Raw genomic sequence first — 230,686 nt, 5'->3', positions numbered from 1 at the left:
AAAAAAAGTGACGAATATGAGTTTCCAGATGATAACCGTTCTAAAGCCATTAATGAAACCATGCATTCGCAATCCCAAACTATGGTTAATGGTTTAAATATTGTAAATGTTGTAGACCAATTGCTGCTTCCTTTATTTAGAAGTAAGGTGAAAGATAAAAAAGCAGCGGGAATTCCTGAGGTTCCAGTAGATTCGGTTAAATATTATTTTGGTTCAGAATTTATCATTGATAATTTTAAGATTCCTGAGCATCGTGTTGAAGAATTTATCCTTTATGTGCAAGCAGATAAAGATTTTGATGTGAGCATGCTTAACTATGGAAATGAACTTGAGTTTTTAGAAGTACTGTATAAAAAAAGTCAAGAATTTTTAAACGCTGATAGTGGTAAGGATTAAGCAACTATTATTTTTTTTAGTTGTGATTTTTTCTTCGGAAGGATTCGCGCAAACTCAAGATATTAAAGGTAAAATTGAAGCTAAAGGCGATTTGGTAGGTATTCATATCATTAATAAATCTGCCAGTAAATTTACCATTACCAATGATGACGGCGAGTTTGTAATTCCAGCAAAGCAATATGATACAATTATGGTTTCAGGAATTCAATACGAACCTAAAGAATTTGTGATTTCTGATATCATCATGCAATCTAAGCAGGTCACCGTCAATCTTGAGGATAAAATTAATGTTCTAGATCAGGTGATTGTTGGTAAGATATTGACCGGAGATTTAACATCCGATATTGAAAATAGTGACGCCAAACGCGATATTAATTTTTATGATGTTGGTATTCCTGGTTACACCGGACGACGAATGACTTTAAGTGAAAGACGTGTATATGAAGCCAATAGTGGTGGAGGTTTAGTGCCTTTAAATCCTTTGATTAACTGGATTACGGGTCGAACAAAACGCTTGAAGGAACAAGTGAAACGCGATGAATTAAATCTCGCAACAGATGAAGCAATGGCTAAATATTCTAAATATCTTTTTGAAAATGATACCTTAAGTATTGCCAAGCAGCAGGAGTTTTTTTATTTCATGTCCTATGATGAAGCCTTTTTGCCTTTGAGTAAATCTAAAAATGAATACGAGATGTTGGAGTTTTTAAAAGCAAAACTCAAAGCGTTTAAATTACAAGTTGAAGACAATTAATCACATATCATGCCTATTATTAACGCTCGTTTGCTGTTTTGTTAGTACAGCGCAGACGATTGATTTAAAAGGGAAAATTACAGCGAGTTCAGACTTAGGTAGTATTCATGTACTCAATATTTCAGCCCAAAAATTCACGGTTACTAATGATGAAGGCAAGTTTGAGCTTCCGGCAAAAGTAAACGATACTATTTTAATTTCCAGTATTCAGTATACGCCTCAAACCATAGTTGTTTCAAAGGCAAATATGGAACTAAAATTTATAGCCATAACACTTACAGATCGGGTTAACGAATTGGATGAGGTGGTTGTTGGCAAAGTGTTAACGGGTGATTTAATGAGCGATATTGAAAACAGTGACGCCAAACGCGATATTAATTTTTATGATGTTGGGATTCCTGGCTACACAGGCAAACCAAAAACTCAGAAAGAACGTAAACTGTATGAAGCCGATGCTGGTAAATCTATAGTGATAGCGCCATTGTATGTAGGTATTAATATTCATAAAATATTAAATAAAATTTCAGGACGCACCAAGAAGTTGAAGCAAGCTGTAAGGCTGGAAGAACAAGAAAATTGCATTAACAAAACGGCATCAGAATTTTCTGAAATGCTGTTTTCAGATTATGAGATTGAAGCTCATTTAAAGACCGATTTTTTCTACTATGTTTCCGAAGATCCAAACTTCGCAAAACTTTGCAAAGATTATAATAGTTTTAAAATGTATGAGTTTTTACTTCAGAAGTTATACCTCTTTAACGAAACCGATGAGATTTCAAAAAACTAAAACCTAATTGAAGGTTCCATTTATTAACATATTTTAAGTAAAATATAATTCATAAAATGGCTATTTTTACGAATTATAGATTGTTATGAACTTTTTAAAAGTCACTTTAATAGCCGTTATTTTTCCTCTTTTTATGACTTCGGCTCATAAATACTATGTGAGTGTCACACAATTAAGCTATGTAAAAGATAAAAAAGCGATTCAAATTATTACCAGAATAGATATTGCCGATTTAGAACTTACGCTACAAGAACGTTACGATAAAACCATAAAAATGACAACCATAGATGAAAAACCTATGGTCGACGATTACCTTAAAACGTATTTGTCTCAAAAAATTGATATAAAAGTTAATACCAAAAATGTGACATTTAATTTCATTGGAAAAGAATACGATAATGATATTGTAGTCTGTTATCTTGAAATAGAAAATATTGATAAGATAGCGACCATTGAGATTAGTAATACTGTGCTTTTTGATAAATTTCCGAAACAGAAAAATGTGGTCAAAACCAAAATAAATTCTAAAGTAAATAATTTGATATTTACAAAAGACGATAGAAATCAATACTTAAACTTTAAATAAATCAACCTCTAATAAGCATTATGAAGCTACTAAAATACCTTTGTCTGTCTATAGCATTTATCTCGTTAAATGTCGTGGCGCAAGAGCAAGAGCGTAAGTCTGGGCATACCAATCAGAATAAGTTCAAACAACTCTATGACGAATTTGCAACACCTAATATGTTTCGAACCGGTTCTGGTGCCCCAGGTCCAGCCTATTATCAGCAACAAGCCGATTATAAAATGGATATCGAAATTAATGATGAAACGGCTGTATTAAGTGGTAATGAAACAATTACTTATACCAATAATTCGCCAGATGAATTGAGTTATTTGTGGGTTCAGCTGGATCAAAATGTGAGACAAAAAGACTCACCTTCTAAAGACATCAATTCGAGTCGTGTCACACCAGCTATGTCGGCTTCTCGATTTTCATCATCGTATCTTTCTGAACGTTTTGATGGTGGTTTCAATATCGAACAAGTGACAAGTATAGATGGTAAAGCTTTACCACACATGATCAATCAAACAATGATGCGTGTCGAGTTACCAAAGCCAATGAAAACGGGAGATCAGTTTTCTTTTAAAATTAAATGGTGGTATCAAATTAACAACCATGTTACCGATGGAGGTCGTTCGGGGTATGAGTTGTTTCCCGATGGCAATAGAAATTATGTGATTGCCCAGTTCTATCCTAGAATGGCTGTTTATAATGATGTTGAAGGTTGGCAAAATTCTCAGTTTTGGGGACGTGATGAATTTGCATTGCCTTTCGGAAACTTTGAAGTGAATATTACAGTTCCTGCCGATCATTTATTAGATGGTACAGGCCGTTTAATGAATCGCAAAGACGTTTTTTCAAGCACAATGATGAAACGTTATGAAAGCGCTAAAAAATCTTACGATGAACCTGTAATTATTGCTACTCAAGCTGAAGCTGAAGCTCGGGAAAAAGGACGTTCTAATAAGAAGAATACCTGGAAACTCTATGCCGAAAATGTTAGAGATTTTGGTTTCGCAACTTCAAGGAAATACATATGGGATATGATGGCTGTTAAGATTGGAGATAAAGATGTGATGGCTGTATCGCTTTATTCTAAAGAAGGAAATCCACTCTGGGAACAATGGTCAACAAAAGCTGTGGCAAGTACCTTAAAATCGTACTCAAGAATGACTTTTGATTATCCGTATCATAAAGCAATTTCGGTACATGCAAGACGTCAAGGAATGGAATATCCTATGATTTGCTGGAATTATGGTCGTCCTGATGAAAACGGAAAATATGATGATCGTACCAAATACGGAATGATGAGTGTGATTATCCATGAGGTTGGGCATAATTTTTTCCCGATGATTGTAAACAGTGATGAGCGTCAATGGACGTGGATGGATGAAGGATTAAATACATTTATGCAATATGTTGCAGAGCAGGATTTTGGAGAATGGTATCCAGATGCTTTATCGCCTGGAGATGAATCGTATCCTTCACGTCGCGGGCCAGCCAAAAATATTACCAGATACATGGGCGGAAATCAAGATTTCATTGCGCCTATTATGACCAAAGGACTCAATACTTACCAATTTGGAAATAATGCCTACGGAAAACCTGCAACAGCATTAAACATTTTGAGAGAAACGGTCATGGGACGTGAGTTGTTTGATTATGCATTTAAAGAATACGCCAACCGATGGATGTTTAAGCATCCAACACCTGAAGATTTTTTCCGTACAATGGAAGATGCCTCTGCATTTGATTTGGATTGGTACTGGAGAGGATGGTTTTACACAACCGATTGGGTAGATATTGGTCTTAAGGATGTTAAGAAATACTATGTGTCTTCTGAGCCTAATCAATATGCGAAGAATTATGCTGAAAGCAGAAATTTGAATTTAGAAGAGCTACAATGGGTCTACCTCGTTGAAGAAGGTAGCGAAGAGTTTGATGAAAAATTACGCCAAGGCACATCGGCTGATAATTCGCCATCCTTAAAAGCGTATATGATGGATAATTTTACTGAAGAGGAACGTAAAAACATCAAACAGCCTAAATACTTTTATAACATCACTTTTGAAAAGCCAGGCGGATTGGTCATGCCAATAATTGTTGAGTTCACCTATGCCGATGGTACAACAAAAACTGAAACTTATCCTGCTCAAATTTGGAGATTTAATGACAATGAGGTCTCTAAAGCAGTAGCTTCAGAAAAAGAAATTGTAGCTATTACTATAGATCCAAAATTGGAAACGGCAGATATCGATACGTCAAATAATTCTTGGCCAAAAGAAGTTGAAGAAAGTGAATTTGATAAATTTAAGACTAAAGTAAAGGGTTAAACCTAGTTTCAATATTAAAAAAGAGCTGATAGTCTTATCAGCTCTTTTTTGGTATATAATACCTCATTATAATAAAACATCTCATTATATTTGCAACGTGATTTATTCAGCGACATTTTTATTTTTAGGCTTTCAAGAAATCTTGTTTATTCTTGTTATTGTTGTCATGGTATTTGGTGCAGATAAAATACCTGAGGTTGCTCGTGGCTTAGGTAAAGGGATGCGCATGCTTAGAGATGCTACAAGTGATATCAAATCTGAAATCACTAAAAGTGCAGAAAAGCAAGGTATTGATACCGATTTAACCAAAGATATTACCCAAGAAATTAATAAAGTAAAGGACGACCTTGAAGATTTTACAGGTTCAGTAAGACGAAATCCGTAACTATTAAATTTCTATTTTTTTCTACTATTTTTTAATAAAATCGCAATTATAAGCGTGATTTAATTTCAATAATTTAATATATTTAGAACATCATTAACCAATCTAAATCATATTAAATGAAAAACATGTACCTAAAGGTGTTGCTTCTTCTAGCGATTACCATAGTATCTTGTGCAAAAGAAGATGCCATTATTGAAACAGAATCTCAAGAGATTCAATTTCCAAAAGAACCGCTTACGGTTCAAGAAATTAATAACCGAATTAGTGAAACAATTAGAGCGACTGGCGATTTTGACTGGAGTAAAGAAGATGCGCACTTTTTATGGAGCGCAGTTGTGCATGGTCAAAATGTTCTTACTATAGGTTATGGGAATGAAGGACAAAGTTTTAGCGAAACCAGAGATCCTGAATTAGAAGCAAAAAAAGAGGCCTTACTGGATATCGTTTCAGATAAAGAGAAGATTAACAAGCAAGAATTAAAAGTTGTAGAACAGGAGATTCTTAATGTGATTGATGTAGGTGTTGCATCTATTGAAACTATTGTAGCCCTCAGAAAAAATAAAAATGTTCGTTATTTAGAACCTAATGGGTATAATCAATTTACCTATAATGAAGTTGCATACCGCTCGAGCTCGGGATGTGATAAAAATGGCGATTATATTAATCCGTCGCACTACACAACTATTAGTCCGAATAACGCTCAAGTCGCCTGGAACTTTAGTGAACATAACATTCAGCAAGCTTGGAGTTTGTCTACAGGCTCAGGTGTAACAATAGGCTTAATTGATACGGGTGTTTCAGCATCGCAACCTTTGCTAAATACCTCTGGATTTAACGATGGTGTTTCTAGTGGACGCTTCGTTCAAAAATACGGTACATTTATAGATTCAAATTGGTGGTGGTCAAGCAATTATGATGGGCCTCACGACAAATGCGGTCATGGTACAGCAATGGGCTCAACTATGGCAGCACCACGTAATGACAATGGTATGCCAGTTGGCGTTGCTTACAATTCAAACTTAGTGGCTTATCGTGCTACTGAAGATGTCTTATTAAATGATTACCACGAACGTAAAGGTGTTTCTAAAGCCTTAACCCAATTAGGAAATAGAAGTGATGTAAAAATTATTTCGATGTCTATAGGTTATGTTTGGTCTATAGGAAATATAAAAGATGCCGTAAAATATGCGTATAGTAAGAATAAGTTAATCTTCGCTGCTGGAGGAACTTCTACAAGTTTTACCAATGGATTTGGTGTGATTTTTCCAGCAACTATGAGCGAAACAGTAGCGGTTACAGGTGTTAATGATGGTAGTAATTATGAGCGTTGTGATACCTGTCATAGCGGAAATAAAATTGATTTTACCATCATAATGGAAGGCGATAACAACACCAGTAAGGCACCTCCGGTTTTAGGATTCTATAATGGAGATAGACGTTATACAGGAGGATCTTCGGTGGCTACAGCAACTACAGCGGGAATTGCAGCTCTAGTATGGTCTAGACATCCAACTTGGAGCAGAACACAAGTGTTAAATAGGTTGAAGCAGTCTGCCGAATTCTATCCGTACAAAAACAGTAGTTTTGGTTATGGAAACATTGATGCTTGGCAAGCCGTTCAATAATTAAATAAAACAACAGTATTTTAAATCCTCTTCAGTTTTTGGAGAGGATTTTTTGTTGAATCAACCAAAATTTAGGATGCAGTTCAACGGATTCGGTTTTTAAAATATGAAGTTCATCCAATAAAAAGATGAGTTCAACGATTATTTTGTTATAAGTACTTCAATTAGAGATACTTTAATCCTCCCAAATTAACCTAAAGCCTATTATGAAAGCAAACCTACTATTCTGTTTTCTGTTATGTTCGTTTTTATCTTTTGGTCAAACCGAAAGAGCACTCATCAATAAAATTGATAGTATCAACGCAGTAGCATTACATCATTACAATACTAATGATATTGCTCAATCCTTCAAGCTATTTAACCAAGCCATTAAATTATCAGATTCTATAAATGATAGTTATGGACAAGCAGAAGCAAATTTTACGATTGGTAAGATTTACGACTTTATGCATGAATATGAGAAAGCAGAAGCTAGTTTTACACAGGTCATTAAAGCCTCACGAATAAGCAATGATAACTTTTTACTGGCGAGCTCATACCTGCATTTAGGTAAAATGTATATGCAAAAAAAGCCGCCTGTAAATCCTATTCCTTATTTTGAAAAGGCCCTTTTTTATGCTAAAAAACAAGAGGTTCGTGATCAAGACAATACCGATAAAAGAGCCGTTTTATTACTCAATACCAAATTGTATTTGGCTGAAGCTTATTTAGAGGTGCATAATTCAGAAAAAGCACTGATTTATTTGTCCAGAGCAGCCGACGATTTAAAATATATAGACGATCATGGTTACTCGAGAGCCAAATGGAATTACATCAAAGGCATCTATTTCTTTACTAAGGCATTTTACAACAGTGCGAATATGAAATTTGCTAATGCTGTTCAGCTTTTAGAAGGACAAAATGCAATTGATGCCTCCAATAAACATAAGCTTTTAAGTGATGTGTATAAAAACATGTCTTTAACTTATGCTATGTTAGAAAAGGATAAAGAAGCTTATAATGCTTTAATTTCTCACAATAATTATCGGGATAGGTTTCTCAATGAAGACCAAATCAGACAAAATATTATCGTTAAATCCAGGTTTCTCATTGAAAACTATAAAAATGTGGCGCAACTTGCCAATAATGAACGCATCGAGCAGCTGGCTGTGAACAATAAAATTAAAAATGTAAATGTTATTATTTCCATAACCATATTCTTGCTTATTATTTCTTTGCTTACCATGTATAGAAGCTATATGTCTAAACGGAAACTGAGTAATATGCTGAGGTTAAGAAATGTTGAACTTGAAACCGCTAAAAACCAAGCTGAAAAGTCTTCGGAATTAAAAAGTAACTTCATTTCTAATGTTACGCACGAACTAAGAACACCTTTATATGGTGTTGTTGGGCTGACATCTATTTTGCTTAAAAACAATAATTTAAGTGAGAAAGATTCGAAATTTTTAAAGTCTTTAAAGTATTCAGGAGATTATTTATTGAATCTTGTCAATGATATTTTGCAAATCGGAAAAATAGAATCTCAAAAAATAGAACTTAAGAATGTGACTGTAAACATTAGATTATTGTTGGAGAATTTGGTGAATTCTTTTGATTACAGATTAGAAGAAGCGAATAATAAAATACAGATTACGGTAGATAAAAATGTCCCAGAATTTATTAAATGTGATAATGTCCGAATGTCACAAGTCCTCATTAATCTCATAGGTAACAGCATTAAATTTACCGAAAATGGTAAAATTGATGTTCGGGTTAAACTATTAAATATTGAAGGGGATTATGTTAGTTTGAGCTTTGAAGTCGAAGATGATGGTCCAGGCATTCCGAAGGAAAAGCAAAAAATGATATTTGAGAATTTCTCTCAATTAGATAAAAATAACAATACCAATTATCAAGGTACTGGTTTGGGCTTGCCTATTACAAAGAATATTATTGAATTATTTGGCAGTACCTTAGAAGTTGAAAGTGAATTAGGCTTAGGAACCACCTTTAGTTTTGAACTCACATTTGAAATTGATAGAGACGTAAAATCTGAAACGGTTAAAACCAAAAAGTTAGAAGGTGAATCAATTGGAGAGACTAAGAAATACAAAATTTTAGTTGCCGAAGACAATAAGATTAATCAAATCGTAACTCAAAATCTATTACAGAAAGAAAATTACGAATGTGTGATCGCAACCAACGGAAAAGAAGCATTAGAGGCTCATAAACAAACCGCTTTTGATTTGATATTGATGGATATCAACATGCCAGTTATGAATGGCAACGAGTCTACTAAAGCCATACGTGAATTTGATACAAGAACACCTATTATTGCTTTAACGGCTGCCGATATTGATCAAATTAAAACCGATTATAAATGTATTGGTTTTGATGGGATCATCACCAAACCTTTTGATAACTACGAGTTTTTTCAAACCATTTCAGAGCATATAGAAAAAGCAAAATCCTTAGAAGCTACAGATTATGCTTTAAGTAAGGTTTCTTAAAATTTATTTTTTTCTACTTATAGAGAGGCCATCTCTAATGGGAAGTAAAACCGTTTCAATTCTATCATCATTTTTTAAAAGCGTATTAAACTCTAAAACTGCTTTTGTAGAATGATCCTTGTTGTCTAAAGGTTCAATAACCTTTCCATGCCAAAGGACATTGTCTGATAAAATAATACCTCCAGAGTTAAGTTTATCAATAATCAAATGGAAGTAATTAACATAGTTAGGCTTATCGGCATCAATAAATACCAAATCAAATGTAATGTCAAATTCAGGAATGATATCCAAAGCATTGCCCAAATGTTGATGAATTTGTGAACCGTATTCAGAGCGGTCAAAATACTTGCGCTGAAAATCAACCAGCTCTTCATTGACATCAATTGTGTGAATTTCGCCATCAGATGGTAATCCTTCAGCTAAACATAAGGTAGCATACCCTGTAAAGGTTCCTAGCTCTAATATTTTTTGAGGTCTGATTAGCTTAGAAATCATACTCAAAACCCGACCTTGATAAGGACCGCTAAGCATGATAGGTTGCAATATTTTTTGATAAGTTTCTCTTGTAAGTTGTTGTAGTAATTCAGGTTCTTCTTGAGAATGTGCTACAATATAGTCGTCTAAATGTTCAGGTAAGAAATGCATAACATATTAATGGACACCAGACATCATTTTTTTGATAATTGGTGCGATTAGTATCGCAAATATACCAACAATCACACTAATAACACCAAAGGTCGCATAAACTGAAAGATAAGAGTAAAGCTGCTGAAAGTTTTCACCATGTTGCATGGCAATTTCTGGAGTGATTCCAGTGATGGTTTCAACAATATCTCCAAAAACACCTGTGGTAAATACATTGGTTTCACCTTCGGTTACGGTTGTTAATTTGGCAATTTTTCCTGCAAAGAAATGTCCGTAGAAATTAGCAGAAAACCAAACACCCATAATAAAAGCAACATACTTTAAAGGTGATAATTCGGTCATTTTTGATAAGCCTATTGGTGATAAAAATAATTCTCCAATAGTGAGTACCAAATAGCCTAATACGAGGTAAGTCATGGATGTTCTGGCGAATTCGTCAATGCTATGAGCAGATAGGGCAAAAACGACAAATCCTAATCCTAAAAAGACCAATCCTAATCCGAATTTAATAGCAGAATTCGGGTTGCTGTTGCGCTTGCTTAAAAAGGTCCAGAGCATTGAAAAAGGAATCGCCAAAAGAATGATAAATCCTGCATTGATACTATTGGTGCCTGCAGCATCCATGCCTACAAGATTTACATTTCTATCGGCAAATAATGTTAGAGAGCTACCAGCCTGCTCAAAAATAGCAGCGAATAAAGTATATAGTATGGTAAAATAAACAGCGACAATTAATCGCTTTTTTTCTTTAGGTGTTACTGTTTTTAAAATATAGATGATGTATACTATTAAAAATACCGAAATCACCCAAACTAAATAATGTTCAAATTCATGAAACTTAACAATAAGAGCAAAGAGAGGCACCGATAAAAATGCGACAATGCTAATCCATCTGCCGCGATTTAAACCCAGTATTTGTTTTTGATAAGTTTCAGTATTCGGAACCAAGCCTTTGCTGCCAAATACATCATTTTTAAGCCCTCTGTTAAAAACGATTAAACCTGCAACCATGCCAATTCCGGCAAGCACAAAACCGTAATGCCAACCATAGGTTTCGGCAAACCAAGCACAGGCCAAAGGTGCTATAGCAGCTCCTAAATTAATTCCTAAGTAGAAAATTGTAAATCCAGAATCACGTCTTGCATCTCCTTCATGGTACAAATCTCCAACAAAAGACGAGATATTGGGTTTAAAAAAGCCATTGCCTACAATGATTAAGCCTAAGGAGCCATAAAAGAAAACGGGATGCTCAAAAGTGAGAAAAAAATGCCCTAAAGCCATGAGTATTCCGCCTAATAGGATGGCTTTTCTAAAACCTAAAATTTTATCGGCTAAAATGCCACCAATCATGGGTGTCACATATACGAGCGACATATAAGCTGCATATACTCCAAAGGCCATGTCGTCTGTAAACAGTAATTGTTTGGTCATGTAAAGTACGAGAAGTGCTCGCATTCCGTAGAAGGAAAAGCGTTCCCATAATTCAGCAAAAAATAAATAAATTAAACCTTTAGGGTGTCCGAAGACTTCATTAGAATTTACAGTAGACATCTGTTCGTTGTTTTGATTTTGAGCCAATATATTTAGAGCCTGTCTCAAGTACGAACCTTGTAACTAATTATAGCAAATTATAATGAATTGTGCTTAATTGTAACCAGAGTTATATTTTATGAATAAGCGAACTATAGTCTGAGTTTTCGGGAGTTTTGCAAAACTCTTCGAGTAGGGTTGCATCAATAGTGATGTGATTAGGAATCATACGTAATCTGTAACGTCCTTCACCAATAAAAGTGAATACATCTCGTCGTTCGAGAGATTGATTACTGTCTAATTTTAAAATCGTATTTATATTATCTATAATTCGGGTAAGATAGGTTTGGTTTTTAATTTCACCACCTAAACTTACGATTAAACTTTGCGATTCACCTTCGCCATATTTACGTCGGATCGCAAATTTTAAAAGGTTCTTGTATTGCGTGGTTTTAGAACCAAAGTCTATAGTTTCTTCAAAAACACCTTTAGTCGGAATACTGATTTTTACCAAACTCCAATCCAGAAAACTAATGGTCATTTCATTAGGTTTAGGCATGTTTGCTAACCGAATCACCCAAGTAGTTGCCAGCACTAAAAATATGGAAATTAAGGAAGTCTTTGCAATAATTTTAATGAGGTTATTGCTAAAGTTATTGCCATAGTTAATAAAGACTTCAGAGAGTTGCGAAGAAAAGACGAGTACGATGACCAGTACCGAAATCACACCAACTATTTTTAAACCGCGATAGGCAAATGTTCTAAAAAGTGAAATGCCTAATAAAGAACATAAAAACGCCGAGAGCATTAAATCAGGAATGGCATTTATATTCACACCACTATAATTGGCGTTTAGTTCGGGAAAAGCAGAAAGACCACTTGTAAGGATAGCCGTTAATACAATGACTATTAAAATGGTTTTGATATTCTTTTTATTATTATAAATAAATTGTGGTGCATAATAAAAGTAGAACAACGCCAATAACAAAAACATATTATTAACGATAGATAGCAAATGAATACCAAACTGAAATGACAAGGCTTCCTTAAATGAAAAATAATGACCTGCGTAAGACCAGCATCCGGAAATGACCCAAACAAACATCGCCAGACTTAAATACAATAAACCTTTGTCTACACGTTTTTGAGTGTCGTTTTCTTCTAGTAATTGCTTAAAACGTTGCCTGATATTTGACCATATGGCTAAAAGTAATATTGCTCCAACCAATGAAATGAAGATGTGTGAAAGAATATAAAATTCTGAAACATCAGTCATGCTTAGTGGCCTAAAATTCTATTAACTAATTTGGTTTTTGCAGCTTGATCGTCACCACAAAGCCATTGAATAACATTGTCTTCCCAAATGGCATCACGTTCTACTTCACTAATGATATCACGTTGCATGGCGAGATCTAAAATTTTACCAGGATACGACGACTGTTTTTCACTTTCCATTTCCCCTAAAGGATAAGGATCGTCTAATCCCATAATCACTTGTTTAGAGCCTTGGTTTTTAATTAATAACTCTAAACCGCCAGTATCATGAACTAAAGTGTCAAAAAAGATATTAGGATGCCCAACCGCTTTTCTTGGGTGGCTTTTTCCTTCAAATAAATCGGGACGTCCATCAAAGCCTTGAATACGTCTTCCCAAATTAATTTGTGCTAGTTGTCCGCCATGAGCAAAACAAATCCGCATGTTTTTATATTTTTCATAATAACCGTTTAAGGTTAAAAAGTGGTAAGCATCGGCACATTGTGCTAACATCCAAATTAAATGAAAACGCCAAGATGTATTTTGGAGTTTAATAAACTTTTCTCCATCGTAAGGGTGAATTTCTACAGCGAGATTGTATTTGTTAGCCAGCTCAAAAATAGGCTCATTTTCTTCATCAAAAATACAGCGCCAAGTTCCAATAGTATCCATATAATGTGTTGGTAAACACAAGAGTTGCATGCCTAACTCTTCTACACAGCGTTCAATTTCCCAGCAGGCTCCACGCACAAAACCAGGATGTACCACAAAACCACAGGTAAATTTACTAGGATTATCATGCTGAATTTTAGCATTAAAATCATTCTGAAAACGCAAAGCTTGTTTCATTTCTTCCAATCGCAGACCATTTCCATAGAGTTGAGAAAGGTTTAAAACAACCGCATGATCTATTTTAAAATGCGACATCCAGGCTAGTTTTTCATCTAAGAAAAAACTCGAATCGGTAATAGGACGATTCCAGTCTTTTTGTAGCATAAATTTTCTGTCCTTATCAACCCAGAAAATCCCTTTATCTTTCATGAATTCTGGAATATCTTCAGGGTAAGGCAGTAAGTGTGAATGACCGTTTATTCTAAGTTTGCGTGTTTCTTTCATCTGTGTCATTCCTGCATTAGCAAGAATCATTTTAGTTTTAGTTCAACAACGATTGGCTATGATGCTAAAGTGTAATTAGTCTATTTTTACTTTTTTGGGAGGCTGCATCACTTCACCACAATTTGGGCAGCTACGTTTTTCGGTATCACCATAATATTTGTCAAATATCTTAGGCATATCGGTTTCGATATTATCGAGCGTAAAATCTTCCTCATATAATTTGGTGGTACAGTTCTCACAAAACCAAAGTAAGGCATCTTGAACCCCTTTTTCTCTTGGATATTCAATCACTAAACCTACAGTATTAGCACCACGTTGCGGTGAATGAGGTACTTTGGGAGGAAGTAAAAAAATATCCCCTTCTTTAATATGAATATCTTTAGGCGTGCCTTTATCAATTACTTTTAAAACCATATCTCCTTCTACCTGATAGAAAAATTCTGGGGTTTCATTATAATGGTAATCTTTACGGCTATTAGGACCACCAACAACCATAACGATAAAATCGCCATCTTTCCAAACCACTTTATTACCAACAGGCGGTTTTAGTAAATGCCGATTTTCTTCAATCCAGGCTTTAAAATTTATAGGTGGAAATAAGGTACTCATAGTGTATATATTTTGGGCGTTACCCTAAAGAGGGTCAGGCTTTCCGCTGTATCTCTAACGGAACCGCTAGAGGATGTCGCTTCAATCCTTAACGCAAATTCATCAATTCAATAAAATTAGTAATAAAAATTGGAATTATAGCATCAGTCACTCGACACTTCAAACCGAATCTTCTTTATCAAGTTTTCATCTCAAATTCAGGAAAACAACAGCCGATTCAGCAAACCGATTAAGAGCTATAAACTTTTAGTGCGACCTCCATCTACTGGAAGGTTGATGCCGTTGATATAAGCAGCACGTTCACTGGCTAAAAAGGTGATAGCATCAGCTAATTCTTCGGGTTTAGCAAAGCGTTTGGCTGGGACAGCACTACGCATGGCGTTGGCCGCTTCATCTTCAGTTTTTCCGGTTTTTGCCGATTTGTTTTTTATGATTTCCGATAAGCGTTCTGTACCTGTAGCTCCAGGAAGTACATTGTTTACCGTAATACCAAATGCACCTAATTCGTTAGCTAAAGTCTTACTCCAGTTGGCCACAGCGCCTCTAATGGTATTGCTTACGCCTAAACCATCGAGAGGTTGCTTTACAGAAGTTGAAATCACGTTAATAATTCTACCATAGTTTTCGCTTTTCATAAACGGAACCACAGCTTGAGCCAAGACGTGGTTGCATTTTAAATGCTGCGTAAAGGCATTTTCAAATTCGTCGATTTCAGCAGAAAAAACAGGACCACCTTTTGGACCTCCAGTATTATTTACCAGAATATGGAATCCGTGATTTTCAGTGATGTAAGCGTTTACTTTTGATTTTAATTCTTTAGGATTGGAAAAATCGGCAACGATATAGCTGTGGTTTCTATGTTGAGGTAATTCGGCTAGTGTCGCTTTCAACTTAGCTTCGTTTCTGGCAATTAAAGTTACAATCGTGCCTTCTTCGGCTAAAGCTAAAGCTGTTGCTTTTCCGATTCCTGCGGTACTTCCGCAGACTAATGCGTATTTATTATTGAGTTCTAGGTTCATTTATTTTGTGAATTTAAAACTGTTTAAAATGGTGTTTGCAATCGTTCCGTAGTCGTCAAATTCTGAAGCAGTAGCCGTATAAGTAATAACATAAGCCTCTCCTTTATAAACCATTAGAAATTGTCTAAATTTCAAATCTACTTTTCCAAACTTATTAGACCATACAATATCTGAAACATCAATGCCATTTACTTTTATGCTCGTGTTTGATATAAAATTAGCCGTTGGCAGTTCGGCTTTAATATTGTCTATTGAGATTTTAGTATATTCAGAAAGACTCATGTTTTGACCTTTTAAACTTTCAGAATTGAGATTGATATTTTCTCTGAAAAAATCTTTCTTTTGTGATTCTACTTCAGCAAACAGTAAAAATTTTACAGAGGGCTGAGGTTTTTTTTCACTGTATTCCCAATGACTAGGATATATAAGACTAAAATTATCTTTTTCTAAGGTTTTCCAGTCGTCTTGAGCAAATGCAAATGTACTGATGAATACTAAAAGCAGCGTAATTATTTTGTAGTTCATGTGGTGTTTTGTTTAATATTTAATACAGATATTTTTAGCTTCGGTAAAGAAACGCAAGGCTTCAAAGCCGCCTTCACGTCCAACACCCGATGCTTTAACGCCTCCAAATGGAGTTCGTAAATCGCGCAGCATCCAAGTATTGACCCAAACAATTCCAGATTGTAATTGGTTGCTTAGACGCATGGTGCGTTTTAAATTGTTGGTCCACAGCGTCGCTGATAATCCATACTTGACTTTATTGGCCATTTGCAACACATCATCTTCACTGTGAAATGGCATCAAGGTCACTACGGGTCCGAAAATTTCTTCCTGATTAACACGGCAGTCATCATTAGGCACTTCAATAACCGTAGGTTCGAGATAGTAACCGTTTTCATAACCATTGACTGTCACCGCATTGCCGCCACACAAGATGGTACCGTTTTCGTCTTTAGCAATCTGAATGTATGCTTTAACTTTATCTAGATGCGATTTTGAGACTAAGGCGCCAATATCAGTGTCAGCTTCAGATGGATGTCCAACTTTAAGTTGCTTTACTTTCGCGACGAAATCGGTTTTAAATTGATCATAAATTGTTGCTTCTACAAAAATCCGACTTCCGCAGAGGCAAATCTGACCTTGATTGGCAAATGATGAACGGACGGTTGTATTGAGCATGTCTTCATAATCACAATCGGCAAAAATGATATTCGGATTTTTTCCACCTAATTCAAGTGATAATTTTTTAAACATTGGCGCTGCTACTTTGGCAATATGAGTTCCCGTTGCGGTGCCTCCAGTAAATGAAATGGCTTTAATATCTGGGTGTTCTATAATGGCTTGTCCTGTCGAACCGCCCAGTCCGTGAACAATATTTAAAACGCCTTTAGGAAGGCCAGCCTCGTTACAAATTTCGCCTAATAAATAAGCAGTCATCGGTGTGACTTCGCTGGGTTTTGCCACAACACAATTTCCTGCAGCAAGTGCTGGTGCGATTTTCCAGGTAAACAAATAGAGTGGAAGGTTCCAGGGTGAAATACAGCCCACAACGCCAATAGGTTGACGCAATGTATAGTTTATAGCTTGTTGCCCTGTGCTTTCATGGCTTTCACTTGCAAATTGAGTTATCGCATGTCCGAAGAATCTAAAATTACTAGCTGCCCTTGGAATGTCAATTGCTTTTGCTAATGAAATAGGTTTCCCATTATCTTTAGATTCTGCTTCAGCAAAGCGCTGTAAGTTGGCTTCCAGTAGCTCAGAGACCCTGATAAGTATACGGCTGCGCTCTTCTAAACCAGTTTGCGACCAGCCTGGAAGTGCCGATTTTGCAGCGATGTAGGCATTCTCTACATCTTCTGTAGACGAGTTAGGAATTTGCCCATAAACCTCACCATTAGACGGGTTGTAGTTGTCTATCCAGTTGTTGTCAATTGGATTGTGGAAATTTCCGTTAATATAGTTTTGAATGTTCATTTTTTGAACTATTATTTCGAGCTTACAAGTTAAATTTTATTTAGCTGAAATTCTATTTTTAGCTCTAATTTTTCATAATAGTTCATTGCTTTAAATTGAAATAATTTAGTGGTTGTCTAGTGTCATTTCGGTAATTAAATCAATAAGGTTACTGGCAACATTCATGCGTTTTTTTTAATTGGCTTCGATAGGTTAATCGCTTTAAGCACATTTATATGTTGAAGTATTTTGAGGTGTTTCCTTCAGAGGGAAGGTTCTGACGTATGTGTCGAAAAAATTTAATCATTTCGATTAATACAGTATATTATCTAAAGTCCAATCTAACCGTTCTTCTAGCATGCTAAACTTACCATCTGAAAAGAAAATCTTGTACATTTCTCTTCTAAAAGCAGCGAGTTCCATCTGAGAATAGTTGTGATTGTCAATCACATCTTCAATTTTTTTTAATCGCTTTTTTTCAGAATGCTTATGGAACTTTTGATACATCTTGAGAAAGGTTTTTTTGGAAGTGTTTCTTTGAATCATTTCCAGTTCTTCCTCGGTTTCCTTTTTATCGGCATTGGCACAGAGAAGCATGATGTATATCTGTAATTCTGTTTTTGACCAATCTGGTTTTTTGTTTTTCATGAATTTGTTATTTTAAATTAATTAATAGCCTTAATAATATTTTTAACTGTAATTCAATATGAATAGATCTAAAGAACTTAATCATCGAAATCTTTTTTATTTCGTTTATTAATTCTTTACCCGTATGGATTAATTCGTCATAATACTGAATCATCTGAGTTTGAACTGCGCATCTTGTTACTGAGGATCTGAAACTTTCGTCGGCAAATGTCGCTTTGAGTTTTCTTTTTAGATTGTCATCGAGTTCTTCTTCGTTTAATATATTTTGATTCATATATAAACTAATAAACTCCGACATATCATATTTTGATGTCCAAATGACTTCCATGCTTTCTATAAAGTTGAAGTAACTGTTTTCTTCACTTATGGTCTTATTTACAATGGTGTTGTAACTGTCTATTAAACTATCGACTCTGGTGCCATTAATCTTGCCTAAATAAGAAGAGTTCTTTAAAGCCTCATAACCGCTTTGGTTTGGGGCGAAGTAAAAATCTATAAAAGCATTTGCCGCATGCATGTTTACAACTAAGTCATAATCATCTTTTTGAAAATTGGCTAATGCTTTTTGACATGCTGTGTTAGTTTCTTGCCTTCTTGTTTTTATGACATTTAGATTCTTGATATCTAAGACGATATTGTTACTAATCTTAGCCAAATATTGTTTGAGTTCATTTTTTTCTTTTCTGATATCATTCCAATTATTAATTTGAAGTGCTATGAGAATACCAATAACCACAAGAATAATTTCGCCAATGGCGTATTTGAAGTATTTTGAGGTGTTTCCTTCTGAGAGAAGGTTTAACCGGATTTTTCGAAAGAATTTAATCACATTTACAAAATAAAAGTGATTAAGCGATGGTTGGTTTGAGGTAAGTTAAAGTTAAGTAATTCTATTGGTTAGTAGTCTGTTTTTAATAAATGTTACGAATCTTATTTAGATTTGTAGGCCATGACCTTTATTTCGACTACCAAATCGGGATGTGGTAATTGATGCACAGCAACGGTAGTTCTGGTTGGTCCTGTGGCTTTATCAAAAAACTCTGCATAAGCTTTATTATAATCGGCAAAGTCATTCATATTAACTAAAAATGAAGTCACATCAACAACATCGTTTAGGCTAGCTCCAACCTTTTGTAAATTCTTATCAATATTTTTTAAAACTTCTTGCGTTTGGGTGTAAGCATTTAAACGCTTGGTGCCCATTTCATCAATGATATCAACTCCAGCAATAGAATTATCTGGTCGTCTAGAACTGGTTCCAGAAACGAAAATAAAATCGCCAACTTGTTTAACATGCGGATAAGCGCCTCTTGGTGTTACGGTGTTTTCGCTCATAATTATTTAATGTAATCCAGCAATTCTATCATCTTCTAAAATCGCTTCGGTTTCACTCTTTACTTTGTCTAAAATCGTTTTAATAGGTGTTGCAGTAGAGATGATACCATCTGCTAACATATTAAGTATGGCCTTGTCTTGCGCACGACCTCTAAGCATAGCTTCGCGATAACCGATGTGCTCATTAAAAGTGACCAGGCTGTATTTAGAAGCGTATGCATCGGGGAACTCTTTTTCAAGTGCCATTTCAATTTTTCGTTTTTCCTGAAACAGGGCTTGTCCAACATGGTCTTTCATTTCATGAAAATTATCAATCGCTAAGTCGGCAATGGCATCGGTGTCTTTCTTTCTGGTTTTTTCATATTCAGAAAATATAGTTTCCCAATCCCCTTCATGTTTGTCTAAAACCGCGTCAAATTCTACAACATCCTCAAAAGATGCATTCATGCCCTGACCATAAAAAGGAACGATGGCGTGTGCAGAATCTCCCATTAGTAAGGTGTTGCCTTTGTAATGCCAGGGCGAACACTTAACCGTTCCGAGAGGTGCTGTTGGATTTTCAAAAAAGTCATCAACAAGATTTGGCATGAGCTCTAAAGCATCAGGGAATTCTTTCTGGAAGAATTCGGTGACACGTTTAGGAGTAGTAAGATTATTAAAATTATATTCGCCTTCATCATAACTTAAAAACAGAGTGACTGTAAAGCTACCATCTAAGTTTGGTAAGGCAATCACCATAAAATCACCTCGTGGCCAAATGTGTAAGGCATTTTTATAAGTTTTGTAATCTCCAGTTTCCGAAGGTAAAATAGAGAGTTCTTTATAACCATGCGTGAGATAGTCTTGCGAAAAACTGAATAAAAATTTCTTACCTAAATAATAACTTTTACGCAAAGCAGAACCAGCACCATCAGTTGCAATAATGGTATCTGCATCTTCGATAAACTCATCTTTAGTATTATAATCTTGAAACAGGGCTGTTGTTTTTTCAAAATCTACCGATTTACATTTTTTATTAAAATGAATGGTGACATTGTCGTGTTTTTCGGCTTCGGTTAATAGGAGTCCGTTAAGTTCACCTCTAGAAATAGAATTGATATACTCATGATCTCTGCCACTGTAATTTGATAAAAAGGTATTGCCTTCTCTATCGTGCAGCATTCGTCCGTTCATTGGAATACAAAGTGATTTGACTTTGTCTTCGATACCAACTAATTTCATGGCTTTATTACCACGATCAGAAAATGCTAAGTTAATGGATCGTCCTGCTGAAATATCTGTCTTACGTAAATCGGGACGCATTTCATAAACCGTTACGTTATAACCTCGTTGGCCTAGTCGTAAAGCGAGTAAGCTTCCGCAGAGTCCGGCTCCAATAATGAGTATGTTTTGTTGTTTATGCATATGATTATAGTTATTCTGAAATGGTTTCAGAATCCCATTATTTAATTCAATATTGTTTTTAAACGCTCTACAAACCCATACACATCCTTAAAGGAATTATAAAGAGGTACAGGAGCACAACGAATCACATCTGGTTCTCTCCAATCGGTTATGATACCAGCTTCAGTAAGTTTTGTATGTAAGCTTTTATCGGCATTTTTAACCTGGATCGATAGTTGGCACCCACGTTCGTCAGGATTACTAGGCGTGATAATTTTGATGTCTGAATTATCTAGTTGATTCAATAAAAACTCAAAATAACCAGTAAGTTGTTTCGATTTTTGACATAACTTATCAAATCCTGCTGCAGCAAACACATCTAATGATGCACGTATAGCAGCCATCGATAAAATAGGCGGATTACTAAGTTGCCAGCCTTCAGCACCAGGTAACTGATCAAAGTCGTCACGCATTCTAAAACGGGTAGTCTTGTTATGTGACCACCAGCCTGTAAACCGGTTAAGGTCTTTTCGGTAGGCATGACGCTCGTGAACAAAAGCACCAGATAAACTTCCTGGTCCGGAGTTTAAGTATTTATAGCTACACCAAACGGCAAAATCGGCTCCAGAATCATGAAGATTTAGTGGCACATTTCCAGCACCATGCGCACAGTCAAATCCGACCATACATCCATAGCTATGTCCCAATTGCGTGATGCGTTTTAAATCAAAAAACTGTCCCGTATAATAGTTTACACCGCCAATCATAACTAAGGCAATTTCGTCACCTTGTTGTTTTAAAATGGTTTCTAAATCGTCATAGTTAGCTAACTCTTCGCCTTCTCGGGCTTTCCATAAAATTAAGCCGTCTTTATCATCATAACCATGATGGCGCAACTGCGATTCTACGGCATACTTATCGCTTGGAAAGGCATCAGCTTCAATTAAAATTTTATAGCGTTTTGGAGTTGGTTTGTAGAAGCTCACCATCATAAAATGAAGGTTAGCTGTAAGTGAATTCATCACCACAACCTCTAAGGGTTTCGCTCCCACAATTGAAGCCATGGTTTCAGTTAAAAACTCATGATAGTGTAACCAAGGGTTTTTGCCTTCTGTATGTCCTTCAACGCCAAGGTTTGCCCAGTCTTCAAGCTCCTGGTTGATGTAACTTTTTGTGATTTTAGGTTGTAATCCTAGCGAATTTCCAGTCATGTATATGAGCTCATTTCCATGGTTATCTTTTGGAATATGGAACTGATCTCTATAGGCTGAAAGATTATCATTTTGATCTTGTTGCTGTGCATATTCAAGACCTAATTTATAGTTGGACAAGGTTGTTGATTTTATGGTATCAAACAAAAATAAGAATAATTATGGTAGAACGAAATAGCTAAGCTTCGCATTTTCCGAAGAAAAAGAAAACCCTTTTTTTAGTATCTTTAATAAAATGATAAAATTATGGGAAAGACTAAAGAATATACCAATGGAGAACTAACCATAACTTGGGAAGCTGAAAAATGTATTCATTCTGCAATTTGTGTTAATGGTCTTGGCGAGGTGTTTCAGCCTAAAGAGCGCCCATGGATTAACATGGATGCAGCGTCTACTGAAGCTCTCGTTAAACAAGTGAAAGCTTGTCCTTCAGGCGCCTTAGGGTATTATAGACATGGAGAAAAAAATATACAAGCAGAAACCTTAGAAACCAAAGTTGAAGTTTTAAAAGATGGTCCTTTATTAGTTTACGGTACACTAAAAGTAACCTATAAAGATGGTAAGGAAGAATTAAAAAATAAAACGACTGCTTTTTGTCGCTGTGGCGCTTCACATAACAAGCCTTACTGTGATGGCACACATGTTAAAGATGGATTTAAAGGGTAAGTAAAAAGCGCTTCAACTAAATAATTGAAGCGCTTTGAATATATATAGGCGCCAATGGCGGAATATTAATATACTTTATATACGTCTGTTGGTCGCTACTTGGATGTTCAAATTACATGAAACCGTTAGTTTTAATATTTTTTTAAGATATAATCCTTAACTATTTCACTTTTATGTTAGAAAAGTATAGGTTAAAATTGCCTTCTGCCGTTTTATGATTTTTAGCAATTTTAATACCAGTAAAATCTTCATAGTTTTCAAAAGTGGTAGCCATTGTTGGGGTTTCAGAATTTCCTTTTCTAAAAATCCACTCTCGAATTATAAAATCTTCATCATAAAAAATATCATAGGCGTCACCAGGTGTATAGCCACCTTCACTACTGTAAGTTAAAGTGATTTTATTCATTTCAGTTTTAGCTATTGGAGTGACTGCTTTTATCGGTTCAGATAGGGTTGTGCCTTCATCCCAAACCATTTGGAATGGGATTAGCAACCAAAACTTATCATTGATAAAGTTTTTATCAACATTTATAAATTTTGGGTCGACAGTTTCTTTGACTTTACTGGGAGCATGTCTTGTATACATTGATATTGAGTCTTTGCTTACCATCGATACAACATAGTTTGTTTTGGGTTGCCATGTCCAGCGACGTTCAAAATGATTTTCGCCTCTATCTACGTTAAAGGTAAATTCAATTTCATTAACGTTTTTCCAGTGGTCATAACCATGAGCTTTTGCTATTTTTTCGGCAATAGATAGTTCTTTTTGGACTTCTGTTGAGGATTCTATTTTTGAGTGTTGTTCTTTTGTTTCCGTTTTGCAAGCCATTAAAAGAACAAAAAAGGAACTTAGGGTAAGTAATCGTATCATTTCTTTTTTTATAAAGGTAATACAATCTGAATAGTTCCGAAGTAATTATTAATTTAGAGTTTTAAATGTAGTGGTTATTATGAAAGAAGATCATTTTGAAGTCAATAGACAAACATGGAATGAAAAGGTAAAAGTTCATTCTAAAAGTGCAATGTATGATTTGGATGCTTTTAAAAAAGGGAAATCTTCACTGATGTCTTATGAACGTGAGGCGCTTAAAGATGTTAAAGGTAAATCCCTTTTGCATTTACAATGTCATTTTGGACAAGATACCTTGAGTTGGAGTAGGCTTGGTGCTCAATGCGTTGGTGTTGATTTAAGCGATGAAGGTATTGCTTTAGCTCGGTCTTTAAATACCGAATTAGATTTGGATGCCACATTTGTGTGCTGTAATGTTTTAGACACTTCGAAGCATGTTAAAACGCATTTTGATATCGTTTTCACATCTTATGGTGTTATTGGTTGGTTGCCCGATTTAAAGCCTTGGGGACAAATGATAGCTGAGCGTTTAAAAAAAGGCGGACAATTTTATATGGCTGAATTTCATCCTATTGTTTGGATGTTTGATTATTTAGAAGGAAAACCAGTGATGACTTATGGTTATATGCAAGAGGATGCTATTTATGAAGAATATGAAGGCACATATGCCAATCTAGATTCAAAAATGATTAGTAAAGAATATGGCTGGAACCATGGATTGAGTGAAGTGATTAATGCACTTATTGAAGCTGGTTTACGAATAGACTATTTAAATGAGCATGATGAAAGCCCTTTTAATGTTTTGCCAGATTTAGTCAAAACCAAATCTGGCAATTATGTAACAAAGGACAAACTATATCCTCTTATTTTTGAGATTAAGGCAACGAAATTATAGTCTTTAGTTTTTCACTATGAGTTTTGAACCTACTGAAAGATTGTCTACATAAAAGGTCATAACATAAGACCCTGTTCTTAAATCGGATAAATTCACTGAAGTTTCATTAGAATTAATTGTCGTGGTTTTTACACGTTGCCCAAGGATACTAAATATTTTTATTTCAGAAATTAGGATATTTGATTCAAAATTTATGAGTCCTGTGGTTGGATTAGGAAACAGTTTAACAGTTACCCGATTGTCTTCGGAAACACTTAATAAATCATTAGTTATTTCAATAGTTCTTGAGGTACTGTAATATCGATTAGGACTGCTTGAGGTTGATGTTGGTCCTACGGAATATGTAACTGTATAGTTTCCCACTGTAGAAGCCGAAACATCAATGGTGCCTGTGTTTTGATCGATTACTAATCCTGAAGGTGTGCTCAAATAAAGACCTCCAGAAATACCATTTGTTAAGGTAGGAGTAGGGTCCGTATCTGTGATATCGTAAGTGTCGGTTGCATATTCAAACTCTGAAAAATTATCATAATGAATTTGTATATAATCTAAAATCACATGGGCATAATCAATAGCAAAAGGGTCTAAAGTGTTCGGTCTAGAATCAAAAGGTGCACCTAAATCACGAACACGACGATTAACTTCAGTCATAATTCCGTCAATTTGTCCGCTCCCACCAATGCTTGCTGGTCCCCCAGTTCCGTCTCCAGAACCATGTCTTCTGTTATTGTAAAAGTTTCCGTCAAAATAAGAATTACTATAAGGTTGTGTGTCATCACAATCACTAGAGCCATGATTTGAATTACTTGGAATAGCTCTGTAGCCAGAACTCACGCCACATCCAGGGTAGCTTGTTTCAGGTCCAGATGGGTCAATTGAATTATAGAAAACGCCTGGAGCCTCTTGAAATAATTGTCCGAGACTATTTTCACCTCGCACCAATTCTTCATGAGAGTAGCCATTTAAATTTGTAGAGACTAAGTTCATTATTGTTGATTTATCAATAATAGATTGTGCATTTAAATCACCAGAGTTTAATTCGGTAGCACTAATATTGTAGCCAATTTCAATTCTAGGTATGGTGTGGCTTTGACCATGAAGGTCAATATATAAGCCCTTTCCCCAATTTGCTTCTACAGATTGGCTGGCATCATTGATATAGTTATGAAAATCGGCCCAATAAGAAGCCGCATGGCTGTTGCCGCAAGAAGCTTCACTTGGCATGCGATTAGGATCCATTTTTGATCTATGGAGGTTGTTAATAATAACATGAGCATAGCCACCAGTTTGAGCAAATATCTCATCTTGAATTCGTCTTATCAAGATGTCGGTATTATCATCTCTTTCATTCGTGCCACAAGTACGATCAGGTAGGTTGGTGTCATTATCAGGGTAGAAAACACCACCAATGGTTTCACCAGATTGTAAGACACCACCATGAGGTGCCGATATAATTATAGGTAAATTACCAGGAATATATTCTATGTATTGATTGGAGTTTGAAAATTCTGAAACACCAGGTGTTTGCGCATAGGCTACAAACGAGAGCATAGCAAAGCTAAGTAGGAACGTTATGTTTTTCATCATAAGTGTATTTAAGATTTGGGTAATCTTGTATTACTAAGTCGTCAAAATACACTTTTTATCGATTAAAAACCAAATTTTATCGACGAACTACATGATTTTAATGGTTTTCTTTTAAAACCTGCGGCATTTTTGCCTTAAATCGGTTAAGCCTCGGAATAGATACATTTCTAATATAGCTTTGATTTGGGTTGCGCTTTTCATAATCTTGATGATAATCTTCACCAACCCAAAACTTCTGAAAAGGATAGACTTCGGCAGCAATTTTGGCATTAAGTTTTTTGGCTAAAGCTGCTTTTTTCTTTTCAATGATTTTCTTTTGTGCCTCATTTTGATAAAAAATGATAGAACGGTATTGGTACCCTTTATCAGGACCTTGGCCGTTGACTTGCGTTGGATTTTGAGAAGCGAAATACACATCAACTAAGGTTTCAAAACTAACAATTTTTGGATCGTAGATAACTTCAACAGCTTCGGCATGATCTTTAATATAGCTATTGCTTGTTGATTGATAAGTTGGATTATTAGTGTGGCCACCAGCGTAACCACTTATAGATTCTTCAACTCCTTTTACACTTTCAAACACGGCTTCTACACACCAAAAACAACCACTGGCAAAATACGCCTTTGCTTTTCCGTCTTTGATTGGGACTTCAATAGGTTTGGCATCAATTACAGCCTGTTGTTTTTCTTTGCTTTGAGCGTTATTTTGGCAGCTAAAAAATAAAATAACGGCCAAAGTCATGATTAATTTATTCATAATGAATTTTGCTTTTTTAATCAGTCGGATGAAGTTAAGAAACCTTAATAACAAATTGTGAAAGTTTTGCTAAAACGAAGTGGTCAATTTATGTTTTTGTATTTATACTAATAAAAAAGCCTCTATAAAATAATAGAGGCTTTTAAAATTGATTTTTTCGGATTAAAGTTTTGCAAACATTTTCTCCATTTTTTCTTTTTCTTCTTGTGCTAGTTGAGCATCCACTAAGATTCTTCCACTGTGTTCATCTGTTATTACCTTTTTACGTGAGGCAATTTCTACTTGAATTTGCGGTGGAATAGTAAAGAATGATCCTCCAGAGGCACCTCTTTCAATAGGTACAACAGCTAAACCGTTCTTAACATTATTTCTAATACGTAAGTAAGCATTGACTAAACGTTCGTCTAATTTCTTTTGGAAATCTTCAGATTTTTTAAGTAATGCTTCTTCTTCTTTTTGAGTTTCAGCTAAGATAGCATCTAACTCACCACGCTTGTGTTTTAAGTGTGTTTTACGATCTTTAAGACGGCTTTTGGTCTCATCAATCACTTCTTTTTTCTGCTCAATCTGAACTTTAAATTCTTTAATATGCTTTTCAGCTAATTGAATTTCTAATTCCTGAAACTCAACTTCTTTAGTTAAAGAATTGTATTCTCTGTTATTTCTAACATTCTTTTGTTGTTCTGAATACTTTTTGATTAGCGCTTTGGCCTCTTCAATTAAGTTTTTCTTTGATTTAATTTGATCGTCAATTAAATCGAGATTCGTTGCTAACTTTTCAAGTCTTGTATTTAAACCTTCAACTTCATCTTCTAAATCTTGAACCTCAAGAGGTAACTCACCTCTTACGTTCCTTATTTCATCTACTCTAGAGTCGATTAATTGTAAATCGTAGAGTGCTCTTAATCTATCTTCAACAGATGCTTCAGCTTTTTTTGCCATAATTATAAATACTTTACCGGATTTGTATTCGTCGTTGATAAAACGACTGCAAAATTAGTGATTTTTTTTGAGAGATAGTCTACTAAAAAGTTTTTTGTGAACTGTTCGCTTTCATAATGTCCAATATCTGCCAATATGATATCATTTTCTGCGGAAAAAAAATCGTGATATTTTAAATCGGCAGTAATCAAAACATCGGCTCCTGCTCGTTTTGCAGCAGCAATAGCAAAGCTTCCTGAGCCACCAAGGACGGCTACTTTTTTAATTGTACTTTTTGAGATTTCAGAATGTCTTATGCACGATACCTTCATTTTTTCTTTAATAAACTTTAAAAAAGTATAGGTTTCCTGCTCTTTTTTTAGTTCACCAAGCATTCCGATGCCAATATTTTGATTGTAATTGTCGAGCGATGTCACTTCAAAAGCAACTTCTTCATAGGGATGATGCGCAACTAATGTTTGAAGTAATTTGGTCTCAATATGTTTATTAAAAGTCACCGAAATTTGAATTTCGGGTTCCTCATGCAGTTGGCCTTTGGTTCCAATGGTTGGATTAGAATCGTCATTGCCTCTGTAAGTTCCTGTACCTTCAGTATTAAAACTACAATGGTCATAATTTCCAATGTTGCCAGCACCAGCTTTAAAAAGTTCAGTTCTTAAAGCATTTGCATTTTTGACAGGCACATAAGTGGTTAATTTTTTTATAGTTCCTTTTTGCGGAATTAAAATTGACTTATTAACCAAACCAAGTGTATTACAAATAATGTCATTAACACCTCTAAGCGCATTATCTAAAGCTGTATGTATCGCATAAATCGCAATATTGTTTTTAATAGCTTTCAAAACGGTTCGCTCTACATAATTTTTTCCAGTGAGTGATTTTAAGCCCTTAAATATGATAGGATGAAAACTCACAATAAGGTTACAGCCTTTTTCAATAGCTTCATCAACAACAGTTTCTAGAGTATCTAAAGTGACTAAAACACCTGAAACTTCAGTATTTTTATCACCTACAAGGAGCCCAACATTGTCAAAATCTTCAGCATAAGCTAAAGGCGCTAAATCTTCTAAATAGGAGATGACCTCTTTTATAATCATAGTTTTGAATTTGTATCAAAGATAAAATTTTATAGTCATTTGATATGATTATCTTAGCAATCGATTTTACGGTACAGTATATGAATCTCCTAAGAGCACTTTTATTTCCTTTCGTTCCTGTTTATTATGTGGTGACTTGGCTGCGGAATAAATGCTATGATTTAGGATGGAAATCTTCAAAATCTTATGATATTCCTATCCTATGCATTGGTAATTTAAGTACTGGCGGCACAGGAAAAACGCCAATGACCGAGTACATTGTACGGTTGTTACAGTCAAAGCATGAACTCGCCGTTTTAAGTAGAGGTTACGGCCGTAAAACTAAAGGTTTTATCTTAGCTGATGAACAGGCTACTGCAGAAACTATAGGGGACGAACCGTTTCAGTTTTATACTAAGTTTAAAGATAAAGTATCAGTGGCTGTTGATGAAAACAGGCAGCATGGTATTGAAACATTACAATCGATAAAATCGCCTGAGGTAATTGTGCTCGATGATGCATTTCAGCATCGAAAAGTAACCGCAGGTTTCAATATCTTACTTACAGCTTATGGTGCTTTATACAGTAATGATATTGTTTTACCCACAGGAAATTTAAGAGAACCAAGAGCGGGAGCAAAGCGTGCAGATTGTATTGTGGTGACTAAATGCCCCAAAACCTTATCAGAAAATGACAAAAAAGGGATTGTAAAACAGCTTAAGCCTTTAGCTGGTCAAGCTGTATATTTTAGTTCTATTTCGTATTCAGATCGTATGTTTAGTAATACGCAGAGTTTGCACTTAGAAGATTTAAAAGATAAGCGTATTAGTTTGGTTACCGGAATTGCGAATCCTAAACCTCTAATAGATTATTTAAAAGCGAAGTCGGTAAATTTTGAGCATTTAAATTTTAAAGATCATCATGTGTTCACAGCTTCGGAAATTGAAACACTTCGACTGAAAGCGTTTATTTTAACTACAGAAAAGGACTATATGAGGTTGCAGGCTAGTTTTAAATCGGATACCTCACAATTATGGTATTTACCAATTGCTTTCGACATTGATAGCAGTAACAAGTTTGATGAACAAATTTTAGCAGCAGTACGATAGTGCTTAAACGGAAGCACTTTTATTTTCGTTAACCGCTAGAACTTCGTATAATTTCTTTTCGAAATCTTCCTGCTTAAATGGTTTTGAAATAATATCATCAAAACCAGCTTCGTCAAACTCATGCATTTTGTCTTCCAGAGTAACCGCAGTAAGTGCAAATATGGTTAACTCTTTGTCAAAAGTCCTAATGATTTTAGTAGCTTCTAAACCGCTAATTCCTGGCATATGAATATCCATCAAGACGACATTATAATCGTTTTGCTTGACTTTTTCTACGGCTGCCTCACCATTGTCTACGATATCACATTGCAGATTCATCTTGTTAAGAATCTTTTTCGTGATCATTTGATTAATCTTATTGTCCTCGACAATTAAGATTTTAATGTTGCTAATGTCCAATTTGCTAATGTTTTTAGAGTAATCTTCTTTTTCGATTTTAACAGTTTCTGGAGCGTAGGTTAATGGGATTTCGAAAAAGAAGGTTGTGCCTTTTCCGAGTTCACTTTTAAGGTAGATTTTTCCTTTTAATATTTCAATAAGACCTTTAACGATAGACAGACCTAAACCTGTTCCGCCATATTTCCTATTGATTTGTATAGAGCCTTGGGAGAAGCTCTCAAACATATTATCTTGTTTTTCTTTTGAAATACCAATACCATTATCTTCGATTTCAAATCGCAGAACATGGTCATTATTGTGTTTTGAAATGCTGTAAACTCTTACCCAGATATCACCATCTTTGGTAAATTTAATCGAGTTACCAATTAGGTTTATTAAGATTTGAGAAATTTTAAGGTTGTCACCAATAAAGGTTTCTGGTAAATCTTTTTGGTAATCGTAATGCATTTGAATATTGTTGTCTAATGCCGAATTGTTTAAGGCAGAACACACATTTTCTACCTTAGTTTTTAAATTAAACAAGACAGGATCCAGCTCAACTTTATTAGCTTCAATCTTATTGATTTGTAAGATATCATTGATGAACGTTAGTAAATAATCACCTGAAAATTTTAAGGATTTTAAATGCGGAATTTGTTCTGGGTTAGGTTTTTCTTCCAGTAACATATTGGTCAAGCCAGTCACAGCATAAAGCGGTGTTCTTAACTCGTGGGTTACTGTAGATAAGAAGTTAGCCTTTGTTTTTGAGGCTAATTCGGCCTTTTTCATTGCTTCAATAAGATCATCATTTTTTTCTTGAAGCATATTATTAGACTTCAATCTAATATTATTGTTTTTGTAAAGCGATAAGGTTAACAATGACAAAATTGTAATGAGGGCAATACTTAAAATCGTTGTGATTTTAGCAAGGTTACTATCCGATTCTTGCTCTTCTACTTTGGTCTTTAATTTCTGAAACTCGGCTGCATTATAGGTTTGTATGTATTCTGCACGACGTTCAGGTGATAAATTAGCACGTTGAATATTTAAAATAGAATCTGATAATTGAACATGCTTTTTTAGAAATTCATGGGCTAACTTAAAGTTATTATCATTTTCATAAATGGTACTTAAGGTGATGTAACCTTCATTGATGTTTTCGGTAAGGTTATTTGTTTCAGCAATGGTGATACCTTCTTTTGTTAAATTAATACCTTGTTGATTGTTTCCTAGTTTGTCTAAAGCTTTGCCGCTATAAATGAGAGCACTCGATAAAATATCATTTTGATTATTTTTCTTCGCAAGTACAATGGTTTGTTCTAACAAGGATTTAGCCGTTTTATAATCCTTTAATTTGAGGTGTATTTTAGCTTGGGTTAGAATGACCTCAGGAATACTAGCTTCTAAATCATTTTCTTCAAAAAGGGTTTTGGCCGAATTTAAATAAGCTAAAGCATCCTTATATTGTTCTTTACCAGCATGAAGTGCCCCTTTTATACTATAAGTGACCGCCAGATTTTCGTTGTCTTCAATATCCCTTTGAATGTCTGCCGCTTTGATTAAAGAGGCTAGTGATTTATCAAATTCACTAACTGTAAATTGTAGTTCACCAATTTTAGCGTAAATAATACCTTGACTTTTTTTATCCTCAATTTGAATGGCAAGTTCTAAGGCTTTTTCAAGATTGTCTTTAGCATTAAAATAATCACCTCTTTCCGTATCAAATCCAGATTGAGTGATGGTGTTTTGTATGCGTAACTTAATGACATCAATATCTTCTACTTCGTTCGATTGAGCCGATATTAAGCACGAAAAGCATATTAAAAAAGCAACTATGTAATATTTAGTTTGGGACATATTTGGCCACTTTTATTTGGACAAATATAAATATTTATTCGATAAAAGACACTATTTCATCGATAAATTGCAAATTAAATCTAAAATTCTACTGGAATAGCCCGTTTCATTATCATACCAACCAACGATTTTAACCATGTTTCCTATGACAGACGTCATTTGAGAATCAAAAATGCAAGAATGTGTATTACCTACAATATCTATTGAAACGATTGGGTCTTCGGTATATTCAAGGATGTTTTTTAGGTGTGTATTTGCAGCTACTTTAAAAGCGTTGTTGATATCGTCGATAGTGACTGTTTTTTCAACATTAAAAGTGATATCCGTTAGAGAACCATTAGGAACAGGAACTCGAATGCCACAACCACCAATCACCTCAGATAATTCTGGAAATATCTTAGTCAATGCTTTCGCAGCACCTGTCGTTGTTGGCACAATTGATTGTCCCGCAGCCCTAGCACGTCTCAAATCTCTATGAGGCTGGTCATGTAAACTTTGATCTGTTGTATATGAATGTATGGTTGTAATATAAGCCTGTTTCACACCGCAAAGTTTGTCGATAATTGCAATCATTGGTGCTGCATTATTGGTGGTACATGAAGCATTGGAGAGTATCAGTTCATCACCATTAATCTCATTATCATTAACCCCTAAAACAACCGTTTTAATGTCGTCTTCTAACGGAGGAACAGATAAAATCACCCGTTTTGCACCATTTGTAATGTGGTATTTTAAATCTTCGGAACGTTTAAACTTTCCGGTAGCTTCAATAACGACATCAACATTAAAAGGTGTCCAGTCGATGTGTTTTGGATGGTTACAATTGAGAAGCGTAATGGCTCTTCCGTCTAAAATAATGGAACCATCAACCGAAGAAATATTGTGCTTAGAAACCCCGTGAATACTGTCGTACTTTAATAAGTGACCTAAGGTTTTTGCATCGGCTAGATCATTAATGGCAATCACCTGAATGTCTTCTCTGTCCTGAATTAATCGAAACACCCGACGGCCAATACGACCAAATCCGTTTATGGCAACCCGAATCATTAATTGATATGTTTTTGAGCTTTGTATGATGATCTCACCAAAGCACTACTTTCCACATGACGAAAACCAAGGTCAAGACCAATAGCCTTATACTCATCAAACTGGTCTGGTTGGATAAACTGTTTGACAGGTAAATGTTTTTTACTAGGTTGTAAATACTGACCAATGGTAACAACATCCACATCATTGGCTTTAAGGTCGTGGAGTGTCTCAATAACTTCTTCACGTGTTTCACCTAAACCAAGCATGATTCCAGATTTTGTTCGGCGTTGTCCTTGTTGTTTTAAGTATTTTAAAACACCTAGACTTCTTTCATATTTAGCCTGAATACGAACTTCACGCGTTAGTCGTTTTACGGTTTCAATATTATGAGAGACAACTTCTGGAGCCACATCAATTATTCGGTCTATATGTTTTTCGATGCCTTGAAAATCAGGAATAAGCGTTTCTAAGGTCGTTTCGGGATTCATACGTCTAACAGCTTTAACTGTTTCACTCCACATAATACTTCCCATGTCTTTGAGGTCATCTCTATCGACACTTGTTAAAACAGCATGTTTTATTTGCATGATTTTGATGGAACGTGCTACTTTTTCAGGTTCATCCCAGTCTACAGTTTCAGGTCTACCCGTTTTTACACCACAAAAACCACAAGAGCGTGTGCATACATTGCCAAGAATCATAAATGTAGCAGTACCTTCTCCCCAACATTCACCCATATTTGGGCAACTTCCAGACGTACAAATAGTATTAAGTTTGTATTTATCGACAAGACCTCTTAGTTCAGTGTATTTTTTTCCTGTGGGAAGCTTTACACGTAGCCATTTTGGTTTAGGTTGGCGTGTTACTACTGGTTTTGATTCGGTATTTGTATCCATTGACATGTATTAGAAACAGCAAAGATACGAAGTATATTGTTAAATCTTTTTTAAAATAGGCCAGATAACCAATTATAGAATTGACTGAACATATCCTGATTTAAAACCATATACCATATACTAAAACCAACCAAAAATATAATGCCTAACCAACTTAAAATATGGATACCTAAAGAAGGTCTCCACCCTTTTGGTGTGTGGCGACTAGAGATTAATACGTAATTTGCTATGGCATAAAGAGGTGCTGTTACAAAAGATAAAACTGTAGCGATAGTTATAAGAAGCGCCATGTCTGATTGAAAGAAAAAGAAAATTAGTATGGTTCCAAAGGTTAAAATCAAGATCCACAATAAGTAGGAGCGTTTAATACGATTGCCAAATAAAAGTTGCGTTGTTTTTGCCATCGCTCTTGGTGAGGCATCTAAGGTCGTCAATGTTGTGCTAAACATAGTTGTTAATGCAGCAATACCAATAATAATATAAGACCAGCTGCCTAAGCTTTTGGTGTACATCGCTATGAGTTGATTTGAAAATTCACCAGCTTTACCGCTAAAATTTTCACCACTGTTAAACATGACTAATGCTCCTAAAGCTAAAAAGCCTAAGCCTAAGAGAATGGTTGCAAAATAACCCACATTAAAATCAAATAGGGAAGATTTTACATTGTAGTCTTGTTCGGTTTTTTGTTTTTCTATAGCCCAAAGCGAGTGCCAGATAGAAATATCTAAAGGCGCTGGCATCCATCCCATAAACGCTATTAAAAAACCAAATTGTAAGGCGTCAGGAAATAGCTGCTTGAATGATGGAGCTGAAGTTGTATTTTGAAATGCAAAAAAAACAGCTATTATAGTACTTATAGTAAGTGTTATAATAATAAGCTTCATTAATTTATCTAAGAAGCGATACTTGCCAATGGTTAAAATAATAAAACAAATGCTTAAAATGACAACAGTCCATACTTCCGTAGAGATAAAATCCCCAAAAATAGATTTTGCTAATCCAGCAGTAACGATAGTTACTGCTGTTTGAATTGTGAACATGGTAGCAAACGTGAGAATGAAATAGGCAATAAGAACCCCTTTCCCTAACTTTAAATAGCCTTCTAAAAGAGTTTCTCCGGTTGCCATAGCATACCGAGGACCAAACTGAAAAAAGGGATATTTAAAAAGATTGACTAAAAGTAAAGCCCAAATTAACCCAAAACCAAAATCGGCTCCAGCTCGTGTGGATTGTACTAAATGCGAAACACCAATCGCAGCTCCTGCGAATAATAATCCTGGACCTATTTTTTTTAGGCTGATTGACATTAGTGCTTTTTAATAATTTCGGATAATAATTTTTTTGCTCTTAATAATTTTACCTTCACATTATTGATGGGCTCGTCCAAACTTTCGGAAATCTCCTTATAGCTTAATTCCTGAAAATACCTAAGGTTGATGACTTCTTGATAATGGGGTTTTAGTTTTTTTATATCGCGCAGTAGCTTTGCCAGATTTTGCTCGGTGATTAGTTTGTCTTCAGGAGATGGCGATTCATCAATAATAGTATAAAACTCATCATTTTCATCGCTGTTGGAGGTATTTGAAATTGTCGATTTTTGCTTTCTTAATAAGTCAATATGAATGTTTTTAGAAATGGTAATAAGCCATGTGTTAAATTCATATTTGTCATTGTAAGTGTTAATTTTATCAAAGGCTTTTGAAAAGGTTTGGATGGTAATGTCTTCAGCATCATTTTCGTTTTCAGTACGTTTTAATTGAAAGCCATACACGTTATTCCAAAATTTATCTAGCAGAAAATTAAAAGCGATTTGATCATTCTTTTTAGCCTTTTCTATCGCGTCTTTTACTTCCAATGGTGAGGTTTTGATGAGAGATTTTTTATAAATATAAAAAATTGAAAGAGAATTAAGACTATTTCTAAAACTGGAAGGAAAAGAATTAAACGGGTTTCATTTAATTTTTTAGATGCGAGGTATAGATTTATGTATTGTATGAGAAATCTTAAAATGATGAGAGCCAGAACTATTTTCCATTGAAATAGCATTGCCAGCAATAGACTTCCTAAGAGCCAAAAAAGAATTTGAGACACATAAAATACGGTAAGGAGAATTTTGTGTTTCATCTTGTAATGAACGGCAGTGCTTATATGCCTGCGTTTTTGAAGCATCCAAGACTTAAATGTTGTTTTGGGCAATGATTCAGTAAAACTATCTTTAGATACACATATTGCAACATTGGCTTTTGTCGCCATTTGATTGATAAACAGATCATCGTCTCCAGACATTTTATCAATATGATCTATAAAGCCATTGGCTTCAAAAAATAATTCTTTTTTATACGCCAAATTTCGACCTACGCCCATGTAAGGCCATCCGATTTTGGCATAAGAAAAATACTGAACAGCTGTCATAAAGGTTTCAAATCTGATGATAAGATTAAGAAAAGATCCTTTGATTTTTTGATAAGCGCCATAGCCAAGAATGATAGCTGTTTGATTGCTGAAATGTGCACTCATTTCAGTAATCCAATGTTTAGACAGCGGCTTACAGTCGGCATCAGTAAATAATAATAAATTATTTGAAGCGGCTTTAATACCTAAGGTGAGTGCGTATTTTTTGTTTCCCCAGAATTTTTCAACAGGTTTTACATTGACAATTTTAAGGTTATTATGTTGGGCTTTAAAGGCTTCCATCACCTCCAAAGTATCATCAGTAGAACTGTCATTTATTAATACGATCTCAAACGACTCATAGTCTTGATCAATAAAATACGGAAGATTGAGCTTTAAATTTTCAGCTTCATTTTTTGCACAAATAATAACTGAAACTGCTCGATTTTTTTTAGTAGTAGCTGGCGGTTTATGAGTAGCAAATTTTCCGAATATGATTCCGTGAAAAATAAGCTGAATACCAATAATTACAATAAAAATGTAGAATAGAATTTCAAAAACTGGCATCAACGATTATGAATGTTGAGGTTCGCTACAGTTTTCAAATTGATCAGGTGTTTTTCCGCAAAAGCCACAAGCTTCTCCTTCAGAATTTAACATAGGATTTTGACTGGCACAAGTACCAGCAAACTTACCATCTTTTTTAGCCCAAATCTTGATAGCAATACCTGCGACACCTAAGCCTAAAAGGACCAATGTAATAAGAACAAGTTTCATCTCTTTTAATGTCTTTTAATGAGTTTGAAATCACATCCTTAGGTCACTAGGTAACTTCAATTTTTGTCGAAGGATGTTTCAATATATTTTGTTAGTGCAAAGATACAGTTTTTCGATGTTTTTATACTACAATACTGAATCGGATTAAAGGTAAACATCTCAAAAATGTGACTTAATGGTTTGTTAAGTGTCTAAAAGTTAATTCATTAAAATTTTACTAACTAACAATTTAACATTATGAAAAAATTATTAGCAGAGTTTTTCGGAACATTTTGGCTTGTTTTTGGAGGTTGTGGTAGTGCTGTTTTTGCTGCTGCTTTTCCAGAATTAGGAATTGGTTTTACCGGTGTTGCCTTAGCATTTGGTTTAACAGTATTAACAATGGCTTATGCTGTTGGACATGTATCTGGAGCGCATTTTAATCCAGCTGTTTCATTAGGTCTTTGGGCTGGTGGCAAGTTTCCAGCAAAGGATTTGATAGGTTATATTTTGGCGCAAGTTATTGGTGCTATTGCTGCAGCAGGTGTATTGTATCTCATTTTAACTGGGAAATCTGATTTTGTTGATATAGGAAGTTTTGCAGCAAATGGTTATGGCGAATTGTCTCCAGGTGGTTATAGTATGGTTTCTGTTTTAATTGCAGAATTTATTTTAACACTCTTCTTTTTGCTAATTATATTGGGAAGTACTTATCCTAAAGCTCCTAAAGGTTTTGCCGGAATAGCTATTGGTTTAGCGCTTACTTTGATTCATTTGATCAGTATTCCTATTTCTAATACATCGGTTAATCCTGCTCGATCTACGAGTCAGGCACTTTTTGCAGGTGGCGAATTTACAGCGCAATTATGGTTGTTTTGGTTAGCGCCAATTGCAGGAGCTATCGTTGCAGGATTTATACATAAAGCCTTTTTTGATAAAGAATAATAGGTTTTTATATAACACGTAATGCATAAAAAAAAGCGCCACTTTTGAATTTCAAAAGTGGCGCTTTTTTTGAGTTGAATTTGAATTAGTTATTCTTACTCTTTAATGTGATTTCTGCTACAGCATTATCAGAGGTTTCGTTTTTACTACCATTAGGTTCTATGGTAATAGCCAATCCAAGAGCATCTTCTATATACTGAATAGACTGAAGCTCGCTTTTAGCAGGATCTAAAATACCTAGATTTACCATGCGGTCTTGCATTTCTGCCCAGATCTGATAGGTATGGTTTTCTGGTAGTTGAGGTAAAGACACGACATCAATCATAGATGTTTTTTCAACAGCATTGATATAGGCAACCGTCTTTAAATCTTTAGCACGATCGTTTCCTCTAAACACGTATTTTTCTGTTTCAGGATTGTTGAGTTTCATAAACTGACGCATTAAATCGTCAAGCTTTTGGTTATTATTCTCAATATCGCTTCTTAAATCAAAAATTTCATCAACAACCACTTGATTCTCCTGGAGTAATTCTTTGTTTTGTTGTGTTTTCATATAATAACCACCGGCAAAAAGCAAAGCAACAATACTAGCTGCAATACTATACCATGGTGTTCTTCGCTTTCGCGTTTCCAGTTGAACCACTGGAGTCTGATCTTCTTCAATTTCGTTTAAGATAGAATCTAAAACAAAATTAGGAGCTTCTACAGCATTAGCTTTGGCTATAATCTCAAGATTGTCTTGCAATCTAAGATATTCGCTTTCCACTTCTGGATAGGTCTCAATATAATGCTCTACTTTCAGGCTTTCTGACGTAGAGGTTTCATCTAGTATGTACTTATCAAGTAAACCAGATTGAAAAAAAGTATGTAATTTTTTTTCCATATTTAACTTATTTCTGGATCGTAAACCTTTTTCAGTTCACGTAATCCAATTTTTAATCTAGACTTAATTGTACCTAACGGAATGTCTAATTCATCACTTGCTTCTTGTTGGGTCATACCTTCAAAAAACAAGGCTTTCAAGACTATTTGGTACTTTTCGTCTAATCTTGCAACATGCATTTTTAAATCAATAACATCTTGGTTTAAACTTGCTGTTGGTAAGATATATACGTTAGATTTGTCAATTTGGACTTCTTTCTCAAATCTATTGTTGAAACTTCTTAGCTTATCAATTGCTGTATTTTTAGCAATTCGATATAGCCAAGTAAACAGTTTTGCTTTCTTAGAGTCGTATTTTTTTGCGTTTTTCCAAACTTTTACAAAGGTCTCTTGCAATGCATCTTGCGCTAATTCTTCATTGATTGTTACTTTTAAAATAACACCATAGAGACTGTCTGCGTAATTTTCATAAAGAAGATTTAACGCTTTTTTATCGCCTTTTGCGAGTAAGTCTACAATTTGTTGTTCTAAAGAAGTGCTCAAAAACTAAGGATTAAAAAAAAATTAAAAAAAAACAATTTTAAAACGTCCAAAAATAAATTTCAACCGTATATATGATTAAGGTGGTAAAATTAAGAAAATAATACCAAAACGGAATTTAATCCATTAACATATAATTTCTGTGGAATAGAATTTTTTTCTTCCTAAAAGAAAATTGATTAATAGCATTTTCAAAAACTATTCTGTAGTAGACAATAGCCTCAATTATTTGGGGCTTTTTGTTTATATGATATTGACTTCTGCTTCTATATTTATATTGAAAATTCGAGCGATGGTGCTTTGTATAAGTTGAGAAAGTTTGAGAATCTCTGCGCCTTTTGCACCTCCATAGTTGACCAACACTAAAGCTTGCTTTTTGTGTACGCCATAATTTCCGAAAGTTTTACCTTTAAATCCGGCGTGATCTATAAGCCAGCCAGCAGGGACTTTAATTTCAGATTCTGAAACTACATAATGTGGAACCTCCGGAAATTGGTCTTGTAATTTTAAAAAATCTTGCTTCGAAATCACAGGGTTTTTAAAAAAACTACCCGAGTTGCCAATTTCTTTCGGATTAGGAAGTTTGCTTTCGCGAATCGCAATAACAGCTTTTGATATGTCTTTAATTGTGGGATTAGTGACGTTCATGTGCTCTAATTCAGTAGCAATCGCACCATAATTTGTATGAAGACTATGATGTTTAGTAGTGAGTTTAAAAACAACACTCGTAATGATGTATTTTCCCTTAGCTTGGTGTTTAAAAATAGAGTTTCGATAGCCAAACTCACAGTCTTCTTTTGTGAAATCCTCAATCTCTAAGGTTTCAAGATTTAAAGCTTTACAAGAGTGAAACGAATCTTTTAATTCGACACCATAAGCCCCAATATTCTGAATGGGACTTGTACCAACATTACCAGGAATAAGGGATAAGTTTTCTAAGCCACCAAAGTCATTGTTGAGGGTCCATAATACAAACTCATGCCAATTTTCACCAGCTTGACATTCGACCAAAACATTCGCATCTGTTTGCGAAAGGATATGCTTCCCCTTTATGTTAACATGAACAACAAGTGCGTCAATGTCTTGGGTGAGCAACATATTACTGCCGCCTCCTAGAATAAATTTCTTCGGAAAGGCTTCGGAAGCATAAATAGCTTTTAAATCTGCAACAGAAGTAGCTGAAACAAACTGCTTGGCTTTAGCATCAATTCCGAAGGTATTAAAAGGTTTTAAAGATATGTTTTGTTGTATTTGCACTAGTCTTTATAGATTTTAAGTGCTTCTTTTAAAATGTTTACTGCCTTTTTTAAGCTGTCTGTGTTTAAAACGTAAGCAATTCGAATTTGGTTTAAACCAACACCAGGCGTGCTGTAAAAACCGGCAGCAGGCGCAACCATAACAGTTTCGCCATTAACATCAAAAGATTCTAGTAACCATTGGGCAAATGCATCAGAGTTTTTTATAGGAAGCTGTGCAATACAATAAAAGGCACCTTTTGGGTTGGCAACTTGAACCCCTTCAATTTTGTTGAGCTCTTCAATGAGCACATTACGACGTTCTACATATTCTTCAATAACATCATCAAAGTAGCTTTGTGGTGTGTTTAAAGCAGCTTCACTAGCAATTTGCGCTAAGGTTGGCGGACTCAATCGCGCTTGAGCAAATTTGAGAGCAGTTTTAATTACAGACTTGTTTTTTGAAACTAAACATCCAATACGAGCACCACACATACTATAACGTTTAGACACCGAATCAATAACAATCGCATAATCTTCGAGACCTTCTTCTTGCAAAATGGAGTAATGTGTAGCACCATCATAGGCAAACTCACGATACACTTCATCAGCGATTAAAAATAAATCATGCTTTTTAACAATAGTCGCTAATTTTTTAATTTCATCTCTAGAATATAAGTAACCCGTTGGATTCCCAGGGTTACAAATAAGGATTGCTTTGGTTTTTGGTGTTATTAATTTTTCAAACTCTTCAATTGGTGGTAAAGCAAAATTATTTTCAATTTTAGAAATTACCGGAACAACATTCACTCCCGAAGCTGTCGAGAATCCATTGTAATTCGCATAAAACGGCTCAGGAATAATTACTTCGTCATCAACATCCATAATGGTTCCAAAGGCGAATAATAAGGCTTCACTACCTCCTGTAGTAACAATGATGTCATCATGATTTACATGGATATCATTTTTTTCGTAATAGGCTGCAATTTTTTGTCGGTAACCTTCAGAGCCTTCAGAACGTGTGTAGGCTAAAATGTCTAAGGAGTGAATTCTAACAGCATCTAAAGCAATTTGTGGTGTTTTAATATCGGGCTGACCTATGTTTAAATGATAAACAGTTTTACCTTGCTTGTAGGCGTTTTCGGCGTATGGAACTAATTTTCTTATTGGCGATTCAGGCATCGAAACACCCTTCTTTGAAATTGCTGGCATGATTATAAATTTAGAACGGTAAAGTTCTGAAAATTATCTTAAATTTTATTTAAAAAACAGAGCTAAAAACATAAGATGATTTAAAGATTTGTAACTTGTTTATAATACTTATGATATTATATAGAAAAACATATACAATTATACTACTTATTTTGTTGAGTTGTACCTTTTCTTTCGGACAAGGTCAATTTAACTTGTCTAGAAAGCAAACGGATAAAGTTAGATTTCAACTCATTAATAATCAGATTATTCTGCCAGTAGAAATTAATGGGGTGAAATTGTCTTTCTTGTTAGATACAGGCGTTAGTAAGCCAATCTTATTCAATATTACAAATACAGATTCTTTACAAATTAATAATGTGGAAACAATTTTTTTAAGAGGCCTTGGAGGCGGAGAATCTGTAAAAGCATTAAAATCGCAGAATAATTTTTTTAAAATTGGAAACGCTATTAATATCAATCAGGATATTTATGTGGTTTTTGATCAGCATATCAATTTTACTCCAAAATTAGGAGTGCCAGTTCATGGTATTATTGGCTATGATGTTTTTAAAAATTTTGTCGTAGAGATTAATTATAAATCGGGGTATTTAAAACTTCACAGGCAAGACAGTTATAAGTATAAGACTTGTAAAAAATGCGAAACCTTTAACTTGTCTTTTTTTAATAATAAACCCTATATCGATGTCGATGTTAAGCTGGATGAAAAGCTCATTCCAGTGAAACTTTTAATAGATACAGGAAGCAGTGATGCATTGTGGTTATTTGAAAATGATAGCTTAGGTATTACAACAGAGTACTATAATTACTTTCATGATTTTTTAGGCCGAGGTTTAAGCGGAAACGTGCATGGCAACAGATCTGTTGTAAAATCAGTGAAGCTTAAAAGCTTTGAATTAAATGCAGTGAACGTTGCTTTTCCTGATTCGACATCCATTAGTTTTGCACGTAAAATTAAAGATAGAAATGGAAGTTTAGGGGCCGAAGTGTTAAGACGTTTTAATCTTATTGTTGATTATGAAAATTCTAAAATCACCTTAAAAAAGAACTCTAATTTTAAGGCAGATTTTCATTACAATAGAAGCGGGATAGTCGTAGAGCAATTAGGGTTGCGGGTTGTAAAAGAGCTTGCAAGCAAAAACGAAATTTTAGATTCTTACGGTCAAGCTAGCAAAGACAAAGTGTCTATAAATTTTTCTCAATCATATCAATTTAAATTAAAACCAGCTTATACCATTGTTTTAATCAGAGAAAATTCCGTAGCAGAAAAAGCAGGTCTACAAGTAGATGATATTATAGTAAGTATTAATGGGAAAGAAGCACACTTATTAAAACTTCAAGATGTTATTAGCTATTTTAGAAATAGTCCTGGAAAGTCCATCAGACTTAAAATAGAGCGCAATAAGCAAATAATGAATTTTGAGTTTAAACTTGAAGATGTCTTTAAACAAAAAGAACTCCCTAATTAGAGAGTTCTTTGTAATTATAAGAAATAGAGTGTATTATTGCTCCATCACACTTTTGTCTTTCTTTTCTAAAACACTTGCCTTACTAGAATCCACAACCAAACCTTTAATTTTTAACGCTACGCTTGGCGTTTCAGCATTAGAAGTCACGGTTATTGTTTTTCTAATAGGATTCACTCGTTTAGTGTCATATTTTACTTTTATTTCACCTGTTTCTCCTGGCATAATTGGTTCTTTAGGCCATTTAGGAACTGTACAACCACAAGTTGACTTGGCATTAGAAATGATTAATGGTGCGTTGCCTGTATTGGTAAATTCAAATACTCTTACACCATCAGCACCTTTTTCAATGGTACCATAATCTATAACATCGGTTTTAAATTCAATTTTCGCTACTTTTTCTTGGGCATAAGCTCCAATGCTTAAAAAGGCTACACATAAAATTATTACTAAATTTTTCATCATTTAAATTTTTAAATTGATACTATCAAAACTACTTACTTTTTACGATTTGGCAAAATAAATTAGCTGTATGACCTTATAATTAACATTAATTACAATTTTAGTCGTCATTATTTCTTGTATTCATTTCGCAAAAAAAGAAATATAAGTACTTTTGTCTGTTATAAAGCAAAAACAATACCAAAGCATGGACATTCCGTCAAAATATTCATCTCAATCTGTAGAAAGTAAATGGTACGACTATTGGATGAAACACAATTATTTTCACTCAACTCCAGATGAGAGAGAGCCTTATACTATTGTGATTCCGCCACCAAATGTTACCGGCGTTTTACATATGGGTCATATGCTCAACAATACCATTCAAGATGTACTTATTAGGCGTGCACGTCTCTTAGGTAAAAATGCATGCTGGGTTCCTGGAACAGATCATGCTTCAATTGCTACCGAAGCAAAAGTTGTTGCAAAACTGAAAGCTCAAGGTATTGATAAAAATGATTTGAGTAGAGATGAGTTTCTTAAACATGCTTGGGAGTGGACCGACGAGTATGGTGGTGTCATTTTAGAACAATTAAAAAAATTGGGTTGTTCCTGTGATTGGGACCGTACCAAGTTTACGATGGATGATGACATGTCTGAAGCCGTAATTAAAGTGTTTGTTGATTTGTATAACAAAGGTTTAATTTACAGAGGCTTCCGTATGGTGAACTGGGACCCTGAGGCTAAAACAACACTGTCTGATGAAGAGGTTATACATGTTGAGAAACAAGGATTACTCTATTATTTAGAATATCAAGTTGAAGGGAGTGATGAGAAATTAACCATTGCAACCACACGACCAGAAACTATTTTTGGTGATACCGCCATTTGTATCAATCCAGATGATGAACGTTTTTCACATTTAAAAGGGAAAAAAGCTATTGTTCCTATCTGCGGAAGAGTGATTCCTATTATTGAAGACGCCTATGTCGATATCGAATTTGGAACAGGTTGCCTTAAAGTCACACCTGCTCATGATGAAAATGATAAAGTTTTAGGCGATAAGCATCAGCTTGAAGTCGTCGATATCTTCAACGATGATGCCACCTTAAATAGCTTCGGAATGCACTACGAAGGTCAAGATCGTTTTGCGGTAAGAAAAGCGCTGGCAAAAGAATTGGAAGACCAGGGGATTTTGGTTAAAACCGAAACGCATATTAATAAAGTAGGAACTTCAGAACGTACCAAAGCTGTTATAGAACCACGTTTGAGTGATCAATGGTTCTTAAAAATGGAAGATTTAGCGCAGCCTGCTATTGACGCCGTTTTAAAAACAGGGGATGTGAAATTGTTTCCGAAGAAGTTTGAAAACACATACAGACACTGGATGGAGAACATTCGTGATTGGAATATCTCACGACAGTTATTATGGGGCCAACAAATCCCAGCCTATTTTTATGGCGATGGAAAAGAAGATTTTGTTGTTGCCGAAACTGAAGATGAAGCCTTAAAGTTAGCGATAGCTAAAACGGGTAATTCCAACTTAACGACTCAAGATTTAACCCAAGATACAGATGCTTTAGATACTTGGTTTAGTTCGTGGTTATGGCCAATCAGTGTGTTTGATGGTATTAGAAACCCCGAGAATGAAGAAATCAAGTATTATTATCCAACAAATGATTTAGTAACCGGACCAGATATTTTATTTTTCTGGGTCGCACGTATGATCATTGCAGGTTATGAATATAAAGACGAAAGGCCTTTTGAAAATGTATATCTCACGGGATTGGTTAGAGATAAACAACGCCGAAAAATGTCTAAATCTCTTGGGAATTCTCCTGATGCTTTAAAATTAATAGAAGATTATGGTGCCGATGGTGTTCGGGTTGGATTATTATTAAGTTCGGCAGCTGGAAATGACCTAATGTTTGACGAAGCACTTTGCCAGCAAGGTAGAGGCTTTGCTAATAAAATTTGGAGTGCTTTTTACTTAACGACGCTTTGGGAGGTTCAAGATATGGAGCAACCTGATTCTAGTAAAATTGCTTTAGAATGGTATGAGTCTAAGTTTCAGGCTGCATTGATCGAAATTGAAGATCATTTTAGTAAATACAGACTGAGTGATGCCTTGATGGTGATTTACAAATTAATTTACGATGATTTTTGTGGTTGGATGCTCGAAATGGTTAAACCCGCTTACCAGCAACCTATAGATTCTAAAACCTATAAAAAAGTAATGTCAATTTTTGAAGAAAATTTAAAAATTGTGCATCCATTTATGCCGTTTATTACTGAAGATATTTGGCAAAGAATAGAAGAGCGTTCTTCAAATGAAGCTTTAATTGTTGCTAAATGGCCAGAGTCTAAACCTATTCAAGCGCATTTGATAACTGAGTTTGATTTTGCTTCAGAAGTAATTTCAGGCATTAGAAATATTAGAAAACAAAAGAATATTGCGTTTAAGGATGCTATTGGGTTTTCGGTAGTTAATAATGAAAATGTCGCACCAACTTTTGATGAGGTTATTGTTAAGTTAGGTCATTTAGAACGTTTCGATTATGTAAATGAACCTGTAGAAGGGGCTTTAACCTATCGTGTAAAGTCTAATGAGTATTTTATTCCAATGGAAGGCAGTATTGACGTTGATGCCGAAATAAAAAAGCTGACGGACGAGTTAAATTATACCGAAGGGTTTCTAAAATCGGTTCAAAAGAAATTGTCCAACGAACGCTTTGTTGCTGGTGCTCCAGAACAAGTCGTGGCTTCAGAAAAGAAAAAAGAAGCAGACGCTTTGGCTAAAATTGAGACTTTAAAATCGAGCTTAGCGAGTTTGAAATAAGATATTTTAAGAAGCTATAGTTAAAAAGACCATTGTTAATCGATGGTCTTTCTTTTTGTTACCATTTGTTACCATTCGTTAATTTTATTACTGTCTAGCTTAATAAAAATAAAGAGTAGTATTGTAAATCCCCAGAGTCCGGAACCTCCATAACTAAAAAAGGGTAGTGGTATACCTACGGTTGGAATTAACCCCATCACCATTCCGGTATTAATCGTAAAGTGAATAAACAATATCGAAGCAACGCCATAGCCATATATCCGACTAAACTGTGATTTTTGCGATTCGGCCAAAAAGAGCACTCTAATAATTAAGCCCATAAATAGCAGTACAACCAAGGTGCTTCCTAAAAATCCCCATTCTTCTCCAACAGTACTAAAAATATAGTCTGTTTCTTGTTCTGGTACAAACTTTCCTGTTGTTCTGGTGCCTTGCATAAAACCTTTGCCAGTCCATCCACCAGAACTGATCGCTTGTTCAGACTGGATGAGGTTATAAGCTTCTTCTTGCTTCATTTTCTCAAGTTTTATAGGGTCTTTTTCTAAACGCAGCCATAAACTAATTCTATTTTGCTGATGAGGTTTTAAAACATGATCAAAAAACATACGAACACCTGCCGAAAATGATACACAAACCAATAATATTAAAATCGATTGAAGGATAGAAGCGCGTTTTTTTCTTCGGAAAACATAAAACCCAGCAATCACTAAAGTAGCAACAATAGCCGTTATTAAGATGCCAAATTTTAATGCTAATACAGCCAATATGATAGCAGACAGTGCTATGGCTAAATAGATTTGTTGTAGACCTTCTCTATAAAACACAAAAAAGAATGACGCATACACTAAGGTGCTTCCTGCATCATTTTGAAGTAAGATTAAAATTGCAGGAACAATAATAATTCCAACGGCTTTTAATTGGTCTTTAAGCGTGTTCATATTGGTTTGCAGGTCACTCATGTATTTAGCGACGGCTAAAGCTGTTGCAAACTTGGCAAATTCACTGGGCTGAAGAGTCATACTGCCAATACCATACCAGGATCTGGCCCCATTGACGTCTTTTCCGAAGATAAATAAACCTACAAGCGCTAGCATTGCAACAATATAAATGATACTCGCAAACCGTTCGTAAAACTTGGCTTCAACCGATAATATCAATACAATTATAACAAATGTGAGTCCGATAAAAACAGCATGTTTACCATACAATTGACTCATGTCAAAATAGCTCTCAATCTCTCCAATATGAGATGCCGACATAATATTTAACCAGCCAAAACCAACTAAGAGTAGAAATAATACAATAGTAATCCAATCAAATCTAAAACCTCTATGATTTTCTCTATTCATACTTAAAATTGGGGCTTATTTGGATCTATATTTATAGAATTATTGACATCGTCATCTTTTTTAGGTTGCACTTTATCAACTACTTGAAGCGTTGTCTCTCCATTAATTTTAAAAGGTTCTCCAGAATAAGGTTTCGCATATTCGTTCTCTAAACTATGCGTTAAAATCCAGTGTTCCATATCGGTACGAGTGATTTCCCCTTTGATGTATTTTTCAATCATTAAACTTGCCATCCGACCAGCAAAACGACTTCCCCAGTAGCCATTCTCAACAAATACAGCAATGGCAATTTTTGGGTTGTCTTTTGGTGCAAATGCTACAAAAATAGAATGGTCTGTTAATTGGGTATAAACACTATCTATTCTAACAAAATTCTCGGCAGTTCCCGTTTTTCCGCAGATATCAATTCCAGGAATCCGAAGTGTTGATGCGGTACCTTTATTGTATACGTCAAACATGCCTTCTATCACAGGCTCAAAATGACGTTTGTCTATCGTAGTTTGCCTTTTGGTGGTGTATTTCTTCGGAATGGTATCACCTTCAATGTCTTTTATGATATGAGGTGTGTAATAATAACCGCGATTTCCAATGGCTGCAACCATATTTGCTAACTGTATTGGAGTGGCTTCAACTTCTCCTTGACCAATGGCGTTAGATACAATGTAAGTTGAACCCCAACGATTGTTTCCATAAGCTTTGTCATAATAATCTCCGTCGGGAATTCGTCCTTTCTGGCCTACAGGTAAATCGTAGCCTAAATAATTACCGAGGCCGAAGCTCTTAGCGTGCTTGGCCCAAATGTTCATACCATTACCAGCATCGTCATATTTATCGATTATTTTACGATACGCAGTCACAAAATACGCATTGCAAGATTGTGCAATACCAGCGTTCATGTCAACCGGACTCTTGTGATGGTGACATCCTGTAAGTTTTCGGCTTCCGTAATAATATCCCATTCTACAAGAGACTTTTTCTTCAGGAGACATCACATCTTCTTGTAAAGCGATAAGTGCATTAACAACTTTAAACGGCGATCCAGGAGCATATTGTGCCTGTAAGCCCCTATCAAACAAAGGCTTGGCGATACTGTCGCGATAAAGTTTCGTGAAATTTTTAGAACGATCCCGACCTACTAATAAGTTAGGATTATAACTTGGGCCAGATACTAAAGCTAAAATTTCACCATTAGACGGATCGATAGCAACAATACCACCACGCTTGTTAGTCATTAATAATTCACCATATTGCTGTAATTCAGAATCAATGGTGATTTTGATATCTTTACCGGGTTGCGGTAAGGTATCAAAACGGCCGTTTTTGTAGGGACCAATATTTTTGTTGAATCGGTCTTTTTGAATAAACTTGATGCCTTTTACACCACGTAATACATCTTCATACGATTTTTCTACGCCCTGGTTACCAATAAGATCACCCATTTTATAATAGGGCTGTTTTTCGATAATGCGTTGATTCACTTCTCCTATATCTCCTAAAACATTAGCGCCAATGGTCGTTTGGTAATCTCGAAGCGATCGTTTTTGAATATAAAACCCTTCAAATTTTCGCATTTTTTCCTGAAGTACGGCATAATCTTTTTTTGATAATTGAGGTACAAAAGGAGACGGTAATCGCGGCGAATAGTTATTGGCTCTATGGTATTTTTTTATAAAATCTTCTTTGGTAATTTTTAAAAGCTTGCAAAACTCTAATGTATCGAGAGGTTTGACTTCTCTTGGTATAATCATGACATCATACGATGGTTGATTAGCAACTAATAGTTTACCATTTCTATCATAGACATAACCGCGTTTCGGGTAATCGTAGACTGTTCGGATTGCTGAGTCTTCAAATAAGCTATAGGCTTCTTTTTTATAAACTTGCAAATAAAATAAGCGAGCAATAAATAGGAGTCCTACAGTAATTACAGTTAATAATAGTAGAAGTTTTCTCATCGTTGTTTGTTACTAAAAAGTACCGAAATTAATACACAAAGTAGTATAGTAAAAATACTTGAAAATAACGTCTTCTGAAGAATTAAAATTATGTTAGAAATGTTAAAAATTTCTAGTGTAAACATAATGAAATGATGAATGAAAACTAATATAGAGAAATAGATGAGTCGGTTGCCAAATTCGGTATTATTAAATTTTATGGTTTGATGTTCGTAAATCATTCCGAAGGCAAACTTTAAAACCGCAGGTCTTATAAACGCTATAGTAACGCAACCAGCAGCATGAACACCACCAGAATCTGAAAATAAATCCACAAACCAACCCAACATAAAACTCATAAATATAAAGAGCGTTCTATTATTATTTATTGGAAATAATAAAATGAATAAAAGGTAGGGATACGGATTGATATACCCCATAAAATTGATGTGGTTAAAAAGGAGTGCCTGGACTAATATTAACAAGACAAACCTAATGATACTATTAAAGTTAAGACTGTTCATCAACTGGATTTTCTAGTTGTTTGATTTCTTCAGCATCTAAATTCTCAATGATGTAGACATGCTTTAAGTTGGTCATATCATTAAACAGTTTGATGTTTACAGTATAAGTGTCTCCACTAATGTCTAATATAAAGTTTTCAATAGTTCCTATAGGAATCCCTTGAGGGAAAATTGTCGATTGTCCGCCTGTTACAATAGTATCGCCTTCCCTTACAGGTGCGAATTTGGAAATATCAATTAACTGAACCGTATTTGCAGAAGTTTTGCCATCCCAAACCAAGGAGCCAATATGATTTGATAATTTTAGCTGCGCATTTATTCTACTTTTAGTGTTTAATATTGAAAGCACTCGAGCGTAGCCATTAGATGTATTATCAATAATACCTACAATACCTTTTGAGGTCATAACACCTAAATCTTCTTTGAGACCATGTTTTTCACCTTTGTTAATGGTGAGGTAGTTTTTAGAAGATGAATAGTTATTATTTATAATCTTAGCAGTTAAAATTTTATAGGTTCCATGATACGAAATACTGTCTACATTTGAGTTGGCAGTTGTTGTAGAATCTGTACTATTTAAAACTTTGGAGCGTAGGCGGCTATTTTCTTCTATTAAAATTTTGTTTTGCTCTCTGAGTCCAAAATAATCAGTAATACTATTGGCGCTTTCATAAATTCCACCAGTTAAAAAATTAGCAGAATTAATAAACTTACTTTTATGGTAAGAGTGAGATTGAATAGTAAGTGCTAATGAAAGTATAAACAACAGCAGAAACAAAAGGAAGGTTTTGTTTCTAATGACAAAGTTTATAATTTGTTGCATGCTAAGTTGGTATTCTCAATTATTTAATCAAAACACTTTTATATTTTGGAAGGTTTTTAAGTGTTATTCCCGTACCTCTAACAACAGCTCTTAATGGATCTTCAGCAATATACACTGGAAGATCGGTTTTTTGAGACAAACGTTTATCTAAACCTCTTAACATCGAACCACCACCTGCTAAATAAATACCAGTGTTGTAGATATCGGCAGCTAATTCAGGAGGCGTTTGAGAAAGCGTTTCCATAACAGAATCTTCAATCCTTAGAATAGATTTGTCTAAAGCTTTAGCAATTTCACGATAAGATATTTGAACCTGCTTTGGTTTTCCTGTTAATAGATCACGTCCTTGAACACTCATTTCTTCTGGTGGTAAATCTAAATCTTCCGTTGCAGCACCAATTTGAATTTTTATTTTTTCAGCAGTGCGATCACCAACATACAAGTTGTGTTGCGTACGCATGTAGTATATAATATCGTTTGTAAATACATCTCCAGCTACTTTAACTGATTTGTCACAAACAATTCCGCCAAGGGCAATCACGGCAATTTCGGTTGTTCCACCTCCAATATCAACAATCATGTTTCCTTTAGGTTGCATGATATCAATACCAATACCAATAGCAGCTGCCATAGGCTCGTGAATAAGATAAACTTCTTTACCGTTAACACGCTCACAAGATTCTTTTACAGCACGCATTTCTACTTCAGTAATTCCTGAAGGAATACAAACGACCATACGAAGTGCAGGTGTGAATAATTTCTTTTTTAGAGCAGGAATATTTTTAATAAACATGCTTATCATTTGCTCAGAAGCATCAAAATCGGCAATGACTCCATCTTTCAAGGGCCTAATGGTTTTGATATTTTCATGCGTTTTTCCTTGCATCATGTTGGCTTCTTTTCCAACGGCAATGATTTTACCAGAAATTCTATCTCTTGCAACTATTGATGGACTATCAACAACAACTTTGTCGTTGTGAATAATAAGTGTATTTGCGGTTCCTAAATCTATGGCTATTTCTTCGGTTAAGAAATCAAAAAATCCCATTCGTTATTCTAATATTATGAGGGTGTTATTGTACAATTTTTTTGGCGTGTTGTAAATGTAATAAAACTTACTAAATATTTATAGTTTATTTGTATTTCAATTTATATGAAAGCTAAGTGCTTAACTTTTTATAGTTAAACGTTTGCTTTTTGTTTTTGGATGTTTTTTAAAGCCGAATTAATCTCAATTAACAAGCTTCCTTTTTTTATCAGCTAATTAATGCTTAAAATGACGCGTTCCTGTCATAACCATTGCAATATTGTTCGCATTACAATAGTCAATAGTTAATTGGTCTTTAATTGAGCCTCCTGGTTGAATCACTGCTGTGATTCCCGCCTGGTCTGCAATCTCTACACAGTCTGGAAACGGAAAAAAGGCATCACTAGCCATTACTGCTCCTTTTAAGTCAAATTTAAAAGACTGAGCTTTATGAATCGCTTGGTTAAGAGCGTCGACGCGACTGGTTTGCCCTGTTCCGCTGGCACACAATTGCTTGTTTTTAGCCAACACAATAGTGTTAGATTTGGTATGCTTGCAAATTTTTGAAGCAAATATTAAATCGTCTAATTCGTTTTGAGATGGTGTGCTGTTAGTCGCATGTATTAGATCACTTATGCTGTCTGTTTTATGGTCTTTGTCTTGAACTAAAACACCATTTAAACATGTTCTTACAGTCGTTTTTGAAAATTCAGTGTCTTTAAGGATAAGAAGAATTCGATTTTTCTTTCCTTTTAAAATGTCTAAAGCTTCATCAGAAAAAGAAGGCGCAATGACCACTTCACAAAATAAGGTGTGGATTTTTTCGGCTGTAGCTTTATCAATTTCAGTATTAGCAATTAAAATACCACCAAAGGCTGAAACCGGATCACCTGCAAGCGCATCAACATAAGCTTGATGAATCGTATCACGTTGTGCAAAACCACAAGCATTATTGTGTTTTAAAATAGCAAATGTTGGGGCTTCACCTTTAAACTCATTCATAAGGTTTACGGCAGCATCAACATCTAAAAGATTATTATAACTCAGTTCTTTTCCGTGAAGTTTTGTAAAGATGTCGTCAAAATTTCCGAAGAAAAATCCACGCTGATGCGGATTCTCACCATAGCGTAATACCTGACCATTGGTTTCACTAATTTTAAGCGAAGGAATGCTATGGTCGGCATTAAAATAATTGAAAATCGCCGAATCGTAATGCGAAGACACATTAAACGCTTTGGCAGCAAATAATTTTCTGTCGGCTTCGGAAGTGTCTCCGTTTTTAGAGGTTAACAGATCCAAAAATTCAGCATAATCCGCTACAGAAGACACACAAATTACATCGGCATAATTTTTAGCAGCAGCTCTAATAAGTGAGATGCCACCAATATCAATTTTTTCAATAATATCTTGGTTAGAAGCTCCAGAAGCTACCGTTTTTTCAAAAGGATATAAGTCGACAATTACCAAGTCGATTTGTGGGATGTCAAAATCTGCTAATTCAGCAACATCACTTTCATTGCTCTGGCGATTTAGAATGCCGCCAAATACTTTTGGATGTAAAGTTTTTACGCGTCCGCCAAGAATTGAAGGATAGGAGGTGACGTCTTCAACAGGCACAACATCAATGCCTAGATCTTTAATGAATTTTTCAGTGCCACCAGTAGAATAAATCGTTACATTTTGTGCGTTGAGTTGTTTGACGATTGGTTCTAATCCGTCTTTACTAAATACTGAAATTAATGCCGATTTAATTGTTTTGTTGTTGTCCATTTTGAGTTGTTGTCGTTGTATTTCTTTCGAAGAAATTGTGTTGTGAAAATTAAAGCCCAAAAATACGTAATATCAAGAGTTCTTTTAAGCCCAAAACGCAGTTTATTTAAGTTTTTTGTAACAATAAATTGTTGAAAACGTCCTATCTTTATAATTCGAGTCAACTAAACCCATCATATGCTTGTTTATCTGAGGTTATTTAAGGAAAGTTTTTCGTTTGCTATCAATGCATTACGCAATAATAAATTACGAACTTTTTTGTCACTTTTGGGGATAACCATAGGTATCTTTTCCATTATTGCCGTCTTAGCAGCCGTCGATTCATTAGATCAAAGTATTAAAGATCAATTGAGTGGTTTAGACAAAAACACGATGTATTTAACGAAGTATTCTTTTGGCCCAACTGAAGTGCCGCGTTGGCAACGTGAAAATTTTCCGCAAACGGAGCATGATGATTACGAATTTATACAGCGAAATGTCCCCGATATTAATGCGATAGCCTATGTGATTTTTGGAGGCGGTGAAAATATCAAATTTGAAGGAACAACAGTCACAGGTGTTAATATTACACCAGTGTCTCACGGGATTTATGATATTGAAAACATGAAAATAGAGGAAGGTCGGTTTTATACAGAATCTGAATCTAATTCTGGATCAAATGTGATGGTCTTGGGAAACGCAACAGCTGAAAATCTCTTTGGAAACTTGAATCCTATTGGTAAAACGGTACGTGCTTACGGACGAAAATTAACAGTGATAGGGGTCTTAAAAAAAGTAGGTGCTGGATTAGGTGATTCGCCCGATGAAAACGCCTATGTACCTGCCAATTTTGTACGTCGTTTTCAAAATGGAGGTTCAGATGGGATTCCGGGTGCAATTATTATCAAACCAGAAAAAGATGTTGATGTTGGCGCTTTTGAGCAGGTATTGAAACAAAAATACAGAGCTTATCGAGGTTTAAAAGCCGATGAGCCTGATAATTTTTTCATCAATAAAATCTCTGGTTTTACGCAGTTTATCGATGGTATTATCGCAACATTAAATATGATCGGATGGATTATAAGTGGCTTTTCATTGCTTGTTGGAGGCTTCGGAATTGCAAATATTATGTTTGTAAGTGTGAGAGAGCGAACCAATCTTATCGGGATTCAAAAATCACTAGGTGCTAAGAACAAATTTATATTATTTCAGTTTTTGTTTGAAGCTGTAATTTTATCTGTGCTAGGAGGATTAATCGGAATTATAATGGTTTGGATCGTCTCCTTAATTGCCACGATGGCTTTAGATTTTACCTTTATTTTGTCCTTTTATAATATATTTCTGGGCTTCTCTTTATCTACGCTTATCGGATTGCTTTCGGGTGTTATTCCAGCGATTTCAGCCTCTAAGCTAGATCCTGTTGAAGCGATTCGAACAGGAATGTAACATCAGGCAATCGTCAAAGTATTCTGTTTAAAATACCTTGATTTGATGTTTATTATGAGCTTAATTTAGAGAATTTCAGAAACCTTCTTACAAACAAACTCCAAGAAACGTTCATCTTCCGAAGTAAAAGGATCTGGAGTATTTGAATCGATATCAATTTGCCCTATATTTTCGCCATTCACAAAAATAGGAATCACAATTTCAGCTTTTACTGTGATACTACAGGCAATGTAATTGTCTTGTGCAGCAACATCTGGAACGACAAAATTTTCATTAGAAACAGCTACTTGTCCGCAAATTCCTTTTCCGAAGGGAATAATTGTATGGTCGGTAGGCTCGCCAACATAAGGTCCTAACTTTAGCTCATTTTTATCGCCATTTTTAAAATAGAAACCAACCCAATTGTAGTAATCGATATGATTTTCAAGAAGTTCACAAATAGCTAATAAACGCTGGTCAATCGTCTTACTGGTATTAGAGACGATAGTTTCAACTTGAGATTTAAGGGTTTCGAAGGTCATATGTTTTAAAAATTTTGGTAAAAGTATTCAAAAAGTGTCATTACTAGATTCATTTTATATAATTTTAACTTTGAATGAAAGCACTTCTTTTAAAATATAAATCGGTCGTAAAATTTATACTAACCTTTCTCATAGTATATGTCGTTTTGACCGTTGCTTATAAGTTGTATCTAGATGTGTCTGATGGCTCTAAATACTATCCCGATTATTTGACCAATCTTGTAGCGCAACAAAGCGAATTACTCATTGATACCTTTGGTTATAATGCTGAAATTAAAGCACATCCCAATGAGCCTTCAATGAAATTATTAGTCAACGGAAAATTTGTAGCTAGAGTTGTAGAAGGTTGTAATTCTATAAGTGTAATTATTCTTTTTATATCATTTATTATTGCTTTTGCTGATAAATTCAAGCCTGCATTTTTGTATCTCCTATCGGGTAGTGTGTTAATTTACTCGGTTAATTTATTACGAATAGCCATATTGTCTATAGGTTTGTATAATTATCCGTGGCGACGTGAAATTTTACATACAGTGATTTTTCCATTAATAATTTACGGAATGGTTTTTCTATTATGGATGTTTTGGGTGAACCGATTTTCAAAAAAGAAAAAAGCAAATGTCTAAATCTATACGCTACATATGGCTTTTTGTACTCTTCGGACTCTTAGTGTTGATTCGGGTTTTTGAAGACGAATTGTTTTACGATCCTTACATCTTGTTTTTTAAGAGTGATTATTTGCATATGGATTTTCCCAATCGCGAAATTATGAAACTAACACTCTTTACATCTTTGCGATACTTCTTAAATACGGTTATCTCATTAGGTATAATTTATGTGTTTTTTCAGGATAGATCAATCGTGAAATTTTCTACAGTGATTTATGGGATTGCTTATGTGATTTTGATACTCTTCTTTTTATATTTTGTAATTAAACCACGACAAGAGGACTACTATTTGTTTTTTAATTTTAGACGATTCTTGATTCAGCCTATCTTTCTATTGCTGTTACTTCCAGCATTTTACTATTATAAACTGAAACAGTAAAACTGTTAATCAAAAGTGAAAACTTAAGAATTAAGCGCTTTTTTTATAACTTTGTGACATGTTAAAACAAGTGTTACATAAAATGAGTTCGGTGACTATGGCAATTTTATTGCTATTGTCTACAGTATCTTTTACTGTTGAAAAACATTTTTGTGGTGACGTTTTAATTGATGTTGCCGTATTTAGTTCTACGGAAAAATGTGGACCAGATGCTTTCGAATCTGAGCATCAGGAAGAAATAAAAAAGTCTTGTTGTAAAGATATTCTGGATATTGTTGAAGGTCAAAACGAATTGACGGTTAAGACTATTGATGATTTAGAGTTTGAACAACAACAGTTTTTGTTTGCTTATGTTTTGAGTTTTAATGGGCTTTTTGAAGTGCTTCCAAAACAGAATATTCCTCATAAACATTATACACCTCCCAACTTGATTGCAGATATTCATGTGCGCGATCAAGTATACCTCATTTGATAGATACGATTTTTTAAAATTTTAAGACTGATAGACTTTCAGTCTAAACGTATTATATCAAAACAAACATAATGACACATACATATACAATTACAGGGATGACTTGTAATGGATGCAAGTCTTCGGTAGAACAAGCCTTATCAAAGGTTGACAATATTGAAACTGTAGCGGTTGATTTAGAGCAATCTGAAGCAAAGCTGACAATGTCTGAGCATGTTTCAGAAGCAGTTTTACAACAGGCTTTACCAGAAAAATACACGATTTCAGAAAAGAAACACACCAATGTATTTGCTTCAGTGTCTCATACAAACGAAGCTAATAAAAGTGAGTTGTTACAGTTGTTTCCTCTATTTCTCATATTTGGATACCTGATTGTAGCTTCGGTTTTACTGCATATAAATCCGTGGAATTTAGAAGCATTTATGCTCGATTTTATGGGCTTATTTTACATCGTGTTTAGCTTTTTTAAACTACTCGATTTAAAAGGCTTTCCAGAGAGTTTTAAAATGTATGATCCGTTAGCTAAAGCTATTCCAGCATATGGCTGGATTTATCCATTCATTGAAGTGACTTTAGGCTTGTTATTTTTAATGCGGATTCAAATTCCGTTAGCCTTAATTGCCACTTTAGTTGTGTTAGGTATAACAACCTTTGGTGTTACCAAAACCTTATTAGATAAAAAATCGATTCAGTGCGCTTGCTTAGGAACCGCTTTAAAGCTTCCCATGACCAAAGCAACCTTTATCGAAAATACGGTGATGATTATTATGGCAGTCATTATGCTTATAAAAACCTACAATTAAAATGAAACAAATTTTATATATAATATTATTGCTACCAGTGCTTTCCTTTTCTCAAGAAATGATAGAAGGGATTGTCACCGAAGCAAGTTCAGATAACAAAATTTTCCCGCTCGCTGGTGCTAACGTATTTTGGTTAGACACTTCGGTTGGTGCTGTTACAGATATTGACGGAAAATTTAGCATACCCTACCAACCGAGTTATACCAAACTAGTGATAAGTTTTGTTGGTTTTAAAACCGATACGCTTACCGTTACGAAGCCTAGATACATTAAACATATGCTCGAGGCGACGAGTGATCTCGACGAAATTACTTTAATTGCACGAAAACAAGCGACTACGAGATCGTATTTAAGTTCGCAAAACATATCAACGATAAGTAGTGCCGAATTGCTTAAAGCGGCCTGCTGTAATTTGTCTGAAAGCTTTGAAACCAATCCATCAATTGATGTGAATTTCTCTGATGCGGTTACCGGAACACGGCAAATAAAAATGCTGGGATTAACAAGTAAGTATATCTTAATTACCACAGAAAACATTCCGTCGATAAGAGGAGCTTCTCAGGCTTTCGGACTCAGTTTTATTCCTGGAACCTGGGTTGAAAGTATTCAAATCACTAAAGGCGCTGGCAGTGTTGTAAATGGCTTTGAAAGTATTGCCGGACAAATCAATGCCGAACTTCAAAAGCCAACAACCGATGATAAATTCTTCTTGAATTTATATGCAGCAAGTAGTGAACGATTAGAGCTAAACACACATTTTAATACCAAAGTGAGTGATAGATGGAACACGGGAATTTACCTACATGGGAATACGCATCAACAAAAGCACGATATAAATGATGATGGCTTTTTAGACATGCCTTTGTATAATCAAATTAATGTGATGAACCGCTGGCAATATACCAATCCGGAAAAAGGCTTGGTAAGTTTTATTAATGTGCGTTACCTTAACGATAGTAAGCAGTCTGGGGAATTAGATTTTGATCCAGATACCGATCGTCTCACCACTAATGCTTGGGGAAGTGAGATTGATACCGAGCGTTTTGAAGTCTCTGCTAAATTCGGGTATGTCAATCCAGAAGTACCTTGGCAAAGTTTAGGAGTGCAGTTTGCTTTTAGTACACATAGCCAGGATTCCTATTTTGGTTTAAATACCTATGACATTAACCACAATAGTATTTATTCAAATGTGATTTACAATACCATAATTAGCGATTCCAGACATAAAATAAAAACAGGTTTGGGCTTTACATACGATCATTATGACGAGTTTGTAATCGATACAGCGTTTGAACGTAGCGAACGCTCAGCAGGCGCTTTTTTTGAGTATGCTTATGACGATTTAGACAAATTAACAGTCACTGCAGGATTGCGATTTGACACACATAATTTATTAGGTGAATTTATTACACCTCGTTTGCATGCACGTTATACACCTTGGGAAAAATCGGCTTTACGTGCCTCAATTGGTAGAGGTAAACGCAGTGCTAATATTTTTGCTGAAAATCAAAGTATGTTCGCCACATCTCGAGCAATTAATATTTTAAATTCTGATGGTCGTATCTACGGATTAGATCCTGAAATTGCTTGGAATTACGGTATTTCTTATCTGCAAGGGTTTAATCTCTTCGGAAGAAAAGCAGACATCATATTTGATTTTTACAGAACCGATTTTCAAAATCAAGTTGTTGTTGATTGGGAAAACCCACAGGAAGTTAATTTTTATAATCTGGAAGGCGATAGTTATGCTAATAGCTTTCAGGTAGAACTAAATTATAATGTGTTTGAACATTTCGATTTTAGAACAGCTTATAAATTTTATGATGTGCAAACCGAATATAGTTCTGGTAAAAACACAAAGCCATTAATTCCGAAGCATCGTTTTTTTGCTAATGCATCGTATGAAACACACGTGACAGAAGATAATTTATCACTATGGAAATTCGATATCACTTATAACTGGTTAAGCGAGCAACGATTTGCATCAACAAGTTCTAATCCTATAGCTTTTAGATTGCCAGACGAATCTCCAACTGTTGGGACTTTAAATGCCCAAGTGACTAAAGTGTTTTCTCCTAAATTTGAAGTATATTTAGGAGGTGAGAATATCACAAATGTGAGGCAAAATAATCCTATTTTAGGGGCAGATAATCCTTTTGGGCCTAATTTTGATACAACATTTGTCTATGGTCCGATTTTTGGAAGTATGTATTATGCAGGATTGCGATTTAAAATTAAATAAATATAAATAATGTGGTCATTCCGAAGTGATGAGAAATCTTATTACTAGATTTTTGCTAGCTTAGAGTGACAAATAAACTTAATAACAATGAAAAAAGTACTTTTATTAGTTGCTGTATTATTAACAACAGTAACCTTCGCGCAAAACAAAAACGCCAGAGCTTCTATAGAAGTTGATGGTGTGTGTTTAATGTGTAAAGAACGCATAGAAAAAGCAGCGATTAGAACCAAAGGTGTTAAGTCTGCTATCTGGAATGTTGAAACACATGAACTCAAATTAATTTATGATGAACGAAAGACCGATTTAAAGAAAATCAGTGCTAAAGTTGCATCAGTAGGTCACGATACTAAAGAGGTTAAAGCTACAGATGAAGCTTATAACTCTGTTCATCCTTGTTGTAAATATCGAGATGAAGCCGTCGTGGGTGATCATCAAAACTAATAGGTATTTAAAATAGATAACAAACTATCACAGTTTTTAATGCCACGATTCGTGGCATTTTTTTTTATCATGAGCGCACCATTAATACTTTGTAATATGTTCTTAAAAAGCTTTTCATTACTATAACCAAATTGTCCTTGTCGCATAGCGTCAAAATCGGCGTTCTCTATCATGTATTTGCCTAAATATTCTTTATGGATAATGTCTAAGCGTTCGTAATCCTTCAGCATTATTTGATAATTAGCGTAGTGGGTTTCTATGGCGGCTTTTAAATCAAAATCATCGATGAGTTTAAAATCTCCAGAATTAATCATGGTTTGGTAGGTGACATCCTTTGGAAAAAAGTCTGTTGAGGTAAAAACACTGTAGATCGTATTCATTTTAGAACGCTTTTCAGGACTATCAGTATTTATTAATGGTAAGACCTCTCTTAAGACTTCGATTTTTGAGCCAATAGATTGTGAAATAGATTCAAGGTTGTTTTTATCAATCTCTATATCACTTTTGATATTTTCTAAATATTGTTGTTTTAATGTTTCGTCTTTCTTGTTATCGGCACACTTATTCATACTGAAAGCGATAGAAATACCAACAATAACAATAAGTATCTCTCCTAAAGCATAACGAATTTCCTTTTTCATAATGGGCTAGTTTTTATAAAGCTAAGAAATTTAAAATAATAAAATCTAACAGTCAATAATTAGGAAGATTGGCCGATTAAAAATTCTGAAGCGTTTTAGTTAAATTTTTGCCAACGAAAATATCACGAATCTGCTTTATAGTTACCTTTAGTATGTTCTTTTAAAACAATAAAGTTATGGGACAGACAAAGTCAAAAAGTGCGTCTAAATCGGCTAAACCAATGCCGAAAAAGACTCCACAGGCTTCTCCAAAAAAGAAGTAATTTGTGGCAGGTTTATTTTGTATAAGCCTCTTATTTAAGAAAAAACAAAAGTACCACCTCCAAAAGAGGTGGTTTTATATTTAAAATGGATAAACAAAAAGCCTTTGATTCTCATCAAAGGCTTTTATGAATTGTATTGTACTTACTGTTTTTTTGTGCAACAGTGAGTTCACTGCCAACGATCGCTAATCGCCTACATCATTCCTGGCATACCGCCACCCATTGGAGGCATTCCTCCACCAGCTGGTGCATCTTCCTTGATGTCAACTAAAGCACATTCCGTTGTTAAAATCATTCCAGAAACAGAGGCTGCATTTTCTAATGCAATACGTGTTACTTTTTTAGGATCAATAATTCCGGCTTTAAGCATGTCTACATAAGTTTCAGATTTAGCATCAAAACCGAAGTCTTTTTTACCTTCTAAAACTTTATTGATCACTACCGAACCTTCTCCACCAGCATTTTCAACAATCGTACGTAAAGGCGCTTCAATCGCTCTGTTTACAATTTGAACTCCAGTCGTTTCATCCAGGTTGTCTGTAGTAATTTTTTCAAGTACTTTTTTAGCTCTCACTAAGGCAACACCACCACCAGCAACAATACCTTCTTCAACAGCTGCTCTTGTCGCATGTAAGGCATCATCAACACGGTCTTTCTTTTCTTTCATCTCTACTTCAGAAGCAGCACCAACATATAGTACAGCAACTCCACCAGCTAATTTTGCTAAGCGTTCTTGTAGTTTTTCTTTATCGTAATCGCTGGTTGTTGTTTCAATTTGAGCTTTAATTTGGTTAACTCTTGCTTTGATATCCGAAGATTTTCCAGAACCATTAACAATGGTTGTGTTGTCTTTGTCTATCATTACAGATTCAGCAGTACCTAACATACTTAAATCGGCATTTTCAAGAGAGAACCCTCGTTCTTCAGAAATAACAGTTCCACCTGTTAAGATGGCAATATCTTCAAGCATTGCTTTACGACGATCTCCAAATCCAGGTGCTTTTACAGCTGCAATTTTTAATCCGCCACGTAATTTGTTAACAACCAATGTGGCTAAGGCTTGACCTTCTACGTCTTCAGCAACAATTAATAACGGACGACCCGATTGTGCTACAGGTTCTAATATTGGTAAGATTTCCTGTAAGTTAGAAATCTTTTTATCAAATAATAAAATGTAAGGGTTTTCTAAATCGGCAACCATCTTATCTGAGTCTGTTACAAAGTAAGGTGATAAGTAACCTCTGTCAAATTGCATTCCTTCAACAACATCGACGTAGGTTTCCATCCCTTTGGCTTCTTCAACAGTGATGACGCCTTCTTTACCAACTTTACTAAATGCTTTAGATATTAAATCTCCAATCGTGTCATCGTTATTGGCAGAAATAGCAGCAACTTGTTTGATCATTTCCGAAGAATTACCCACTTTTTTAGCCTGCTTGTCTAAATCTTTAACAATAGCTTCAACAGCTTTATCAATACCGCGTTTTAAATCCATTGGATTGGCACCAGCAGCAACATTTTTTAAACCTTCTTTAACGATAGCTTGTGCTAAAACGGTTGCAGTAGTTGTTCCGTCACCTGCTAAATCGTTGGTTTTTGAAGCGACTTCTTTAACCATTTGCGCTCCCATGTTTTCAAGCTCATTTTCGAGTTCAATTTCCTTAGCTACAGAAACCCCATCTTTAGTGACTTGAGGTGCTCCAAATGAACGACTAATAATAACATTACGTCCTTTTGGTCCTAAGGTTACTTTTACTGCATCTGCTAATGCGTCGACACCGCGTTTTAATCCGTCGCGTGCTTCAATATCAAATTTTATATCTTTTGCCATTTTTTTTAAGTTTTTAGCTTTTGGCTTTAGGGCCTTAAGCTTAAGTTTATAAGTTAATTTTTTAACTGCTAATAGTCAATGACTACTAGCAAAAGCAATTTTAGATAATTGCTAATATGTCGCTTTCGCGCATGATGAGGTAGTCTTTACCTTCTAATTTTAATTCTGTCCCAGCGTACTTTCCATAAAGAACAGTATCACCAGATTTAACAGTCATAGGTTCATCTTTTGTGCCTTTACCAACAGCGACAACTTTTCCTTGTTGTGGTTTTTCTTTAGCGTTGTCTGGAATAATAATTCCTGAAGCTGTTTTAGTTTCAGCTTGTACAGGTTCAATAAGAACTCTGTCTGCTAATGGTTTAATGTTTAAGCTCATTGTTATGAAAGTTTTTAAATTTAATGTTTAAGTTAACGCTTAAGCGTTATGCTAAAAATGTGCCACCTATTTTTTAACTGACAAACTTTCAGACTTACATGACTGAATGTGTAGCAAAAAAAAATGCCAACTAAAAAGCTGGCATTTTAAATATATTTGATTAATTCTTATTTAGTAGAATCAATTGGTGTCGCTATATCATCAGCAGATGAATCTGTTGCTGGTAAAGTTTGTGTATTTGATGTTGGCTCATCACCATTAATCACTTTAGATTCTGAATTGCCTCCTGCTCCAGGAATGGCAAAGTTAGATGCTAAAATTAATGCTAATAGTAAGGTTGCTAATGCCCAAGTACTCTTATCTAAGAAGTCGGTTGTTTTTTTAACACCACCTAATTGTTGAGTGCCACCGCCTCCAAAAGAAGATGATAATCCTCCTCCTTTAGGGTTTTGTACCATTACGACTACGACTAGTAAAAATGAAACTAGTACGATTAAGATTAAAAATATAGTAAACGCATCCATTTGTCTATGTGTTATTTTGTTGTAATTCTTTTACTGCTTTAATTTGGTCTGCAAAGAAACCACTTTTTTCTGGATATTTCAAACTTAAAATTTTATAAGATTGAATTGCCTTTTCATAGTTGTTTTGCTCCAGGTAAATTCTGGCTAAAGTCTCTGTCATTAGTCCATCATGAGCTACTTTGTCTGTAACATCAATAGTGACTTTAGGCGTATCTTTTGAAGGCACAATTTTTGGGTTGTTTTCTAAAAAACGGTCGATAAGTTCAAATTTTTGATGCTTATCTATACTGTTTTTTGCTTCGGAAACCTTAGTGTCATCATTTGTATTGTCGTTTTGAGAATCACTACTGGTTTCATTTTCACTTCGTTCAATGGGTTTAAAACTTGTAATTTTTAACCATTCGGAAAACGAATGTGTTTCCGTTTTATCAAACTCCAGAGGCTTGCCAATTTGTAACTTATCTTCAAGTGTTTTTTCAATATGCTTGGCATCGATGTCGATAATCACCTGTTCGGGTGTGTTTTTTGGCAACGATAAAAAGTGAGCCACTTCTTCGGGTTTTACCTTTTGCTCGAATAAATCTGGGTCTAGAACGCCTTCGGTATTTTTTATATGTTGCTTTAAAGCATCGTCGATGGTTACACTTTTATTAACTGAAATGTCATCAACTTCATGAACAGTAATATCTTTAAGATGTTCAGAATTTTGCTTAATGATTTGTGAAATCTCATTCTGATTAAAAGCTTCCGACGTGATATAATCAAACAAAATACTACGATCTGTGGTATAAGCCGCTGTGGTTTTTAATTCTTGATTATATGAAAAACTTTCTTTGTTTTTTAGTCCTTTAAGGTATAATGCTCTTGCCGATTGAAAATAAGGGTAGCGTAAGGTGAGATTGTGCAAATTGGTGGTTTGCGCATCGGTGATGTGCTGAGGGTTTTGTAATAAGTATGCAAAATCTTTAGTGTCCATCTACCATTTTGCTAAGGTGGCGTTAAAAATATCTTGAGTGAGACGCTCAAAAATAGCTTCGTGAGCTGTGTCTTTTTGAGAGCCTTGTAATAATTGGCTTCCAGCGTAATCATAAAAAAATGAAAACCGCTGTTCAAATTCTTCGTCTGGGTTATTCTTATCAAAAAAGCGCACATTAACGCTTACCGATAATCTATTTTGTGCGGCTGTACTGTTGGCTTGCGCTGTTGTAGGAGAAATACGATATTCTGTAATTTCACCCTCATAAACTAAATCACCATTAGAAGTAGTTAGATTTAAACTGGTTTGATTGGTAATCAATTCTTGAAGTGCTAAGGTGAAATCGCGGTCAAAACCAGGTTCGACTAAATTAGCAGCATTCTGAAAGTAATTCACTTGAAAGGTTTCAGCATTGAGATTATCAACACCTGTAAATGAATAAGTGACACCACAGCTGAAAGAGCTAAGAGCAGTGAGAACTAAAATAAAATATGTATATGTTTTCATTAATACGTATTTGGGCGTTTCATAGTGATAAAAGCATAGATGTAACCCGCATTATCGGCGATATCAAAATCGACATTGATGACTCTATAGCCTTGGTAATGTTTTTCGTTAACAAAGTCTTCGGCTTCTTTTCTGATTGCTTCCGAACTATTTCTTCCGAACGATTTTCGAATCATAAATATTTCTACTGCTTTCATGTGTTTTAGGTGATTTTTACACTTTCAAAAATAACTTTTTAAATCCCTGATTGTCATAAAATTTTCAAAAATTATTTAATCTGGAATGATATCGCCTTGGTAGTAATATCTAGAATATAAATTCACTTCTCCAGGGCCTACTTCGTCTAAATATTGTCTGGTTCCTGAAACTGGCAAATTGTTGCCATTAAACTCATACGAGTAAACAATATAACTAGGATCGGAATAATCCATAAGTGTAAGATTATTTGCGTTTATTAATATGTTTAATTTCGATGGTTGACTACCAAATGGAAATAATCTTATAAACCCATAAACATTAATGAGGTTTGTTGATCCCATCAAAGGATTTATAGTGTTGTCATACCCAAAGTCTACACAATCTGAATCGGTACAAATATTTCCAACGTTATTGACATAATCATTAGACTCAAAATTAGTACAATATCCGTATTCATTAAACTCGCCAGTAGTGGTATTAGTTTGTTCGATACTTGAATAATAACATAGTGTATTAACATAGTTTCCAATAGAACCATAATATTTAGTATACCAGATTTCATATTCTTCAATAATATCGCCATTCTCATCTTCATAAGTGTATGGTCCATCTATACTATAGGTTTCTGTTTCTATAAAATAATTTTCATCTGCAACAAATTCAAAATGTCTAGTGCCTATTTGTGTGATTCTACCTTCAGAATCATAAATTACATCTTGAGATTCAATAACAACATCATCGATATCTGTTGTAGTGATGTTAATTATTTTTTCAGAATTATCGTATGCGAAAAGGTATTTAGTGCTTGAGGTGTGCAATTCTTCAAATCGACCATCAGCATCAAAAAAATATTTGTTGGTTGGATTTCCTTCAGAATTAATTATGTGATATTCTGCTATTATTGTTGGGTCAAACGCATCGTTAGATAATATAGTTGAAGTTGGATCATCTGTTGTGTTACCATCTTCATCGATCCCATCATCACTAACATCATTTACTGATACGTTAAGAGGGGTTATGCCACTAGCTGTGATACTATTTGTTATGCCTCCAGCATCTACATCATTTTGTGTTATTGTATAAGCAGCAGTATATGTTGCTGTTTCATTAATTTGTAAAATCCCTGAGATGCTTCCTGCATCTGCATTGATAAATGTAGGCTCAATGTCTAAACTCAAAGCTGCTCCAGAAAGGTCTGATAAATTAGCAGTAATTTCTATATCATTTATAAGGACATCACCCGTGTTTTTTACAGTAATGGTATAAGTTATAATATCATCAACTCCTAGATATGTATTACCATTATCAGTTATATCAGCACTATTAATTGTTTTTAGTGAAGGCGATTCTATAGTTATTTCTTCATCAGCATCATTATCACTACATGAGATTATAGCTAATAATGTAATAAAAGCGAAACAAAAGCGTAAGTTTTTCATTTAAGAATTAAGATTAATAGCACTTTAAATATATGAAACAATTAGTTTATAAATCAAATTGTTTAATTTTTCTATAGAGTGTACGCTCGCTGATTCCTAATTCAGCAGCTGCTAATTTGCGTTTGCCTTGGTGACGTTCCAGTGATTTTTTAATCAGTTCGAGTTCCTTGTCGTGTAAAGATAAGGTTTCTTCCTCTTCAATTTCTTCAGCAAAATGATATTTATCTTGATTTTTATCGTCGGGATCAAATGTATCTTCAGTTGGCTCTGGAATGGCTAAGATTTCTAAATCTTCAAATTCTTCGGAATGACTTTTATTTTGAGACTCGCCATATATTTTTTGAATTAAGCCTTCATTATCTTTTTCTACTTCAGAAATATTGCCGCTTTTCATCAACTCCATCGTTAATTTTTTGAGGTCGTTGAGGTCGCTTTTCATATCAAAAAGGACTTTGTAAAGAATTTCACGTTCGTTGCTAAAATCGCTTTCCGATTTAGAGGTGTTTATGACGGCTGGTAAATTATTACTTCCGCTTGGTAAATAGCCTTGAAGTGTTGTGGCGCTTATTGTACGGTTTTGTTCTAAGACCGAAATCTGTTCTGCAGCATTTCGCAACTGACGAATATTACCGTTCCAGCGATGCTTTTGTAAAACGTTAACCGCATCGTCTGTAAGCTTGATGGTTGGCATTTTATATTTTAAGGCAAAATCACTTGCAAACTTTCTGAAGAGTAAATGAATGTCTTCTTTTCGTTCGCGAAGAGGCGGAATGTTAATGTCTACAGTACTGAGTCTGTAATATAAATCTTCACGAAATTTTTCCTTTTTAATGGCTTCAAACATATTAACGTTTGTTGCAGCAACAATTCTTACATTGGTTTTTTGAACCTTACTAGAACCCACTTTGATGAATTCACCATTTTCTAATACACGTAGTAAGCGGACTTGTGTGGTGAGTGGTAATTCGCCAACTTCATCTAAAAAAATGGTACCACCATCCGCGACCTCAAAATAACCACTTCGGGTTTGCGTGGCTCCAGTAAAAGCGCCTTTTTCGTGACCAAATAATTCACTGTCGATGGTGCCTTCTGGAATTGCACCACAGTTAACAGCGATGTATTTACCATGCTTACGATGCGATAACTGGTGAATGATTTTAGGAATACTTTCTTTACCAACACCACTTTCACCAGTAACCAATACTGAAATATCAGTAGGTGCCACCTGGATTGCTTTTTCGATAGCACGATTGAGTTTTGGGTCGTTTCCTATAATTCCGAAACGTTGTTTTATAGCTTGAATTGATTCCATATATTAATTATCTTTTGAATATCCAGTAGCTTCACCAATAAGTGTCGCACTCGTACAATCATTAACATCAACATTAACTAAATCACCAACTTTATAATGCGCCTTAGGAAATACAGCTACAATATTTTGAGACGTTCTTCCAGACCATTGCTGATCTGATTTTTTAGACTCACGCTCGATAAGCACTTCAACGGTTGTATTTAAATAGTCTCTTGTTCTAATTTCACTGTGTTCTCGTTGTTTTTGGACAATTTCGGCTAAACGACGTTTTTTTATAGCTTCAGGAATATCGTCTTCCAATTTGCGTTCTGCCATGGTTCCGGGGCGTTCAGAATAAGTAAACATATATCCAAAATTGTACTTCACATAATCCATCAAACTCAAGGTATCTTGATGGTCTTCTTCGGTTTCTGTAGGAAAACCAGCAATTAAATCCTGACTAATTGCGCATTCAGGAAGAATGGCTCTGATGTTATCGATAAGTTCAAAATATTCTTCGCGTGTGTGCAGGCGATTCATTGCTTTTAAAATACGATTACTTCCGCTTTGAACAGGCAAGTGAATGTGCTTGCAAATATTGTCAAATTTGGCCATGGTTTTGATAACATCTAAAGTTAAATCCTGAGGATTTGATGTTGAAAACCGAATACGCATTTTAGGCTGAGCTTTGGCGCATAATTCTAAAAGCTGTGCAAAATTAATGGCTGTCGCTTTTTGCATATCGCTGGCTTTAACGAAATCTTTTTTGAGTCCGCCACCATACCATAAATAGCTGTCTACATTTTGACCTAAAAGTGTGATTTCTTTATAGCCTTTGTTCCATAAATCATTAACTTCTTCAATAATACTTTGCGGATCACGACTACGTTCACGACCACGAGTAAAAGGGACCACGCAAAAGGTGCACATATTATCACATCCACGAGTGATAGATACAAAAGCAGTAACGCCATTACTGTTAAGTCTAACAGGAGCGATATCTCCGTAAGTTTCTTCTTTTGACAAAATAACATTGATGGCATCCCGACCTTCGTCAACTTCGGCTAATAGATTAGGTAAATCTTTATAAGCATCTGGTCCTACAACGAGGTCTACGATTTTTTCTTCTTCAAGAAATTTGGTTTTTAAGCGTTCTGCCATACAGCCTAAAACACCAACTTTCATTTTAGGGTTGATGCGTTTTACGGCATTGTATTTTTCTAAACGTTTTCTAACGGTTTGTTCGGCTTTATCTCTAATGGAACAGGTATTGACTAAAACCAAATCGGCATCTTCAAGTGTCTGCGTGGTATTAAATCCTTGTTCAGAAAGGATTGAAGCTACAATTTCACTGTCACTAAAATTCATAGCACAGCCATAACTTTCGATAAAAAGTTTTCGAGTGTTACCTTCTTTTTGGTCTAAAATAAGGCTTTCGCCTTGTTTATTTTCGTCAATTGTTTTCTCCATAAATCTTTGAAAGTATTGTACAGTCAATAAGCATGCAAAGATAGTATAAATTTAAGTATTATGACAATATGTCATAGTAGATTTAGTTTTGTAGATGCGTTTTATTTCACGTAATTTGGGCACTAAACTATAATCAACTACTATTATGCTTTTCGCAGAAATTCAACAAAAGATTCAAAATGCCAAACAACTAGACTTTGGCCAAATTTTTAACGACAGTATCGAGCTCTTTAAAAAGATGTGGCTTCAAGGCTTACTCATGTTACTCATCATGTTTGGTTTTATGATTCCATTTATTTTTATCATCTATATACCTTTAATAATTTTTGGTGTTGCAGATGCTTCTAATCCTGGTGCATACGATGGTTTAGCTCCTATAGCTATGATCTTTATTTTTGTAGCCTATTTATTGTTCATATTTGCCATGATGGTGGTTTCTTTTGGGCTTAAAGCAGGTTTATATCGAATAATGCGTCAAAAAGATTTAGGAATTATAGCTAATGATGATTATTTCTATTTTCTGCGTAAACCTTATTTAAGCAAGACCATCAAATTATCTTTAGCCTTTTTCGGTATAAGTATGCTGGCAACTTTACTATGTGTATTTCCTATTATTTATGTGATGGTACCTCTTAATTTATTAGTCGTTATGTATGCTTTTAACCCTGAAATTTCAGGATCAAACCTGATTAAAGCCAGTTTTGATTTAGGCAATAAAAAATGGTTTATCACTTTTGGATTAACTTTAGTTGCTGGTTTCTTGGCACAATTGGTTGGTATGTTATTATGTGGTATTGGAATATTTTTCACAGCTTCTTTTGCTGCGGTACCATTGTATTTTGTTTACAAAGAAGTGGTTGGTTTTGAGGAAGGTGAAGTAAAACAAATTGGAAATAATCCAGATTTTGACGCAACCATTTGAAGATAGTTGCATCTAAATAGAAATATCTATTAAATGAAGTTAACTAAAATTATCGCTGCTTGTTTTTGTTTTATGCTATTGCTAATGAATACACAATGCGATGAGGATGATGGTCCTGTTGAATTCTTTTGCGATCAAATTGTCGTGGTCGATAACGGGTTTTATGAGTCTGCCGAAACAGATACTTACACGCCTGTTAATGCAATAATGGATGGTGGATGCTTAACGGTATTGATTTCAGCAAGCGGCTGTGATGGGAGTACATGGAGTATGGTATTGGTAGATTCTGGAGCTGTTGCCGAATCATCGCCAGAACAGCGCTTCTTAAAACTAGCTTTTACGAATAATGAAGCTTGCCTGGCTGTGTTTAGTCAGGAACGCACTTTTGATGTCAGACCATTACAAGTTGAAGGAAGTAATGAAATTATTTTAAATATTGAAGGGTTTCCAGAACCTGTTACTTATAGCTATTCCAATTGATAAATTAAAATCCAATCCTCATGAAAAAACTCACACTTCTTCTTATTGTCATTTGTTTTTGGTCATGTAATAATGACGATAATAAAACCGAAACAGTTACAGTTGCTGTTCCTCAAACTATGAGTAAAGTAGAATTTAGAACTTCGGTGGTTATTGAAGCGCCTAAACCTATTTTCAATGTGGGAAAAATTTATGCCTATCAAAATTATATTTTTATTAATGAAAAGTTTAAAGGTGTTCATGTGATAGATAATAGCAATCCATCTGCGCCTCAAACTATTGCATTTATTAGTGTTCCTGGAAATGAAGATATTTCAATTAAAGATGATCACCTCTATGCTGATAGTGCTGTAGATTTGGTTGTGTTTGATATTTCAGAAATAACTAATATACAAGAAGTAGAGCGCATGCAAGATGTGTTTAGTGTGTATGATTACCAAATTCCTAATGAAGCAGAATATTCCGATTTTAGTAATATGAATTTTAATACAGATATTATTGTAGGTTGGGATCTTGTTCAAATGGAGCGCGAAATTATGCTTACTACCGACAATTCAACAGTTGAAACCTTTTTTGGTGGTACAGGTACTGGAGGTTCCTTAGCACGTTTTCAAATTGTTGAAGATTATCTGTATACTGTGGGAATTAATGAAATGACGGTTTTTGATATAACCAACCTTTCACAACCCAATTTAGTACATACCGATTACGCAGGATGGAACATCGAAACCATGTTTCATGCTGATGGTTATTTGTACCTAGGCGGCACCAACGGAATGTTTATTCATAGTATAGAAAATCCTGCAACACCAGAATATATATCTCAGTTTTCACATTGGGAAGGTTGTGATCCTGTGGTTGTTGATGGTGATTATGCTTATTTAACGTTAAGAGGTGGTAATGAATGCGGGCAAGAGTTAAGTGTTCTTGAAGTTATTGATGTGAGTGATAAGTTATATCCAACATTAGTGGCACAACATGTTTTAGATAATCCTTATGGTTTAGGCTTTAAAGCGAATAATTTATTTGTTTGTGATGGTTCATCGGGATTAAAAATATTTGATAAAACCAATCCTTTAGAGTTACAAATTTTAGACACTTTTACTGAAGTGCAAGCAACAGATATCATTCCTTTAAATGATCGCTTGTTAGTAATTTCTGAAAATGCTTTATATCAATATGAATACGATACTGAAAATACAATTACTTTAGTAAGTACGTTTATTCTCAATTAAAAATTCATTTTTATTTATAAATTTGCCTGAAAATTTTCAGGCTTTTTTTATGCCAAATCCCTAGATGAAAGCACTTGTTTTTAAGATTAAATACAATCGAAATGTGCTAAAATTAGGAAGATAACTTTTTTTTCACATACATTTGTAGCCTCAAAAAATCATATATGCCGAAGAATTTAGTCATTGTAGAGTCACCAGCAAAAGCCAAAACCATCGAAAAATTTCTTGGAAAAGATTTTAAAGTAGAATCGAGTTTTGGACATATTGCTGATTTGCCTTCAAAAGAATTAGGAGTTGATGTTGAAGGAGATTTTAAACCAAAATATCAAGTTTCAAAAGATAAAAAAGACGTCGTTAAAAAACTTAAAGAACTCGCAAAAAAAGCCGATATGGTTTGGTTAGCGAGTGATGAGGATCGAGAAGGAGAAGCCATTGCTTGGCACTTAGCTGAAACTTTAGGTTTGGATAAAGAAAAAACCAAGCGTATTGTATTTCATGAGATTACCAAATCGGCCATTCAAAAAGCTATTGAAAATCCTAGAGGTATCGATTACGATTTAGTCGATGCACAACAAGCGCGTCGTGTTTTAGATCGTATTGTAGGTTACGAATTATCTCCTGTGCTTTGGAGAAAAGTAAAAGGTGGTTTGTCTGCAGGACGCGTACAATCGGTTTCTGTTCGACTCATTGTTGAACGCGAACGCGAGATTATAGATTTTAAACCTCAAGCGTCGTACAGAATTGATGCTGAGTTTTCTAATGAGGACGGACAAACATTCAAGGCGAAGCTGCCTAAAAACTTTGCGACAAAAAAAGAAGCGCATCAATTTTTAGAGTCTAATGCTAATGCTGATTTTAAAGTTTCAGATTTAGAAAAGAAACCTGCAAAAAAATCACCAGCAGCACCATTTACAACCTCTACCTTACAACAAGAGGCGTCAAGGAAACTTGGTTTTTCAGTAAGTAGAACAATGAGTAATGCGCAACGTCTTTATGAAGCAGGTTTAATTACCTACATGAGAACAGATAGTGTTAACTTATCTGATGAAGCAAGAAAAGGAGCACAGGCCGAAATTGAAGATGCTTATGGATCTGAATTTAGTAAGCCTAGAAACTATAAAGGAAAATCTAAAGGCGCTCAAGAAGCACACGAAGCGATTAGGCCTACCGATTTCAAATTGCATTCCGCCGATGTTGAAAGAGATCAAGCACGTTTATACGATTTAATCTGGAAACGAGCTATTGCGTCTCAAATGAGTGATGCTAAACTGGAACGTACCAATGTTAAAATTGAAGCGTCTACACATAGTGAATTGTTTTCTGCAAATGGAGAAGTTATCACTTTTGAAGGTTTTCTAAAAGTTTACCTTGAAGGTACCGATGACGAAGATACAGAGCAAGAAGGAATGTTGCCGGCAATGAAAGTCAATGAAACCTTACTTAATAGTTATATCACCGCAACCGAACGTTTTTCTCGTGCACCATATAGATATACTGAAGCGTCTTTAGTAAAGCAATTAGAAGAATTAGGTATTGGTAGACCATCTACATATGCACCTACAATTTCTACCATTCAAAATAGGAATTATGTTGAGAAAGGTTCTAACGAAGGTGAAGAGCGTGAGTATTCTCAATTACTGTTGCAAGAAGGAAAAGTGTCCGATAAGTCGCTTACTGAAAAAGTAAATAGCGATAAAGGAAAACTCGTGCCAACCGATATTGGTATGATTGTAACCGATTTCTTGGTGAATCACTTCGGAAGTATTTTAGATTATAATTTTACGGCAAAAGTGGAAGCCGATTTTGATGAAATTGCTGAAGGTAAAGAAGATTGGACTAAAATGATGAAAGATTTCTACAAGAGCTTTCATCCTCGAGTGGAAGATGTTCAGGAAAATGCCGAACGCGAATCGGGTGAACGTGTTTTAGGAAAAGATCCCAAAACAGGAAAACAAGTAAGTGTGCGTTTAGGTAAATTCGGACCTATGGTGCAGATTGGAACTGTTGATGATGAAGAAAAACCACAATTTGCTAGTTTGTCTCCAGATCAGCAATTAACTACAATTACCTATGAAGAAGCTATGGAGCTTTTTAAACTTCCAAAGCAATTAGGAACTTATGAAGGCGAAGCTATTGAAGTTAATAACGGACGCTTTGGACCTTATGTAAAGTTTGGGAAGAAATTTGTGTCGCTACCTAAAGGAACCAATCCATTAGATGTTGAAATGGATCAAGCCATTGCGCTTATCAAAGAGAAGCAAAAAGCTGATGCACCAATCTATACGTATAAAGAATTACCTGTTCAAAAAGGAAAAGGACGTTTTGGACCATTTATTAAATGGAACAATATGTTTATTAACGTCAATAAAAAATACGATTGGGATAACCTTTCAGATAGTGATATAGTTGAATTGATTGAAGATAAAATTCAGAAAGAAAAAGATAAATTGATCCATCATTGGGAAGCCGAAGGTATTCGTGTTGAGAAAGCCAGATGGGGACGACACAATATTATTAAAGGTAAAATCAAAGTAGAATTACCTAAAACGGTTGACGTGTCTGATATGACATTAGAAGAAGCGCAGGCACATATTGAAACGAAAGCGCCTAAGAAGAAAGCTGCTGCAAAGAAAAAAACCACCAAAAAGAAAACGACTACTAAAAAGTAATACTAATGAATTTTAATTTTTTGTCTCCTGTTTCTGATGCCGTATTAGCTCATAATGAACTACTATCGGAACAAGCGCTTGGGAAAAAAATAAAAATTCATTCGACACAAAATGGTATTCCAGATTTAACCCAGGTTAAATTAGCCATCATCGGTGTAAGAGAAAACCGAAATGATGTTAACTATATGGGAGAAGAACTAAGCTTTGATGCTATCAGAGCTTCGTTTTACTCTTTGTTTCCTGGGAATTGGCATACTTCAATTGCCGATTTAGGTGATATTCCTGCAGGTTCAACTGTTGAGGATACTTATTATGCCTTACGAACTATCATTTCTGTTTTAATAGAAAAAAAAGTCATTCCTATTATTATAGGTGGAAGTCAAGATCTTACCTATGCCAATTATCGCGCTTACGACACCATGTCGCCTATGGTGAACATCGTTAATGTTGATAGTAATTTTGATTTAGGGGATGCTTCCGTAGAAATGAAAAATAACAGTTTCCTCGGAAAAATTATTTTAGAACAACCTTATAATCTTTTTAATTACTCGGCTATCGGTTATCAAACCTATTTTAATTCGCAAGAAGAAATAGACTTGATGGAGAAGCTTTATTTTGAAGCTTATCGATTGGGAGAAGTGACACACAATATTAATAAGGTCGAACCCGTTATGAGAGATGCGCATATTGTGACGATGGATTTAAAATCGGTAAGAGCTGCAGAAGTAGGTGCCAAGCAAAAGTTTTCTCCTAATGGTTTTGATGGAAAAGAGATTTGTGCTATTTCCCGATATGCTGGAATAAGTAATAAGGTGTCTTCCTTTGGTATCTATGAATACAAAGCGACCAATGAATTAGAGGCAACTCCTATGTTAATAGCCCAGATAATATGGTATTTCGTCGAAGGTGTTAATTGCAGAATAAATGATGATGATTTTACGAATGAAGATAATTATCAGAAATTCAATGTGTTAATTGAAGATGACGAACTCATATTCTATAAAAGCATTAAAACAGGACGTTGGTGGATCGAGATTCCTTTTTTACCAAATGTTAATAATAAATTAAAAAAGCATACGTTATTACCTTGCATGCATGATGATTATGTTGAGGCTAGCCAAGGAAAAATACCAGAAAGATGGTATAAAGCATATAAAAAGAACAGTATTTAGTATATTTATAGAATAATATTTAACACTTTTTTAATCGACGAAATGTTAACTTTTAAGGATGAAGTGCAAAAAAGATTTAAAAAAAGTTGGTTTTTACAAAATATATAAATATGTTTACTGCCTTAAAAAAAATGAAGACACTATTTAACATATAATTACAACTAAATAATTTAACCTCGAGTTTCTATGAATATTAAGAAGTTTGCTTTATTAACAGCTGTTTTAGCCCTAATGGTCAGTTGTAACTCTGGTGACAGAGGACAACTCGTAGGTGTTAAAGGAAAGAAATGGCACCCCGAAAAACCTTATGGTATGACACTTGTTCCGGGAGGAGCATTTATTATGGGTAAGTCAGATGACGATTTAGCTGGAGTACAAGATGCTCCAACACGAACCGTGACAGTAAGAGCCTTTTATATGGACGAAACGGAAATCACTAATAGTGAGTACCGTCAGTTTGTAGAATGGGTAAGAGATTCTACATTGAGAACAAAATTAGCAATCCTTGCCGACGAAATCGGTGAAACTCCAGGAAATGGAGGTATTGGTGAGTTTGCTTTTAATGATGCAGATCCAGAAAATATGTCTGTGTACGAAAAGTACATGTACAATAACTATAGTGGCCTCGGACCTACAGGCTACGAAGGAAGAAAATTAAACAAAGATGTTGATTTGATTTTCGATACAGCAGATTATCCAGATGAATACTATGCTGAAGTTATGGATACGATGTATTTACCAATTGAAGAGTCGTATAATGGTCAACGTACTTGGGATGTAAAGAAATTTAAATTCCAATACACCTATATGGACATTCAAAAAGCGGCAAAAGATCGTAATTTAAGACGTAAAGATGTTATCGTTACCGAAGAGGTAGAGGTCTATCCAGATACAACGGCTTGGATTAGAGATTTCTCATATTCTTATAATGAGCCTATGCACAATGATTACTTCTGGCACGACGCTTATGGAGATTATCCAGTGGTTGGAGTTTCATGGAAACAAGCTAAGGCATTTTGCCAATGGCGAACATTGTATCATAATTCTTACAGAAAATCTAAAGGAAGACACTTTGTGAATTCTTACAGATTACCTTCGGAAGCAGAATGGGAATATGCAGCAAGAGGTGGTCTACAGGGTGCAACTTTCCCTTGGGGTGGTCCTTATGCTAAAAACGACAGAGGATGCTTTATGGCTAACTTTAAGCCTCTACGAGGGGATTATGCCGCAGATCAAGCATTGTATACTGTTGAAGCGGATGCCTACGAGCCAAACGATTTTAACTTATACAATATGGCCGGAAACGTTTCAGAATGGGTACAAGGATCTTATGATGCTGCATCTTATGAATATATGGCTTCGTTTAATCCAAATGTAAACAACCCTGAGAATACACGTAAAGTAGTACGTGGTGGTTCTTGGAAAGATGTTGCATATTTCTTACAGGTAAGCTCTAGGGATTATGAGTATGCCGATTCAGCAAGAAGTTATATCGGTTTCAGAACTGTTCAGGATTACATGGGAACAGAAGTTACTAAAAACGCAGCTACCAACTAAATTTAAATATTAACTCAACTAAATAAATACTAATCTACTTAAGTTTCATTGACTTAAAACTAAAAAACAAAATTATGGCACAAAAAGGAAACATCACAATCACAAACATGGTCTACGGACTTGGAGCAGCAATCGTAATTCTTGGAGCTTTATTTAAAATTCAGCACTGGCCTTATGGTTCATTGATCTTAACTATTGGTATGATTGTAGAAGCCTTGGTATTTACATATTCAGCTTTTGAAAGACAACAATCAGAATTAGATTGGTCTTTAGTATACCCAGAATTAGCTGGTGGAGCTGGATCAGGTAAAAAACTGAAAAAAGAAGAACCAAAAGATGCTGAAGGATTATTATCTAAAAAGTTAGATAACCTTCTTAAAGAAGCTAAAATTGATGGTGAATTAATGGCTAGCTTAGGGTCAAGCATCAAAAATTTTGAAGGTGCTGCAAAAGGAATTAGCCCAACGGTTGATGCTATGGCTGCTCAAAAGAAATACAGCGAAGAAATGTCTTTAGCTGCTGCTCAAATGGAATCATTAAATAGCCTTTATAAAGTACAAATGGAAAGTGCTAACCGTCAAGCTGCTATTAATGAAGAATCTGTTTCAAATGCAGAAAAATTGAAAGAACAAATGCAAGCTTTAGCATCTAACTTATCATCATTAAATGGTGTTTACGGTGGCATGTTATCTGCAATGAACAAAAACTAATTAGTTTTTATAACTATAATTAATTTATTAACATTAAAAACTAATTAACATGGCAGGAGGAAAATTATCTGCAAGGCAGAAAATGATTAACTTAATGTACTTAGTCTTCATCGCAATGATGGCTATGAACATGTCGAAAGAAGTATTATCGGCTTTCGGTTTAATGGAAGCAAAGTTTGCTGATTCTAACGAATTAACAAATGAGCGTAACGAAGCGTTACTTGCTGATCTTGAGAAAAAATCAGAAGAGAAACCAGAAGAATTTATGGTTCCAGCTGAAAAAGCAAATCGAGTAAGTGCAGCTTCAGAGAAATTTTTCAATTATATTGAAACGTTAAAAAATGATCTTCTTAAAAAAGGGGATTATCAAATAGATACTGAGACAGGGAAATTGCCATTTGAAGCAATGGATAAGACTGATATTTTAGACGAAGCTTGGTTTACAGGAGATAAATTGACTGTAAAAGGTAAAGAAGTAATGGCTAAAATAGAAGAATACAAAACTGAAATTAGTAATATTTTAGGAAAAGATGTTAAAGCTCAAAAAGTATTAGCAAACTTCAATAAAACATTCTCTACTGAAAAAGTTGTAAATAAAGATGGCAAGGAAATAGATTGGTTAGATTACCATTTTAAAGGTTTCCCTGCAATTGCTTCATTTACTAAATTAACTGCATTTCAAAATGATGTTGCAGTAACAGAAGCTAATATCATTAACTATTACTTAGGGAATGTGTTGACTGATGCGGTGTCTTTAGATAAATATAAAGCTATAATTTTAGCTGATAAATCTGCATTCTTTGCAGGTGAAAAATTTCAAGGAAAAGTAGTTATTGGAAAGTATGCTAAAGTACCTCCAACAGGTTTAAGTATTGGTGGTCAGTCTATCGATTTAAATGAAGCTATCGATTCTACTGGTGCTGCACGTTTAGATTTTAACGTTGGTGGTGTTGGAGAACATGAAATTGATGGTACGTTTACTTTTATGGAAGATGGTAAACCTCTTGAAATTCCAATTAAAGGAAACTATGTGGTTGTACCTCGTCCTAACTCTGCAACAATTTCTGCAGATAAAATGAACGTTGTTTACCGTGGTGTTGTTAACCCTATGACCATTTCTTTTGCTGGTGTACCAGACAATAAAGTTAATGCTAGTGGCGCAGGTCTTTCTAGAGCATCTGGTATGGGTAAATACAATATGAAGCCTTCTACAGGACGTGAAGTAACTATTAATGTAACAGCAACTCTTGATGATGGTTCTAAAGTAAGTGATAAAGCCGTATTTAGAATTAAAGATATTCCAAAACCAACAGGTAAAATAGTTGGATCAAGTGAAGGAAAATTACCAAGAAATAATGTAGAGATTGGAAAAGTTGAAGCGGTATTAGAAGACTTTGATTTCGATTTACCTTTAACAGTAACAAGCTTTAAGTTTAAAGTACCTGGACAACCTTCAGTGTCGTGTTCTGGTAACAGACTTAATGGTGCTGCTAAGGCAGCTTTACGTAAAGCTAAACGTGGTGCAACGGTTCAGATTTTTGATATCAAATCTAGAAGTACCAATGGTGGACCAGTAATTAAGCCTGCAACACCAGCTGTTATAGAATTAGCTAACTAATACCATCTATTACAGAAACCCAAATTTTAAAATTAAAAAAGATGAATTATAAATTTTTATTATCAATAATTGCCACTGTAGGGTTCACATTTAGTATGTCTGCTCAGGCAAACATTTTGAATGCTAAAACACCGCAAGAGGTTGGCAAAAAAACTGAAGCGCAATTGGCTTTAGATAATGATAAGCCTTTAGAATATGGTTATGTTGATGATAGAGACATCCTATTTTCTAAGTTAACATGGGAGAAAGTAGTTTTAGACGAACGTGTAAACTTTCCTCTATACTTTCCTGTAGATACTAATAATATCGGAAAAGAGAGACGCTCTTTATATCATACATTGATTGCAGCTGTAAAAGATGGAAGAATAAAGAATGTGTATAATGATTCTTATTTTAATGAAAAACGTTCTTTAAAGGAACTTAAAGACATCACCACTAAAATTGATACTTTAGATATTGGTTATGACCAATTTAATGCTGATGGCTATGTAGATCCTGAATACATTACTACTAGAAATATTGAAGCATTTGATGTAAGTGCTTACTTAATTAAAGGGCTTTGGTATTTTGATAAACGTCACGGAGAATTAAAGTATAGAATTCTTGGTATAGCACCAGCGGCACCAGACATCAACTTTATTGATTCTACCGATGAAACTAACAAATTACCTAATGCTTTATTCTGGGTATTCTATCCAGAAGCTAGAGAAGTATTACACCAAGGGAAAGCATTTAACAATAAAAATAGTGCGATGCCAATTACCTTTGATCATTTGTTAAACTCAAGACGTTTTAATGGTTATATGTATAAAGAAGAAAACGTATTTGGAGATAGAGAAATTAAGGAGTACGTTGCTGATAACGCCTTAATGCAACTATTAGAATCTGATCGAATCAAAGATAAAATCCGTAACTTCGAACAAGATATGTGGGCTTACTAAGCTCCACCACAAATAAAATAAAAACGCTCACTAAATTTTAGTGAGCGTTTTTTATTGATTCCTGTTTAGACACTAATCTTTTATGGTACATTTGCTAGTATGAAAACTGTAGATTATATCATTGTAGGTTGTGGATTGGCTGGGATTGCTTTTTGCGAGGAATTACGCTTTAAACAAAAAACATTTCTGGTCTTTGATAATGAATCACAGCAATCTTCTACAGTGGCTGCTGGTTTGTATAATCCTGTGATTTTAAAACGTTTTTCTCAGGTTTGGAATGCGGCTTCTCAATTAGAGTTAGCATTGCCAAAATATCATGATTTAGAAAAACGATTAAAGGTTCAGCTTGATTATAAACTACCAGTCTATAGACGATTTACTTCTGTTGAAGAACAAAATGAATGGTTTATAGCTTCCGATAAGCCCGTTTTAAGTAACTTCTTATCTACCAAGCTCATCAAGAATGCAAATGCTTGTATTGATGCTGAATTCGGTTTTGGAGAAGTTTTAAATTCTGGCAGAATCAATACACCGCTTCTTGTAAAGTCTTATAAAGAATACCTTCGGAAAGAAAATGCTTTACTACAAGAAGCCTTTCAATATGACCTACTAGAGCATTCCGCAGATGGGATTACTTACAATGAAATAAAAGCCAAACATATCGTGTTTGCAGAAGGTTTCGGACTTACTAAAAACCCATATTTTAATACCTTACCTCTCAACGGTTCAAAAGGCGAAATGCTTACCATCAAAGCGCCAGAATTACAAATAGATTTTATTTTAAAGTCGTCTGTGTTTGTCGTGCCTTTAGAGAACAATTTGTTTTGGGTTGGTGCAACCTACGAATGGGATGATAAATCGTATCAGATTACCTCGCGTGCAAAAACGGAACTTGTTGCTAAAGTGAAGCAAATCATCAAATGTGATTTTGAAGTAATTCATCAAGTTGCCGGAATTCGACCAACGACTAAAGACCGCAGACCGCTGGTTGGAGTTCATAATACCTATAAAAACATGTATGTGTTAAATGGTCTCGGAACACGCGGCGTTATGATATCACCCTATGTTGCTCAGCAACTAGTTAATCATATTGAAAACGGAACCGCACTTGATTCTGAAATTGATATAAAACGATTTAAAGTCACAGAGAAAATCTAATGGAAACGACTACTTTTTTACTAAGCTCTTATCATAACTCATAAATAAGTTAATCCAAATATTTCGTGATAAGCGCATAATAATAGGTCCTAAAATGACCAATGTCCCAACAATTGATAGAAATGCCGTTAATAATGAAGTTTCAAGCATGACGTAGCTAATGATAAACGCCGCAACTGCAAATGCAATACCCACACCGTAACTAACGTACATAGAACCGTAAAAAAATGATGGCTCTAAACGATAACGCGTTTCACAATGCGAACAGTGATCATTAATTTTTAAAACATCACTCAATACATATGGATTTTTAGTTTGATACATAGATTCTTGATGACATTTAGGACAAGATCCAGTGAAAATGCTGTAAATTTTTGTGCCTTTTAACATGACTTAAATTTGTTTACTTTTGTAGCTTTTACTAACTGCAAAATTAATTTATTTGTTAGTATAATTCTTGAAAATTGTAATGTTTATTACAATTCTAATATTTGAAAAAACTATGCTCAATATTCATAATTTATCCATATCATTTCAAGGCGAATATCTTTTCGAGGATATCACCTTTAAACTAAGTCCTGGTGATCGTATTGGATTGATTGGAAAAAATGGAGCAGGTAAATCAACGTTGCTCAAAATCTTATCGAAAGAGTTAGAACCCGATTCAGGTCAAATAGCTGCAGATAAAAATTTGAGCTTTGGATTTTTAAAGCAAGATATTGATTTTGTCTACGGAAGAACCGTACTTGAAGAGTCTTATGAAGCTTTTGAAGAAATCAAATCGCTCGAAGCCAAAATGGAATTTGTAAATACGCAACTGGCTGAACGTACCGATTACGAAAGTGAAAGTTATAACCAATTGATGATCGACCTCAATGATATTCAACATCAATACGAAATTATTGGCGGTTATAATTATCAAGGCGAAACCGAAAAAATACTGCAAGGTCTTGGGTTTAAACGTGATGATTTTACAAAATTAACCGACACCTTTTCTGGAGGCTGGCGCATGCGAATCGAATTGGCAAAATTACTTTTGCAAAACAATGATATCTTACTCTTAGATGAGCCAACCAACCATCTTGATATCGAATCGATCATCTGGTTAGAAAGCTTCCTGAATAACTATTCTGGAGCTGTTGTTATTGTTTCGCATGATAAAATGTTTTTAGATAATGTGACCAATCGCACCATAGAAATTTCCCTCGGAAGAATTTACGATTACCCGAAGCCTTATTCTAAGTTTTTAGTATTAAGAAACGAAATTAAAGCACAGCAGTTAGCCTCGCAAAAAAATCAACAAAAGCAAATTGAGCAAACCGAAAAGTTGATTGAAAAGTTTAGAGCAAAGGCTAGTAAAGCTACCATGGCGCAATCACTTATCAAAAAACTCGATAGAATGGATCGTATCGAAGTTGACGAAGACGATAACAGTGTGATGACTTTAAATTTTCCCATATCAGTCACGCCTGGAAAAGTTGTGGTCGAAGCGCATAATATTTCTAAACGTTATGACAACAATCAGGTTTTATCTGATATCGATTTGATGATTGAACGTGATAGTAAAACGGCTTTTGTTGGGCAAAACGGACAAGGAAAATCGACCTTAGCCAAAATTATCGTAGGAGAGATCAAATACCAGGGCGATCTTAAATTAGGCCATAATGTACAAATAGGATATTTTGCTCAAAATCAAGCCGAATATCTCGATGGAAGTAAAACCGTTCTGGATACGATGATTGATTCAGCAAACGAAAGCAACCGAAGCAAGGTTAGAGATATTTTAGGTTCGTTTTTATTTAGAGGTGACGAGGTCGAAAAGTATGTGCGAGTCCTTTCGGGAGGTGAACGCAACCGATTAGCTTTAGCAAAGTTGATGTTGCAGCCGCTTAATGTTTTAGTCATGGATGAGCCAACCAATCACTTAGACATTAAATCTAAAAATGTACTTAAAGAAGCATTAAAAAAGTTTGAAGGTACCCTTATTTTAGTTTCCCACGATCGGGATTTTTTACAGGATTTAGCTAATGTTGTTTACGAATTTAAAGACCAGAAAATAAAAGCCTATTTAGGCGATATCGATTTCTATTTAGAACAAAGAAATGTTGAAAATTTGCGAGAGGTAGAAAAGCGAACTGTCGTTAAGGAAAGTCCGAAAGAAAGCAATAAACAATCTTACGAAGATCAAAAAAAGCTAAAATCTCTCAATAATAAATTAAGTAATATCGAGTCTAAAATAAGTCAGCTAGAAAAAAATATTAAAGAAGATGATGTCGAACTTGCAACAAATTATGATGCTGTAGTTGCCGATAAAAACTTCTTTGATCGCTATAAAGAAAAAAAAGAAAAGCTCAAACAATTAATGGAAGACTGGGAAACTTTAACCATAGAACTAGACGCATTAAGCTGAAATACAGACTAGTTTTCGTTTTTTAAGGAATAATTAACAATTCTGAACTAAACTTACCGATACTTTTGTGGTCTAAGTTAACCTAACCAGATCAAATCGATGCGAAATATTATCCTTTCTATTTTAGGCGTCTTACTTATTGTAGGTGCCTTCTTTTTTGCTAAACACCTTGTAGACACCAAAACCAAACCAAAACCAGTACCTGAGAAGGTTATAAAAACAGTATTCGTCGATACGGTTAAAAACACGACAGTTCCAATCGTTATTCCTGCAAATGGAAGTTTAGTTGCCAAACGAAGAGTCGAACTGTATTCTGAAGTTCAAGGGATATTTAAATCGGGAAGCACCTTGTTTAAACCTGGTCAGGAGTATCGTGAAGGTCAAACGCTTATTCGCATTGATGCTTCAGAATATTACGCCAGTGTACAATCTGCAAAAAGTAACCTCTATAATTCTATCGCTGCGATAATGCCCGATTTAAAATTAGATTTTCCAGAGGTGTTTCAAAAATGGCAATCCTATCTAAATGGTTTCGATTTAAACAAAACAACACCCAAATTACCTGAAATGACTTCAGAAAAAGAAAATTATTTCATTACAGGTCGCGGAATTGTTTCTAGTTATTATACGGTTAAAAATCTTGAACAACGTTTGGTAAAATATAATATCAGAGCGCCTTTTTCTGGGATACTTACCGAAGCATTAGCTACAGAAGGTTCGCTAATTAGAAGCGGACAAAAATTAGGCGAATTTATAGATCCTACGGTTTACGAAATGGAAGTTGCTCTTAGTAAAGAGTATGCCAATCTGTTAAAAGTAGGTGAATCTGTGGTTTTAAACGATTTAGAAGATACACAAACCTACTCTGGAGTTATTTCTCGTGTAAACGGAAGTATAGATGCTACGACGCAAACCATCACAGCTTTTATTGAAGTGAAAGATGAGCATCTTAAAGAAGGCATGTATTTAGAAGCTAATTTAAACGCTAAAAATGAACCGGATGCCATTGAAATTGATAGAAACCTCATGCTTGAAAGCAAACAGGTTTATGTTGTAAAAGATAGTGTCTTAGATGTTATTGATGTTAATCCAGTCTATTTCTCTGAAACAAAAGTGGTTTTAAAAAATGTGCCAGATGGTGCTATCATATTGGCAAAACCAGTACCAGGCGCTTATGCTGGAATGTTGGTAAAACCCTTTGAAGAAGCGACCAAAGAGGACAATAATTCAGCAGCTGAAGCAAATTCTAAAAAAGCGCAGTAGATAATGAGGAAATTAATAGCTTATTTTATTAGATATCATGTTGCGGTAAATGTATTTATCATAGCATTTTTCATTTTTGGTATTTTAGGATATCAGTCGCTTAAGTCTTCGTTTTTTCCGCTTGTAGATTCTAAAATAATCACCATTAGTATCACCTATCCTGGAGCCTCTCCTCAAGAAATTGAAGAAGGTATTGTTTTACAAATTGAAGATAATCTCAAAGGACTAAAAGGAATAGATCGTGTCACCTCAACCTCTAGAGAGAATAGTGGTACCATTACCGTCGAAATTGAAAAAGGAGAGAATATCGATTTTATGCTTCTGGAAGTTAAGAATGCTGTAGATCGTGTGCCTTCCTTTCCAACAGGTATGGAGCCTTTGGTTGTAGCCAAACAGGAAGCGGTTCGTGAAACCATTTCTTTTGCTTTAAGTGGTAAAAATGTACCCTTGGCGACTTTAAAACAAATTGGACGCCAAGTAGAAAACGATTTGCGTGCTATTGATGGGATTTCTCAAGTTGAAGTGACTGGTTATCCTGCTGAAGAAATTGAAATTGCCGTTAACGAAACGAGTTTATTAGCTTATAACCTAACCTTTAGCGATGTTGCTGCTGCTGTTAGCGCTTCAAACATTTTGGTCACTGGTGGAAATATTAAAACAGATGCTGAAGAATATTTAATTCGTGCAAACAATCGTTCGTATTATGGAGATGAACTGTCAAATTTAATTATTCGTGCCAGCTCTGACGGAAAAACCATCCGACTTAAAGATGTTGCTGTTGTAAGAGATCGTTTTTCTGAAACACCTAACGTTACTTATTTTAATCAGGATTTGTCTGTAAATATTTCGGTGACAAGTACCAATAATGAAGACTTAATTTCTTCCGCAGAAAAGGTTAAAACCTATATCGAAACTTATAACCAGAAGCATGAAAATATAAAGCTGGATGTGGTTAGAGATTTATCAATAACATTAAATCAAAGAACCCAGCTTTTAACCGAAAATGCTATCGTTGGAATGATACTCGTTTTGTTGTTCTTGTCTTTGTTTTTAAATACAAGACTGGCTTTTTGGGTGGCCTTTGGGTTGCCAATTTCATTTCTTGGAATGTTCATATTCGCAGGTCAGTTTGATGTCACTATAAACGTATTATCACTGTTTGGAATGATTATCGTCATTGGGATTCTCGTTGATGATGGGATTGTTATTGCCGAAAATATTTATCAGCATTACGAAAAAGGGAAATCACCAATTGATGCCGCAATTGATGGCACCATGGAAGTTATTCCTCCTGTAGTGTCTGCTATTGTTACGACCTTACTTGCGTTTTCATTGTTTCTGTTTTTAGATAGCAGAATTGGTGAATTTTTTGGTGAAGTATCGGTCATTGTTATTCTTACTTTGGTAGTTTCTCTGGTTGAAGCTTTAATTATTCTTCCTGCGCATTTAGCGCATTCTAAGGCTTTAAGAGCCCAAGAGCCCGATGATAATCCGTCAAAAAAGAAGCAGTTTTTTGCTAAAATGAGAGGGATTAATGCCTTTGGTGACCGAATTATGAGTTTTTTAAGGGATAAGTTTTACGCGCCTGTTTTAGACTTCGTTCTTAAGTTTAAAGTCTTGTCGTTAGGGATTTTTGTGGCCTTATTAATAGTAACATTTGGGTCTATTGGTGGTGGCGTGATTGGTGTAACTATATTTCCGTCTATTGCTAGTGATCGTGTGACTATCGAACTGGATATGCCCAACGGAACAAATGAAAAAATCACCGATTCTATTATTTCTATGATAGAAGAAAAATCATTTATACTCAATCAAGAATTTACTGAAAAATATTTAAAAGACACCGATAAAGAACTTTTTGAGAATACCATTCTGAGTTTAAGCAGTAGCTCTAGTGCAAGATTGGTCATCAATATGTTGCCTGGAGAAGAACGACCAGATGAGATTAAATCATCAATGGTAGCGAATAGATTAAGAGAATTAGTTGGGCCAATTGTTGGAACCGAACGTTTGATTTATGGCTCTGGAGGAAATTTTGGAGGAAGCCCGGTTTCAGTAGCCTTATTAGGAAATAATATTGACGAATTAAAAGCTGCAAAACTTGAACTTAAAAAAGTATTGTCTGAAAACACCTTGCTAAAAGATGTTGAAGACAATGATCCTGCTGGAATCAAAGAGATCAGATTACAACTCAAAGAAAGTGCTTATCTCTTAGGCTTAGATTTAAGAACTGTCATGACACAGGTACGTTCTGGGTTTTTTGGTGTACAGGCACAGCGTTTTCAAAGAGGTCAAGATGAAATTCGAGTCTGGGTGCGTTACGATCGTAACAATAGAGCATCCATAAATGATTTGGACGATATGCGAATAGTGACACCTACAGGAGAGCGCGTCACATTAAAAGACATTGCGGTCTATACCATCGAAAGAGGGGATGTTGCTATTAACCATTTAGAAGGGCAAAGGGAAATTCGAATATCTGCAGATTTAAAGGATCCAAGTTCGAGTGCTACCGATATTTTAGACGATATTAGAACCAATACTATTCCCGATTTACAATCTAAATATCCAACAATATCTGCGTCTTTTGAAGGTCAAAACAGAGAAGCTACAAAATTATCAGATTCGTTGGCTAAAGCGGGAATTCCAATTTTAATACTCATTTACATTACGATTGCTTTTACATTCCGTAGTTATAGTCAGCCGCTTTTATTAATACTCTTGGTGCCATTTAGCTTGACAGCTGTAGCTTGGGGACATTGGCTGCTGGACTTTTCAGTAAATGTATTATCACTCTTAGGAATTATTGCACTTATCGGGATCATGGTTAACGATGGTTTGGTACTTATTGGTAAGTTTAATACCAACCTGAGAGAAGGAATGAAGTTTGATTTAGCAATTTCTGAAGCTGGAAAATCACGTTTTAGAGCCATTTTCTTAACATCATTAACCACCATTGCAGGTTTAGCGCCTTTACTTTTAGAGAAGAGTCGACAAGCACAGTTTTTAAAACCTATGGCTATTTCTATTTCTTTCGGAATTGGCTATGCTACGATATTAACCTTATTAGTTTTACCATTATTTTTATCATTCAGTAACGATATCAAGAAAAATGTAAAATGGCTATGGACTAACAAAGAGGTCACCAAAGAAGAGGTAGAACGTGCCATTAAAGAACAAAACGAATCCAAGCATTATAAACAAAACGAAAACCCAATAGTGGCATCTACTAAAGCGGAAAAAGGATAAGAAACACATGAGAAAAGCGAAACAGATGAATCTTAAATTATACATCACTTGCAGTTTAATGGTCTTCGGAATCTATGCTAACGCACAGCAAGTGCTGTCTGCTGAAGAAGCTGTTGAGCTGGCATTAGATCATAACTTCGGAATCAAAATTGCTAATAACGCTATTGAAGTTGCCGAAAATAATGCCGGGATTTTGAATTCGGGATATTTGCCAACACTTAATGGAAACGCTGGTGCTACGTATAATGTTGATAACACTGAAGCCGAATTTTCTAACGGTGAAACGACCGTATTAAATGGTGCCGAAAGTAGCAGGTATAATGCCACAGTGAATTTAAACTATGTGCTTTTTGATGGATTAGGACGTAAGTATAATTACAAGCGTTTGAAAGAAGAATACCAATTAACAGCTTTAGATGCTCGTGAAACCATAGAAACTACAATTGTTCAGTTGTTTTCTATTTATTATACAGTCGCTCAACTTTCAGAAAATACCGATGCTTTAGAAGAAACGATGGTCATTTCTAAAGATCGTTTAACACGTGCCGGATATCAGTTTGATTATGGTCAGAACACAAAACTAGAAGTCTTAAATGCCGAGGTCGACATTAATAATGATAGCATCAATCTGATTAATATCAAACAGCAATTAAAAAATACGAAACGCGACTTAAATGTGGTTATGGGTAACCAAATGTCTGATGATTTTGATGTCAACACTGAGGTGCGTTTTTTACTTCAGTTAGATAAAGCCGATTTACTAGAAAAGACAAAAGCCAACAATGTTTCATTGCTTCAAGCCGAAAAGAACATAGCTATAAGTCAGTTTGGAATCAAAGAAAATAAAGCAGCGCAATTTTTACCTCAAATTAGTCTTATTGGTTCTTACGGCTGGAATAAAAATAATAATAATGCAGCGTCGTTTGTAGCCGTTTCTACCAATACAGGTTTGTCGGGAGGTCTCAATTTAACTTGGGATTTATTTGATGGCGGAGCGACCTTAACCCGAATTCGAAATGCTAAAATCGATTTGGAAAACCAGAAACTTCAAAAGGACTTATTGGTTATTGAGATCGAACGAGATTTTAATAATGCCTGGGATGATTTTCAAAATAAATTGATTATTTATCAGGTTCAGGAGGATAATATTAAAACGGCGAAAAACAACTTTGATCGTACACAAGAAAAGTTTAAAATTGGTCAGGTAACTTCTATCGAATTCAGACAAGCACAGCTTAACTTATTAAATGCTGAATTAAGTCGAAATCAAGCCAAATACGATGCTAAGCTTGCCGAAATAAATGTGCTTCAGCTAAGTGGCGAATTGTTAAATGTTGAGTTGTAATTAAGTCATTTTCAGGTGATGATAGAACACTTTTTCCAATGTCCGTATTGCTGGGAATCTATCTCAATGTTAGTCGATACATCGCAATCGTATCAAAAATATATTGAAGATTGCGAAGTGTGTTGCCATCCGATTCAGGTTGAAATTTCTTCAGAAAACCAAGAAATCACAAGTTTTTTAGCTCAAAGCATAGAACAGTAGTCTTTTTGTAAATACCTAAAAATCAGTATTTTAATAAATTATTCGATGAACGGTTATGCATTTCATCGAAAAAAATTGTCACATCACCGATATTCTAGTACATTAGTATCAGAAATTGTTGCCCAAAACAAATCTAGTATTATGAAAACCGCTAAACTTACAGTATTGTTATGCTTCGTTACCTTATTGTCCTTCGGTAGCGTTTCAACAAAAGAAAAACAAGCTTTAAAAGATCTTTACAATGCAACAAATGGTGCACTTTGGAGAACCACCTGGGATTTAGATGCGCCAGTACAAAACTGGTATGGTGTTGTTGTAAAAGATGATAAAGTCATTGAACTTAATTTAGAATTCAATAACCTAAGAGGACAACTTCCAGAATCTATTGGTGATTTGGTATATTTAAAGCACCTCAATTTATTCAGAAATAAAATCACAGGAGGGATTCCGTCAACCGTTAAAAATTTAAAGTCTTTAGTAACTTTAAATGTGGCTTTCAATATGTTGAATACGCCATTACCTAATGAGATTGGCGACTTAGAGTCTTTACAATATTTAAAATTGTTTATGAATACGATTCAGGGAGAGATTCCTTCGAGTATCGGACAATTAACTAACTTAAATACTTTAGAGTTATACAATAATCAATTAACGGGCGAATTGCCATCAACGATTGGTAACCTCGTAAATTTACGTGAAATGTTATTGAGTAGTAATAAGTTTTCTGGAAAATTACCAGCAACTATTGCCAATGCAAAAGACTTAAAAGTGATTAGTGTTTTTGACAATAATTTCTTCGGAACTTTGCCTAACTCTATTTGTAGTTTAACACAATTAGAAGAGTTGGTCTTATCAGATAATGCATTCTACGGAACATTACCTAACGGAATGGCAAGTCTTACAAATTTAAAAGTATTACTTATCGGAAACAATGACTTTAAAGGCGAGTTGGTACAATTAAAGGAGCAGCTTCCAAGTTTAAAGCAATTCGATTTTGTAAACATGAACAATCAAGGCACTATAGTTACCCTTGATACTGAAGATGATGATTAATTAGCACATATATAGTTTTAAATTAGTGAATAGCTCTCAACATTTTTTATATGTTGAGAGTTATTTTTTTAATATTATCATTGTAGAAATAAAAAAGCATTGTATATTTGCAGTCCTAAAATGATTGAGTTGGTATTATGAGCCGAAAGTTAAAAGCTAAGCCAATTATTTAGAATTAAATCGCGGGATAGAGCAGTAGGTAGCTCGTCGGGCTCATAACCCGAAGGTCACTGGTTCGAGTCCAGTTCCCGCTACTACAAGCCAAATACGAAAGTGTTTGGCTTTTTTTTATGAATAAGATTTTAGAACGTTTACTTTTAAAATTTGGTTTAAAAGTTTTCTACAAGTCCAACAAGTTTGCGGGAGCATTTAGTTCCTAATAAATCAATGATAGTTAAAAAATCAAACTAAAAACAGAACCTTCACCTTCAATACTTTTTACCATAATTTTGCCTTTATGAAGCAGCATAATTTGTTTGCAAAGGCTCAAGCCAATACCACTTCCTGTAGTTTTGCTTGTAAAGAAAGGCACAAATATGTTCTCTAAAATGTCTTGTGGGATTCCAGAGCCATTATCAATTACTTTAATCATAATATCTCTATTTGGTTTTTGAGAAGCCAAAACCTTAATCTTAGAACCGGCCCCATTTTTACAAGCATCAATAGCATTTAATATCAAATTAATTAAGACTTGTTCAATAAGATGTGTGTCTATGTCAAGTACTAATTTGGGCGGTAAAATGTCAAATTCAATAGCAATATTTTTAGCTTTTACGGAGGGCTCCATAAGTAACCGTATGTTTTCAAATAAATCGGAAACTTTCGTTCGTTGCAAATGAAGTTGCGTTACTTTGCTTAAGCTTCTGTACGTTTTGGCAAATTTTAAAAGTCCTTCACTACGATTTTTGATGGTTTTAATTCCTGAATTAAGATCTTCTAATTCTAAATTGTCATTTTTTGGTTGTTCTAAAGCTAGTTGTATATTTCGCTGAAGTGTGTCTGCTAACGAAGAAATAGGCGCAATAGAATTCATAATCTCATGCGTCATCACACTGAGTAATTTTTTCCAAGATTCTGACTCGTTTTTATTCAACGTATCTTCAATGTTTTGAATCACAATAAGCTTAAAAGCATCTTCTTCTACCTGAAAAACGGTATCAGAAATCAAGATTTTAATATGTTCATTCTGAAGCGCTATCGAAATAGAATTTGGTTCTCTGTGGTAGGTTTCAAAAACCGTTGTAAAGAGTTCTGGTTTTCTATTTTCAATAAATCGAATATTCTTAAAAGAAGGGACATCTAGAGTTTCAGCAAAAGAGTCATTACTCCAGAGCACATCGCCAGTTTCCAGATTATAGGCGATAATACCAATGTCTACCATTTCTAAAATCTTCTGAAGGTAAACATATTGAGCCTGGTTTTGTGAGTTAATTTCTTTTATCGTTCGGTTAATTTCATTAAATCCTGTATATAAAAACCGAATGTCTTTAGGACCTCTGTCTTCGGGAAACCATCTTGAAAAATCCCGGTATTTTACAGCTTCAAAAAAATCGTCCATAGCCTGAAAGCGACGTTTTACAAAAGTGTAGGTGTTTTGAATAAGATATAGCAAGACAATCCCAGCAAGAATGGCATAAGTTGACTGGTCTTTGTACAAAAAATACACCAGACCTAAAATGCTTCCAACGAGAAGTAGCACTCTAAAAAAGAGTTTGAGAATGTAACTTTTATAGTTCATATTTCTCCAATCGTCTGTATAGCGCAGCTCTTGTTATGCCTAGTTCTTTTGCCGATTTAGAAACATTTCCTTTGTGTTTTTCTAAAACGGTTAGAATGGCATTTTTTTCAACATCATCTAAATTTAAACTGCTAGTTTCTACACCTGTTTTGGTTCTTGATCGTTCGATGGATGAAAACACCAAATCATCAGGTTTTAAAACACTGCCATCGGTCATAATGACGGCACGTTCTAGCACATATTGAAGTTCTCTAACGTTCCCAGGGAAATCGTGCTTTTTTAATTTTGAAATAAATCCAGAGTCAAAAGTAAACGGACTTTTATTATACTTTTCGGCATATAACGATACGAAGTGTTTCGATAATTCTGTGATATCTGTTCCGCGATCTCTCAATGGCGGAACAATAATATCTACGGTATTAATTCTGTATATTAAATCTTTTCTGAATTTTTTTTCGTCAGCCAGTACTTTAGGATCAATATTAGTAGCACAAATTAATCTAATATCTATAGGAATTGATTCGTTAGAACCTAATGGTGTCACTTGTCGGTTTTGTAATACCGTAAGTAACCTCACTTGTTGCCCTAAACTTATATTGCCAATTTCATCCAGAAAAAGGGTGCCACCATTGGCTGCTTCAAAACGTCCTTTTCGGTCTTCTCGAGCATCTGTAAAAGCTCCTTTTTTATAGCCAAATAATTCACTTTCAAACAGCGAAGAGGTTAATGCACCTACATCTACTTTTATAAATGGTTTGTTTTTTCTGTTGGAAAGATTATGAAGCGCTCTCGCAAATAAGTCTTTACCAGTTCCGTTTTCGCCAAGTATTAAAACATTCGCATCAGTTGGCGCCACTTTTTTAAGTTTTACAAAAACATCATTCATAACATCACTGGCACCTATAATTTCAATACTGCTGGAGTTGAGTTGTGAGGCGCTAGGAGCATTTGCAGACTTTTGACCCAATATTGTTGTAATGGTGGAAATGATTTTTTCATTCTTCCAGGGCTTCACTAGAAAATCGGAAGCGCCTTCTTTTAGGCCTCTTATCGCTAGATCAATATCTGCATAAGCCGTCATTAATATAACAGCTGTTTCTGGTTTTTGTTTCCGGATGTTATTCAGCCAAAAGATACCTTCATTACCCGTGTTAACGAGTCCGTTGAAGTTCATATCCAAGATAATAATATCAAAAGACGAACCTTCAATTTGAGCACTGATATTGCTTGGGTTTTTTTCAGTGACGACGTCTTTTACTAAGGGTTTCAGTAAAAGGCGTAGCGCAGTTAAAACATCTGCGTCATCATCTATAACTAATATTCGAGCTTCTTTTAATACCATCCATACAATATTACAATTTTATATTCAGCTTAAAAAAATTAGAAAAGCAAAAATAATAGCCGACTTAAAAGTGTGCATTATCGAACATAAAGTGTATCAAAAACGGACACTTTTAATTTTAGTAAAATTTATAAAATACTGTAAAACAAGTAATTGTAGGTTTGGCATCATCTTCACTATAATTAAGTTGTAATTAATGAAATAACAATGGACGTACCAATTCAAAAGAAAAAAATTTCAACACAAAAGCTATTAATCGGATTAGGAATTCTGGCTATTGTGGCATTTATTATTTATGTGATTATGCAAACGTCTGGCGGTTCAAAATTGAATGTCAACAAAGAACGAATTTCTATCAATACGGTTAGTAAAAACGTATTTCAGGAGAATATCCCAGTAAACGGAATAGTTTTACCCATTACAACCATTTACTTAGACGCTTTAGAAGGTGGTCGTGTTGAAGAAAAGTTTGTTGAAGATGGCGCTATTCTGAAAAAAGGAGAGCCTATTTTAAGATTATCTAATACCGATTTGGAGTTGAGTCTTATCAATCAGGAAACATCAGTCTATAATTTATTAACTCAGATGCAAATCTCCCAAAATGCAGCACGTCAGAATACCATTAACAGGCAAAATCAATTTACCGATGTCGAAAATAGTTTGATTGAAGCCAAACGTGTTTACGATTTAAATAAGCGTTTGTACGAAAAAGGAGCTGTGGGAAGAATGGACTACGAATCGTCTAAAAATAATTACGATTATCAAAAAGAACGTATGAAACTTGCAAAACAGGTATTGTCTGAAGATTCTATATCCACAAAACTTGAAGTTAATCAAGCACAAAGTTCTTATTCGAGAACGCAAAGTGCCTTAGAACTCATGAGAAAAAAGGTTGGCGACCTGGTTGTAAAAGCACCAATAGATGGTCAGCTCACGTCTTTAGATGCTGAAATCGGACAATCAATTACCAAAGGAACCAGATTGGGACAAGTAGATGTATTGAGTGGTTATAAGGTTAGAGTCGATATTGATGAGCATTATATCTCTAGAATTTATACCGGACAAATTGGTACGGCAACACTCAATAATGAAACCTATACTTTGATAATTAAAAAAGTATTTACCCAAGTGAACAATGGTCGTTTTCAGGTGGATATGCAGTTTGAAGGTGAAGTGCCAGAAGGGATTAGACGCGGTCAAAACCTCCAAATTAGAGTGGCATTAAGTGCCGAAAAAGAAGCGCTGTTAGTTGCTAAAGGCGGGTTTTTTCAAAAAACAGGTGGAAACTGGATTTTTAAAGTCAGCGACGATGGCAATAGTGCTTATAAAGTTAATATCAGATTAGGAAGTCAAAACACAGAATATTACGAAGTTTTAGAAGGGTTAAATCCAGGTGATAAAGTAGTGACTTCGAGTTACGATTCTTATGGGGAGACCGAAGAACTCATTTTGAAATAAAATCAATCAATAAAAAATAAAATAGTAAAACAATGATACAAATTACCGACTTAGAGAAATTTTACAGAACAGAAGAGGTTCAAACGATTGCTTTAAACAAGTTGTCTTTTGATGTCAAAAAAGGCGAATTTGTAGCTATCATGGGACCATCCGGTTGTGGTAAGTCTACCTTGTTAAACATTCTGGGATTATTAGATGACCCAGATGGAGGAAGCTTTGTGTTTAATGGCGAAGAGGTTTCAGGATATAACGAACGCAAACGTTCAGAATTACGTAAACACAACATTGGTTTTGTGTTTCAGAGCTTCAATCTTATCGACGAATTAACCGTTTTTGAAAATGTAGAATTGCCATTAATTTATACAGGGGTCAAACCAGCCGAACGTAAAAAGCAAGTCGAAGCTGTCCTGGAAAAAATGCAAATTATGCATAGAAGAAATCATTTTCCGCAACAATTATCTGGCGGTCAACAACAACGTGTGGCGGTAGCACGAGCTGTTGTGAATAATCCGAAATTAATTCTGGCCGATGAGCCTACAGGAAACTTAGACAGCACCAATGGCAATGAAGTTATGGACTTACTCATCGATTTAAATGAAGCTGGGACAACCATTATCATGGTAACTCACAGTGAGCACGACGCAAAATATAGTCATCGAATTATCAGGATGTTAGACGGACAAAAAGTAACAGAAAATATTCTGGCTTAAAATAACAATCAATCAATAACCAATCAATCAGGCTTGTATCACTTCAGTATAAAACCAACTAACCAATCACTTATACTGAAGTGTTTAAGCCAAACCAATCAAAAAACGAACAGTAATCTTTAGAAATTATGTTTAAAAATTATTTCAAAATAGCCTTTAGAAACCTGATTAAAAACAAGGTCTATTCCTTAATAAATATTTCAGGATTGGCTATAGGTATGGCAGCAACGATGTTAATTGGCTTATGGGTTGCAGATGAACTAAGTTATAACAGTCACTTTAAAAAAAGTGCCACTATAGCGCAGGTTTATCAGCATCAGTCGAGTAATGGTGATGTTTTTACAGGACCAGCAATACCAAGGCCTTTAGAGTTTGCATTACGTCAAGACCACAATGATAATTTTAAACATATTATTATGGCTTCTTGGGAGCAACCTAGATATCTCAAATTTGGAGAAACTAATATTTACCGAACAGGAAATGCCCTACAAGAAGGCGCGATAGACATGTTAGATATTGACATTCTAACTGGAGTTAAAGAAGGCTTAAAAGAGGTCAACTCAATTATGTTATCTGAATCTTCTGCAAAAACACTGTTTGGATCTGATACTGCGGTTGGAAAAATCATTAAGGTAAATAATGAAGATGATTTGATAGTTACTGCAGTTTATAAAGATATTCCAGAGAATAATAGCTTTAGTGACATGGAATACATCATCCCTTGGAAATATTATGTGACCACACAAGAATGGCTGGAAAACGCAAGAACTTCCTGGGGAAATAACTCATTTCAAATGTTTGTTCAAATTAATGATAATACAAGCATGGACACAGTTACCTCAAAAATTATTGATGTCAAAGAAAAAGCAAGTCCAGAATTAGCTGAGTTTAATCCTGAAATTTTCTTGTTTCCAATGAAAGATTGGTATTTGAGAAGTGACTTTGAAAATGGAAAGCAATCTGGCGGTCGCATAGAAAATGTATGGTTGTTTGGAGTCATTGGTATATTTATTTTATTACTGGCTTGTATCAATTTTGTGAATTTAAGTACAGCGCGTTCCGAAAAAAGAGCAACCGAAGTAGGTATTAGAAAATCTATTGGTTCGCAGCGTGGGCAACTTATTTTTCAGTTTTTAAGTGAATCGTTTTTAATTGTGGTGCTGTCATACGTGTTTGCATTGGGTATTGTATTACTGTTTTTAGACGGCTTTAATAATTTAGCAAGTAAATCAATTGACTTTCCTTGGGGAAATCCGCTGTTTTGGCTAGCCTCTTTAATTTTTATAATCATAACCGCATTTTTAGCTGGGAGCTATCCTGCTTTGTATTTATCTTCTTTTAGTCCGGTTGCTGTTCTAAAAGGCACCTTTAAAGCAGGTCGTTATTCGTCTTTACCACGAAAAATATTGGTTGTACTTCAGTTTACGGTATCTATTGCTTTAATTATTGGAACATTGGTTGTTATGAACCAAATTCAGTTTAGTAAAGACAGACCTGTAGGTTATAAAAAGGAAGGCTTAATTCAAATTCCTGTGATGAGTAGTGAGTTTCTTGGGAAAGCCGATCTTATGCGAAGCCAGTTTATAGCCTCTAATGGCGCTATGGAAATGGCCACCACAAGTAGTCCAACAACCGCTGTTTGGTCTAATAGATCGGGTTTTACTTGGGACGGAAAACCAGTTGGGTTTCAGGAAGATTTAGCCTATACAGAAGTATCCTACGAATTTGTTGAAACTCTAGGTGCGAAAATTATTGAAGGTCGAGGATTTTCAAGAGACTTTCCATCAGATTCTCTGGGTGTTATTCTGAATAAAACAGCTGTAAGCTATATGGGAATAAAAGATCCTGTAGGGAAGTATTTAAGAGATTCTGATACAGATATCGAAAATCAAAATCCGCCCTTAAAAATCATCGGTGTTATTGATGACATTATTATGCAATCGCCTTATAGCCCAGTAAAACAATCTGTTTATGTATTTGACACCAATAGCAATGGTAATTTTTATAATGTGAGACTCAATCCAGAAAAAAGCACCAGTGAAAATTTGGAAATTATTGAAGCTGTCTTTAAAAAGAATTTCCCGAATACTCCATTTGATTTTCAATTTGTAGATGAAGAATATGGACGAAAGTTTAGATCAGAAGAACGAATCGCAAGTTTAGCTAGAGTATTTACGCTTTTAGCCATCTTTATAAGCTGTCTTGGTCTTTTTGGGTTAGCATCTTTTGTTGCCGAACAACGTACTAAAGAAATTGGTGTTCGAAAAGTGCTGGGAGCTTCAATTAGTCAACTGTGGTTATTACTGTCAAAAGACTTCATCACTCTAGTAGTTATCGCCTTATTAATTGCTTCACCTTTGGCTTATTATATTATGAGTCAGTGGTTGCAAAAGTTTAGTTATCGCACCTCTATTTCTTGGGATGTATTTGCCATAGCTTGTTTTGGAGCATTACTTATTACACTTATAACGGTAAGTTTTCAGGCAATTAAAGCAGCAACATCGAATCCTGTGAAATCACTCAGAACAGAATAGTCAATCAATCACTCAAAAAGCATCAGTTATGTTTAAAAATTATTTCAAAATAGCGGTAAGAAATCTTTTGAAGAATAAAACGTTTACAGTACTCAATGTGCTTGGTCTTACAGCCGCATTTGGTGTTGCTATTTTATTGGCAATGTTTGCCGTTTATCAGTTGTCTTTTGATCGTTTTCATGATCATGGAGATTATATTTATCAAGTGTATTCTGAAGATAGCTCTCCAAACGGTATTGAAGCTAATAATTCAAAATCAGAGCCTTTTGCTGCAGCCCTAAAAGAAGAAACAACAGGTGTAGAGAAAATCACACGTTATAACGGTTCAGGAGTGTTGTTAAATCATCAGGACAAACAGCTGCATATGAGTGGTGTTTATGTGGATCCCGATTTTTTCGACATGTTTAGTTTTTCTATAATTGAAGGCGATAAACAAAATCCAATAACTTCAGAATCTTCGGTTGCTTTGACTAAACTTGCAGCCAAACGTATATTTGGTGATGAAAATGCCATCGGACAAACAGTTTCAATTCTAAGAGACGAAAAGATGGTGCCGTTTAAGGTGTCTGCAATCATTGAAGATTTTCCTGATACAAGTTCATTGGGGTTTGATGTAGTCTTAAATTTTAAAAGTCAAGGTTATCATGCTTATGAGAGAACTATTGGGCGTTGGGATGTGGAAAATCATGAGGTATATGTGCAACTAGCTGAAGGCATAAATCCTACTCAGTTTGAAAAAAGCACAAAAGATTTTACACAATTACATTATAAAAACGAAATTGACAACGCTAAACGCGATGGTCTTCAACCTAATAATGATGGTGATTACAGACAAATAAAATTATTGCCACTGGCAGATATTAGGTTTGCAAATTTTAACCAAGGTCCAGTAATTGTTAGCCGCACAATGCCTTATCTGGTTTTGAGTATAGCCATTTTAATTTTATTTATTGCCTGTGTGAATTTTGTTAATATGAGCATTGCAAAAAGTGACCAGAGACTACGTGAAATAGGCATGCGAAAAACACTTGGAGCTAATAACAAGCAATTGTTTTTTCAGTTTTGGGGAGAAAGTATTTTAGTATTTGTATTATCAACAGGCCTCGGGATTTTAGTAGCCAAGTTGTTGTTGCCTTCTTTTCAAACGCTGTTTAATACCAGAGCTTCACTATCCACATTATTAGAACCTTCCTGGTTATTAGTATTGGTTGTTAGTTTTCTTGGAGTCACTTTGGTCGCTGGAGGTTATCCTGCTATATTGATGAGTCGCCTCGGAACCTTACAAAGTTTAAAAGGAAAACTAGAAATCAACGGAAAGAATCACCTACGAAATAGTTTAATGGTATTACAATTTGGTATCGCCATTTTACTCATTGGTGGCACCCTTGTGCTTTGGGATCAAGTTGAATTTATGCGAACCAAAGATTTAGGATTTAATAAAGATCAGGTGATTGCTTTTCCATTAAACGGAACACGTAACGACCAACAAGCATTGCAACTGTTACGAGATGACCTTGAAGGTAATGTCAATGTTTTGAGTGTTACAGCATCTAATAATATTTTAGGACTTGGTAAAGACGGATCCCGCTCGACAAGTGTTTTAGGCTTTGAGTATAAAGGACGTGGTGTCGATACGCATATGTTGGTCGTCGATGCAGATTATATTGAAACATTAGACATAAATTTAGTCGAAGGAAGATCATTTAGAAAAAATCTCGCTAGTGATAGTTTATCCGTTATTATCAACGAATCGATGGCGAAGTTACTAAATGAAGATGATATCTTGGCTTCACAAATAGATTTGGATGATGCAGTATATACTGTTGTAGGTGTTGTGGAGGACTTCAATTTTCAAGAACTCGATCAGCATATTGCTCCAATGACCATATTTGCTCTTCCTAATTGGAACTTACGAAATGCTTACGTTAAAGTAACACCTCAAAATTTAGAACAAGCTTATAGTGCTGTAGAATCAGCATGGAAAAGCATTGAGCCCGATGCCGAATTTCAAGGCTCTTTCTTAAATGAAAATATAGATCGTACTCTGCGTAATGAACGCACCATGACTACTATGATTGGTAGTGGCTCTATTTTAGCGATTATTCTTAGTTGTATCGGTCTTTTTGCTATGTCATTATTAATTGTTGCCCAACGACGAAAAGAAATAGGTGTACGCAAAATTGTTGGAGCTAGTGTGTCGTCTATCACAGTTCTTCTCACTAAAGATTTTCTGAAATTAGTAGTCATAGCTTTTGTAGTTGCCACTCCAATTGCATGGTGGGCAATGCATCAATGGTTGCAAAATTATGCCTATCGTATAGATTTAAATATTTGGAGATTTCTTGTTGCTGGCGGTATTGCAGTACTAATTGCAATGCTCACCATTGCTGGAAAAACGATTAAAGCAGCGACATCAAATCCGGTGAAATCACTTAGAACAGAATAAATCAATCAAAAAATCATCAGTTATGTTTAAAAATTATATCAAAATTGCCTGGAGAAACATTAGGAAACACAAGGTGTTTTCAATCATCAATGTAATAGGTCTAACGATTGGTTTGAGCGCATCATTTGTTATCGGATTAATGATTTATTACGATACAACATTTGATACCTTTCACAAGGATGGCGATCGAATTTACAGAGTGGTATCCGATTTTAGCAGCCCTGAAGGGGTGTTTCATAATCCAGGAATTACATTAGCACTAGAAGATGCTATAAAGGAAAACTCAAATTTTGAAACCGTTAGTGGCTTTTATACAGAGAGACCATCTAAGGTTGAAAACAAAGCTAATGATTCAGAATTTAAATGGCCAAATTTTGTCATTTTTACCGACGCCAATTACTTTGATATATTTAAGTATAAGTTTTTGGCTGGTGATGCGAACAATGTTTTAGCAAATCCAAATAATGTCATTTTAACTGAACGCAGAGCTGCAGACTATTTTCCAAATACACCACCTTCAGATGTTATAGGAAAAGTACTGGTTTATAACGACTCCCTTAATGTTACGGTTACAGGCGTTGTTGAAAACTTTAAAGACCGAACCGATTTTGTTTTTGAAGAATTTGTGTCGCATCCAACACTTTTACAAACCCGACTAAGAGATCAGTTTCTCAATAAAAATTGGAGTAATACAAACTCTAGTTCGCAGCTTTTTGTAAAACTGACTGCTTCTGCAGATATAAATGCCGTTCAAAAACGATTTGATGAATTAGCCAAAGAGCATCAAGATGAACGCTCTAAAAAGTATGGGGAAGAAACTAAATTTACATTACAACCATTGGCAGATATTCACTTTAATGAAAAGTATGGTATCTATGATTGGAGCAAAGGACAAGCCAGTAAATCGCTATTAACAAATTTAGCTTTAGTCGCTTTATTTTTATTGCTATTAGGCTGTATTAATTTTATCAATTTAAACACTGCGCAGGCATCACAACGGGCTAAAGAAATAGGAATTCGTAAAACTTTAGGAAGTTCTAGAAAGCAACTCATAGGACAATTTATGGGAGAGACCTTTTTACTTGTCCTTATTTCCGCAATTTTATCTGTAGTGCTTACTAAATGGTTGATTCATGTGTTTTCCGATTTTGTTCCTGAAGGTCTCAATTTTGAACTTTTTAAATCGCCAGTAATTGTCGTCAGTGTTATAGTTTTATTGTTGGTGGTTACCTTTTTGTCAGGATTTTATCCAGCTTTAGTTTTATCTAAGTTTAATGCTGTTTCTGTATTGAAAAATCATTTAGCTGTTGGCGATAAAAAAGTAAAGCTTCGGAAGTTTTTAACCGTATTTCAATTTTCAATAGCACAGATTTTTATCATAGCAACCCTATTAGTAGGTAAGCAAATTAATTATTTGTTGAGTAAAGATATGGGATTTAAAACCGAAGCCATTGCATCTGTTTACAGCCCAAGAGGTGAACGTGGCGTATCTAAACAAGAAATCTTTGCAGAAGAATTACGTACACTTCCTGAAATTAAAGCAATTAGTATTGGTGGTAATGCTCCGGCTTCACGTTCTACAAATAGTACAACCATTTCATATACTGATGGTCAAAAGGAAATTAATTCAGAATTACAATTTATACATGGTGATACAAACTACGCCGAGTTATTCGAATTAGAAATTTTAGCGGGTCGAAGTATTCGAAATGATACGGTTAAAGAACTAGTTGTTAATGAAACATTTAGAAAGAAGCTCGGGTTTAAAACACCTGAAGAAGCTATAGGGAAATCAGTTTTAATGAATGATGAATATATTCCTATCGTTGGAGTGATGGCCGATTTTCATCAACGTTCTTTAAAAACTGAAATCAAACCAATGGCTTTTCGTGGCGATTGGTATCAAAGTGAATTTACCCAGTTTCAAGCCGTACATGTCGCCTTTCAAAATGAATCCCCTGAACACTTAAAAGCAACACTTTCAAAAATAGAAAAGGCCTATAAAAAGGTCTATGTTGATGGCGATGATTATAGATTAGAGTTCTTAGATGAAACCATTCAGCGTTTTTATAATCGCGAAAAGAAAGTGTCTAAACTGTTAAATTGGTCTACAGGTTTATCTATCCTTATAAGTTGTTTAGGATTATTAGGTTTGGTGATTTACACTACAAACCGACGTGTCAAAGAGATTGGTGTTCGAAAAGTATTAGGCGCTTCGCTATTGCAAATAAACACATTGCTTTGTAAAGAGTTTTTAGTCTTAGTTGCGATTGCTTTTATTATAGCGTCTCCAATAGCCTGGTATGGTATTAATAGCTGGCTGCAAGATTTTGCTTATAAAACAAGCATCAGTTTTTGGGTGTTTTTAATCAGTGGTGTTGCTATGATTTTCTTTGCTTTACTGGTGATTAGTGTTAAAACACTTCAAGCGGCAAATGCTAATCCGGTAAACTCATTAAGATCAGAATAATTTAAAATTTATGTAGAACCTATTTCAGGATCTATAAAACAATCATGGCAAACACATTATTAAAATTAAGTCAGGCAACTCGCGAGGTTCAATCTGGAAGTAAAAAAGTAGCACTCTTAGATAGCATAAATCTTACAGTTAAAGAAGGCGAGTTTATTTCTTTAATGGGACCGTCTGGATCAGGAAAGTCTACCTTACTCAATTGTATTGGGATGTTAGATAGTTTTACCGATGGTGGTTATACCTTTTTAGGTGAGCCCGTTCATAGCATGAAAGAAAAAAGCAGATCTAAACTCTATAAAGAGTACATCGGTTTTGTATTTCAGGCTTATCATCTTATTGATGAATTGACGGTTCAGGAAAATATAGAAACTCCATTGCTGTATAAAAATGTAAAGTCTTCAGAACGTAAAGCACTTGTTGGCGATATGCTGGACCGTTTTAATATCGTCGGAAAAAAAGATTTATTTCCAATACAATTGAGTGGAGGTCAACAGCAATTAGTAGGTATAGCAAGGGCATTAATAGGAAAGCCAAAACTAATATTAGCCGATGAGCCAACTGGAAATCTCAATTCGAAGCAAAGTACTGAGATTATGGATTTGTTTGCTAAACTTAACAGTGAAGGAGTCACTATCATTCAAGCCACACACTCAGAAGCTAATGCAGCTTATGGCTCGCGGATTATTAATCTACTCGACGGAAAGATTGTCGAAGACTAACATTAAAATTATGATTCAGAAACACTTGATACAATTCTTCTTTTTAGTAATCGTCTGCACGGGCTATTCACAAACAGAGTCTAAAGACAGTTATTCTTTAGATGATTGTATTACTATCGCTTTAGCTAATAATCTGGATTTTAAATCTTCAGGATTAAACGCCCATACTGAAAAAATCAACTTTCAGCAATCTAAGGCAAATCTTTTGCCAAGTATTAATGGTAATTTTAATTTAGGTGTAAACACAGGTCGAAGCATTGATCCTTTTACAAACGATTTTGTAAATCAGGAGTTCACCTTTTCAAACGCAGGACTAAATTTAGACGCGACTATTTTTAATGGTTTCAGATTGATTAATACCGCGAAGCAAAACAGGTTGAATACTTTAGCTGCCGAAATGGAAAGGGAAGCCGCACAACAAGATTTAATCCTCAATGTTACACTGGCTTACCTTCAGGTTTTAAATAGTCGTGATAATTTGCAATTGGCAAAACAACGTTTAGAAACGACCAATAAACAACTCAGCATTCAAAAAGAATTTTACGAAAATGAATCGGGAAATCCAGCAGATTACACCGATATTGTCGCACAGAAAACAATCGATGAAACCAGTATCATTGTGGCTGAAAGCGCTTTAAATAACGCAAAACTTAACCTCGTTAGACTATTAAATTTAAATGACGAATTGCATTTAGAAGCTAAAGATTTAATGCTTGATATGACACTGTACCAATGGTCTGCTGATGAAGTCTATACAGATGCGCTCGAAAATCTGGCAACCTTTAAAGCCAGAGCCTTGAGAATTGATGCGGCAAAAAAAGGAGTTCATGTTGCTAAAGCACAATTTACACCAGACATATCTATTTTCGCCGGACTTAACACTAATTATTCAAGTGCTGCCCAAACGTTTTCAGAAGCAGGATCCTCTATTGTTGAAACGGGCGATTTTGTAACGGTTGATAATCAGGATTTACCAGTTTTTACAGAGCAAACCACATTTAACTCGCAATCAATTGATTTTAGAGATCAATTAGATAATAATTTAAGTACAGTTGTAGGTTTTTCGGTAAGTGTGCCGTTGTTTAATGGATTTAGAGCGAAGTATAATGTTGCACGAGAGAAGATCAAAGTTGAAGAATCACTTCTAGAATTGGAACGCACACATTTGGATATCAAAAACACTATAAAACAAGTGCATTTTGATATGAACGCCAGTTATCTGAGGTATGAAAGTCTTCAAAAGCAAGTGGAAGCCTTTGAAGAATCCTACAGAATTAATGAAATCAGATTCAATAGTGGTGTTTCAAATTTTTTGAATTTCGTCACCAGTAAAAACAATCTCGATAATGCCAAACTCAATCTTAACAATGCCAAATACGAATACATTTTGAGGGTTAAAGTGCTGGAGTATTATCGAGGAGAATTTTAAAAGGGAAGGCACTTCTGGTCTCGATGTATTTGTCTGCTGGAAAACCATTTGAAAACTCAAGAGGTTTTTTATTTTTGTAGTATGATAGATAACTTCGAAAATGAATACTTCGGAATCGGTATCCAAAATGGAAAAACACCAGAAAACTTAGGGGCACTTTGGCGTTCTGCACAAAATCTTGGTGCAAGTTTTATTTTTACCATCGGCAATCGCTATGCAAAACAATCAAGCGATACTCACAATGCGGTCAAGTCGATGCCCTATTTTCATTATGATACATTTGATGCGTTTTATAAAAATCTTCCCAAAGGTGCCCGAGTTGTAGGTGTTGAACTAACAGATAAAGCTCAAGATTTAGAAACCTTTCACCATCCGAGACGTTGTGTGTATTTGCTGGGTGCCGAAGATCATGGCTTGTCACATAAAGCTATCGAAAAGAGTCATTTTTTGGTTAAATTTAAATCACAACTGAGCTTAAATGTAGCTGTTGCCGGAAGTATTGTGATGTATGATAGAGGAATAAACAAACCAAGGTCGTAACTTTGTGACCTATTTAATTTCAGTATCATGAGTCATAAAGCAGGTTTTGTAAATATTATTGGAAATCCTAATGTTGGGAAATCCACCTTAATGAATGCCTTTATTGGTGAGAAGTTGTCAATTATTACGTCTAAAGCGCAAACAACGAGACATCGTATTTTAGGGATTGTTAATGGTGATGAATTTCAGGTGATTTTGAGTGATACTCCTGGGATTATTAAACCCGCTTACGAATTACAAGAGTCGATGATGGATTTTGTAAAATCTGCTTTTGAAGATGCCGATGTCTTGATTTATATGGTTGAAATTGGTGAGCAAGAATTGAAAGATGAAGCCTTTTTTAAGAAAATTACCAATTCTAAAATTCCGGTATTACTGCTTTTAAATAAAATCGATAAATCTGATCAAGAACAGTTAGAATCACAAGTAGCTTTATGGTCTGGGAAAGTACCCAATGCTGAGATTTTTCCAATTTCAGCTCTGGAAGGATTTAATGTGAAAGAAGTGTTTAATCGCATTATTGAATTGCTCCCAATGTCACCTGCATTTTATCCAAAAGACCAGCTAACCGATAGGCCTGAGCGCTTTTTTGTAAACGAAACGATACGGGAAAAAATACTGATGCATTATAAAAAGGAAATTCCTTACGCAGTAGAAATTGATACCGAAGAGTTTTTCGAAGAAGAAAAAATTATTAGAATGCGATCGGTAATTATGGTTGAACGCGAGACGCAAAAAGGAATCATCATTGGCCATAAAGGAAGCGCACTCAAGCGTGTTGGTATGGAAGCTAGAAAAGATTTAGAGCAGTTTTTTGGAAAGCAAGTGCATCTCGAATTATACGTAAAAGTGAACAAAAACTGGAGAAGCAACCAACGCCAACTCAAGCGTTTTGGATATAATCAAAAGTAAGCACTTTAAACGCTTAAAAAAGAGTATCTTTGCAGCCGCTTACAGGATATGTAATGCAGATAAAATATTGAATTATGAGTAATATAGTTGCTATTGTAGGAAGACCAAATGTAGGAAAGTCTACGTTTTTTAATCGCTTGATTCAACGTCGGGAAGCCATTGTTGATGCTGTAAGTGGTGTTACACGAGATCGTCACTACGGAAAAAGTGATTGGAACGGAAAAGAATTTTCACTAATCGATACTGGTGGCTATGTGAAAGGTAGTGATGATGTTTTTGAAGCCGAAATTGATAAACAAGTAGAATTGGCAATCGAGGAGGCAGATGCTATCATTTTTATGGTCGATGTCGAAACTGGCGTGACCGGAATGGATGAAGATGTAGCACGATTACTTCGTAAAGTAGATAAACCTGTATTTTTAGCCGTCAACAAAGTTGATAATAATAAGCGCGCCGAAGATGCTGTGGAATTTTATGCATTAGGCTTAGGAGAATACTTCACCATAGCCAGTATCAACGGAAGTGGTACCGGTGATTTGCTAGATGCCCTTGTAGAAGCACTTCCCGAAAAAGAGGAGGAAGAAGAGGTAGATGAACTCCCAAGGTTCGCTGTTGTTGGTCGTCCTAACGCCGGAAAGTCGTCTTTTATTAATGCACTTATTGGTGAAGAACGCTATATCGTTACAGATATCGCTGGTACAACACGAGATGCTATTGATACTAAATATAACCGTTTCGGATTTGAATTTAATCTTGTAGATACAGCAGGCATTAGACGTAAATCTAAAGTTAAGGAAGATTTAGAGTTTTATTCTGTAATGCGAAGTGTTAGAGCGATTGAGCATTGTGATGTATGTTTACTGGTTTTAGATGCTACCCGCGGATTTGATGGACAAGTTCAAAATATATTTTGGCTGGCAGAACGTAACCGCAAAGGCATCGTGATTCTTGTCAATAAATGGGACTTGATTGAAAAAGACACAAAATCTACTCGAGAATTTGAGAAGATGATTCGCAAAGAAATCGAACCATTTACCGATGTGCCGATTGTATTTATTTCTGTATTGAATAAACAGCGAATTTATAAGGCTATTGAAACTGCTGTCGAAGTCTATCAAAACAGAACCAAGAAAATAAAAACGAGTAAGCTTAACGAGGTGTTATTGCCAATCATAGAAAACTATCCGCCACCAGCTTACAAAGGTAAATTTGTGAAAATTAAATACATCATGCAATTGCCAACACCACAGCCTCAGTTTGCATTTTTTTGTAATTTGCCTCAATATGTAAGAGAACCTTATAAACGCTTTTTAGAAAATAATTTAAGGGAACATTTTGATTTTAATGGCGTTCCTGTGAGTGTTTATATGCGTAAAAAATAGAAACCTATTATGAAATTTAAGTACGTATTTATGTTAGTCTTTATCTTCAGTTTTACTGAAAAAGGCAACACACAAAACGTACCTCCAACCATTACAGCAGAAGGTGTTCAGGAGTTCTGCGGAAACGCACCAATGCCCATTGTGACTAGTGTTTCTATATCTGATCCCGATGCAGGTGATGATACGCTCGATAATGTATTTATTCAAATTTCGGAAGGCTATACCCTTAATCAAGATCTTTTAGTTTTAAACGGAACCTATCCCAATATCACTTCAAGCTGGTCGGCTGTTGAAGGAAAATTAACCTTAGAAGGTCCAGCCAGTTTTACAGCGTTTGTTGATGCTATTAGTAATGTTACTTTTCAAACAACGCAAACCAATTTTACCGAAGACAAATTGTTTTCAATAAACTTAGGTGATGCTAATTTTTTACCATCAACAGGTCATTATTATTTGTATGTCACTAGTGATGGTGTCACCTGGACGGCAGCGCGCGATGCGGCAGAAGATTTAAATTATTTTGGTCTGCAAGGCTATTTAGCGACTTTAACAACCGAAGAAGAATCACAATTTGCTGGCGAACAAAGTCTCGGCACAGGATGGATTGGCGCAAGTGATGCGGCTTCCGAAGGCGACTGGACTTGGGTAACTGGTCCAGAAGCTAATACGCTTTTTTGGACCGGAGCAGTAAATGGACAACCTGTAAATGATGAATATTCCTTTTGGAATACTGGCGAACCTAACAACTTTAATAATGAGGATTATGCACATATAACCGATCCAAGTATTGGAAATATTGGCTCTTGGAATGACCTTCCAAATGCTGGTGATCCTGGCGGACCATCCAGTCCGTATTATCCACGTGGGTTTTTTGTTGAGTTTGGCGGTATGCCTGACGATCCTGATGTGAATTTATCAGCCAGTACAATTATTATAACTCCTAAACTCGTCTATGAAGATCTTCTTGTTTGCGATCAAGGCGATGTGACCATTGCTGTAACCTCTAATACCAATACCGTATTATGGTATGAAACACCGTCGTCTTCGGTTTTATTGAATAGCGGACTAACATACAGTACTTTTTTAGAGACGACAACCACATTCTGGGTTTTGCCTTTGTTTGACGGATGTACGTCAGGACCACGTACACCAATTACGGTGTCTGTTCCAGATTTACCTCAAGCGAATGCTATTAGTATTAGGCAATGTGATGATACAATTCAAGATGGTATTTCCGTTTTTAATCTGGATAATTATTTTGAAGAAATCACCGGGAATATTACCGAAAACAGAACGGTTAACTTTTTTGAAGATGCTAGTTTACTCACAGAGATAAACGGAAGTAACTTTTCTAACACCTCCAATCCACAAACACTTTATGCTTTGGTTGTAAATACCGAAACAGGCTGTTCTAATAGTGCAGAAGTTGTTCTTGAAGTTGTGGTTTCTTCCAACGAGAATTCTGCCCTTCTTGAAGTATGTGATGATCTTGTTGAAGACGGATTTGTGACTTTTGATTTGTCCATGGCCAGTGATCAAATCCTTTTAGGAGCTCCAATTGATGCCACTGTAAATTACTATGAAACCTATGAAGATGCCTCGCTTGAAGTCAATAGTTTGCCGCTGATGTTTTTTAATACTGTGGCGCATGTGCAAACCATTTACGCCAGAGTCAACAATAATACCGATTGCTATGGTATCAACGAAGTAACACTTGTTGTAAAAGAATTGCCGCAACTGAGCGATACCTTTGAAACCATTTACTATTGTTTAAATACCTATCCAGAAACTATAACATTGAGTGGTGGTATTGTAAATGCCATTCCAAATAATTACTATTACAATTGGTCTACTGGTGAAACCACTATGAGTATCGAGGTCAATGAAACAGGTACTTATACCGTTGAGGTTACTGAACCAGATGGTTGTTCTAATCTACGTACGATACAGGTTTTGCCTTCAAATATCGCAACTATTGAATCTGTAGTCGTTCAAGATTTGTCTTCAAATAATTCTATTAGCATTTTAGTTTCTGGCGAAGGAGATTATGAATATGCCTTAAATTCCATAACAGGACCTTTTCAATCTTCTAATACTTTTGAATTCTTAGAAGCGGGCATTTATACCGTTTACATTAGAGATATAAAAAATGATTGTGGTAGTGTTGTTCAAGATGTATCGGTGATTGGTTATCCTAAATTTTTTACGCCAAATGGAGATGGCTATCACGACACATGGAAATTAAAAGGCATTTCAGAACAATTTCAGCCGCATAGTAAAGTCTATATTTTTGATCGCTTCGGAAAATTAATATATACACTCAATTCGCCATCTGATGCCTGGGATGGCACCTTCAACGGGAAAGCACTTCCTACAAGTGATTACTGGTTTTCTGTGACCTTAGAAGATGGAAGAGTCTTTAAAAATCACTTCACTTTAAAACGCTAATTTTTTTAGTCGATACCGATACTAATTACTAATATGACATGGTTGATATGACATTATTTTTTACAAAAAGTAAAGTAAAGTTTACATTTTGTAAATTTTTGTTTACCTTTGTGAAGTCATTATAAAATTTATGTCTTATGAAATCAAGTTTTTTATTACCTAACAAGTTTAAAATTCCAGGTTGGATATTATTAATTACAGGATTAATCGCTGGTGTCTTTTTGATGCTTTCAGAATTTGAATCAAATTGGTTAGAAGTTCGTGTTTTAGCATTGTGGAGTGATCCTATTTCTATTGGAACATCTTTAGATAGTAGCGGTCAATTTTTCAACATCATTGAAAACAGTATTGTTGACGAGCTAATCGCCATTGCCATTATTGTTGGTGGTTTATTTGTTGGATTTTCTAAAGAAAAGCAGGAGGATGAATTTATTTATAAACTGAGAAATGATTCTTTGCTATGGGCAATTATCGTTAATTATACCGTTTTAATCTTTGCAGTAATCTTTGTGTATGATCTTTCATTTTTCAATATTTTGGTCTATAACATGTTTACGCCTTTACTGTTTTTCATTTTCAGATTTAACTTTTTAAAAGCTAGAGCCTAATTATGAAAAATAATATTAAAATAGAACGTGCCAGACATGATATGACTCAAGGCGATTTAGCCGAAAAGATAGGAGTAAGCAGGCAATCTATAAATGCAATTGAAAAAGGAAAGTATGTGCCATCTGCATTACTGGCAATTAAAATTGCACAATTATTTAAACTGCCTGTCGAAGAACTTTTCTTTTTAGAAGAAGGCGAATAATTATAAATAAATATTAAGAAAATTCATACGAAATTAATAAAATAGTCGTTTTTAGCTATGTAAGTTAATTTTAACTAAGTTTTTAGTTTCGTAACTATAAAAATAGTTATAATTGTAGTTTTAAACCATCAATCAATCAACCAAATGAAGAAGTTACTGCTTTTCATTGCACTCTTAAGTGCCTGCTTTTCATTTTCTCAAAGTACATCTTTTAAAATTTCAGGAACGATTCTAGCACAAGACGACAAGTCTCCTTTAGAATCGGCAACCATTTATTTAGAACGCGTCAAAGACAGTAGTTTGGTGACCTATACCATTTCTGATAAAGACGGAAAATTTGAAATTATTAACGATACCTATGATGATAAACTTAATTTATTTATCGATTATGTAGGCTATCAAACCTATTACAAACAAATTACCATAGATAAAGATGTAATCGATTTAGAAATAATCGAACTCAAAATTAGCAATGCCTTAGATGAAGTGGTCATTAAATCGAGATCACCAATTACCATTAAAAAAGATACTTTGGAGTTTAATGTCAAATCTTTTAAAACTAAAAAGGATGCTAATGTCGAAGATTTGCTCAAACAGCTTCCAGGTGTTGAGGTTGACGAAGCTGGGAAAATAACCGTCAACGGAAAAGATGTCAGTAAAATTCTCGTCAACGGAAAGCCGTTTTTTGGAGATGATCCAACCATTACCACCCGAAATTTAACTAAGGATATTATCGAGAAAGTTCAAATTACAGATACCAAATCTAAATCTGAAGCCTTTGCAGGAGAAGAAGGCGATACCGAAAACAAAACCATCAATCTTACTATAAAAGAAGAAAATAATAAAGGTGTTTTTGGAAGATTGGCGGCTGGAGCTGGGACCGAAGAACGCTACGAATATGCTGGAATGGTAAATGTGTTTGACAATGACAGACGTATAAGTGTGCTTGCTGGAGGAAATAATACCAATTCACCCGGATTTAGCTTCGGTGAAATTCAAAAAATGTTTGGTGGCGGCTATAGTATGAGTATTAATAGTTCGGGTGCTTTTACTATTGATGGTCGTTCGTTTGGTGGCGGACAAGGAATTACAACGTCACAAAATATTGGTGCTAATTTTGCTGATACTGTTGGGGATAATGTAGAAGTTAATGCCGATTATTTTTACTCCGGAAGTGATTCAGAAAATGAAACCATTACTCAACGTGAAAATATTCTGCCCGATTCACGATTCTTTTCAGATTCGCGATCGAAATCCATTAATGACGGCCAAAATCACAGTGCAAATCTTGGGTTTGATATCGAAATTGATTCCACGTTTTTAATTAATGTGAATCCGTCGTTTAGATGGTCTACATCAAATACATCCTTTACTGAAAATGAGGAAACTCGTGATGAAGATAACGCCCTTACCAACCAATCTACAACAGCTTCATTTGCTGAAAGAGATGCGAAAAATTTTGGAACCGAATTTGATCTTACAAAACGCTTTGGTGATAAAGGCGCTTTTCTGAAATTTGAAATGGATAACGAATTTAATACGTCTAATTCTGATGATTTTTTAACTTCTGAAACCAATTTTTTTAATGCTGAAGAAGACGATATCATTAGAGATCAATACACCGATTCCGATACGAGAAATCGGACGGTTAGGCTCTCAACAACCTACAGATTACCAATAAAAGCTAAAGAGCTTTTTTTAGATTTTTCTTATAGTTTCAGAGATGAAAAACGAACTAATTTGCGAAGTACTTTTGATAGAGATACCAGTACCAACCTCTATGATGATTTCAACTTTGATTTAAGTACCGATTTTGAATACGATAATCAAGAAAACACGCCTTCAGTAAAATTAAGCTACCGAAAAGATAAATGGTCAACCAGTGTGACCACTAGTTATGTGTTTAGAACTTTAGAAAATAAAGATTTTCTTAGACCAGAACTTAATTTAAAAAGAAACTTTCAGGCCGTAGAATTACGTGCTAATTTTAATTATAGGTTCAGCCCTAAAGCGTCAATGTATAGTGGTTATTCTTTAAACAATTCGCCTCCAAGTTTAACGCAGTTACAACCGTTTCAAAATGTTTCAAATCCCTTGAATACAGTAACAGGTAATCCTAATCTTGAACCAACAAACAATCATCGTTTGTATATGGGTTATAATGCTTTCGATTTTCAGAAAAAAACAGGTATTTACAGTTATGCTAGTATCAATTTTAATAATAATCAAGTGGTTTCTAGAACCATTGTTGATCCAGAAACTTTAAAACGTACTACGACTTATGCTAATGTTAATGGTAATTACAATGCCTTCGGAAACATTAATTACAGTAAAACCATTAAAGCCGATTCTTTAAAAACAATCAAGTATGATGTGGGTATGTCGGTGAGTTTGCGACGCAATATTAACTTTAATAATGAAGTGCAATACAAGAGTAATGTAACGGCTTTAACACCTAGTTTAGGACTGCGTTTTACATGGCCTAAAGTAATGGAATTCAGACCGAGATACCGATTGGCTTTTACTAAAAACACCTATGATATTAGCACTTTTGAGGATGTAGATTTTCTCAGACATGATTTGGATTTAAACTTCACAACCTATTTGCCTAAACATTTTGAATGGACCAATAACGTTGATTTTTCATACAACCCTAATGTGGCACCTGGATTTCAAAAAAGCGCTTGGTTTTGGAATTCTACCTTAGCATATTCTTTTATGAAAGATAAAGCAGTATTGACTTTAAAGGTTTATGATTTGCTCAACCAAAACACTAATGCTAGACGACGTGCTACAGAAAATTATATCGAAGACAGACAAAGTACAGTGCTTCAGCAATTCGTGATGTTAAGCTTTAGCTGGAAATTTAATAGCCTTGGTTCAAAAGGAAATACTGATTCTGATAGCTTTTTTATTATGGACTAATTCCATTTGGACATGATTACATCCAAGCCTTTATCTATGCCTAAGTAATAGTTGCCTTCTTTAAAATAGGGAATCATAAAATCGTCTATGATAGTTTGACAAATAGCATCTGTTAAAACCTTGGTGGTACCATCTCCTGTTGAAAGCCATACGTGTTTTTGGTTTTTTCTCAACACAATTACTAAACCATTATTGATGTCTTTTTTTCCAACACCCCAATAATCTCCAATGGCACTACTATAAACTTGAATGTCTTCAAAAGGTGCAATAGAATCGACCGTTAAGACTGCAATTTCATTGCTGGTTCGTTTCTCATAATCAATTATTTTCTGAGACAACGATGCGATTTGTTTGGCTGAAAATACATGAGATAAATCAAGAACAACCTTTTGTTGTTTGTTTTCGGGAAGCAAGCTATAATCAACGCCTATACCTCGATCTGTTTTACAAGAAAAACAACATATCAGAATAAGATAAATCGCAATTTTTTTCATCAGTAATGTGTTTCGAATTTAAATTTTGAATAAGGCAAAAAAGGTTACCAGCTACCTCCAGCACCACCTCCAGAGAAACCACCGCCTCCAAAGCCACCACCAAAACCGCCTCCGCCAAAACTACCACCAGAAGAACCGCCTCCAAAGATGCCTCCAGAACTACTTCCGCTACCATAGCTTCCGCGTCCCATATTACTTAAAATGATTGCGTCTAAAATACTGGTTCCGTTGGTTCGGTTTCCACCACTTCCATTGTTGCCGCCACCACGTCTGTTTTTCGTGATAGCAATAATAAAAATGATAAAGAAGAAAATCATAAATATGATAAACAATACAGGAAACACACTGTCTGAAGAATCACCTTGTCGTGTACCTTGATACTTTCCGTTTAACACTTCAAAAATAGCATCAGCACCTTGATTGAGTCCTTGATAATAATCACCACGTTTAAATTGAGGAATTATAACGTTCCTGGTAAGTTCTCCTGTAATTCCGGCAGTAAGTCGGTCTTCCACACCATATCCTGGAGAAATCCAGATTTTACGATCGTCTCTGGCCAGAAGTATAAAAACACCATTGTCTTCTTTGGCTTGCCCAATACCCCATTTGTGTGCCCATTTAGGAGTTAGAAGTCCAATGTTTTCCCCTTTAGTAGTTGCTATAATGGCCACCACAATTTGTGTTGAGGTTGTATCAGAATACCGAATTAACTTTTGTTCTAAATTGTTTTTTTCGGTGGCAGATAAAAGGTCAACATAATCATAAACACTCGTTTCCTCATCTGGGATAGGCGGAATGTCAAACTGTGCAGAAATAGTCTGAAAACTCAATGAAAACAATGCCAACAAGCACCAATATTTTACCTGATTCATATTCAAAAATGGAAGTGTATTTGTTGTATGTGACATACTGTTTTTTATATTCTACGGATGGCTCAACTTTGTAGTTTAAAATTATCCTTTTGATATATCGTTAGGTAATTCATTAACATCGCCATGGAGCCACGGGAAGTGTTTTTCTAACTGCGCTCCAGCTTTTAATACGCCTTCAATAAGGCCTTGTTTAAATCTTTGAGCTTTAAAATGCGATTGCATGATGTCCTTGGTACTGTCCCAAAACCCAGTAGGAACCACATCATTAATACCTCTGTCACCATAAATCACAAAGGTTTTTGCAGCTACAGCAACATAAATCAAGACAGCATTTTGGAGTTTGGTATTATCCATTTTAAGGTAATGAAAAACTTCCATAGCACGCTCGAAGGCATCGGCATCAGTTCCATGTTCAATATGAATCCTAATTTCTCCAGAGGTTCTGTTTTCAGCTTTTCGAATGGCATCAATAATCTCCTGTTCTTCGGCTTCGGTTAAAAAATCTTCAACTTTCGACATGTTTATTTATTGAAATCAAAGTCGACATCTACAGGTTTTTCAGCACCAACTTCAGCATCAAAATAAGGTTTGTCATCAAAACCAAACATACCTGCTAGTATGGTGTTTGGAAATTCTTTAACATGAATGTTATAAGGTTTTATAGCTTCATTATAACGTGTTCTTGCTGTATTAATAGTGTTTTCAGTACTTACTAATTCGTCCTGAAGTTTTAAGAAATTCTGATTGGTTTTTAAATCAGGATAACGTTCTACCACTAACAATAATCTAGAAAGCGCACTGCTTAAACCACTCTGAGCCTGATTGAATTGTTCTAGTTTTTCCGGACTTAAATCTTCGGCGTTATTGATATTGATTTCAGGTTTAGTTGCTTCGGCTCTTGCTTTTACAACCGCTTCTAAAGTCCCTCTTTCAAAATCGGCAGCACCTTGTACTGTTTTTACCAGATTTCCAATAAGGTCGTTTCGACGTTGGTAGGAGGTTTGTACATTTCCCCAGGCTTCACTTACGTTTTCGTTAAGTTGTACCGCCGTGTTGTTAAATCCTTTTCCCCAAGAATAGCCACCAATAGCTAAAATAGCTATGATAATTACTGGAATAAGCCATTTTTTCATAATGTTATAGTTTTAAAGTTGTGTTTTAGTTAGTTGAAATAAATTAGATTATGTTACAACTGTGATTTTATTTTGATAAGTTGGGCTTTAATGCCTTCGAGTTTATCAATAATTTGGAATTTATCAAGCGATTGTTTTTTGTCTTCCTTAAGATGCGTTTTCGCACCTTCAAGAGTGAATCCACGTTCTTTTACTAAATGGTAAATAAACTTTAGATTCTTAATGTCTTCAGGTGTAAACTTTCGGTTGCCCTTCGCATTTTTTTTTGGTTTTAAGACGTCAAATTCTTTTTCCCAAAATCGTATTAATGACGTATTAACACCAAAGGCCTTAGCGACTTCGCCAATACCATAATAACGTTTTTCAGGAAGATTGATGTGCATAGCCTTAGTCTAAAGATTGATTTTCTAATGATGCTTTTTCTAATAGTCGTGCATATTCTTCCGCAGATAAATTTCCATAGTAGAAATTTATAGGGTTGATACGTTCGCCATCCTTAAACACTTCATAATGTAAATGTGGCGCTTCAGATCTTCCAGTGCTGCCAACATAGCCTATCAAGTCGCCACGTTTCACTTTTTGATTTGCACGTACTTTGTATTGATAGAGATGCGCATACAGTGAAACATAACCATAACCATGGTCTATTCTAATGTGTTTTCCATAGCCCGAAGAGTTGGCATCGGCACGTTTAACAACACCATCACCAGTAGCATAAATAGGTGTGCCACGTGGTGCTGTGAAATCCATGCCAAAGTGAAACTTTCGCACCTTTGTAAACGGATCTGTTCTATAACCATATCCAGACGCCATATGCTTTAAGTCTTTGTTACGTACGGGTTGTATGGCTGGAATTGAAGCTAAGAATTTTTCTTTGTCTTCGGCCAATACAGCAATTTCATCTAATGATCGCGATTGTACAACAATTGCTTTTTGTAATAAATCGATACGTTTATTACTCTCTATGATAAGTTTAGAATTATCGTAACCTTCGTATTTTTTATAGCGGTTTACACCTCCAAATCCAGCACGTCGTTGTTCTTCAGGAATGGGATTGGCTTCAAAATACAATCTGTAAATAGAATTATCGCGCTCTTCAACACTTTCTAAAGCAGCAAATGCATTATTAACACGTTTGTTTAATAATTCATATTGCAATTCCATGTTCGATAGTTCACGTTTTAAAGCACGTTCTCTGGGAGATTCGATATACTGGCTAGCAATAAAAACGAATAAAAAGCCAAAAAGTGCTGAGGCCAATAAAAAGATGAAACCGAACTTAATCGTCTTTCCTTTCTTACGCTCAATTTTGCGGTAAGAAAGCGTTTCTGGATCGTAATAATATTTTACTTTAGACATATCTTAAAAAGTTCTATTTTTGCAAGAATAATAGAACGAATTACAAATATATAAATAGTTTCTTATTTAAAGTAATTTATAAGAAGTAACGTGTTAACTGCTGAATATGAAGTCTCAAGACATCCGAAATACCTTTTTAAACTTCTTTGAAGAAAAAAAACATAGCATTGTGCCCTCTGCACCTATGGTTTTAAAAGATGATCCAACCTTAATGTTTGTCAATTCAGGGATGGCACCTTTCAAAGAGTTTTTCCTCGGAAATGCACAACCTAAGAACAATCGTATTGCAGATTCTCAAAAATGCCTCCGTGTTTCAGGAAAGCATAATGATTTAGAAGAAGTAGGATATGATACCTATCATCACACGCTTTTTGAAATGCTCGGAAACTGGAGTTTTGGAGATTATTTTAAAAAGGAAGCTATCGCTTGGGCTTGGGAATTGTTAACTGAAAAATTCGGTATAGATAAAGATATTTTATATGTAACTGTCTTTGAAGGTAGTGAAGATGCTGATAAGTTGCCAATGGACCAAGAGGCTTATGATTTCTGGAAAAATTACATTTCTGAAGATCGTATCCTTATGGGAAACAAAAAGGATAATTTTTGGGAAATGGGAGACCAAGGTCCTTGTGGTCCTTGTAGTGAAATTCATGTAGATATTCGTTCAGCTGAAGAAAAAGCAAAAGTAGATGGCAAGTCATTAGTCAATATGGATCATCCCCAGGTGGTCGAAATCTGGAATCTGGTATTTATGCAATACAATCGTAAAGCCAACGGAAGCTTAGAGAATCTTCCCGATAAACATATCGATACAGGTATGGGCTTTGAACGTTTGTGTATGGTGTTACAAGGTGTTCAGTCTAATTATGATACCGATGTATTTACGCCTATTATTCGCGAGATTGAGACAATTGCAGATAAAGACTATGGGAAAAATGAAAAGGTCGATGTCGCTATTCGTGTGATTTCAGATCATGTGCGTGCAGTCGCTTTTTCGATTGCCGATGGTCAACTACCAAGTAATACAGGAGCAGGTTATGTGATTCGTAGAATTTTACGTCGTGCTATTCGTTACGGATTTACATTTCTCGATAAAAAAGAACCGTTTATTTACAGATTGGTAGATGTTTTGGTGAATAAAATGGGGACTGCATTTCCTGAACTTAAAGTACAACGCCAAATCATTGAAAATGTGATTAAGGAAGAAGAAAGTTCGTTCTTGAGAACCTTAGATCAAGGTTTAATGTTACTCGACCGAATTATAACTCATTCTAATTCTAAAGAAATTTCAGGAAATAAAGTTTTTGAGCTTAAAGATACCTACGGTTTTCCTGAAGATTTAACCGATTTGATTCTTCGTGAGAATGGCTTTACTTATAATCATGACGAATTCAACAAAAAACTTAAAGAACAACAGGAAAGAGGCAAAAAAGCGTCAGCACTAAAATCTGATGACTGGACAATTCTTATCGATGATGAAGAACAAGAATTTATTGGTTATGATACCTTAGAAGCGCAGGTTAAAATTACGAAATACAGAAAAGTAACCTCAAAGAAAGATGGTGAACAGTACCAATTGGTATTTAATATCACACCTTTTTATGCTGAAGGTGGCGGGCAAGTTGGTGATAAGGGTTATTTAGAAGATGCTCATGGTGATATTGTTTACATAATCGATACCAAACGTGAGAATAATATTGTTGTCCATTTTGCTAAAAATTTACCAAAAGATATCAATGCAACATTAAGAGCCTCTGTAGACGAGAAACAACGTTATAGAACTGAGTGTAATCACACAGCAACGCATTTATTACATCAGGCACTTCGCGAGGTTTTAGGAACTCATGTTGAACAAAAAGGATCTGCTGTACATTCTAAATATTTACGTTTTGATTTTTCACATTTTTCAAAACTGACCGTTGAAGAATTACGTGATGTTGAAAATTTTGTCAACAGACGTATCGAAGGAAAACTGCCGCTAAACGAGCAACGTAATATTCCTATGCAAAAAGCTATAGATGAAGGTGCAATGGCGTTGTTTGGCGAAAAGTATGGAGATACTGTTCGTACGGTTCGCTTTGGTCAATCTATCGAATTATGTGGTGGTACACACGTTAAAAACACAGGTGATATTTGGCATTTTAAAATAGTATCAGAAGGTGCTGTTGCTGCCGGTATTCGGCGTATTGAGGCCATTACAAGTGATGCCGTTAAAGATTTTTATTTTGAGAATAACAGAGTGTATTTCGAAATGAGAGATCTACTCAATAATGCAAAAGAACCTGTAAAAGCACTACAAAGTTTACAAGAGGAAAACACAAGTCTTAAAAAACAAATAGATAGTTTACTCAAAGAAAAAGCTAAGTCTATTAAAGGCGATCTTAAAAAGGAAATAATAGAGATTAATGATGTTAAGTTTCTAGCTAAAAAAATAGATCTAGATGCTGCCGGAATTAAAGATGTGTGCTTCGAATTAGGAAGCCAATTTGATAATTTGTTTTTATTATTTGGCGCAGAAAACGAAGGAAAAGCTATTTTGTCTTGCTATATTTCTAAGGAATTAGTTGCTAGTAAAAATTTAAATGCTGGGACTATTGTTAGGGAATTAGGAAGTTACATCCAAGGTGGTGGTGGCGGACAACCATTTTTTGCTACTGCAGGAGGAAAACATCCGCAAGGAATTGATGAAGCTTTAAAGGCAGCTAAGGCATATTTAAACTAATGTCGTCAACCTGAACTTGTTTCAGGATCTCATAATTAATGAATTTTCAAACCAAAATACCATTACAACCGCAGCAGTTTAATCCAATAGATTACAACTCGAAAGTGTTATTGTTAGGATCTTGTTTTTCAGAAAATATTGGTGAAAAATTCGCATATTATAAGTTTCAGCAGTACCAAAATCCTTTTGGTATTTTATTTCATCCTTTAGCGATTGAAACCTTGATTACCCATGCTGTTAATGAAAAAAGATATAATAAAAACGAACTCTTTTTTCACAATGAACAATGGCATTGTTTTGAAGCACATTCTCGTTTGAGTCATGTTTCCGAAGATCAATTACTTAACAATTTAAATACAGAAATAGCGACCACGCATCAGTTTTTAAAGGAGGCTTCTCACATTATTATCACTCTGGGAACTGCTTGGGCTTACCGTTTCATCGAAAATGACAGGCTAGTGGCGAATTGTCATAAAATGCCGCAGAAAAAGTTTTTAAAAGAATTACTTTCTGTAACGCAAATTACCGAGTCTTTAGAAGCTATCATTAGTTTAATTAGAAGCGTAAATCCTGAAGCCTCATTTATATTTACAGTGTCTCCTGTTCGTCATATTAAAGATGGTTTTGTAGAAAACACCTTGAGTAAATCACATTTAATTGCTGCTATACATCAACTGGTTGCGCCTAGAAATGGCCGCCATTACTTTCCGTCTTATGAAATTATGATGGACGAATTACGCGATTATAGATTTTATAAAGATGACCTAGTGCATCCTAATACTCTCGCAGTAAATTATATTTGGAGCTCTTTTAAAAAGGTCTGGATTGATCAAGATGCAGAACAAACTATGATGGCCGTAGATGAAATTCAAAAAGGCCTTGCGCATCGTCCTTTTAATTCCAAATCGGAAGCGCATCTTAACTTCCTTCAACAATTAGAACATAAAAAAAGCCTTGTAAATACTAGGTTTTCTCACATTACCTTCTAAAAAATACGACATATGTCGTATTGTCTTGCCTTGTGTTAAATCGCAACTTTGTCTCATTATGAACCAAAAACTATTCAACAATGAGAAATTTAAGACAATTTATGGTATTAATAATGACTGCTTCATTGGTAACACTAACATCGTGCTCTAGTGATGATGATGGTGGCGGACCAGGAAATGCACCTTCAGGAGTATTAGTGGCAAAAGTAGACGGAACATCGTACCAGTCTATGGAAATATCGTCATCGGCAACAATTGCTAATGGTGGACAAAACTTAGTTATAATAGCTTCTAATAGCGATGGGAATGCATTTTCATTTACAATTTGGGGTTATGAAGGCGTGGGAACTTATGATATTGATGGTTCTGTGATTTCAAATGTTAATGTCGCATCCTATACAGAAACAGATGTCGATTTAAATAATCCGCAAAATTCTACAACCGAAATTTGGCAAGCACCTTATGATAATAGTGCTGTTGGGTTTTTAAAAGTATCTGAAGAAACCGATACGAAACTTGTTGGAACTTTCCAGTTTACTTGCAAAAACTTAAATGGCGACCAGTCTGTGAAAACAATTACAGAGGGCTCTTTTAACTTAGGTAAACAAATTTTAGATTAAAACAAGTTGATATGAAAACGCTATTAATTCAACTAAAGAACTTAGTGATGGTTGCATTCTTTGTGAGTGTAACTTCACTTAGTGCTCAAAAAGCTGAAACACCTAATCAAAATTATGATTTAGGTTCAAAAATTAACGAAATGACACTTACTGTAGGTGGTATTTTAGTTGTGGCAACTAACGATGGTTTAGTGGGAATTAAACCCACCGAAAGCCAACCGGTTTTTACATTCACTAATTTTGGTAAATTAAAACCAGAAGAAACAGATTTTATTCCTAACTCACCATATATCGTAGTCTCACAAGGCGCGGGATCTAAGTTTGCTGGACTTGCTAAAACCAAGCGAGCGGTTATAGATTATGTTCAGGGTAAAGTTATTTTCAATTCTGAAAATGATAACTGGAATCAAATATACACTTGCAATGTTATATTACCACAAAATAAATTGGTGGTGAGTGGTATTCAAAAAGAAGGAGATAAGTTTGAAAAGATGACACCTAAGGTGGCTGTTTATGATTTAAATACTTCAAAATTAGACTATAGCTTTTTTTTAGATAACCCAGGTAGAGTTGGTATTGCCAAAGATTTTAGTGTCACGGGTACACCTCTGTTACTAAAAGACTTTTTGATCATTCCAACAGCACAAGGTCTAATTGCAAAATCACATTCAGGTGAAGATTTATGGCAAACTAAAATTAAAGGGGTTAATTGGATGGTTGCTGATAAAACCGAAAAAGAAATCTATGGCTTTGAAACTACTTCAAATGGTAAGAATACTAGAATACATAAAATAGGAAGCAATGGAGCTGAATTATGGCAAGATGACAGAAAAGTAAAAGGAATCGTTTCAAATTTTGAAATTTTGCCACAAGGCTTAGCTGTTGTGAGTGATGTTGCTGGAGGAAGTGGTGCGTTAGCTGCTAAATCAGAATCAAAAATCACTATGTTTAGTGCGGCTACAGGAGAAGATTTATGGGATAAAGCACCCAAAACCAAAGGTTATGTGCAACATTTTTATGTGATGGAAGACGGGATTCTCTTCGGGATTTATGAAGGTGGTATTAATAAGATATCATTTGATGGAAAAACCCTTTTTAAAAAGCCCCTTAAAACAGGAGAAAATATTATGGTGATGGCACATTCACCTCAAGGTTTAATCTATATTACAAGTGAAGATGCCAATATTGTAAATTTAGAAACCGGAGAGGAAGTATGGAATAAACCATTAAAATATAAAAATGCAACCTCAGTGGCTTCGACTTTTGATAATGAAAACAATAGGTATTTAATTGCTGCAGATGGTAAAATAATGGCAGTCGATGCCAATAGTGGTGAAGTAAGTGATTTAGCAAAATGCGATTTTGAAGAAAAAGAAGATCCTAACCACATGGAAATTAGAAATGGCAGTATATTTTTATCTTCCAGTCAAAATATGACCGCATTAAGTTATGACGGAAACGAAAATTACCACACCTATTATAAATCTCCAGGTAGAAGTACTTTTGGAAAAATAGTAGGAGGTATAACAGCTGTAGCTTCTACGGCATTGACAGTCTCTATGAGCGCCAGAGCTGGAGCCAATAGAAGTGCTTATGGAAGTGTAAATGATTTAGGTAGTTATAACGATTATGGTAAAGAAGCCAAAAGAGCTGCCGATATGTTTGCAGGAATTGCAGGCGCATCATTTGATTATTTATCAACCCGTTTTAAAGCTTCATCTGCAACCGAAAACGCACAGTTTATTTTAACAAAATTAGATGGAGGTGTAGGATTAGTTAAGGTAAATAAAGATACTGGAAACGTTGATAAAGAAATTATTTTAAAAGATAAAAAGCCAGAGTATCAGGTAGATGAGTTTGGAGGGTATCTCTATTACAAAGCCAATGATAAAACCATATATGCATACAATCTTAATAATTAAATCTTGTTGTTGAGATTATGATTAGGCGTGATTTTTAAGGATTACGCTTAATCTTTTTTAATTGCCACTTGTCGAAAAAATCCTACCAACATATCATTTAGTTATATATTAGCCATGCTATTAATCAATTTTTATAAAAGAGCGTCAGTTCATTTTGTTGTCCCAAAAGGCCTATCAAATCTGATGCTTTTTTTATACCTTATAATGAAGAAAAGACACATATACATTCTGCTCTGTCTTATTACTTCTATTGGCTATTCTCAAAATTTGGATAGTTTACTTGTGGTCGCAAAACACATCAAAAATGATTCTTCTAAACTTAGAATGTATAACAAAATCGGGTTTAGCTATATTTTTAATGACACCAAAAAGGCTTTAGAAGTTATTACCGAAGGCAAAGACTTGGCAGAAAACCTAGGTCTCAACTTTAACCTCACCGAACTTACCAATACGCATGGCATCTATATGGATGTGACCGGTAAATCAGATTCAGCAGCTTACTATTTTGAAAAAGCATTACAAATGAGCCGCACGTATGGATTCGAAAGTATAGAATCTATGTGTGTCAATAATTTAGGTATGTACAACTGGAACAGAGGCGCCTATGATCAAGCTTTAGATTATTTTTTCGAATCATTAAAAATGAACGAAATTGTAGATGATGAAGAATCTACAGCATCATCATTAAACAATATAGGTTTGATTTATCAGGAAATGAACCTAAGCGAAAAAGCCTTAGCTTATCATCAAAAAGCACTAAAAGTTCGTGAGAAATACAATCTCGAAAATGAGCAAATAGCCTCTTTGAATAATATTGGAATTAACCTCAAAGATTTGGGTCGTGTTGATGAAGCGATCAGTACTTACAAAAAAGGGATAGCCTTAGCTAAGCAAAAAAATAACAAAATTGATTATTACAAGCTTTTAGATAACCTAGCCAATGCCTATAATATGAATGGCGCTACTGATTTAGCTTTGCAAACCTATTTAAAGGCATTGGATAAACCTGAAGATTATGATGCTGAAGAACGAAGTGAATTGTCTTGTTTAAACAATATCGCTACGCTTTACAATGAAATGAACAAGCCTAAAGTTGCATTGAATTATACAGATAGAGGTTTTGATTTGGTGAAAAAATATCCTGAAATTGAGTTGATGTCTGCCGACTTACATTTAACTTCTGCTGAAAGTTATTATATGCTTGGCGATTTTAAAAAGGCGCGAGAAAACAAAGCGAAATATATCTCACTTAAGGATTCTATTTTTTCAGAAAACAATGCTCAGGCTATTGCCGATTTAGAAGTTAAGTATGAAACGGCTAAAAAAGAACGCGAATTGCTTATCCAAAGAGCCGAAATTGCCGAAAAAAACCTAACTATTCAAAAAAAGGATATGCAAGTCTATGGACTTATAGCTATTGCCCTAATTCTTGGGCTTATTGGGTATTTGTTTTACAATCAGCAAAAATTAAAAAATAAGCAGCTTCAAAAGGAAAGTCAGTTGAAAGACGCCCTGTTAAAAATTGAAACCCAAAACCGTTTGCAGGAACAACGTTTGAGAATCAGTAGAGATTTGCACGATAATATTGGCGCACAGTTAACCTTTATTATTTCGTCTATTGATAATCTTAAATATGGCTTTGATATTAAAGATGAAAAATTAAACACGAAATTAGATACCATCAGTCAATTTGCATCATCCACCATTTACGAATTGCGCGATACGATTTGGGCAATGAATAAGACTGAAATTTCAATAGAAGATTTGCAGTCCAGAATTTCAAATTTTATAGATAAAGCCAATACGGTTTCAGAAGGTGTTCATTTTGAATTTAATTCGGCAGCCTCTCAGTTAGATGTCATAAAATTTAATTCGGTTCAAGGCATGAATATCTATCGGATTATTCAGGAGAGCATTAATAATGCCTTAAAATATTCAGAAGCTAAAGCCATTACTGTTGATGTGTCGTTTGCTGAAAACACTTTTATTTTTAAAATTTCAGACAACGGAAAAGGCTTCGATATGGCAACCACTCCAATGGGGAATGGTATTAACAATATGAAAAAAAGAGCACATGATATTGGTGCCAGTATTAATATCGATTCTCAAGTTGGTAACGGCACATCTATACTATTGAAAATTCAGCATACATAGAATACGACAAATAGCGTATAGGTTCGTACGATTTGTTATTGTACCTTTTTAGTTGAAAAATACATACTTATGAATATCAAAATAGCCATAGTAGACGATAACACATTTCTGATAAATACAGTGAAAGAAAAATTGTCTTTTTTTGATGATTTTAATGTGAAATTCTCGGCTATTCATGGGTCTGATTTGATAACACAATTAGAAGACAATCACCATATTGATTTGATTTTAATGGATATCGAAATGCCTGTGCTCAACGGTATTGAGTCAACGGCAATTGTCAAACAAAAATATCCGCATATAAAGATTATTATGCTGACGGTTTTTGATAACGACGAAAATATATTTAATGCGATCAAAGCAGGAGCAGATGGTTATTTACTAAAGGAAATTAATGCCAAAGATCTTCATGATGGTATTATCGACACATTAAATGGAGGTGCTGCTATGAATCCGTCGATAGCTTTAAAGACCTTAAAACTTCTTCGGAATCCTTTAAGTATTGACAATGAAAAAGATAAGGAAGATATTAAGTTATCAAATCGCGAAACCGAAGTTTTAGAACACCTAAGTAAAGGACTTAATTATACGCAAATAGCTTCCAATTTAATCCTGTCTTCAGGAACTGTTAGAAAACACATTGAAAATATTTATCGCAAACTACAAGTGCATAACAAACTGGAGGCTGTTCAAAAAGCCAAACGCAATAATCTTATTTAATCCGTACGCTTTTAGGAACTAACTTGGTGTAATCGCCTTGGTTTCGTATCACGTCTCTTACGATAGATGACGAAATATAAGAAGTGCTTGCCGCAGTTAATAGAAACACCGTTTCAATGGGAGCCAAATCTCTATTGGTATGAGCGATGGCTTTTTCAAATTCAAAATCGGCAGGATTTCGTAAGCCTCTTAAAATGAATTCAACATTGTTTTTTATGCAGAAATCAACGGTTAAGCCTTTATAGGTTACCACAGTCACTTTAGGTTCGTCTTTAAAAGCTGCTTCAATAAATTGTTGACGCTCTTCTAATGAAAACATATAGTTTTTGTCGGCATTGATACCAATGGCAACAATAACTTCATCAAAAAGTTTAACACTACGTTTAATAATATCGTAGTGACCTAGAGTAATGGGATCAAATGATCCAGGAAAAACAGCTCTTTTCATAGTTACATCATAAAAGCAGTGTGGCTTATTACAGACTCAAAGGTAATTATTATTTATTTTAAGCTAGTTTCAATAGCATTTTCAAACAAGGCACTCATACTAATTCCCGCTTTTGCAGCTTGTTGTGGTAAAATACTTGCCGCAGTTAAACCAGGTACCGTATTAACTTCTAAGAGATGCGGCTCACCATCTTTAAAAATATATTCACTTCGGCTAAATCCTTTAAGCTTTAACACTTTATACACTTTCTTGGCAACAGCTCTTACTTTTTCAGCAAGTTCATCATCGATTCGTGCAGGTGTAATTTCTTGAGACTCGCCTAGGTATTTCGCCTTATAATCAAAAAAGTCGTTGTCTGAGACAATTTCGGTAATCGGAAGAACTTTAATTTCACCTTGGTAGTCAATGACGCCTACAGAAACTTCGGTGCCATCTAAAAACGATTCTATAATCACTTCGTCATCTTCTTTAAAAGCCACATCTAAAGCTTTCTGAAGTTCACTTTTTTTATAAACTTTCGTTATTCCAAAACTACTTCCAGCTTTGTTGGCTTTTACAAAACAAGGCAAGCCAACTTTGCTTACAATAGCATCTTCATCAATCACATCGCCTTGATTGACATAATATGATGCAGCTGTTTTAATACCGTAAGGCTTTAAGGCACTTAAACAATCACGTTTGTTAAAAGTTAAGGCAGCTTGATACATATCACAACTCGTATGCGGAATGCCTAATAATTCAAAATAGCCTTGCATAAAACCATCTTCTCCAGGAGAACCATGAATGGCATTAAAAACACAGTCAAAACTAATTTTTGTCTCATTGACCAGTACCGAAAAATCATTTTTATCGACAGGAAATTCTTCATCAAGGTCATTAACAAATACCCATTTAGTTTTAAAAATATGAATGCGATACGCATTGTATTTTGAAGTATCCAGTGTGTCATAAACAACTTGACCGCTTTTAAGAGAGATCTCATATTCACTAGAAAACCCTCCCATGATGATGGCAATATTTTTTTTCATACTATCTCCTGTAATGCCAGGAACCGCTTTTCAGTTAAACAGTTTATTTAAATTATTGAGCAATAATACACAAATGTATCAGTTAAGCTAAAATACCAAATAAACGCATAATAAAAACGCTTTCGTTTTTATATATTTGTCAACAGGTAAATTAAGTTCATGAGTTTAATACAGTTTCTTAAGAGTAAAACATTTTTTAAGCATTTAGGACTAGCAATTATTACATTGTGTGTCATTTTGTTTATAACGATGCAATGGTTAAAGAGCACAACCAATCATGGAGAGTTTGTTGAGGTGCCTGATTTAAAAGGGAAAACTCTAGAAACCGTTCAAATAGAACTGGAAGATAACGATTTGGCGATGGAGATTCAGGATTCTGCAAATTACAATCCTAAGTATCCTAAGTTTTCTGTTATAGAACAATATCCAACAGCAGGAACTCAGGTTAAAGAAAACAGAAAAATTTACCTCACTTTAAATCCGTCAGGCTATCGTAAAGTTGCCGTTCCAAACATTGTGCGTCGCACGTTCCGTCAAGCGAAACCTACCTTAGAAACTTTAGGTTTTGAAGTTGGAAAAATCACTTATGTTGATGATATTGGAAAAGAGGAAGTGATTGCGATAAAATATAAAGGTGAAACGATTAAAGCTGGAGAATTACTGCCACTAACTTCCAAAATCGATGTCGTTTTAGGTAATGGCAAACGAGGATCTAACTAAAAAATGACCACAATAAATACATCAAACGATCAGGATAACGATGAGTTGTTCGAGCATCACGCATTTACCGTAGATAAAGGCCAGACACCACTTCGTATCGATAAATATTTAATGAATCGCATTGAGAATGCCACTCGAAATAAGATTCAAGCAGCCGCCAAAGACGGAAGTATTTACGTTAATGATGTTCAGGTTAAACAAAATTATAAGGTCAAGCCTTTTGATAACATTAGAGTGTTGTTTGAGCATCCGCCTTACGAATATTTACTAACTCCCGAAGACATTCCATTAGATATCGTCTATGAAGATGACGAACTCCTGGTCATTAACAAACCTGCAGGCATGGTGGTTCATCCTGGGCATGGTAATTACTCAGGAACTTTAATCAATGCCCTGGTATTTCATTTTGAAAACTTACCTAATAATTCAAGTGAGCGTCCCGGACTCGTACATCGTATAGATAAGGATACCAGCGGCTTACTGGTCGTTGCTAAAACCGAACAGGCAATGACTCATTTGTCAAAGCAATTCTTTAATAAAACGAGCGAGCGCGAATATGTAGCCTTGGTCTGGGGAAATGTAGAAGCAGATGAAGGAACCATCGAAGGTCATATAGGACGTCATCCCAAAAACAGATTACAAAACACCGTATTTGAAGGTGATGATGCCGATAAAGGAAAACCTGCCGTAACCCATTATAAAGTCATTGAACGTTTAGGGTATGTCACTCTGGTATCTTGCAAATTAGAAACAGGACGTACACACCAAATCCGCGTTCATATGAAACATATTGGCCATACACTATTTAATGATGAACGCTATGGAGGTGAACGTATTTTAAAAGGTACTACGTTTTCCAAATACAAACAATTTGTAGAGAATTGTTTTAAAATCTTACCACGTCAGGCTTTACATGCCAAAACCCTAGGATTTAAACACCCTAAAACAGGAGCACAATTAAGTTTTGATTCGCCAATTCCAGACGATATGCAGCAATGTATAGAGAAGTGGCGTCATTATGCTACACATATGCAATAGCATTTTTTTTAGGTAATGAGTATGTTACTACTTTGGGCGTTACCATGCACGTGCTCAGGCTCGGTCATGGTCAGGCTCTCACACGTCGCTCTCTTCGAGGAGCTCCACAAGTGCTCCATCCTTAACGCAGGCGATAAGTTTTAATTATTGCAGTATCGTAAATTTTAAAATCGTTTAGTTGATAAGTCGCTAACAGTATTGTAAATTTGAAATAAAATTTTCAGATTTATGAAACTTGTATTGTCACCTGCAAAATCATTAGACTACGATAGTAAATTACCAACGGCTAAAGCTACCGAAGCTTGTTTTTTGAATCAGGCCGAACGTTTAAATAAACTTCTCAAAAAGAAATCGGCAAAAAGCTTATCTAAACTCATGCATATTTCAGATAATTTGGGACAGTTAAATTACGAACGTAATCAAGACTGGTCTTTACCATTTACAAAAACCAATGCAAGGCCTGCTGTGTATGCTTTTAATGGCGATGTGTATAGAGGTTTAGATGCTTATACGATTAGCACTAAAAAGTTAGACAAGCTTCAAGATACAGTGCGTATAATTTCAGGACTTTACGGTTTGCTTAAACCTTTAGATTTGATCCAACCTTACCGATTAGAAATGGGGACCAAATTCCCGGTTGGAAAACATAAAAACCTATATGATTTCTGGAAAAAACAAGTTACACAAGCTTTAAACGATGAGTTAGAAGATGACGAGTTATTACTTAATCTGGCAAGTAATGAATATTTTAAAGCCATTGATACCAAAGCGTTAAAAGTCCCTGTAATCAATATTAAATTTCAAGAGTTTAAAGATGGAAAGTATAAAACGATTGCTATCTTTTCAAAGTTAGCCAGAGGGTTGATGGCAAGATATGTGATTGATACCAATGCTAAGACTCTCGCTGATGTCAAAGGGTTTGATTATGATAATTACCGTTATTCCGAAGACTTGTCAAGCGACACAGAATTGGTGTTTACTAGATAATTAGGCTTTTTTATTCGGGTTGATTTTATCTTCGGTTTTGGGACGCTTCTTTATACGAGGGCGTCGCACACCAAAAGTGCCTCGGTTTATTTTTCCGCGTTTTGATTTTTTATCGCCTTTTCCCATAATGTGTCGGTTTTAATGAATATCCTTTAAGTTAATTAAAATTTAAGACTATACTTTAGTATTTTTAGGCTTTAATCTTAATTTAACACATGCTTTACTACTTAGTCATTGCCTTGCAAGTATTTTGTGTCTATCATATGTACAAACATAAAAATGATTTGTATTGGATTTTCCTCATCATTTTTTTACCAGCTGTAGGTTGCCTTATTTATTTGATAACGCAAGTATATAATAAGCGTGATGTTAATAAAATTCAGGAAGAGCTTACCACCATTATTAATCCGACAAAAAAAGTCAGAGATTTAGAAAAAACGTTAGAGTTTTCTGAAACCTTTCAGAATCGTGTTAACCTTGCCGATGCCTATCTCGAAATCAAAGATTATCACAATGCAATCAAACACTATGAAACGGCTATCCAAAACGACTTTCATAACGATAAGCATGTCATTTTTAGACTGATTCAATGTTATTTTTTAATAGAAGATTACGAACAAGTGGTATACTATGCTAAAAAAGTCAATGAGCACTCAGAGTTTAAAGGCAGCCGAACACAATTTTATTATGGTATGGCCTTGGCTAAACTTGGACAAACAGATGCAGCCGAAGCCAATCTAAAAGCCATCGATCAGCGTTATTCCAATTATAAAGAACGCTTGATTTTAGCCCAGTATTTATTAGATCAGAATAAAACAGAAGCGGCCAAAGAACTGCTCAACGATATTTTTAATGAATCCCAGCATATGACAGCTCCAAATAAGCGAAAATACCGTTCAACAATCAGAGAGGTCGAACAGCTTTTAAAAACCATGTAGTTGTTTCTACACCAGCATCCATATAAGCCATTTATAAAAGAAGATACTACTAAACTCATCGTTGGAACTTTGCCGCCTCCTAGGTTTAGTACAGGAGACTTACTCGAAAAGGATGTGGATTTTTGCTACGGAAGTTATTACAATTCCTTATGGCTTTTTATTGACAAAATTCACCAGTTGAATTTAAGATATGATAATTCTCAAGCCGCTATTGATGAGCGCAAAGCTTTTTTAATACAACATAAAATAGGAGTTTGTGATATTGTTGAAAGTGCCGAACGTGCTAAAATTGATGCTTCCGATTTGGGGATGAAAAATATAAAGCTCAGAGATGTGATAGGCTATATCAAGCGTTATCCTAATATTGATACTATTTTATTTACTGGAGGAAACAGTAAAAATGGCCCCGAATATTTCTTCCGAAGACATTTAAAAACCTATGATAAAAAGCTGGAATTACTGTCAAATGAAGTGCCTAGAATTCATCAGTTTAAACTACAGCAACGCATCATTAAAACGGTATCGCTTACCTCAGGTTCAGGAGCTGCAAATATATCAATCAGCCGACTTCCGCTTTACAAACATTTAAAAGCCAAAAATCCAGAATTTAATACCTTCGATTTTCGGGTCATGCAGTATCGCGAGTTTCTTTAAATTCAGCTTTTAGAGGCCCAAAATGCTTTTATATCGGCTAATGCTTCTGCATCAATATGTGTGCGTTCACCCGTTGCGGTTGCGATTTTCCCTGAAAGATTCCCGCCAAATCTCACTTCCATATTAGCGGCATTCATAATGGTATCACATTGATGAAGACTAAAATCGAGAACACTGCCTTGTTTTAAAACAGACTTTAAATCTGCTTTCGGGTAATTTTCAGTAATCACTTTAGTAAAAGTCGCCACATCAACACTCTTGTAAATCACAATAACAAATTGAGATGCCTCAGGGTTTGAAGCAAAGCAAGCATCTACAATAATTTTGGCTAAGGCTTCATTGGTAATGCCAATGCGTCCGGCAAAAATGCTACCTCCAATAAATGTAACTGCAAGTTTATTAAAGTTGTTAGCGTTCAATAATTCAAAAGAATTAAGAACAGAGTGTTTTATCGAGTCTTGTGTAGGCTCGTAAATCCCACCACTTTTGGTCATAGCTCCAGTTGCCGCATGGATGATTGCATCGATACCTTGTTTGGAGAGATCACCAGATGATGTCACAAGTGCTGAGCCTCTAGGAAGCATATTTTCTTTTGCGAGAGGATCTTTGTCTAATGTTGTGTGCTTAGCTGCAATGGTTTGTTTAAACATGATTGTAACTTTTGTTCAAGTTCTATTTATTTTAACGGATTTTATAAAGCAAATTCACTGACATTTCTAAACGGGTATTTATGCCTATAGGTTATTAATATTTGAGAAAGTTGTACAAATTCAGTTTAACGAATAAATTAGCTGTACCTTTGCACTTAATAAAAGAATGACGCTATAAATTAGATGGTCATTTGCCAAATAATTTTTATGTCATTTCAATCTTTAGGCTTATCTGAGCCTTTACTAAAAGCAATTAGTAAAAAAGGATACGAAACTCCAAGTCCAATTCAAGAAAAAGCCATTCCTCCTGTATTACAAGGAAGAGATGTTTTAGCTTCGGCGCAAACAGGAACAGGAAAAACAGCAGGTTTTACCTTGCCTTTATTACATTATTTGTCTGAAAATCCGAAAGAAAAATTCAGACCTATTCGCGCCTTAATTTTAACTCCAACACGCGAATTGGCCGCTCAGGTTTATGAGAGTGTTAAAGATTATAGCACGTTTTTAAATATTAAAAGTGCTGTGATTTTTGGAGGTGTCAATCAAAAACCTCAGGTGGCAACCTTACGACGAGGTGTTGATGTTTTAGTGGCGACTCCTGGTCGTTTATTAGACTTGCAAAATCAAAATCTATTATCCATAAAACGCGTTGAAGTATTTGTTTTAGATGAAGCCGATCGTATGTTAGACATGGGTTTTTTAAGAGACATAGAACGGGTTATGAAATTGATGCCAGACAAACGTCAGAACTTGATGTTTTCGGCCACCTTTTCTAAAGACATAAGAAAACTAGCTAATAGTATTCTGAACAATCCGGTTCAAGTTGAAGCTACTCCTGAAAATTCTACAGTTGATGCTATTTCTCAAAAGGTCTACCGGGTAGCTAAAAACAAAAAGACGGGCTTAATTATTAAGCTTATTTCTGAAGGCAACTGGAAACAAGTTTTGGTATTTACCAGAACAAAGCATGGAGCTAACCGACTCACAAAAAAGATGGTTTCTGCGGGCATAAGTGCTGCGGCCATTCACGGAAATAAAAGTCAGGGAGCAAGAACCAAAGCATTAGCAGGATTTAAAAACGGAAGTGTTCGTGTGATGGTTGCTACCGATATTGCTGCACGCGGATTGGATATTCCGTTGTTACCACATGTGGTGAATTTTGAATTGCCTAATATATCTGAAGATTATGTACACCGTATTGGTAGAACAGGTAGAGCAGGAGCTAATGGGCAAGCCTTATCGTTGGTAAGTGCAGATGAGACCTCGTATTTAAAAAGTATTGAAAAGCTTATCGACGAACGTATTGAAGTAGAAATTGTTGAAGGCTTTGAACCCGATCCTAATGCATCAACCGAACCTATCAAACCAGGTCAAAACAGGCAGCAAGGACGCGGTAACCGAAATTCAAATCCAAGACAGTCTTCAAGGAATAAAAACCATGCTAGTAAACGAAAAAGTAATAATTCCAGACGACGCAACGACCGAAGAAATTAATTAAATACGGACTATAGTTGTTCGCTGTGACGTGACAATCTTTAATTGATACTACAATGACAGAAGTTTTAAAGCAAAAGATAATAGGCGTTTGCGATACAAAAATTGCTCAAAAAGGAGCCGATGTAGGCGTTTCTTTTTATGCCTTTTTTAAAAATAAAAACGATACTCCAGAATTATTGATGGAAGCAGCTACTTGGTGGATTAAAACACAGCAATTAGATCATTTTGAAAAAGCAGTTAAAATTAAAATGCTTGTTGAACATAGCTAATGGAGACTCAAAAAAACAATCCGTTACACGGTGTAAAACTAGAGCAGATACTTACCGAATTACAAGCTCATTACGGTTGGGAATATATGGGTTATCAAATTAAGATACGCTGTTTTACTCACGATCCATCAATAAAATCGAGTTTAAAATTTTTAAGACGAACTCCTTGGGCGCGGACTAAGGTAGAAGCCATGTATTTGGAAATGCTGCGTAAAAGACCTTAAAATCTTTAGCATATTAGTTATAGGAAAATAATAAGTGTCATTATTCCCTGAAAAAGTATATAGAATTACTATCTGTGAATTCTGTTGGGCGCGCCGAACCGTCAAACCCGATAGCTAAGTGCATTTTGTCATTAGTTTCAAATTCTAGGATGCCAAGTAAACTTTGTGATTCACCTGATTCTAGTATAGTAATGATAAGATCCAATTCTATAGGTGTAACTTTTCTATTCAGTTTGTAAGTTAATTTTGCCTTTTGACCTTTCATGAAAAATTCTTTTCCTCCCATTTTTTGACCGTTACTTTCAAAAAGCGCATAGCCTTCTTCATCAAAAGACACATAGCCAATATCGCCTTTGTCTTCACCTTTCCATTTGCCAATGATACTGATTTCAGTTTCCACAGATTGAAACGATAGAAGAGGAATAATAACAAATAGGACGACTAATTTTTTCATGGCTATATAGTTAAGTGTTCTTAAAAGTAATAAAAATTAAGTAATTAGAATTGATTTTCAGTAATTGGAAATGCTAATGTCTTTCCTTTCTTTTTATTGAGATAACGACGTAGCACACCACCTTTAACATTATTAACATCAAACTCAACAATAAAAGCCTGTTCATCAATATCGATAACTATACGATACATTTTTTTGATGTCAATACGATTTATAATGGTGTGAATAATATCAAAATCCTCAATTTCACCTGTGCTTCCGAAGCCTTTTTTGCCTTTATATAAAGTCATTCCTGCGCCAAGCTCAGTAATAATAGCAGCTTTTATTTTTTCGTATTCTTTAGATACGATGGTAATTCCGATAAAATCTTCAAACCCCTCAATAACCAAGTCGGTCACTTTTGCTGTCACAATATAAGTAAGAATGGAGTACATGGCGACTTCAGTAGAAACCACAAAGGCAGTAATGGTAAACAATATGACATTAAATAGGAGGATTACTTTACCAATACTAATTCCGAAGCGGTCATTAATAAAGACTCCTAAAATTTCGGAGCCGTCTAAAACTGAACCATTTCTAATCGCAATTCCGATACCTGCACCAAGAAATAAGCCGCCAAAAATGGAGATAAGAAATTTGTCATCGGTTATGGTCATGAAGTTTTCAAAATGAATAAATAATGCCAAACCTAAGATGCTTATTATGGATTTGATGACAATTCGTTTGGAGACTGTATAATAGCCTAGAATTAAAAACGGAATACTAAAAAGAATCAGTAAATATGATAAATTAATATCAACCTGAGTTTTAATCAAAAGTGCGACACCAGTAACACCACCATCTAAAAATCCGTTAGGTAATAAAAACGCTTTTAAACCAATGCTAGCCAAAATAATGCCTAAAGCAATTTGGAAATATTCTGAAGTAAGTTGAAAGTATTTAGCACGTTTTGTTAGCATAAGGTATGGGTTATTGGAGTTGTCTTAATTTGTATGTTCTAGTTTTGAGACAAGATTTTCATGGACTAAGATAGTTAAATTGTTTTAGTAGCGGTAGGATTAACAATTACAGAAAGACGAACAAACTTAATTTTATGATGGTTTACAATAAATAGATTAATTTGTTTTAAATGATTCGTAATCAGTTTTATAAAATGAAAAATTAACCAAATTATTTTGTATATTTAAACTCTAATAGCTTTAAATCAAAATACCATTTCCCAAAAGGCTAAAACATTGTATCTCATTCTCTGACAATGATAAGCTACGCTATCTCTTTAATGAAGTTATTCAATAAAAAAAGTTTTAGTTATGTATTCAGTAAATGGGAAAATATTACACCAAGAAACACAAAAGGGATTATCAAATCTAATAGTTGCATTTTACAATATCCACTTTCAAAAATGGAACGAGGACACCTCGCAATCATTCCGATTGGGTTCTACTTTTACAAATAATAAAGGTGAATTTCGTTTTGAGTTTGAAAACGGATTATATGATAAGTATAAATCTTCAGATTTTGCGCTCTGTGTTTTTACGCCAGATATAGGTAAAAGTAAAAGTAAAATTGGTCAAACAAGCCAACAGCGTTTAATTCATATAGCTCAATTTGAAGTCAGCAAATCTGGCAATACAGATACAAGTATCATATTAATTAAGCCAGAACAATTATCGATTTCAGAAGAAAAAAAGGCTTTAGACTCACCAAAGGAAATAGAAAGTCTAACTGAGGCTCAAATATTAAAGAATACTTTTGAAACTCTAGAAATACAACGTGTTGAGTTAAATAAGGTTTTTAAGCCAATACTCAAAAAAAGAAGCCAGATTAAAACTGATGCAAAAAATTTAGTTGATAAAATTTTACAGGTATCAAGATTTAAAAATGGACAAAGAGAACGATTTGTTTTGCCATCAGAGGATTCAGCTCCAATAATGGACTCAGTGATAGAAGAAGGACTTCAAAAGATGGAAAAAATGACTCCATCAATGAAAGGCATGCAAATATCAGTAAGTTCCCTAAGTAAAGTTTTTCCAGACCTCAGCGGTATAAATATTTCAGAAAATCCAGATGCTCTTCCTGATACAATAAATTCGGGTTCAATAAAAAATCAAATTCTAACAGAAGGCGCTAGTATTGGTCTTTATAAAGAAAATGACTTTAAATCAACATGTAAGAAAGTCTCTATGCTTCAAAGTATTGAATCTATAGAAGATGGTGGTTCTGAAGAACATTCAAATTTAGAATTAGATGAATCGATAGATAGTGATACAAATACTGACCCTACTGTTTCACCAAATGTTGATCCAACTGATCCAAAAAGTAAAATTAACGAATGGTTAATCAATGAGATTAACAGACCAATAAATTCAAATAGTACAGAGATACCTTCACGACCAAATGATCAAGATATTAATGGTAATTTAAATAAAGATATTAAAGTCGGTCCAGCCGATACGGTTGCCTTTCATGATTTTCATTCGCTTAAAATAGCATTTAAAAATGTATGGACATCTTCTGTAGATAGAGAGTTTTCTAAAACTTTACAAGATATTTATCTTGAAACTGTTATTGTAGCAGAAGAATATGGCGTAGATGCACAGGCAGACTTTACAGAAATTGAAGATTTAGAAAACTTAATATCTGTTTTAAACGATAAGGTTGCTGAAATTAAAACAGTATCAGCCATTCCCAGTAACTTGGCATCTTGGTTGGGAGAATCTATAACTAAATGGAGGTATTTGTCTGAAGAACAACGGAACAAAATAAAAACACTGTTTTGGATCTATAACATTACAATAGAAGGGAAGACTGTTAGTGATCCTTTACACTTAGCAGTTACAGTTATAATAACAAATAGACCACTAAGAAAAGTTGTGGTTGAGGTAATCAAGCAAGGAGATATCCCTAGAAGAAAAGTTTTTGCAAATGTGCCAATTTATATAAATCATGATAAAGCGTTTATTTGGCACCCTAGTGAAAAACCAGACTATTTAAGAGAAGAAGCTTTAAAACTACTAAGAGTAAAAAGCGATGCACCATCTATAGGTAGAACTGAGGAGCTGCTCATTGGTATTAAAAATAAATTAGCTCAAGGTTATCGTTTTGACATATTTAAACCAGACACTTATAACTTTGGAATATTAGCGACTTACAGACAAAAATGGGAACCATTGTCCTATCAAGTAGGTGATCTTGTTGCCACTATACCATTAGCTCCAGGTGAGAAACGTACATTCCAAAAGAAACAATCAAAAGTGACTAAAAGGATGCAAAAAGAGATAGAGAATTCTATTTCTACTCGTCGTTTTGAATCCAATCAAACCAATCGAGCAGATGCTGAAATTGTAAACAAAGCTCAACATTCTACTAATTTTTCGATGACAACCAATGGAAGTATATCAGCATCATTTGAAGGGTTTACGGGAGAGTTTTCTTATGGCACTCAGTTTTCCAATAACCAATCACAAGAATCCGCAAGTACAAAAAGGAATTTTAGAGAAGCGGTACGAAAAGCATCTTCAGAATATAAAAATGAACATAAACTCGAAGTGTCTACAGAAGATACATTTAGTTCGGAAGTAACAGAAACAGGTGAAATCTCTAATCCTAATAATGAAATAACAGTGACGTATCTTTTTTATGAACTACAAAGACGTTTTAAGGTCAGTGAAGAGTTGTATAAAATAACTCCAGTTATCCTTGTTGCTATGGATGTTCCAAAACCTAATCAAATTACTGAAACCTGGTTGTTAGAACACGATTGGATTTTACGAAGAGTTCTACTTGACGATAGTTTAGATGATGCTTTAGATTACTTGACAGATTCGTTTGCTGGTGACGAATTAGGTGTAGAGATTTTAAGAGCACAATGGGAAACTCAAATGAGTTTGGTCAAAGATTTAAAATCGGACTTCTCTACTCACACAAATTTAAGAAATACATTGAGACAAGGATTTAACAGCGCCACTGCATCTGCTTCGGTAGAAGCGCACAGAGAAGGTGCAATAGATGGTTTATGGGAGTCATTTTTTGGTGATAATATAGAAGAAGCACAGGCTAAGTCTAAGAGTGAAGCTGCAGATCGATTACTTCAATGGGCTGAAAGTGATTTAGCTCTGGTTGATGATAAATTAAGGGACGCTTTACAAGGCTTGCAAAGTACGACCAGTGCTTATATTGAAGCTTTAAGACAAAGGTTAAATCGTAGAGTCTCTATTGATCAACTTAAAATTCATGTTAAGCAAAATATTTTATACTATATGCAAGCTATTTGGGCACATGAACCAGCTGATCAGCGTTATTTCCGTATTTATGATTTACCAGTGAAAGCACCTTTAACAGGAGGGGAATGTAAAGTGCTAAAAGACACTTTAAAACCATCAATATTGTTTGATGGGTTTGGAAATACGAAAGAAGAAGAATATGTGTCTGTCCAATGTCCTCCTCCACAACAAGGAACACCAAAAGAATTACAAGAAATTGCAGACTTGTCTCGACTCATAGGTTTTAAAGGGAATTATGCTATTTTTCCACTTACTGAATCTAATGGAATTACACATTTTATGATGCAAGATTACGTGCATGACCATTATGGTCTTGTTGACCCAGATCCTAAAGCATCTGATAACTCTGTTGAAGATTTAATGGATTTCAATAAATGCATAGACGCTACACATCTCAATCCAAACAACCCTATAAATAGAGTTAATCCTGAGGCTGTCAAAGGATTATTAAAGGACGCTATAGCAGATGGTCGATTTAGAAGCGAAGAAATTGTAGTGCCATCAGGTCAGCTCTATATAGAGGCTTTACCGGGAACTCACACGGTTTTAGAAGATTTTAAATTAAGACATAGAGCTGCAGATGTGATTAAAGCGCATAGTGAAATTAGAGGTATTGAATTAGAAAACATACGTAAAGCATCACGAATAATTGATGGTCAATATGATGATCCAGATACAGAGAAAACAGTGGTTATAGACTCTAATAATGAAACTGATATTGATGTTGATGTAAATTAATTTAGTAGGATGGGACAGCCCTTTGATTTTTTAGACAGATTAACAAATGAAGCCGATAAGCTAAAAGGAGATACTACTAAAGTATTAGATAAAGTAGGTCAAAAGCTAGAATTAACTAAAGAAGAAATACATAGTTATATAGATGATGCTATACAATCGATTTTAAATAACTTAAAGACTAGTGAAATAGCTCGTAAGAATATGGTGAATTTCCTTCAAGGAATTATGGAAGGTGCTACCAATTCTACATTTGAAATTGATGCTGATGATAAATGGACTTTAGTTGGTGTTGCCGGAAGTGTAAATCCTGCCTTTGTTGGTACTGCTATAGTATTTAATTTAGTTCCTTTTTCAAAAGGCTATATTAAAGGGTTTAAAAGTGGTGCGACAGAGACAACCAAATTAATAATTGCTATTTTGGATGGTACACTTAAAGAGCAAGTGGAACTATTTTTAATGCTATTACAACATTCTAATGCGAATAAATTTAGAGATTTTGGAAAGAAAATAGGGTTGGAGAATGCCAACAAAATTGAAAATATAATAGCTAAAGGTCATTCAGCAATTGTTTATGAAGCAGGTGTGCTTTTTGGAATAGCAATGTTTGAGTTTTTCTTTTTTAAAGGTGTTGCTAGTATCTTTAAAGGTTTGGCTAAAACTATTGGAACGAAATTAAAGCCAAGTAACGTGGGAAGTAATAGTGTTCCTGATTCTAATTTAATTGACAAACATACGGGTCTAGAAAGACGAAAAAAGCGAAAAAATCTGACAGGTATTGTTAACCCTGTAGCGTTTAAAGTTATGCAAGAACGCTTAAATTTTTGGCTTAAAAGTTCGGCCACTGCCAAGGCTCTCAAACATGCAAAAAAAAGAGATCGTACAGCTTGGAAGGCCAAAATAAAAAAAATGGATGTATTACAAAAAAAAGTGCTACGCCTTGTAAATATACTTAAGCAAAGATACCCGAAAGGGAAAATACCTGAAACAGATACTGAATTAATAAAACTTGTTACCAATCTAGAGGAAGCAAAAAAATTAGGAGCTAGTATGTATACTAGTTTAAGAAACAGAATTTGGAGTAGGTTATTAAATGATGCCGATATGGGTAAAGTTTTAATAGTTAATTCTTTAGCTTTTCATCAGGATTCTTTTCTTAAAGCCATGCAAAGAGGGTTTCTTAAAAAGAAATGGGTGGATAGAGGTACAGCAATTAAATTGTTGAAAAATTATTTTAGCAAAAAAGAAAATGTCAGCAAGTTTTGGAACAATAAAAATATTAAAAATTTAAACTTAGTTAATGTGTTTTTGTCAGTGTATTCTGTGCGTTTAGCAAAAACGGGTAAAGGTTATGTTATACGGGTAAGAACTGGAAAAAATAAATGGGATACATTGCAACTAGATCATTTCCAGCGACAAAAAGAGTATCCGTTTTTAGCAGCCAATAATCATAATTTAAGTTTTACAATTCCAAATGAGAACATGCATTTTTTAGAGCTCATACGTAATCTCGATGAATCCATATTTGCTGATGTAGATTTAGTGAAATTTGGTAATTTAAATGATGTAGACTCCATAGTTCAGTTCAGTCAAAAACATTACTCTACAATAAGCATCATAAGACAGGAATTAGGTTACAAAAAGAAAAAAATAGAAGAAGTCGATGAGGTTGTTTTTGATTTTGATTCAATTGATGAAACAACGGTTTTGGATTTTTCAAAAAACGCAAGCGAAACTCAAAAAGAAGTCGTTGAAGTCCCTGCAGGAAATCGAAAAAAATAAACGGAATTAATTTATCTTTTTTAATCCTTCGTAAACCACAATAGCTACTGCATTCGCAAGATTTAAACTTCTAATGTGTTTGCTATACAATGGTATTTTATAAAGCTGTGTATTGTACTTTTTAATTAATGATTTTGGTAAGCCAATCGATTCTTTTCCGAAGATAAGAAACATATCCTTTTGAAAAGGGATTTCCCAATGTGATGTTGTAGCATGACTTGAGAATAAGGCAAATTCTTTATGTTGATGCATTTTGAAAAAGGCTTCTGTCGACTCATAGATGGTGACATCGAGATGTTGCCAATAATCGAGTCCTGCACGCTTTAAGCGGCTATCAGTTAATTCAAAACCAAAAGGTTTTACAAGGTGTAGTTTGGATCCGGAAGCCAAAGCCAAACGGCCAATATTACCAGTGTTGTTTGGGATTTCGGGTTCAAATAAAACAATGTTAAGTGCCATAAAATAGTAAAAGCCTAAATTAAGTAATAATTTAGGCTTTTACTGGATACAGCATTAAAAAAGTCTATTTTTTATTCTGCTGCTTTTTTATAGTTTCACTATCAATATTGAAAGTGTTTGTTTCTGTTTTTCTTGCTATTCCTTCTGGATTAGTCGGATGATTTTGTTCTGTTTTTCTTTTAAATTTCTTATTATCTTTAATAATTCCCATGTTTTTTAGTTTTTGTGATTCACTTTAATATAAGAAATAGCTTACGAAATTGTATTAAAACTATCTTAAGATTCTGTTCAAATTTTGTTAAAGCGAGTAGAATTACTCTTCGATTGCGCCAATATCATCAATATCGTCTTCGTAGTCGTCTTTTGGGTCTGGACCGAATTTGTTTGGACCGTAGGTGCCTTCAGTAGCGACAAGTACAATATACCAAATACGACCAATGATAGGAATGAAATTGACAAATAAATAGCCGCCACTTTTTCCAATATCGTGTAAGCGTCTTACATTAAGTGCCAACCAAGGAATTAGGGTTCCAAGAAAATAAAAACCTAAAATTGAACCTACTACTGGAGTTCCAAAAAAATCATCAACCAGTGAGGCATAAAGCATGACTAAAATAACAATAATCAATTGTACTAAGACAAACATCCAATATTCTTTACGTCTGGCTCTACCAGAAAAATTGGCATAATTATCACGAATTACCTTTAAGTACCAATACATTAGATGTTGTTTAAAATAGCCTGGGTAAATTTACTAATATCTTTAATACCATGGTTTGATAAAAATGTAATGAAGGCACTGCCAATAATGGCGCCTTTTGCGTATTGCGTGGCTTGCGAAAAGGTCTCGTGATTTGAAATTCCGAAGCCAACAATTTGAGGGTTCTTTAGATTCATACCGGCAATACGTTTGAAATATGAAGTTTGGGTTTCTCCAAAACCACTACTGCTTCCTGTGACACTTGCTGAGCTTACCATGTAAATAAATCCGTTAGAAATAGAATCAATAAAGTTTATGCGCTCTACTGAGGTTTGAGGTGTGATTAAAAAAACATTAATCAAACCATAGGTTTCAAAAGTGGATTTATACTGCTCGTTGTAGACATCGATAGGCAAATCGGGTATGATGAGTCCGTCAATACCAATCTCCTTACAGGTTTTACAAAAAGCTTCCACACCATATTGGAGGATCGGATTAAAATAGCCCATAATAATCAACGGAATTGAAACGGTTTTGCGAATGTCTTTTAACTGATTGAAAAGTATTTCGGTGGTCATGCCGTTTTTTAAGGCTTGCGTAGAACTCGCCTGAATGGTTGGGCCATCGGCTAATGGATCGCTAAATGGCAGGCCGATTTCTATCATATCGACTCCGCTTTTTTCAAGATTTTGGATAATGCTAACGGTATCGTTTAGGGTTGGATATCCCGCTGAAAAGTATATGGAGAGTAGCTTTTTGTCTTCTTGTAGTTTTTTATTTATTCTGTTCATGGTTTTTCGTTTTCTTCTCTAGTGAGATGCTGAAATAAATTCAGCATGACGTGCTTGGTTGGTTTTTTTGTTATTCTGAGTTTGTTTAAGGTTCAGTATGACGATTGGATACAACGAGTCGTCACCCTGAACTTGTTTCAGGGTCTCATTAGATGATTAAAGTCTTAAGATTCGGATTTTTCTCTTTTATTAAATTTAGTTTCCATTCTTTCTTCCAGTTTTTAATTTGTTTTTCTCTAGCTATAGCTTGTTCAATAGCACTGAATTCTTCAAAATATATTAAATCTTTTAGATTGTACTTTTTTGTGAATTCAGAGCCAGTTCCGTTTTGATGTTCAGTTACTCTTTTGGTTAAATCAGATGTTACACCAACATAGAATGTTGTTCTGTAGGTATTGGTCATGATATAAATGTAACTGCTTTTCATTTTCTTTTCTAGTGAGATGCTGAAATAAATTCAGCATGACGCGTTTGGTTGGTTTCTATTTACTATTCTTGATTTTTTTAAGGTTAAGATTAGTACTTATTGTTGTTCTTTTTCTAGTGAGATGCTGAAACGAGTTCAGCATGACGCAATTGATTGTTTTTTTATTTCTAGTGAGATGCTGAAATCAAAGATTCATGAATACCTTAAGCTAAAATGGATATTTATGAATAAATAAATTCAGCATGACGTGCTTGGTTGGTTTTTTTGTTATTTTGAATTGGTTCAAGGTCCAGCATGACGTAATTGATTTTTATTATTTGTTATTCTGAGTTTGTTTGAGGTTTAGATTAGTATTTTTTTTGCGTTAAGGATTGAAAGGTTTATTTGAGCTCATCTTTGATAGCGAGCCTTGAAAGCCTGTCTGCCGACAGGCAGGCCTGGCCCTTGTGGTAACGCCATCCTGCTACAGTTTAAAATAATCGATATAGTTTTGTAAATCTTTATCACCACGACCTGAAAGATTCATAATTACAATATCTTCAGGTTGAAACTTTTTTTGAGCCAAAACCGCAAAGGCATGAGAACTTTCTATCGCAGGAATAATCCCTTCTAGCTGACTCAACTCTAAACCAGCAGTCATCGCTTCATCATCGGTAATTGAGATGAATTCGGCACGACCAGATGTATATAAGTGTGCATGCATTGGGCCAACTCCAGGATAATCTAAGCCCGCCGAAATAGAGTAGGGCTCTGTAATTTGTCCGTCGTTGGTCTGCATCAACAGTGTTTTACTTCCGTGAATAATACCTTCACGACCTAAGGCTGAGGTAGCAGCGCTTTCACCAGAATCAATCCCTTTACCAGCTGCTTCCACTGCTATAAGATTCACCTCTGTATCGTCCAGATAATGATAAAACGCACCTGCGGCATTGCTGCCACCACCAACACAGGCTATGACATAATTAGGTTTTGTAGTGCCTTCTTTGTCTTTGAGTTGCCACTGAATTTCTTCGGAAACCACCGATTGAAACCTCGCAACCATATCAGGATAAGGATGCGGTCCAACAACGCTTCCAATAATATAATGGGTATCAACAGGATTATTAATCCAGTCGCGAATGGCTTCATTGGTAGCATCTTTTAATGTCCGACTACCTGAAAGTGCTGGTCGGACTTCAGTGCCCAGCATTTTCATGCGAGCCACATTGGGTGCCTGACGCGCAATATCAATTTCTCCCATATATACAATACATTGCATGCCCATTAGCGCACAGACTGTTGCAGTTGCTACGCCGTGTTGTCCAGCGCCAGTTTCGGCTATGATTCGGGTTTTTCCTAAACGTTTTGCCATTAAAATTTGTCCGATCGTATTATTGACCTTATGCGCACCTGTATGGTTTAAATCTTCACGCTTCAAATAAATTTTGGTGTTGTATTTGTTGCTTAATCGTTTGGCGAAATAGAGAGGCGAAGGACGTCCTACATAATCTTTTAAGAGTTGATCAAATTCTTTTTTAAAAGAAGGTTCGGCCATTATTTTGAGATAGTTCTGGCGTAATTCTTCGACGTTTGGATAGAGCATTTCTGGAATATATGCGCCTCCAAATTCACCGTAATAGCCTTTGTCGTTGATGTTGTATGTCATTTATTTCGTTTTTTGTCACTCATAACTTCTTTAAGAGTCACATTCAATAGTTATAATACATTTATTTTCATGAGATGCTAAAATCAAAGATTCAAGAATATCTTAATAGGGAAAGATATTTACGAATAAATAAGTTTAGCATGACCTTGCATTAGGTTTGAATTAATGTTTTAAATTCTTTTAGTTTTTCTATGTTTTTTAAGCCTAAATTCGTTTCGAACTTACTGTTTACATCTAATGAATGGCAAAAAACGGCCTCAGGTCTTTTTAAAAATGATAACAATTTATTTAATTCATTAAGACCAATGCCACCACTTAAAAAGAAGGGTTTTATTGATGAGTAATTTTTTAAAACACTCCAATCAAAAGTGAAACCGTTTCCTCCTGGTTGTTTTCCTTTGGTATCGAATAGATAGAAATCACAAACGTCTTCATAAGGTTCTAAAGTATTAAAGTCGAAGCTATCTTTTATAGAAAACACTTTTATTACAGTACAGTTTAGATCTTGTAATTGTTTGCATAGTTCTGGCGATTCGTTACCATGTAATTGGACACCATGTAATTGATGTTTCTGTATAATGCCTTTTATGTAATCATAAGTGGCATCGACAAATACGCCAATCTTTTTAATATGTTCGGGTAATTCTGGAATAACGTTATTAAAATAACGTGGTGAATTTTTGTAGAAAATAAAACCCATGTAATCTGGATTTAATTTCGCAACATTTAAAATGTTGTCTTTAGTTTTCATTCCGCAGACTTTTAATTTCATGATTGTAAGTCTTTTATAAATTGAGTAGCACTGTCGCCAGGATCATTAGTTTTCATAAAGTTTTCTCCTATTAAAAAGCCTTTATAACCATAAGGTTGTAGGGTTTTAATAGCTTCAACATTACTAATGCCACTTTCAGAAACTTTTACAAAATCGTTTGGAATCATTTTGCTTAGTTGCTTGCTGGTTTCTAAGCTAACCTCAAAGGTTTTTAGATTTCGATTGTTTACGCCTAACATATCAAGGCTTGGCATTAAAGATTTATGGAGTTCTTCTTCGTTGTGAACTTCTAGTAATACATCAAGTTTAAGCTGTTTGGCCAATTCTGAAAATGCTTTAATTTCGGCTTTAGTTAAAATGGCAGCAATGAGTAAAATTACGTCTGCACCATAAGCTTTAGCTTCAATAATTTGATAACTGTCTATAATGAATTCTTTCCGAAGAAGCGGTAAATTGCAACTGGCTCGTGCGGTGAGTAAATCGTCTAAGCTACCACCAAAATACTTGCCATCGGTTAAAACAGACATACCACAAACACCAGCATTTTGATACCCTCTGGCAACATCAAAAACATTTAAATTGTGATTAATGACTTGCTTTGAAGGGGAACGACGTTTATGTTCGGCAATAATTCCTGTATTGCTGTGTCTTAGTTTATCAGATAGTGATACAGTTTCTCTTTCAAACAAAACGGAAGCTTCCAGTTGTTTTACAGGAATAAGTTGCTTTCGAAGGTCAACTTCGATGCGTTTATCGTTTACTATTTTATCTAATATGTTCATTTTGTTGTTAACCTGAACAGGTTTCAGGTTCTCATTATTTTTATATTATTATAACCTAAGCTTCATGACTGCTTAAAGTTATTATTTACTCAATTCTATTAAGCGCTCTAAACTTGCTTTTGCTCTTCCACTTCCTAAACTATCCTGAGCTAAATAAAACCCTTCTTGATGCGAAATGCCTTTTACGGTAGCTATGGCTAATCCTGCATTAGCGCAAACCACATTGTTTTGAGCATCGGTACCTTTACAATTCATGATGTTTTTAAAGATTTTAGCGGCTTGTTTTACTGAAGACCCTCCAAATATTTCACTTTGTTCGATTTGTTTTAATCCTAAATCTGCTGGACTTAACATGGTTTCTGTAGTATTGGAAATGATTTTTGCATTTCCGGTTAATGAGATTTCATCATAACCATCTAAAGCGTGAACAATGCTATAGTTTTTGTCGGTATTTTGGTAGAGATAGCCATAAATACGCTGCAATTCTAAATTGAATACACCAACCATTTGATGTTTTGGAAAAGACGGATTTACCATTGGACCTAACATGTTAAAAAAGGTCTTCACACCTAATTCTTTGCGGATTGGTGCCACATTTTTCATAGCTGGATGAAATAAAGGCGCATGGAGAACACATATATTTGCTTGGTCTATGGCGTATTTTAAAAAGTCTGATTTATTCGAAAAATGAATCCCTAAGGCTTCCATGACATTAGATGATCCAGAAGCAGATGAGACGCCATAATTACCATGTTTAGCTACTTTTACTCCAGCGCCAGCCGTGATAAAAGATGCGATTGTAGAGATGTTGAACGTGTCTTTTCCGTCGCCACCTGTTCCACATAAATCAATTGCGTTAAAGTCGGATAAATCTATAGGAATACAAAGTTCTAATAAGGCATCTCTAAAGCCTTGCAATTCTTCAAGAGTTATACTTCGCATCATGTAAATTGTAAGAAAAGATGCAATTTGACTTTGATTGTATTTGCCTTCTGAAATATTTACCAATACCGTTTTTGCCTCCTCGCGAGAAATGCTTTCGTGGTTGATTAGTCTGTTTAGTATTTGCCTCATAGTATTTCCCGAGAAAGCGGGAATCTTTTAATTAAACTTTAATTTTTATGTCTCAATATATTTTATGACCTAGCATCATAGGTTTTTACAACCGTTAACTATTGACCCAGTTTTCTAAAATTTGTTTGCCGTTTGGTGTCAATACCGATTCGGGATGGTATTGAACGCCTTTAACATCGTAAACCTTGTGTCTTAACGACATAATTTGTCCGTTACTATCAAAAGAAGTCGCTTCTAAGACCTCAGGTAAATTGGTATGTACGACCCAGGAATGGTAGCGACCAACTTCAATAGTCTTTTCCATGTTTTTGAATAGGACTTCGTCGTCTACAGTAATATCAACCTGAGTGGCAACACCATGATAAACATCATCGAGATTAACAAGGGAGCCACCAAAAACTTCACCAATGGCTTGTTGCCCTAAGCAAACACCTAAAATGCTTTTGGTAGGTGCATAGGTTTTGATAATAGCTTTTAATAATCCGGCTTCGTCAGGAATGCCTGGTCCTGGAGATAGTACAATTTTTTGAAAAGCCTCAACGTCTTTAAGCGTGAGTTTATCATTTCGTTTTACGGTAACTTCGCAATTTAGGTCCTCTAAATAGTGGACTAAATTATAGGTGAAGCTGTCGTAGTTATCTATTACTAATATTTTCATGTTCAGTTCCCATGAAAGTGGGAATTTTATTAATTAAACTTGTGTTTGTTTTAGTGTTGCGTTGCGTTAAGGATTGAGGCTTTGTTGGAGCTCCTCAAAAGAGAGCGACTGCCGAAAGCCTGACCCTTGTGGTAACGCCCTAATTTTAAATATCTTCAGCCATTTCAATCGCTTTTGTTAAGGCACCTAATTTGTTATAGACCTCTTGTAACTCGCTTTCTGGATTTGATTTTGAAACCAATCCAGCACCAGCTTGCCAATGCAGTTTATGATTTTTACTCATAAACGTTCTAATCATAATGGCGTGATTATAGTTGCCGTTAAAGTCCATAAAACCAATAGCGCCACCATAAAAAGCGCGACTTGTTTTTTCGTATTGTTCTATCAACTGCATCGCACGATGTTTAGGCGCACCACTCAATGTTCCGGCAGGAAATGTATCGGCAACGACTTGCATGGTTGGCGTTTTATCATGAATTCTTCCTGTGACTTTGCTTACCAGATGGATCACATGAGAGAAGAATTGTGCTTCGCGATAGGTTTCAACTTTAACCTGGCTGCCATGACGGCTCAAATCGTTTCTAGCGAGATCGACGAGCATGACATGTTCGGCATTTTCTTTATCGTCTGCAGCGAGTTGCTTGGCTAATTTTTGATCGTCTTCATCATTTCCCGTTCTTTTAAATGTGCCTGCGATGGGATGAATTTCGGCCTGGCCATTGTTGACGACCAATTGGGCTTCTGGTGAGCTTCCGAAGATTTTAAAATTCCCGTAGTCAAAATAAAAGAGGTAAGGAGAAGGGTTGATACTTCTTAAGGCACGATATACATTAAACTCATCACCTTTAAAGGCCTGAGCGAATTTTTTTGAGAGCACGAGTTGGAAAACATCGCCTCGAGCACAATGCTTTTTAGCGAGTTCTACGTGGTCTTTATACTCGTCATCGGTAAGATTGGATGAAATATCAGAATCGGTTTTAAAGGTATAAGATGCAAAGTTTTTAGAACGGATTAATTGTAAAACCTCGTCTATATTATTTTCAGCTTCAAAACAATGTGCAAAAATATAGGCTTCATTTTTAAAGTGATTAATGGCGATTATGTTTTGATAAACTGCATAATAAATATCAGGAATATCAAGAGAATTAGGTTTTTTGCTTATCTCAACATCTTCAAAATATTTTACTGCATCATAGGCCGTATAACCAAAAATACCATTGTTTATAAATTTAAAGTCTTCTTCAGAATTCACTTTAAATCGCTTTGTGAATTTGTGTATTTCTTCGGTTACTGAAATGTTTAAGGCATTATTAGTTTTAGAACTGCCGTCAGGATAGTTTTGTTCAATACAATTGTCTTTAACTTTTATAGAAGCAATAGGATTGAAGCAGATGTATGAAAAACTGTTATCATTGGCATGGTAATCACTACTTTCTAAAAGAATACTGTTTGGAAATTTATCTCTAACTTTTAAATAAATGCTCACCGGTGTTATGGTGTCTGCTAATATTTTTTTGTAATGTGTATATAAACTAAATGTTTTCATTTGATTGTATTAAAAAAGGCTTGTCGTGAATGACAAGCCTTTTTGATATGTTATTTTAAAATATACCTATAGGGTTAGTTCACGAAGTTGTTGTTTCGAGAGTTCCACCACCAAGTATGATTTAAATTTGTATTCATTGTAATTATAAAGTTCAAATATAGCCATCAAATTTTAGTTTTCAAATTTAATTGCATAAAAATGAAAAAGATTCCCAATGTTTAGGAATCTTTTTCGTCAATAATTGCTATTAATCTAGGGTTTATTAGAATTTTAAAATGACATTTAAATCAAATTCATCATAAATAGCTTTGTCTTTAAGTCCGTCAAAGAAGCTAGCCGATCCATACTTGATATCGTATTTTGTTCTATCCACTTTAAAGTTGGCTGTTGCCGTATTGTTTTTAACCGTCATGGTGAAGGTTGTCGGGTGTGTTTTACCTTTGATTGTTAAGTCACCAGTAACCGTATACGTTTCTTTTTTACCATCAACTTTGGTGATTTCAAATGTGGCTTCAGGATAATTTGCAGACCCAAAAAAGTCATCTGATTTTAAGTGACCTTCTAATTTTTCTTTTCCTTTTCCAGCTTTTAAATCGGTAACATTAATACTTGTCATGTCCATTGTGAAGTGGCCTCCAACAAGTTTTTGATCTTCGAATTTAAGTGTTCCATCGCTTAATGAAATTGTGCCTTCATGTGATCCCGTTACTTTATGACCTTTCCAGGTAATTGTTGAATCTTTAACCTTAACATCTTTACTGAAGATGGTTGTAAATGACGCAAATGACATTGCTAAAATGATGATAAATGCTGGTTTTAAAATGTTTGTTTTCATTGATTTTAATTTTTGTTTATGATCTTAATTTGTCTAATAATAAATTCAAAGTTGTTAGCTCTGATGGGTTTAAATTTTTTGTAATATTGATGTTGCTTTGTTTTACTTTTTCGTCTAATTCACTTAAAAGTTCTAAGCCTTTAGCTGTGATTAAAATTTCTATTTTTCTTCTGTTTGTCGGACAAGTTTGACGGGTAACAAGGTTTTTCTTTAATAATTTATCGATCAAGCGGGTTGTATTACTCATCTTATTTAGCATGCGCTCTTGAATGGTGCTCAAATTTGCGGGCTGTCCTTTTTGACCTCTTAAAATTCTCAATACATTGTATTGTTCAGATGATAAATCGTAAGCTTTAAAGTCTGTTAATGCCTTTTCTTTTAACCAATTATTTGTATAGATTAAATTAATAACTGCTTTGTCATTTTCATTGAGCTTTACGGTACTTTTAATATCTGATTCTATAGACATATGTATATACAATTGTTGTATGTACAAATGTATAACACAAAATCCTTTAATTTTTTAATGTTTTGTTAAATTTATGGAAGTCCGTTGTTTGATGCTTAAATTTATAACATGAAATATGCTGTACTCATTATATCCTTAGTACTGTTTTGCTTTAAAAGCGAGATAAAAGAAACTAAAACATCTCAAGCCTTTGTTACTGAATTGTCTTCAGAGGATTTGAAGGTGCTTAATTTTAATGAACTCGAATCCTATCTCAGTAAAAAAGATGCGAATAAAACCTATGTGGTTAATTTCTGGGCAACATGGTGCGCGCCTTGTGTTAAAGAATTGCCTTATTTTGAACAGTTAAATGCTAATTATTCAGGAAAAAATGTTGAAGTTATTTTGGTAAGTTTAGACTTTCCGAAGCAAATAGAAACAAAGCTAAAACCGTTTCTTAAAACCAAAGGCTTAAAAAGTGAAGTCTTAGTATTAAACGATGTAGATTCTAATACATGGATCCCAAAAGTTAATAAGGATTGGTCTGGCGCCATTCCAGCAACACTTATTTACAATAAAAACAAGAAAGCGTTTTACGAACGCTCATTTGATTATAAAGAATTAGAAACCGAATTACAACAATTTATTAAATAACACATTATGAAGAACACACTAAAAATGATATTAGCATTAGTTGTAGTGGTGGCAACATCGGCATTTACAACTGTTGGAACAGGTTATGATATTGGAGATATTGCAACCGATTTTAAATTAGAGAATATTGATGGTAAAATGGTATCGATGGCCGATTATAAAGATGCCAAAGGATTTATCGTCATTTTTACATGTAACACTTGTCCGTACGCAGTAGCCTACGAAGATCGTGTTGAAGCCTTAAACAAAAAATATGCAGACAAAGGTTATCCGGTTATTGCTATCATGCCAAATAACACCGATGTTAAACCTGGAGACAATATGGAGGCTATGAAAGCTAGAGCAAAAGCTAAAGGCTTTACATTTCCTTATTTGATGGATAAAGGTCAAAAAATTTATCCGCAATACGGGGCTACAAAAACACCTCATGTTTATGTGTTAGAGAAAACTAAAAAAGGACCACAGGTTAAGTATATTGGCGCCATTGATGATAATTACCAAGATGCCAGTGCGGTTACAAAAACCTATGTTGAAGATGCGGTGGATGCCTTACTTGACGGCAAAGCAGTACCAGAAACAAAAACAAGAGCTATAGGTTGTTCTATAAAGGTATAAATGTTAAATAATTTAAATTTTATGAATCCGAAGTGTAACACTTCGGATTTTTTTTCGTCTTTATTTAAAATATCCTAACGAAAAGTTAAATTTGCATGATTATTGATGTATAAAAATATGGCTGATTTAACACAACAAGAATGGACATCACAATTAGTTGCAGATTCAAATGCAGTTATTTTAGATGTTAGAACAGATGAAGAGCTGGCAGGAGGAATTATTCCTAATGCTATTGCGATCGATATTTATAAGGGTCAGGAGTTTCTCGATGCGATTAAAGCATTAGATACTTCAAAATCTTATTATGTATATTGTAGGTCTGGAGGCCGAAGTGCTCAAGCTTGTAGTGTAATGAATCAGTTAGGTTTTAAAAACACATATAATCTTATTGGAGGCTTTAACGAATGGTTAGGTGAAGTAGCTTCAATCTAAAAATCAATCAAAATGAAAAACAACGTACTTATTTATTGTTTTGCACTATTTGCCCTGGCATTTAGTTGCACCGAACAACAGCAAAGTGAAATTAAAATGGTTTCTCCTGAAGAAATGCAATCGCTTTTAGAACTAGAAGATGTTCAATTAGTAGATGTTAGAACAGAAGAAGAGTATAAAGAGGGCTATATCGAACACTCTCAAAACATAGATTTTAAATCGCCAACGTTTGAAGAAGACATCGTAAAACTAGACAAAACAAAACCTGTCGTCGTCTACTGTAGATCTGGAGGACGAAGCGGTAAATGCTCAAAGAAACTCAAGGAAGCTGGCTTTGTTAAGATTTATGACTTAGAAGGCGGACTCGAAAAATGGAAATTTAAAGGTCTCGAAGTTAAAACTTTCGAATAATAATATTAAACCGAACCTATGTTCGGTTTTTTTATGCACACCATTTAAGGGTATTAATGATATCTTAATACTGTCGATAAATCTTATAGTTTTTCATAAATTAGCGTCTTCCAAAACCTAATTATTCTCATGAAGAATTTAATTATTACGCTACTAAGTATATTAGCGTTTTCTATAACGACAACAGCTCAAGTTTTTAAACCGGTTAAGTGGGAAACTTCCGTAGAAAAAATTTCAGATACCGAATATGATTTAATTTCAACAGCAACCATAGATAGTGGCTGGCATTTGTATTCTCAAAATGTACCTGAAAATGGTCCAATTCCTACAACTTTTACATACAAAGCTAATAATGACTATGAGTTAAACGGTAAGACTTCAGAAGATGAAGGACACACAGTAGACGATCCTGTTTTTGATATGGTGATAAAGTTCTTTGAGGACAAAGCCCAATTTAAACAGCGTATTAAAGTTTTAAATCAGGAATTATCCATCGTTGAAGGCGAAGTTGAATTCATGGTTTGTGATGATGAAAAGTGTCTGCCTCCAGATTATATCGATTTGGTATTTCAACTTAAAAAAACGGAAGCTTCAGATGAAAACTCAAGCTTGTCTCCTTTTGGTTCACCCGAAGGCATGTCGCAAATACTTGAACCCGTAAAATGGAGTACTTCTGTAGAAAAAATTTCAGATACCGAATTTTATTTAGTTTCAAAAGCGACTGTTGATAACAAATGGCATCTGTATTCTCAAAACGTTCCAGATGGAGGACCTATACCAACCACTTTTGAATATGAGCTCCCTGAAGGTATAACACTCGTCGGAAAAACAGCAGAAGAAAAAGGGGTCACGGTTGATGATAAAGTCTTCAAAATGAAAGTCAAATATTTTGAGAATTCAGCTGAATTTAGACAAAAAATCAAGCGTTCTAATCCAGATATTAAAAGCATTACTTCTGAAGTTGGATTTATGGCTTGTGATGATAAGCAATGTTTGTCACCTAGTTTTTTAGACCTAGAATACGATTTAACTAAAGCGGTTCAGGTTACAGATAAAGGGGTTCCTGAAGATGAAGGCGATACTCGTGGCCTATGGTCTATTTTCTTTGTCGCCTTTTTGTCTGGTTTTGTAGCCTTGTTAACACCTTGCGTGTTTCCAATGATTCCTATGACGGTTAGTTTCTTCATTAAACAAAGTCAGTCTAAAGCAAAAGGTATTCGAAATGCGGTTATTTATGGCTTATCCATCATCGTCATTTATGTATTGTTAGGTACTATTATAACGGCCATTTTTGGAGCCGATGCATTAAATGCTTTAGCTACAAACGTTTGGTTTAACTTGATATTTTTTGCTTTATTAGTCGTATTTGCAATCTCCTTTTTAGGTGCTTTCGAAATTGTATTGCCTAATTCTTGGGCAAACAAAGCCGATCGACAAGCAGATCGTGGCGGACTCATAGGTATATTTTTTATGGCACTTGCATTAGCCATTGTGTCGTTTTCTTGTACAGGACCAATCGTTGGTACTATCTTAGTAGAAGCTGCTTCCAAAGGTGGTATCGCTCCAGTTATTGGAATGCTCGGTTTTTCAACGGCTATTGCTTTACCTTTTGCCTTATTTGCAGCCTTTCCAGGATGGTTAAATTCTTTACCAAAATCTGGAGGATGGCTCAATACCGTCAAAGTTGTTTTAGGCTTTTTAGAATTAGCCCTGGCCTTTAAATTTTTATCGCAAGCCGATTTAGTATTGCAATTACATTTCCTAGAACGAGAAGTATTTATTGCGATTTGGATTGCAATTTTTGGAACCTTGTCTTTATATCTCTTCGGAAAGATTCAACTACCGCATGATTCTCCACTGAAACATATTTCGGTGGGTAGATTGTTATTTGGACTCTTAACTTTAACGTTTACCATCTATATGATTCCCGGACTTTGGGGTGCGCCGTTAAATTTAATAAGCGCCTTTCCGCCTCCATTAGATTATAGTGAATCGCCATATGGTGTCGGGAATTCTAAAGGCGGAGGAGCAGCCAGTCATTCCGATTTGCCAGATGGTGGTCATTTATTAGCACCTCATGATATTTTAGCTTTTAATGATTATGATAAAGGTCTGGCCTATGCTAAAAAAATAGGGAAACCTGTCATGATTGATTTTACAGGTTGGGCTTGTGTAAATTGCCGTAAGATGGAACAGAATGTATGGGTGAAACCAGAAGTCTTATCGAAGCTGAAAAATGATGTGGTTTTAATTTCTCTCTATGTAGATGAGCAAATTAAATTTCCGGAAGGTGAAGCTCCAGATTCTAAATTAAGACCTGGTAAAAAACTCAGAAATACAGGTCAAAAATGGAGTGAAATGCAAACCATAAAATACAAGACCAATACACAGCCTTATTATGTGCTTATGGATCACGATGAAAATAATCTGATTGAACCTGTTGGTTATACACCAGATGCTGTAGAGTATACAGAATGGCTTACCAAAGGCATTAATAATTTTGAGAAATAACAACCTAAATGTACAAAAAGGGCAAGTCTAAACTTGCCCTTTTTTTTACTCTATACTAAGCCGATTTTAATTTATCAGCATGTAATTGTCTCAGTTTTGCCAATTTTGGTGTAATGACAAAACTACAATAGCCTTGGTTTTGGTTATTGGCATAGTAATTTTGATGTGCAGCTTCAGCTTCAAAGAATGGTCCTAGCTCACTTATTTCAGTAACAATAGGAGCATCATAATAGGAAGCCATTTCCTTTAAAACCAAATCTGCCACTTTCTTTTGGCTATCGTCATGATAAAAAATCACCGAACGATATTGGGTTCCAACATCAGCACCTTGACGGTTTAATGTTGTAGGATCATGACTCGTCATAAAAATAACCAGTAAATCTTGGTAAGAGATAATGTCTGGGTCAAAGGTTACTTGAACCACTTCGGCATGTCCTGTTAAACCTGAACAGACTTCACGATAAGTAGGTCTGCCAGGAACGGTTCCGCCACTGTAGCCTGAGACTACTTTTTCTACACCTTTCACTTCGTTGTAAACCGCTTCAATACACCAGAAACATCCAGCTCCAACGGTTAATTGTTCTAATGTTTTATGTGTCATTATTTGTGCTCCTCTACTTTAGAATCTAATTGCATAGATTCAGAATTAATACAATAACGTAAGCCACTTGGCTCTGGTCCGTCTGGAAATACATGTCCTAAATGCGCATCACAGGTGTTGCACATAACTTCTACGCGAACCATACCAAACGAACTGTCTTTTTCATATTTAATCGCATTGGGTTTGATAGGCTGAGTAAAACTAGGCCAGCCTGATCCAGATTCAAATTTTATAGTCGAATCAAACAATGGTGTATCACAACAAATACAATTGTATTGGCCTTCGTCATAAATGCTGCACAACGCGCCACTATGTGGACGTTCGGTGCCTTTTTGGCGTGTGATTCTGAATTGTTCTGGAGTTAGTTGCTGACGCCATTCGGCATCCGTTTTTTCAACTCTACGATCTGGAGTAGGATTGCCATTAACGGCAAAGTTGATGAGGTCTTTCCATGTTAACATAGCTGTGGATCCTTTCTTTTTTTAATTAGTAATCTTATAAAGTTAACTTTGTTTTAGTCGTATCAAAAACAGTATTCTTACAGATTTGAACTGCTTTTAGAGATTCTCTATAAAGTTACAAGTTAAATTAATAGGGCCTTGGAATAATTTCTTAAAATAACGTCCGTTTAATATATTAACTCGTATATAACATACGACCAACCATTAAAATCTATTTATGTCATTTAACTTAAAGTCCGTTTGGCTAAAACGTCTTTTTAAAGCCATATTGGCTGGAATAGCAACACTTGTATTATTTTGGTTTTCGGTGTATATCGGACTCTGGGGTGCTTTACCTTCAGAAGATGACCTAAAAGATATCAAACAGGCTGAAGCGACTGTTTTATTAGATGCGAATCGTGAATTATTAGGCAAATATTTTATTTTCGACAGACAAATTGTTGCGTATCAAGACTTGCCTAAACATTTGGTTGATGCTTTAGTTGCCACCGAAGATGCTCGGTTTTATGAACATAGTGGTGTGGATTATACCAGTTTGTTTCGCGTGTTTTTTAAATCGATTTTAATGCAGGATAATTCCTCTGGAGGCGGAAGTACCATCAGTCAGCAATTGGTTAAAAACATCTATGGAAGACAAGATTATGGCTGGTTTTCTATGCCTGTTAATAAAGTCAAAGAGATGATTGTTGCCAAGCGTTTTGAGCGTTTGTATTCTAAAGAAGATATCATCACTTTGTATTTAAATACGGTTCCTTTTAGTGAAAATGTCTTCGGAATTGAAAGCGCCTCTCAACGTTTTTTCAACATACAAACCAAAGATTTAGACTTAGCGCAATCGGCAACACTCGTAGGGACATTAAAAGCGACTCATGGTTACAATCCGAGATTATTCCCAGAACGCAGTCAGTTAAGACGTGATGTGGTATTGCAACAAATGGAAAAAAACGGATATATCACTGCTGATATTCGAAAAACAACCAGTGACATTCCTTTAGAAACCGATTACAGAAAATTTAACCATAATGAAGGTGTTGCCCCATATTTCCGTGAAAAAGTACGCTTAGAAGTCAAACATTTACTCGATAGTTTGAATAAAAGCAATGACTTTGATTATGATTTATATAAAGACGGTTTAAAAATATATACCACTATCGACATTGCTATGCAACGCTATGCCGAAAACGGGATGCGAGAACATATGGCCACTTTGCAAAAGCAATTTGAAAAGGCTTATGGCACCAATGCACCTTGGTTAAAACAAACATCTTTAATTGAAAACAGAATCAAAAATTTAGAGCTCTACAAAACTTTAAAACAAAAAAAATGGACCGATAATCAAATCCTTGATAGTTTAAATACTGAAGGGAAATTCAGGTTATTTTCATGGGAAGGCGATGTTGTGAAAACTGCTTCTGTTATTGATAGCTTAAAGCATATGATGAAGTTTTTAAACGCTGGATTTGTTGCTGTCGATCCAGGTTCGGGCGCCATTAAAGCTTATGTTGGTGGTATCGATTTTGAGCATTTTAAGTATGATCATGTCTCCGCTTCCAAACGACAAGTTGGCTCAACCTTTAAGCCTTTTGTGTATACCGCTGCTTTAGAAAATGGAATTGAACCTTGCTCTTATTATCCGGTTAAAGCGATTACTTATACCAATCAAAGCGGTTGGACACCAACTAATGGTGGCGTTGAAGAAACCGACAGACATCTCAATTATTCTATTGAAAAAGCGATAAGTGAATCGGTTAATACCATTGCGGTTAAAGTACTTGAAGATGTAGGAATTGCAACCGTAATTAACCAAGCTCAAAAGATGGGAATTTCTTCTGAATTACCTAAAGTGCCATCATTAGCGCTTGGGACAGCCGAACTATCGATGTTAGAACTCATTAGCGCTTATACAAGTTTTGCTAATGAAGGACGTGTTTCAAAACCATTCTATATCACTAAAATAGAAGACAAATCGGGACGTGTCATTTATGAGCGTCCAGAAACGAAGCCGATGCCTGAAGCTTTTTCAGAAGCAACACGACAAGCCATGATTGAGATGATGAAAACGACAATCAATTCGGGAACGGCTCAACGTATGCGTTCACGTTACGGACTTCAAAACGATTTGGCAGGAAAAACAGGGACGACGCAAAATAATAAAGATGGCTGGTTTGTTGGAATTAGCCCAAAACTGGTTATGCTATCCTGGGTTGGTAATGACGACCATAGGATTGGATTTAGTCATACCTCAATTGGTCAAGGCGCGAATTCGGCTTTGCCAATTACGGCTTTATTTTTAAAACAACTAAATCAGGATAAACAATTTAATAGCATCACGACGGCAAAATTTGAAGCGCCTTCAGAAGCGGTTAAAAAGGCACTGGCTTGTGAGGCTGAAAAGCGCGACGGATTTTTAAAACGCATCTTCAAAAAAGACCGTAAAGAGCGCGAGTTTGATACGGCATCCGAAGATGACGAAAAGACAAAGAAAAAAGGCTTGTTTAGCTTCTTAAAAAAGAAGAAAAAGAATTAAGCGATTTTAGATTACAAATCCTTTTGGAATGGTAACCCCTTTTTTAATGACTACAATACCGTCTTTTATCAAATATTGATCGGTTTCAGTATTTTCTAAATGCTTGCCGCCATTTATTCGCACATCATCAGCAATTCTACAGTTTTTATCAATAATGGCATTTTTTATAAAGCAGCGTTCACCTATTCCTAGTAAGACTTCAATTTTGTTTTTATCAATTTCCTCGAGAGTTTCGTAATGATCACAACCCATCATATAGGTATTGATAACTGTAGATTCTTTACCTATTCGTGAACGAATCCCGATAACCGATTTTTCGATTTTCGCAGCACTAACAATACAGCCTTCAGCAATAACTGATCTTACTAAGGTGGTTCCAGCTATTTTGGTCGTTGGCAGCATTCTTGCTCTGGTATAAATACGCTTTTTCTTATCGTATAAATCAAATTTAGGAATGTCATCTGTGAGCCCAAGATTCGCTTCAAAAAAGGAATCTATGTTTCCAATGTCTGTCCAATACCCTTCATATTGATAGCTTAAGGTTTTATGTTTTTCAATACTTTGCGGAATGATTTCCTTTCCGAAGTCATTCGTATCAGGATTTTCCATGAGTTGAGTAAGTAAATCCCTATTAAAAATATAAATACCCATCGAAGCCAGATAATGACGCCCTTGTTTTTTCATATCGTCACTAACTTCCGAAGTCCATTCTGGAAGTAAACTCTTATCTGGTTTTTCAATAAATGAGGTAATGGTATTGGCATCATCCGATTTTAAGATGCCAAACGATGTGGCTTCTTTAGCAGTCACTGGAATTGTAGCAATAGAAATTTCAGCATTATTTGCTTCATGAGCCTCAATCATTTTATCATAATCCATCTGGTATAATTGGTCTCCAGAAAGAATTAAAAAATATTTAAAATCATGTCTTAAAAAGTGATGCATGCTTTGTCGTACAGCATCGGCGGTTCCTTGAAACCAAGTCTTATTGCCAGGTGTTTGTTCGGCAGCTAAGACGTCGACAAAAGCTGAACTAAAGAAACTAAAGTGATAGGTGTTTTTAATGTGGCGATTTAATGATGCCGAATTAAATTGTGTCAAAACAAACATGCGTTTGATGTCTGAATTGATACAGTTGGAAATTGGAATATCCACCAATCTATACTTTCCAGCAATTGGAACTGCTGGTTTCGAACGCTCGGCTGTTAAAGGATATAACCTAGACCCTTGTCCGCCACCTAAAATTATTGCTAAAACATCGTTATTTATCATAGTTTTTATATTACAGATTGGTATAATTCTTTGACTTGAAGCGCTATAGATTTCCAGTCAAAATGGGCTTCAACACGTTGGCGTCCTTTTTTAGCCATAGACTGTCGTAAGTCTAAGTTACTAATTAATTTGTTAACACCATTGGCTAAGTCTTTGGAGAATTTTTCGGGATCCACTGGTTCAAAAGGGGCTTGTTGTTGTTGCTCAACAGGAATGAGTAAGCCTGTTTCGTTATGTACAACTACTTCTTTAATACCACCAACAGCACTGGCTACAACCGCTGTGTGGCATGCCATAGCTTCAATGTTTATAATACCGAAAGGTTCATAGATGGAAGGGCAACAAAACACATCGGCATGAGAATAAAACTGAATAATGTCTTTCTTATTGAGCATTTCTGAAATCCAGATCACATTATCTCGATCTTTTTGAATTTCGGCTACACGCTCTTGCATTTCGAGTTCTATGTCTTTAGTATCTGGTGCACCAGCACACAATACAATTTGAGTGTCTTTATCTATATATTTAATAGCATTTATCAAATGAATAATACCTTTTTGCCTTGTGATTCGTCCAACAAAAAGCACATAAGGTTTACTAGTGTCTAAATGATAACGCTCTAAAGCTGAAGTCTCTGAAGTTACCTGGTATTCGTCCAGATTGATGCCATTGTATATAACTTTAATCTTGTCTTTTTCAACGTTGAAATGTTTTAAGACATCAATTTTTGTTTCTTCAGAAACGGCAATAATCGCATCTGCCATTTCTATGGCTGTTTTCTCAATCCATGATGAAGCATCGTAACCTTTTCCGAGTTGTTCTCTTTTCCAAGGACGTAGTGGTTCTAGCGAATGTGTTGTAACTACTAAAGGTGTGCCGTAGCAGAGTTTTGAAATGATTCCAGCAAATTGGGCATACCAGGTGTGACAGTGAACCACATCGGCATCGAATAAACCTGTATTCATTCTAATACAGGTCTCCATGAATTTAAAAATAGGTTTTAAATTTTCTTTGGAATCAGATACATCTAAAAGTTCAGACGAAAATCCTTTAACAGTTAGTTGTCCCGATTGGAGGTCTTGATCGCCAACGCATCGGACTTCAACTTCCATTAAGTTTGCTAATTCACTAGCTAAGTATTCGACATGTACACCTGCGCCTCCGTAAACGTAAGGAGGAAATTCTCTAGTGTAAAAAACAACTTTCATATTTGGTGGTTTTGGTTGAGCTAAGTTCGTGGTAATTATGCCATCACCTTTTAAATAAAAGTAAAGAGTGGGTTAACGAATTGGCTAATTACTAAGTTAATGATAACTGGTATAAATTTAGAATAAGTTTTTTAAATTATTTAACTTCTTTAAAACACTTATCAATGGGGCCTGCAGTTTCTATTCGGTATATTTCACCAATTTTTGCGGCTTTATTTGCTCTAATATTGCTTAAAGAAAAGGTGAAATACTTACAGTGGATTTGCTTTATCATAGCGTTTTCAGGCGTACTTATTTTAAAAGGTTTTGATTCAAATCTTAACGGATTAGGATTACTCTATGCACTGCTATCCGCATTTTTTACAGGACTGGTTTTTATTATCATCAGAAAAATAGGCAACAGCGATCATCCCGTAGTTGTGGTGAATTATTTTATGATAATTGCCGCGCTTTTTGGAGGGATTTTAGCCATTTCAGAATGGACCAACCCTTCAGGTATAGAATGGCTAATTTTATTGAGTTTAGGTGTTTTTGGTTACTTTGGTCAATATTATATGACTAAAGCCTTCCAGATTGGAGAAGTTAATCAAGTCGCGCCTTTAAAGTATATTGAAGTCATTTTTACAATGATTATTGGCGTCATCTGGTTGGATGAAATTTATTCAATGATTAGCTTAATCGGGATTTTATTAATTCTCATCGGACTCCTATTAAACTTCATGGTTAAGCGGTGATTGTGTTTCGTTATTTTATTAAAATTGACGCTTTTTTTAATAGTCTAGACTAAAAGTTGTCACCTAAAAACATAAAACCCTGTAAATAATCAATTTACAGGGTTAATTGTGGAGTCGGAGAGAATCGAACTCTCGTCCAAACAAGCTATTAAAGAGCTTTCTACACGTTTATTCTATTATTAGGTTTTCGATGTTAAGCTGGCAAAAGACAACCTACTCAACACTTAGCTTTTTAATCTCGAAAGTGCATCAAAGCGCTACACCATCTAAGTTAATATTTACGATGCCTCTATTAAGAACGCCATTAACCAAGGCTTTCTGGAGACATTTAGCTTTCCTACCTAGTAGGACGTGGCTTAATCTTACTGTAATTCAGATTAGGCAGCTAAAGCGTAGTTATTCTCGCCGTTTAAAAAGTTGACCTAGCCTTTTACGTGTTTCAAAGTCATTACACGACGTGCTTACCGTTTAATGAGTCTCGCTGTCAAAACCAGTCGACCCCATTCTAATGAGATAGTAAATTTTAATTTACGTCCTCGATTTCATCCCAAACACATTTCAGGATGTCATCTGTATCTCTGTTAGTAATTTATTATAGCGTTCCCTTTCAGGTCAGGCTCTCACTACTCGCTCTCTACGAGGAGCTCAAACAAACCGTTCCATCCTTAACGCACTTCACCAACGCTTAAAGCTTATATGCTTCGTAGCTTTAATGAAGGAGTGCAAAGTTATCAAAAAGTTTGTATAACCCTACATTTCATAGTATTTTCGTGCAAAAAGTATTCCATACTTGAATTGACAGTAGTTTCAATTCATTTTGTTTATTATTCGAATAGTTGCGCTTATATACCAAACCGAAATAGCCAGTATTATAAATACTTTAATCCAATTTTCGTTTGAGATGTAACCGTCTGATAGTATTAATTCAAATAAAAAAGCGAAAAATAAAATTGACGAAACACAAGCAATTGTTCCGTAAATTAGAAGTATAATACCTTTTTTCATTTTTAATAATAGATGATTATAAATATATGAAATTCGCCATCATAAAAGAACGTAAAAATCCGCCAGATCGACGTGTGGTTTTTTCTCCCGAAAAATTAGCCGAAGCAAGAGCTCTGTTTCCACAAGCCGAGTTTGTTGTGGAGTCTTCAGATATTCGCGTGTTTTCAGACGATGCCTATAGAGCACAAGGCTTTACAGTAACTAACGATGTGTCAGATTGCGAGGTGATGATTGGTGTAAAAGAAGTGCCTTTGGACCATTTAATTCCGAATAAAAAATATTTTTTCTTTTCACATACCATAAAAAAACAACCTTATAACCGGAAGTTGTTACTAGACATGCTTGATAAGCATATCGAAATGTACGATCACGAAACCATAGTTAAGCAAAGCGGAGCAAGATTGATAGGTTTTGGACGCTACGCTGGTTTGGTTGGTGCTTATAACGGATTTAGAGCTTTGGGTTTAAGAGACCAATTGTTTGAATTGCCTAAGGTAGAAACGCTCGCCGATTTAGACGCTGTTAAGGCCGAATTAGATAAAATCAAATTACCAAATATCAAAATACTTCTCACCGGAACAGGAAAAGTGGCCTATGGTGCTAAAGAAATTTTAGACCATTTAAAGATTAAAGAAGTTAGTGATGCCTTGTATCTCACATCGCAATTTACCGAGCCTGTTTATGTCATGGCAGATGTCATGGAATACGCCAAACGTAAAGATGGTAAAGTAGGTGATAAGTGGGAGTTTTACAAAGACCCTTCAGGTTATGAGAGCAATTTTATGCCTTATGCCAAAGAAACCGATTATTTTATAGCAGGCCATTTCTATGGCAATAATGCTCCTTATTTGTTTACAAGAAACGATGCCAAACAGTCAGATTTTAGAATCAATTTGGTGGCAGATGTTTCCTGTGATATTGATGGTCCTGTGGCTAGTACGATAAAGCCATCTACAATTGCAGATCCGTTTTATGGCTACGATCCGCAAACCGAAAGCGAAGTCGCTTTTGATGCCAAAGATGCAATAACTGTTATGGCTGTCGATAATTTGCCTTGCGAATTACCAAAAGATGCCAGTGAAGGTTTTGGCGATATGTTTTTAGAACATGTCATTCCAGCATTTTTTAATGGTGACGAACGCGGCATCTTAAAACGTGCTAAAATCACAACGGCTGATGGTCAATTAACAGCACGTTTTAAATACCTTCAAGACTATGTCGATGGTGAGTAGTAAGTAAGTACTTCATTTAAATCATTTGTGTAGGCTATCGCTTCAACGTAAAATGGCCATGATGAATTTTACCATTAGATCGTACAACTTTAAACCAATAATCTGATTTAGGTAAAGGCACACCATTATAAGTGCCATCCCATCCTTTGTCGGTAGACTTTAGTTGTGCCAGTTGTTTTCCGTAGCGATTAAAAATATAAACTTCAATGGCTTCGTCTTGTCGCGAATTAATAATTTGCCAATAGTCATTATAACCATCATTGTTAGGGGTGAAAAACTTATTGTAATAGAGAAGAAATAATGGGTCGCTACTCACTTCTTCTAAACAATTTACCTCTCTTACATAAGCGATATAATCAGCCAATGGTAAATTAAAAAACTGAGGCGAACTTTGATAATTGATACCATCTACAGAGTATTCATAAGCTCCTTCTTCCTCAAGAATAATTTCAATTGAGTTGTGGTCTTGGCTCCAATCGATAACGTTTACTTCTTGAATAATAGGAGGCGGATCGGGTATTTTTACTGAAATAACTGTTTGCGATTCGCAAGTAAAATCACCAAAATCTTTAACAACATACAAAACGTAATCACCTATAGTGTTTACGGTAATGCTTTGCGTGGTTTCTCCTGTAGACCATTCATAACTTGTAAAACCATCAGGCGCATTTAGAGTAATTGTGGTTCTGTCATCACATATATAATAATCTGAAGGCAAATCGATTGTTATAAATTCTGGGGTAACGATATCAAAATGAGCAATATCGTAACAGGTTGTGTTTAATGAGTTTTCTAATCGGGCCCATACGGTTTTCGAACCTAATTCAGGTATGTACTCTATCACTTTATTGTCTTTTAATAAGGCGTCAGTTTCAGTAAAATAATAAGAAACAGAATAGATATTTGGATCTAAACCATTGAGGATATCTTCGTTATAATCTGAAAAGAAAATTGTAGTGTCTTCTTCAAAACAGGCATATATATCATCCAATTCAGTAATGTTGGGTGTCGCATATATAGTAATCTCTTTGGTTTCTGTATAGAGTAAATCCCCAGAATAGAGATCGGTCACCACCACCGAAACCGTGTAGGTTCCAGGAGCTGCATAGGTATGTGAAACATGTTCCTCAGATGCAGTGGTTCCATCGCCTAAATCCCAATGGTACAAAGGCCGTCCAATAGAAACGCTACAGGTTAACTCTGTGGTTTCTCCTTCACAGATATTGATAAACGAAATGCCTTCTGGATATTTAGGCAATAGAAATGTTGGTAAATCTAAAAGTGTCGAACCACTCAGACTTAGCACATTGGGATTATAATTACAGCCATCACCAATCACATTCGGATTTTGAATCGCACCAATATAAGGTTTTCTAGTCTCGACACTAAACACCTGGCCGTCTGGACCGCGTTTTAAATAAGGGTAATGCGAAGGTGTTGTAGTAATGTCTATTCTTGGTGGAATATTATCTAAATCAGATAAATCGTACTGTTGTATCCCATCAAATAAATACGTAGTATAAAGGACTTTACTATTAGGCGCAAATTCCACACTGGTAAAAGCCCCGTCATCAATAGTTAATTCGGTTTCTTCTTCTTCATAAATCAAATCCAACTTGCCGGTTAAGTCATTAAATGTCAGAATAAATAATTTTTTAAGAACAGGAAACCCTGCAGCAATGAGTTTGTTATCAGGCGATATTTCCATCACTCCAAATTGTGTGGCATTACCATCAAAAAAACTGATGCCTTCATTAGATGTTACTGGTGTATTTGAGATACCGTTTTCTGTAATTAAATAAGAAAGATAAGTGCCTTCGCGTATCACAATTAACCATATATCTCTACCATTTGCATGCCTGGCAGTGACCATGTGTTGACCAACTCTGCTTGTTAATAATATATGTTTTTTGTCTGGAACTAATCCGCCTAAACCATCATCGAGTGACATGTCTACCACAGAGTAGCTTAATTTTTGTCTAATACCATCATAAATGGTTACAAAGACATAGTATCTATTAGGATTGCCAGGATCACGAGCTACTGCAGCCTGCGATTCACGAACGGCATATTCATCTGTTGGAGAGTTAAGTAAATTTTGATGTAGTTTATTTCTGAAAATTCGACCATCAGAATAGAACATGAGGTTTCCATCTTCGTCATTGGCACAGATAATATTATCTGGACCTTCAATCATTCCAAAAGCGATTTGCCTTTCGATGGAATTGTCATCCAAACTGCTGTAGTTGCTACCGTCGTATTTCATACCTGAGAGCAAGCCAAAATACCATTGATTTCTTTCCTTTTGAGCTTGTAAGCATTCCAAAGGCATAAGAGTCAATAGCAAAATACAACAGAGCTGTAATACTTTGTTAGTCTTTAATGTCCTATCCATGTTAGGGTCAATATAGCAATAAATATAGAAACATTCCTACATCTTAGACGCTTGTATTTTAAATTCGTTTAATAACAAATTAAAACCTAAATAGGGTAGTATTCAGTAACTTGAGAATTGATTGCGTTTAAATCTAAATAGAAATAATGGAGGGTATCTTTGTTGTCAAACTCACCATTTTTATCACTGTCTTCAATGCTCTTAAAATAGAGTTTTTTGGCTTCAATAATAATTTTCCATTGCTTTAAATCTTGATTGTCGGGCGACAATTTTCTAAAAGCAGTTCCGTCTAAATTACTCATATAAAGGGACTCTAAATCTTTGTAATTAAGAACGCCATCTACATTCGTGTCTTTGTCATAAACAAGGTAAAGAAAATAACCCTGTGCTGTTGCTTCGAAGACTTCACGTAGGAAATTCATAGAACTAATACAGATCTTTTTGTCTGTTAGAGGTTTTAGCGCATTTGAATCTATATGCTGAAATTTGATATTAGACATCAATCCACGGATTTGATTTCTTGTATGATTTACAGTTGAAAAGCTATCAGACTCATAACTGCTGGATTTAAAATAATCAGACCTGTTTTTAGATTTGATATAGTTCCCAATTGGATGAATGATAATTGAAGTGCTATCGATGAGAATTGGTAAGTCTGCAATTGCTACCGTTTTTTGTTCACTGAGTGCTTCAGTGCTAGTTTTTGTGTCGTCGACCACTTTTCGACGATCTTGTTTTTTACACGCTAAACAAGATAAGAAACACAAGAGTATAAGGCTGTAATATTTCATGATTAGTTACATTTAGAATTAGAAAAAGCTTTTAGTAGCCAATAACTAATGGCTAAAAAAGAGGCAAAGGTTAGAGTGAAAATCCAGGCTTCAAGGTTAGGTTCAAAAATAAGTTGAAACATATCAGAGAAAATACCTAGTGGATTGTTTATAATTTCCCATGAGTTATACCTTAGAAACCTTCCGAGGTAAATACCAAAAGCTGTTAGGCCAAAAACAGACAACATTATCGGGACAATAAATTTTGGCTTAAGTTGCTGCTTTAATATTGTTTCCATATCAGAAAGCGATAAGAAAAACAGAATCAATCCGTTAAAAGCAAACGATAAAATAACCAATACATCCAGCCACATCAAATGACGTTCAGAATGCATTAAATGTAGCAAATCGGTGACAATGTATGGAGCGTTTGGCAAGAATAATAACCAGACGCCAAAAGAAACAAACAGAGTTAGTTTGCTAATTTTAGATGTCGTTGCCAAGCCTGTTGTAATAGCAAACGGAATACAGGCCAGAAACAAATTCCATACTAAAAACAATAAATAAAATGACTGATGTAGCTTCATTCTAATCATAAGCAATACAATACTCAATACCATAGAAATAGTGAGCAATGATAAGATTCTAAACCTGTTGAAAATAAGTGTTTTTATGGTTTCCATGAGATGCTAATTTTAGTGTCTATTAAATAAATGGTAATCACGCCTAGCGTATAGGCGATAAGGTCTGTAATTTCAAAAGTGCTGCCTAAAATAATGACAGCTAATGAACTCTGTCTTAAGTTTAAATAATCGAGGAGATTGAACCATTGTAAAAATTCAATTAAAAAGGCAAAAGCTAAAACAGCAATAGCAATTTTTAAAGGTTTGACTTTGATAAAACTTTTGATAGCGCAATACATTAAAATGACCACCAAAAAATCACCAAAGGTGTGTCTTATAAAACCTTCGGATAAAAATACTGCAATACAGACTTCTACTGAAAATAGCAGCAGACTTGAAGCAAAAAAGGGTTTGTTGAATTTGATGGTCATTTGATTTCTATGGGATCTCCAAAAAATTTAGGTTCTACATTAAATAAAATATCGCTCGATGCTTTAGCTCTGGCTAGGTATTCTCTAAGCTGAACTTTTAACCCATAACGTCCCGAAACATCTTTTGCATTAAAAGCAACCGCATTAATAGCGTTGTGACTGGCTAAATAAAGTGCACGTTCATTGTGAAATTGTTGTGATATTATAGTGATAGATTCTTGACCAAAAATGGCCTTGGCTCTAACTACAGAATCTAAAGTTCTAAAGCCAGCGTAGTCTAAGACTATACGATCTTCAGGAATTCCTCTTGCTATTAAATCCTCTTTAAAGGTGGTAGGCTCATCGTAAGATTTACTGCCATTATCTCCGCTAATGAGTATAAAATCTATTTTATTAGCATTAAACAAGGCTACTGCAGCATTGATACGGTAAGTGTAATAGAGGTTGATATTTCCGTTTGATAAAAATTTAGAAGTTCCTAAAAGTAAACCTACTTTATTCTTCGGAATCGTATCAACAGTACTATAAAGTTTGTCTTTAGCTTGATAACTAATCCAGTAATTGGTGAGTAAAAGTGCTGTTACTATAAGTAGTGCTAATAAGGCGAGCCATTTAAGTTTTTTTGTCATTTTAAATAAGGATTTTAATAACTAAGTGATAATACAAATAAGCTATTGGAATATTAAGCAATAAAACGCCTATAGATTTTAAGGTTTTTATGCGGTTGGTTTTAAAAATTAATACGCCTAGTAAAATTAAAACAATGATACCATTAAATACTATTGAAAATAACACATAATAGAGTCCAAATATTGTAATGCTATATCCTTTTTGATAACAAAGTTGTAGGATTAAAAGCAGGGTTCCAAAACACAAAAAGATAAAGGCTGTCCATAGCGCCATTTTTAGTCGATCTATTGCCATGATATTTTCAGCTTTTTTTGTTGTGAATCCGTGAAAACAGCAGCTCTTAAATCGGTAATATTAACCGGTAATAATTCCTCATAATTAAAGTGATGAAATGGATTAGCTTGTTGTCCTAAGCGATAAGATTTGTAATAATACTTATAATAATCGGGAAGAATGATAATGCCTAAAATCATAGCGCCATACAAGTATAAACTGCGTTTTCCGTTACCATAGCAAAGGCATTGCAAAGCAATTTCATCCTCTACTTTAATACCAAAACCAGTTAAGGTGTGGTAAGCATCATGACGTTCTACTTTAGGAATGAGTTCAAAATGATGTTCTGTTAAAAACAAACCTAAATGATAGCCAAAAGAATTCTTTGGAAAGTTTAATAAATCACGACGTGAGACATTCCAAGGTTCATGAGATTTAAAGTAACGTGTGTACACTTTTTGTGTATGTTCAAAAAGCCATTCAATAACTTGTTTTCTATAGCGCTTAAACTGTTTCATTTTGGATTGGCTTTTGCAAACCAAACCCAAGATTGATTTGTCGTGATAAAGGCTGAGGTGAAAAATGCAATAATGAAAGACTCAAAATCTGCCAAAACTATCACAGAAATACTTATTCCAAAGCAGATAATTGTATAGTAGGGATGCCATGTTTTAAAGACTTTAACCGGATTTGCTCCTTTGGTTTTTGCTGTCCAAAAAAACGGACAAATCGTTAGAACAATCACTAATGAAGTGCAGAAAAAAACAGGAATTACAGATAGTATTACAAATGGTAAAGCATTAAATTCTATGGGTTCAATCGCTATAACAGCCCAAAAAATAATGGTTGCCAGACTACAGGATTTTGCGAGATTGGAAGGGACATTCATCTTAATCTGAAGTTTTAGGATCTAGTTCAACATTAAAATTTTCATAACTATATTCTTGCCATGCTCTTATATTGAGCTTATTGATATAGGCTCTGTATTTGGTGTCAATCCTGTTTTTGTTTTCATCAGAAATAGCGATGTCGTCCTTTTTTTGATATAGTAAAATGGCATTTCTATCCGAAAGTTTGATGAGGTAATCCATATCAAAAGCAGCAGCGTGGTTGAGATTGTATTTGGTGATGATACGATCCCAATTAATAGTACTACAAAGCAAAAGAACGATAAAGGCAATTTGTGTATTTCTTCTAAAGAGGAAAACCATGTTTTTTATATTCATCACCTTTAAAAAGGTGGTAACAAGCCCAACAAGTGTCAAAAAGATATACACATGAACCCCAATACGTTTGTAAGTCAAACCAAAGGATGTGATATACGTTTGATTTTTAATGGCAATTAAAATTATGAGTAACACATTAAGTCCAATCCATAAAAACGTTAAGTTTTTCAAGGTTTTATTATCTGAATAGAAATTGAGGTCACCTCTAAAAAAGTAAAGAATAATGACAATTGCTATTAGAATTGAAGCAATGAGTGTGTTGATTCCACTATGAACCTGATTTGATAAGGCTGAAGCACTAGAAGTTTCAGTGGTGACCAAATAGGTGATATCTGTAATGATATAAAACAGAATTAGTAGGTTGAGAAGACCCAATAAAACGGTTCCTAATTGTTTTTCTTTTTTTAAGGTGTCTTCGGAAAATGAATCCGATTTAGATAAGTCATTATTAATTTTTAAATCTGTTGAAGTTGCAGGTTCTACAGTAAGAGGTTTCGAAATATTACTGAATAAAAAGTAGCCTAAAACGGTAAATAATACCCATTGAAAATTGATAAAATCAAAATTGATCATATTAACTAAATCACTAAACATGGGATTTCCATTTTTGTATAACAGAATGAAAATGATGATAAATACCAACGGAATCGCGATAAGCTTAATCCAATGAACGACATCGATATCCTTTTTCCAGTTTACTTTTTCAGCTTCAGAATCCACTTCAAAAGTTCTATAGAAAAATCCGGCAATACTCGTATATAAACCGTTGAGCCAATGCACGTAAATTGAGGTGTTGCTGTTAGAGATGGCGCCTACCAAAGTGAAAAATGCGACACAATTTGCAATAATAGCCAATGATGAATGCTGAATAAAGACTACTACAGCTGTGAGAAGGTAGGCAAGTGCGTGTAATACAATCCGTTTGTCCTTAATTTTTTTAGGCTGATATAAACCTAGGAATAAAATGGCCAGAACAGAAAAAATGCTGAGGTTGAGTCCGATATGCTTTCCGTAGAAAAGCATACTAAATAGTATTGAGGCGATAATGGTGAACAGTGGTTTCATAATTTATGTATTTAAAGTACTTTGTATTTCAAAGTGATTGATTAAAAAAAATGCGATGTGATGATTTGTGTTTTGAGATGTTCATAGCTTTGATCTGTTTTTTGTATGCTGATGGTAAAATGACCGACTTCAATACACCATCTAATTTGATGATTCGACTCATTTTGTACACAGAAATTAGAGGCTTCAACATTGAAATTTTTCTTAGTTCTAAAAGCCTAACAACCGTTTGAGGTGTTAGCATAATTTGAGTTTCAATGAGAAGCTTGAAACGTATAAGTCCTAAGTGTTTTCGGTATTGTTTATATAAATCTTTTGTGAAATCACTATTGTAAAGATGTTGTTTGATATGTGCATGACGCATGACTTTAAACGCTTCATAATCTTTAGGTAAATCCGAGATATGCATGCGTTTGCCAACTTCATAAAATACCTTAAAAACAGCTTCACGTTCCTGTCTTTCCAGTTTTCTCTCTAAAATTTCATAAGCACGTATAGAATAGTCAATAAGCATAAAGAGTACATCTTTATAAGCCCAGTTGGGAATGACCTTACCACGACTTTTTTCAACCGATCCATGTATAGCATTAATTTTGTCAATAGCATTAAAAGCAACTTGTTTTTCGGCAAATACGATGGTTCGAGCATAGGAAACCGTAGAGAATAAACGACCTAAAGGATCTTTTGGAAGTTGACCAGTAAAGTATAACCAATCTACAGCTTTGTTTAATGCAAACTCTGCAGAAGCTCCAGCAAAAATGAGTAGAATTGTATCGCTATCTCCCCAAATTTCTCGTACTATCGACTGTTTATCTACGAAATATTCCATTGGTTATCTTATTGTTTGTTTATCAGTTTTTCTAGAGCTTCAATATGTTTTTTAAATTCTGCTCTTCCGAGTTTAGTAGTCGAGTAGCGCGTGTTTGGCTTTCGGCCTATAAACTGTTTTTCAACTTTTATATAATCTGCTTTTTCAAGGGCTTTAGTGTGACTAGCAAGATTACCGTCTGTTGCACCAAGCATCTCTTTCAGCATGTTAAAATCAGCATATTCATTAACCATTAAAATTGACATGATGCCTAATCTAATGCGATGATCAAATGCTTTGTTTATGTTGTTGATGATGCTCAAATTGAATGTGTTGTGTTCTGTATAAAATTTTTAAAATTAAAAAGACTATAACTAATTTAACCGATCGTATTTAAAATGCATAATGGTGCCATAAATGATGTGGCAAACACCAAAACCTAAAGCCCAAAAGAATAATCCGTAACCTAAAAAATAGGTGGCTAATAAGCCAAGAATAATGACAGTAATTCCTAAATATCTAATATAACCTAATGTGTACTTACTTGCATTAACACAAGCCAAGCCATAAAAGATTAAGGTCAAAGGCGCTACAAAGGCATAGAGGTTTTTCTCCATAAGTAATAAAATGAAAATACCTCCAGCCGCTAATGGAATCATAAAATTAATGATCAATCGCTTAGAGGTAGAATCCCACATGCTTTCGTTTTGTTTCTTCGCTTTACTATAGCTAAATGCAATACCAGTAATTACCGAAAGTACAAATACACTCATAGCAATGATAAAAATGTTTAGAAGTTCTTGATCCGATACTACTAGAGCACGATAACCATCAAAATTGACAATATTATCTTTATAAATAATTTGGTAACCAAGGTAAGCGCCAATAAGCGCATAGATTCCTGCTAGCGTTCCAGATAAACCACTAATGGATAAAAAGCGAGATGATTTAGTCATCATGTTTTTTATCTCATTGATATCTTGTAGATAGTTTTTTGATTCCATAGTAAAGTACTTTGAATTACAAAGTAAATAAATATTATTGAATAATCGCAATTAAATTTTTGTTAATTTTAAATGTGTAAATAAATTTCACGATGAAACCAGCCGAAGCATATATATTAAAACAAGCCGAACCCTTCAGATCTATTTTGTTGCATTTGCAGATGCTAATTGAGCATACGTTTACTGAAGCAGAGCTGAAATACAAATGGCGTATTCCCTGTTATTATTTTGATAAGCGTCCTATTTGCTACCTCAATCAAAGCAAAGATTATGTCGATGTGGGTTTTTGGCACTCTGCTCATTTAACACAATATACCGAGTATATGGTGTCTGAAAATCGGAAAGTGGTAAGATCAATGCGTTATAAAACCTTAGATGCTATTGATGACGATCTTTTTATTGCGATTCTGAAAGAAGTAGAGAAACATAAAAATAAGTCCTTTCTCAAATAGAATTATAAATCTTTATAAACGATGTAATTTTCAAAAACGAGTCCTTTGAGTGACTTTTTTTGCTTTTTTTCAACTTCGTAAAAGTGTGAATCAAAAAAATCTAAAGCTGTGATGCTTACATCAGATTTAATCGTGTCAAAACCATTTATTGATACTTTTGATTCCATGATACGCAATAGTTTTGAGGCGATAGTACGTCTCTGAAAATCTTTATGCACAAACAAGCCATCTAAGTAATAGCCTTTGGTTAGGTAAGAAAAACCAACGATGGTCTCCCCAACATGAGCCACAATAAAATAGGTTTTTTTAATTCGTTCTTCCCATTTTTCAATATCATTGGCACCAGATGACCAGGCTTTTACTTGAGCTTCCGAATAATCTCTACTATTTACAGCTAAAATGGTGTCTCTAAAAATGGACGTAATTTCGGGTAAATCGTCTAAAGTTGCTTCCCTAATTTCGATATCGTCAATCATAAACTTATAAACTGTTGATGGTTTTTCTAATCGCAACCAAATTGGTGAGTAAGCGTTCTAAATTGTCTAAATGCAACATATTAGCACCATCACTTTTGGCATTGGCAGGATCAAAATGTGTTTCTATAAATAAGCCATCTACATGATTTACAATTCCAGCTCTTGCAATGGTTTCAATCATATCTGGTCGCCCTCCGGTTACACCAACGCTTTGATTGGGTTGCTGTAACGAATGTGTAACATCTAAAACGGTTGGCGCTATGGCTCGCATGGTTGGAATCCCTCTAAAATCAACAATCATATCTTGGTAGCCAAACATGGTGCCGCGATCGGTAATCCACGCTTTATCACTTCCAGAATCTTTGACTTTCTGAACGGCGTGTTTCATGGATTCCGGACTCATAAATTGTCCTTTTTTCAGGTTGACTACTTTGCCTGTTTTAGCAGCAGCAACAACCAAATCGGTTTGGCGAACCAAAAACGCAGGAATTTGCAATACGTCCACATAGGCGGCTGCGCGTTCTGCATCTGAAGATTCATGAATATCTGTAACTGTCGGGATATCAAAAGTCTGTGATACTTTCTGAAGAATTTTAAGCGCTTTTTCGTCACCAATACCAGTAAAACTATCAATTCGGCTTCGATTCGCTTTTTTAAAACTGCCTTTAAATACGTAAGGAATTTTTAAGGTATCGGTTATAGTAACTACTTTTTCGGCAATACGAAGCGCCATATCTTCGCCTTCTATGGCACATGGCCCGCAAAGTAAAAAGAAGTTGTCAGAATTTGTATGTTTCAGTTTAGGAATCTCGGATAACTGCATCTGTTTAGTATTTCAATTTTCAGATGCAAAGATACGTATTAAAACTTTCGATTAAGACTATTTCTTATCATCCAAAGTGCCATGACAAAATTACCAACAATAAATAATCCGCTAAATAATAACCACTGTTTAACTTGATCAGAAAGACTAACGATGTTTAAGATATCTGATAAATACGCTAATATCATATACGATGATAAACATACAAAGGTAATACCTAAAGTAAAGTTGAGCTTTCTATTGGGTTTTATGAGTTGCCATAAAAAAGGAATTCCAAATAAAAGAATAGGGTAGGCAGTGAGGCCAAAACTTTTGTTTAAGTCTGTAAACCAATAGGCGATTACAGTTAAAAAATAAAAGTAAGGCACATATTTTGAATAGTTGCTTATTGTTTCCATCTGTTGCTATTTTTCAGATGTAAATTGCCTAAAATGGCTGGTTGAGAGGCTATTTACTATTAATCAATTCTATAACGTAAGATACGTATAGAAATTATAATTGGTCGTGAGTATAACAAATTATTAACGCTATCTTCAGAAATTTTAACACATCCTACCAATGGCTTTAAGTATCAATAGTTTAGTTCGTGCTAGGTGTTTTGCAGACTTTCTGAAACGAACATAAAAATCATGATTTTAATTATTTATAAAGATTGATTGATTAATCGGAATTTAACGTACCTTTGCACGCTTAAAATAAGGCATCAATTATGGCTAATATTAAAAACATTGCAATTATTGCACACGTCGATCACGGTAAAACCACTTTGGTTGATAAAATCATGTACCATTGTCAGCTATTTCGTGAAAACGAAAATACAGGTGATTTAATTTTGGATAACAATGATTTAGAACGTGAAAGAGGAATTACAATTACATCTAAAAACGTTTCTGTAATTTATAAGGATACAAAAATAAATATCATTGATACACCAGGTCACGCCGATTTTGGAGGTGAAGTAGAACGTGTTTTAAACATGGCTGATGGCGTGTTATTATTGGTTGATGCTTTTGAAGGTCCGATGCCTCAAACGCGTTTTGTATTACAAAAAGCTATCGATTTAGGTTTAAAGCCTTGTGTGGTCATCAATAAAGTTGATAAGGAAAACTGTACGCCAGATGAAGTACATGAGAAAGTGTTTGATTTGATGTTTGAATTAGGTGCCGAAGAATGGCAATTAGACTTCCCAACAGTTTATGGTTCTGCAAAGAATAACTGGATGAGTGATGATTGGCAAAATGAAACCGAAAACATCGAACCACTTTTAGATATGGTTATTGACCATATTCCTGCGCCAAAAATTGAAGAAGGCACTACTCAAATGTTGATTACATCACTTGATTTCTCATCATTTACGGGTCGTATTGCTATTGGGCGTTTGACTCGCGGACAATTAAAAGCGGGACAAAATATCTCCTTGGTAAAACGTGATAAGAGTATTGTAAAATCGAAAATTAAAGAACTTCATGTGTTTGAAGGCTTAGGACGAAAGAAAGTTGACGAAGTTCAAACTGGAGATATTTGTGCGATTGTTGGATTAGAAGGTTTTGAAATTGGTGATACGGTTGCCGATTGGGAAACTCCTGAAGGTTTAAAAACCATTGCAATTGATGAACCAACAATGAGTATGTTGTTCACTATTAACGATTCGCCTTTCTTCGGAAAAGATGGAAAGTTTGTGACCTCTCGTCATATTAAAGATCGTTTAACCAAAGAATTAGAGAAGAACTTAGCACTTCGAGTTGAAGAAACTGATAGTGCAGATAAGTTTATGGTTTTTGGTCGTGGTGTATTACACTTATCGGTTTTAATCGAAACCATGCGTCGTGAAGGTTATGAATTACAAATTGGTCAGCCGCAAGTAATTATCAAAGAAATTGATGGTGTCAAATGCGAACCTGTTGAAGAAATGACTATTGACTTACCCGAAACCGTTTCAGGCAAAGCCATAGAAATGGTGACGATGCGTAAGGGTGAAATGTTAAGTATGGAGGCTAAAGGTGAGCGAATGGTTTGCGAATTTATTGTGCCTTCTAGAGGGATCATCGGTTTGCGTAACCAATTATTAACGGCTACTGCTGGTGAGGCTATTATGGCACACCGTTTTAAAGAATACCAACCTTTAAAAGGGGGAATTCCTGAACGTCAAAACGGAAGTTTAGTGTCTATGGAAAAAGGTCAAGCCATTCCTTATTCTATTGATAAACTACAGGATAGAGGTAAGTTTTTTATCGATCCGGGCGAAGATATTTATGAAGGTCAGGTGATTGGTGAAAATTCTCGTGGTGATGATATGACAGTCAATGTTACTAAAACTAAAAAGTTGAGTAATGTACGTAGCTCTGGAGCAGACGATAAAGCGAAAATTGTACCTGCAATTAAGTTTTCATTAGAAGAAGCTTTAGAATATATTCAAAAAGATGAGTATGTTGAAGTGACTCCTAATCACTTAAGATTACGTAAGATTTTCTTAACTGAAGTTGAGCGTAAGCGTAACAAAAGTATCTAATAATAGATCGAAATAGATTGCAAAAGGAATCCATATCTGGGTTCCTTTTTTTGTTTTGGAGTTTTCTATATTTACAGAAAATAAAACGTTTTGCATGTGTTTTTTGAAGTACTATAAAGGTTAAATGGCAAAGCGTGTGCTCAAAGAGATAATTAATGAAGTTTCTAGATAAAGTTTTAAGACATTGGCGTGTCAAAGTAGCAAGCCATTACATAAGACCCGATGATAAAATCCTTGATTTTGGTTGTTTTGACGGGTATTTATTTAAAGCTTTAGCGCATAAACCTATTAAACCCAGTATAGGAATTGATCCACTTCTCAAAACCCATATGAATATGGGTAAGCATCAGTTGATTTCTGGTTTGTTTCCTGAAAGTTTGGCCAGTGATGAAACCTTTGATGCGGTTGTAATGCTTGCCGTTTTAGAGCATATTCCCAGACCGCAACAGCAACAGTTTAATGCTTCATTTTTTAGATATTTGAATCCTTCAGGGCGTGTTATAATTACGGTTCCCTCACCATTTGTAGACCATATTTTAGCTGTTTTAAGATGGTTAAGACTAATCGATGGAATGTCTGTTGAAGAACATTATGGTTTCAAGTCGGAAGAGGTTTTTGATCTATTTGATAAACAAAACTTCAGATTAATAAAGCATAAAAAGTTTCAGCTTGGATTAAATAACTTATTCGTATTTGAAAAACGAAGTTAGTCTTTACTTTTTAAACTCAGAATACTGAAAAATAAGCTGAATAAAATAATTTGAATACCCGACAATATCGTAAATACTGCAGGAATGATAAGCCGTAATGTTTTTGAAGTATCTAAGCTTCCGAAGTCAACAGATTCCCAGAAAAATAGGCCTTTAAAACTTAATACAATTCCCAGAGTAAGCAATAAAGCGCCAATAATCAATCCGCGTTCTAAATTTAAATACTTAAACATTGAATTATATCGGTTGCTTTTGGGTAGCAGGCCGTTTTCTACAGCAAAAATTTTAGTCAGCGCATAAAACACCAAAAACTGAAATCCGATCAACGCCATACTTGAGGTGTAAAGAAGTGTGTGTACATCAAAAAAAACAGTATCTATCGCTATAGGCTTTATAATGAGTGCGATTGATGCTAATATGCCAAAAAAGAGAAGAATCAGACTCGGATATAAGAATAGCCATTTTGGACTATACAGCAATAAAAACCGCAAATGCCTCCAGCCGTCGGTCCAGGTATTTAAATGTGGTGGTCGGCTTCTTCCGTCTTTATGAAGTTTTGTTGGGACTTCAGTAATGGAAAGCTTATTGAGTTTGGATTTGACAATCATTTCAGAAGCAAATTCCATTCCTGTGGTTTTTAAATTCATTTGAAGAAATGCTGCTTTTGAGAAACCGCGTAAGCCACAGTGAAAATCACCGATTTTAATATTAAAAAATAACCTACCAATAAAGGATAACACAGGATTACCAAGGTATTTATGGAGAAATGGCATTGCGCCTTTTTCGATACCACCTTTAAATCGGTTTCCCATCACAAGATCGTAACCTTCTCTGAGTTTTTCAAGAAAAGGTAAGAGCGCTTCAAAATCATAACTATCATCGGCATCAGCCATAATAACGTAGGTTCCGTGGGCAGCATTTATACCACCTTTTAAGGCATTGCCGTAGCCTTTTTGTTCAACTGGAACGACTCTAGCATCTAGCGATTTTGCAATAGCAATAGATTGATCAGTACTACCATTATCGGCAATAATAATTTCACCCGAAACAGCATTAGTATTCAGAAAACTTTGTGCCTTTTTGATGCAAATACCAAGTGTTTCTTCCTCATTAAGACAAGGCATTACTATCGATAATTCTAGTGATGATTTCATAGTGGTTGTGCAAATGCTCTAGGCATTATACGCTGGGATTAATGGGTTGATTAGCGGTTGGTTTGAAATGGTTTAGCAATATAAAAATGATGATAAAAATAATCCAGTCGTTATAAAAAGTATACCTGCTTATGGTATGAATTCCTATGGCAATAAATGCGATATTGGCTATAATAAGCAGGAGTAAAAATCCCATCATTATATGAACTTTTGATTGGTTTTTAATTCCGTAAAACAAACAATAGGCTGTTAGTATAAAAGACAGTAACATATATACCGAATTGCGATAACCCATTTTTATATTTTCCAAATAGAGTTTTATCCAAGCTTTGAAATTGTCTAATACTAAGGGTAAAAACATACCATAAGTTAATTGGTCAACTTTAATATAGGTTTCGTTTGTTGTAGCATTTTCTTTAAAAAGCGAACTAGCGACAGGTAAAACGGTATGATTTGCAATGTTTGCATAACTATTGTGGTAGGTAAATATCGTATTGGCATCAGGTTGTTTTTCAAGACAATTAATTGTTAAGCATTTATGGGTTAACTCACTATATGATTTCTGAAAAAAATCACGTTCATTTGGGGTGTCAAATAGCTTATAATCTTCGGCATCTGCCACATATAAAGGTGCAGAAATAAGCACAATGCCTGTCCAAGGCGTACTCACAAAATGCTGGTGTTTTAGTTTATGAAAACTTCGATCCAATAATCCTGATAAAACCGGTAAAGCTAAAAATGCAATTCCGATGATAGCTAAATTTTTATAGGCTTTGGTTTTATACGCTATGTATAGGGCAATCAAAATTCCCATAGGAATCATGAAAAGAAATTGATTTCGGGTTAATAGTAAAGCGATTACTAACAAGCCAGTACCGTAGAATTTTTGAAATCTTTGGTAATAAATAGCATCAATATATCTAGCAACAACCATAAGATATAGCGGATATGCTAAGGCTTCAGACATGATTGTATTAGCGAGATGATGTTTGTAAATATAAGGGAGTAGTAATAATCCAGTGATAAGAGCATACCAGATATTAGATAGCTTTAAATGGCGCCTCAAGCGTTTTACAAGATAATGTATAGAATAGAATCCTAAGATGCATTGTATAATAGCTGTAGCAATGGTTTCGGCAGATCCAAAGATAAATTTAATAAGGTATAAAAATAGGGGATAGACCGGTGAGCGAATAATATACATGTCTAAATAGCCATCAGAATCCGGTAGAAGTAGGATAGGTTTACTTAAAACTAAACCAAGCACAATAAGGAACAGTAAGGCTGTGGTATAGTTAATCTGTTTGTCTGACATTTAATAATTTTCGCTAATTACTATAGGTAAAAGTAAAATAAATTTTAGTTTTACACGATTACCATTTAAGATAAATAGTATTGACTGCAAATACTCATCATACTTTAGACTACCGTGTTGCGATATATAATCAGCAAGCATATGAAGCATGGAATGACTTTGTGTTACATTCTAAAAATGCCACTTTTTTATTCCATAGAGACTTTATGGAGTACCACAAAGATAGGTTTGAAGACTTTTCATTACTCATTTATAAAAATGACAAGCTGTGTGCTCTATTGCCAGCAAATAAGGTAGGTGAAACTTTACATTCGCATCAAGGTCTCACCTATGGTGGTTTACTCTTAAATGCAAATATGAAGTTTAGAGAGACTATACTTGTATTTAAAACTGTTTTAAAGTTTTTATTAGATCAAAAGATACAAGGCATAAATTTTAAATTATTACCTTCAATTTATGCAGATCAACCTAGTGATGAATTATTGTATTTATTGTTTTTGCTTAAAGCAGAATTAACACGGAGAGACGCTTTAGGTGTTTTAGATTTAAAAGATTCTCCAAAGCGTTCTAAGGATAGAGTTGAAGGTTATAAAAGAGGAGTAAAGCAACAACTAGTTGTTAAGGAAGTTGACGATTTTGAGGCGTTCTGGAATGAAATATTAAAAGTAAATCTACAAGAGAAACATCAGGTTGATCCCGTTCATAGTTTAGAAGACATTAGATTGTTGAAGCAAAAATTCCCTAATTCAATACGACAATTTAATGTTTACAAAGATGAAACTATTGTTGCTGGTACTACAATATTTGAAACAAAGCATGTGGCACATTCGCAATACATTTCTGGAAACACAGATAAGAATATTTTAGGAAGTTTAGATTATTTGCACATCCATTTACTCGATAATGTTTTTCAAGATAAAAAGTATTTCGATTTTGGAATTTCAAACGAAAATAATGGCAAAAATGTCAATAAAGGATTGCAGTATTGGAAAGAAGGATTTGGCGCTCGAATCGTAACTCAGGACTTTTATTCTGTCAATACTCAAAATTATAAGTTGTTAGATGATGTAATGCGATGATAAAATTTTTAGACTTAAATAAAATCAACACCAGATTTGAAGATGAATTGGCATCATGGTTCAAAACGTTTTTAAATTCAGGCTATTACATCAAAGGTGATGAGGTCAAGCATTTTGAATATAACTTTGCCAAGTACTGCGGAACCAAACATTGTATTGGTGTAGCCAATGGTTTGGATGCACTAACGCTTATTTTTAAGGCTTATATTGAATTGGGGAAACTAGCGCCTGGAGATGAAGTTTTGGTGCCTGCCAACACTTATATTGCCAGCATTTTATCTGTCATTAATTCAGGGCTTAAACCCGTTTTTATCGAACCTGATGAAGCTACATTTAATATTTCGCCATTAGAAATTGAAAACCATATTACAGCACAAACAAAAGCCATCTTAGCAGTGCATTTGTATGGGCAATTGGCAGATATGGACGCCATTAATACACTGGCAAAACAACATCATATTTTAGTTGTTGAAGATGCTGCACAAGCGCATGGTGCTGTGCTGTCTTCCGAAGAAAAAAAGGCAGGAAATTTATCAGATGCGGCAGGATTTAGTTTTTATCCGACTAAAAATTTAGGAGCACTTGGTGACGCTGGAGCAGTGACCACAAACGATGATGACTTGGCGGCATGTATTAAATTATTGCATAATTACGGAAGTTCAAAAAAATACACCAACGAAAAAATAGGCATTAATAGTCGCTTAGATGAATTGCAGGCAGGTTTTTTAAATATAAAACTCAAGCATCTTGATGCCGATAATACCATACGAGTACGTATTGCACAACAGTATTTAAAAGCGATTGACAATCCGAAAATTAAACTGCCATTCTATAATTTTAGTGATAATCATGTCTTTCATGTATTTGTTGTTAGAGTTAATGATAGATCAAAATTCATTTCCTATTTGGAGGATAAAGGCATTGGTTATCTTATTCATTATCCTATAGCGCCTCACCATCAAAAAGCCTTATTGCCATATAAATCTCTATATTTGCCAATTACAGAGGCTATTCATGAGACTGTGGTAAGTATTCCATTAAGTCCTGTCATGTCTTCAGAAGAGATTGAAACAATTATTAATGCCCTAAACCTTTATTAATTGAAGAGCTTTATAAAATACATTAATACTAATGTATTATTTAAGGTTGCACGTTTAAACTCTGCAACTATTGTTACCAAAATTATTGCTGGCATTTTGACTTCAAAAGCCATTGCCATTTTTATTGGTGTCGAGGGTATGGCACTTATTGGTAATCTTAGAAATTTCTTAAGTGCAGTACAGTCAATGTCTATACTTGGTTTTTATAATGGTGTTGTTAAAACCATCGCCAAGGTTAAAAATGATACTGTAAAATTAAGTGAAACGCTTTCTACTGCTTACTATCTCTGCTTTTTTTCAACAGTAATCGTGTCGTTTTTATCGTACTACAACGCCGAGTATATCAACGATTTGCTATTTTCTGCAAATTTCAACTATGCATATGTCATTAGAATCATGGCTTTGGCACTCCCGTTCTATGCTGTAAATATGATGAGTTTTTCAATCATGAATGGCTTTTCAAACTACAAGATGCTGCTTATTATTAATATTATTGGTCAAATTTTAGGGCTGTTAGTAACCTTGCTTTTAATTTATATCGACAATATCGATGGCGCCTTAGTTGCAGCTGTAGTGGCACCTTCCCTTATTTTCCTGATTACTTTAGTTGGTATCATCAACAGGCGAAACCTAATGACTTACATTAAAACCGATCATATTAGGTTTAGTGTTTTAAAGTCTTTTGGACCTTATGCCGCAATGGCAGCTGTTACGGCTATAGCTTTACCATTGATTTCAATTTGTATTCGTAATTATATCATTTCTGAAGTGGGAATAAAAGAAGCAGGTTATTGGGAAGCTATGAACCGAATTTCGAAATACTACCTCATGTTTATTACCTCAATCATTACGTTGTATATCGTACCACGTTTTAGTGAGATTGAAAGCAAAACGGAGTTTAGAAAAGAAGTGTTCGGGTTTTATAAGTCGGTCATGCCAATTTTTGGTTTGGGCTTAATCCTGATTTATGTTCTGAAGCCACTTATTGTACCTCTTATTTTTTCAGATGAATTTAAGCCAGTACAAGACTTGTTTTTCTGGCAGCTTTTAGGCGATTTTGTTAAAGTGTTAACGCTCGTGATTGCCTATCAGTTTCTTGCTAAAAAGATGTTTGCACACTTTATTATTGTAGAAATATTTTTAGTAATAATGCTCTATATTTCTAGTGTTTATCTTATTGATGTATTTGGCGTTAAAGGTGCTGTAATTGGGCATTTTATTAGCTATTTGATGCATTTTGGTATTGTATTGCTTATTTTTGGGACATCACTATTTGGGATTATTTCTGAAGGGACTACTGAGAAATAATTAGCTTTTAATCCATAACAATTTTCTGAAGTATAAATTCATAGCCATAAAATGAAAGACGTAGGTTAGAAAGTAGGCTATAGACACGCCTACAAAGCCATAAATGTTAACAAAGAGAATTGTAAGGCTACAAAATACAATAGCCCAACCTATTTGAAAAAAGACAAAAACTTTTGTTTTTGCTTTAGAAACTAAGATTTTTCCTAAAACCCAAGAGTTTATTTTAACGGTGTCTCCTAGCAGATGGAATAAAATTATATTATTAATTAAAAAGAACTCTTTGCTAAAAAGTAACGGGATGAAAAAATCTTTTAAAAGATATATCACAAATGTGATAATGATTATTGAAGGAAAGCTTAAAGACCAAACTTTAAAAACTTCTTTTTTGAGTTTATTTCCAGCTATGTTTGAGAATGTTGGAATCAAGTAAAACTGAAAGGTTGTTGTAATAAACATTAAGTAAATTGCCGATATTCTCCACATTCCTTCCCAAGAACCAGCGTAATCAACTCCGAGATTTGAATTTAAAAATGTTCTAATAAAAAATGTGGCACCAAACAAGCATATGGGAGCAACAATGGCCATGACCGAAAATTTCGTTAAATTTTTGAAATGCAAAGCATCGAGCTTTGATTTAAGCAGTGTCAGCGTAAATTGCTTCTTGTTTCTAATAAAGTAAAATGAAATTATAAAGGCCACTATTTGATTAAAAGCCATAGCATAAATGGCTCCTATTACTTCATATTTTATAACCATTAAAACCATAATTATAGCTGTTATTATGGTGGCTATAATATTTATGAGTACATAAGTTTCTATTTTTTTTAGGCCGTTTAAAACCGACATAATAAAGCTGTGAATCGCGAGAGCGATAAAGGAAAAAGCCACTAGCACAATGCCTTTTGAATACTCAGCATTGTTAAATAAATACATCGAAATAGGCTCGCTAAATAGTAAGGTTAACAGGCATACAATAACTGAAAATATCAAGTGTATTTTTAAAGCAGATCCTATAAACGGCTCGAGTGTTTCTGTAGTCTCATATTCGGCAACATACTTCACAACACCATTATCTGTTCCCAAATTGCTAGCAACTTTACCAATGTTTAGAAAGTCTTTCAGTTGTCCCAAAATGAATATTCCATTGGTTCCTAGATAGACAGCAGTAATTTTGTTGGTAATTAGTTTCGTAACTAAAGAAACCGATGTACTAACAACAGAATAAAGAGATGTTTTTATTAAACTCATTTAAATTGATTAAAATCAGTCCATTTATTAAAATCGATTTCTACTAGCTCTTTTAATAATACATAATCATCTTTGTATAATTGGCTAATCCATTCTCTGTCATTTATTGAAAGCTTCGAGTATCCTTTTTTGGAGTCTGTCATTTTAATGACATATTCTGAAGCGTTATTCCTTAAATGCGTTTTGATGTTTTCTGGTATTATTTTGTGTATGGGTTTAAGTAGTTTTGATTTTCCACTTACAACATGCTGAATAGATTTATAAATATAAGGATACTTAAGTACAACCGTTTTATTGGTGTCTGTATTTTCAATTGTTTCTAATTTTTTAAGTTCTAAAAAACCTAAGCATTGGTTTAATGTGTCTAATGGAGACTCCTTCAAATCTTCAAATAAGACCACTTTAATTTGAGTCTTTTCAAATGAATCATAGAACTTTGCTAGCCATTTAGCATAAAGTCCGTATTGATAATAATGCTTAAATCGGCCTTCAGGTAATCGAGAATGGATATTAGGTTCTTCATCCATATCTTTTAATACAGCCTCCCTAAAACCTTTAGTTTCACTACCAATTCCTTTAAGATACCAATAATGTGAGTAAATTCTATCAACAGGATTCCTTAAAATAAATATGAATTTTGCCGATTCATCCACATGTTTTTTAACGTTTTCAATAAAATTGGGGAACAGCATGTACGATGTACTGGATTCGCCTTTATATCTAGTATTTAAATTTGTAAATAGGTCGTGGTACTTTGAATCATAAAGGTTTAAGTCAGATTCAAAATCCTCATTCACAAAATAAAAGGGTTCTTTGTTGGTAGACATACATATGTCTGGATGTTGATGTAACAAGTTGTGCAATGTGCTAGTCCCAGATTTGGCAGCACCTGGAATAAAAAGATTAGGGAAATATTGTGGTTTTGGCATATTTAAAAATTAGCACCTTCAAAAATAAACAATTCTTTTACAAACATTGTATGGGAAAGAGTTTCGGTAATAAATATAAAATGACCAGTTATTACAGACTCGCATTTTTTTTATCCCAAGCATCCAAATACTGTTTTCCAATCTTTAAGTAGTGATGCTTGTCTTCAATAAATTGCCGAGCATTTTTTGAAATAATCCCAATCTGTTCAGGATTATTAATAAGCCATTCTAATTGCTCTATAATCTGTTGTACATCAGGTTCGGCATTTATGGCGACCGTATTTTTTTCTAAATTGTAATAGTCTAACCATTCTTGTTCTGCGCCAGTAAAAACGACTTTCCCAGCAGCCATGGCCTCTAAAGCATTATAACCTTGATCGTAAGCGTAAACCATATCTAATAAAATATGTGCTTTTTGGTAGTGCTTTAAATACGCCTCATAAGGGATACTTCTAGTTGTTATAATTTCAACTTTGTCACTGTGTTTTTCCTGAATATAATCGAGTGCTTTTTCAAAAAAATCATTCCCTTTCTTATAGTAGTTTTGAGTATTAATACCATGAAAAATGATAATCTTATCAGAAATCATAGGGGCTTCAAATGGTATGCGATCTGTATTAATCGGATTAGGAATGAGACCTAAATATTTAGGATGACCAATCATTGGTAAGTGATAATCCATATCTGTAGCGATAACACCGTTTATGTTTTTATATATATACTTGTGTAAATCAATATGATTCGGTTTTAAGTATGTAAAAACATGTTGAAAATCCTTCTTTGAAACTTTGCCTTCAAAATATGGTGTTAAAATGGAGTATTTAAATTTTTTGTCGTAAGCGTATTTTACACTTAGATAATCAGTGCCACAAGATAAAAGAAAGACCTTGGCATTATTTTCGAAAATAAATTGAAAAAGTTGTCGCTCAATAGCAGGAACGGTTTTAAACACACGTTCGTTAATCACCTGAACGATATCATAATGCACTAAGTGTTGCCTGTGTGCTTTTATTTGCTTTTGTATGGCTAACGAATTCAAATCGATATTAAAGAACTTATAAATAATTCTCTTGATTAATTTTGGGAAGCCTTTTTGATACCGATTGTAAATTTTAATATCAACTGGAAAATTCTTGAAGCCATCACCATCACCAATCAAAGTGACATCATGCCCAAGAGCAATTAATCCTTCTTTTAGAGAGTTGTGCAGTCTACTGTATTCGCCAACCAATAATATCTTCATTTAGCCTATATTTGGCATAAAGATAAATAATTGTAAATGCCCAATACTAAAAAAATATGTATTGTAGTTTCATCATTAGGTTCTGGTGGAGCTGAACGCTCATCAGCCTTACTTTCTAAAATGTTGAAAGACTTAGGATATACGATTCATATGGTTTCAATCCTAGATTCTATCGTCTATGATTTTGAAGGTGACTTATTAAATTTAGGCAAGGTGCAATCAAAACTACCATTGCTAAGACGCTTTAAGAAATTTAAAGTGTTTAAAGCCTATTTAAAATTGCACAATTTCGACTTTGTTATTGATAATCATACCAGAGATGACTTATTAAAAGAGCTCATAGCTTCTAAATGGCTTTACAAATCAATAAACACAATTTACTGCGTAAGAAGTTTTAATCTGAATTTATACTTTCCGCCATATAAATCTATTGTGAAATGGCTGTATAAAGACGCCTATCGTTTCGTTGCAGTTTCAAACGAAATTAAAAATGAGATCCAGTCAACCTATGGTTTTCAAAATGTTACTAGAATTTATAATCCTGTTGAATTGAATAGTAATCATTTAGAACAGGTAGATCAAAATATAGGGGATTATATTATGTTCTACGGACGTATTGTCGATGACGTTAAAAATATTAGTTTATTATTAGAATCCTATAAAGCATCACAGCTACCAAAACATAATGTGGCACTGTTAATTTTAGGTGATGGTCCAGATTTACAACATATTAAAGATAAGGTTGATGCCGATGGTTTAAAAGACAATGTTTATTTTAAGCCATTTACTGAACATCCTTTTTCTTATGTTGCCCATGCTAAATTTACAGTATTAACAAGCTACTACGAAGGGTTTCCGAGAGTGCTTTTAGAGTCTTTGGCCTTAGGGACGCCTGTCGTTTCTGTAGACTGTAAATCTGGCCCTAAAGAAATTGTGACTAACGAATTCAACGGTCTATTGGTAGAAAATCATAATTCAGTAAAGCTCACTGAAGCTATGAATCGTTTGATATTAGATAAAGCATTATATTTGAAATGTAAATCTAATGCTAAGGAAAGTATGGCTCCATTTACGTTGGAAGTCATTGGAAAAGCTTGGCAGGATTTACTATCTAAAAAAGAAAGCATTGAACAGTAATAAAAGCATCACACTTTTTGACATTCCAAAAATTGAAGACGTAAGAGGTAATCTTTCAGTGATTGAAAAAGATTTAATTCCTTTTGAAATCAAACGGGTTTATTATTTATATGATATTCCTAGTAATGCTTTTAGAGGCGGTCATGCGCATATCGAGCAACAAGAGGTGTTGGTAGCACTTAGCGGTAGTTTTGATGTCTTGCTGGATAATGGAACATCTAAAGAAACCATCATGCTTAATAAACCCAATAAAGGACTTCTCATTAAATCAGGAATTTGGAGAGAACTCAGTAATTTTTCTTCAGGTGCTGTTTGTCTGGTGCTTGCTTCTGATGTTTTTGAAGAAGCAGACTATATCAGAGAATACAATGAGTTTTTACTATCGAAACGCGCTTAGATTGATATGAAATTGTCGCAGTAAGTTCTGAAGACGTTTTAAGATTACCAACAGAGATTTCGGACTAGAGATTAAAAGTTTTTGCTTAAAATTCATATGCTTAAAATCAATCCTATCAAAATAATATTTTGCTAAAGCGTTCTCACCAGAGCGTTTACATTGCATTCCTAATGAAAATCTATTAGCATCTAAGTACTTTCTTAACGAAGCATGTGTTTGTGTATGCGCTTCAAATTGCTCTAAATCCATCACCTTTCGATTGCGGATATGCTTTTCAGAGATTCTATTATCGGCATCTTGATTTATAGTGACGCTTATGGTATTATAAAAACATATGTCAAAATCTAATGCAATTCTAATCCATAGCTCCGTATCTTCTCCCGAATCTATAGCTTCATTAAATCCGCCTAGTGTTTTAAAAATCATTTTCGGAATCATCACACTAGAAGTATAAGCAATAGAATCTACCAAAGTCGCCTCAAAATAGTCGTCAATCGGCCCTAAAAAATCAGGGTCCGAAATAGTGTGGTAATGACATTTGTAATGTGTACCATTGATTTTTTTGTCATAAGCCTTACAGTACATGCCGCATTTTGGATGTCTGTCTAGCATCATTTTAATATGTTCTAAATGATGACGATGCCATATATCATCAGCATCTAAAAAACATATATAATCGGCACTCGATTGCTCTACGCCATAGTTTCTTGCATAGGAAACACCATGGTTCTCTGTAGTAAATAATTGAATTCTAGAGTCATTAAAAGCTTCAATTTGATGCGCACTTGCATCTGTAGAACCATCATTTATAACAATGATTTCAAAATTTTTAAACGTCTGATTTAAAACACTTTCAATGGTGGTTTTGATATGCCTTTCTTTATTGTAAAGCGGAATAACGACAGAAAAGAAAGGTTTCATTACTATTTTGTAGATTTGACATTAATGAGTAAACAACAAGCGTAAAGATATAAAACTCCTTACAATTGAAGTTGCTTAATGAGCTAATCCTAAAAATACGCATATTAATCCACTACTGTCTATAATCGTTCCCAGTTATAACGCCTGCGAGCAACTAAAAAGTTGTATTCTGAGCATACAAAATCAATCGTTTAAAAATGTTGAGGTTTTAATTATGGACGCGCAATCCACAGATGGTACCTTAGCCTTTTTGGAAACTTTACAACCGCCTTTTTATTGGACAAGTGAGGCTGATAACGGAATTTATGATGCCATGAATAAAGGCATAAAGAAAGCAAAAGGACAATGGCTTTATTTTATTGGAGCAGATGACCAATTAGCAGATGACGAGGTGCTTACACGTGTATTTGAGAATGCTATTGCAGATGCTGTTGAGCTGCTTATTGGTAGCATCAAATATGATTTCAAAGCGAATGATGCTCGTTTGGTTAAGCAAAATAATGGTGTATTTGTACCCAAATGGTCGTCTAAGTTATGGCTGAAACATACGGTTCATCACCAAGGTTTGTTTTATAAACATTCACTATTTAAGGCGTTGCAATATGATTTGAATTATAAGATTCTTTCAGATTATAATCTCAATTTGAAATTGTATAACAAGCAAATACAAGTAAAACATCTCAATACCATCGTCGCTATCTGCGGAACTGATGGAGTTTCAAAAACATATACTTGGAAGCTCTATGCAGAAGACCTGCGATTAAAAACCGAAAACAGTTCGGTCTTGCTTCAGCCTGTGTTTTTTGTGATTGTCTTTTTAAAATTCACCTTAAAAAAACTAAAATTAATTTAACTAAAAATGCAAGTAAATGGGATGGTATGATAATTGTAAAACCTATGATATGAAATCTTTGTTTTTATATAGTATCTTCTATTTTTTAAGTTTGGGCTTAAACGCGCAACAGGAATTTCATGTCTTTCCAGAACATCATGAGACTTCGCCTGGAACATCAGATGGAAACGGAACCTTGTCTCAGCCTTGGGATTTACAAACAGCACTAATTCAAAAATCGAATGTGGTCAAATCTGGCGATACCATTTGGTTACATGAAGGTGTGTATAATGGACGATTTTTAAGCAAACTCGAAAGCCTTGAGCCCAATCAATTTATTACAGTTTCGGGTTATAAAAATGATAAGGTAGTTTTAAACGGAAATGTATCTTCTACAAGAGATGCTGTATTAGAAGTTAAAGGGCAGCAGGTTATTTATAAAAATTTTGATGTGACTTGGCTTGGAGATTTTTCCAGAGATGCTAATGATGATAATTTTGAATATGCTACAGGAATTAGACATACTACAGGTGAAAACTGTCGGTTCTATAGTTTGAATATTTATAACAATCCGGGTCTCGGAATTGGCTCATGGAAACATGGTGCAGGAACGATTATTGAGAATTGTATGATTTACAATAATGGCTTCATGTCTAAGGTTGGAAAAGGTGGAGGTGAAGGTATTTATGTTCAAAATAGTAGCGACGACGTCCGTTTGATAAAAAACAATATCATTTTTAATAATTATTACAAGGGAATCGAGGTTTGGTCCGCAGGAAAACGAGCAACATTTGAATTTGTAAAAAATATACGGCTAGAAAATAACCTCATATTTAATAGTGGAACGCCTTCAGGAAAATATAGAGATAACGTCATTATTGCTTCCGATGATAGAAACGGAATCAATAGTGCCAAGCATATATGGGTTGTTAATAATGTGTTTTATCACAATACGAGTAAACCCAGAGGCGGCTTGATTGGTGATGCGCCATCTTTAACTTTGGGTTTTAATAAAAATGCGCCTATTGAAGATGTCGTTATCGATGGAAATATTATTACTGGAGGCTACAATGGCTTGAGGATTTTACATGCCAAATCTTTACAGTTTACTAATAATTTGGTGTATACAGGAATGGTTCAAGTGAGCCCGACAATCTCTGATTTTTTTAAGCAATGGACCTTTAATTCGAATACCATTTACACCACGCTCAAAACACCGATGCGAATCATTAAGGTTGAAGATCATTCTTTAGATACATGGCGTGACAAATTTCAATTAGATAAAGACAGTCAGGTTAAGGAACCCTCAACATTTGATATAAACAATGTGCTTCGTGTTATAAATCACAGTCAGAATAAAAATAAGTTTACCGTAGCACTTTTTAATACTGAAGGTAATGACGTTACTGTAGATTTTTCAGAATATAAGATGCGACCTAATACTGCGTTTAAAATGTATGATGCCGAAAATCCTAAAGTTGTATTGAAATCTGGTCAGTTGTTTGAAGATGCTAAGATAACATTCCCGATGCAATTAACCGATTTTGAAAAACCGTTACACAATTCAAAAGCGCGGAAAACGCTATCAAATTTTGGGGTGTTTATAGTAGAATTTGAACCTCAGGAAAATGGCGTTGATACACCTGAAAAAAAGTCCAATGCCATTCAGCGTTTTTTTAAATGGCTCGGGTTTTAGTAGGTTTCTAGTTTTTGCGTTGTACTACTTCAAACACCTTGTTTTCATCACACTTTAACGTCTTACTAGGATACTTTAAAAGCAAAGCATAATCATGTGTTGCCATTAAAATTGTATTACCGTTTTTGTTGATGTCACGAAGCACTTCCATGACTTCAATACTGGTTTGCGGGTCCAGGTTTCCAGTAGGTTCATCAGCCAGAATAAGTTCAGGGTCATTAAGCAATGCTCTGGCAATTGCAATACGTTGTTGCTCGCCTCCAGATAATTCATGCGGAAACTTAAAGCCCTTGGTTTTCATATCCACTTTGTCTAATACAGCTTCAATGCGATCTTTAATTTTAGTCTTGTCTTTCCAGCCTGTAGCTTTTAAAACAAATTCTAAATTACCATTAATTGTTCGGTCAGGTAATAATTTAAAATCCTGAAATACAATCCCTAGTTTTCGTCTTAAAAAAGGGATGTCTTTTTCCTTTAAAGTTCGCAAATCGTAATCCACAATATGACCATCACCTTCGGTTAATTGTAAATCGCCGTAAAGGGTTTTCATAAAACTACTTTTTCCACTTCCTGTTTTACCAATGAGATAGACAAAGTCTCCTTTATTCATTTCAAAATTAACATCAGATAATACCAAGCTATCACCTTGATAAATAGAAGCATTTTTGAGTTGTAAAACAGTTTCAGACATATCAGGTTTTTAAGAGTTGTGTTCTAAGTTGTAAATGTATTTTAAAAAAATCAAATCGCATAATTTAGAACCTAGGTAATTTACAACGGAAATAAAGACGACACTATTATAAGTGTAACATATTTTTAAGTTGAAAGTCTTTTTAATAAGTACGTTTATAATTATAGCACGATTCTTGCGTTATAGCTTTGAGATAAATTATCTTTGACATCAATTAAAAATCGAACTTAATGACTTTCAGAAAAATAAGTTTTTTATTAAGCTTTTTGCTGTTTGCATCTTATGCGCAAGCCCAGCAAACTGCTGCTTATACCAGTGATTTGGTAGACTATCAAAAGGCGCTCACCTTATATAATAATAAGCAATATCAGGCAGCTCAATCGTTGTTTGAAGCCATTAAAAATGATGCGCCTAATGAAACGGTAGAATCCGATTGTGCATATTATATTGCCAATTGTGCGGTGCGTTTAAATCAGCAAAATGCCGACGACTTAATTCAAGATTTTGTCGACGAATATCCTACAAGCACAAAGCGAAACACGGCATTTTTAGATGTTGCCGATTACTATTTTGCGAATGGAAAATATGCCTATGCCAGAAAATGGTATGATAAAGTTGACGAAACCAGTATTGCACGTTCTGAACGTGATAAATTCAACTTTAATTATGGGTATACCTTGTATTCTACAGGTGATGAAACAGGAGCAAATAAATACTTAAACCGCGTTATAACGTCTAAAGAATATGGTTCTCAGGCTAAGTATTATATTGGTTTTATGGCTTATGAAGGTGATGATTATGACAAGGCGAATGAGTACTTTGACCAAGTAAGTGATCAAGAAAAATATCAGGAAAAACTATCGTATTATCAGGCAGATTTAAACTTCAAATTAGGCAAGTTTGAAAAAGCGATTGAGCTTGCTCAAGAACAATTAGATAAAAGTACGCCTCAGGAAAAATCTGAGCTTTCAAAAATCATTGGAGAGAGCTATTTTAACTTGGAGCAGTACAATGAAGCGATTCCGTATCTAAAAGCATATAAAGGCAAACGTGGTAAATGGAACAATGTTGATTATTACCAGTTGGGTTATGCGTATTACAAACAAAATGATTTTGAAAGCGCCATTTCCGAATTTAATAAAATCATTGGAGGCGATAACAGTGTGGCTCAAAATGCCTATTACCATTTAGGAGAGAGTTATATCAACCTCGATAAAAAGCAGGAAGCATTAAATGCATTTCGTAATGCCTCTCAAATGGATTACGATTTAAAAATTCAAGAGGATGCTTGGCTCAATTATGCTAAAATCAGCTACGAAATAGGAAATCCGTACCAATCGGTTCCTCAGGTCTTAACAAGTTACTTAGATAAGTATCCAGATACAAGTTATAAAGATGAAATTGAAACCTTGCTGATTGATTCTTACATCACTTCTAAAAACTATCAGGAAGCCTTAAAACTACTTGATGGAAAAACAAGTTTCGAAAACCGATTGGCCTATCAAAAAGTGGCTTTTTACAGAGGTATAGAAGTCTATAACGAAGTTAATTACAACGCAGCTAAAGTGCTTTTTGATAAATCTGTCAAAGAAGCTAAAGATCCGGTTTTTACAACACGAGGTATCTTCTGGAAAGCAGAAACCGATTATCATCTTAATAATTTTGATGAGGCTTTAATTGGATATAAACAGTTTATACAACAAAATGAAGCTTCCGAAGTTCAGGAAATCGAAAACATAGATTATAATATCGCCTACACCTATTTTAAACTTAAAAATTACGATCAGGCGACTTCTAGTTTTCAGAAATTTATAGATACCCACAAAGACGATAAATTGCGTTTAAATGACGCTTACTTAAGACTTGGCGATGGGTATTTTGTGTCGACAAATTACAGTAAGGCAATTGCGGCTTATGATAAAGCGATTGCGATTAACGAAATAGAAGCCGATTATGCCTCTTTTCAAAAAACAATGAGTTATGGCTACATTGGTCAGCGCTCTCAAAAAATTCAAGGTTTAGAATCGTTTATTAGTGCGTTCCCTAAATCTTCACTTCGTGATGATGCCATGTATGAATTGGCGAATTCTTATGTAAAAGCAAATGAAACGGCTAAGGCGATGACGATGTATGACCGTTTAATTTCAGAACATAGCAATAGCGTGTTTATTTCAAAAGCCTTGCTACGTCAAGGACTTTCTTATTACAACGCCAATGATAATGAGCGGGCTTTGACCAAACTTAAGCGTGTCGCTAACACTTATCCTGGAACCGAAGAAGCCAATCAGGCTGTATCTACAGCACGTTTGATTTATATTGATTTAGGACGTGTAGACGAATATGCGGCTTGGGTAAAAACACTGGATTATATCGATGTTACAGATGCAGAGCTAGACAATACAGCTTATTTAGCTGCAGAGAAACAGTACTTAGAAAATAAAACCGACAATGCCATTCGTCAGTTTAATAAATATTTAAATGAATTTCCTAACGGAATTCACGCGCTTAAATCACATTTCTATTTAGCCGAATTGTATTCCAAAAAGGAGTTACCCGAAAATGCTAAGCCACATTATGAATATGTTGTGAGTAAACCAAAGGGCGAATTTACAGAACAGGCAGTCGTTAAACTTTCTGAAATATACCTCAGTGCGAAAAACTGGAGCAAAGCCATTGCATTGTTAAAACGTTTAGAAACCGAAGCCGATTATCCGCAAAATGTCACCTATGCACAGTCTAATTTGATGAATGCTTATTACCAGCAACAACAGTATGCTGAGGCGGTGAGTTATGCTGAAAAAGTCCTTCAGAATACTAAAATAGATAATAAAGTAAAAAGTGATGCACAAATCATTATCGCACGCTCAGCGATTAAAACAGGTGATGAAACTAAGGCAAAACAAGCTTATGCTCAGGTTGAAAAAATAGCAACGGGTGCTTTGGCTGCCGAAGCCTTGTATTATAATGCGTATTTCAAGCACAAAGAAGGGAAGCATCAAGCGTCTAATACAACGGTTCAAAAACTGGCCAGAGATTATAGCAGTTACAAATACTATAGTGCTAAAGGTTTAGTTATTATGGCTAAAAATTATGATGCTTTAGGAGATGCTTTTCAGGCGACATACATTTTAGAAAGTGTTATTTCTAATTTCCCTGAATTTGAAGATGTTGTTGCTGAAGCGCAGCAAGAACTCAATAGAATAAAATCGGAAGCAGCAAAAACGAATGCTTCTGTTCAATCTGAAGAAAATTAAAAAAAGATTTTAAGCTTGGTCACTCCATACATTAAAAGTGATTTACAAGCGAAACAAAACGATACTATGCAACATACTTTCAAACATATAGCATTAGCCATTTTTACTCTAACAGTGTCGATCTCATTTGCCCAAGAGCGAGAAAATGATACCATTGATACCGATGTGGTGAATGTGATTAAACCTTATACGCCAACTATTTCTGATGCGTTTAAGATTAAAGAAACGGCTACACTTAACGATTCTACAACTGGAAAAAAGAAAGTTATTAAATACAATATTTTTTCTATTCCTGTCGCGTCAACTTTTACACCTGCCAAAGGGAAAGCAGCAACCGTTGATAAAGAAAAACCAGTTAAATTATACGATAATTATGCCTCTTTAGGTGTGGGAACTTATACCACGATTCTTGGAGAAATATACTTAAATCACGCTTTGAGTTCTACCGAGCGTGTTGGAGGTTATTTTAGCCATCATTCTTCAGCTGGCGATATTGAGGGTGTTAATTTTGATAATAATTTTTCTGAAACAGGTCTTAACGCTCATTACAGTCAGAAGTTACGAGACTACTCATGGAAAGTAGAAGGCGGTTTTCAATTACAAAGTTTTAACTGGTATGGCGTGCCCGATCAAACAATTGATGTTTTTGATGTCGATCATGCTTTCTATACAGCAAATTTTGGAGGAAATATCAATTTTGAAGATGCTATTATTAAAAACGGAAGCGTTCTTTACAGACGCTTTGGTGACGACCAAGATTCTGGTGAAAACCGATTTGTTTTAAAATCTGGATTTGATGTTCCTGTTGCCGATGAAGTGATAAATGCTGAAGTAACTATTGATTACTTAGGCGGTTCATTTGACCGAAGTTATTTTGTTAATGAAGAACTGAATTATAGCAATATCAATTTCGGTTTAGCACCAAGTTATCAAATGAAAGAAGATGATTTGACACTTAATTTGGGACTTAATTTAGTCTATCTCAACGATAACGAAGCGAGTGATAGCAAATTTTTTATCTATCCGAATATCATGGCGAGCTACCGCTTAGTTGACGAATTATTAATCGCTTATGGTAGTATTCAAGGTGGTTTGATTCAAAATTCTTATTATGATTTTGCACAAGACAATCCGTTTGTGTCTCCAACTTTATTTGTAGCTCCAACAGATCAGGCATACAATACTTCCTTAGGAATTAAAGGAAAGTTATCTAACAGTATGAGCTATAATATTAGTGGTCATTATCTGGCAGATAATAATAAAGCCTTATATAAAGCCAATACATTTCTAGGCACTGCTGAAGAGAATTATCAACATGGTAATTCCTTCGGAGTTGTTTACGATGACCTCACAACTTTTTCTGTTGCTGGAGAATTGAATGTTGATGTCAACCGAAATTTTAAACTCGCACTTAAAGCCGAATATTTTGCTTACGATACCAATAACGAAGCCGAAGCGTGGAACTTACCAGACATTAAAGCTTCTGCCTTTTTAGATTACCAAATCGATGAACATTGGTTTGCTGGAGCTAATCTGTTTTTTGTTGGCGAACGTAAAGACGAATATAGAGAAGAAGGCGTTTTGGTTTTTACCGAACCTATGACCATTACCTTAGATAGTTATTTAGATGCTAATGCGCACGTAGGCTATAAAATTAGTGACGAATTATCTGTGTTTGCAAAAGCCAATAATATTGTCAATCAAGATTATAACCGCTGGTTAAATTATCCGGTTCAAGGTATTCAGTTTTTAGCTGGAGCCACATTCCAGTTCGATTTTTAAAACGTCTGTTATTCTGAATATTACTCAGAATTCCATTTAAAAACTTAGAAAAGCATTCACTCCAGTAGTTAGGGATTGAATGCTTTTTGTACTTTTATACTTCTAAAATTTCAACCATGAAAAAACTAACCATTCTTCTGCTTTTAATAGTATTGTATTCATGTTCTAATGAACAACAAACGGTCGATTCTATTGTTATCAATGGAACTGTTTATACTGTCGATGACGATTTTTCTAAAGCTCAAGCTTTTGCTATCAAAGACGGTAAATTTATAGATGTTGGTTCTTCCGAAGCGATCAAAGCAAAGTATACGTCTGAACACATAATCGATGCACAAGGCAAAACCATTACTCCAGGATTTATTGATGCCCACTGTCATTTTCTGGGTTTAGGCTTTAATCAGCAAGCAGTAGATCTAGTCGGAACAAAGAGTTTTGAAGATGTGGTGAAACGTGTATTAGACTTTCAGAATGAAAATAATGTTTCTTTCATTATTGGGAGAGGTTGGGATCAAAACGATTGGGAAGAGAAAGTATTTCCGAAGAAAACACTTCTGGACAAAATGTTTCCTGAAACTCCAGTAGCGTTGACTCGTATTGACGGCCATGCCGTTTTGTGTAACCAAGCAGCTCTAGATTTAGGTCAAGTCACAGTTAACAGTAAAATTGAAGGTGGAGAAGTTGTTGTTGAAAACGGCGAACTCACAGGTGTATTGGTAGATAACGCCGAGAATTTAGTGATGAACTATTGGCCAAAACCAACACGTGATGACATGGTAAAAGCCTTATTAAATGCGCAGGATATTTGCTTTGATTTGGGACTAACAACAGTTGATGACGCTGGGCTAGATCGTAATTCTATTGAAATTATCGACAGTTTACAACAAACAGGCGATTTAAAAATGCGCGTGTATGCTATGGTGTCCTTTTCAGAAGCTAATGTTGATTATTATACCAATAAAGGGATTATTAAAACCGATCGCTTAAATGTGCGTTCTTTTAAGTTTTATGCCGATGGCGCTTTAGGATCTCGAGGCGCTATGTTGCGTGCGCCTTATAATGATAAACCGAATCATTTTGGTTTACTGGTGACCGATTTACAGACGTTTAATGCTTCAGCTGAAAAAATAGCCAATTCTGAATATCAAATGAATACACATGCTATTGGCGATTCGGCTAATCATGCCGTATTAAAAACTTATAATAAAGTGCTTAAAGGCAAGTCTGATAGACGCTGGCGTGTAGAACATGCACAAGTGGTGTCACCTGAAGATTTTGAGCTTTACAAAAATGTATTGCCTTCGATTCAGCCAACGCATGCAACCAGTGATATGTATTGGGCTGAAGACCGCTTAGGAAGTGAGCGTGTCAAAGGTGCTTATGCTTATAAACAATTGCTTGATTCCTACGGAAAGGTAGCCTTGGGAACCGATTTCCCTGTCGAGCAAGTGAGTCCGTTTTTAACCTTTTACGCTGCCGTAGCAAGACAGGATTTAGAACACTATCCTGAAGATGGATTTCAAGCAGAAAACAAATTATCAAGAGAAGAAACACTAAAAGGAATGACCATTTGGGCGGCGTATTCTAATTTTGAAGAACAAGAAAAAGGAAGTATTGAAGCAGGCAAATTTGCCGATTTTATCATTTTGGATAAAGATATTATGACTGTGAATCAAAATGAAATTCCAACGATTAAAGTCGAACAAACCTTTGTTAACGGAGAAGTTCAATAGCATTTGAGAAACCATTCTGACTAAAGCGATGCTTCTTAATAGTTTTGGAACACTTCTTGCAAATACTTAATTATGAAACAAATTATACTAATAGCACTTATTTTTTTGAACCTTGCTTGTGGTGCGCAAAAGGTTACGGCTGGTCCAGAACTAATGAGTTGTGAATCGGGTACTGAACAGGCAACAACCGACTTTAATAACGACCATTATAAAATCTATAGATTTGGCATGATAGACCTATCTAAAGATCGTGGTTTTCATGATTTTTATAAAACCTATCTACAAGAAAAACATCAAATTAAGTTAGTTGATAAAGGAGATGCTGTGATGCCAAACGATAAATGTTATAGTGATACCATGGAGACGTTGATTAAAAAGAAGTTTGGAGAAGATGTATTTGAACTTGCAAAGAAGCAAGCCAAAATAGAGTTTGAAAAACAGGATTAACAAGCTATTAAAAAAGCCTTGCCAGATAATCAAAGTGTTCGCCATCCATTACCTTGTCACACTGCAGGCCCACACCTTCACATGCGACTTGTAAACGTTCAAAATCAAGATATAACCATTTCATAGGTGCTTCATCTTCGCCTTTGTAGCTAAGGTAATAATCCAATTCGCCATAATAGTCGGCATTGGTGTCAATCCAGAGTCCGCCATCCTCATCCTCATACATATATTTGATATCCGACGAGTCGATTAAAATTTGACCATTCGGATTTAAAAGTGATTTTAAATGCTTGAGATAGATAGAAATTTTTGATAATTCTTCAAAAACACCAGTGCCATTCATTAATACTAAAATAGTATCAAATGTGCGCGTTTCTTCAAGGATATCCTTTAGTTCTACATTTAAAACACCACGTTGTTTTGCAACTTTAACAGCGCCTTCAGAGGTATCTATAGCAGCGACATTGCATTCTTTTTTTTGAAGGTATAAACTATGACTTCCAGCACCACAGCCTACATCTAAAATGCTTCCTTTAGCTAATTGCAAAGCTTTTTGCTCGAGTTTGGGCATTTCAGAAAAATTTCTAAATAAATACGGAAGTGGTAATTCATCTTCACCAGAAATATTTGTAGAGGTGATGAGGTCTTCCGTATAATTTCCGTTTTGAAAATCCAGTAATGCGTTTCCGAAAAGATCTTTTTTCATAATTTTTGTCATGCCTAACTTGAATCAGCATCTTATAAAAGTAGTATTTTTGTTGTATGCAAGACTTTATCAATCATCTTCCAAAACTCGCCAAAGATAAGCATAAGGAAAACAAAACCTTCTTTACCAAGCTTAAAAAAAAGCCACCAAAACAATTGGATTATTTAATGCAGGAACTACATGAAGCCGAATTTGAACGAACCGATTGTTTAGAATGTGCAAATTGTTGTAAAACAACTGGTCCTTTGTTTACAACGAAAGATATCGAGCGCATTGCTAAGTATTTTAAGTTGAAACCACAGCAATTTATTGATGCTTATTTGCGTTTGGATGAAGAGAATGATTACGTGTTGCAAACGGTGCCATGTACGTTTTTAGGTGTCGATAATTACTGTTCTATCTATGATGTGAGACCCAAAGCGTGTCGGGAATTTCCACATACTGATCGGAAGAAATTTCAGCAAATATCAAATTTAACATTAAAAAACGTAGCGATTTGTCCAGCAGCATTCCATATTGTGGAAGCCATGAAAAAACGAATTAAATAATTAAGTCCTTATGAAAAAACTCATCTTATATCTCTTAATGTTAGGTCCTGTGCTTGGTTTTTGCCAACCTAGAGAATGGTATACATCTCTTGAGGCTGCCAAAGGTTTGGCGCTGGTTCAAAATAAAATGGTCTTGATGATGTGGGAAGAATCGGCCTCGTTTCCTTTTCCTGTGGTTATAAATACTTCTGAAGGAAAATCGATTTACATCGACGATCTTTTTCAAAATGAGTTTGTAAGTAACCTTATCTGGGAGTATTTTATTCCGGTAAAAGTGAGTGAATCCTTTTATGCTGATATGATTGAACCGGTAGAAGCACACCAAAATCAGCGTTATATTGATAAATTTAATGACGATTCTATGAAGGTTTTAGACGCTAACGGAAACATTCTCAATGTCTATGATACCAATGACTACTACAATTTTAATATGTCTAAATTTATTCAGAAATACGGACTTAACACCTCGTTTTTAAAAGGTGAATTGCTCAACTATTCCAAAGTTAATGATTATTATTCTAGCTATCGATTGGCTGATAAATATATTGAGTTTGCAAGTTATATTTCCGAAGATTTGCGAAAAGAAATTATAGAGCTATCCACCATTTATCTGGAAGAAGCTCAACGCAGGCTCGATGAGGTAAGTGCCGAAAATAAACCAAGTTATCTGTTGCAACTCGAATTGTTAGAATTAAAGCAAAGCTTAATTTTAAACAAACCAAGACGTGTGTTACGACTCTTAAAAAAGATGGATACAGATCAAGGAAAGGATTTTAATCAGTCGCTGATCGATTTTCTAAATTATACAGCGTATGGACTCTTAAAAGATGAAGACAATGCCAGTGTATGGCGAAGTAAACTTTCTTTAGTAAATTTGAAGAAAGCCAATCAAATTATTAATTCAAATCTTTAAAATATTGGAAGCCATTATTAATTATTTTGAAACCATTCCGTCACTGCATAGAAGTTTAATTCTTGTTGGTGGTCTAACCTTTTTTTGGGTTCTGGAAGGTTCACTGCCTCTGTTTAATTTTAAATACAAAAAATGGAATCATGCGCTTCCTAATCTCTTTTTTACACTTACAACTATTGTGATTAACTTCGGATTGGCATTTTTGCTAGTTGCGACTGCAGATTGGGTTAAGGCGACCAAATTTGGAATTATCAACTGGATACCTAATCTTCCGCTTTGGGCTTATGTCTTATTAGGAGTGCTGTTATTAGATTTTTTTGGTGCTTATTTAGCGCATTATGTTGAGCATAAAGTAAAACCGCTTTGGATGGTGCATTTGGTACATCATACAGACCATAACGTCGACACAACGACTGCCAATAGACATCATCCCTTAGAAAGTGTGATTCGCTTTGTATTTACCCTATTTGGCGTTTTTATTGTTGGTACTCCAATTGCAATTGTGATGTTGTATCAATCCATGTCTTTAATCGCAACACAATTTAGCCATGCAAATATTAAGTTGCCTAAAAAAGTAGATAAAGCCTTAAGTTATGTGTTGGTTTCTCCAGATATGCATAAGGTGCACCATCATTATATGTTGCCTTACACCGATTCTAATTATGGCAATATCTTCTCCATTTGGGATCGCCTGTTTGGAACGTTTATGGTTTTAGATCGTGAAGCCATTGTCTACGGTGTCGATACATTTCCTGATGCAACAGCAAATGGTAAACTAGGCGTTTTACTCAAACAGCCTTTTCATAAATACCGTAAACCAACAACGATAAATTCTTCTGAGTGATGCGTTTTTTTTGGTTGTTTTGTGTGGTTGGCTTTCTAAGTTGTAGTTCAAAAAACGAATTAGACGTTCAAGGCCATAGAGGTTGCAGAGGTTTGCATCCCGAAAATTCGCTGCCTGCATTTAAAAAAGCTATCGATTTGGGTGTGCAAACTTTAGAAATGGATGTGGTCATTTCTAAAGATCATGAGGTTGTGGTTTCTCATGAACCGTTTATTAATCATACCATTGCTTTAGATCTCTTCGGAAATGAAATCACATCAGAAAATGAAATGACATTCAACCTGTATACCATGCCTTACGACAGCATTAAGTTGTACGACTGTGGAACCAAAATGCATCCTGCTTATCCATTTCAGAAAAAAGAAAAAGTCTATAAACCATTACTTTCTGAAGTGATTGATTTAGCCGAAACCAAATCTGAGCATCAAATAGTTTATAATATTGAAATTAAAAGTAAGCCAGAATATGACGGAGTTTACTCGCCGCCAGTTGAAGACTATGTGAGTCTGGTTCTCAATAGGATTCATTCAAAAGGTATTCAAGATAGAACCGTTATTCAGTCTTTTGATTTGAGAGCGCTTGAGTTGACCAAAAAACAAAATCCGAAATTGCAAACAGCGCTGTTGGTTGATGAAAATGAAAATATAGAAACCAAATTATCCCAACTCTCTTTTAAGCCAGAAATTGTGAGTCCGTATTTTAAATTACTCGATCAGCAAACCGTTTCTAAATATCAAGATCAAGGTTTTAAAATTATTCCATGGACGGTCAATTTGGTGAGTGATATTAATTGGATGATTGACCTTAATGTTGATGGTATTATTTCCGATTATCCCAATAAGGTAATTCAGGTTAAACAATTGAAAAAATAAAAGCTTAGCTCGCTTAAGTGTTCATTTTTAACGATTTACGGATTGGTTTTTAGTCTTAGTTTTTTCCAATTCATGCTGTTTGTCTATTATTTATGTATCTGTTTTCCGTTTATCGTTTCTTTTTTTGATTACATCCAACAACTTAGATTTCTACATCGACCTCGTCTAACTTTGTAGTGTATTAATGTTTATTTCCGCTTAAATTTTAAATGAATATTGATGCATAACATAAATTAATCCAATTCCCTCAACAGAGGTTGGAAGTATTTTTAGTTTAATCTTTAAATGACCCCAATCATGAACAAGTTAACTATCCTTGGCGTGCCAATAAGTCGCCTATGCGTAATAGTGATATTTCTACTTATGAGCAGCAACACAGTTTTTGCTCAAGAAGAGTACACTACGATTAGAAAAAATGTGAATCCATTAGCTTTTGAGCTAGATCACAATTTGTCCGATTCCCAAGATTCCCTAGTCCTTGAAAACAAGTATTATTTTAAGAAAGTCCGTTTTTTAAATAAAACAACCGAAAAGGTTTTTGATTTTAAACCAGCTGTAAAGACCGCTAAAATTCCCTTAGACGAATTGCCGCTTGGAAAGTATACGGTCATGTTTTATCAAGCCGATAAAATTATTGTATTTCAAATTAATAGAAAATTGCCATTCGATTATGTGAAACCATCCGATAGCGATGTTGCCATTGCCGAATTGGAGGAAGCCGATTTAGATACTGATGTGGCTTCTGCCGATGTTGAAGATATCGATTTAGAAATGGATAGTGCAGGTAGTGCTTCAGCGAATAATAAAAACGATAAGGAATTTGAAGCCTTTGAAGAACGGGTGAGTATGTCTTATAATATTTCTGAGCCCGATCGTTCTAAAGTGCAAACCAGAGCCGAATACAGACGTACACATCTACGTCCTAACGGAAAGCCTTATAACGATTAATAACCATCCTTAAAATCAACAAAGAATAACTGTACTTCGGTTTTATTTACCGTTCATAGATTTTTTTGCTCGCAAACCAAAAAAGAAATTAGTTTTAAGGTTCGGGATTACAAAACGCTATTAGTTCATTTTTTGTTGACGTTAACCAACGTTTACATATGAAAATAGTTAGTATTGTGATCTTTTTTAGTTTAATCACATCTTTAAACTTTACTGCCGAAGCTCAAAATGATTTTGCCAAACTGGAGCAAAATGTCAATATAAGAGCTAAAGGTTTAATCCATAAACTCAATCCATCAAAAGATACGTTAATCCTTAAAAGTAAGGCCTTAATTCAGAAAGTATATTCTGTAAATACAGCGTACGATCGTGAAGTCGATTTGGTTTTGAATTCGAATCTGGCTAAAATTCCGCTCAATAGATTAAGTAAAGGAAAACATGTGTTTGTAGCGGTTCAATCTTCAAAACGTATCGTATTTGTCGTTAAAATATTTAGAGATAATGAATGGTTAATTGCTATGCATGACGAACGACTTACCGCTAAGAACGACTAAGATCCATTTTACTTATACATTAAATATTTCGCTCTCGTTGTCTTGAATTTTTCAAGTCCGTCAACCCAAGTATTTCGAATTTCTTTTTCAGAAACACCCGCTACAATTTGCTGCTGAAGCTGAGTTGTTCCAGCCAGATTGCTAAAATAATCATTAAAAAACAGGGATTTGTCTATTGAGTTTTGGTAAGCACGAATCAAATAACTTAAATCAATCTGATGGCGTTTTTCAGTCTCACTCAAATCTTCTCCATAACACAACACACCATCATGTTTAGGGTGTTTTGAACCAAAATTTGGCATTGGAATGTATTTAAAACTATAAACCGTTTTATCTAAGTACGGACTCCCATAAATCTGGAATTGTTTTGAGGTGCCGCGACCAGCATTCACATTCGTACCTTCAAAAAAACATAGGCTGGGATATAGGTTAATAGCTTGGTCATTCGGTAAGTTTGGTGATGGTAAAATAGGTAAATGGTAGGCTTTATCGTGACTGTAGTTTTGCATAGCAATAACCGTAATATCGCATTTAATGTTCGTTTCAAGCCAACCTTCTCCATTAATCATTTTAGCATACTCACCAATCGTCATACCATGAACCACAGGAATAGGATGCATACCTACGAAACTTTGGTGTTTCGGTTCTAAAACAGGACCATCAATATAATGACCATTTGGGTTGGGGCGATCTAAAATAAGCACTGGAATATTAGCCTCAGCACAGGCTTCCATGACATAATGTAAACTTGAGATATAGGTGTAAAAACGCGCACCAACATCTTGAATATCAAAAATAACGAGGTCTAAATCTTTAAGTTGTTCTGGAGACGGTTTTTTGTTTTTTCCGTAAATCGATACTATCGGAACACCCGTTTTGGTGTCGATACCATCTTTAAGAAGTTCGCCAGCATCCGCTTTGCCTCTAAAACCATGTTCTGGCGCAAATACTTTTTTTACGTTGACGTTTTGAGCGATTAAAGAATCTACTAAATGCGTGTAATTTTCATTCTGAGACCTATTTTGTGAGGCGGAAACATCTTTAAAAATTACACTGGTTTGATTGGCAACAATTCCTATACGTTTTCCGTTGAGTAATGGTAAATACTGATTCGTTCGATTTGCTCCAACAATAATTTTAGAATCAGATTTAGCTATTTGGTCATCCTGAACTTGTTTCAGGATCCCATTATTTTGAGCAGAATCATTCCTAGATTTATTTCCGCAGGAAATCAGCACTAAAACAAGTACTATAATTATCGGGAAAACCCTATTTTTGAACATCGATAAACGCATTTTTTGAATTTTGAATTACGAGTTATTTATAGCTAAACGCATTATTGGTAGTAAAGCGTATAAAAGTAGTGTTTCGGCACCAATTATAAAAATTGGTATTGCTGCAATTGCTATTGGCATTATTGTAATGCTTATTGCGATTGCAACGGGTCTCGGGCTTCAAAAAAAAGTGCGCGAAAAAGTTGTGGCTTTTAATGGGCATGTCACTATAAATAGCTTCGGTACCAACGAATCTAACGAATCAATAGTTCCGATTTCTAATCAACAAAAATTTTATCCCGAATTCAATACGGTTGAAGGTGTTAAACATATTCAAGGTGTTGCGACCAAGTTTGGCGTCATTCGTACAGAAACCGATTTTGAAGGGATTGTGTTAAAAGGTGTTGGTGCAGATTATGACTGGTCGTATATTCAGGATTTTCTAGTCGAAGGTCAACTTCCAGCCTACGAAGGAACATTGAGTAACGACGTCGTAATTTCAAGCTATCTCGCTAACCGATTAGGCTTTAAAGTAGGCGATGCATTCCAAACAGTATTTCGAAAAGAAAGTATTGATGAGATTCCTTTTCAGCGACGCTTTCAAATTGTGGGAATCTTTAATTCCGGATTTCAAGAAATTGATAAAACGTTTATGATTGGCGATTTGAGCCATATCCAACGGATGAACAAATGGGAGCAAAACGAGGTTGGTAATTTTGAAATTTATTTAGACGATTTCTCACAACTTCAAGCAAAAGAATTAGAAATTAGAGCACAAACGCCTTCCTTTTTAGATACACAAAACATCGAAGAAAAATTTGCCACAACTTTTGAATGGATTAAAATATTTGATAATAATACCTATGGAATTATTGCCATTATGATTATTGTTGCTGGCATTAATATGATTACTGCATTACTGGTTCTTATTTTAGAACGCACACAAATGATTGGGATTCTCAAAGCCTTAGGAAGCAGTAACTGGAGCATTCGAAAAGTCTTTCTTTACAACGCGACTTACCTAATTGGATTGGGCTTGTTATGGGGTAATATTATCGGTCTAGCTTTATTGTTTTTTCAGAAATATTCCGGTGTTCTAGAATTCCCTAATGCAAAAGATTATTACATGTCTATCATCCCGGTTCATATTGGCTTAGACTATATTATTTTACTTAATATGGGCACCTTTGTAGCTTGTTTGTTAATGCTGTTAATTCCGTCAGTTATCATCACCAAAATAACACCTGTCAAAGCCATCCGATTTGAATAATTTGGGCGTTACCAAGTCATGCTAAAAAGCAATGCCTTGGTCAGGCAGTACGCTATATCTCTAACGTCACGTTAGAGGATGCCGCTTCCATCCTTAACGCATTTACATCAAAATTAGAAGTGTTTATTGAAAAGCTTCACTGCTTTTATAGTGTTAAGATTTCTAAAGAAAATAGCCATTAATCTCAAGTTTTAATTACTTTTGCTGGGCAAAACAAAGATAATGGATTACGCAAAAAACATCTTAGAAACAATTGGAAATACACCTCTTGTTAAACTCAATAAGCTTACCGCAGACTTACCATGCTTGGTGCTGTCAAAATACGAAACGTTCAATCCCGGGAATTCAGTTAAAGATCGCATGGCGCTTAAAATGATTGAAGACGCCGAAGCCGATGGTAGATTGCAGCCTGGAGGAACCATCATTGAAGGAACTTCTGGTAATACAGGAATGGGCTTAGCTTTAGCTGCCATCGTCAAAGGTTACAAATGTATCTTTGTGATTAGCGACAAGCAATCTAAAGAAAAAATGGACATCCTTAGAGCTGTAGGAGCAGAGGTCGTTGTTTGTCCTACCGATGTTGAACCCGACGATCCTAGAAGCTACTATTCGGTGTCTAAACGCCTTGGAGAAGAGACGCCAAATTCATGGTATGTGAATCAATATGATAATCCAAGTAACGCCAAAGCACATTACGAAAGCACTGGTCCAGAAATCTGGAAACAAACCGATGGTAAAATCACACATTTTGTCGTTGGTGTTGGTACAGGAGGTACCGTTTCTGGTGTTGGAAAGTATTTAAAAGAACAAAACCCAAATATTAAAGTCTGGGGGATTGACACCTATGGAAGTGTCTTTAAAAAATACCACGAAACAGGTGTTTTTGATGAAAATGAAATCTACCCTTATGTTACCGAAGGTATTGGTGAAGATATTTTACCCGAAAATGTTGATTTTTCTATCATTGATGGTTTTACAAAAGTTACCGATAAAGATGCTGCGGTGTATACTCAGCTTTTAGCCAAAGAAGAAGGGATGTTTTTAGGAAACAGTGCTGGAGCGGCTATTAAAGGGGTGTTGCAGTTAAAAGAGCACTTTACAAAAGATGACGTCGTGGTTGTATTGTTTCATGATCATGGAAGTCGTTATGTTGGTAAAATGTTTAATAACGAATGGATGAAAGCGATGGGATATATAGATTAATGCCTATCTCTATAAGTGTAATATAATTTTAAAGCTTGAATTTTTATTCAGGCTTTTTTTTTGTTTACTAAATTGATAATCATATAAATACGCTAAGATTTTCATATTTTAGTAACAGATTTAAAGGATATGCAATTTAAAAAACACAAACCATCAAAGGCTTATGAGCACCTCATTGCGTATTTCTGGACGATCACATCTTCCGAAGGTGATGATGCTACGGCTTTATATCGGTTTGTTCCTGATGCTTATGTCGATTGGGTTTTTCATTCAGGAAAGCTCTGGCAATGTGATTTTCCAAATGTTGAAATAAATGCCAAAACGAGTCGGTTTCATGTTTTTGGACAAATCAAAAAATACATAAATTTGACACTTCCCAGTAATGGGCTGGATGTTTTTGGTGTAAAATTTTACCCTTGGGTTGCGAGCAAAATTTGGAATATAGATATGCATTATCTTACTGATAGTTGTTTGGATTTAAGTGATTTAGAAGCTCCACGAATCAAGGCCTTACAAGATCAGATTTATTCCGCTCAAGATACCACAACCAAAATTGCGCATGTTGAACGCTACCTGTCTGCTTTTGTAACTTATAGCGACCACAAGAGCCTGAAACACATATTTTCCAGTTTAACCATAGATGTTAATCATTTAAAAACACTTAATGTAGGTATTGGTATGCGCCGCTTAGAACAGCGTTTTAAAAATGAAATCGGGATTTCGCCTAAGTTGTTTTTACGTACGTGCAGAATAAATGCTGCAATTGAAAAGATGAAAGTAAAATCTAACCAATCGTTAACGCAATTAGCCTTAGAGCATCATTATTATGACCAGTCACATTTTATAAAAGATTTTATACAATTTACGGGATGTAATCCTTCTCAGTTTTTGAAATCTATCAATCCAAATGGCGATATTCTCAATCTTCGTGTGGGTTAAAAATTTCGCTTTTTTACAATTTTAGAACTCGTATTCCTTTTAGTTTTGAGCACAATCATATAATGCTTAAAATCATGAATTTAGCTCAAAAATACAGTTTGGTTTTTGTAATCCTGTTAATTTTAAACCCTCACATTGTAGTCTCTCAAGATTGGCAAGTGCTTAATGCGACTACCTTTGGATGGCGTTTTGAAGACATGCAATTTGTTGATCCCGAAGTTGGTTGGGTTGTGGATGGTGGTGGGCAAATTTTGAAAACGACTAATGGCGGATTAAACTGGACGCAACAGTATTACAATTCTGATCGGTATTTTAGAAGTGTAGAGTTTTACAATGACCAAATTGGTTTTGCTGGTACGCTTGCTAATGGAAACCCTTCAGCAACCTTATTAAAAACCACCAATGGAGGCGACACGTGGATTGATATTTCTAGTAATATCCCGCAGAGTGTTCCAGGTATTTGTGGTATGCATGTGGTCAATGAAAATACCATTTTTGTAACAGGTGTCTTTTATGGATCGGCATATATTATGAAATCAACAGATCAGGGTGAATCTTGGGTTTATACAGATATGGGAAATTTATGTAATGCCTTAGTAGATATTCATTTTAAAGATGAAATGGTTGGATTTGCTTGTGGACAGAGTGCTCAGGGCACAGGATTAAGAGGAATTATTGTAAAAACAACCGATGGCGGACAAACATGGTCAACGGTTACTTTGGGAGCGGATTCCAATACACGCATCTGGAAAATTCAAGAATTGACAGATTCAGTTATGTATGCTTCCGTAGAATCGTTTACTCCAACACCAGAATATTATAAATCTAAGGATGGCGGACAAACTTGGAGCCTGCATTCGGTATCACCGCCAGGATTTTCAGGAACGATTCAAGGTGTTGGTTTTTTAAATGAGAGCCTAGGTTGGGTAGGCGGATTTAATACGACCTTTTATGAAACAACCGATCAAGGTCAGAGCTGGACTTATAAGCCAACTGTTGGTTCGAGTTATAATCGATTTCAGCGGGTTAATGATACACTGATGTATGCGTCAGGTATTAATGTTTATAAGTATACCGACGCTTCACTAAGTGTCGAAGATTTTGAAATTACAAAACCTAAAGGCCATAAAGTTAAAATTGAAGGCTCTAATATTATTGAAGATGATGCTGTATTAGAGCTGGATTTAATCAATAATACCTATTGCGAATTAAGCTTGTATAATACGAATGGACAAAGAGTTAAAACGATAGTCCAAGGCTTGCGAAAAGCGGGTAATTATAAAATTCCATTTAACGTGGAGTCACTATCAAAAGGCCCTTATTATGTTGTGCTTTATACCTATCACGGCTATGAATTTGTGAAAATTATAGTGAAGTGATTAGCCTTCTTCATTAAAAAACACTTTGTAATAGTGCATCTTTTTTTCTTCATCATAACCACGCTCAAGATATTCGGCTGAAGCATCTGGTGCGTCAACGTCTAATTTTATCTGAATATTGGTATCGAGCTTAATTTCGGTTTTAATTTTCTGCTTTTGTTTTTTAAGAACAACTTCAGAAACATCAAACTGGTTTCTAATTAAAACATTATGATCGCTTTCGTAAGTTTTTTTGTAATCCTCAAAAAGTTCTAAAGCGTCGTCTTTTTCAAAAACTTCAGATTTAAAAGATTCTATATTTACAATCTCATTTTCTTTGAAAAAATCGACAGTTTTCGCTAGAAAATTACTTTGTTCTTGTCCGCCAAATTGAGGCTGCATCACCTCTTTTGAAAATTCACGACACATTTCGATATAATTTTTGGTGTGCTGATTAGAATCGTCAGGATATTTGATATTTAAAAAGCTTTTAATCCAGTATTGTGCGTCATAATTATTGTTGTCAACACTTAGCACAATTTTGCCTTCGGTATCGGCAGCATTCAGTATTAAAACTCCTTTATCTACTTTTTTAGTTGCAATTCCTTTTTGGGTGATGATGTCATAACTCCCATTTTCTAAATAGGTTTGAAAAAAGTGAGATTTATTTTCAATTTTAAAAATGCCTACGGCATCGGTTTGATAATCTTCATATTGAATGTCGTGAAACAAACAAACAATCACATCACCTGTTTTGATTTGTGACGAATTAGACTGTTCGAATAGATGCATAACGATATGCTTAGAAATAGCCACAAAATCGCTGTCATCTTGTAATAATTGAGAAGCATAACTATTAATTTCATTGAGCTCGACATTGGAATGATGATTAAATCTATAGGATTCGGCAAGGCTGGTAAACGGTCTAAGCAAATAAGGAAGCATTAAATCATAACTCACTTCTTCAAAGTCTATAGGTTGTTCTGAAAATGCGTTTTTAGTACTGTTAAATTTGTTTCCAACTTTATGAAGAATACATTTAGAAATGGATGCTTTGGTACGTTTAATCATGGCTAAAATTTAAAGCACAATAGTACTAAAATTTAAGGTTTAAAAACAAAAAACGCCAAAGAAAACTCTTTGGCGCCTTCATTAAGATTGAGGCAGCGATTTGGTTGCGTTAAATGCGTTATTGCTTTATAAATTCGACACGTCTGTTTTGAGCTTTTCCATCTGCTGTTGAGTTGTCAGCAATAGGTTGACTTTCGCCTTTTCCTTCGGAAGTAAGTCGATTAGCATCAATCTTATACACGTCAATTAATGCTTGCTTAACGGCTTCAGCACGCGATTGTGATAACTTTAAATTCACATCATCTCCACCATCGGCATCAGTATGCCCTACAATTTTTAATTTAATAGCAGCATCTTGCTGTAAAACCTGAGAAATTTGACGAATAATACCATAAGATTGTGCTTTGATAGTTGCCGAACCTGAATCAAAAAGAATACCATTAGTTGAGATTTTACCTTCCGAAAGTAACTTACGACGTAAATCTACGCCACCTTCAGCAACTTTAAGGTTTTTAATAAAAATGCGTTCTTCACCATCTTTAAGACCATACACATGAAACTTTAAAAAGTTAAGAACGTTTAATTCTTCAATAAAGCGAGGTATATCGATATACTTAATCTCGTTAACCCAAAGTCTGTAGCGTTTTTTTGTCACAGAAATAGCGATGTGTGGTTGGTTTTTTATTTCATCTCTAATGTCGGCTGTAAGTCCGGAATTTATTGCACCACCAGCTCTGTTAAAGTAATTAAAGGCATTGATATCAAAGGCGCCATATTGTCCTAGAGGTAAGGATGCTGCTGCATAGTGCTCCTTTCCGTCATTAAACATATTGTTATCGCTAAGTACGACAAAGAGTCTAGCACTAGATGACGTTTGGTTGTTAAGACCAGAAGTAAGAATGTCAAATTCGATGGTATAGTCTTCGGGTAATTCGTTAATATCAGGAATAACATATAGTCTGTAACCCGCTTTAAGTTCAAACCAATTGCCTTCTACAGTATTAAATTTTACAATAGCTCCAGATCCGTTGGTGTTCCATTTACTTGGTAAATCGCCCACAAAATCCTGAGAGAAATCATCAAAAAATAAGAGTTTATCACCTGGAATGTAATCGTATTTGCTTAAAACCTCTAAATTGTCTGATATATTTTTAGGTGTTTCATTTTCAGTATTTGTATCGTTGGTGTTATCATCATTATCGTTAGGAGAAGTGTTGTTATCTTCTGACGAGTCTTCAGAATCGTCTTCTTGCTCATCTTTTCGCTCGCGTTCACCTAATAAGAGTTCTTTAGCTGTAGTGATACTATATTTTAACGCCTTTTTTGCTTTGTTTATTTGTAGTGTAGCCTTTCCTTGTTTAAGCACACCAACACCATCTAAATCTGCAATAATATCTGGAGCACTATCACTTAAAGCGGTCATTTCGGTAAGTGCTTCTTCTAAAACGTCAATATCTTCGTCATCTAATGGTGTGCCTGCTTCAGCATAGCCATCATATTTATATACTTTATCGTACAAATCAAAAGATTCTTGTACAAATGTATCGACACTTGAAATGCCGACTCTGCTTTTAGGACGCTTTATTTTTTTTGTTTGTGAATAAGCTGCTGGAGCAAAAACTATAACAGCGAGAACGATAAGGACTAGCTTTGCGCGTAAAGGTTTGTTTAACATGAGGATTATAAAAGATTGATTAATAGCATCTTTAAAGGTAAATAATCCTAGTTACTTGGCAAAAAATGATGTGTGAATTGTCGCTTTTAGTGTGTGGTTGGTTATAGTAAAATGGTCTTTTTACTGTATTTCGTATACAATTATCGCATCATCATCTCCTTTGGTAATGACTTCTAGCGCACGATCTTTGTCTATATTATTTAACTCTAATGATGAGTTGGCATATACAGGAAAGTTTGCAATTGGTTTGGCTTGGCTATCAAACAGATAGCCCTTTTTAGATTGTAAATCTGTAACAGTGACATAGATTTTATCATTAATATAAAAAATCTTTGGTGCTGTATATTCTCCAAAATCCAGTTCGACTGTCTTAGATTTAATCGTCAGTTTATTGTCATTCATTACGACAAGTGTTTTACTTGTTGTAGCAATTTTGTGTTCGCTATTGGTATTGAGGTTTTTGTGATTAACATACCCGCTAGAACTGCTAATTTCTAAAAGTTCACCATTGGTGTTTGAAGTAGTAAATTTATTATTGTATAGGTAGATTTCATTTTCAGAAAAGCTGATAGTTTCTTTGACTTTGGTTCTTGTTTTTCCAACACGATCTAAAATCTCAAGCTGATTGCCATGAGAAAAAACGATGTAATCTTTTCTGCCAATTCTAAAATGTTTGGGTTGAGATGATATGGTGTTTTCGGCAGATTTATAAGTAAAACCAGTGACGATTTTTCCATTTTTATCATACATTAAAACCGATTTGCCTTGGGTAATCATTAATCGGTAATTTTTCTTATTATCATAATCAAATAATGATACTGGCTGTGTGATTTCATCATTAAACTTCAAAGGAAATGCTCCAACATCTTTACCATTTCTGTCTAAAATATAAAGGCGTTTTGAAGTGTTGAATACAAGTTGTAGACGACCGTTTTTGTAGATATCCATCTGTTTTATAGCGCCTAATATTTTTCCTTCAAGTTGTTTTTTCCAGAACACCTTGCCTTGGTTCGAAATTAAGTACAAGTTGTTTTGGGTGTCTTGGGCTACAATATCCATTTGACTATTGGTGTGGTTCTTTACCAATTGTGGTGGTGTTATTAAATTAGCGTCGAGTGTTATGTTGAGTTCTCCGCTAACCGAACTACTACCATCTTTACTTTTGTGTGCTTTTGAAATCCCATTCACATGTGCAAAATCAGTATCATATATAAATTGAATAGCTGTGATTTGTCCGTTGGATATGTCTAATTTTTTATCGTCAGCAAAATTAGTATTAATCACGTTTTTTAATTCCGAAGAATTGACAAAAATTAATAGAGACGATTCGTCGCTTAAATTCTGTTGAATATCGCTGTAAGCATTGCTTTCTGAAAGCACACTTTTATTTTGATAATTAGAAATAAACGCTTTTAAATATGAAGGCGCATTGGAAACGATAAAGAAATCATCAAGCGCAATAAAGTAGTTAGCAGATTCAAATGTGGCTATAGCAGGATGCAATTCATTGAAAAGTGTAGAGTTGTCTAGGCTGTAGATGTCAATGCCTCTAAATTGTTCTGAAATAATTTGGCTATTAAAATTATCAAACGTTGTGCTAGGATCTAAGGATCTAAGTGCAATCGCTGTTTGGTTTTCAGATCTGATTTCAGCAATTTCTACAATATTTTGAAATACCTCATGATAAGTTGTAGTCGAATCTTGAAACTGATGTTTTATCATATTTTCCTTGAACCGTTCATAATTATGAAATGTGAAGCTTTTAAAACTTGAAACATCAAAAGGAGAAATTGTTGCGACTTTATTTTCTTGAGGAATGGTTTTGTCAAAAACTGTGATGAAACTTTTTGACGAATCATTTGCTTTTGTAATACCGTTGATCAAAATGGTGTTTTGAGATATGTCACTATCAATCATAGTATAATTAGAAAATTGCAAATGATTTAATGTAGAATCTCTGAATATTAACGGATTTAGAGCTTTGTTTTTATGATTAATAAGGAGAGAAACCATTTTTTCATTATTAGAAGTGTTGTAAATGGTCTCTAATTCAGGATTGACATCCAATTTAGAAAATGACGCTTTTGTTAAATCGTAGGAATTAGATAGAAAAAGAGTACTGTCATTATTTTTAAAATAATAGTCCTTATTATTATATACCAATTTTTTAATGTTTTCTGAAGTATTAAAAGTGGTATCAATTTTAAGTTCTGAAATAGAGTCTAATAGTAAAGATAGGTTTTTATAAGGGATAATATAGCTAATCTCAAGACTGTCATGGTTCGTTTTTGAAAGTGCTATAAGACTTTGACTTGTGCTAATTTGTTGAAGCGGAAGTAGAAGCGCATTAAATTGGTCAACTTCGGTAAAACTTTTAAGCGCTTTAATGAGTGTGTTGTTTTTTAAGCCATTGTTTAGGCCTTCTGAAGAATTGATCTTAATGAGAATTTCACTATGCTCAGGAACTAGAGCTAATGGGTTCACCGATTTTTGATTTGAATTATCACAACTTACAATAATTGAAAAACAGAATAAGATCAACCAGAGTTTTTTCATATATAGGGTTTTTGCAAATATAAAAAGTTAGAGTTCTAATTTGAGCTGTTCTGGTAATAATCTAAAAGATTTTCTATGGTATTTAGTAATGCCGTATTTTTTTATTGCAGCTCTGTGTTCTTTTGTTGGGTAGCCTTTGTTTTGTTTCCAGTTATACATTGGGAATTCGTCGTGAATCTTCTCCATATAATCATCTCTATATGTTTTCGCCAAAACAGAGGCAGCAGCAATAGACAAGTATTTGCTGTCACCTTTAATAATGGTTTCAAATGGAATATCTAATATAGGCTTAAATCTGTTGCCATCAACAATAATAAACTCAGGTGTGGTTGAAAGTTGTTCGATAGATTTATGCATTGCGAGAATAGAGGCACTAAGAATATTGATTTTATCTATGACATCTGGAAATATATGAACATAGGAGTGAGAGATAGCTAAACGTTCAATCTCAGGTCTGAGTGCATTCCTTTTTGATTCAGAAAGTTGCTTAGAATCATTTAGCATGCTATTATTAAATGAAGAAGGTAAAATTACAGCAGCAGCAGTTACTGGTCCGGCCAAACAGCCTCTTCCAGCCTCATCTGTGCCACATTCTAATTTTAAATACGAAAAAGTTGGTTTTAGACTCAAAATGTTAAAGTTTGGACAAAGTTAAAATTTTAACGCAACCATTTTAAGGTTTATGTATCTAATTACTAGTAATTATAAGGCTTGGCATGCCAAAAAACGTTATTTATAATTTAGTTGCATGTTAACATTTTTTTAGTATAAATACTTGTTTATTTAATATATTATTAAGATGTTTGCGCTAGACTAACTCAAATAATTGTTTTATGAAATTAAAGTTAACATGGTTAATGACGCTTTTTATGGCGTTTGTGATGCAACTCTCTTTCGCGCAAGAGAAAACGGTCACAGGAACAGTTACAGCTAAGGCGGATGGCTTGCCATTACCTGGTGTAAATGTAATTGTAAAAGGAACTACTCGTGGAGTTCAAACAGATTTTGATGGGAATTACTCAATCAAAGCAAGTGCTAATGAAACATTAGTTTTTTCTTTCGTAAGTATGAAAACAGCTGAAAGACTAGTAGGAGGTAATTCTGCTATCAACGTTGTTATGGAAGAAGATGCTGCCGTTTTAGATGAAGTTGTGGTTGTTGGTTATAGAAATCAAAGTAAAGCGACTTCAAGTGCTGCTACCGTAAGGGTATCGGCAGAAACTATTGAAAACAGACCGAATGCGAGTTTTGTTCAAACATTAACTGGTCAGGCACCAGGTTTGAATATTACGACAAGTACAGGTCAACCAGGTGGTAACTCACTTGTACAACTTCGTGGAGTTGGATCTATTAATGGTAATACTGAGCCATTATTTATAATTGATGGTGCTCCGGTAGACGAAGACAACTTTAGATCTCTTAACCCACAAGATATTGCGTCTATTGATGTATTGAAAGATGCAGGTGCGACAGCAATTTACGGTAACAGAGGTGCAAATGGTGTAATTATTATCAAAACTCGTCAAGGAAACTTTGGTGAGGGGCTTAAAGTAAACTACAATGGATATGTAGCTTACAGTACGCTTCAGGATAATGACTACAACATGATGAACTCGCAACAGTTACTTACTTATGAAAGAGATCGTGGTAATGGTGCTGGTGCTGGTAACAGTCAAGGGGTATTTAACCCTGGGAATGGGACGCCTTTAACAGACGCGCAAATTGCAGCGGCTCCAAATTTTGATTGGAGAGACTTCTTTTTCCGTACAGGTGTAACTCAGAGTCATACTTTATCTTTAACTAGTGGTAGTGAGAATACTTCACAATTTACATCTTTTGGTTTCCAAGATACTGAAGGTGTGTTACAAGATTCAGATTTAAAGCGTTTCAACTTAAGAACAAACGTTACTGGGAAATCTACAAATGAAAAATTTAGATATGGTGCTAACTTAAGTGTTAACTACTCTAAATCAAATGAGCCAAACAGTATTGCATCTGGAGCAATTAACAGAAACTACGTATTAGGAGCTTACCAATCTGTTCCTTACATTTCTATTGATGATTATACGAATGGTGCAGATTTATTATCACCTTTATCATTTACAAATACACCTCTATTCTTATATGATAGATTATTAACATATACGCGTTTTGAGGAAGAGGTTAAAGCCATTGCAAGTGCAAACTTTAACTATGATATTACAGACTGGTTAACAGCTGGTGTTGTATTAGCTGGAGATTACCAAAGTGAATTCTTAACTCGTGCTGAGCACCCTGCGTCTTTTAACGCATTGTTATTCGGTGGTGCTGAGAACCCAACTTCTGGTTTTCAACAACAAACTACAACAAGACAGTTTTCTTATAACCAAGTAACGTCATTAAACTTTAATAAAACGTTTGCTGATAAGCATACAGTAGATTTAGGTTTATATACAGAGTACTTTAAAGCTCACTTTAGACAATTTGGATATTTTTCTAATGGTTTAGATCCCAAGACATTCTCTCCTGGAGATGGTAGTGGATTTATTGCTCCTGCAAATGGTTTGTTTGCTGATACAGCAAATGCTGAAATCTTAAACGCAGGTTTATTCTCTTACTTTGCTTCATTAGATTACGATTACGATACAAAGTATGGTTTCTCTGCAACAGTACGTAGAGATGCATCTTACCGTTTTGCAGGATCTAACAGATGGGCAACTTTCTGGTCTGTTTCTGGACGTTGGAACATCTCTAACGAATCATTTATGGACGGTTCAGCAATTGATAACCTTAAATTAAGAGCATCTTACGGTACTGCGGGTAACCAAGATATCGTTGGATTAGGTTATTTTGGAGGTCCAGATTTAACTGAAGATTTCTTTGCTACAGGTTCTGGTTATGGAAATGCTAACTCAATTGGTTTAGCACAATTAGGTAACCGTTCTTTGAGATGGGAAACAATTACTTCTAGCAATATTGGTGTAGATTTTGGAGTTTGGAATAGTAGATTAAGAGGTTCTGTTGATGTTTACCAAAGACAAACAACTGATCTTTTCCAAAGCACACCTTTATCTGCAACAACTGGGGTAACTCAACAAAATGCAAACACAGGTGAATTATATAACCGAGGTATAGATTTTATTGTTGATTATGATATTTTCTTACCTAAAACTGAAGGTGGATTTAAACTTAACGTAGGGGTTGTAGGTAACTACAATGAGACTGAGTTAAGAGACATTCCTAGCGAAAATGGCGAAATTATAGGTCTTGGACGTGAAGGTGGAATTTTAAATGAAATCTTTTCACTTAGATATGTAGGTGTTAACCCTGCAAATGGTGAGCTTCTATATTTAACAGCTGATGGTGATGTTACTGAAAACCCTGATGCTGATAATGATCGTGTTTGGTTAGGAAAAAGTGCAATTCCAGAATGGAATGGTAGTTTCAAACTAAACATTGACTATAAGAATTTCTTCTTACAAACACAGTTTAACTATGTTCTTGGTGTTGATCAATTTGATTTTGATTATTCTGATGCCATTAATACTGATAATGTTAGCCAGTTCAACTTATCGACTGATGTTTTAAATGCATGGTCTCAGCCAGGTGATGTTACTGATATTCCTTCACCTTCTGCAGCGAATAGAAATTCATTTGCATCTGATCGTTTCTTAAAAAGCGCAGATTTCTTAAGATTACGTTTTGCTAGCTTTGGTTACAATGTACCAGCTAAATTCCTTGAGAATACTGGTCTTTCAAACGCACGAGTATATGTAAATGGTGAAAACTTATTTACATGGACAGAATGGAGAGGATTTGATCCTTCATCTTTAGGTGGACAAAGATCTTACCCAACTCCAAAAACAATCTCTGTAGGATTCGAATTAGGATTTTAAAAAAAAAAACACATGAAAAAATTTAGTAAAATATTATTTGTCGGACTCCTAACTATAGTTATGGGTTGTAACGACGCAATTGACATCAGACAGCCGGGTAGATTAGATGCATTAAATGCATTCCAATCGGTTGATGATTTACAACAAGGTTTACTTGCTGTATATAACCAATGGGATTTATCGCCAGAAATAGCTTTAGCTTCTAACTTTACTGATGAAGTAGCTGTAAGTTTTGATAGTGGTGGACAAGGTTTTGCATTATATGACTTTGTATTGAATGCAGGTAGTGCTGCAGCATCTGATTTCTGGGTAAGAAACTATAGAGTTAATAACAGAGCAACATTACTTATTGAAGCTGCTGCTAACATTACACCTGAAGATGCTACTGAACAAGCTTTATTTGATGATGTATTAGCACAAGCACATGCAATTAGAGCTTATGCTAACTTAGAATTAATGACTTATTTTAGTCCAGATCCAACGGATGATTCAACTTTAGCAGCTCCTGTTGTTGATTTTGTAGCACCGTTAGATTATCAACCGCTTAGAAATACTACTGGAGAGTTATGGGATTATATCAATTCAGATTTAACAATGGCTGCTAGTATGATTAGTACGCAATCTAGTCCAACGTTTCTTTCTGCAGATGGTATTAATGCTATTAGAGCTAGAGCAGCTTTGACAAGAAAAGATTATGGGCAAGTTGCTTCTTTATCTAGTCAATTATTAGCTAGTTACCCATTAGCAAATCAAGCACAATATCAATTAATGTTTTTAGATGCTGATAATACTGAAGTTATTTTCAAACTAGAAAGAACTCTTACTGATACGTATGACGGTCAAGGAACTACTGGTTCTGTAGCTGCTGGAGGATGGGCAGGTGCTCGTTTTGCTTTCGTTGATGCTACGATTACAGGAGGATCTTATTTTGAAATGGACAGAGGTTTATTCAACCTATTAGATACTAACGATGTAAGATATGATGTTAGTGTTGCACCTTCTTCAATTATCAATCCAAATTATGATACTGATCCTGATCCGGTAAATACTGATATTTTAATTATCCAAAAATATCCAGGTTCAGAAGGTAAGCCGTTAATGAACGATTTAAAAGTATTTAGATCATCTGAAATGTTATTAATGTTAGCTGAAGCTAGAGTTGCTACTAATAATGATTTAACTGGTGCAGCTACTTTAATTAAACAATTAAGAGATGCGCGTTTTGGTTCTGCTCAAGCAATGCCTTCTTATGGTACTGCTCAAGAAGCTTATGCAGCTATTCTTGATGAAAGAAGAATTGAATTATGTTTTGAAGGTCACCGTTATAAAGATTTAAAGCGTTTAGGACCTGCAGCTAATAGAGGGGTTGATAGAGATCCTACAGATTGTAATGCTCAAAGTGGAGCATGTACTTTAGCTGCTACAGATTACAGATTTACATTACCTATCCCTATTATAGAGATTAATGCAAATGCTGGAATTGGTGGGCAACAAAACCCTGGTTACTAATAAAAAAATCTTATAATTATGAAAAATAATATATTAAAAATAGTTCTAGCTTTATTTGTAACTATTACATATACAAGCTGTGAAGAGGATCCGGTTGTATTTGACAATATTAATGGTCAATCAGCATACTCTTTTGCAACTCAAAGTTATAATGTGTCTGTTCCGCCAGAAGATTTAACAATCTCTGTTCCTGTAGAGGTAACAACAGTATCTAGTGAAGCTAGAAACGTAGCAGTTACTGTAGATGCCGAAGCAACTACTGGTGTAGCTGGTGAATACACAATTGGTTCAGTTACAATTCCTGCTGGATCTCATTTAGGGACTTTAGATGTAAACTTAGATTTCTCTGGTATTACTGGAGAAGATGGAGAAACTAAAGATTTAGTTATCAATATTGATGCTCCTGAAGGTGAAGCTTCTTACTTTGACACCGTAACTATTACTTACTTTAGAGCTATCATCTGTAATGATGTTGTTGTAGAGATTAATAGTGATGTATGGGCTACTGAAACTGGATTTAGCATCAAAGATGCAGCTGGTAATTTTGTAGTGCCTGAAACATTCCCATTTGGTGGAAACGCTACAGTATCTCAAAACTTTACACAAACGTATACTTTACCTGATGGTGATTATGTGTTTAGATTAATTGATACTTATGGTGATGGTCAAGTTGGAACAGGTGGAGGAGTTACTTTAACAGGTAACTACTCAGTAACATGTTCAATCATTGTTCATGCACAAGGAGAAGGTGTGCTAGATAATGGAAGCTACGAAGATACGCCATTTACAGTGAATCCGTAATTAGTTAGTTTATTTTAAACTAATTTAAATACCATATTAAAACCCCGAGAATGATTATTCTCGGGGTTTTGTTTTTTTTTTATGATTTTCTTGATTTAGAATTATTAATTTGCACCCAAATTGAATTCTGAAATATATGATTAAGCCTTTTTATATCTTCATTTTACTTTTATGCTTATCAAATTGTATTACTGCTCAAACTTTAGACCCTAATAAGAAATTAACTAGGAATGATACAACAAGACCTTTAAATTCTAATGACAGTAGTTTGGTAGATAAAAAAGGTAAGAATGTAAATAATAAAGTAGCTAAAATAGAACAATACAAAATTATTGATGCAGCAAACAATATTCAATATGTTGATACGTCTTTGACTATTACTAAAGACTATAAATTCAATTATTTAAGAAAGGATAACTTTGGCTTGATTCAGTTTGCTAATCTAGGACAAACCTATAACAGCTTAACCAAAGAATTTAATTCAACTAACTTGTTACCGGCATTTGGTGCTCGAGCAAGACATTTTAACTATTTCGAAATTGAGGATGTCAACTACTATGAAGTTCCCACTCCATTAACCGAATTGTTTTTTAAAACAGCTTTTCAGCAAGGGCAATTACTGGATGCCTTTTTTACAGTTAATACATCAAAGCAATTTAATTTTTCGATTGCGTATAAAGGACTTCGTTCGTTAGGTAACTATCAAAATACATTAACGAGTACAGGCAATTTACGCTTTACATCTAATTTTAAGTCCAAGAACGAACGTTATTTTGCTAAAGCACACATCGTAACTCAAGATTTATTAAATCAAGAGAACGGAGGTTTAAAAACGGAAGATCTACCCAATTTCACTTCAGGTGATGAAGATTTTATTGACCGGTCTGTTTTTGACCCAAACTTTGATGATGCAGAAAATATTTTAGTTGGAAAGCGATTTTACCTAAATCATGAATATCAACTGATTCCTCAAAACGACTCGATAAATAAATCACTATCGATAAAGAATATTATTAATTTTGAGGATAAGTACTTTCAATACGAACAAACTTCCAGTTCAGATTACTTTGGAGAATCGTTTAACCAGAGTAATTTTAGAGATAGAGTCACCTTAGAAAACTTTGAAACAAAGCTGCTCGTTAATTATAAAGCGCCAATTGTAGGAGATGTTAGTTTTGGTGTAGGCTATAATGATATTAATTACGGTTACGATAAGGTCACTATTTTAAACGGTCAGCAAATTCCTAATAGATTAAAAGATCAAATCGTTAGTTTAAACGGGCGCTACTCAAATCAATTTGGAGGGTTTGTTTTAAATGGGGAAATTGGTGCTAATATTATAGGACAGTTTGATAGCAATTTCTTTTTAGCAGAAGCTAGCTATGCCATTACCGATGATATAAACCTAAAAGGGCGTATTGGTTTTAATTCTAATTCACCAAACTATAACCTGCTGCTTTACCAAAGTGATTATATAAATTATAACTGGAATAATATTGAAGGTTTTAAAAATCAAGACAATTATAACTTCACCATAGAGCTAAAATCTAAAAAACTGTTTAATGCATCTTTTCAGCATCTAACGATAGATAATTTTGCTTTCTTTTCTTCGGAAGTGGATACGAGTACCGAAGATGGTTTCAATATCATAAAACCAGAACAGTTACTTCAATCTATTAATCTATATAAATTACGATTAGATAAAGAAATTAAATTCGGAAAGTTCGCTTTAGATAATTCAATTCTATACCAAAAAGTTAATGACGATACTCAATCTCTTAACTTACCAGAATTAATCCTTAGAAATACATTATATTATTCTAACCATTTTTTTGAAAAAAAGGCATTATACCTTCAAACAGGAATTACATTTAATTATTTTACCGATTATTATATGGATGGCTATGATCCATTACTCGCAGAGTTTTATTCTCAAAATGAAACTAAGATAGGAGGCTTCCCTAGGCTGGACTTCTTTATTAATGCCAAAATAAGACAAACAAGAATCTTTTTAAAAGCCGAACATTTTAATTCTTCATTTACAGGTTATGATTATTTTTCAGCACCCAATAATCCTTATAGAGACTTTACTGTTCGATTTGGATTGGTTTGGAATTTCTTCCTTTAATACCCCAATAGTATATCAATAGTTCCTGTTTTTCAAACAAATTTCATTACCCAATAGTCGATATATTAAGGTGTTAAGCGTTTGTAAAAAAAAGAATTAAAAAAAAGATATCAAAAGGTTTGGAAAGAAGAAAATAAGGGTTGTATATTTGCACCC

General features: G+C 34.8%; 209 protein-coding genes, 1 tRNA gene and 1 other RNA gene (1 of these 211 cut by a window edge). 104 read left to right on the top strand and 107 right to left on the bottom strand.

Annotated elements, in window-relative coordinates:
- From N4270_RS14800 to N4270_RS14765, 8 genes are all read left to right on the top strand, one after another.
- On the top strand, positions 1-396 hold the 3' end of the coding sequence (locus N4270_RS14800) for a carboxypeptidase-like regulatory domain-containing protein (RefSeq protein ID WP_260098125.1). Its footprint begins 420 nt before the window's first position; the window shows 396 of its 816 coding nt (coding positions 421-816); its start codon lies beyond the left edge, outside the window; the stop codon is at positions 394-396.
- Between the two features lie 22 nt (positions 397-418).
- Positions 419-1,150, top strand: coding sequence for a carboxypeptidase-like regulatory domain-containing protein (locus N4270_RS14795; protein ID WP_260098124.1), 732 nt, complete (start codon positions 419-421; stop codon positions 1,148-1,150).
- Positions 1,137-1,937: a carboxypeptidase-like regulatory domain-containing protein gene (locus tag N4270_RS14790; RefSeq protein ID WP_260098123.1), complete on the top strand. Its 801-nt coding sequence runs from the start codon at positions 1,137-1,139 to the stop codon at positions 1,935-1,937. The genes N4270_RS14795 and N4270_RS14790 overlap by 14 nt, the downstream gene beginning before the upstream one ends.
- A gap of 85 nt (positions 1,938-2,022) precedes the next feature.
- Complete coding sequence (locus tag N4270_RS14785) at positions 2,023-2,523, top strand: DUF6702 family protein (RefSeq protein ID WP_260098122.1); 501 nt, start codon at positions 2,023-2,025, stop codon at positions 2,521-2,523.
- Between the two features lie 20 nt (positions 2,524-2,543).
- On the top strand, positions 2,544-4,835 hold the full coding sequence (locus N4270_RS14780; RefSeq protein ID WP_260098121.1) for a M1 family metallopeptidase: 2,292 nt from the start codon (positions 2,544-2,546) through the stop codon (positions 4,833-4,835).
- 97 nt (positions 4,836-4,932) lie between these two features.
- Positions 4,933-5,220 carry a twin-arginine translocase TatA/TatE family subunit gene (locus N4270_RS14775; RefSeq protein WP_260098120.1) on the top strand — a complete coding sequence of 96 codons (288 nt, stop codon included), beginning with the start codon at positions 4,933-4,935 and terminating at the stop codon, positions 5,218-5,220.
- 116 nt (positions 5,221-5,336) lie between these two features.
- On the top strand, positions 5,337-6,845 hold the full coding sequence (locus N4270_RS14770; protein ID WP_260098119.1) for a S8 family serine peptidase: 1,509 nt from the start codon (positions 5,337-5,339) through the stop codon (positions 6,843-6,845).
- 206 nt (positions 6,846-7,051) lie between these two features.
- Positions 7,052-9,334, top strand: a complete 2,283-nt coding sequence (locus tag N4270_RS14765; protein ID WP_260098118.1) for an ATP-binding protein — start codon at positions 7,052-7,054, stop codon at positions 9,332-9,334.
- A gap of 3 nt (positions 9,335-9,337) precedes the next feature.
- Here the strand turns inward: N4270_RS14765 and N4270_RS14760 are convergent, their stop codons facing one another.
- The 13 genes from N4270_RS14760 to kynU form a co-directional block, all read right to left on the bottom strand.
- The gene (locus N4270_RS14760) at positions 9,338-9,979 is read right to left on the bottom strand and encodes an O-methyltransferase (RefSeq protein ID WP_260098117.1); all 642 of its coding nucleotides are present in this window, start codon (positions 9,977-9,979) and stop codon (positions 9,338-9,340) included.
- 6 nt (positions 9,980-9,985) lie between these two features.
- Positions 9,986-11,530, bottom strand: coding sequence for a peptide MFS transporter (locus N4270_RS14755; RefSeq protein ID WP_260098116.1), 1,545 nt, complete (start codon positions 11,528-11,530; stop codon positions 9,986-9,988).
- 109 nt (positions 11,531-11,639) lie between these two features.
- Positions 11,640-12,785 carry a hypothetical protein gene (locus N4270_RS14750; protein WP_260098115.1) on the bottom strand — a complete coding sequence of 382 codons (1,146 nt, stop codon included), beginning with the start codon at positions 12,783-12,785 and terminating at the stop codon, positions 11,640-11,642.
- 2 nt (positions 12,786-12,787) lie between these two features.
- Entirely contained in the window at positions 12,788-13,879 is a 1,092-nt protein-coding gene (locus N4270_RS14745) for an amidohydrolase family protein (protein WP_260098182.1), read from the bottom strand.
- 75 nt (positions 13,880-13,954) lie between these two features.
- Positions 13,955-14,488: a 3-hydroxyanthranilate 3,4-dioxygenase gene (locus N4270_RS14740; RefSeq protein ID WP_260098114.1), complete on the bottom strand. Its 534-nt coding sequence runs from the start codon at positions 14,486-14,488 to the stop codon at positions 13,955-13,957.
- 236 nt (positions 14,489-14,724) lie between these two features.
- Positions 14,725-15,507, bottom strand: coding sequence for an SDR family oxidoreductase (locus N4270_RS14735; protein WP_260098113.1), 783 nt, complete (start codon positions 15,505-15,507; stop codon positions 14,725-14,727).
- Entirely contained in the window at positions 15,508-16,032 is a 525-nt protein-coding gene (locus N4270_RS14730; RefSeq protein ID WP_260098112.1) for a PsbP-related protein, read from the bottom strand.
- A 12-nt stretch (positions 16,033-16,044) separates the two neighbouring features.
- Positions 16,045-17,484: an aldehyde dehydrogenase gene (locus N4270_RS14725; protein ID WP_260098111.1), complete on the bottom strand. Its 1,440-nt coding sequence runs from the start codon at positions 17,482-17,484 to the stop codon at positions 16,045-16,047.
- Positions 17,485-17,775: 291 nt separating this feature from the next.
- Positions 17,776-18,111 (bottom strand): hypothetical protein, encoded by a 336-nt coding sequence (locus N4270_RS14720; RefSeq protein ID WP_260098110.1) that lies wholly within the window; start codon positions 18,109-18,111, stop codon positions 17,776-17,778.
- 7 nt (positions 18,112-18,118) lie between these two features.
- Positions 18,119-18,940, bottom strand: a complete 822-nt coding sequence (locus N4270_RS14715; protein ID WP_260098109.1) for a DUF6090 family protein — start codon at positions 18,938-18,940, stop codon at positions 18,119-18,121.
- A gap of 101 nt (positions 18,941-19,041) precedes the next feature.
- Positions 19,042-19,446 carry a RidA family protein gene (locus N4270_RS14710; RefSeq protein ID WP_260098108.1) on the bottom strand — a complete coding sequence of 135 codons (405 nt, stop codon included), beginning with the start codon at positions 19,444-19,446 and terminating at the stop codon, positions 19,042-19,044.
- Positions 19,447-19,452: 6 nt separating this feature from the next.
- Positions 19,453-20,850 (bottom strand): NAD(P)/FAD-dependent oxidoreductase, encoded by a 1,398-nt coding sequence (locus N4270_RS14705; protein ID WP_260098107.1) that lies wholly within the window; start codon positions 20,848-20,850, stop codon positions 19,453-19,455.
- A 41-nt stretch (positions 20,851-20,891) separates the two neighbouring features.
- Positions 20,892-22,160, bottom strand: a complete 1,269-nt coding sequence (gene kynU, locus N4270_RS14700; RefSeq protein ID WP_260098106.1) for a kynureninase — start codon at positions 22,158-22,160, stop codon at positions 20,892-20,894.
- Between the two features lie 126 nt (positions 22,161-22,286).
- Here kynU and N4270_RS14695 point away from each other — a divergent pair, with 126 nt between their 5' ends.
- Complete coding sequence (locus tag N4270_RS14695) at positions 22,287-22,706, top strand: (4Fe-4S)-binding protein (RefSeq protein WP_260098105.1); 420 nt, start codon at positions 22,287-22,289, stop codon at positions 22,704-22,706.
- 160 nt (positions 22,707-22,866) lie between these two features.
- Here N4270_RS14695 and N4270_RS14690 read toward each other — a convergent pair whose 3' ends face one another.
- Positions 22,867-23,577, bottom strand: a complete 711-nt coding sequence (locus N4270_RS14690) for a hypothetical protein (RefSeq protein ID WP_260098104.1) — start codon at positions 23,575-23,577, stop codon at positions 22,867-22,869.
- A gap of 79 nt (positions 23,578-23,656) precedes the next feature.
- Here N4270_RS14690 and N4270_RS14685 point away from each other — a divergent pair, with 79 nt between their 5' ends.
- The gene (locus N4270_RS14685; RefSeq protein WP_260098103.1) at positions 23,657-24,451 is read left to right on the top strand and encodes a bifunctional 2-polyprenyl-6-hydroxyphenol methylase/3-demethylubiquinol 3-O-methyltransferase UbiG; all 795 of its coding nucleotides are present in this window, start codon (positions 23,657-23,659) and stop codon (positions 24,449-24,451) included.
- 3 nt (positions 24,452-24,454) lie between these two features.
- On the opposite strand, the gene N4270_RS14680 is transcribed toward N4270_RS14685, so the two are convergent.
- The 4 genes from N4270_RS14680 to N4270_RS14665 form a co-directional block, all read right to left on the bottom strand.
- The gene (locus N4270_RS14680) at positions 24,455-26,038 is read right to left on the bottom strand and encodes a T9SS type A sorting domain-containing protein (RefSeq protein ID WP_260098102.1); all 1,584 of its coding nucleotides are present in this window, start codon (positions 26,036-26,038) and stop codon (positions 24,455-24,457) included.
- A gap of 97 nt (positions 26,039-26,135) precedes the next feature.
- Positions 26,136-26,795: a peptide-methionine (S)-S-oxide reductase MsrA gene (gene msrA / locus N4270_RS14675; RefSeq protein WP_260098101.1), complete on the bottom strand. Its 660-nt coding sequence runs from the start codon at positions 26,793-26,795 to the stop codon at positions 26,136-26,138.
- 162 nt (positions 26,796-26,957) lie between these two features.
- A complete protein-coding gene (locus tag N4270_RS14670; protein ID WP_260098100.1) occupies positions 26,958-27,737 on the bottom strand; it encodes a zinc ribbon domain-containing protein in 780 nt (259 codons plus the stop codon).
- Between the two features lie 2 nt (positions 27,738-27,739).
- Positions 27,740-28,834: a Nif3-like dinuclear metal center hexameric protein gene (locus tag N4270_RS14665; RefSeq protein WP_260098099.1), complete on the bottom strand. Its 1,095-nt coding sequence runs from the start codon at positions 28,832-28,834 to the stop codon at positions 27,740-27,742.
- 44 nt (positions 28,835-28,878) lie between these two features.
- On the opposite strand from N4270_RS14665, the gene lpxK reads away from it, so the two are divergent.
- Complete coding sequence (gene lpxK / locus N4270_RS14660) at positions 28,879-29,922, top strand: tetraacyldisaccharide 4'-kinase (RefSeq protein ID WP_260098098.1); 1,044 nt, start codon at positions 28,879-28,881, stop codon at positions 29,920-29,922.
- Positions 29,923-29,925: 3 nt separating this feature from the next.
- Here the strand turns inward: lpxK and N4270_RS14655 are convergent, their stop codons facing one another.
- From N4270_RS14655 to N4270_RS14625, 7 genes are read right to left on the bottom strand one after another with little or no spacing between them, the layout of a single operon-like run.
- Positions 29,926-32,157, bottom strand: coding sequence for an ATP-binding protein (locus tag N4270_RS14655; protein ID WP_260098097.1), 2,232 nt, complete (start codon positions 32,155-32,157; stop codon positions 29,926-29,928).
- Between the two features lie 51 nt (positions 32,158-32,208).
- Entirely contained in the window at positions 32,209-33,204 is a 996-nt protein-coding gene (gap, locus tag N4270_RS14650; RefSeq protein ID WP_260098096.1) for a type I glyceraldehyde-3-phosphate dehydrogenase, read from the bottom strand.
- Positions 33,204-34,082, bottom strand: a complete 879-nt coding sequence (gene lipA, locus N4270_RS14645; protein ID WP_260098095.1) for a lipoyl synthase — start codon at positions 34,080-34,082, stop codon at positions 33,204-33,206. Before lipA ends, gap begins: the two co-directional genes overlap by 1 nt.
- A 50-nt stretch (positions 34,083-34,132) precedes the next feature.
- The gene (locus tag N4270_RS14640) at positions 34,133-35,389 is read right to left on the bottom strand and encodes an Nramp family divalent metal transporter (protein WP_260098094.1); all 1,257 of its coding nucleotides are present in this window, start codon (positions 35,387-35,389) and stop codon (positions 34,133-34,135) included.
- Positions 35,389-35,937 (bottom strand): RNA polymerase sigma factor, encoded by a 549-nt coding sequence (locus tag N4270_RS14635; RefSeq protein WP_260098093.1) that lies wholly within the window; start codon positions 35,935-35,937, stop codon positions 35,389-35,391. The genes N4270_RS14640 and N4270_RS14635 overlap by 1 nt, the downstream gene beginning before the upstream one ends.
- Complete coding sequence (locus tag N4270_RS14630) at positions 35,928-37,040, bottom strand: glycosyltransferase (RefSeq protein ID WP_260098092.1); 1,113 nt, start codon at positions 37,038-37,040, stop codon at positions 35,928-35,930. The genes N4270_RS14635 and N4270_RS14630 overlap by 10 nt, the downstream gene beginning before the upstream one ends.
- A 6-nt stretch (positions 37,041-37,046) precedes the next feature.
- Complete coding sequence (locus tag N4270_RS14625) at positions 37,047-37,250, bottom strand: membrane or secreted protein (RefSeq protein ID WP_260098091.1); 204 nt, start codon at positions 37,248-37,250, stop codon at positions 37,047-37,049.
- A gap of 237 nt (positions 37,251-37,487) precedes the next feature.
- Between N4270_RS14625 and aqpZ the strand changes: the two genes are divergently transcribed.
- Positions 37,488-38,174, top strand: a complete 687-nt coding sequence (gene aqpZ, locus N4270_RS14620; RefSeq protein WP_260098090.1) for an aquaporin Z — start codon at positions 37,488-37,490, stop codon at positions 38,172-38,174.
- An 85-nt stretch (positions 38,175-38,259) separates the two neighbouring features.
- Here the strand turns inward: aqpZ and N4270_RS14615 are convergent, their stop codons facing one another.
- From N4270_RS14615 to N4270_RS14600, 4 genes are all read right to left on the bottom strand, one after another.
- Positions 38,260-39,057: an anti-sigma factor gene (locus N4270_RS14615; protein WP_260098089.1), complete on the bottom strand. Its 798-nt coding sequence runs from the start codon at positions 39,055-39,057 to the stop codon at positions 38,260-38,262.
- Positions 39,058-39,059: 2 nt separating this feature from the next.
- Positions 39,060-39,599 (bottom strand): RNA polymerase sigma factor, encoded by a 540-nt coding sequence (locus N4270_RS14610; protein WP_260098088.1) that lies wholly within the window; start codon positions 39,597-39,599, stop codon positions 39,060-39,062.
- 240 nt (positions 39,600-39,839) lie between these two features.
- Entirely contained in the window at positions 39,840-40,853 is a 1,014-nt protein-coding gene (gene murB, locus N4270_RS14605) for a UDP-N-acetylmuramate dehydrogenase (protein WP_260098087.1), read from the bottom strand.
- Positions 40,853-42,043: a pyridoxal phosphate-dependent aminotransferase gene (locus N4270_RS14600; protein WP_260098086.1), complete on the bottom strand. Its 1,191-nt coding sequence runs from the start codon at positions 42,041-42,043 to the stop codon at positions 40,853-40,855. The genes murB and N4270_RS14600 overlap by 1 nt, the downstream gene beginning before the upstream one ends.
- 110 nt (positions 42,044-42,153) lie before the next feature.
- Here N4270_RS14600 and N4270_RS14595 point away from each other — a divergent pair, with 110 nt between their 5' ends.
- Positions 42,154-43,512, top strand: a complete 1,359-nt coding sequence (locus tag N4270_RS14595) for an aspartyl protease family protein (RefSeq protein ID WP_260098085.1) — start codon at positions 42,154-42,156, stop codon at positions 43,510-43,512.
- Positions 43,513-43,545: 33 nt separating this feature from the next.
- Here N4270_RS14595 and N4270_RS14590 read toward each other — a convergent pair whose 3' ends face one another.
- Positions 43,546-43,971, bottom strand: a complete 426-nt coding sequence (locus N4270_RS14590; RefSeq protein WP_260098084.1) for a DUF1573 domain-containing protein — start codon at positions 43,969-43,971, stop codon at positions 43,546-43,548.
- Between the two features lie 187 nt (positions 43,972-44,158).
- Between N4270_RS14590 and N4270_RS14585 the strand changes: the two genes are divergently transcribed.
- Positions 44,159-46,789 carry a valine--tRNA ligase gene (locus N4270_RS14585; protein WP_260098083.1) on the top strand — a complete coding sequence of 877 codons (2,631 nt, stop codon included), beginning with the start codon at positions 44,159-44,161 and terminating at the stop codon, positions 46,787-46,789.
- Positions 46,790-46,857: 68 nt separating this feature from the next.
- Here N4270_RS14585 and rodA read toward each other — a convergent pair whose 3' ends face one another.
- From rodA to purH, 6 genes are all read right to left on the bottom strand, one after another.
- Positions 46,858-48,138, bottom strand: a complete 1,281-nt coding sequence (gene rodA, locus N4270_RS14580) for a rod shape-determining protein RodA (protein ID WP_260098082.1) — start codon at positions 48,136-48,138, stop codon at positions 46,858-46,860.
- Positions 48,139-48,140: 2 nt separating this feature from the next.
- A complete protein-coding gene (mrdA, locus tag N4270_RS14575) occupies positions 48,141-50,093 on the bottom strand; it encodes a penicillin-binding protein 2 (RefSeq protein ID WP_260098081.1) in 1,953 nt (650 codons plus the stop codon).
- Positions 50,090-50,596 (bottom strand): rod shape-determining protein MreD, encoded by a 507-nt coding sequence (locus N4270_RS14570; protein WP_260098080.1) that lies wholly within the window; start codon positions 50,594-50,596, stop codon positions 50,090-50,092. Before N4270_RS14570 ends, mrdA begins: the two co-directional genes overlap by 4 nt.
- Positions 50,583-51,419, bottom strand: coding sequence for a rod shape-determining protein MreC (gene mreC / locus N4270_RS14565; RefSeq protein ID WP_260098079.1), 837 nt, complete (start codon positions 51,417-51,419; stop codon positions 50,583-50,585). The genes N4270_RS14570 and mreC overlap by 14 nt, the downstream gene beginning before the upstream one ends.
- 19 nt (positions 51,420-51,438) lie before the next feature.
- A complete protein-coding gene (locus N4270_RS14560) occupies positions 51,439-52,467 on the bottom strand; it encodes a rod shape-determining protein (RefSeq protein WP_260098078.1) in 1,029 nt (342 codons plus the stop codon).
- Positions 52,468-52,683: 216 nt separating this feature from the next.
- Positions 52,684-54,216 carry a bifunctional phosphoribosylaminoimidazolecarboxamide formyltransferase/IMP cyclohydrolase gene (gene purH / locus N4270_RS14555; protein ID WP_260098077.1) on the bottom strand — a complete coding sequence of 511 codons (1,533 nt, stop codon included), beginning with the start codon at positions 54,214-54,216 and terminating at the stop codon, positions 52,684-52,686.
- A 177-nt stretch (positions 54,217-54,393) separates the two neighbouring features.
- On the opposite strand from purH, the gene N4270_RS14550 reads away from it, so the two are divergent.
- Positions 54,394-55,641 carry an ABC transporter permease gene (locus N4270_RS14550; RefSeq protein WP_260098076.1) on the top strand — a complete coding sequence of 416 codons (1,248 nt, stop codon included), beginning with the start codon at positions 54,394-54,396 and terminating at the stop codon, positions 55,639-55,641.
- Between the two features lie 65 nt (positions 55,642-55,706).
- On the opposite strand, the gene N4270_RS14545 is transcribed toward N4270_RS14550, so the two are convergent.
- Positions 55,707-56,162 carry a GAF domain-containing protein gene (locus tag N4270_RS14545; RefSeq protein WP_260098075.1) on the bottom strand — a complete coding sequence of 152 codons (456 nt, stop codon included), beginning with the start codon at positions 56,160-56,162 and terminating at the stop codon, positions 55,707-55,709.
- A gap of 74 nt (positions 56,163-56,236) precedes the next feature.
- On the opposite strand from N4270_RS14545, the gene xrtF reads away from it, so the two are divergent.
- The 6 genes from xrtF to N4270_RS14515 all read left to right on the top strand — a co-directional run bounded on the left by xrtF (position 56,237) and on the right by N4270_RS14515 (position 61,167).
- The gene (xrtF, locus tag N4270_RS14540) at positions 56,237-56,788 is read left to right on the top strand and encodes an exosortase family protein XrtF (RefSeq protein WP_260098074.1); all 552 of its coding nucleotides are present in this window, start codon (positions 56,237-56,239) and stop codon (positions 56,786-56,788) included.
- Positions 56,781-57,209: an exosortase F system-associated protein gene (locus N4270_RS14535; protein ID WP_260098073.1), complete on the top strand. Its 429-nt coding sequence runs from the start codon at positions 56,781-56,783 to the stop codon at positions 57,207-57,209. Before xrtF ends, N4270_RS14535 begins: the two co-directional genes overlap by 8 nt.
- Positions 57,210-57,267: 58 nt before the next feature.
- Positions 57,268-57,681 carry a hypothetical protein gene (locus N4270_RS14530; protein ID WP_260098072.1) on the top strand — a complete coding sequence of 138 codons (414 nt, stop codon included), beginning with the start codon at positions 57,268-57,270 and terminating at the stop codon, positions 57,679-57,681.
- A gap of 71 nt (positions 57,682-57,752) precedes the next feature.
- Positions 57,753-58,484, top strand: a complete 732-nt coding sequence (locus N4270_RS14525; protein WP_260098071.1) for a heavy-metal-associated domain-containing protein — start codon at positions 57,753-57,755, stop codon at positions 58,482-58,484.
- Position 58,485: 1 nt separating this feature from the next.
- Positions 58,486-60,726 (top strand): TonB-dependent siderophore receptor, encoded by a 2,241-nt coding sequence (locus tag N4270_RS14520; RefSeq protein WP_260098070.1) that lies wholly within the window; start codon positions 58,486-58,488, stop codon positions 60,724-60,726.
- 87 nt (positions 60,727-60,813) lie between these two features.
- Complete coding sequence (locus N4270_RS14515; protein WP_260098069.1) at positions 60,814-61,167, top strand: heavy-metal-associated domain-containing protein; 354 nt, start codon at positions 60,814-60,816, stop codon at positions 61,165-61,167.
- On the opposite strand, the gene N4270_RS14510 is transcribed toward N4270_RS14515, so the two are convergent.
- From N4270_RS14510 to miaB, 10 genes are all read right to left on the bottom strand, one after another.
- A complete protein-coding gene (locus N4270_RS14510) occupies positions 61,164-61,808 on the bottom strand; it encodes a DUF6090 family protein (RefSeq protein ID WP_260098068.1) in 645 nt (214 codons plus the stop codon). The two genes, N4270_RS14515 and N4270_RS14510, sit on opposite strands and share 4 nt — an antisense overlap.
- Before the next feature lie 456 nt (positions 61,809-62,264).
- Complete coding sequence (groL, locus tag N4270_RS14505) at positions 62,265-63,902, bottom strand: chaperonin GroEL (RefSeq protein ID WP_260098067.1); 1,638 nt, start codon at positions 63,900-63,902, stop codon at positions 62,265-62,267.
- Positions 63,903-64,002: 100 nt separating this feature from the next.
- Positions 64,003-64,278 carry a co-chaperone GroES gene (groES, locus tag N4270_RS14500; RefSeq protein ID WP_260098066.1) on the bottom strand — a complete coding sequence of 92 codons (276 nt, stop codon included), beginning with the start codon at positions 64,276-64,278 and terminating at the stop codon, positions 64,003-64,005.
- Positions 64,279-64,445: 167 nt separating this feature from the next.
- Positions 64,446-64,802 (bottom strand): preprotein translocase subunit SecG, encoded by a 357-nt coding sequence (gene secG / locus N4270_RS14495; protein ID WP_260098065.1) that lies wholly within the window; start codon positions 64,800-64,802, stop codon positions 64,446-64,448.
- A 4-nt stretch (positions 64,803-64,806) separates the two neighbouring features.
- Positions 64,807-65,778, bottom strand: a complete 972-nt coding sequence (locus N4270_RS14490) for a hypothetical protein (RefSeq protein WP_260098064.1) — start codon at positions 65,776-65,778, stop codon at positions 64,807-64,809.
- A complete protein-coding gene (locus tag N4270_RS14485) occupies positions 65,779-66,285 on the bottom strand; it encodes an LptE family protein (protein ID WP_260098063.1) in 507 nt (168 codons plus the stop codon).
- Entirely contained in the window at positions 66,285-66,482 is a 198-nt protein-coding gene (locus N4270_RS14480; protein ID WP_260098062.1) for a hypothetical protein, read from the bottom strand. The genes N4270_RS14485 and N4270_RS14480 overlap by 1 nt, the downstream gene beginning before the upstream one ends.
- 75 nt (positions 66,483-66,557) lie before the next feature.
- The gene (locus tag N4270_RS14475; protein ID WP_260098061.1) at positions 66,558-67,922 is read right to left on the bottom strand and encodes a hypothetical protein; all 1,365 of its coding nucleotides are present in this window, start codon (positions 67,920-67,922) and stop codon (positions 66,558-66,560) included.
- A gap of 46 nt (positions 67,923-67,968) precedes the next feature.
- Positions 67,969-69,234 (bottom strand): sigma-54-dependent Fis family transcriptional regulator, encoded by a 1,266-nt coding sequence (locus N4270_RS14470; RefSeq protein ID WP_260098060.1) that lies wholly within the window; start codon positions 69,232-69,234, stop codon positions 67,969-67,971.
- 3 nt (positions 69,235-69,237) lie between these two features.
- Complete coding sequence (gene miaB, locus N4270_RS14465) at positions 69,238-70,683, bottom strand: tRNA (N6-isopentenyl adenosine(37)-C2)-methylthiotransferase MiaB (RefSeq protein ID WP_260098059.1); 1,446 nt, start codon at positions 70,681-70,683, stop codon at positions 69,238-69,240.
- A gap of 145 nt (positions 70,684-70,828) precedes the next feature.
- Between miaB and N4270_RS14460 the strand changes: the two genes are divergently transcribed.
- The 10 genes from N4270_RS14460 to N4270_RS14415 all read left to right on the top strand — a co-directional run bounded on the left by N4270_RS14460 (position 70,829) and on the right by N4270_RS14415 (position 83,145).
- Positions 70,829-71,605 carry a hypothetical protein gene (locus N4270_RS14460; RefSeq protein ID WP_260098058.1) on the top strand — a complete coding sequence of 259 codons (777 nt, stop codon included), beginning with the start codon at positions 70,829-70,831 and terminating at the stop codon, positions 71,603-71,605.
- A gap of 84 nt (positions 71,606-71,689) precedes the next feature.
- On the top strand, positions 71,690-72,085 hold the full coding sequence (locus N4270_RS14455; protein ID WP_260098057.1) for a hypothetical protein: 396 nt from the start codon (positions 71,690-71,692) through the stop codon (positions 72,083-72,085).
- A 20-nt stretch (positions 72,086-72,105) separates the two neighbouring features.
- A complete protein-coding gene (locus tag N4270_RS14450; RefSeq protein WP_260098056.1) occupies positions 72,106-73,320 on the top strand; it encodes an LVIVD repeat-containing protein in 1,215 nt (404 codons plus the stop codon).
- Between the two features lie 164 nt (positions 73,321-73,484).
- Positions 73,485-75,989, top strand: a complete 2,505-nt coding sequence (gene topA, locus N4270_RS14445; protein ID WP_260098055.1) for a type I DNA topoisomerase — start codon at positions 73,485-73,487, stop codon at positions 75,987-75,989.
- Positions 75,990-75,994: 5 nt separating this feature from the next.
- On the top strand, positions 75,995-77,161 hold the full coding sequence (locus tag N4270_RS14440; protein ID WP_260098054.1) for a formimidoylglutamase: 1,167 nt from the start codon (positions 75,995-75,997) through the stop codon (positions 77,159-77,161).
- A gap of 186 nt (positions 77,162-77,347) precedes the next feature.
- Complete coding sequence (gene gldK, locus N4270_RS14435) at positions 77,348-78,718, top strand: gliding motility lipoprotein GldK (protein WP_260098053.1); 1,371 nt, start codon at positions 77,348-77,350, stop codon at positions 78,716-78,718.
- A gap of 74 nt (positions 78,719-78,792) precedes the next feature.
- Entirely contained in the window at positions 78,793-79,428 is a 636-nt protein-coding gene (gene gldL, locus N4270_RS14430; RefSeq protein ID WP_260098052.1) for a gliding motility protein GldL, read from the top strand.
- A 49-nt stretch (positions 79,429-79,477) separates the two neighbouring features.
- Positions 79,478-81,046, top strand: coding sequence for a gliding motility protein GldM (gldM, locus tag N4270_RS14425; protein WP_260098051.1), 1,569 nt, complete (start codon positions 79,478-79,480; stop codon positions 81,044-81,046).
- Positions 81,047-81,087: 41 nt separating this feature from the next.
- Positions 81,088-81,987, top strand: a complete 900-nt coding sequence (gene gldN / locus N4270_RS14420; RefSeq protein ID WP_260098050.1) for a gliding motility protein GldN — start codon at positions 81,088-81,090, stop codon at positions 81,985-81,987.
- A 99-nt stretch (positions 81,988-82,086) separates the two neighbouring features.
- Positions 82,087-83,145 carry an FAD-binding oxidoreductase gene (locus N4270_RS14415; protein WP_260098049.1) on the top strand — a complete coding sequence of 353 codons (1,059 nt, stop codon included), beginning with the start codon at positions 82,087-82,089 and terminating at the stop codon, positions 83,143-83,145.
- Positions 83,146-83,154: 9 nt separating this feature from the next.
- Here N4270_RS14415 and N4270_RS14410 read toward each other — a convergent pair whose 3' ends face one another.
- Positions 83,155-83,535 (bottom strand): DUF983 domain-containing protein, encoded by a 381-nt coding sequence (locus tag N4270_RS14410; protein ID WP_260098048.1) that lies wholly within the window; start codon positions 83,533-83,535, stop codon positions 83,155-83,157.
- 112 nt (positions 83,536-83,647) lie between these two features.
- On the opposite strand from N4270_RS14410, the gene N4270_RS14405 reads away from it, so the two are divergent.
- From N4270_RS14405 to N4270_RS14375, 7 genes are all read left to right on the top strand, one after another.
- Entirely contained in the window at positions 83,648-85,555 is a 1,908-nt protein-coding gene (locus tag N4270_RS14405; RefSeq protein ID WP_260098047.1) for an ABC-F family ATP-binding cassette domain-containing protein, read from the top strand.
- A 99-nt stretch (positions 85,556-85,654) separates the two neighbouring features.
- Positions 85,655-86,818 carry an efflux RND transporter periplasmic adaptor subunit gene (locus tag N4270_RS14400; RefSeq protein WP_260098046.1) on the top strand — a complete coding sequence of 388 codons (1,164 nt, stop codon included), beginning with the start codon at positions 85,655-85,657 and terminating at the stop codon, positions 86,816-86,818.
- Between the two features lie 3 nt (positions 86,819-86,821).
- Positions 86,822-90,067 (top strand): efflux RND transporter permease subunit, encoded by a 3,246-nt coding sequence (locus N4270_RS14395; RefSeq protein ID WP_260098045.1) that lies wholly within the window; start codon positions 86,822-86,824, stop codon positions 90,065-90,067.
- 7 nt (positions 90,068-90,074) lie between these two features.
- Positions 90,075-91,412, top strand: a complete 1,338-nt coding sequence (locus N4270_RS14390) for a TolC family protein (protein WP_260098044.1) — start codon at positions 90,075-90,077, stop codon at positions 91,410-91,412.
- 18 nt (positions 91,413-91,430) lie between these two features.
- Positions 91,431-91,613 carry a CPXCG motif-containing cysteine-rich protein gene (locus N4270_RS14385; RefSeq protein ID WP_260098043.1) on the top strand — a complete coding sequence of 61 codons (183 nt, stop codon included), beginning with the start codon at positions 91,431-91,433 and terminating at the stop codon, positions 91,611-91,613.
- 141 nt (positions 91,614-91,754) lie between these two features.
- Entirely contained in the window at positions 91,755-92,666 is a 912-nt protein-coding gene (locus tag N4270_RS14380; RefSeq protein WP_260098042.1) for a Two component regulator three Y domain protein, read from the top strand.
- Positions 92,667-92,847: 181 nt separating this feature from the next.
- A tRNA-Met gene (locus N4270_RS14375) sits at positions 92,848-92,920 on the top strand.
- Positions 92,921-93,060: 140 nt separating this feature from the next.
- On the opposite strand, the gene N4270_RS14370 is transcribed toward N4270_RS14375, so the two are convergent.
- A complete protein-coding gene (locus N4270_RS14370) occupies positions 93,061-94,404 on the bottom strand; it encodes a PAS domain-containing sensor histidine kinase (RefSeq protein ID WP_260098041.1) in 1,344 nt (447 codons plus the stop codon).
- Positions 94,394-95,746: a sigma-54 dependent transcriptional regulator gene (locus tag N4270_RS14365; protein ID WP_260098040.1), complete on the bottom strand. Its 1,353-nt coding sequence runs from the start codon at positions 95,744-95,746 to the stop codon at positions 94,394-94,396. The genes N4270_RS14370 and N4270_RS14365 overlap by 11 nt, the downstream gene beginning before the upstream one ends.
- 207 nt (positions 95,747-95,953) lie before the next feature.
- On the opposite strand from N4270_RS14365, the gene N4270_RS14360 reads away from it, so the two are divergent.
- From N4270_RS14360 to N4270_RS14295, 14 genes are all read left to right on the top strand, one after another.
- The gene (locus N4270_RS14360) at positions 95,954-97,204 is read left to right on the top strand and encodes an efflux RND transporter periplasmic adaptor subunit (protein WP_260098039.1); all 1,251 of its coding nucleotides are present in this window, start codon (positions 95,954-95,956) and stop codon (positions 97,202-97,204) included.
- 32 nt (positions 97,205-97,236) lie between these two features.
- The gene (locus N4270_RS14355; RefSeq protein ID WP_260098038.1) at positions 97,237-97,914 is read left to right on the top strand and encodes an ABC transporter ATP-binding protein; all 678 of its coding nucleotides are present in this window, start codon (positions 97,237-97,239) and stop codon (positions 97,912-97,914) included.
- A gap of 128 nt (positions 97,915-98,042) precedes the next feature.
- Positions 98,043-100,448 (top strand): ABC transporter permease, encoded by a 2,406-nt coding sequence (locus N4270_RS14350; RefSeq protein WP_260098037.1) that lies wholly within the window; start codon positions 98,043-98,045, stop codon positions 100,446-100,448.
- Between the two features lie 28 nt (positions 100,449-100,476).
- Positions 100,477-102,894 (top strand): ABC transporter permease, encoded by a 2,418-nt coding sequence (locus tag N4270_RS14345; RefSeq protein WP_260098036.1) that lies wholly within the window; start codon positions 100,477-100,479, stop codon positions 102,892-102,894.
- Between the two features lie 22 nt (positions 102,895-102,916).
- Positions 102,917-105,364 (top strand): ABC transporter permease, encoded by a 2,448-nt coding sequence (locus N4270_RS14340; protein ID WP_260098035.1) that lies wholly within the window; start codon positions 102,917-102,919, stop codon positions 105,362-105,364.
- Between the two features lie 44 nt (positions 105,365-105,408).
- On the top strand, positions 105,409-106,086 hold the full coding sequence (locus tag N4270_RS14335) for an ABC transporter ATP-binding protein (protein WP_260098034.1): 678 nt from the start codon (positions 105,409-105,411) through the stop codon (positions 106,084-106,086).
- A gap of 10 nt (positions 106,087-106,096) precedes the next feature.
- The gene (locus N4270_RS14330) at positions 106,097-107,515 is read left to right on the top strand and encodes a TolC family protein (protein WP_260098033.1); all 1,419 of its coding nucleotides are present in this window, start codon (positions 106,097-106,099) and stop codon (positions 107,513-107,515) included.
- A gap of 81 nt (positions 107,516-107,596) precedes the next feature.
- Positions 107,597-108,055: an RNA methyltransferase gene (locus tag N4270_RS14325; protein ID WP_260098032.1), complete on the top strand. Its 459-nt coding sequence runs from the start codon at positions 107,597-107,599 to the stop codon at positions 108,053-108,055.
- A 27-nt stretch (positions 108,056-108,082) separates the two neighbouring features.
- A complete protein-coding gene (era, locus tag N4270_RS14320) occupies positions 108,083-108,967 on the top strand; it encodes a GTPase Era (protein ID WP_260098031.1) in 885 nt (294 codons plus the stop codon).
- 74 nt (positions 108,968-109,041) lie between these two features.
- Positions 109,042-110,349, top strand: coding sequence for a ribosome biogenesis GTPase Der (gene der, locus N4270_RS14315; RefSeq protein WP_260098030.1), 1,308 nt, complete (start codon positions 109,042-109,044; stop codon positions 110,347-110,349).
- A gap of 9 nt (positions 110,350-110,358) precedes the next feature.
- Positions 110,359-112,797 (top strand): T9SS type B sorting domain-containing protein, encoded by a 2,439-nt coding sequence (locus tag N4270_RS14310; protein WP_260098029.1) that lies wholly within the window; start codon positions 110,359-110,361, stop codon positions 112,795-112,797.
- Between the two features lie 137 nt (positions 112,798-112,934).
- Complete coding sequence (locus tag N4270_RS14305) at positions 112,935-113,405, top strand: hypothetical protein (protein ID WP_260098028.1); 471 nt, start codon at positions 112,935-112,937, stop codon at positions 113,403-113,405.
- 2 nt (positions 113,406-113,407) lie between these two features.
- A complete protein-coding gene (locus N4270_RS14300) occupies positions 113,408-113,608 on the top strand; it encodes a helix-turn-helix transcriptional regulator (RefSeq protein WP_260098027.1) in 201 nt (66 codons plus the stop codon).
- Between the two features lie 144 nt (positions 113,609-113,752).
- On the top strand, positions 113,753-116,533 hold the full coding sequence (locus tag N4270_RS14295) for an outer membrane beta-barrel protein (protein ID WP_260098026.1): 2,781 nt from the start codon (positions 113,753-113,755) through the stop codon (positions 116,531-116,533).
- Here N4270_RS14295 and N4270_RS14290 read toward each other — a convergent pair.
- From N4270_RS14290 to N4270_RS14265, 6 genes are read right to left on the bottom strand one after another with little or no spacing between them, the layout of a single operon-like run.
- On the bottom strand, positions 116,530-117,027 hold the full coding sequence (locus N4270_RS14290) for a YgcG family protein (protein ID WP_260098025.1): 498 nt from the start codon (positions 117,025-117,027) through the stop codon (positions 116,530-116,532). The two genes, N4270_RS14295 and N4270_RS14290, sit on opposite strands and share 4 nt — an antisense overlap.
- A 44-nt stretch (positions 117,028-117,071) precedes the next feature.
- Positions 117,072-117,935 carry a YgcG family protein gene (locus N4270_RS14285; RefSeq protein ID WP_260098024.1) on the bottom strand — a complete coding sequence of 288 codons (864 nt, stop codon included), beginning with the start codon at positions 117,933-117,935 and terminating at the stop codon, positions 117,072-117,074.
- A 45-nt stretch (positions 117,936-117,980) separates the two neighbouring features.
- Positions 117,981-118,418 (bottom strand): TPM domain-containing protein, encoded by a 438-nt coding sequence (locus tag N4270_RS14280; RefSeq protein ID WP_260098023.1) that lies wholly within the window; start codon positions 118,416-118,418, stop codon positions 117,981-117,983.
- Between the two features lie 2 nt (positions 118,419-118,420).
- Positions 118,421-119,032: a LemA family protein gene (locus tag N4270_RS14275; protein WP_260098022.1), complete on the bottom strand. Its 612-nt coding sequence runs from the start codon at positions 119,030-119,032 to the stop codon at positions 118,421-118,423.
- 53 nt (positions 119,033-119,085) lie between these two features.
- Positions 119,086-119,415, bottom strand: coding sequence for a MerR family transcriptional regulator (locus N4270_RS14270; protein ID WP_260098021.1), 330 nt, complete (start codon positions 119,413-119,415; stop codon positions 119,086-119,088).
- A 4-nt stretch (positions 119,416-119,419) separates the two neighbouring features.
- Entirely contained in the window at positions 119,420-120,391 is a 972-nt protein-coding gene (locus N4270_RS14265; protein ID WP_260098020.1) for a M23 family metallopeptidase, read from the bottom strand.
- 106 nt (positions 120,392-120,497) lie between these two features.
- Between N4270_RS14265 and alaS the strand changes: the two genes are divergently transcribed.
- The 6 genes from alaS to N4270_RS14235 all read left to right on the top strand — a co-directional run bounded on the left by alaS (position 120,498) and on the right by N4270_RS14235 (position 129,518).
- The gene (gene alaS, locus N4270_RS14260; protein WP_260098019.1) at positions 120,498-123,113 is read left to right on the top strand and encodes an alanine--tRNA ligase; all 2,616 of its coding nucleotides are present in this window, start codon (positions 120,498-120,500) and stop codon (positions 123,111-123,113) included.
- A 38-nt stretch (positions 123,114-123,151) separates the two neighbouring features.
- Entirely contained in the window at positions 123,152-124,102 is a 951-nt protein-coding gene (locus N4270_RS14255; protein WP_260098018.1) for a GSCFA domain-containing protein, read from the top strand.
- Positions 124,103-124,182: 80 nt separating this feature from the next.
- Positions 124,183-124,722: a DUF6252 family protein gene (locus tag N4270_RS14250; RefSeq protein WP_260098017.1), complete on the top strand. Its 540-nt coding sequence runs from the start codon at positions 124,183-124,185 to the stop codon at positions 124,720-124,722.
- Between the two features lie 11 nt (positions 124,723-124,733).
- Positions 124,734-126,644 (top strand): PQQ-like beta-propeller repeat protein, encoded by a 1,911-nt coding sequence (locus tag N4270_RS14245; RefSeq protein ID WP_260098016.1) that lies wholly within the window; start codon positions 124,734-124,736, stop codon positions 126,642-126,644.
- Positions 126,645-126,848: 204 nt separating this feature from the next.
- Entirely contained in the window at positions 126,849-128,798 is a 1,950-nt protein-coding gene (locus N4270_RS14240; RefSeq protein WP_260098015.1) for a sensor histidine kinase, read from the top strand.
- A gap of 69 nt (positions 128,799-128,867) precedes the next feature.
- Positions 128,868-129,518, top strand: a complete 651-nt coding sequence (locus N4270_RS14235; protein WP_260098014.1) for a response regulator transcription factor — start codon at positions 128,868-128,870, stop codon at positions 129,516-129,518.
- Here N4270_RS14235 and coaD read toward each other — a convergent pair.
- Together coaD and N4270_RS14225 are read right to left on the bottom strand one after the other, a co-directional pair.
- Entirely contained in the window at positions 129,511-129,966 is a 456-nt protein-coding gene (gene coaD, locus N4270_RS14230) for a pantetheine-phosphate adenylyltransferase (protein ID WP_260098013.1), read from the bottom strand. The genes N4270_RS14235 and coaD overlap by 8 nt on opposite strands.
- A gap of 53 nt (positions 129,967-130,019) precedes the next feature.
- Positions 130,020-130,994 (bottom strand): D-alanine--D-alanine ligase, encoded by a 975-nt coding sequence (locus N4270_RS14225; RefSeq protein WP_260098012.1) that lies wholly within the window; start codon positions 130,992-130,994, stop codon positions 130,020-130,022.
- Between the two features lie 249 nt (positions 130,995-131,243).
- Here N4270_RS14225 and N4270_RS14220 point away from each other — a divergent pair, with 249 nt between their 5' ends.
- The 3 genes from N4270_RS14220 to yaaA all read left to right on the top strand — a co-directional run bounded on the left by N4270_RS14220 (position 131,244) and on the right by yaaA (position 133,739).
- Complete coding sequence (locus N4270_RS14220; RefSeq protein WP_367399963.1) at positions 131,244-131,714, top strand: PASTA domain-containing protein; 471 nt, start codon at positions 131,244-131,246, stop codon at positions 131,712-131,714.
- Positions 131,715-131,717: 3 nt separating this feature from the next.
- A complete protein-coding gene (locus N4270_RS14215; RefSeq protein ID WP_260098010.1) occupies positions 131,718-132,752 on the top strand; it encodes an RluA family pseudouridine synthase in 1,035 nt (344 codons plus the stop codon).
- Between the two features lie 228 nt (positions 132,753-132,980).
- Entirely contained in the window at positions 132,981-133,739 is a 759-nt protein-coding gene (gene yaaA / locus N4270_RS14210) for a peroxide stress protein YaaA (protein WP_260098009.1), read from the top strand.
- On the opposite strand, the gene N4270_RS14205 is transcribed toward yaaA, so the two are convergent.
- On the bottom strand, positions 133,740-133,865 hold the full coding sequence (locus tag N4270_RS14205) for a 30S ribosomal protein THX (RefSeq protein WP_260098008.1): 126 nt from the start codon (positions 133,863-133,865) through the stop codon (positions 133,740-133,742).
- An 89-nt stretch (positions 133,866-133,954) separates the two neighbouring features.
- Between N4270_RS14205 and N4270_RS14200 the strand changes: the two genes are divergently transcribed.
- The gene (locus tag N4270_RS14200) at positions 133,955-134,677 is read left to right on the top strand and encodes a tetratricopeptide repeat protein (RefSeq protein WP_260098007.1); all 723 of its coding nucleotides are present in this window, start codon (positions 133,955-133,957) and stop codon (positions 134,675-134,677) included.
- Positions 134,678-135,331, top strand: a complete 654-nt coding sequence (locus tag N4270_RS14195; RefSeq protein WP_260098006.1) for a uracil-DNA glycosylase family protein — start codon at positions 134,678-134,680, stop codon at positions 135,329-135,331.
- A gap of 2 nt (positions 135,332-135,333) precedes the next feature.
- Here N4270_RS14195 and N4270_RS14190 read toward each other — a convergent pair whose 3' ends face one another.
- Positions 135,334-135,981 (bottom strand): hypothetical protein, encoded by a 648-nt coding sequence (locus tag N4270_RS14190; RefSeq protein WP_260098005.1) that lies wholly within the window; start codon positions 135,979-135,981, stop codon positions 135,334-135,336.
- Positions 135,982-136,188: 207 nt separating this feature from the next.
- Here N4270_RS14190 and N4270_RS14185 point away from each other — a divergent pair, with 207 nt between their 5' ends.
- From N4270_RS14185 to N4270_RS14175, 3 genes are read left to right on the top strand one after another with little or no spacing between them, the layout of a single operon-like run.
- On the top strand, positions 136,189-137,475 hold the full coding sequence (locus tag N4270_RS14185; RefSeq protein WP_260098004.1) for a DEAD/DEAH box helicase: 1,287 nt from the start codon (positions 136,189-136,191) through the stop codon (positions 137,473-137,475).
- A gap of 56 nt (positions 137,476-137,531) precedes the next feature.
- Entirely contained in the window at positions 137,532-137,747 is a 216-nt protein-coding gene (locus tag N4270_RS14180) for a DUF6500 family protein (RefSeq protein ID WP_260098003.1), read from the top strand.
- Positions 137,747-137,971, top strand: a complete 225-nt coding sequence (locus N4270_RS14175; RefSeq protein WP_260098002.1) for a VF530 family protein — start codon at positions 137,747-137,749, stop codon at positions 137,969-137,971. The genes N4270_RS14180 and N4270_RS14175 overlap by 1 nt, the downstream gene beginning before the upstream one ends.
- Positions 137,972-138,011: 40 nt before the next feature.
- Here the strand turns inward: N4270_RS14175 and N4270_RS14170 are convergent, their stop codons facing one another.
- A complete protein-coding gene (locus N4270_RS14170) occupies positions 138,012-138,425 on the bottom strand; it encodes a hypothetical protein (RefSeq protein WP_260098001.1) in 414 nt (137 codons plus the stop codon).
- A 44-nt stretch (positions 138,426-138,469) separates the two neighbouring features.
- Positions 138,470-139,384 (bottom strand): YitT family protein, encoded by a 915-nt coding sequence (locus tag N4270_RS14165; protein ID WP_260098000.1) that lies wholly within the window; start codon positions 139,382-139,384, stop codon positions 138,470-138,472.
- 351 nt (positions 139,385-139,735) lie between these two features.
- Here N4270_RS14165 and N4270_RS14160 point away from each other — a divergent pair, with 351 nt between their 5' ends.
- Together N4270_RS14160 and N4270_RS14155 are read left to right on the top strand one after the other, a co-directional pair.
- Positions 139,736-143,446: a hypothetical protein gene (locus N4270_RS14160; RefSeq protein WP_260097999.1), complete on the top strand. Its 3,711-nt coding sequence runs from the start codon at positions 139,736-139,738 to the stop codon at positions 143,444-143,446.
- 9 nt (positions 143,447-143,455) lie between these two features.
- The gene (locus N4270_RS14155; protein WP_260097998.1) at positions 143,456-145,225 is read left to right on the top strand and encodes a hypothetical protein; all 1,770 of its coding nucleotides are present in this window, start codon (positions 143,456-143,458) and stop codon (positions 145,223-145,225) included.
- Between the two features lie 6 nt (positions 145,226-145,231).
- Here N4270_RS14155 and N4270_RS14150 read toward each other — a convergent pair whose 3' ends face one another.
- The 13 genes from N4270_RS14150 to N4270_RS14090 form a co-directional block, all read right to left on the bottom strand.
- Complete coding sequence (locus tag N4270_RS14150; protein WP_260097997.1) at positions 145,232-145,684, bottom strand: tRNA (cytidine(34)-2'-O)-methyltransferase; 453 nt, start codon at positions 145,682-145,684, stop codon at positions 145,232-145,234.
- A 64-nt stretch (positions 145,685-145,748) separates the two neighbouring features.
- Positions 145,749-145,895 (bottom strand): hypothetical protein, encoded by a 147-nt coding sequence (locus N4270_RS14145; protein WP_260097996.1) that lies wholly within the window; start codon positions 145,893-145,895, stop codon positions 145,749-145,751.
- A gap of 102 nt (positions 145,896-145,997) precedes the next feature.
- The gene (locus N4270_RS14140; RefSeq protein WP_260097995.1) at positions 145,998-146,405 is read right to left on the bottom strand and encodes a DUF805 domain-containing protein; all 408 of its coding nucleotides are present in this window, start codon (positions 146,403-146,405) and stop codon (positions 145,998-146,000) included.
- Entirely contained in the window at positions 146,405-147,175 is a 771-nt protein-coding gene (gene trpA / locus N4270_RS14135) for a tryptophan synthase subunit alpha (protein WP_260097994.1), read from the bottom strand. The genes N4270_RS14140 and trpA overlap by 1 nt, the downstream gene beginning before the upstream one ends.
- A 148-nt stretch (positions 147,176-147,323) precedes the next feature.
- Positions 147,324-147,602: a GIY-YIG nuclease family protein gene (locus tag N4270_RS14130; RefSeq protein ID WP_260097993.1), complete on the bottom strand. Its 279-nt coding sequence runs from the start codon at positions 147,600-147,602 to the stop codon at positions 147,324-147,326.
- Between the two features lie 463 nt (positions 147,603-148,065).
- Positions 148,066-149,247, bottom strand: coding sequence for a tryptophan synthase subunit beta (trpB, locus tag N4270_RS14125; protein ID WP_260097992.1), 1,182 nt, complete (start codon positions 149,245-149,247; stop codon positions 148,066-148,068).
- A 151-nt stretch (positions 149,248-149,398) separates the two neighbouring features.
- Positions 149,399-150,019 carry a phosphoribosylanthranilate isomerase gene (locus tag N4270_RS14120; protein ID WP_260097991.1) on the bottom strand — a complete coding sequence of 207 codons (621 nt, stop codon included), beginning with the start codon at positions 150,017-150,019 and terminating at the stop codon, positions 149,399-149,401.
- Entirely contained in the window at positions 150,016-150,801 is a 786-nt protein-coding gene (gene trpC, locus N4270_RS14115) for an indole-3-glycerol phosphate synthase TrpC (RefSeq protein WP_260097990.1), read from the bottom strand. Before trpC ends, N4270_RS14120 begins: the two co-directional genes overlap by 4 nt.
- 81 nt (positions 150,802-150,882) lie before the next feature.
- On the bottom strand, positions 150,883-151,875 hold the full coding sequence (gene trpD / locus N4270_RS14110; protein WP_260097989.1) for an anthranilate phosphoribosyltransferase: 993 nt from the start codon (positions 151,873-151,875) through the stop codon (positions 150,883-150,885).
- 94 nt (positions 151,876-151,969) lie between these two features.
- Positions 151,970-152,533: an aminodeoxychorismate/anthranilate synthase component II gene (locus N4270_RS14105; RefSeq protein ID WP_260097988.1), complete on the bottom strand. Its 564-nt coding sequence runs from the start codon at positions 152,531-152,533 to the stop codon at positions 151,970-151,972.
- 145 nt (positions 152,534-152,678) lie between these two features.
- Entirely contained in the window at positions 152,679-154,079 is a 1,401-nt protein-coding gene (locus N4270_RS14100) for an anthranilate synthase component I family protein (RefSeq protein WP_260097987.1), read from the bottom strand.
- A 262-nt stretch (positions 154,080-154,341) separates the two neighbouring features.
- The gene (locus tag N4270_RS14095) at positions 154,342-154,914 is read right to left on the bottom strand and encodes a YceI family protein (RefSeq protein ID WP_260097986.1); all 573 of its coding nucleotides are present in this window, start codon (positions 154,912-154,914) and stop codon (positions 154,342-154,344) included.
- 16 nt (positions 154,915-154,930) lie between these two features.
- The gene (locus N4270_RS14090) at positions 154,931-155,383 is read right to left on the bottom strand and encodes a MarR family winged helix-turn-helix transcriptional regulator (RefSeq protein ID WP_260097985.1); all 453 of its coding nucleotides are present in this window, start codon (positions 155,381-155,383) and stop codon (positions 154,931-154,933) included.
- 108 nt (positions 155,384-155,491) lie between these two features.
- On the opposite strand from N4270_RS14090, the gene N4270_RS14085 reads away from it, so the two are divergent.
- From N4270_RS14085 to N4270_RS14065, 5 genes are all read left to right on the top strand, one after another.
- The gene (locus tag N4270_RS14085; RefSeq protein WP_260097984.1) at positions 155,492-156,016 is read left to right on the top strand and encodes a TlpA disulfide reductase family protein; all 525 of its coding nucleotides are present in this window, start codon (positions 155,492-155,494) and stop codon (positions 156,014-156,016) included.
- 6 nt (positions 156,017-156,022) lie between these two features.
- Entirely contained in the window at positions 156,023-156,631 is a 609-nt protein-coding gene (locus tag N4270_RS14080) for a thioredoxin family protein (protein WP_260097983.1), read from the top strand.
- 117 nt (positions 156,632-156,748) lie between these two features.
- Entirely contained in the window at positions 156,749-157,063 is a 315-nt protein-coding gene (locus tag N4270_RS14075; protein ID WP_260097982.1) for a rhodanese-like domain-containing protein, read from the top strand.
- A gap of 12 nt (positions 157,064-157,075) precedes the next feature.
- On the top strand, positions 157,076-157,474 hold the full coding sequence (locus N4270_RS14070) for a rhodanese-like domain-containing protein (RefSeq protein WP_260097981.1): 399 nt from the start codon (positions 157,076-157,078) through the stop codon (positions 157,472-157,474).
- 129 nt (positions 157,475-157,603) lie between these two features.
- Positions 157,604-159,985, top strand: a complete 2,382-nt coding sequence (locus N4270_RS14065) for a protein-disulfide reductase DsbD (RefSeq protein ID WP_260097980.1) — start codon at positions 157,604-157,606, stop codon at positions 159,983-159,985.
- A gap of 55 nt (positions 159,986-160,040) precedes the next feature.
- Here the strand turns inward: N4270_RS14065 and msrA (N4270_RS14060) are convergent, their stop codons facing one another.
- Positions 160,041-160,586: a peptide-methionine (S)-S-oxide reductase MsrA gene (gene msrA, locus N4270_RS14060; protein ID WP_260097979.1), complete on the bottom strand. Its 546-nt coding sequence runs from the start codon at positions 160,584-160,586 to the stop codon at positions 160,041-160,043.
- Positions 160,586-161,047 carry a peptide-methionine (R)-S-oxide reductase MsrB gene (gene msrB / locus N4270_RS14055; protein WP_260097978.1) on the bottom strand — a complete coding sequence of 154 codons (462 nt, stop codon included), beginning with the start codon at positions 161,045-161,047 and terminating at the stop codon, positions 160,586-160,588. Before msrB ends, msrA (N4270_RS14060) begins: the two co-directional genes overlap by 1 nt.
- A gap of 217 nt (positions 161,048-161,264) precedes the next feature.
- Between msrB and N4270_RS14050 the strand changes: the two genes are divergently transcribed.
- Positions 161,265-163,574: a transglycosylase domain-containing protein gene (locus N4270_RS14050; protein WP_260097977.1), complete on the top strand. Its 2,310-nt coding sequence runs from the start codon at positions 161,265-161,267 to the stop codon at positions 163,572-163,574.
- Positions 163,575-163,580: 6 nt separating this feature from the next.
- Here the strand turns inward: N4270_RS14050 and N4270_RS14045 are convergent, their stop codons facing one another.
- Positions 163,581-164,846, bottom strand: coding sequence for a glucose-1-phosphate adenylyltransferase (locus tag N4270_RS14045; protein WP_260097976.1), 1,266 nt, complete (start codon positions 164,844-164,846; stop codon positions 163,581-163,583).
- Positions 164,847-164,851: 5 nt separating this feature from the next.
- Positions 164,852-166,054, bottom strand: a complete 1,203-nt coding sequence (gene glgA / locus N4270_RS14040; RefSeq protein ID WP_260097975.1) for a glycogen synthase — start codon at positions 166,052-166,054, stop codon at positions 164,852-164,854.
- A 122-nt stretch (positions 166,055-166,176) separates the two neighbouring features.
- Between glgA and N4270_RS17200 the strand changes: the two genes are divergently transcribed.
- Entirely contained in the window at positions 166,177-166,788 is a 612-nt protein-coding gene (locus N4270_RS17200; RefSeq protein ID WP_260098181.1) for a DMT family transporter, read from the top strand.
- Positions 166,789-166,894: 106 nt separating this feature from the next.
- Here N4270_RS17200 and ssrA read toward each other — a convergent pair.
- Positions 166,895-167,290: a transfer-messenger RNA gene (gene ssrA / locus N4270_RS14030) on the bottom strand.
- A gap of 529 nt (positions 167,291-167,819) precedes the next feature.
- Between ssrA and N4270_RS14025 the strand changes: the two genes are divergently transcribed.
- On the top strand, positions 167,820-169,025 hold the full coding sequence (locus tag N4270_RS14025) for an NAD(P)-dependent oxidoreductase (RefSeq protein ID WP_260097974.1): 1,206 nt from the start codon (positions 167,820-167,822) through the stop codon (positions 169,023-169,025).
- 34 nt (positions 169,026-169,059) lie between these two features.
- On the opposite strand, the gene N4270_RS14020 is transcribed toward N4270_RS14025, so the two are convergent.
- From N4270_RS14020 to N4270_RS13970, 11 genes are all read right to left on the bottom strand, one after another.
- Positions 169,060-171,351, bottom strand: coding sequence for a T9SS type B sorting domain-containing protein (locus tag N4270_RS14020; protein WP_260097973.1), 2,292 nt, complete (start codon positions 171,349-171,351; stop codon positions 169,060-169,062).
- Between the two features lie 155 nt (positions 171,352-171,506).
- Positions 171,507-172,139, bottom strand: coding sequence for a hypothetical protein (locus N4270_RS14015; protein ID WP_260097972.1), 633 nt, complete (start codon positions 172,137-172,139; stop codon positions 171,507-171,509).
- 74 nt (positions 172,140-172,213) lie between these two features.
- Positions 172,214-172,873, bottom strand: a complete 660-nt coding sequence (locus tag N4270_RS14010) for a DUF1361 domain-containing protein (protein ID WP_260097971.1) — start codon at positions 172,871-172,873, stop codon at positions 172,214-172,216.
- Positions 172,861-173,244, bottom strand: coding sequence for a DUF2809 domain-containing protein (locus N4270_RS14005; protein WP_260097970.1), 384 nt, complete (start codon positions 173,242-173,244; stop codon positions 172,861-172,863). The genes N4270_RS14010 and N4270_RS14005 overlap by 13 nt, the downstream gene beginning before the upstream one ends.
- Positions 173,241-173,873, bottom strand: coding sequence for a vancomycin high temperature exclusion protein (locus N4270_RS14000; RefSeq protein WP_260097969.1), 633 nt, complete (start codon positions 173,871-173,873; stop codon positions 173,241-173,243). The genes N4270_RS14005 and N4270_RS14000 overlap by 4 nt, the downstream gene beginning before the upstream one ends.
- Positions 173,874-174,158: 285 nt before the next feature.
- Complete coding sequence (locus N4270_RS13995) at positions 174,159-174,665, bottom strand: Coq4 family protein (protein ID WP_260097968.1); 507 nt, start codon at positions 174,663-174,665, stop codon at positions 174,159-174,161.
- Positions 174,662-175,036, bottom strand: a complete 375-nt coding sequence (locus tag N4270_RS13990; protein WP_260097967.1) for a hypothetical protein — start codon at positions 175,034-175,036, stop codon at positions 174,662-174,664. Before N4270_RS13990 ends, N4270_RS13995 begins: the two co-directional genes overlap by 4 nt.
- A gap of 1 nt (position 175,037) precedes the next feature.
- Positions 175,038-176,438, bottom strand: coding sequence for a DUF4173 domain-containing protein (locus tag N4270_RS13985; protein WP_260097966.1), 1,401 nt, complete (start codon positions 176,436-176,438; stop codon positions 175,038-175,040).
- 28 nt (positions 176,439-176,466) lie between these two features.
- Entirely contained in the window at positions 176,467-177,267 is an 801-nt protein-coding gene (locus N4270_RS13980; protein ID WP_260097965.1) for an oxygenase MpaB family protein, read from the bottom strand.
- An 8-nt stretch (positions 177,268-177,275) separates the two neighbouring features.
- The gene (locus N4270_RS13975; protein ID WP_260097964.1) at positions 177,276-177,569 is read right to left on the bottom strand and encodes a transcriptional regulator; all 294 of its coding nucleotides are present in this window, start codon (positions 177,567-177,569) and stop codon (positions 177,276-177,278) included.
- A gap of 51 nt (positions 177,570-177,620) precedes the next feature.
- Complete coding sequence (locus tag N4270_RS13970) at positions 177,621-178,250, bottom strand: hypothetical protein (protein WP_260097963.1); 630 nt, start codon at positions 178,248-178,250, stop codon at positions 177,621-177,623.
- Between the two features lie 92 nt (positions 178,251-178,342).
- Here N4270_RS13970 and N4270_RS13965 point away from each other — a divergent pair, with 92 nt between their 5' ends.
- On the top strand, positions 178,343-178,702 hold the full coding sequence (locus N4270_RS13965; protein ID WP_260097962.1) for a DUF1801 domain-containing protein: 360 nt from the start codon (positions 178,343-178,345) through the stop codon (positions 178,700-178,702).
- Positions 178,703-178,704: 2 nt separating this feature from the next.
- Here N4270_RS13965 and N4270_RS13960 read toward each other — a convergent pair whose 3' ends face one another.
- Genes N4270_RS13960 through N4270_RS13950 form a run of 3 tightly spaced genes read right to left on the bottom strand, consistent with a single transcriptional unit; the run spans position 178,705 to position 180,399 of the window.
- Complete coding sequence (locus N4270_RS13960) at positions 178,705-179,178, bottom strand: GNAT family N-acetyltransferase (RefSeq protein ID WP_260097961.1); 474 nt, start codon at positions 179,176-179,178, stop codon at positions 178,705-178,707.
- Positions 179,179-179,182: 4 nt separating this feature from the next.
- A complete protein-coding gene (gene kdsA, locus N4270_RS13955; protein WP_260097960.1) occupies positions 179,183-180,001 on the bottom strand; it encodes a 3-deoxy-8-phosphooctulonate synthase in 819 nt (272 codons plus the stop codon).
- A gap of 38 nt (positions 180,002-180,039) precedes the next feature.
- Complete coding sequence (locus N4270_RS13950) at positions 180,040-180,399, bottom strand: hypothetical protein (protein ID WP_260097959.1); 360 nt, start codon at positions 180,397-180,399, stop codon at positions 180,040-180,042.
- Positions 180,400-180,710: 311 nt separating this feature from the next.
- On the opposite strand from N4270_RS13950, the gene typA reads away from it, so the two are divergent.
- Complete coding sequence (typA, locus tag N4270_RS13945) at positions 180,711-182,510, top strand: translational GTPase TypA (protein ID WP_260097958.1); 1,800 nt, start codon at positions 180,711-180,713, stop codon at positions 182,508-182,510.
- A gap of 155 nt (positions 182,511-182,665) precedes the next feature.
- The gene (locus N4270_RS13940) at positions 182,666-183,220 is read left to right on the top strand and encodes a bifunctional 2-polyprenyl-6-hydroxyphenol methylase/3-demethylubiquinol 3-O-methyltransferase UbiG (RefSeq protein ID WP_260097957.1); all 555 of its coding nucleotides are present in this window, start codon (positions 182,666-182,668) and stop codon (positions 183,218-183,220) included.
- Here N4270_RS13940 and N4270_RS13935 read toward each other — a convergent pair.
- Complete coding sequence (locus N4270_RS13935) at positions 183,217-184,374, bottom strand: glycosyltransferase family 2 protein (protein ID WP_260097956.1); 1,158 nt, start codon at positions 184,372-184,374, stop codon at positions 183,217-183,219. The genes N4270_RS13940 and N4270_RS13935 overlap by 4 nt on opposite strands.
- A 25-nt stretch (positions 184,375-184,399) precedes the next feature.
- Positions 184,400-185,689, bottom strand: coding sequence for a hypothetical protein (locus N4270_RS13930; RefSeq protein WP_260097955.1), 1,290 nt, complete (start codon positions 185,687-185,689; stop codon positions 184,400-184,402).
- 80 nt (positions 185,690-185,769) lie between these two features.
- Here N4270_RS13930 and N4270_RS13925 point away from each other — a divergent pair, with 80 nt between their 5' ends.
- The 3 genes from N4270_RS13925 to N4270_RS13915 are packed head-to-tail and all read left to right on the top strand — an operon-like array spanning position 185,770 to position 189,176.
- Entirely contained in the window at positions 185,770-186,768 is a 999-nt protein-coding gene (locus N4270_RS13925) for a GNAT family N-acetyltransferase (RefSeq protein WP_260097954.1), read from the top strand.
- Positions 186,765-187,868 (top strand): DegT/DnrJ/EryC1/StrS aminotransferase family protein, encoded by a 1,104-nt coding sequence (locus N4270_RS13920; protein WP_260097953.1) that lies wholly within the window; start codon positions 186,765-186,767, stop codon positions 187,866-187,868. Before N4270_RS13925 ends, N4270_RS13920 begins: the two co-directional genes overlap by 4 nt.
- Complete coding sequence (locus tag N4270_RS13915) at positions 187,869-189,176, top strand: O-antigen translocase (RefSeq protein ID WP_260097952.1); 1,308 nt, start codon at positions 187,869-187,871, stop codon at positions 189,174-189,176. It abuts the gene before it with no gap.
- Here N4270_RS13915 and N4270_RS13910 read toward each other — a convergent pair whose 3' ends face one another.
- The 3 genes from N4270_RS13910 to N4270_RS13900 all read right to left on the bottom strand — a co-directional run bounded on the left by N4270_RS13910 (position 189,177) and on the right by N4270_RS13900 (position 192,596).
- Positions 189,177-190,424, bottom strand: coding sequence for an O-antigen translocase (locus N4270_RS13910; protein ID WP_260097951.1), 1,248 nt, complete (start codon positions 190,422-190,424; stop codon positions 189,177-189,179).
- Positions 190,421-191,353 carry a sulfotransferase gene (locus N4270_RS13905; RefSeq protein WP_260097950.1) on the bottom strand — a complete coding sequence of 311 codons (933 nt, stop codon included), beginning with the start codon at positions 191,351-191,353 and terminating at the stop codon, positions 190,421-190,423. Before N4270_RS13905 ends, N4270_RS13910 begins: the two co-directional genes overlap by 4 nt.
- A gap of 91 nt (positions 191,354-191,444) precedes the next feature.
- Entirely contained in the window at positions 191,445-192,596 is a 1,152-nt protein-coding gene (locus tag N4270_RS13900; protein ID WP_260097949.1) for a glycosyltransferase, read from the bottom strand.
- 36 nt (positions 192,597-192,632) lie between these two features.
- Here N4270_RS13900 and N4270_RS13895 point away from each other — a divergent pair, with 36 nt between their 5' ends.
- Both N4270_RS13895 and N4270_RS13890 read left to right on the top strand, forming a co-directional pair.
- On the top strand, positions 192,633-193,733 hold the full coding sequence (locus N4270_RS13895) for a glycosyltransferase (RefSeq protein ID WP_260097948.1): 1,101 nt from the start codon (positions 192,633-192,635) through the stop codon (positions 193,731-193,733).
- The gene (locus N4270_RS13890) at positions 193,723-194,130 is read left to right on the top strand and encodes an FdtA/QdtA family cupin domain-containing protein (RefSeq protein ID WP_260097947.1); all 408 of its coding nucleotides are present in this window, start codon (positions 193,723-193,725) and stop codon (positions 194,128-194,130) included. The genes N4270_RS13895 and N4270_RS13890 overlap by 11 nt, the downstream gene beginning before the upstream one ends.
- Here the strand turns inward: N4270_RS13890 and N4270_RS13885 are convergent.
- The gene (locus N4270_RS13885; protein ID WP_260097946.1) at positions 194,113-195,051 is read right to left on the bottom strand and encodes a glycosyltransferase family A protein; all 939 of its coding nucleotides are present in this window, start codon (positions 195,049-195,051) and stop codon (positions 194,113-194,115) included. The two genes, N4270_RS13890 and N4270_RS13885, sit on opposite strands and share 18 nt — an antisense overlap.
- 103 nt (positions 195,052-195,154) lie before the next feature.
- On the opposite strand from N4270_RS13885, the gene N4270_RS13880 reads away from it, so the two are divergent.
- The gene (locus N4270_RS13880; protein ID WP_367399965.1) at positions 195,155-195,904 is read left to right on the top strand and encodes a glycosyltransferase family 2 protein; all 750 of its coding nucleotides are present in this window, start codon (positions 195,155-195,157) and stop codon (positions 195,902-195,904) included.
- 49 nt (positions 195,905-195,953) lie between these two features.
- Positions 195,954-197,579: a right-handed parallel beta-helix repeat-containing protein gene (locus N4270_RS13875; RefSeq protein ID WP_260097945.1), complete on the top strand. Its 1,626-nt coding sequence runs from the start codon at positions 195,954-195,956 to the stop codon at positions 197,577-197,579.
- A 7-nt stretch (positions 197,580-197,586) separates the two neighbouring features.
- Here the strand turns inward: N4270_RS13875 and N4270_RS13870 are convergent, their stop codons facing one another.
- The gene (locus tag N4270_RS13870) at positions 197,587-198,270 is read right to left on the bottom strand and encodes a cell division ATP-binding protein FtsE (protein ID WP_260097944.1); all 684 of its coding nucleotides are present in this window, start codon (positions 198,268-198,270) and stop codon (positions 197,587-197,589) included.
- Between the two features lie 230 nt (positions 198,271-198,500).
- On the opposite strand from N4270_RS13870, the gene N4270_RS13865 reads away from it, so the two are divergent.
- The 4 genes from N4270_RS13865 to N4270_RS13850 all read left to right on the top strand — a co-directional run bounded on the left by N4270_RS13865 (position 198,501) and on the right by N4270_RS13850 (position 205,486).
- The gene (locus N4270_RS13865) at positions 198,501-201,524 is read left to right on the top strand and encodes a tetratricopeptide repeat protein (RefSeq protein WP_260097943.1); all 3,024 of its coding nucleotides are present in this window, start codon (positions 198,501-198,503) and stop codon (positions 201,522-201,524) included.
- A 66-nt stretch (positions 201,525-201,590) separates the two neighbouring features.
- Positions 201,591-203,306, top strand: coding sequence for a TonB-dependent receptor (locus tag N4270_RS13860; protein WP_260097942.1), 1,716 nt, complete (start codon positions 201,591-201,593; stop codon positions 203,304-203,306).
- A 116-nt stretch (positions 203,307-203,422) separates the two neighbouring features.
- The gene (locus N4270_RS13855) at positions 203,423-205,039 is read left to right on the top strand and encodes an amidohydrolase (RefSeq protein WP_260097941.1); all 1,617 of its coding nucleotides are present in this window, start codon (positions 203,423-203,425) and stop codon (positions 205,037-205,039) included.
- A 72-nt stretch (positions 205,040-205,111) separates the two neighbouring features.
- Positions 205,112-205,486 (top strand): hypothetical protein, encoded by a 375-nt coding sequence (locus N4270_RS13850; RefSeq protein WP_260097940.1) that lies wholly within the window; start codon positions 205,112-205,114, stop codon positions 205,484-205,486.
- A 7-nt stretch (positions 205,487-205,493) separates the two neighbouring features.
- On the opposite strand, the gene N4270_RS13845 is transcribed toward N4270_RS13850, so the two are convergent.
- Positions 205,494-206,192, bottom strand: coding sequence for a bifunctional 2-polyprenyl-6-hydroxyphenol methylase/3-demethylubiquinol 3-O-methyltransferase UbiG (locus N4270_RS13845; RefSeq protein ID WP_260097939.1), 699 nt, complete (start codon positions 206,190-206,192; stop codon positions 205,494-205,496).
- Positions 206,193-206,248: 56 nt separating this feature from the next.
- Between N4270_RS13845 and N4270_RS13840 the strand changes: the two genes are divergently transcribed.
- The 6 genes from N4270_RS13840 to N4270_RS13815 all read left to right on the top strand — a co-directional run bounded on the left by N4270_RS13840 (position 206,249) and on the right by N4270_RS13815 (position 210,871).
- A complete protein-coding gene (locus N4270_RS13840; protein WP_260097938.1) occupies positions 206,249-206,740 on the top strand; it encodes a YkgJ family cysteine cluster protein in 492 nt (163 codons plus the stop codon).
- A gap of 10 nt (positions 206,741-206,750) precedes the next feature.
- The gene (locus N4270_RS13835; RefSeq protein ID WP_260097937.1) at positions 206,751-207,653 is read left to right on the top strand and encodes a hypothetical protein; all 903 of its coding nucleotides are present in this window, start codon (positions 206,751-206,753) and stop codon (positions 207,651-207,653) included.
- 4 nt (positions 207,654-207,657) lie between these two features.
- Positions 207,658-208,497 (top strand): sterol desaturase family protein, encoded by an 840-nt coding sequence (locus N4270_RS13830; protein ID WP_260097936.1) that lies wholly within the window; start codon positions 207,658-207,660, stop codon positions 208,495-208,497.
- Complete coding sequence (locus N4270_RS13825; RefSeq protein ID WP_260097935.1) at positions 208,497-209,369, top strand: glycerophosphodiester phosphodiesterase family protein; 873 nt, start codon at positions 208,497-208,499, stop codon at positions 209,367-209,369. Before N4270_RS13830 ends, N4270_RS13825 begins: the two co-directional genes overlap by 1 nt.
- A gap of 363 nt (positions 209,370-209,732) precedes the next feature.
- On the top strand, positions 209,733-210,317 hold the full coding sequence (locus N4270_RS13820; protein ID WP_260097934.1) for a hypothetical protein: 585 nt from the start codon (positions 209,733-209,735) through the stop codon (positions 210,315-210,317).
- Between the two features lie 158 nt (positions 210,318-210,475).
- Entirely contained in the window at positions 210,476-210,871 is a 396-nt protein-coding gene (locus N4270_RS13815) for a hypothetical protein (protein WP_260097933.1), read from the top strand.
- An 8-nt stretch (positions 210,872-210,879) separates the two neighbouring features.
- On the opposite strand, the gene N4270_RS13810 is transcribed toward N4270_RS13815, so the two are convergent.
- Positions 210,880-212,166, bottom strand: coding sequence for a DUF1343 domain-containing protein (locus N4270_RS13810; RefSeq protein ID WP_260097932.1), 1,287 nt, complete (start codon positions 212,164-212,166; stop codon positions 210,880-210,882).
- A gap of 10 nt (positions 212,167-212,176) precedes the next feature.
- On the opposite strand from N4270_RS13810, the gene N4270_RS13805 reads away from it, so the two are divergent.
- From N4270_RS13805 to N4270_RS13790, 4 genes are all read left to right on the top strand, one after another.
- Complete coding sequence (locus tag N4270_RS13805) at positions 212,177-213,415, top strand: ABC transporter permease (RefSeq protein ID WP_260097931.1); 1,239 nt, start codon at positions 212,177-212,179, stop codon at positions 213,413-213,415.
- Positions 213,416-213,637: 222 nt separating this feature from the next.
- Entirely contained in the window at positions 213,638-214,618 is a 981-nt protein-coding gene (locus N4270_RS13800; protein ID WP_260097930.1) for a PLP-dependent cysteine synthase family protein, read from the top strand.
- Between the two features lie 129 nt (positions 214,619-214,747).
- Positions 214,748-215,557: a helix-turn-helix domain-containing protein gene (locus N4270_RS13795; protein WP_260097929.1), complete on the top strand. Its 810-nt coding sequence runs from the start codon at positions 214,748-214,750 to the stop codon at positions 215,555-215,557.
- Between the two features lie 74 nt (positions 215,558-215,631).
- Entirely contained in the window at positions 215,632-216,936 is a 1,305-nt protein-coding gene (locus tag N4270_RS13790; RefSeq protein WP_260097928.1) for a YCF48-related protein, read from the top strand.
- Here the strand turns inward: N4270_RS13790 and N4270_RS13785 are convergent, their stop codons facing one another.
- The 4 genes from N4270_RS13785 to N4270_RS13770 all read right to left on the bottom strand — a co-directional run bounded on the left by N4270_RS13785 (position 216,937) and on the right by N4270_RS13770 (position 222,847).
- Positions 216,937-217,986, bottom strand: a complete 1,050-nt coding sequence (locus N4270_RS13785; protein WP_260097927.1) for a nucleoid-associated protein — start codon at positions 217,984-217,986, stop codon at positions 216,937-216,939. It lies immediately after the preceding gene.
- 118 nt (positions 217,987-218,104) lie between these two features.
- Entirely contained in the window at positions 218,105-219,661 is a 1,557-nt protein-coding gene (locus N4270_RS13780) for an OmpA family protein (protein WP_260097926.1), read from the bottom strand.
- Between the two features lie 120 nt (positions 219,662-219,781).
- Positions 219,782-222,217 (bottom strand): ribonuclease HII, encoded by a 2,436-nt coding sequence (locus tag N4270_RS13775; protein WP_260097925.1) that lies wholly within the window; start codon positions 222,215-222,217, stop codon positions 219,782-219,784.
- A 27-nt stretch (positions 222,218-222,244) separates the two neighbouring features.
- Positions 222,245-222,847, bottom strand: coding sequence for a ribonuclease HII (locus N4270_RS13770; RefSeq protein WP_260097924.1), 603 nt, complete (start codon positions 222,845-222,847; stop codon positions 222,245-222,247).
- A 203-nt stretch (positions 222,848-223,050) separates the two neighbouring features.
- On the opposite strand from N4270_RS13770, the gene N4270_RS13765 reads away from it, so the two are divergent.
- The 4 genes from N4270_RS13765 to N4270_RS13750 all read left to right on the top strand — a co-directional run bounded on the left by N4270_RS13765 (position 223,051) and on the right by N4270_RS13750 (position 230,530).
- Positions 223,051-226,092: a TonB-dependent receptor gene (locus tag N4270_RS13765; RefSeq protein ID WP_260097923.1), complete on the top strand. Its 3,042-nt coding sequence runs from the start codon at positions 223,051-223,053 to the stop codon at positions 226,090-226,092.
- 12 nt (positions 226,093-226,104) lie between these two features.
- Positions 226,105-227,601, top strand: a complete 1,497-nt coding sequence (locus N4270_RS13760) for a RagB/SusD family nutrient uptake outer membrane protein (RefSeq protein ID WP_260097922.1) — start codon at positions 226,105-226,107, stop codon at positions 227,599-227,601.
- An 18-nt stretch (positions 227,602-227,619) separates the two neighbouring features.
- Positions 227,620-228,402, top strand: coding sequence for a hypothetical protein (locus N4270_RS13755; protein WP_260097921.1), 783 nt, complete (start codon positions 227,620-227,622; stop codon positions 228,400-228,402).
- A gap of 136 nt (positions 228,403-228,538) precedes the next feature.
- A complete protein-coding gene (locus N4270_RS13750) occupies positions 228,539-230,530 on the top strand; it encodes a putative porin (protein ID WP_260097920.1) in 1,992 nt (663 codons plus the stop codon).
- The last annotated feature ends 156 nt before the right edge of the window (positions 230,531-230,686 follow it).

This window comes from Psychroserpens sp. SPM9, assembly GCF_025153525.1.
Taxonomy (GTDB): domain Bacteria; phylum Bacteroidota; class Bacteroidia; order Flavobacteriales; family Flavobacteriaceae; genus Psychroserpens.
Note: the sequence above shows the minus strand (reverse complement) of the source record. Positions and strands in the feature narration are given on the sequence as shown.

Excerpts from the sequence above, each read along its gene's own strand:
- N4270_RS13865 (WP_260097943.1), top strand. The coding sequence starts at position 198,501 with ATGACTTTCAGAAAAATAAGTTTTTTATTAAGCTTTTTGCTGTTTGCA.
- N4270_RS13985 (WP_260097966.1), bottom strand. The coding sequence starts at position 176,438 with ATGAAACCACTGTTCACCATTATCGCCTCAATACTATTTAGTATGCTT.
- N4270_RS14705 (WP_260098107.1), bottom strand. The coding sequence starts at position 20,850 with ATGCATAAACAACAAAACATACTCATTATTGGAGCCGGACTCTGCGGA.
- msrB (WP_260097978.1), bottom strand. The coding sequence starts at position 161,047 with ATGTTAACATGGAAAGACCTCATCAACTTTGCCGTTAATGGCAATCCT.
- N4270_RS13760 (WP_260097922.1), top strand. The coding sequence starts at position 226,105 with ATGAAAAAATTTAGTAAAATATTATTTGTCGGACTCCTAACTATAGTT.
- N4270_RS13895 (WP_260097948.1), top strand. The coding sequence starts at position 192,633 with ATGCCCAATACTAAAAAAATATGTATTGTAGTTTCATCATTAGGTTCT.
- N4270_RS13780 (WP_260097926.1), bottom strand. The coding sequence starts at position 219,661 with ATGTTAAACAAACCTTTACGCGCAAAGCTAGTCCTTATCGTTCTCGCT.
- miaB (WP_260098059.1), bottom strand. The coding sequence starts at position 70,683 with ATGGAGAAAACAATTGACGAAAATAAACAAGGCGAAAGCCTTATTTTA.
- N4270_RS14720 (WP_260098110.1), bottom strand. The coding sequence starts at position 18,111 with ATGAAAAACAAAAAACCAGATTGGTCAAAAACAGAATTACAGATATAC.
- gap (WP_260098096.1), bottom strand. The coding sequence starts at position 33,204 with ATGATTCGGGTTGCCATAAACGGATTTGGTCGTATTGGCCGTCGGGTG.
- N4270_RS14405 (WP_260098047.1), top strand. The coding sequence starts at position 83,648 with ATGCTCAATATTCATAATTTATCCATATCATTTCAAGGCGAATATCTT.
- N4270_RS14740 (WP_260098114.1), bottom strand. The coding sequence starts at position 14,488 with ATGAGTACCTTATTTCCACCTATAAATTTTAAAGCCTGGATTGAAGAA.
- N4270_RS14000 (WP_260097969.1), bottom strand. The coding sequence starts at position 173,873 with ATGACAAAAAAACTTAAATGGCTCGCCTTATTAGCACTACTTATAGTA.
- N4270_RS14745 (WP_260098182.1), bottom strand. The coding sequence starts at position 13,879 with ATGAAAGAAACACGCAAACTTAGAATAAACGGTCATTCACACTTACTG.
- N4270_RS14625 (WP_260098091.1), bottom strand. The coding sequence starts at position 37,250 with ATGAAACTTGTTCTTATTACATTGGTCCTTTTAGGCTTAGGTGTCGCA.
- N4270_RS13885 (WP_260097946.1), bottom strand. The coding sequence starts at position 195,051 with ATGAAACCTTTCTTTTCTGTCGTTATTCCGCTTTACAATAAAGAAAGG.
- N4270_RS14550 (WP_260098076.1), top strand. The coding sequence starts at position 54,394 with ATGCTTGTTTATCTGAGGTTATTTAAGGAAAGTTTTTCGTTTGCTATC.
- N4270_RS14785 (WP_260098122.1), top strand. The coding sequence starts at position 2,023 with ATGAACTTTTTAAAAGTCACTTTAATAGCCGTTATTTTTCCTCTTTTT.
- N4270_RS14270 (WP_260098021.1), bottom strand. The coding sequence starts at position 119,415 with ATGCACATCAATCTTCCTGAAAAACGTTATTATGGTATTGGCGAAGTC.
- N4270_RS14595 (WP_260098085.1), top strand. The coding sequence starts at position 42,154 with ATGATATTATATAGAAAAACATATACAATTATACTACTTATTTTGTTG.
- N4270_RS14105 (WP_260097988.1), bottom strand. The coding sequence starts at position 152,533 with ATGAAAATATTAGTAATAGATAACTACGACAGCTTCACCTATAATTTA.
- msrA (WP_260098101.1), bottom strand. The coding sequence starts at position 26,795 with ATGAATAAATTAATCATGACTTTGGCCGTTATTTTATTTTTTAGCTGC.
- N4270_RS14680 (WP_260098102.1), bottom strand. The coding sequence starts at position 26,038 with ATGATGAAAAACATAACGTTCCTACTTAGCTTTGCTATGCTCTCGTTT.
- N4270_RS13970 (WP_260097963.1), bottom strand. The coding sequence starts at position 178,250 with ATGGAATCAAAAAACTATCTACAAGATATCAATGAGATAAAAAACATG.
- N4270_RS14240 (WP_260098015.1), top strand. The coding sequence starts at position 126,849 with ATGAAGAAAAGACACATATACATTCTGCTCTGTCTTATTACTTCTATT.
- era (WP_260098031.1), top strand. The coding sequence starts at position 108,083 with ATGAGTCATAAAGCAGGTTTTGTAAATATTATTGGAAATCCTAATGTT.
- trpB (WP_260097992.1), bottom strand. The coding sequence starts at position 149,247 with ATGACATACAACATCAACGACAAAGGCTATTACGGTGAATTTGGAGGC.
- N4270_RS13920 (WP_260097953.1), top strand. The coding sequence starts at position 186,765 with ATGATAAAATTTTTAGACTTAAATAAAATCAACACCAGATTTGAAGAT.
- N4270_RS13860 (WP_260097942.1), top strand. The coding sequence starts at position 201,591 with ATGCAACATACTTTCAAACATATAGCATTAGCCATTTTTACTCTAACA.
- N4270_RS14205 (WP_260098008.1), bottom strand. The coding sequence starts at position 133,865 with ATGGGAAAAGGCGATAAAAAATCAAAACGCGGAAAAATAAACCGAGGC.
- N4270_RS14470 (WP_260098060.1), bottom strand. The coding sequence starts at position 69,234 with ATGGAATCAATTCAAGCTATAAAACAACGTTTCGGAATTATAGGAAAC.
- alaS (WP_260098019.1), top strand. The coding sequence starts at position 120,498 with ATGAAGTCTCAAGACATCCGAAATACCTTTTTAAACTTCTTTGAAGAA.
- N4270_RS14655 (WP_260098097.1), bottom strand. The coding sequence starts at position 32,157 with ATGTCCCAAACTAAATATTACATAGTTGCTTTTTTAATATGCTTTTCG.
- N4270_RS14590 (WP_260098084.1), bottom strand. The coding sequence starts at position 43,971 with ATGAAAAATTTAGTAATAATTTTATGTGTAGCCTTTTTAAGCATTGGA.
- N4270_RS14365 (WP_260098040.1), bottom strand. The coding sequence starts at position 95,746 with ATGGTATTAAAAGAAGCTCGAATATTAGTTATAGATGATGACGCAGAT.
- trpD (WP_260097989.1), bottom strand. The coding sequence starts at position 151,875 with ATGAGGCAAATACTAAACAGACTAATCAACCACGAAAGCATTTCTCGC.
- N4270_RS14275 (WP_260098022.1), bottom strand. The coding sequence starts at position 119,032 with ATGAAAAAATGGCTTATTCCAGTAATTATCATAGCTATTTTAGCTATT.
- N4270_RS14395 (WP_260098045.1), top strand. The coding sequence starts at position 86,822 with ATGAGGAAATTAATAGCTTATTTTATTAGATATCATGTTGCGGTAAAT.
- N4270_RS14160 (WP_260097999.1), top strand. The coding sequence starts at position 139,736 with ATGTATTCAGTAAATGGGAAAATATTACACCAAGAAACACAAAAGGGA.
- N4270_RS14450 (WP_260098056.1), top strand. The coding sequence starts at position 72,106 with ATGAAAAAACTCACACTTCTTCTTATTGTCATTTGTTTTTGGTCATGT.
- N4270_RS14305 (WP_260098028.1), top strand. The coding sequence starts at position 112,935 with ATGAAATCAAGTTTTTTATTACCTAACAAGTTTAAAATTCCAGGTTGG.
- N4270_RS13875 (WP_260097945.1), top strand. The coding sequence starts at position 195,954 with ATGAAATCTTTGTTTTTATATAGTATCTTCTATTTTTTAAGTTTGGGC.
- N4270_RS14335 (WP_260098034.1), top strand. The coding sequence starts at position 105,409 with ATGGCAAACACATTATTAAAATTAAGTCAGGCAACTCGCGAGGTTCAA.
- N4270_RS13795 (WP_260097929.1), top strand. The coding sequence starts at position 214,748 with ATGCAATTTAAAAAACACAAACCATCAAAGGCTTATGAGCACCTCATT.
- N4270_RS14630 (WP_260098092.1), bottom strand. The coding sequence starts at position 37,040 with ATGCCAGTTTTTGAAATTCTATTCTACATTTTTATTGTAATTATTGGT.
- N4270_RS13930 (WP_260097955.1), bottom strand. The coding sequence starts at position 185,689 with ATGTCAGACAAACAGATTAACTATACCACAGCCTTACTGTTCCTTATT.
- N4270_RS13960 (WP_260097961.1), bottom strand. The coding sequence starts at position 179,178 with ATGATTGACGATATCGAAATTAGGGAAGCAACTTTAGACGATTTACCC.
- trpA (WP_260097994.1), bottom strand. The coding sequence starts at position 147,175 with ATGAACAGAATAAATAAAAAACTACAAGAAGACAAAAAGCTACTCTCC.
- msrA (WP_260097979.1), bottom strand. The coding sequence starts at position 160,586 with ATGACACATAAAACATTAGAACAATTAACCGTTGGAGCTGGATGTTTC.
- gldK (WP_260098053.1), top strand. The coding sequence starts at position 77,348 with ATGAATATTAAGAAGTTTGCTTTATTAACAGCTGTTTTAGCCCTAATG.
- N4270_RS14455 (WP_260098057.1), top strand. The coding sequence starts at position 71,690 with ATGAATACACAATGCGATGAGGATGATGGTCCTGTTGAATTCTTTTGC.
- N4270_RS14695 (WP_260098105.1), top strand. The coding sequence starts at position 22,287 with ATGGGAAAGACTAAAGAATATACCAATGGAGAACTAACCATAACTTGG.
- secG (WP_260098065.1), bottom strand. The coding sequence starts at position 64,802 with ATGGATGCGTTTACTATATTTTTAATCTTAATCGTACTAGTTTCATTT.
- N4270_RS14075 (WP_260097982.1), top strand. The coding sequence starts at position 156,749 with ATGGCTGATTTAACACAACAAGAATGGACATCACAATTAGTTGCAGAT.
- N4270_RS14280 (WP_260098023.1), bottom strand. The coding sequence starts at position 118,418 with ATGTCGAAAGTTGAAGATTTTTTAACCGAAGCCGAAGAACAGGAGATT.
- N4270_RS14690 (WP_260098104.1), bottom strand. The coding sequence starts at position 23,577 with ATGATACGATTACTTACCCTAAGTTCCTTTTTTGTTCTTTTAATGGCT.
- N4270_RS14145 (WP_260097996.1), bottom strand. The coding sequence starts at position 145,895 with ATGGGAATTATTAAAGATAATAAGAAATTTAAAAGAAAAACAGAACAA.
- N4270_RS14410 (WP_260098048.1), bottom strand. The coding sequence starts at position 83,535 with ATGTTAAAAGGCACAAAAATTTACAGCATTTTCACTGGATCTTGTCCT.
- N4270_RS14285 (WP_260098024.1), bottom strand. The coding sequence starts at position 117,935 with ATGTCACATACAACAAATACACTTCCATTTTTGAATATGAATCAGGTA.
- trpC (WP_260097990.1), bottom strand. The coding sequence starts at position 150,801 with ATGAACATATTAGATAAAATAGTAAACGATAAACGCATCGAAGTTGAC.
- N4270_RS14525 (WP_260098071.1), top strand. The coding sequence starts at position 57,753 with ATGACACATACATATACAATTACAGGGATGACTTGTAATGGATGCAAG.
- N4270_RS14520 (WP_260098070.1), top strand. The coding sequence starts at position 58,486 with ATGAAACAAATTTTATATATAATATTATTGCTACCAGTGCTTTCCTTT.
- N4270_RS14080 (WP_260097983.1), top strand. The coding sequence starts at position 156,023 with ATGAAGAACACACTAAAAATGATATTAGCATTAGTTGTAGTGGTGGCA.
- N4270_RS13850 (WP_260097940.1), top strand. The coding sequence starts at position 205,112 with ATGAAACAAATTATACTAATAGCACTTATTTTTTTGAACCTTGCTTGT.
- N4270_RS14295 (WP_260098026.1), top strand. The coding sequence starts at position 113,753 with ATGAAGAAGTTACTGCTTTTCATTGCACTCTTAAGTGCCTGCTTTTCA.
- N4270_RS14010 (WP_260097971.1), bottom strand. The coding sequence starts at position 172,873 with ATGGAAACCATAAAAACACTTATTTTCAACAGGTTTAGAATCTTATCA.
- N4270_RS14615 (WP_260098089.1), bottom strand. The coding sequence starts at position 39,057 with ATGGAAAAAAAATTACATACTTTTTTTCAATCTGGTTTACTTGATAAG.
- N4270_RS14570 (WP_260098080.1), bottom strand. The coding sequence starts at position 50,596 with ATGAACAGTCTTAACTTTAATAGTATCATTAGGTTTGTCTTGTTAATA.
- N4270_RS14025 (WP_260097974.1), top strand. The coding sequence starts at position 167,820 with ATGAAATTCGCCATCATAAAAGAACGTAAAAATCCGCCAGATCGACGT.
- N4270_RS14670 (WP_260098100.1), bottom strand. The coding sequence starts at position 27,737 with ATGGCAAAAAAAGCTGAAGCATCTGTTGAAGATAGATTAAGAGCACTC.
- N4270_RS14515 (WP_260098069.1), top strand. The coding sequence starts at position 60,814 with ATGAAAAAAGTACTTTTATTAGTTGCTGTATTATTAACAACAGTAACC.
- N4270_RS13820 (WP_260097934.1), top strand. The coding sequence starts at position 209,733 with ATGAGCAGCAACACAGTTTTTGCTCAAGAAGAGTACACTACGATTAGA.
- lipA (WP_260098095.1), bottom strand. The coding sequence starts at position 34,082 with ATGGATACAAATACCGAATCAAAACCAGTAGTAACACGCCAACCTAAA.
- N4270_RS14085 (WP_260097984.1), top strand. The coding sequence starts at position 155,492 with ATGAAATATGCTGTACTCATTATATCCTTAGTACTGTTTTGCTTTAAA.
- N4270_RS14380 (WP_260098042.1), top strand. The coding sequence starts at position 91,755 with ATGAAAACCGCTAAACTTACAGTATTGTTATGCTTCGTTACCTTATTG.
- N4270_RS14095 (WP_260097986.1), bottom strand. The coding sequence starts at position 154,914 with ATGAAAACAAACATTTTAAAACCAGCATTTATCATCATTTTAGCAATG.
- kdsA (WP_260097960.1), bottom strand. The coding sequence starts at position 180,001 with ATGCAGTTATCCGAGATTCCTAAACTGAAACATACAAATTCTGACAAC.
- N4270_RS14490 (WP_260098064.1), bottom strand. The coding sequence starts at position 65,778 with ATGGACACTAAAGATTTTGCATACTTATTACAAAACCCTCAGCACATC.
- rodA (WP_260098082.1), bottom strand. The coding sequence starts at position 48,138 with ATGAATAGAGAAAATCATAGAGGTTTTAGATTTGATTGGATTACTATT.
- N4270_RS14475 (WP_260098061.1), bottom strand. The coding sequence starts at position 67,922 with ATGAAAAACTTACGCTTTTGTTTCGCTTTTATTACATTATTAGCTATA.
- N4270_RS14780 (WP_260098121.1), top strand. The coding sequence starts at position 2,544 with ATGAAGCTACTAAAATACCTTTGTCTGTCTATAGCATTTATCTCGTTA.
- N4270_RS13935 (WP_260097956.1), bottom strand. The coding sequence starts at position 184,374 with ATGAAATCATCACTAGAATTATCGATAGTAATGCCTTGTCTTAATGAG.
- N4270_RS14255 (WP_260098018.1), top strand. The coding sequence starts at position 123,152 with ATGAATTTTCAAACCAAAATACCATTACAACCGCAGCAGTTTAATCCA.
- N4270_RS13815 (WP_260097933.1), top strand. The coding sequence starts at position 210,476 with ATGAAAATAGTTAGTATTGTGATCTTTTTTAGTTTAATCACATCTTTA.
- N4270_RS14735 (WP_260098113.1), bottom strand. The coding sequence starts at position 15,507 with ATGAACCTAGAACTCAATAATAAATACGCATTAGTCTGCGGAAGTACC.
- N4270_RS14440 (WP_260098054.1), top strand. The coding sequence starts at position 75,995 with ATGAATTTTAATTTTTTGTCTCCTGTTTCTGATGCCGTATTAGCTCAT.
- N4270_RS13905 (WP_260097950.1), bottom strand. The coding sequence starts at position 191,353 with ATGCCAAAACCACAATATTTCCCTAATCTTTTTATTCCAGGTGCTGCC.
- N4270_RS13845 (WP_260097939.1), bottom strand. The coding sequence starts at position 206,192 with ATGAAAAAAGATCTTTTCGGAAACGCATTACTGGATTTTCAAAACGGA.
- N4270_RS14400 (WP_260098046.1), top strand. The coding sequence starts at position 85,655 with ATGCGAAATATTATCCTTTCTATTTTAGGCGTCTTACTTATTGTAGGT.
- N4270_RS13810 (WP_260097932.1), bottom strand. The coding sequence starts at position 212,166 with ATGCGTTTATCGATGTTCAAAAATAGGGTTTTCCCGATAATTATAGTA.
- N4270_RS14345 (WP_260098036.1), top strand. The coding sequence starts at position 100,477 with ATGTTTAAAAATTATTTCAAAATAGCGGTAAGAAATCTTTTGAAGAAT.
- N4270_RS14370 (WP_260098041.1), bottom strand. The coding sequence starts at position 94,404 with ATGAACTATAAAAGTTACATTCTCAAACTCTTTTTTAGAGTGCTACTT.
- N4270_RS13835 (WP_260097937.1), top strand. The coding sequence starts at position 206,751 with ATGAAAAAACTCATCTTATATCTCTTAATGTTAGGTCCTGTGCTTGGT.
- N4270_RS14330 (WP_260098033.1), top strand. The coding sequence starts at position 106,097 with ATGATTCAGAAACACTTGATACAATTCTTCTTTTTAGTAATCGTCTGC.
- N4270_RS14710 (WP_260098108.1), bottom strand. The coding sequence starts at position 19,446 with ATGAGCGAAAACACCGTAACACCAAGAGGCGCTTATCCGCATGTTAAA.
- N4270_RS14185 (WP_260098004.1), top strand. The coding sequence starts at position 136,189 with ATGTCATTTCAATCTTTAGGCTTATCTGAGCCTTTACTAAAAGCAATT.
- der (WP_260098030.1), top strand. The coding sequence starts at position 109,042 with ATGAGTAATATAGTTGCTATTGTAGGAAGACCAAATGTAGGAAAGTCT.
- N4270_RS14180 (WP_260098003.1), top strand. The coding sequence starts at position 137,532 with ATGACAGAAGTTTTAAAGCAAAAGATAATAGGCGTTTGCGATACAAAA.
- N4270_RS13750 (WP_260097920.1), top strand. The coding sequence starts at position 228,539 with ATGATTAAGCCTTTTTATATCTTCATTTTACTTTTATGCTTATCAAAT.
- N4270_RS14245 (WP_260098016.1), top strand. The coding sequence starts at position 124,734 with ATGAAAACGCTATTAATTCAACTAAAGAACTTAGTGATGGTTGCATTC.
- N4270_RS14325 (WP_260098032.1), top strand. The coding sequence starts at position 107,597 with ATGATAGATAACTTCGAAAATGAATACTTCGGAATCGGTATCCAAAAT.
- N4270_RS14750 (WP_260098115.1), bottom strand. The coding sequence starts at position 12,785 with ATGACTGATGTTTCAGAATTTTATATTCTTTCACACATCTTCATTTCA.
- N4270_RS13980 (WP_260097965.1), bottom strand. The coding sequence starts at position 177,267 with ATGGAATATTTCGTAGATAAACAGTCGATAGTACGAGAAATTTGGGGA.
- groES (WP_260098066.1), bottom strand. The coding sequence starts at position 64,278 with ATGAGCTTAAACATTAAACCATTAGCAGACAGAGTTCTTATTGAACCT.
- N4270_RS14685 (WP_260098103.1), top strand. The coding sequence starts at position 23,657 with ATGAAAGAAGATCATTTTGAAGTCAATAGACAAACATGGAATGAAAAG.
- N4270_RS14045 (WP_260097976.1), bottom strand. The coding sequence starts at position 164,846 with ATGATAAATAACGATGTTTTAGCAATAATTTTAGGTGGCGGACAAGGG.
- gldN (WP_260098050.1), top strand. The coding sequence starts at position 81,088 with ATGAATTATAAATTTTTATTATCAATAATTGCCACTGTAGGGTTCACA.
- N4270_RS13800 (WP_260097930.1), top strand. The coding sequence starts at position 213,638 with ATGGATTACGCAAAAAACATCTTAGAAACAATTGGAAATACACCTCTT.
- N4270_RS14545 (WP_260098075.1), bottom strand. The coding sequence starts at position 56,162 with ATGACCTTCGAAACCCTTAAATCTCAAGTTGAAACTATCGTCTCTAAT.
- N4270_RS14190 (WP_260098005.1), bottom strand. The coding sequence starts at position 135,981 with ATGTTTAAACAAACCATTGCAGCTAAGCACACAACATTAGACAAAGAT.
- N4270_RS14770 (WP_260098119.1), top strand. The coding sequence starts at position 5,337 with ATGAAAAACATGTACCTAAAGGTGTTGCTTCTTCTAGCGATTACCATA.
- N4270_RS14760 (WP_260098117.1), bottom strand. The coding sequence starts at position 9,979 with ATGCATTTCTTACCTGAACATTTAGACGACTATATTGTAGCACATTCT.
- gldL (WP_260098052.1), top strand. The coding sequence starts at position 78,793 with ATGGCACAAAAAGGAAACATCACAATCACAAACATGGTCTACGGACTT.
- N4270_RS14220 (WP_367399963.1), top strand. The coding sequence starts at position 131,244 with ATGCAATGGTTAAAGAGCACAACCAATCATGGAGAGTTTGTTGAGGTG.
- N4270_RS14415 (WP_260098049.1), top strand. The coding sequence starts at position 82,087 with ATGAAAACTGTAGATTATATCATTGTAGGTTGTGGATTGGCTGGGATT.
- N4270_RS13755 (WP_260097921.1), top strand. The coding sequence starts at position 227,620 with ATGAAAAATAATATATTAAAAATAGTTCTAGCTTTATTTGTAACTATT.
- N4270_RS14215 (WP_260098010.1), top strand. The coding sequence starts at position 131,718 with ATGACCACAATAAATACATCAAACGATCAGGATAACGATGAGTTGTTC.
- N4270_RS14640 (WP_260098094.1), bottom strand. The coding sequence starts at position 35,389 with ATGTCAATCAGCCTAAAAAAAATAGGTCCAGGATTATTATTCGCAGGA.
- N4270_RS13840 (WP_260097938.1), top strand. The coding sequence starts at position 206,249 with ATGCAAGACTTTATCAATCATCTTCCAAAACTCGCCAAAGATAAGCAT.
- N4270_RS14460 (WP_260098058.1), top strand. The coding sequence starts at position 70,829 with ATGCTTTTCGCAGAAATTCAACAAAAGATTCAAAATGCCAAACAACTA.
- N4270_RS14340 (WP_260098035.1), top strand. The coding sequence starts at position 102,917 with ATGTTTAAAAATTATATCAAAATTGCCTGGAGAAACATTAGGAAACAC.
- N4270_RS14480 (WP_260098062.1), bottom strand. The coding sequence starts at position 66,482 with ATGAAAGCAGTAGAAATATTTATGATTCGAAAATCGTTCGGAAGAAAT.
- N4270_RS14070 (WP_260097981.1), top strand. The coding sequence starts at position 157,076 with ATGAAAAACAACGTACTTATTTATTGTTTTGCACTATTTGCCCTGGCA.
- N4270_RS13940 (WP_260097957.1), top strand. The coding sequence starts at position 182,666 with ATGAAGTTTCTAGATAAAGTTTTAAGACATTGGCGTGTCAAAGTAGCA.
- N4270_RS13910 (WP_260097951.1), bottom strand. The coding sequence starts at position 190,424 with ATGAGTTTAATAAAAACATCTCTTTATTCTGTTGTTAGTACATCGGTT.
- gldM (WP_260098051.1), top strand. The coding sequence starts at position 79,478 with ATGGCAGGAGGAAAATTATCTGCAAGGCAGAAAATGATTAACTTAATG.
- lpxK (WP_260098098.1), top strand. The coding sequence starts at position 28,879 with ATGATTATCTTAGCAATCGATTTTACGGTACAGTATATGAATCTCCTA.
- N4270_RS13785 (WP_260097927.1), bottom strand. The coding sequence starts at position 217,986 with ATGATTAAACGTACCAAAGCATCCATTTCTAAATGTATTCTTCATAAA.
- N4270_RS14530 (WP_260098072.1), top strand. The coding sequence starts at position 57,268 with ATGTTAAAACAAGTGTTACATAAAATGAGTTCGGTGACTATGGCAATT.
- N4270_RS14510 (WP_260098068.1), bottom strand. The coding sequence starts at position 61,808 with ATGAAAAAGGAAATTCGTTATGCTTTAGGAGAGATACTTATTGTTATT.
- yaaA (WP_260098009.1), top strand. The coding sequence starts at position 132,981 with ATGAAACTTGTATTGTCACCTGCAAAATCATTAGACTACGATAGTAAA.
- mreC (WP_260098079.1), bottom strand. The coding sequence starts at position 51,419 with ATGCAACAAATTATAAACTTTGTCATTAGAAACAAAACCTTCCTTTTG.
- N4270_RS14005 (WP_260097970.1), bottom strand. The coding sequence starts at position 173,244 with ATGACCATCAAATTCAACAAACCCTTTTTTGCTTCAAGTCTGCTGCTA.
- N4270_RS13765 (WP_260097923.1), top strand. The coding sequence starts at position 223,051 with ATGAAATTAAAGTTAACATGGTTAATGACGCTTTTTATGGCGTTTGTG.
- N4270_RS14765 (WP_260098118.1), top strand. The coding sequence starts at position 7,052 with ATGAAAGCAAACCTACTATTCTGTTTTCTGTTATGTTCGTTTTTATCT.
- N4270_RS14535 (WP_260098073.1), top strand. The coding sequence starts at position 56,781 with ATGTCTAAATCTATACGCTACATATGGCTTTTTGTACTCTTCGGACTC.
- N4270_RS14385 (WP_260098043.1), top strand. The coding sequence starts at position 91,431 with ATGATAGAACACTTTTTCCAATGTCCGTATTGCTGGGAATCTATCTCA.
- N4270_RS14165 (WP_260098000.1), bottom strand. The coding sequence starts at position 139,384 with ATGCTAACAAAACGTGCTAAATACTTTCAACTTACTTCAGAATATTTC.
- N4270_RS13825 (WP_260097935.1), top strand. The coding sequence starts at position 208,497 with ATGCGTTTTTTTTGGTTGTTTTGTGTGGTTGGCTTTCTAAGTTGTAGT.
- N4270_RS14170 (WP_260098001.1), bottom strand. The coding sequence starts at position 138,425 with ATGAAAAAATTAGTCGTCCTATTTGTTATTATTCCTCTTCTATCGTTT.
- N4270_RS14600 (WP_260098086.1), bottom strand. The coding sequence starts at position 42,043 with ATGCCAGCAATTTCAAAGAAGGGTGTTTCGATGCCTGAATCGCCAATA.
- N4270_RS14120 (WP_260097991.1), bottom strand. The coding sequence starts at position 150,019 with ATGAAATTAAAAGTCTGCGGAATGAAAACTAAAGACAACATTTTAAAT.
- N4270_RS14390 (WP_260098044.1), top strand. The coding sequence starts at position 90,075 with ATGAGAAAAGCGAAACAGATGAATCTTAAATTATACATCACTTGCAGT.
- N4270_RS14355 (WP_260098038.1), top strand. The coding sequence starts at position 97,237 with ATGATACAAATTACCGACTTAGAGAAATTTTACAGAACAGAAGAGGTT.
- N4270_RS14730 (WP_260098112.1), bottom strand. The coding sequence starts at position 16,032 with ATGAACTACAAAATAATTACGCTGCTTTTAGTATTCATCAGTACATTT.
- aqpZ (WP_260098090.1), top strand. The coding sequence starts at position 37,488 with ATGAAAAAATTATTAGCAGAGTTTTTCGGAACATTTTGGCTTGTTTTT.
- N4270_RS14310 (WP_260098029.1), top strand. The coding sequence starts at position 110,359 with ATGAAATTTAAGTACGTATTTATGTTAGTCTTTATCTTCAGTTTTACT.
- N4270_RS14050 (WP_260097977.1), top strand. The coding sequence starts at position 161,265 with ATGTCATTTAACTTAAAGTCCGTTTGGCTAAAACGTCTTTTTAAAGCC.
- N4270_RS14065 (WP_260097980.1), top strand. The coding sequence starts at position 157,604 with ATGAAGAATTTAATTATTACGCTACTAAGTATATTAGCGTTTTCTATA.
- topA (WP_260098055.1), top strand. The coding sequence starts at position 73,485 with ATGCCGAAGAATTTAGTCATTGTAGAGTCACCAGCAAAAGCCAAAACC.
- N4270_RS14250 (WP_260098017.1), top strand. The coding sequence starts at position 124,183 with ATGAGAAATTTAAGACAATTTATGGTATTAATAATGACTGCTTCATTG.
- N4270_RS13870 (WP_260097944.1), bottom strand. The coding sequence starts at position 198,270 with ATGTCTGAAACTGTTTTACAACTCAAAAATGCTTCTATTTATCAAGGT.
- N4270_RS13790 (WP_260097928.1), top strand. The coding sequence starts at position 215,632 with ATGAATTTAGCTCAAAAATACAGTTTGGTTTTTGTAATCCTGTTAATT.
- xrtF (WP_260098074.1), top strand. The coding sequence starts at position 56,237 with ATGAAAGCACTTCTTTTAAAATATAAATCGGTCGTAAAATTTATACTA.
- N4270_RS14140 (WP_260097995.1), bottom strand. The coding sequence starts at position 146,405 with ATGTATTGGTACTTAAAGGTAATTCGTGATAATTATGCCAATTTTTCT.
- coaD (WP_260098013.1), bottom strand. The coding sequence starts at position 129,966 with ATGAAAAGAGCTGTTTTTCCTGGATCATTTGATCCCATTACTCTAGGT.
- purH (WP_260098077.1), bottom strand. The coding sequence starts at position 54,216 with ATGGACAACAACAAAACAATTAAATCGGCATTAATTTCAGTATTTAGT.
- N4270_RS14290 (WP_260098025.1), bottom strand. The coding sequence starts at position 117,027 with ATGAAAAAAATTGCGATTTATCTTATTCTGATATGTTGTTTTTCTTGT.
- N4270_RS14755 (WP_260098116.1), bottom strand. The coding sequence starts at position 11,530 with ATGTCTACTGTAAATTCTAATGAAGTCTTCGGACACCCTAAAGGTTTA.
- N4270_RS13775 (WP_260097925.1), bottom strand. The coding sequence starts at position 222,217 with ATGAAAAAACTCTGGTTGATCTTATTCTGTTTTTCAATTATTGTAAGT.
- N4270_RS14665 (WP_260098099.1), bottom strand. The coding sequence starts at position 28,834 with ATGATTATAAAAGAGGTCATCTCCTATTTAGAAGATTTAGCGCCTTTA.
- N4270_RS14235 (WP_260098014.1), top strand. The coding sequence starts at position 128,868 with ATGAATATCAAAATAGCCATAGTAGACGATAACACATTTCTGATAAAT.
- groL (WP_260098067.1), bottom strand. The coding sequence starts at position 63,902 with ATGGCAAAAGATATAAAATTTGATATTGAAGCACGCGACGGATTAAAA.
- N4270_RS14200 (WP_260098007.1), top strand. The coding sequence starts at position 133,955 with ATGCTTTACTACTTAGTCATTGCCTTGCAAGTATTTTGTGTCTATCAT.
- N4270_RS14175 (WP_260098002.1), top strand. The coding sequence starts at position 137,747 with ATGGAGACTCAAAAAAACAATCCGTTACACGGTGTAAAACTAGAGCAG.
- N4270_RS13855 (WP_260097941.1), top strand. The coding sequence starts at position 203,423 with ATGAAAAAACTAACCATTCTTCTGCTTTTAATAGTATTGTATTCATGT.
- N4270_RS13990 (WP_260097967.1), bottom strand. The coding sequence starts at position 175,036 with ATGAATGTCCCTTCCAATCTCGCAAAATCCTGTAGTCTGGCAACCATT.
- N4270_RS14485 (WP_260098063.1), bottom strand. The coding sequence starts at position 66,285 with ATGAAAACATATACATATTTTATTTTAGTTCTCACTGCTCTTAGCTCT.
- N4270_RS14150 (WP_260097997.1), bottom strand. The coding sequence starts at position 145,684 with ATGGCACTTAACATTGTTTTATTTGAACCCGAAATCCCAAACAACACT.
- N4270_RS14725 (WP_260098111.1), bottom strand. The coding sequence starts at position 17,484 with ATGAACATTCAAAACTATATTAACGGAAATTTCCACAATCCAATTGAC.
- N4270_RS14585 (WP_260098083.1), top strand. The coding sequence starts at position 44,159 with ATGGACATTCCGTCAAAATATTCATCTCAATCTGTAGAAAGTAAATGG.
- N4270_RS14265 (WP_260098020.1), bottom strand. The coding sequence starts at position 120,391 with ATGTCTAAAGTAAAATATTATTACGATCCAGAAACGCTTTCTTACCGC.
- N4270_RS13965 (WP_260097962.1), top strand. The coding sequence starts at position 178,343 with ATGAAACCAGCCGAAGCATATATATTAAAACAAGCCGAACCCTTCAGA.
- mrdA (WP_260098081.1), bottom strand. The coding sequence starts at position 50,093 with ATGAGAAAACTTCTACTATTATTAACTGTAATTACTGTAGGACTCCTA.
- N4270_RS14225 (WP_260098012.1), bottom strand. The coding sequence starts at position 130,994 with ATGAAAAAAAATATTGCCATCATCATGGGAGGGTTTTCTAGTGAATAT.
- N4270_RS14155 (WP_260097998.1), top strand. The coding sequence starts at position 143,456 with ATGGGACAGCCCTTTGATTTTTTAGACAGATTAACAAATGAAGCCGAT.
- glgA (WP_260097975.1), bottom strand. The coding sequence starts at position 166,054 with ATGAAAGTTGTTTTTTACACTAGAGAATTTCCTCCTTACGTTTACGGA.
- N4270_RS13950 (WP_260097959.1), bottom strand. The coding sequence starts at position 180,399 with ATGGAAACAATAAGCAACTATTCAAAATATGTGCCTTACTTTTATTTT.
- typA (WP_260097958.1), top strand. The coding sequence starts at position 180,711 with ATGGCTAATATTAAAAACATTGCAATTATTGCACACGTCGATCACGGT.
- N4270_RS14360 (WP_260098039.1), top strand. The coding sequence starts at position 95,954 with ATGGACGTACCAATTCAAAAGAAAAAAATTTCAACACAAAAGCTATTA.
- N4270_RS14130 (WP_260097993.1), bottom strand. The coding sequence starts at position 147,602 with ATGAAAAGCAGTTACATTTATATCATGACCAATACCTACAGAACAACA.
- N4270_RS13900 (WP_260097949.1), bottom strand. The coding sequence starts at position 192,596 with ATGAAGATATTATTGGTTGGCGAATACAGTAGACTGCACAACTCTCTA.
- N4270_RS14560 (WP_260098078.1), bottom strand. The coding sequence starts at position 52,467 with ATGGGATTTTTTGATTTCTTAACCGAAGAAATAGCCATAGATTTAGGA.
- N4270_RS14100 (WP_260097987.1), bottom strand. The coding sequence starts at position 154,079 with ATGAAAACATTTAGTTTATATACACATTACAAAAAAATATTAGCAGAC.
- N4270_RS13995 (WP_260097968.1), bottom strand. The coding sequence starts at position 174,665 with ATGAAACAGTTTAAGCGCTATAGAAAACAAGTTATTGAATGGCTTTTT.
- N4270_RS14090 (WP_260097985.1), bottom strand. The coding sequence starts at position 155,383 with ATGTCTATAGAATCAGATATTAAAAGTACCGTAAAGCTCAATGAAAAT.
- N4270_RS14350 (WP_260098037.1), top strand. The coding sequence starts at position 98,043 with ATGTTTAAAAATTATTTCAAAATAGCCTTTAGAAACCTGATTAAAAAC.
- N4270_RS14300 (WP_260098027.1), top strand. The coding sequence starts at position 113,408 with ATGAAAAATAATATTAAAATAGAACGTGCCAGACATGATATGACTCAA.